The organism is Kribbella sp. VKM Ac-2571 (assembly GCF_004362255.1).
GTDB lineage: Bacteria > Actinomycetota > Actinomycetes > Propionibacteriales > Kribbellaceae > Kribbella > Kribbella pratensis.
The window spans coordinates 337,813-564,057 of record NZ_SNWS01000002.1 but is presented as its reverse complement, the minus strand read 5'-3'; the positions used below and the strand labels follow the sequence as shown (position 1 = coordinate 564,057).

General features: G+C 68.3%; 227 protein-coding genes, 2 tRNA genes and 3 pseudogenes (2 of these 232 cut by a window edge). 95 read left to right on the top strand and 137 right to left on the bottom strand.

What is annotated here, in order from left to right:
• Nucleotides 1-333, bottom strand: partial view of an alpha/beta hydrolase gene (locus EV651_RS06820; protein ID WP_133783111.1) — the 5' end (the start) only. 936 nt of this gene lie to the left of the window's left edge; 333 of the gene's 1,269 nt are visible here — the first part of the coding sequence; it begins with the start codon at nt 331-333; its stop codon lies off the left edge, out of view.
• A gap of 152 nt (nt 334-485) precedes the next feature.
• On the opposite strand from EV651_RS06820, the gene EV651_RS06815 reads away from it, so the two are divergent.
• Together EV651_RS06815 and EV651_RS06810 are read left to right on the top strand one after the other, a co-directional pair.
• Entirely contained in the window at nt 486-1,664 is a 1,179-nt protein-coding gene (locus EV651_RS06815) for a sensor histidine kinase (protein ID WP_133783109.1), read from the top strand.
• Nucleotides 1,665-1,805: 141 nt separating this feature from the next.
• Nucleotides 1,806-2,480, top strand: coding sequence for a response regulator transcription factor (locus tag EV651_RS06810; protein WP_202870190.1), 675 nt, complete (start codon nt 1,806-1,808; stop codon nt 2,478-2,480).
• Between the two features lie 94 nt (nt 2,481-2,574).
• Here EV651_RS06810 and EV651_RS06805 read toward each other — a convergent pair whose 3' ends face one another.
• From EV651_RS06805 to EV651_RS06795, 3 genes are all read right to left on the bottom strand, one after another.
• Nucleotides 2,575-3,552 (bottom strand): hypothetical protein, encoded by a 978-nt coding sequence (locus EV651_RS06805; protein ID WP_133783107.1) that lies wholly within the window; start codon nt 3,550-3,552, stop codon nt 2,575-2,577.
• A 262-nt stretch (nt 3,553-3,814) separates the two neighbouring features.
• Nucleotides 3,815-4,462 carry an NTP transferase domain-containing protein gene (locus EV651_RS42240; RefSeq protein WP_133783105.1) on the bottom strand — a complete coding sequence of 216 codons (648 nt, stop codon included), beginning with the start codon at nt 4,460-4,462 and terminating at the stop codon, nt 3,815-3,817.
• A gap of 187 nt (nt 4,463-4,649) precedes the next feature.
• Nucleotides 4,650-5,324: a DUF4245 domain-containing protein gene (locus EV651_RS06795; RefSeq protein ID WP_133783103.1), complete on the bottom strand. Its 675-nt coding sequence runs from the start codon at nt 5,322-5,324 to the stop codon at nt 4,650-4,652.
• Between the two features lie 69 nt (nt 5,325-5,393).
• Between EV651_RS06795 and glpX the strand changes: the two genes are divergently transcribed.
• Genes glpX through EV651_RS06780 form a run of 3 tightly spaced genes read left to right on the top strand, consistent with a single transcriptional unit; the run spans nt 5,394 to nt 7,845 of the window.
• Nucleotides 5,394-6,428, top strand: a complete 1,035-nt coding sequence (glpX, locus tag EV651_RS06790) for a class II fructose-bisphosphatase (protein ID WP_133783101.1) — start codon at nt 5,394-5,396, stop codon at nt 6,426-6,428.
• Entirely contained in the window at nt 6,425-7,372 is a 948-nt protein-coding gene (locus tag EV651_RS06785) for a carbohydrate kinase (protein WP_133783099.1), read from the top strand. The genes glpX and EV651_RS06785 overlap by 4 nt, the downstream gene beginning before the upstream one ends.
• Before the next feature lie 2 nt (nt 7,373-7,374).
• Nucleotides 7,375-7,845 carry a hypothetical protein gene (locus tag EV651_RS06780; protein ID WP_133783097.1) on the top strand — a complete coding sequence of 157 codons (471 nt, stop codon included), beginning with the start codon at nt 7,375-7,377 and terminating at the stop codon, nt 7,843-7,845.
• Here EV651_RS06780 and EV651_RS06775 read toward each other — a convergent pair.
• The gene (locus EV651_RS06775; RefSeq protein ID WP_238156705.1) at nt 7,842-8,510 is read right to left on the bottom strand and encodes a FadR/GntR family transcriptional regulator; all 669 of its coding nucleotides are present in this window, start codon (nt 8,508-8,510) and stop codon (nt 7,842-7,844) included. The two genes, EV651_RS06780 and EV651_RS06775, sit on opposite strands and share 4 nt — an antisense overlap.
• Nucleotides 8,511-8,693: 183 nt before the next feature.
• Here EV651_RS06775 and EV651_RS06770 point away from each other — a divergent pair, with 183 nt between their 5' ends.
• On the top strand, nt 8,694-10,022 hold the full coding sequence (locus EV651_RS06770; RefSeq protein WP_133783095.1) for a 2-isopropylmalate synthase: 1,329 nt from the start codon (nt 8,694-8,696) through the stop codon (nt 10,020-10,022).
• On the top strand, nt 10,010-10,798 hold the full coding sequence (locus tag EV651_RS06765) for an ABC transporter ATP-binding protein (protein ID WP_133783094.1): 789 nt from the start codon (nt 10,010-10,012) through the stop codon (nt 10,796-10,798). The genes EV651_RS06770 and EV651_RS06765 overlap by 13 nt, the downstream gene beginning before the upstream one ends.
• Here the strand turns inward: EV651_RS06765 and EV651_RS06760 are convergent.
• Entirely contained in the window at nt 10,740-11,549 is an 810-nt protein-coding gene (locus EV651_RS06760; RefSeq protein WP_133783092.1) for a DUF3592 domain-containing protein, read from the bottom strand. The genes EV651_RS06765 and EV651_RS06760 overlap by 59 nt on opposite strands.
• A 47-nt stretch (nt 11,550-11,596) precedes the next feature.
• Here EV651_RS06760 and EV651_RS06755 point away from each other — a divergent pair, with 47 nt between their 5' ends.
• A complete protein-coding gene (locus EV651_RS06755) occupies nt 11,597-12,118 on the top strand; it encodes a hypothetical protein (protein WP_133783090.1) in 522 nt (173 codons plus the stop codon).
• On the opposite strand, the gene EV651_RS06750 is transcribed toward EV651_RS06755, so the two are convergent.
• The 3 genes from EV651_RS06750 to EV651_RS06740 all read right to left on the bottom strand — a co-directional run bounded on the left by EV651_RS06750 (nt 12,115) and on the right by EV651_RS06740 (nt 13,505).
• Nucleotides 12,115-12,414, bottom strand: a complete 300-nt coding sequence (locus EV651_RS06750; protein ID WP_238156704.1) for a helix-turn-helix transcriptional regulator — start codon at nt 12,412-12,414, stop codon at nt 12,115-12,117. The two genes, EV651_RS06755 and EV651_RS06750, sit on opposite strands and share 4 nt — an antisense overlap.
• Nucleotide 12,415: 1 nt before the next feature.
• Nucleotides 12,416-12,577, bottom strand: coding sequence for a hypothetical protein (locus EV651_RS41800; protein ID WP_202870189.1), 162 nt, complete (start codon nt 12,575-12,577; stop codon nt 12,416-12,418).
• A gap of 238 nt (nt 12,578-12,815) precedes the next feature.
• A complete protein-coding gene (locus EV651_RS06740) occupies nt 12,816-13,505 on the bottom strand; it encodes a DUF1707 domain-containing protein (RefSeq protein ID WP_133783088.1) in 690 nt (229 codons plus the stop codon).
• A 325-nt stretch (nt 13,506-13,830) separates the two neighbouring features.
• On the opposite strand from EV651_RS06740, the gene EV651_RS06735 reads away from it, so the two are divergent.
• Nucleotides 13,831-15,495 carry a fumarate hydratase gene (locus EV651_RS06735; RefSeq protein ID WP_133783086.1) on the top strand — a complete coding sequence of 555 codons (1,665 nt, stop codon included), beginning with the start codon at nt 13,831-13,833 and terminating at the stop codon, nt 15,493-15,495.
• A 244-nt stretch (nt 15,496-15,739) separates the two neighbouring features.
• Here EV651_RS06735 and EV651_RS41230 read toward each other — a convergent pair whose 3' ends face one another.
• The 6 genes from EV651_RS41230 to EV651_RS06710 are packed head-to-tail and all read right to left on the bottom strand — an operon-like array spanning nt 15,740 to nt 20,623.
• Entirely contained in the window at nt 15,740-15,898 is a 159-nt protein-coding gene (locus EV651_RS41230; RefSeq protein WP_166658517.1) for a hypothetical protein, read from the bottom strand.
• A 57-nt stretch (nt 15,899-15,955) separates the two neighbouring features.
• Complete coding sequence (locus EV651_RS06730; protein WP_238156703.1) at nt 15,956-16,636, bottom strand: DUF402 domain-containing protein; 681 nt, start codon at nt 16,634-16,636, stop codon at nt 15,956-15,958.
• A gap of 20 nt (nt 16,637-16,656) precedes the next feature.
• Nucleotides 16,657-18,060, bottom strand: coding sequence for an aspartate ammonia-lyase (locus EV651_RS06725; protein WP_133783084.1), 1,404 nt, complete (start codon nt 18,058-18,060; stop codon nt 16,657-16,659).
• A gap of 46 nt (nt 18,061-18,106) precedes the next feature.
• Nucleotides 18,107-18,760 (bottom strand): hypothetical protein, encoded by a 654-nt coding sequence (locus EV651_RS06720; protein ID WP_238156702.1) that lies wholly within the window; start codon nt 18,758-18,760, stop codon nt 18,107-18,109.
• Nucleotides 18,761-18,762: 2 nt separating this feature from the next.
• Nucleotides 18,763-19,431 (bottom strand): response regulator transcription factor, encoded by a 669-nt coding sequence (locus EV651_RS06715; protein ID WP_133783080.1) that lies wholly within the window; start codon nt 19,429-19,431, stop codon nt 18,763-18,765.
• Nucleotides 19,415-20,623, bottom strand: coding sequence for a sensor histidine kinase (locus EV651_RS06710; protein WP_133783078.1), 1,209 nt, complete (start codon nt 20,621-20,623; stop codon nt 19,415-19,417). The genes EV651_RS06715 and EV651_RS06710 overlap by 17 nt, the downstream gene beginning before the upstream one ends.
• 131 nt (nt 20,624-20,754) lie before the next feature.
• Here EV651_RS06710 and EV651_RS06705 point away from each other — a divergent pair, with 131 nt between their 5' ends.
• Nucleotides 20,755-22,332 carry an alpha-L-fucosidase gene (locus tag EV651_RS06705; protein ID WP_133783076.1) on the top strand — a complete coding sequence of 526 codons (1,578 nt, stop codon included), beginning with the start codon at nt 20,755-20,757 and terminating at the stop codon, nt 22,330-22,332.
• Between the two features lie 4 nt (nt 22,333-22,336).
• Here EV651_RS06705 and EV651_RS06700 read toward each other — a convergent pair whose 3' ends face one another.
• The 3 genes from EV651_RS06700 to EV651_RS06685 form a co-directional block, all read right to left on the bottom strand.
• Nucleotides 22,337-23,038, bottom strand: a complete 702-nt coding sequence (locus EV651_RS06700) for a hypothetical protein (protein ID WP_133783074.1) — start codon at nt 23,036-23,038, stop codon at nt 22,337-22,339.
• Between the two features lie 172 nt (nt 23,039-23,210).
• Nucleotides 23,211-24,542, bottom strand: coding sequence for a PhoH family protein (locus EV651_RS06695; RefSeq protein ID WP_133783073.1), 1,332 nt, complete (start codon nt 24,540-24,542; stop codon nt 23,211-23,213).
• A gap of 1,449 nt (nt 24,543-25,991) precedes the next feature.
• The gene (locus EV651_RS06685) at nt 25,992-26,771 is read right to left on the bottom strand and encodes an isoprenyl transferase (protein ID WP_133783069.1); all 780 of its coding nucleotides are present in this window, start codon (nt 26,769-26,771) and stop codon (nt 25,992-25,994) included.
• A 259-nt stretch (nt 26,772-27,030) separates the two neighbouring features.
• Here EV651_RS06685 and EV651_RS06680 point away from each other — a divergent pair, with 259 nt between their 5' ends.
• A complete protein-coding gene (locus EV651_RS06680) occupies nt 27,031-27,726 on the top strand; it encodes a hemolysin III family protein (protein WP_133783068.1) in 696 nt (231 codons plus the stop codon).
• 1,112 nt (nt 27,727-28,838) lie between these two features.
• Here EV651_RS06680 and EV651_RS06675 read toward each other — a convergent pair.
• Entirely contained in the window at nt 28,839-29,282 is a 444-nt protein-coding gene (locus tag EV651_RS06675; protein WP_133783066.1) for a helix-turn-helix domain-containing protein, read from the bottom strand.
• Nucleotides 29,283-29,335: 53 nt separating this feature from the next.
• Between EV651_RS06675 and EV651_RS06670 the strand changes: the two genes are divergently transcribed.
• Together EV651_RS06670 and EV651_RS06665 are read left to right on the top strand one after the other, a co-directional pair.
• On the top strand, nt 29,336-30,490 hold the full coding sequence (locus tag EV651_RS06670) for a phosphotransferase (RefSeq protein WP_133783065.1): 1,155 nt from the start codon (nt 29,336-29,338) through the stop codon (nt 30,488-30,490).
• Nucleotides 30,491-30,554: 64 nt separating this feature from the next.
• Nucleotides 30,555-31,067 carry a hypothetical protein gene (locus EV651_RS06665; protein ID WP_238156701.1) on the top strand — a complete coding sequence of 171 codons (513 nt, stop codon included), beginning with the start codon at nt 30,555-30,557 and terminating at the stop codon, nt 31,065-31,067.
• A 161-nt stretch (nt 31,068-31,228) separates the two neighbouring features.
• Here the strand turns inward: EV651_RS06665 and EV651_RS06660 are convergent, their stop codons facing one another.
• From EV651_RS06660 to EV651_RS06650, 3 genes are all read right to left on the bottom strand, one after another.
• A complete protein-coding gene (locus tag EV651_RS06660; RefSeq protein ID WP_133783063.1) occupies nt 31,229-32,644 on the bottom strand; it encodes a M28 family metallopeptidase in 1,416 nt (471 codons plus the stop codon).
• A gap of 84 nt (nt 32,645-32,728) precedes the next feature.
• Entirely contained in the window at nt 32,729-34,786 is a 2,058-nt protein-coding gene (locus EV651_RS06655) for a M4 family metallopeptidase (RefSeq protein ID WP_238156700.1), read from the bottom strand.
• A gap of 252 nt (nt 34,787-35,038) precedes the next feature.
• Nucleotides 35,039-37,030: a thioredoxin domain-containing protein gene (locus EV651_RS06650; RefSeq protein WP_133783061.1), complete on the bottom strand. Its 1,992-nt coding sequence runs from the start codon at nt 37,028-37,030 to the stop codon at nt 35,039-35,041.
• Between the two features lie 58 nt (nt 37,031-37,088).
• Here EV651_RS06650 and EV651_RS06645 point away from each other — a divergent pair, with 58 nt between their 5' ends.
• The gene (locus EV651_RS06645) at nt 37,089-37,616 is read left to right on the top strand and encodes a nitroreductase family protein (RefSeq protein ID WP_133783059.1); all 528 of its coding nucleotides are present in this window, start codon (nt 37,089-37,091) and stop codon (nt 37,614-37,616) included.
• On the opposite strand, the gene EV651_RS06640 is transcribed toward EV651_RS06645, so the two are convergent.
• The 3 genes from EV651_RS06640 to mca form a co-directional block, all read right to left on the bottom strand.
• Complete coding sequence (locus EV651_RS06640) at nt 37,613-38,638, bottom strand: copper resistance D family protein (protein WP_133783057.1); 1,026 nt, start codon at nt 38,636-38,638, stop codon at nt 37,613-37,615. The two genes, EV651_RS06645 and EV651_RS06640, sit on opposite strands and share 4 nt — an antisense overlap.
• Nucleotides 38,639-38,776: 138 nt before the next feature.
• Nucleotides 38,777-39,088 (bottom strand): hypothetical protein, encoded by a 312-nt coding sequence (locus tag EV651_RS06635; RefSeq protein WP_133783055.1) that lies wholly within the window; start codon nt 39,086-39,088, stop codon nt 38,777-38,779.
• 31 nt (nt 39,089-39,119) lie between these two features.
• Complete coding sequence (mca, locus tag EV651_RS06630) at nt 39,120-39,983, bottom strand: mycothiol conjugate amidase Mca (protein WP_133783053.1); 864 nt, start codon at nt 39,981-39,983, stop codon at nt 39,120-39,122.
• 59 nt (nt 39,984-40,042) lie between these two features.
• On the opposite strand from mca, the gene EV651_RS06625 reads away from it, so the two are divergent.
• Complete coding sequence (locus EV651_RS06625; protein ID WP_238156699.1) at nt 40,043-40,483, top strand: DUF4307 domain-containing protein; 441 nt, start codon at nt 40,043-40,045, stop codon at nt 40,481-40,483.
• On the opposite strand, the gene EV651_RS06620 is transcribed toward EV651_RS06625, so the two are convergent.
• Nucleotides 40,480-41,799 carry a hypothetical protein gene (locus EV651_RS06620; RefSeq protein ID WP_238156698.1) on the bottom strand — a complete coding sequence of 440 codons (1,320 nt, stop codon included), beginning with the start codon at nt 41,797-41,799 and terminating at the stop codon, nt 40,480-40,482. The two genes, EV651_RS06625 and EV651_RS06620, sit on opposite strands and share 4 nt — an antisense overlap.
• 271 nt (nt 41,800-42,070) lie before the next feature.
• Here EV651_RS06620 and greA point away from each other — a divergent pair, with 271 nt between their 5' ends.
• Together greA and EV651_RS06610 are read left to right on the top strand one after the other, a co-directional pair.
• On the top strand, nt 42,071-42,583 hold the full coding sequence (gene greA / locus EV651_RS06615; RefSeq protein ID WP_133783049.1) for a transcription elongation factor GreA: 513 nt from the start codon (nt 42,071-42,073) through the stop codon (nt 42,581-42,583).
• A 234-nt stretch (nt 42,584-42,817) separates the two neighbouring features.
• Complete coding sequence (locus EV651_RS06610; RefSeq protein ID WP_133783047.1) at nt 42,818-44,050, top strand: MFS transporter; 1,233 nt, start codon at nt 42,818-42,820, stop codon at nt 44,048-44,050.
• 100 nt (nt 44,051-44,150) lie between these two features.
• Here EV651_RS06610 and EV651_RS06605 read toward each other — a convergent pair whose 3' ends face one another.
• Nucleotides 44,151-45,248, bottom strand: coding sequence for a hypothetical protein (locus EV651_RS06605; RefSeq protein ID WP_133783045.1), 1,098 nt, complete (start codon nt 45,246-45,248; stop codon nt 44,151-44,153).
• Between the two features lie 444 nt (nt 45,249-45,692).
• Here EV651_RS06605 and EV651_RS06600 point away from each other — a divergent pair, with 444 nt between their 5' ends.
• From EV651_RS06600 to EV651_RS06590, 3 genes are all read left to right on the top strand, one after another.
• On the top strand, nt 45,693-46,010 hold the full coding sequence (locus EV651_RS06600; protein ID WP_133783043.1) for a hypothetical protein: 318 nt from the start codon (nt 45,693-45,695) through the stop codon (nt 46,008-46,010).
• A gap of 293 nt (nt 46,011-46,303) precedes the next feature.
• Nucleotides 46,304-46,891 (top strand): copper resistance CopC family protein, encoded by a 588-nt coding sequence (locus tag EV651_RS06595; RefSeq protein WP_133783041.1) that lies wholly within the window; start codon nt 46,304-46,306, stop codon nt 46,889-46,891.
• Between the two features lie 2 nt (nt 46,892-46,893).
• Nucleotides 46,894-47,901, top strand: coding sequence for a copper resistance D family protein (locus EV651_RS06590; protein WP_133783039.1), 1,008 nt, complete (start codon nt 46,894-46,896; stop codon nt 47,899-47,901).
• 86 nt (nt 47,902-47,987) lie between these two features.
• Here the strand turns inward: EV651_RS06590 and EV651_RS06585 are convergent, their stop codons facing one another.
• Nucleotides 47,988-49,451 (bottom strand): MFS transporter, encoded by a 1,464-nt coding sequence (locus EV651_RS06585; protein WP_133783037.1) that lies wholly within the window; start codon nt 49,449-49,451, stop codon nt 47,988-47,990.
• A 118-nt stretch (nt 49,452-49,569) separates the two neighbouring features.
• On the opposite strand from EV651_RS06585, the gene EV651_RS06580 reads away from it, so the two are divergent.
• Together EV651_RS06580 and EV651_RS06575 are read left to right on the top strand one after the other, a co-directional pair.
• On the top strand, nt 49,570-50,031 hold the full coding sequence (locus tag EV651_RS06580; protein WP_133783035.1) for a MarR family winged helix-turn-helix transcriptional regulator: 462 nt from the start codon (nt 49,570-49,572) through the stop codon (nt 50,029-50,031).
• A gap of 31 nt (nt 50,032-50,062) precedes the next feature.
• Nucleotides 50,063-51,277: a phosphotransferase family protein gene (locus EV651_RS06575; RefSeq protein WP_133783033.1), complete on the top strand. Its 1,215-nt coding sequence runs from the start codon at nt 50,063-50,065 to the stop codon at nt 51,275-51,277.
• On the opposite strand, the gene EV651_RS06570 is transcribed toward EV651_RS06575, so the two are convergent.
• From EV651_RS06570 to EV651_RS06535, 8 genes are all read right to left on the bottom strand, one after another.
• Entirely contained in the window at nt 51,257-52,003 is a 747-nt protein-coding gene (locus EV651_RS06570) for a hypothetical protein (RefSeq protein ID WP_133783031.1), read from the bottom strand. The genes EV651_RS06575 and EV651_RS06570 overlap by 21 nt on opposite strands.
• Before the next feature lie 67 nt (nt 52,004-52,070).
• The gene (locus EV651_RS06565) at nt 52,071-52,874 is read right to left on the bottom strand and encodes a hypothetical protein (RefSeq protein ID WP_133783029.1); all 804 of its coding nucleotides are present in this window, start codon (nt 52,872-52,874) and stop codon (nt 52,071-52,073) included.
• 51 nt (nt 52,875-52,925) lie between these two features.
• A complete protein-coding gene (locus EV651_RS06560) occupies nt 52,926-53,114 on the bottom strand; it encodes a hypothetical protein (protein ID WP_133783027.1) in 189 nt (62 codons plus the stop codon).
• Nucleotides 53,115-53,190: 76 nt separating this feature from the next.
• The gene (locus EV651_RS06555; protein WP_133783025.1) at nt 53,191-54,258 is read right to left on the bottom strand and encodes a hypothetical protein; all 1,068 of its coding nucleotides are present in this window, start codon (nt 54,256-54,258) and stop codon (nt 53,191-53,193) included.
• Nucleotides 54,259-54,302: 44 nt separating this feature from the next.
• Nucleotides 54,303-55,106 (bottom strand): ABC transporter permease, encoded by an 804-nt coding sequence (locus EV651_RS06550; RefSeq protein ID WP_133783022.1) that lies wholly within the window; start codon nt 55,104-55,106, stop codon nt 54,303-54,305.
• Complete coding sequence (locus tag EV651_RS06545; RefSeq protein ID WP_133783020.1) at nt 55,106-55,888, bottom strand: ABC transporter permease; 783 nt, start codon at nt 55,886-55,888, stop codon at nt 55,106-55,108. The genes EV651_RS06550 and EV651_RS06545 overlap by 1 nt, the downstream gene beginning before the upstream one ends.
• 120 nt (nt 55,889-56,008) lie before the next feature.
• The gene (locus EV651_RS06540; RefSeq protein WP_133783018.1) at nt 56,009-56,956 is read right to left on the bottom strand and encodes an ABC transporter ATP-binding protein; all 948 of its coding nucleotides are present in this window, start codon (nt 56,954-56,956) and stop codon (nt 56,009-56,011) included.
• A gap of 22 nt (nt 56,957-56,978) precedes the next feature.
• The gene (locus EV651_RS06535; protein WP_133783016.1) at nt 56,979-57,764 is read right to left on the bottom strand and encodes a MerR family transcriptional regulator; all 786 of its coding nucleotides are present in this window, start codon (nt 57,762-57,764) and stop codon (nt 56,979-56,981) included.
• Nucleotides 57,765-57,823: 59 nt separating this feature from the next.
• Between EV651_RS06535 and EV651_RS06530 the strand changes: the two genes are divergently transcribed.
• Nucleotides 57,824-59,413, top strand: a complete 1,590-nt coding sequence (locus EV651_RS06530; protein ID WP_133783014.1) for an amidohydrolase family protein — start codon at nt 57,824-57,826, stop codon at nt 59,411-59,413.
• Here EV651_RS06530 and EV651_RS06525 read toward each other — a convergent pair.
• Both EV651_RS06525 and EV651_RS06520 read right to left on the bottom strand, forming a co-directional pair.
• Nucleotides 59,395-60,123, bottom strand: coding sequence for an SDR family oxidoreductase (locus EV651_RS06525; RefSeq protein ID WP_133783012.1), 729 nt, complete (start codon nt 60,121-60,123; stop codon nt 59,395-59,397). The genes EV651_RS06530 and EV651_RS06525 overlap by 19 nt on opposite strands.
• Nucleotides 60,120-60,893, bottom strand: coding sequence for a CPBP family intramembrane glutamic endopeptidase (locus tag EV651_RS06520; RefSeq protein ID WP_133783010.1), 774 nt, complete (start codon nt 60,891-60,893; stop codon nt 60,120-60,122). The genes EV651_RS06525 and EV651_RS06520 overlap by 4 nt, the downstream gene beginning before the upstream one ends.
• 248 nt (nt 60,894-61,141) lie before the next feature.
• On the opposite strand from EV651_RS06520, the gene EV651_RS06515 reads away from it, so the two are divergent.
• The 6 genes from EV651_RS06515 (at nt 61,142) to EV651_RS06490 (ending at nt 66,298) form a co-directional block, all read left to right on the top strand.
• Entirely contained in the window at nt 61,142-61,744 is a 603-nt protein-coding gene (locus EV651_RS06515) for a MarR family winged helix-turn-helix transcriptional regulator (protein ID WP_133783008.1), read from the top strand.
• Entirely contained in the window at nt 61,741-63,351 is a 1,611-nt protein-coding gene (locus EV651_RS06510) for an MDR family MFS transporter (protein WP_133783006.1), read from the top strand. The genes EV651_RS06515 and EV651_RS06510 overlap by 4 nt, the downstream gene beginning before the upstream one ends.
• 193 nt (nt 63,352-63,544) lie before the next feature.
• Nucleotides 63,545-64,138, top strand: a complete 594-nt coding sequence (locus EV651_RS06505; protein ID WP_133783004.1) for a hypothetical protein — start codon at nt 63,545-63,547, stop codon at nt 64,136-64,138.
• On the top strand, nt 64,135-64,437 hold the full coding sequence (locus tag EV651_RS06500) for a hypothetical protein (RefSeq protein WP_133783002.1): 303 nt from the start codon (nt 64,135-64,137) through the stop codon (nt 64,435-64,437). The genes EV651_RS06505 and EV651_RS06500 overlap by 4 nt, the downstream gene beginning before the upstream one ends.
• A 107-nt stretch (nt 64,438-64,544) precedes the next feature.
• Nucleotides 64,545-65,117, top strand: a complete 573-nt coding sequence (locus EV651_RS41225; RefSeq protein WP_238156697.1) for a hypothetical protein — start codon at nt 64,545-64,547, stop codon at nt 65,115-65,117.
• An 8-nt stretch (nt 65,118-65,125) separates the two neighbouring features.
• On the top strand, nt 65,126-66,298 hold the full coding sequence (locus tag EV651_RS06490; RefSeq protein ID WP_133783000.1) for a hypothetical protein: 1,173 nt from the start codon (nt 65,126-65,128) through the stop codon (nt 66,296-66,298).
• A 97-nt stretch (nt 66,299-66,395) separates the two neighbouring features.
• On the opposite strand, the gene EV651_RS06485 is transcribed toward EV651_RS06490, so the two are convergent.
• The 3 genes from EV651_RS06485 to EV651_RS06475 form a co-directional block, all read right to left on the bottom strand.
• Nucleotides 66,396-67,676 (bottom strand): AI-2E family transporter, encoded by a 1,281-nt coding sequence (locus EV651_RS06485; protein WP_133782998.1) that lies wholly within the window; start codon nt 67,674-67,676, stop codon nt 66,396-66,398.
• 31 nt (nt 67,677-67,707) lie between these two features.
• Entirely contained in the window at nt 67,708-69,078 is a 1,371-nt protein-coding gene (locus tag EV651_RS06480) for a glutamate mutase L (RefSeq protein ID WP_133782996.1), read from the bottom strand.
• A gap of 250 nt (nt 69,079-69,328) precedes the next feature.
• A complete protein-coding gene (locus tag EV651_RS06475) occupies nt 69,329-70,483 on the bottom strand; it encodes a cystathionine gamma-synthase (protein WP_133782994.1) in 1,155 nt (384 codons plus the stop codon).
• Nucleotides 70,484-70,677: 194 nt separating this feature from the next.
• On the opposite strand from EV651_RS06475, the gene EV651_RS06470 reads away from it, so the two are divergent.
• Entirely contained in the window at nt 70,678-71,259 is a 582-nt protein-coding gene (locus EV651_RS06470) for a hypothetical protein (protein ID WP_133782992.1), read from the top strand.
• A gap of 82 nt (nt 71,260-71,341) precedes the next feature.
• Nucleotides 71,342-73,114, top strand: a complete 1,773-nt coding sequence (locus EV651_RS41220; protein WP_166658515.1) for a hypothetical protein — start codon at nt 71,342-71,344, stop codon at nt 73,112-73,114.
• Between the two features lie 50 nt (nt 73,115-73,164).
• Here the strand turns inward: EV651_RS41220 and EV651_RS06460 are convergent, their stop codons facing one another.
• Nucleotides 73,165-73,461, bottom strand: a complete 297-nt coding sequence (locus tag EV651_RS06460; protein ID WP_133782990.1) for a DUF1905 domain-containing protein — start codon at nt 73,459-73,461, stop codon at nt 73,165-73,167.
• The gene (locus tag EV651_RS06455) at nt 73,458-74,039 is read right to left on the bottom strand and encodes a TetR/AcrR family transcriptional regulator (RefSeq protein WP_133782988.1); all 582 of its coding nucleotides are present in this window, start codon (nt 74,037-74,039) and stop codon (nt 73,458-73,460) included. Before EV651_RS06455 ends, EV651_RS06460 begins: the two co-directional genes overlap by 4 nt.
• A 78-nt stretch (nt 74,040-74,117) precedes the next feature.
• Here EV651_RS06455 and EV651_RS06450 point away from each other — a divergent pair, with 78 nt between their 5' ends.
• A complete protein-coding gene (locus tag EV651_RS06450) occupies nt 74,118-76,292 on the top strand; it encodes an MMPL family transporter (RefSeq protein WP_238156696.1) in 2,175 nt (724 codons plus the stop codon).
• A gap of 69 nt (nt 76,293-76,361) precedes the next feature.
• Here EV651_RS06450 and EV651_RS06445 read toward each other — a convergent pair whose 3' ends face one another.
• Nucleotides 76,362-77,021, bottom strand: a complete 660-nt coding sequence (locus EV651_RS06445; protein WP_133782986.1) for a YitT family protein — start codon at nt 77,019-77,021, stop codon at nt 76,362-76,364.
• 63 nt (nt 77,022-77,084) lie between these two features.
• On the opposite strand from EV651_RS06445, the gene EV651_RS06440 reads away from it, so the two are divergent.
• A complete protein-coding gene (locus tag EV651_RS06440) occupies nt 77,085-78,527 on the top strand; it encodes a PLP-dependent aminotransferase family protein (protein ID WP_133782984.1) in 1,443 nt (480 codons plus the stop codon).
• A 206-nt stretch (nt 78,528-78,733) separates the two neighbouring features.
• Nucleotides 78,734-79,378 (top strand): peptide-methionine (S)-S-oxide reductase MsrA, encoded by a 645-nt coding sequence (gene msrA / locus EV651_RS06435; protein ID WP_133782983.1) that lies wholly within the window; start codon nt 78,734-78,736, stop codon nt 79,376-79,378.
• 63 nt (nt 79,379-79,441) lie between these two features.
• Here the strand turns inward: msrA and EV651_RS06430 are convergent, their stop codons facing one another.
• The 3 genes from EV651_RS06430 to EV651_RS06420 are packed head-to-tail and all read right to left on the bottom strand — an operon-like array spanning nt 79,442 to nt 81,882.
• Nucleotides 79,442-79,834, bottom strand: a complete 393-nt coding sequence (locus EV651_RS06430) for a hypothetical protein (RefSeq protein ID WP_133782981.1) — start codon at nt 79,832-79,834, stop codon at nt 79,442-79,444.
• A gap of 21 nt (nt 79,835-79,855) precedes the next feature.
• Nucleotides 79,856-80,854 (bottom strand): lysylphosphatidylglycerol synthase transmembrane domain-containing protein, encoded by a 999-nt coding sequence (locus EV651_RS06425; protein ID WP_133782979.1) that lies wholly within the window; start codon nt 80,852-80,854, stop codon nt 79,856-79,858.
• Entirely contained in the window at nt 80,851-81,882 is a 1,032-nt protein-coding gene (locus tag EV651_RS06420) for a glycosyltransferase family 4 protein (RefSeq protein ID WP_133782977.1), read from the bottom strand. Before EV651_RS06420 ends, EV651_RS06425 begins: the two co-directional genes overlap by 4 nt.
• Nucleotides 81,883-81,986: 104 nt before the next feature.
• Here EV651_RS06420 and EV651_RS06415 point away from each other — a divergent pair, with 104 nt between their 5' ends.
• Nucleotides 81,987-84,287, top strand: a complete 2,301-nt coding sequence (locus EV651_RS06415) for a CDP-alcohol phosphatidyltransferase family protein (RefSeq protein ID WP_202870187.1) — start codon at nt 81,987-81,989, stop codon at nt 84,285-84,287.
• Here EV651_RS06415 and EV651_RS06410 read toward each other — a convergent pair.
• The 6 genes from EV651_RS06410 to EV651_RS06385 form a co-directional block, all read right to left on the bottom strand.
• Nucleotides 84,284-84,973: an alpha/beta fold hydrolase gene (locus EV651_RS06410; RefSeq protein ID WP_202870186.1), complete on the bottom strand. Its 690-nt coding sequence runs from the start codon at nt 84,971-84,973 to the stop codon at nt 84,284-84,286. The genes EV651_RS06415 and EV651_RS06410 overlap by 4 nt on opposite strands.
• A 43-nt stretch (nt 84,974-85,016) precedes the next feature.
• Nucleotides 85,017-85,865, bottom strand: a complete 849-nt coding sequence (locus EV651_RS06405) for a class I SAM-dependent methyltransferase (RefSeq protein ID WP_133782975.1) — start codon at nt 85,863-85,865, stop codon at nt 85,017-85,019.
• 13 nt (nt 85,866-85,878) lie between these two features.
• Nucleotides 85,879-86,316: a VOC family protein gene (locus tag EV651_RS06400; protein WP_133782973.1), complete on the bottom strand. Its 438-nt coding sequence runs from the start codon at nt 86,314-86,316 to the stop codon at nt 85,879-85,881.
• Between the two features lie 134 nt (nt 86,317-86,450).
• Nucleotides 86,451-87,212, bottom strand: coding sequence for a trans-aconitate 2-methyltransferase (locus EV651_RS06395; protein WP_133782971.1), 762 nt, complete (start codon nt 87,210-87,212; stop codon nt 86,451-86,453).
• 68 nt (nt 87,213-87,280) lie between these two features.
• Nucleotides 87,281-88,093, bottom strand: coding sequence for an MBL fold metallo-hydrolase (locus EV651_RS06390; protein WP_133782969.1), 813 nt, complete (start codon nt 88,091-88,093; stop codon nt 87,281-87,283).
• Between the two features lie 5 nt (nt 88,094-88,098).
• A complete protein-coding gene (locus EV651_RS06385) occupies nt 88,099-88,578 on the bottom strand; it encodes a hypothetical protein (RefSeq protein WP_202870185.1) in 480 nt (159 codons plus the stop codon).
• A 110-nt stretch (nt 88,579-88,688) separates the two neighbouring features.
• Here EV651_RS06385 and EV651_RS06380 point away from each other — a divergent pair, with 110 nt between their 5' ends.
• Complete coding sequence (locus tag EV651_RS06380; RefSeq protein WP_202870184.1) at nt 88,689-89,825, top strand: helix-turn-helix transcriptional regulator; 1,137 nt, start codon at nt 88,689-88,691, stop codon at nt 89,823-89,825.
• Between the two features lie 39 nt (nt 89,826-89,864).
• Here EV651_RS06380 and EV651_RS06375 read toward each other — a convergent pair whose 3' ends face one another.
• Nucleotides 89,865-91,793: a heparinase II/III family protein gene (locus EV651_RS06375; protein ID WP_238156695.1), complete on the bottom strand. Its 1,929-nt coding sequence runs from the start codon at nt 91,791-91,793 to the stop codon at nt 89,865-89,867.
• Nucleotides 91,794-91,821: 28 nt separating this feature from the next.
• Here EV651_RS06375 and EV651_RS42915 point away from each other — a divergent pair, with 28 nt between their 5' ends.
• Entirely contained in the window at nt 91,822-91,953 is a 132-nt protein-coding gene (locus EV651_RS42915; RefSeq protein ID WP_255512149.1) for a hypothetical protein, read from the top strand.
• A 103-nt stretch (nt 91,954-92,056) separates the two neighbouring features.
• On the opposite strand, the gene EV651_RS06370 is transcribed toward EV651_RS42915, so the two are convergent.
• Nucleotides 92,057-92,584 (bottom strand): DinB family protein, encoded by a 528-nt coding sequence (locus EV651_RS06370; RefSeq protein WP_133782965.1) that lies wholly within the window; start codon nt 92,582-92,584, stop codon nt 92,057-92,059.
• 178 nt (nt 92,585-92,762) lie between these two features.
• On the opposite strand from EV651_RS06370, the gene EV651_RS42235 reads away from it, so the two are divergent.
• The 4 genes and pseudogenes from EV651_RS42235 (at nt 92,763) to EV651_RS06355 (ending at nt 96,578) form a co-directional block, all read left to right on the top strand.
• Nucleotides 92,763-92,906 (top strand): alpha/beta fold hydrolase, encoded by a 144-nt coding sequence (locus EV651_RS42235; protein ID WP_238156694.1) that lies wholly within the window; start codon nt 92,763-92,765, stop codon nt 92,904-92,906.
• Between the two features lie 12 nt (nt 92,907-92,918).
• Nucleotides 92,919-93,587: pseudogene (locus tag EV651_RS06365) on the top strand (alpha/beta fold hydrolase); the annotation flags it as partial.
• A 151-nt stretch (nt 93,588-93,738) separates the two neighbouring features.
• A complete protein-coding gene (locus tag EV651_RS06360) occupies nt 93,739-95,472 on the top strand; it encodes a sialidase family protein (RefSeq protein ID WP_133782963.1) in 1,734 nt (577 codons plus the stop codon).
• A gap of 83 nt (nt 95,473-95,555) precedes the next feature.
• Nucleotides 95,556-96,578 (top strand): NADPH:quinone reductase, encoded by a 1,023-nt coding sequence (locus EV651_RS06355; protein WP_133782961.1) that lies wholly within the window; start codon nt 95,556-95,558, stop codon nt 96,576-96,578.
• On the opposite strand, the gene EV651_RS06350 is transcribed toward EV651_RS06355, so the two are convergent.
• Complete coding sequence (locus EV651_RS06350; protein WP_133782959.1) at nt 96,575-97,423, bottom strand: AAC(3) family N-acetyltransferase; 849 nt, start codon at nt 97,421-97,423, stop codon at nt 96,575-96,577. The two genes, EV651_RS06355 and EV651_RS06350, sit on opposite strands and share 4 nt — an antisense overlap.
• 86 nt (nt 97,424-97,509) lie before the next feature.
• Here EV651_RS06350 and EV651_RS43215 point away from each other — a divergent pair.
• The 3 genes and pseudogenes from EV651_RS43215 to EV651_RS42230 all read left to right on the top strand — a co-directional run.
• Nucleotides 97,510-97,614: pseudogene (locus EV651_RS43215) on the top strand (NmrA family NAD(P)-binding protein); the annotation flags it as partial.
• Nucleotides 97,598-97,996: pseudogene (locus tag EV651_RS43210) on the top strand (NAD(P)H-binding protein); the annotation flags it as partial. The pseudogenes EV651_RS43215 and EV651_RS43210, both read left to right, overlap by 17 nt.
• A 76-nt stretch (nt 97,997-98,072) precedes the next feature.
• Nucleotides 98,073-98,270 (top strand): hypothetical protein, encoded by a 198-nt coding sequence (locus EV651_RS42230; RefSeq protein WP_238156692.1) that lies wholly within the window; start codon nt 98,073-98,075, stop codon nt 98,268-98,270.
• Between the two features lie 13 nt (nt 98,271-98,283).
• On the opposite strand, the gene EV651_RS06340 is transcribed toward EV651_RS42230, so the two are convergent.
• From EV651_RS06340 to EV651_RS06330, 3 genes are all read right to left on the bottom strand, one after another.
• A complete protein-coding gene (locus EV651_RS06340; RefSeq protein WP_133782955.1) occupies nt 98,284-98,679 on the bottom strand; it encodes a nuclear transport factor 2 family protein in 396 nt (131 codons plus the stop codon).
• A complete protein-coding gene (locus EV651_RS06335) occupies nt 98,676-99,926 on the bottom strand; it encodes an MFS transporter (RefSeq protein WP_238156691.1) in 1,251 nt (416 codons plus the stop codon). Before EV651_RS06335 ends, EV651_RS06340 begins: the two co-directional genes overlap by 4 nt.
• Nucleotides 99,927-100,017: 91 nt before the next feature.
• On the bottom strand, nt 100,018-100,497 hold the full coding sequence (locus EV651_RS06330) for an NUDIX domain-containing protein (protein WP_133782951.1): 480 nt from the start codon (nt 100,495-100,497) through the stop codon (nt 100,018-100,020).
• An 18-nt stretch (nt 100,498-100,515) separates the two neighbouring features.
• Here EV651_RS06330 and EV651_RS06325 point away from each other — a divergent pair, with 18 nt between their 5' ends.
• On the top strand, nt 100,516-101,259 hold the full coding sequence (locus tag EV651_RS06325; RefSeq protein WP_133782949.1) for a hypothetical protein: 744 nt from the start codon (nt 100,516-100,518) through the stop codon (nt 101,257-101,259).
• On the opposite strand, the gene EV651_RS06320 is transcribed toward EV651_RS06325, so the two are convergent.
• Nucleotides 101,234-102,067 carry an SDR family oxidoreductase gene (locus EV651_RS06320; RefSeq protein WP_133782947.1) on the bottom strand — a complete coding sequence of 278 codons (834 nt, stop codon included), beginning with the start codon at nt 102,065-102,067 and terminating at the stop codon, nt 101,234-101,236. The two genes, EV651_RS06325 and EV651_RS06320, sit on opposite strands and share 26 nt — an antisense overlap.
• A 104-nt stretch (nt 102,068-102,171) precedes the next feature.
• Here EV651_RS06320 and EV651_RS06315 point away from each other — a divergent pair, with 104 nt between their 5' ends.
• Complete coding sequence (locus EV651_RS06315) at nt 102,172-102,864, top strand: DUF4389 domain-containing protein (RefSeq protein WP_133782945.1); 693 nt, start codon at nt 102,172-102,174, stop codon at nt 102,862-102,864.
• Here the strand turns inward: EV651_RS06315 and EV651_RS06310 are convergent, their stop codons facing one another.
• Nucleotides 102,865-104,244, bottom strand: a complete 1,380-nt coding sequence (locus EV651_RS06310; RefSeq protein ID WP_133782943.1) for an FAD-binding oxidoreductase — start codon at nt 104,242-104,244, stop codon at nt 102,865-102,867.
• Nucleotides 104,245-104,366: 122 nt separating this feature from the next.
• Here EV651_RS06310 and EV651_RS06305 point away from each other — a divergent pair, with 122 nt between their 5' ends.
• Nucleotides 104,367-105,590: a lactate racemase domain-containing protein gene (locus EV651_RS06305; RefSeq protein WP_133782941.1), complete on the top strand. Its 1,224-nt coding sequence runs from the start codon at nt 104,367-104,369 to the stop codon at nt 105,588-105,590.
• A 22-nt stretch (nt 105,591-105,612) separates the two neighbouring features.
• The gene (locus tag EV651_RS06300; protein ID WP_133782939.1) at nt 105,613-107,064 is read left to right on the top strand and encodes an NAD(P)/FAD-dependent oxidoreductase; all 1,452 of its coding nucleotides are present in this window, start codon (nt 105,613-105,615) and stop codon (nt 107,062-107,064) included.
• A gap of 94 nt (nt 107,065-107,158) precedes the next feature.
• On the opposite strand, the gene EV651_RS06295 is transcribed toward EV651_RS06300, so the two are convergent.
• Genes EV651_RS06295 through EV651_RS06285 form a run of 3 tightly spaced genes read right to left on the bottom strand, consistent with a single transcriptional unit; the run spans nt 107,159 to nt 110,878 of the window.
• Nucleotides 107,159-109,105 (bottom strand): PEP/pyruvate-binding domain-containing protein, encoded by a 1,947-nt coding sequence (locus EV651_RS06295; protein ID WP_133782937.1) that lies wholly within the window; start codon nt 109,103-109,105, stop codon nt 107,159-107,161.
• A gap of 54 nt (nt 109,106-109,159) precedes the next feature.
• The gene (locus tag EV651_RS06290) at nt 109,160-109,735 is read right to left on the bottom strand and encodes an AAA family ATPase (protein ID WP_166658513.1); all 576 of its coding nucleotides are present in this window, start codon (nt 109,733-109,735) and stop codon (nt 109,160-109,162) included.
• A gap of 24 nt (nt 109,736-109,759) precedes the next feature.
• A complete protein-coding gene (locus tag EV651_RS06285; RefSeq protein ID WP_133782933.1) occupies nt 109,760-110,878 on the bottom strand; it encodes a hypothetical protein in 1,119 nt (372 codons plus the stop codon).
• Nucleotides 110,879-111,389: 511 nt separating this feature from the next.
• On the opposite strand from EV651_RS06285, the gene EV651_RS06280 reads away from it, so the two are divergent.
• Nucleotides 111,390-112,733: a helix-turn-helix transcriptional regulator gene (locus EV651_RS06280; protein WP_202870183.1), complete on the top strand. Its 1,344-nt coding sequence runs from the start codon at nt 111,390-111,392 to the stop codon at nt 112,731-112,733.
• A 392-nt stretch (nt 112,734-113,125) separates the two neighbouring features.
• On the opposite strand, the gene EV651_RS06275 is transcribed toward EV651_RS06280, so the two are convergent.
• Entirely contained in the window at nt 113,126-114,499 is a 1,374-nt protein-coding gene (locus tag EV651_RS06275) for a cystathionine beta-synthase (protein ID WP_133782932.1), read from the bottom strand.
• 76 nt (nt 114,500-114,575) lie between these two features.
• On the opposite strand from EV651_RS06275, the gene EV651_RS06270 reads away from it, so the two are divergent.
• Both EV651_RS06270 and EV651_RS06265 read left to right on the top strand, forming a co-directional pair.
• A complete protein-coding gene (locus EV651_RS06270; protein WP_133782930.1) occupies nt 114,576-115,604 on the top strand; it encodes an SGNH/GDSL hydrolase family protein in 1,029 nt (342 codons plus the stop codon).
• A 114-nt stretch (nt 115,605-115,718) separates the two neighbouring features.
• Complete coding sequence (locus EV651_RS06265) at nt 115,719-115,949, top strand: DUF4287 domain-containing protein (RefSeq protein WP_130384213.1); 231 nt, start codon at nt 115,719-115,721, stop codon at nt 115,947-115,949.
• Between the two features lie 33 nt (nt 115,950-115,982).
• On the opposite strand, the gene EV651_RS06260 is transcribed toward EV651_RS06265, so the two are convergent.
• From EV651_RS06260 to EV651_RS06250, 3 genes are all read right to left on the bottom strand, one after another.
• Entirely contained in the window at nt 115,983-117,086 is a 1,104-nt protein-coding gene (locus EV651_RS06260; RefSeq protein WP_133782928.1) for a VOC family protein, read from the bottom strand.
• A 96-nt stretch (nt 117,087-117,182) separates the two neighbouring features.
• Nucleotides 117,183-118,013 carry a Bax inhibitor-1/YccA family protein gene (locus EV651_RS06255; RefSeq protein ID WP_133782926.1) on the bottom strand — a complete coding sequence of 277 codons (831 nt, stop codon included), beginning with the start codon at nt 118,011-118,013 and terminating at the stop codon, nt 117,183-117,185.
• 146 nt (nt 118,014-118,159) lie between these two features.
• The gene (locus EV651_RS06250) at nt 118,160-118,909 is read right to left on the bottom strand and encodes a DUF4118 domain-containing protein (protein ID WP_133782924.1); all 750 of its coding nucleotides are present in this window, start codon (nt 118,907-118,909) and stop codon (nt 118,160-118,162) included.
• Nucleotides 118,910-118,982: 73 nt separating this feature from the next.
• Between EV651_RS06250 and EV651_RS41215 the strand changes: the two genes are divergently transcribed.
• On the top strand, nt 118,983-119,171 hold the full coding sequence (locus tag EV651_RS41215) for a DUF664 domain-containing protein (RefSeq protein WP_166658512.1): 189 nt from the start codon (nt 118,983-118,985) through the stop codon (nt 119,169-119,171).
• A complete protein-coding gene (locus EV651_RS41210; protein WP_166658511.1) occupies nt 119,168-119,278 on the top strand; it encodes a DUF664 domain-containing protein in 111 nt (36 codons plus the stop codon). Before EV651_RS41215 ends, EV651_RS41210 begins: the two co-directional genes overlap by 4 nt.
• Nucleotides 119,279-119,391: 113 nt before the next feature.
• Here EV651_RS41210 and EV651_RS41205 read toward each other — a convergent pair whose 3' ends face one another.
• The gene (locus EV651_RS41205; protein ID WP_166658510.1) at nt 119,392-119,643 is read right to left on the bottom strand and encodes a hypothetical protein; all 252 of its coding nucleotides are present in this window, start codon (nt 119,641-119,643) and stop codon (nt 119,392-119,394) included.
• 36 nt (nt 119,644-119,679) lie between these two features.
• Between EV651_RS41205 and EV651_RS41790 the strand changes: the two genes are divergently transcribed.
• The 3 genes from EV651_RS41790 (at nt 119,680) to EV651_RS06230 (ending at nt 121,864) form a co-directional block, all read left to right on the top strand.
• A complete protein-coding gene (locus tag EV651_RS41790) occupies nt 119,680-119,835 on the top strand; it encodes a hypothetical protein (protein WP_202870182.1) in 156 nt (51 codons plus the stop codon).
• 183 nt (nt 119,836-120,018) lie between these two features.
• Nucleotides 120,019-121,326 (top strand): NAD(P)/FAD-dependent oxidoreductase, encoded by a 1,308-nt coding sequence (locus EV651_RS06235; protein ID WP_133782922.1) that lies wholly within the window; start codon nt 120,019-120,021, stop codon nt 121,324-121,326.
• A gap of 91 nt (nt 121,327-121,417) precedes the next feature.
• Nucleotides 121,418-121,864 carry a nitroreductase/quinone reductase family protein gene (locus EV651_RS06230; protein WP_133782920.1) on the top strand — a complete coding sequence of 149 codons (447 nt, stop codon included), beginning with the start codon at nt 121,418-121,420 and terminating at the stop codon, nt 121,862-121,864.
• 84 nt (nt 121,865-121,948) lie between these two features.
• Here the strand turns inward: EV651_RS06230 and EV651_RS06225 are convergent, their stop codons facing one another.
• The gene (locus EV651_RS06225) at nt 121,949-122,608 is read right to left on the bottom strand and encodes a response regulator transcription factor (protein ID WP_133782918.1); all 660 of its coding nucleotides are present in this window, start codon (nt 122,606-122,608) and stop codon (nt 121,949-121,951) included.
• Nucleotides 122,609-122,723: 115 nt separating this feature from the next.
• Nucleotides 122,724-123,833, bottom strand: coding sequence for a sensor histidine kinase (locus EV651_RS06220; protein ID WP_133782916.1), 1,110 nt, complete (start codon nt 123,831-123,833; stop codon nt 122,724-122,726).
• Nucleotides 123,834-123,937: 104 nt separating this feature from the next.
• On the opposite strand from EV651_RS06220, the gene EV651_RS06215 reads away from it, so the two are divergent.
• The 3 genes from EV651_RS06215 to EV651_RS06205 all read left to right on the top strand — a co-directional run bounded on the left by EV651_RS06215 (nt 123,938) and on the right by EV651_RS06205 (nt 125,084).
• The gene (locus tag EV651_RS06215; RefSeq protein ID WP_130384223.1) at nt 123,938-124,444 is read left to right on the top strand and encodes a glycine cleavage system protein R; all 507 of its coding nucleotides are present in this window, start codon (nt 123,938-123,940) and stop codon (nt 124,442-124,444) included.
• The gene (def, locus tag EV651_RS06210) at nt 124,441-124,983 is read left to right on the top strand and encodes a peptide deformylase (RefSeq protein ID WP_133782914.1); all 543 of its coding nucleotides are present in this window, start codon (nt 124,441-124,443) and stop codon (nt 124,981-124,983) included. Before EV651_RS06215 ends, def begins: the two co-directional genes overlap by 4 nt.
• Nucleotides 124,984-125,001: 18 nt before the next feature.
• Nucleotides 125,002-125,084: transfer RNA gene (locus EV651_RS06205), tRNA-Leu, on the top strand.
• A gap of 111 nt (nt 125,085-125,195) precedes the next feature.
• On the opposite strand, the gene EV651_RS06200 is transcribed toward EV651_RS06205, so the two are convergent.
• The 3 genes from EV651_RS06200 to EV651_RS06190 form a co-directional block, all read right to left on the bottom strand.
• The gene (locus tag EV651_RS06200) at nt 125,196-125,498 is read right to left on the bottom strand and encodes a hypothetical protein (RefSeq protein WP_133782913.1); all 303 of its coding nucleotides are present in this window, start codon (nt 125,496-125,498) and stop codon (nt 125,196-125,198) included.
• A gap of 137 nt (nt 125,499-125,635) precedes the next feature.
• A complete protein-coding gene (locus tag EV651_RS06195; RefSeq protein WP_133782911.1) occupies nt 125,636-126,304 on the bottom strand; it encodes a J domain-containing protein in 669 nt (222 codons plus the stop codon).
• Nucleotides 126,301-127,047, bottom strand: coding sequence for a hypothetical protein (locus EV651_RS06190; protein WP_133782909.1), 747 nt, complete (start codon nt 127,045-127,047; stop codon nt 126,301-126,303). The genes EV651_RS06195 and EV651_RS06190 overlap by 4 nt, the downstream gene beginning before the upstream one ends.
• A 104-nt stretch (nt 127,048-127,151) precedes the next feature.
• Here EV651_RS06190 and EV651_RS06185 point away from each other — a divergent pair, with 104 nt between their 5' ends.
• Nucleotides 127,152-127,559 carry an ester cyclase gene (locus tag EV651_RS06185; RefSeq protein WP_133782907.1) on the top strand — a complete coding sequence of 136 codons (408 nt, stop codon included), beginning with the start codon at nt 127,152-127,154 and terminating at the stop codon, nt 127,557-127,559.
• Here EV651_RS06185 and EV651_RS06180 read toward each other — a convergent pair.
• Together EV651_RS06180 and EV651_RS06175 are read right to left on the bottom strand one after the other, a co-directional pair.
• Nucleotides 127,524-128,357, bottom strand: coding sequence for a uracil-DNA glycosylase (locus EV651_RS06180; RefSeq protein WP_133782905.1), 834 nt, complete (start codon nt 128,355-128,357; stop codon nt 127,524-127,526). The two genes, EV651_RS06185 and EV651_RS06180, sit on opposite strands and share 36 nt — an antisense overlap.
• A 73-nt stretch (nt 128,358-128,430) precedes the next feature.
• Nucleotides 128,431-129,858 carry an MFS transporter gene (locus EV651_RS06175; RefSeq protein WP_133782903.1) on the bottom strand — a complete coding sequence of 476 codons (1,428 nt, stop codon included), beginning with the start codon at nt 129,856-129,858 and terminating at the stop codon, nt 128,431-128,433.
• 203 nt (nt 129,859-130,061) lie between these two features.
• Here EV651_RS06175 and EV651_RS06170 point away from each other — a divergent pair, with 203 nt between their 5' ends.
• Complete coding sequence (locus EV651_RS06170) at nt 130,062-130,637, top strand: TetR/AcrR family transcriptional regulator (protein WP_133782901.1); 576 nt, start codon at nt 130,062-130,064, stop codon at nt 130,635-130,637.
• Here EV651_RS06170 and EV651_RS06165 read toward each other — a convergent pair.
• Genes EV651_RS06165 through EV651_RS06140 form a run of 6 tightly spaced genes read right to left on the bottom strand, consistent with a single transcriptional unit; the run spans nt 130,634 to nt 135,477 of the window.
• Nucleotides 130,634-131,566, bottom strand: coding sequence for a Ppx/GppA phosphatase family protein (locus EV651_RS06165; RefSeq protein WP_305000113.1), 933 nt, complete (start codon nt 131,564-131,566; stop codon nt 130,634-130,636). The two genes, EV651_RS06170 and EV651_RS06165, sit on opposite strands and share 4 nt — an antisense overlap.
• Nucleotides 131,559-132,041, bottom strand: coding sequence for a DUF501 domain-containing protein (locus EV651_RS06160; RefSeq protein ID WP_133782899.1), 483 nt, complete (start codon nt 132,039-132,041; stop codon nt 131,559-131,561). The genes EV651_RS06165 and EV651_RS06160 overlap by 8 nt, the downstream gene beginning before the upstream one ends.
• 41 nt (nt 132,042-132,082) lie before the next feature.
• The gene (locus EV651_RS06155; RefSeq protein ID WP_133782897.1) at nt 132,083-132,691 is read right to left on the bottom strand and encodes a septum formation initiator family protein; all 609 of its coding nucleotides are present in this window, start codon (nt 132,689-132,691) and stop codon (nt 132,083-132,085) included.
• Nucleotides 132,692-132,718: 27 nt separating this feature from the next.
• Nucleotides 132,719-133,999, bottom strand: a complete 1,281-nt coding sequence (eno, locus tag EV651_RS06150; protein WP_133782895.1) for a phosphopyruvate hydratase — start codon at nt 133,997-133,999, stop codon at nt 132,719-132,721.
• 60 nt (nt 134,000-134,059) lie between these two features.
• Nucleotides 134,060-134,584 carry an RNA 2'-phosphotransferase gene (locus tag EV651_RS06145; protein ID WP_238156690.1) on the bottom strand — a complete coding sequence of 175 codons (525 nt, stop codon included), beginning with the start codon at nt 134,582-134,584 and terminating at the stop codon, nt 134,060-134,062.
• 59 nt (nt 134,585-134,643) lie between these two features.
• Nucleotides 134,644-135,477 carry a phosphotransferase enzyme family protein gene (locus EV651_RS06140; protein WP_133782893.1) on the bottom strand — a complete coding sequence of 278 codons (834 nt, stop codon included), beginning with the start codon at nt 135,475-135,477 and terminating at the stop codon, nt 134,644-134,646.
• Between the two features lie 221 nt (nt 135,478-135,698).
• Here EV651_RS06140 and EV651_RS06135 point away from each other — a divergent pair, with 221 nt between their 5' ends.
• Nucleotides 135,699-135,932 carry a CopG family transcriptional regulator gene (locus tag EV651_RS06135; protein ID WP_133782891.1) on the top strand — a complete coding sequence of 78 codons (234 nt, stop codon included), beginning with the start codon at nt 135,699-135,701 and terminating at the stop codon, nt 135,930-135,932.
• Nucleotides 135,929-136,360, top strand: coding sequence for a type II toxin-antitoxin system VapC family toxin (locus EV651_RS06130; RefSeq protein ID WP_202870181.1), 432 nt, complete (start codon nt 135,929-135,931; stop codon nt 136,358-136,360). Before EV651_RS06135 ends, EV651_RS06130 begins: the two co-directional genes overlap by 4 nt.
• 1 nt (nt 136,361) lies before the next feature.
• Here EV651_RS06130 and EV651_RS06125 read toward each other — a convergent pair whose 3' ends face one another.
• From EV651_RS06125 to EV651_RS06105, 5 genes are all read right to left on the bottom strand, one after another.
• A complete protein-coding gene (locus EV651_RS06125; protein WP_133782889.1) occupies nt 136,362-137,369 on the bottom strand; it encodes a MazG family protein in 1,008 nt (335 codons plus the stop codon).
• Between the two features lie 14 nt (nt 137,370-137,383).
• Nucleotides 137,384-138,004, bottom strand: coding sequence for a hypothetical protein (locus tag EV651_RS06120; RefSeq protein WP_133782887.1), 621 nt, complete (start codon nt 138,002-138,004; stop codon nt 137,384-137,386).
• A gap of 61 nt (nt 138,005-138,065) precedes the next feature.
• Nucleotides 138,066-141,695, bottom strand: coding sequence for a transcription-repair coupling factor (mfd, locus tag EV651_RS06115; protein WP_133782885.1), 3,630 nt, complete (start codon nt 141,693-141,695; stop codon nt 138,066-138,068).
• On the bottom strand, nt 141,692-142,267 hold the full coding sequence (gene pth / locus EV651_RS06110; protein WP_133782883.1) for an aminoacyl-tRNA hydrolase: 576 nt from the start codon (nt 142,265-142,267) through the stop codon (nt 141,692-141,694). The genes mfd and pth overlap by 4 nt, the downstream gene beginning before the upstream one ends.
• Nucleotides 142,268-142,312: 45 nt before the next feature.
• Nucleotides 142,313-142,957: a 50S ribosomal protein L25/general stress protein Ctc gene (locus EV651_RS06105; RefSeq protein ID WP_133782881.1), complete on the bottom strand. Its 645-nt coding sequence runs from the start codon at nt 142,955-142,957 to the stop codon at nt 142,313-142,315.
• A 247-nt stretch (nt 142,958-143,204) separates the two neighbouring features.
• On the opposite strand from EV651_RS06105, the gene EV651_RS06100 reads away from it, so the two are divergent.
• Nucleotides 143,205-143,915, top strand: a complete 711-nt coding sequence (locus EV651_RS06100) for a hypothetical protein (RefSeq protein ID WP_133782879.1) — start codon at nt 143,205-143,207, stop codon at nt 143,913-143,915.
• On the opposite strand, the gene EV651_RS06095 is transcribed toward EV651_RS06100, so the two are convergent.
• The 5 genes from EV651_RS06095 to EV651_RS06075 all read right to left on the bottom strand — a co-directional run bounded on the left by EV651_RS06095 (nt 143,908) and on the right by EV651_RS06075 (nt 149,058).
• Nucleotides 143,908-144,669: a DUF1932 domain-containing protein gene (locus EV651_RS06095; protein WP_133782877.1), complete on the bottom strand. Its 762-nt coding sequence runs from the start codon at nt 144,667-144,669 to the stop codon at nt 143,908-143,910. The two genes, EV651_RS06100 and EV651_RS06095, sit on opposite strands and share 8 nt — an antisense overlap.
• A 31-nt stretch (nt 144,670-144,700) precedes the next feature.
• Complete coding sequence (locus EV651_RS06090; RefSeq protein ID WP_130384252.1) at nt 144,701-145,681, bottom strand: ribose-phosphate diphosphokinase; 981 nt, start codon at nt 145,679-145,681, stop codon at nt 144,701-144,703.
• A 30-nt stretch (nt 145,682-145,711) separates the two neighbouring features.
• The gene (gene glmU / locus EV651_RS06085) at nt 145,712-147,160 is read right to left on the bottom strand and encodes a bifunctional UDP-N-acetylglucosamine diphosphorylase/glucosamine-1-phosphate N-acetyltransferase GlmU (RefSeq protein ID WP_133782875.1); all 1,449 of its coding nucleotides are present in this window, start codon (nt 147,158-147,160) and stop codon (nt 145,712-145,714) included.
• 446 nt (nt 147,161-147,606) lie between these two features.
• Nucleotides 147,607-148,542, bottom strand: a complete 936-nt coding sequence (locus EV651_RS06080) for a phosphotransferase family protein (protein ID WP_133782873.1) — start codon at nt 148,540-148,542, stop codon at nt 147,607-147,609.
• 39 nt (nt 148,543-148,581) lie between these two features.
• Complete coding sequence (locus tag EV651_RS06075; protein ID WP_133782871.1) at nt 148,582-149,058, bottom strand: hypothetical protein; 477 nt, start codon at nt 149,056-149,058, stop codon at nt 148,582-148,584.
• 39 nt (nt 149,059-149,097) lie between these two features.
• Between EV651_RS06075 and EV651_RS06070 the strand changes: the two genes are divergently transcribed.
• The 5 genes from EV651_RS06070 to EV651_RS06050 all read left to right on the top strand — a co-directional run bounded on the left by EV651_RS06070 (nt 149,098) and on the right by EV651_RS06050 (nt 152,734).
• Nucleotides 149,098-149,916 (top strand): alpha/beta fold hydrolase, encoded by an 819-nt coding sequence (locus EV651_RS06070; protein ID WP_133782869.1) that lies wholly within the window; start codon nt 149,098-149,100, stop codon nt 149,914-149,916.
• Nucleotides 149,917-150,088: 172 nt separating this feature from the next.
• Complete coding sequence (locus EV651_RS06065) at nt 150,089-150,670, top strand: amino acid transporter (RefSeq protein ID WP_133782867.1); 582 nt, start codon at nt 150,089-150,091, stop codon at nt 150,668-150,670.
• 241 nt (nt 150,671-150,911) lie between these two features.
• Nucleotides 150,912-151,859, top strand: a complete 948-nt coding sequence (locus EV651_RS06060; RefSeq protein ID WP_238156689.1) for a threonine/serine dehydratase — start codon at nt 150,912-150,914, stop codon at nt 151,857-151,859.
• Nucleotides 151,859-152,296: an NUDIX domain-containing protein gene (locus tag EV651_RS06055; protein WP_133782863.1), complete on the top strand. Its 438-nt coding sequence runs from the start codon at nt 151,859-151,861 to the stop codon at nt 152,294-152,296. Before EV651_RS06060 ends, EV651_RS06055 begins: the two co-directional genes overlap by 1 nt.
• Nucleotides 152,297-152,734 carry a GNAT family N-acetyltransferase gene (locus EV651_RS06050; RefSeq protein WP_133782861.1) on the top strand — a complete coding sequence of 146 codons (438 nt, stop codon included), beginning with the start codon at nt 152,297-152,299 and terminating at the stop codon, nt 152,732-152,734. It abuts the gene before it with no gap.
• A gap of 7 nt (nt 152,735-152,741) precedes the next feature.
• On the opposite strand, the gene EV651_RS06045 is transcribed toward EV651_RS06050, so the two are convergent.
• Complete coding sequence (locus EV651_RS06045) at nt 152,742-153,179, bottom strand: hypothetical protein (RefSeq protein ID WP_133782859.1); 438 nt, start codon at nt 153,177-153,179, stop codon at nt 152,742-152,744.
• Nucleotides 153,180-153,316: 137 nt separating this feature from the next.
• Between EV651_RS06045 and EV651_RS06040 the strand changes: the two genes are divergently transcribed.
• Both EV651_RS06040 and EV651_RS06035 read left to right on the top strand, forming a co-directional pair.
• A complete protein-coding gene (locus tag EV651_RS06040; RefSeq protein WP_133782857.1) occupies nt 153,317-153,994 on the top strand; it encodes a hypothetical protein in 678 nt (225 codons plus the stop codon).
• Nucleotides 153,995-154,274: 280 nt separating this feature from the next.
• Nucleotides 154,275-154,919, top strand: a complete 645-nt coding sequence (locus tag EV651_RS06035) for a DUF4145 domain-containing protein (protein WP_202870179.1) — start codon at nt 154,275-154,277, stop codon at nt 154,917-154,919.
• 1,534 nt (nt 154,920-156,453) lie between these two features.
• Here the strand turns inward: EV651_RS06035 and EV651_RS41200 are convergent.
• A tRNA-Gln gene (locus EV651_RS41200) sits at nt 156,454-156,525 on the bottom strand.
• Nucleotides 156,526-156,648: 123 nt separating this feature from the next.
• On the opposite strand from EV651_RS41200, the gene EV651_RS06030 reads away from it, so the two are divergent.
• The 6 genes from EV651_RS06030 to EV651_RS06005 all read left to right on the top strand — a co-directional run bounded on the left by EV651_RS06030 (nt 156,649) and on the right by EV651_RS06005 (nt 163,625).
• Nucleotides 156,649-157,650: an acyl-CoA desaturase gene (locus tag EV651_RS06030; RefSeq protein WP_133782855.1), complete on the top strand. Its 1,002-nt coding sequence runs from the start codon at nt 156,649-156,651 to the stop codon at nt 157,648-157,650.
• Nucleotides 157,651-157,708: 58 nt separating this feature from the next.
• Nucleotides 157,709-158,350, top strand: a complete 642-nt coding sequence (locus EV651_RS06025) for a TetR/AcrR family transcriptional regulator (protein ID WP_133782853.1) — start codon at nt 157,709-157,711, stop codon at nt 158,348-158,350.
• A gap of 74 nt (nt 158,351-158,424) precedes the next feature.
• Nucleotides 158,425-159,603, top strand: a complete 1,179-nt coding sequence (locus EV651_RS06020) for a sensor histidine kinase (protein ID WP_238156688.1) — start codon at nt 158,425-158,427, stop codon at nt 159,601-159,603.
• Nucleotides 159,603-160,283 (top strand): response regulator transcription factor, encoded by a 681-nt coding sequence (locus EV651_RS06015; protein WP_133782849.1) that lies wholly within the window; start codon nt 159,603-159,605, stop codon nt 160,281-160,283. The genes EV651_RS06020 and EV651_RS06015 overlap by 1 nt, the downstream gene beginning before the upstream one ends.
• Before the next feature lie 98 nt (nt 160,284-160,381).
• Nucleotides 160,382-161,161, top strand: a complete 780-nt coding sequence (locus EV651_RS06010) for an ABC transporter ATP-binding protein (protein ID WP_133782847.1) — start codon at nt 160,382-160,384, stop codon at nt 161,159-161,161.
• Between the two features lies 1 nt (nt 161,162).
• Nucleotides 161,163-163,625, top strand: coding sequence for an ABC transporter permease (locus EV651_RS06005; RefSeq protein ID WP_133782845.1), 2,463 nt, complete (start codon nt 161,163-161,165; stop codon nt 163,623-163,625).
• A gap of 567 nt (nt 163,626-164,192) precedes the next feature.
• Here EV651_RS06005 and EV651_RS06000 read toward each other — a convergent pair.
• Nucleotides 164,193-164,540, bottom strand: a complete 348-nt coding sequence (locus EV651_RS06000) for a VOC family protein (RefSeq protein WP_202870178.1) — start codon at nt 164,538-164,540, stop codon at nt 164,193-164,195.
• A gap of 2 nt (nt 164,541-164,542) precedes the next feature.
• Complete coding sequence (locus tag EV651_RS05995; RefSeq protein ID WP_133782841.1) at nt 164,543-165,328, bottom strand: methyltransferase domain-containing protein; 786 nt, start codon at nt 165,326-165,328, stop codon at nt 164,543-164,545.
• Between the two features lie 96 nt (nt 165,329-165,424).
• Here EV651_RS05995 and EV651_RS05990 point away from each other — a divergent pair, with 96 nt between their 5' ends.
• Complete coding sequence (locus EV651_RS05990; RefSeq protein WP_133782839.1) at nt 165,425-165,922, top strand: MarR family winged helix-turn-helix transcriptional regulator; 498 nt, start codon at nt 165,425-165,427, stop codon at nt 165,920-165,922.
• A gap of 396 nt (nt 165,923-166,318) precedes the next feature.
• Here EV651_RS05990 and EV651_RS05985 read toward each other — a convergent pair whose 3' ends face one another.
• Nucleotides 166,319-168,139: an ABC-F family ATP-binding cassette domain-containing protein gene (locus EV651_RS05985; RefSeq protein WP_133782837.1), complete on the bottom strand. Its 1,821-nt coding sequence runs from the start codon at nt 168,137-168,139 to the stop codon at nt 166,319-166,321.
• A gap of 60 nt (nt 168,140-168,199) precedes the next feature.
• On the opposite strand from EV651_RS05985, the gene EV651_RS05980 reads away from it, so the two are divergent.
• Entirely contained in the window at nt 168,200-169,048 is an 849-nt protein-coding gene (locus EV651_RS05980) for a fructosamine kinase family protein (RefSeq protein ID WP_166658509.1), read from the top strand.
• On the opposite strand, the gene EV651_RS05975 is transcribed toward EV651_RS05980, so the two are convergent.
• From EV651_RS05975 to EV651_RS05940, 8 genes are all read right to left on the bottom strand, one after another.
• Entirely contained in the window at nt 169,032-170,921 is a 1,890-nt protein-coding gene (locus EV651_RS05975) for a translation factor GTPase family protein (protein ID WP_133782833.1), read from the bottom strand. The two genes, EV651_RS05980 and EV651_RS05975, sit on opposite strands and share 17 nt — an antisense overlap.
• Before the next feature lie 154 nt (nt 170,922-171,075).
• Entirely contained in the window at nt 171,076-172,008 is a 933-nt protein-coding gene (locus EV651_RS05970; protein ID WP_238156687.1) for a 4-(cytidine 5'-diphospho)-2-C-methyl-D-erythritol kinase, read from the bottom strand.
• An 18-nt stretch (nt 172,009-172,026) separates the two neighbouring features.
• Nucleotides 172,027-172,905 carry a 16S rRNA (adenine(1518)-N(6)/adenine(1519)-N(6))-dimethyltransferase RsmA gene (gene rsmA / locus EV651_RS05965; RefSeq protein ID WP_133782829.1) on the bottom strand — a complete coding sequence of 293 codons (879 nt, stop codon included), beginning with the start codon at nt 172,903-172,905 and terminating at the stop codon, nt 172,027-172,029.
• 118 nt (nt 172,906-173,023) lie between these two features.
• Nucleotides 173,024-174,157: a resuscitation-promoting factor gene (locus EV651_RS42220; protein WP_133782827.1), complete on the bottom strand. Its 1,134-nt coding sequence runs from the start codon at nt 174,155-174,157 to the stop codon at nt 173,024-173,026.
• Between the two features lie 216 nt (nt 174,158-174,373).
• A complete protein-coding gene (locus tag EV651_RS05955; RefSeq protein WP_133782825.1) occupies nt 174,374-174,988 on the bottom strand; it encodes a nitroreductase family protein in 615 nt (204 codons plus the stop codon).
• Between the two features lie 21 nt (nt 174,989-175,009).
• A complete protein-coding gene (locus tag EV651_RS05950) occupies nt 175,010-175,318 on the bottom strand; it encodes a hypothetical protein (RefSeq protein ID WP_133782823.1) in 309 nt (102 codons plus the stop codon).
• Between the two features lie 177 nt (nt 175,319-175,495).
• Entirely contained in the window at nt 175,496-176,407 is a 912-nt protein-coding gene (locus EV651_RS05945; RefSeq protein WP_133782821.1) for a TatD family hydrolase, read from the bottom strand.
• Between the two features lie 158 nt (nt 176,408-176,565).
• Entirely contained in the window at nt 176,566-176,988 is a 423-nt protein-coding gene (locus EV651_RS05940) for an SRPBCC domain-containing protein (RefSeq protein ID WP_133782819.1), read from the bottom strand.
• 165 nt (nt 176,989-177,153) lie between these two features.
• Between EV651_RS05940 and EV651_RS05935 the strand changes: the two genes are divergently transcribed.
• The gene (locus tag EV651_RS05935) at nt 177,154-179,301 is read left to right on the top strand and encodes a discoidin domain-containing protein (RefSeq protein ID WP_133782817.1); all 2,148 of its coding nucleotides are present in this window, start codon (nt 177,154-177,156) and stop codon (nt 179,299-179,301) included.
• On the opposite strand, the gene EV651_RS05930 is transcribed toward EV651_RS05935, so the two are convergent.
• Entirely contained in the window at nt 179,273-180,190 is a 918-nt protein-coding gene (locus tag EV651_RS05930; RefSeq protein ID WP_133782815.1) for a helix-turn-helix domain-containing protein, read from the bottom strand. The two genes, EV651_RS05935 and EV651_RS05930, sit on opposite strands and share 29 nt — an antisense overlap.
• A 76-nt stretch (nt 180,191-180,266) precedes the next feature.
• Between EV651_RS05930 and EV651_RS05925 the strand changes: the two genes are divergently transcribed.
• From EV651_RS05925 to EV651_RS05905, 5 genes are read left to right on the top strand one after another with little or no spacing between them, the layout of a single operon-like run.
• A complete protein-coding gene (locus EV651_RS05925; protein ID WP_133782813.1) occupies nt 180,267-181,583 on the top strand; it encodes a glycoside hydrolase family 36 protein in 1,317 nt (438 codons plus the stop codon).
• On the top strand, nt 181,576-182,490 hold the full coding sequence (locus EV651_RS05920; protein ID WP_133782811.1) for a carbohydrate ABC transporter permease: 915 nt from the start codon (nt 181,576-181,578) through the stop codon (nt 182,488-182,490). Before EV651_RS05925 ends, EV651_RS05920 begins: the two co-directional genes overlap by 8 nt.
• Nucleotides 182,487-183,296 (top strand): carbohydrate ABC transporter permease, encoded by an 810-nt coding sequence (locus EV651_RS05915; RefSeq protein WP_133782809.1) that lies wholly within the window; start codon nt 182,487-182,489, stop codon nt 183,294-183,296. The genes EV651_RS05920 and EV651_RS05915 overlap by 4 nt, the downstream gene beginning before the upstream one ends.
• 13 nt (nt 183,297-183,309) lie before the next feature.
• Entirely contained in the window at nt 183,310-184,587 is a 1,278-nt protein-coding gene (locus tag EV651_RS05910) for a sugar ABC transporter substrate-binding protein (protein ID WP_133782807.1), read from the top strand.
• Nucleotides 184,584-185,516 carry a phytanoyl-CoA dioxygenase family protein gene (locus tag EV651_RS05905; protein ID WP_133782805.1) on the top strand — a complete coding sequence of 311 codons (933 nt, stop codon included), beginning with the start codon at nt 184,584-184,586 and terminating at the stop codon, nt 185,514-185,516. The genes EV651_RS05910 and EV651_RS05905 overlap by 4 nt, the downstream gene beginning before the upstream one ends.
• On the opposite strand, the gene EV651_RS05900 is transcribed toward EV651_RS05905, so the two are convergent.
• On the bottom strand, nt 185,513-186,424 hold the full coding sequence (locus EV651_RS05900; protein ID WP_133782803.1) for an NADP-dependent oxidoreductase: 912 nt from the start codon (nt 186,422-186,424) through the stop codon (nt 185,513-185,515). The genes EV651_RS05905 and EV651_RS05900 overlap by 4 nt on opposite strands.
• A gap of 394 nt (nt 186,425-186,818) precedes the next feature.
• Between EV651_RS05900 and EV651_RS43205 the strand changes: the two genes are divergently transcribed.
• Entirely contained in the window at nt 186,819-186,944 is a 126-nt protein-coding gene (locus EV651_RS43205; protein WP_202870203.1) for a LuxR C-terminal-related transcriptional regulator, read from the top strand.
• Here the strand turns inward: EV651_RS43205 and EV651_RS05890 are convergent.
• The 5 genes from EV651_RS05890 to EV651_RS05870 all read right to left on the bottom strand — a co-directional run bounded on the left by EV651_RS05890 (nt 186,941) and on the right by EV651_RS05870 (nt 191,513).
• A complete protein-coding gene (locus EV651_RS05890) occupies nt 186,941-188,359 on the bottom strand; it encodes an ATP-binding protein (RefSeq protein ID WP_133782801.1) in 1,419 nt (472 codons plus the stop codon). The two genes, EV651_RS43205 and EV651_RS05890, sit on opposite strands and share 4 nt — an antisense overlap.
• Nucleotides 188,360-188,426: 67 nt before the next feature.
• Nucleotides 188,427-189,992: a methionine--tRNA ligase gene (gene metG / locus EV651_RS05885; RefSeq protein WP_133782799.1), complete on the bottom strand. Its 1,566-nt coding sequence runs from the start codon at nt 189,990-189,992 to the stop codon at nt 188,427-188,429.
• Between the two features lie 29 nt (nt 189,993-190,021).
• Nucleotides 190,022-190,864, bottom strand: coding sequence for a 16S rRNA (cytidine(1402)-2'-O)-methyltransferase (gene rsmI / locus EV651_RS05880; RefSeq protein WP_133782797.1), 843 nt, complete (start codon nt 190,862-190,864; stop codon nt 190,022-190,024).
• Nucleotides 190,861-191,277 carry a type II toxin-antitoxin system VapC family toxin gene (locus tag EV651_RS05875; RefSeq protein ID WP_133782795.1) on the bottom strand — a complete coding sequence of 139 codons (417 nt, stop codon included), beginning with the start codon at nt 191,275-191,277 and terminating at the stop codon, nt 190,861-190,863. Before EV651_RS05875 ends, rsmI begins: the two co-directional genes overlap by 4 nt.
• On the bottom strand, nt 191,274-191,513 hold the full coding sequence (locus EV651_RS05870; protein WP_133782793.1) for a hypothetical protein: 240 nt from the start codon (nt 191,511-191,513) through the stop codon (nt 191,274-191,276). The genes EV651_RS05875 and EV651_RS05870 overlap by 4 nt, the downstream gene beginning before the upstream one ends.
• 95 nt (nt 191,514-191,608) lie before the next feature.
• On the opposite strand from EV651_RS05870, the gene EV651_RS05865 reads away from it, so the two are divergent.
• Nucleotides 191,609-193,291, top strand: coding sequence for a dolichyl-phosphate-mannose--protein mannosyltransferase (locus tag EV651_RS05865; protein ID WP_133782790.1), 1,683 nt, complete (start codon nt 191,609-191,611; stop codon nt 193,289-193,291).
• On the opposite strand, the gene EV651_RS05860 is transcribed toward EV651_RS05865, so the two are convergent.
• From EV651_RS05860 to EV651_RS05790, 15 genes are all read right to left on the bottom strand, one after another.
• Nucleotides 193,275-193,745, bottom strand: coding sequence for a GNAT family N-acetyltransferase (locus EV651_RS05860; RefSeq protein WP_133782788.1), 471 nt, complete (start codon nt 193,743-193,745; stop codon nt 193,275-193,277). The genes EV651_RS05865 and EV651_RS05860 overlap by 17 nt on opposite strands.
• 45 nt (nt 193,746-193,790) lie before the next feature.
• A complete protein-coding gene (locus EV651_RS05855) occupies nt 193,791-194,459 on the bottom strand; it encodes a DUF1707 domain-containing protein (protein ID WP_133782786.1) in 669 nt (222 codons plus the stop codon).
• Nucleotides 194,460-194,596: 137 nt separating this feature from the next.
• Nucleotides 194,597-195,817, bottom strand: a complete 1,221-nt coding sequence (locus EV651_RS05850; RefSeq protein ID WP_238156686.1) for an MFS transporter — start codon at nt 195,815-195,817, stop codon at nt 194,597-194,599.
• Nucleotides 195,814-196,623, bottom strand: a complete 810-nt coding sequence (locus EV651_RS05845; RefSeq protein WP_133782784.1) for a Rossmann-like domain-containing protein — start codon at nt 196,621-196,623, stop codon at nt 195,814-195,816. The genes EV651_RS05850 and EV651_RS05845 overlap by 4 nt, the downstream gene beginning before the upstream one ends.
• Nucleotides 196,624-196,653: 30 nt before the next feature.
• Nucleotides 196,654-197,712 carry a pyridoxal-phosphate dependent enzyme gene (locus EV651_RS05840; protein ID WP_202870177.1) on the bottom strand — a complete coding sequence of 353 codons (1,059 nt, stop codon included), beginning with the start codon at nt 197,710-197,712 and terminating at the stop codon, nt 196,654-196,656.
• Complete coding sequence (locus EV651_RS05835; protein WP_133782782.1) at nt 197,709-199,241, bottom strand: ABC transporter ATP-binding protein; 1,533 nt, start codon at nt 199,239-199,241, stop codon at nt 197,709-197,711. Before EV651_RS05835 ends, EV651_RS05840 begins: the two co-directional genes overlap by 4 nt.
• On the bottom strand, nt 199,238-200,005 hold the full coding sequence (locus EV651_RS05830) for an ABC transporter permease (RefSeq protein ID WP_238156685.1): 768 nt from the start codon (nt 200,003-200,005) through the stop codon (nt 199,238-199,240). Before EV651_RS05830 ends, EV651_RS05835 begins: the two co-directional genes overlap by 4 nt.
• Before the next feature lie 68 nt (nt 200,006-200,073).
• Nucleotides 200,074-201,012 carry an ABC transporter permease gene (locus EV651_RS05825; RefSeq protein WP_133782780.1) on the bottom strand — a complete coding sequence of 313 codons (939 nt, stop codon included), beginning with the start codon at nt 201,010-201,012 and terminating at the stop codon, nt 200,074-200,076.
• Complete coding sequence (locus EV651_RS05820) at nt 201,013-202,554, bottom strand: ABC transporter substrate-binding protein (RefSeq protein WP_133782778.1); 1,542 nt, start codon at nt 202,552-202,554, stop codon at nt 201,013-201,015.
• Between the two features lie 235 nt (nt 202,555-202,789).
• Complete coding sequence (locus EV651_RS05815) at nt 202,790-203,272, bottom strand: MarR family winged helix-turn-helix transcriptional regulator (protein WP_133782776.1); 483 nt, start codon at nt 203,270-203,272, stop codon at nt 202,790-202,792.
• A 43-nt stretch (nt 203,273-203,315) separates the two neighbouring features.
• A complete protein-coding gene (locus tag EV651_RS05810; RefSeq protein WP_238156684.1) occupies nt 203,316-204,302 on the bottom strand; it encodes a copper resistance D family protein in 987 nt (328 codons plus the stop codon).
• Entirely contained in the window at nt 204,299-204,805 is a 507-nt protein-coding gene (locus EV651_RS05805; protein ID WP_133782774.1) for a copper resistance CopC family protein, read from the bottom strand. Before EV651_RS05805 ends, EV651_RS05810 begins: the two co-directional genes overlap by 4 nt.
• 2 nt (nt 204,806-204,807) lie before the next feature.
• Nucleotides 204,808-205,491: a YcnI family protein gene (locus EV651_RS05800; RefSeq protein ID WP_133782772.1), complete on the bottom strand. Its 684-nt coding sequence runs from the start codon at nt 205,489-205,491 to the stop codon at nt 204,808-204,810.
• A 48-nt stretch (nt 205,492-205,539) separates the two neighbouring features.
• On the bottom strand, nt 205,540-206,058 hold the full coding sequence (locus EV651_RS05795; RefSeq protein WP_133782770.1) for a hypothetical protein: 519 nt from the start codon (nt 206,056-206,058) through the stop codon (nt 205,540-205,542).
• Nucleotides 206,059-206,110: 52 nt separating this feature from the next.
• Complete coding sequence (locus EV651_RS05790; protein ID WP_202870175.1) at nt 206,111-206,944, bottom strand: alpha/beta fold hydrolase; 834 nt, start codon at nt 206,942-206,944, stop codon at nt 206,111-206,113.
• Between the two features lie 78 nt (nt 206,945-207,022).
• On the opposite strand from EV651_RS05790, the gene EV651_RS05785 reads away from it, so the two are divergent.
• The 6 genes from EV651_RS05785 (at nt 207,023) to proS (ending at nt 213,829) form a co-directional block, all read left to right on the top strand.
• The gene (locus EV651_RS05785) at nt 207,023-207,544 is read left to right on the top strand and encodes a SigE family RNA polymerase sigma factor (RefSeq protein WP_133782766.1); all 522 of its coding nucleotides are present in this window, start codon (nt 207,023-207,025) and stop codon (nt 207,542-207,544) included.
• Nucleotides 207,541-208,314, top strand: coding sequence for a hypothetical protein (locus tag EV651_RS05780; protein WP_133782764.1), 774 nt, complete (start codon nt 207,541-207,543; stop codon nt 208,312-208,314). The genes EV651_RS05785 and EV651_RS05780 overlap by 4 nt, the downstream gene beginning before the upstream one ends.
• A 20-nt stretch (nt 208,315-208,334) precedes the next feature.
• On the top strand, nt 208,335-209,171 hold the full coding sequence (locus EV651_RS05775) for an ROK family protein (RefSeq protein ID WP_133782762.1): 837 nt from the start codon (nt 208,335-208,337) through the stop codon (nt 209,169-209,171).
• A 123-nt stretch (nt 209,172-209,294) separates the two neighbouring features.
• Entirely contained in the window at nt 209,295-209,975 is a 681-nt protein-coding gene (locus tag EV651_RS05770; RefSeq protein ID WP_238156683.1) for a pentapeptide repeat-containing protein, read from the top strand.
• Nucleotides 209,976-210,033: 58 nt separating this feature from the next.
• On the top strand, nt 210,034-212,250 hold the full coding sequence (locus EV651_RS05765) for an NADP-dependent isocitrate dehydrogenase (RefSeq protein WP_133782760.1): 2,217 nt from the start codon (nt 210,034-210,036) through the stop codon (nt 212,248-212,250).
• Between the two features lie 166 nt (nt 212,251-212,416).
• On the top strand, nt 212,417-213,829 hold the full coding sequence (gene proS, locus EV651_RS05760; RefSeq protein WP_133782758.1) for a proline--tRNA ligase: 1,413 nt from the start codon (nt 212,417-212,419) through the stop codon (nt 213,827-213,829).
• Here proS and EV651_RS41785 read toward each other — a convergent pair.
• The 4 genes from EV651_RS41785 to EV651_RS05740 all read right to left on the bottom strand — a co-directional run bounded on the left by EV651_RS41785 (nt 213,826) and on the right by EV651_RS05740 (nt 217,896).
• Nucleotides 213,826-214,809, bottom strand: a complete 984-nt coding sequence (locus EV651_RS41785) for a LuxR family transcriptional regulator (RefSeq protein WP_202870174.1) — start codon at nt 214,807-214,809, stop codon at nt 213,826-213,828. The two genes, proS and EV651_RS41785, sit on opposite strands and share 4 nt — an antisense overlap.
• A gap of 383 nt (nt 214,810-215,192) precedes the next feature.
• The gene (locus EV651_RS05750; protein ID WP_133782756.1) at nt 215,193-216,632 is read right to left on the bottom strand and encodes a GuaB1 family IMP dehydrogenase-related protein; all 1,440 of its coding nucleotides are present in this window, start codon (nt 216,630-216,632) and stop codon (nt 215,193-215,195) included.
• A 112-nt stretch (nt 216,633-216,744) separates the two neighbouring features.
• Entirely contained in the window at nt 216,745-217,464 is a 720-nt protein-coding gene (locus EV651_RS05745; RefSeq protein WP_133782754.1) for a PIN domain-containing protein, read from the bottom strand.
• A gap of 9 nt (nt 217,465-217,473) precedes the next feature.
• Complete coding sequence (locus tag EV651_RS05740; RefSeq protein ID WP_133782752.1) at nt 217,474-217,896, bottom strand: hypothetical protein; 423 nt, start codon at nt 217,894-217,896, stop codon at nt 217,474-217,476.
• A 458-nt stretch (nt 217,897-218,354) separates the two neighbouring features.
• Between EV651_RS05740 and EV651_RS05735 the strand changes: the two genes are divergently transcribed.
• Nucleotides 218,355-218,657, top strand: coding sequence for a hypothetical protein (locus EV651_RS05735; protein ID WP_133782750.1), 303 nt, complete (start codon nt 218,355-218,357; stop codon nt 218,655-218,657).
• A 76-nt stretch (nt 218,658-218,733) separates the two neighbouring features.
• Nucleotides 218,734-219,648, top strand: a complete 915-nt coding sequence (locus tag EV651_RS05730; RefSeq protein ID WP_133782748.1) for a hypothetical protein — start codon at nt 218,734-218,736, stop codon at nt 219,646-219,648.
• Nucleotides 219,649-219,823: 175 nt separating this feature from the next.
• Here the strand turns inward: EV651_RS05730 and katG are convergent, their stop codons facing one another.
• From katG to EV651_RS05700, 6 genes are all read right to left on the bottom strand, one after another.
• Nucleotides 219,824-222,040 carry a catalase/peroxidase HPI gene (katG, locus tag EV651_RS05725; RefSeq protein WP_133782746.1) on the bottom strand — a complete coding sequence of 739 codons (2,217 nt, stop codon included), beginning with the start codon at nt 222,038-222,040 and terminating at the stop codon, nt 219,824-219,826.
• Between the two features lie 36 nt (nt 222,041-222,076).
• Nucleotides 222,077-222,475, bottom strand: a complete 399-nt coding sequence (locus EV651_RS05720) for a Fur family transcriptional regulator (RefSeq protein ID WP_305000116.1) — start codon at nt 222,473-222,475, stop codon at nt 222,077-222,079.
• 65 nt (nt 222,476-222,540) lie between these two features.
• Nucleotides 222,541-223,536: a LuxR C-terminal-related transcriptional regulator gene (locus tag EV651_RS05715; protein WP_202870173.1), complete on the bottom strand. Its 996-nt coding sequence runs from the start codon at nt 223,534-223,536 to the stop codon at nt 222,541-222,543.
• Nucleotides 223,537-223,731: 195 nt separating this feature from the next.
• Nucleotides 223,732-223,959, bottom strand: a complete 228-nt coding sequence (locus EV651_RS05710; RefSeq protein ID WP_133782741.1) for a hypothetical protein — start codon at nt 223,957-223,959, stop codon at nt 223,732-223,734.
• 63 nt (nt 223,960-224,022) lie between these two features.
• Nucleotides 224,023-225,009 (bottom strand): hypothetical protein, encoded by a 987-nt coding sequence (locus tag EV651_RS05705; protein WP_133782739.1) that lies wholly within the window; start codon nt 225,007-225,009, stop codon nt 224,023-224,025.
• Nucleotides 225,010-225,166: 157 nt separating this feature from the next.
• Nucleotides 225,167-226,245: the 3' portion of a ThiF family adenylyltransferase gene (locus EV651_RS05700; RefSeq protein WP_166658508.1), read on the bottom strand. 316 nt of this gene lie beyond the right edge of the window; only the last 1,079 of its 1,395 coding nucleotides appear in the window; the start codon falls outside the window, past its right edge — the gene reads right to left on this strand; the stop codon is at nt 225,167-225,169.

The following is a 226,245-nucleotide window of genomic DNA, read 5'->3' as shown; positions in this document are numbered from 1 at the left end:
GGTTCCATCAGCCGATGTGAGGATCGTCGAGCCCGGGACGGTCGGCGGCGTCACCGTGGCCGAGTGCGGCCAGATCCAGGTCAGACTGACAAGCAGCCCGACCGCGGACGTCATCACCGGACGCCGGTACCGCGCGTTGCGGATTCGCGCTCGCCGGCCGCGAAGGACGGTCACCAGCGCAGGTAACGCCAGCACGGTGACACCCGCCACGCAGACCGCCACCGGCCACGGGCCGTTCAGGGCCACAGCCAGGAGCGCCGCACCGGCAGCGAGCACGGAAACGAGGATCCCTCCGAGCAGGACGCTCGCCACGCTCCGTGGCGTCTTGTCCATCTGCGGGGAGCTCCTTCCGTGCCGGGGCCGGTGCGATCGATCGGCCGCGCATCAGTGAACCAAACGCCGGGCTCTCCTGATATCACCCGTTCGGCTGATCGTCGGGCGAACGGTCCGGACCCGGAGCCCGGGTTCGGCGTACCTTGGCAGCTATGCGGGTACGCCGGGTTCTGGGGATCGTAGTCGCTGGAGCGGCGGCGCCGGTCGCCTGGCTGCTGACGCCCGAACTCGGCTTCGCGAACGCTGCTCCAACAGCCGTTGCCGGATGTCTTGCCCTCGCCGTCGTCGTGAGTTGGCCCGCGGCACGCACCTGGATCGCATGGCCCGGGGCGCTCGCGGCCGTGACGTCCTTGGTCGCGTCCGGGTGGATCCTCGCGACGTACGGACCGCGGCCTGGAGAGGCCGGAATCGCGGCGGTCGAGGTGGCTGGACTCCTGGTGCTTCTCGGTCTGGTGGCTCGGTGGGCGCGGCCGCTGACCGCCGTACTGGTGTCGACCGCGCTGGCTGCCGCCGAGACGGTCTGGATTCTGCGGTTCATGCCGAAGGCCGACCTGCTGACCACTGTCGGCGGGGCGTTCATGTGGTCTCTGGGTGCGGTCGTCGCGATGATCGCGGGCAGCTATCCCCGGCTGGCCGCGGCCAAGCTCCGGCAGTCCGTGACCTCGGCGCGGAACAGCCAACGACTGCAACTGGCGCACGCCTTGCACGACTACATCGCCCACGACGTCACCGGGATGGTCGCGCAGGCACAGGCGGCTCGCTTCGCGGCGGCGGACGATCCGGCCGCGATGCGAACCGCGCTGGAGCGGATCGAGACGACGGGCCAGGAAGCGCTGACCGCGATGGACACGATCCTGGACATGCTGCGCGACGACGCGGACCCAGAGCTCGGTGTCCGCGCGGTCGGGCCGAAAGGGCTGTCCGCCGTCGTCGACAGCTTCCGGCGCGAGAGCCCCGACCGGTCGGTGATCCTGGCTGCGGACGAGTCGGTGCTGAGCAGACTCGCCCCTGAGGTCCAGTTGGCCGCGACCCGCGTCATCATCGAGGGCCTGACCAACGTACGGCGTCACGCCGCGAGCGCCCGGCTGGTCAGGGTCACCGTCGAACCGGGTCCGGCCGATCTGCTCCGGATCGACGTGGCGAACGATCGGCCGGGGCGTGGGCGGCCACTGCTCACGCGACGAACCACCGGCGGAACCGGCCTGGCCGCCCTCGGAGAACGGGTCCGGCATCTCGGTGGCCGCCTCGAGGGTCGCTCGGACGACAGCGGAGGCTGGATCCTGCACTGTGAGTTGCCGCTGACACCTGACGGTCGAACCGGTTCGGGCTGACGATCGGAGCAGAAATCCCCCGTACGGGTGATGGCGCGCCGGGCGCGAGGGGTGTTGGCTGGCCCGTACGAGCTGCAGCGAGGAGTGAACCGGATGCTCGTGCTGACGAGGCACAGATGACCGCGCCGATCCGGTGTTCGTGTGGCTGACGGCAAGATTCGCGTGGTGGTCGCCGACGACCAGGCGGACATCCGCAGCGCGTTCCGGATGATCCTCGACTCGCAACCCGACATCGTGGTGGCCGGTGAGGCGGCCGACGGCGCGGCGGCGCTGGAGGTGGCGCGGCACCTGTGCCCTGACGTCATGTTGATGGACATCAGGATGCCCCGCCTGGACGGCCTCGAGGTGACCGAGCGGCTGCTGGGCGATCCGCGGACGGCCGGCATCCGGATCATCGTGGTAACGACCTTCGACCTCGACGAGTACGTCGGGAAGGCGCTGACCTTGGGCGCCTGCGGATTCCTCCTCAAACGGTCCGGGCCGGCACTGCTGATCGAGAGCATCCGGGCCGCGGCGAGTGGTGACATGCTGATCAGCCCGCAGGTCACCGTCCGCCTGCTGAGCCATCTGAACGAACGCTCCGGCTCCGCCCGGCTACCGGGCTCGGAGGTGCTGAGCCCCCGTGAAGCCGAGATCGCCCGGCATGTCGCACAAGGGCAGACCAACAGCGAGATCGCTGCGGAACTCTTCATCTCGGCGGGGACCGTCAAGACCCACCTGGCCAACATCGCCGCCAAGCTCAAGGTCCGCAACCGCGTCGGCATCGCTGCCTGGGCATGGGAGCACGGCATCGCCGATCCCAACGACTGCCGCTAACCAGCCCTCGAGCGGCTGCCCCCACGCCTGGAGCTTGTCCGTCTCCCCGGAACGCGCAGCCCGAGCTCCTCGGTCAGAGGCCCAGCCGTCGGCGTCACGGTTCGCCGATGAGCGGGGTGGGACACGCAGGCCGGGTCCGGTGGGCATACGCCGCACACGCTGCGGCGAGGCCGACGCCCCAGCCGGTGTAGGCCAGGATCTCCAGCGCACCGCCGGTCTTGCCCAGTAGAAGCGCGGTGAGGCCCCCGATCCCGAAGTACAGCCCGAGTCCGATGCTCATCATCCAGCCGGGGACCAGAAGCATCCAGCGCGGCACGGGGCGGCGTGCGATCGGGCCGAGCCACCGCGGCCAGTACTCTCCCCAACGATGGGTCAACGCCAGCGGGAGAATGGTTCCCGCCGCGACCATCAGCGCCACGAACACCGGGAAGCCTGCCGGATCGCCGCGGCCGCCGTCCACGATCCAGTCGTGCACAGCCGGCACCATCCGGATGGCGAAGCAGGTGAGCGCGAAGTATGCCCCGACGCGACCCCACCGCCACGCCTCGGCGTCGTCCGGTACGGCGTGGTTGCGACCGCAGTCCACGCAGACGTGTCGGAGGCCGCGGGTGACCGGGACTACTGCGGTCGCCATGCCCAGTGCGCTCGCCGTACCGATTCCTCGGAGAGCGATCGCCCCGACCTCGCTACTGCTGATCGGCTCACCGAACGGCACCGTCAGAAGCTGCGCGAGACCGGGCCAGAGCAGGAGGCAGTAAGCCCCGAGGGCAGTGCATCCCAGGCTCGTCGCGCACACCGCGACCATCCGAACGCCTGTCCGTCGGTGCTGGAGGAAGAAGTAGCCGGCGACGGCGACGGCTGCCGGGATCGCGCCGAGCCACACCGGGCCGAACAACGACTCGGACCGGACGAAAGAAGGCAGGCCCGCCAGCGACCAGATGAGATGAGCGGTGGCGTAGGCGATGCCGAGAATCGCCGCGACGAGCGAGTACGGCACCGTCGCCGCTCGAGGAGTACGCCGGTCGGGCTCGTCGCGCAACGGGATGCGGACCTGGTTTTCGTTGTCTGCCATAGCCTGCTCAGGATCCAGCCCGAGCGGCGCCGCACACCATCGGTCGATCGGTAGATCAGGATCGACCGGCACACGCTTGCTCCGGGAGCGGCCGGCATCGCGGGGCGCTGACACTCTGCCGTTCGACGGATGCCGCGGCGCTCGACGCGCGTGCTTGGGTGATTGCGTGGTCGACCGTCGCGCGGCACACCACCGTTCGGACCCCCTGCAGGTGCGGTGCCCCTCCACGGCGACGGTCGACCGCCGTACGCCGCCGTCTTGATCAGGTGGGGGTGCGGCGTCGGCGGGCGTGGGGGCCGGTGGGGAGGTGGGTGCCCAGGGGGAGGTCGTGGGCGGCGGGGTCGCCGGCCAGGAGCTGGTGGTAGGCGGACCAGGTGGTGGCCCGGGGCGGGATGTTGCCGATGGCATCTACCCGGGTGACGGGGTAGGTGCCTTCGCGGATCGGGTCCCACAGGTCGGCGTCGCTGCGGAGGCCGCGGAGTTCGCCGAAGAGCTCGCGGCCGAACCAGCACGGGTAGCTCTCGCCGTCGTCGTACCGGCTGACACCGATCGGGGTCGAGGCCTCGGCTACCAGCGACCAGACGGTGGCCGACGTGATCCCGGGCTGATCACCGAGCAGTACGACGATCCCGTCGGCCCGCCGGTCGACCGCGTCCAGGGCCGGCACGACCGACGAACTACCGGTGTCGGAGTGCGGCGACTCGACCACCCGCACCCCGTCGAGATCGATCCGGTCGTGGACCTGCTCCGACGCGCTGCCGAGCGTCACGACCAACTGGTCGAACGAGCATTCCCGCGCGCTCTCCAGCGCGGCGCCGAGCAATGTGCCGCCCCGATAGTCCAGCAACTGCCAAGGAGAGCCGAGATGCGGCGAACTGTCCGCGCCCAGCAACAGCCCCGTGATGAACATTTGCCGGTCAACTCCCTGCCCGGGACGGCGCGACCATTCGACGACCCTTCTGCTGGTCCCCGAGCGTACGCAAGCCGAGCCTCGATCGAACCCCTAGCCGCGGGCAGGTGTCAACGACCGTCCGGAAAGTGGTCGGAATTGACCGGAAAATGGGCAGTCCGGCGGTGACCGCAGGTCAGCACAAATGTCAGCGCAGCACCGAAGCGAACGCTTCAAGCGCCGGATATCCGGCATTTCCGGCGACGATCGTCGTCACCCCGGAACCCACCAGCAGCAAGGCGTTCTCGTTCTTCCGGTCGAGCAGCACCTTGCGTTGCCAGGTCACGCCGGCGACCGACGCCGTACCGTCGTCCGAGGTCCGGCCGAGCTTCTCGGCGACGTATTTCCCGCCGGTGACATTGGACTGCTCGAGGCCGACGTATTTCTTCTCGTTCGTCACGACGCCGAGATGCCAGGTGATCGGCTCCTGCTGCGGGGCGCGGAATTCCACGCTGGTCGCGGTCCACCCGGACGGCATCGGCTCCGGCCCGCGGACCCAGGCGGCGGCCTTCCGGGCGTCCTGCAACTGGGCGGTGTACTCGACCGGGTTGGGCTGCGCCTCCTTCTTCGGGCGCCACGTGACGGTGATCAGGAACGCGACCACGGCCAGGCAGATCACCAGCGCGAACACCATGTTCCCGACGGTCTGCGACTTGCGCTTGTCCCGCCGGTACGCCTGCCGGTACTCGTTCGCCTCCGCCTGAACCTGCGCCCGCTCCCGCGCCCGCTCCTGGGCCCTCTCCTGTGCCTTCTCCTGGGCCGTCACGTCCGCCTTCTCCTGGGCGGCGGCGTCGCCGGAAGCGTCCTGACCTGTGGAACTCATGACCACAGTGTCTCGCGAGGTGCAATCCGCCCGAACAGCGGCCAAGGCCGTTGGCTACGATCCGTTGGCATGACGGACCCGACCACGCCACCTGCCCATCTCGAGGTCGATGCGCACGCGCCCGACCGGAACCTCGCCCTCGAACTGGTCCGGGTCACCGAGGCCGCGGCGATGGCGGCGGGCCGCTGGGTCGGCCGCGGCGACAAGAACGGCGCCGACGGCGCGGCGGTGAACGCGATGCGGACGCTGATCGGCACCGTCGGCATGGACGGCGTGGTGGTGATCGGCGAGGGCGAGAAGGACAACGCCCCGATGCTGTACAACGGCGAGCAGGTCGGCTCCGGCGAGGGCCCGGAGTGTGACGTCGCGGTCGACCCGGTCGACGGTACGACGCTGGTCGCGAAAGGCATGAACAACGGCATCGCGGTGATGGCCGTCTCCGCCCGGAACGCGATGTACGACCCGTCCGCGGTCTTCTACATGGAGAAGCTCGTCGTCGGCCCGGAGGCGGCCGAGGTGGTCGACATCCGGCTCCCGGTCGCGGAGAACATCCGCCGCGTCGCGAAGGCGAAGGGCAGCTCGGTCGACGACGTCACCGTCGTACTGCTGGACCGGCCGCGGCACGACGAGCTCGCCACCCAGATCCGGGCCACCGGCGCGCGGATCAAGTTCATCTCCGACGGCGACGTGGCGGGCGCGGTCGAGGCTGCCCGCCCGGACACCGGTCTGGACATGTTGCTCGGCATCGGCGGTACGCCGGAGGGCATCATCGCCGCCTGTGCGATGAAGTGCCTGGGCGGGAAGATCCAGGGCAAGCTCTGGCCGCGGGACGACGCGGAGCGGCAGAAGGCGCTCGACGCCGGCCATGATCTGGACCAGGTGCTCGACACCGACGACCTGGTGAGCGGTGACGACTGCTTCTTCGTCGCGACCGGCATCACCGACGGCGAACTGCTCCGCGGGGTCCGCTACGGCCGCTCCACGGCCCGCACCCACTCGCTCGTCATGCGCTCCCGCAGCGGCACGATCCGCTCCATCGAGAGCGTCCACCAGCTGAAGAAGCTCCGCGCGTACTCCGCCATCGACTTCGAGCACGCCCGATGAGTGCACCTGTCCTCGTCATCGGCGAGGCTCTCGTGGACATCGTCGGCCCGGCGGCGAAGACGGCCCGCAACGGCAACGGCAAGGCCAAGGCGATCCCGGGCGGGTTCGCCGCCAACGTCGCGGTCGGCCTCGCCCGGATGGGTGTGCCGACAGAACTGGTGGCCCGTTTCGGCACCGATCCGTACGGCGACCTCCTCGGGTCGCACCTGTTCGGGAACGGCGTCCAGCTCGCGCCCGGGACGGTGGACCCGGGGTTCCGGACCAGCACCGCCACCGCGACCCTGGATTCCGACGGGGTCGCGACGTACAAGTTCGACATGACCTGGGATCCGCCGGAGCTGTCGCTGCCCCGGGGCTGCCCGGCGATCCATACCGGGTCGATCGCGATGATGCTCGAGCCCGGGGCGACCGCGATCCGCGAGTTCCTGAAGTCAGTGGCCGACCAGCCGGTGACGGTCACGCTCGACCCGAACGCGCGTCCGGCGATCACCCCCGATCCGGTGGTGGCGTGGTCCGCGGTTCGAGAGCTTGCCGCGTGGGCGGACCTGGTGAAGTTGAGCGACGAGGACTGCGAATTCTTCCGGCCCGGAGTGTCGCTCGACGACATCGCGGAGGAGCTGCTGACCGCCGACCGGACGCAGTGCGTGGTGATCACACGCGGGGGACACGGCGCGCTCGGCGTCGGCCGGGGCGTCCGGGTAGAGGTTCCGGCGCCGGCGATCGAGGTGGTCGACACCGTGGGGGCCGGCGACTCGCTGATGGCGGCGCTGATCGCGGGGCTGCTGGCGCGCGGGTTGCTCGGTGAGCGGCGGCTGGCCGGACTCACGGCCGAGGACCTGCGGGACGCCGTGGACTACGCGGTGAAGGCGGCGGCGATCACCTGCACGCGGCACGGCGCCGACCCGCCGACCGCGGCCGAGCACACGGAGAAATGGGGTTCTTGAGAGTGTCTGCCGAGACGTGGACCTCCGAACTGGAGTCCAACGGCAGCGTGAACTTCCGGCCGCGCCGCAGCAGGCTCGCGGTACGGCTGGCCGGGTTCGGTCTGCTGATGCTGTTGTCGGCCTGGACCAACGTCGAGCATCTGCGCACGGACGGGATCTCGGGCGCTCTCGGCGTACTGCGGCTGACAGCCCTCGCGGCGTTCGTCTACGGGACCGGCTGGACCGCGTGGCAGCTGATCACGAACCGCCCGGTCATCACGGTGGACGCCGAGGGCGTGACCCGGGGCCGCAGCCTGCGGTGGTCGGGCATCACCAGCATCGACGAGCCGGCCGGCTGGCCGCTGGCTCGCGCGGTGCAGATCAACCCGGCAGACCGCCGTACCCGACCGATCTCGATTCCGCAGGACCACGTCGGGGACCTGGACGCCCTCGCCCCCTGGCTGCGCTCACTCCACGAACAGCACCGCGACTAGTTCACTGAACTGCGGACTGCGCTGAGGTGCTCTCGGGAGCGCGCTGCGGCCAGGTCCGGGTCCTTGGCGCGGATGGCGTCCGCGATCGCCTCGTGGGCGGCCTGGTCGTGGCGATGCCGGTGCTCCTCGTCGAGCTTGAGCATGTCGATCATCGCCCGCCGGATCCGCGGCACGAACGTGTCGAACAACTCCGTGAGTACGGCGTTGTGCGCGGCCGTCACCACCGCGCGGTGGAACGCGAGATCGGCCTCGATGTACCAGTCGTCGGGCGCCTTCGCGGCGGCCCGCTGCCGGTCCGCGAGCGTGTAGCGGAAGTTCTTCAGGTCCGCCGGCGTACGACGGGTCGCCGCCAGCCGGGCGCCCTCGGTCTCGATCGCCAGCCGGCCTTCCAGTACGTCGGTGATGTCGGCCTTCCGCAGCACCTTGTCCCAGTCCTCGGCGGCCTGTAGCGCGATCACGAACACGCCCGCGCCCTGACGGCTCTCCAGCACCCGCCGGCCGGCCAGCTCGCGCACGGCCTCGCGGATCGTGGACCGGCCGACGCCGAGCTGCGCGGCCAGCGTGGTCTCACCGGGAAGCTTGGCGCCGAGCGGCCATTCACCGCTCCCGATCCGGCGCAGCAACTCCTCGGCTGCCTGCTCGGCGAGCGGATGACGGCGAATCATGGAGGACAGTCTAGAGGTGGTCAGGTTGTCAGCTTGTCTGAGGAGTTGATACGGTGCTCGGCATGCGCAAGCTCCCGGGTCTCCTCCTTCTTGGCCGCCACGGCGGGAGCTGATTCGACCGGCGCTCCCTCCGTGGAGTGCAGTCGTCCGCCGGTCCTCCCCCGCTCCCCGGAAGGACCAGTCATGAATCGTCAGCAGCCCTCCCCCATGCCGAGCCACCGCTACCGCGACATCTTCGCCAGGGTCCCGGTCGCACCCGTCGACCGCACCTGGCCGGATCGCCGGATCACGCAGGCGCCGCTCTGGGTGCCGGTCGACCTCCGGGACGGCAACCAGGCGCTGGCCGACCCGATGGACCCCGAACGCAAGCGCCGGTTCTTCGAGCTGATGGTTGCCATCGGCTACAAAGAGATCGAGGTCGGCTACCCGTCCGCGTCCCAGACCGACTTCGACTTCGTGAGACTGCTGGCCACGTCCGACCTCGTGCCGGACGACGTCACGATCGTGGTGTTCACACCGGCCCGCCGCGACCTGATCGAGCGGACCGTGGAGTCGGTGGCGGGGATGCGCGGCGATGTGGTGATCCACATGTACGCCGCGACCGCGCCGGTCTGGCGGGACGTCGTACTGCGTCGTACCCGTGACGAACTGGCGTCGATGATCTATGCCGGCTCCGAGGAGATCCAACGGCTGGCCGGGGACTCGGTGCGGTTCCAGTTCTCGCCCGAGGTCTACAACCTGACCGAGCCGGACTACGTACTCGAGCTGGCGGATCACCTCACCAAGCAGTGGGACGCGACGCCGGAGCGGCCGGTGATCCTGAACCTCCCCGCGACGATCGAGGCCGCCACGCCGAACGTGTACGCCGACCAGATCGAGTACATGCACCAGAACCTGCCGCGTCGCGACGGCGTCATCCTGTCGGTGCATCCGCACAACGACCGCGGTACGGGCGTCGCCTGCGCGGAGCTAGCAGTGCTAGCGGGAGCGCAGCGGGTCGAGGGCTGCGTCTTCGGCAACGGCGAACGCACCGGCAACGTCGACATCGCCACCCTCGCGCTCAACCTGCACGCGCAGGGCGTCGACCCGATGATCGACTTCTCGGACATCGACGGGATCCGCGAAGTGGTCGAGTACTGCACGCGGATGCCGATCCATCCACGGCATCCGTACGTCGGTGAGCTCGTCTACACCGCCTTCTCGGGAACCCATCAGGACGCGATCCGCAAGGGGTTCGCCGTACAGCGGCCCGGTGTCTGGGAAGTGCCTTATCTGCCGATCGATCCGGCGGACGTCGGGCGCGGGTACGAGGCCGTCGTACGGGTGAACAGCCAGTCCGGTAAGGGCGGGATCGCACATGTGCTGGAGTCTGTGTACGGCATTCGGCTCGCTCCGGAGCAGGAGCGCGAGTTCGCGGGGCACGTGCAGCGGCATACGGACGCGACCGGGCGGGAAGCGAGTGCGGAGGAGTTGAAGGCGTTGTACGAGGAGGTTTACGGGTGCTCGAACTGAAGGACGTCGACTTCGTCCGGGACGGCAAGGCGTTGCTGTCCGGGGTGTCGCTGACCGCGGGCGAAGGTGAGCGGTGGGCGCTGCTCGGGCCGAACGGCGCCGGGAAGAGCACCTTGCTCGGGTTGTGCGGCGCGGTCACGCATCCCACCCGCGGTACGGTCGAGATCCTCGGACGCCGGCTCGGTACGGTCGACATTCGCACCCTGCGGGAGTCCATCGGGCACGTGAACCCGCGGCACCCGCTGCGGTCGCCGTTGAGCATCCGGGACGTCGTACTGACCGGTCTCACCGGGACGATCGAGCGCATGCCGCGCTGGGAGCCGACTCCCGCAGAGGAGGCTCGTGCTCTCGAGCTGATCGACATGCTCGGGATCGGCGGGCTGGCCGGCGCGCACTGGACCACGCTGTCCCAGGGCGAACGTGGTCGCGCGCTGATCGCGCGGGCGCTGATCTCGGACCCGCAACTGCTACTGCTGGACGAGCCGTCGACCGGACTGGACGTCGCGGCGCGCGAGCAACTACTCGAGACGCTCGACCAGATCCACCTGAGCCACTCGCACCTGGCGTGGGTCCTCGTCACCCATCACCTCGAGGAGCTCCCCACCTGTACCACGCACGCCGCCCTCCTCCGCGAGGGCCGCGTGCTGTCCGCCGGCCCGGTCGACGACGTGATCACCACCGAACTGATCTCGGCGACGTTCGACCATCCGATCGAGATCAACCGCCACGCCGGCCGCTGGACCGCAACCGCCCGACGAGGTAACCGACACCGCTGAGCAGTCCCAGTACGCCGCACCCGCCGCCGAGCCACAACCAGAACGTGGCGTCCGACCGCGCGGACTCGACAGCCCAGGTACTACGGGCCTTCGCCGGCTCGGCGACGTCGTACTCGACGGGTACGACCTCGCCGAGCGCGAGCACGTGCTCGCCGGGATCCCTTCCGGTCTCGATCACGTGCTCCACTCCCGCGACGGTGTACCGGATGTCCACCGTCCCACTGCCCTTCTCGAACCACGCCGGCTCGTGCACGGCGACAACCGTCCCGTTGGTCGTCGCCGTCGGCCCGTCCCAGGGTCTCGACACCTGTCGCGCGTGCACCCCGAGACTGCCGAACGCCAAGGTCATCAGTGCAAAGAACAGCACGAGACTTCCCGGCACCAGTGGTTCGCCGGGCCGCCGCCATCCGTAACCCCGGGCGGCGTGCCGCCCGGGCAGCTTCTCGCCGCTCGCCGCGTCGGACGGACTGAGGCCGCGGACCCAGAGAACAGCCACGACAACCAGCATCAGCACCAGGTAGGCCATCACCGCGCCGATCCCGATCATCCCACCGACGAAGACCGCGTCTCCGACCGGACGGTGAGCGATGAGGCCGACCAAAGCACCGATGCCGGAGCCGAGCGCGGCGACCACAACCAGGACGAGCACGGACCCGATCCCGAACAGCGACGAGCCGGAGTCGGCCAGCGCGTACGCCGCGGCCGGACCGCGTACGAACGCCCAACTGAGCACCACGCGAATCCGCCGCATGCGCCAAGTGTGGTGCACTACAGTGTCTCTTGCTCCGGGGTGGAGTTGTGAGAGCTGGGGGCGACATGACCGTCATGGGCGAGCGACTGCCCGAGGCCTGGATGGTCGAGTGGCATCGCAACAGCCGCGTCGAGTTCCCGCTACGCCGCTGGTCGTTCATGCAGTACCCGGGGTTTTGGTTCGTGGTGCCCGGGGCTTTGATGACGACCAGCCAGCTACCGAGCATGCTCGACGACGGCGGCTGGCGCTTCCTCGCCTATCTGCAGATCGCGGCGTATGTCGGCATTGTCGCCATGCTCGTCTGGCAGCTCGTCACCCAGCGCCCGATCCTCGTCGTCGACCACCGCGGCATCCACCAAGGCCGCCGCCGCTTCATGCCCTGGGACGAGATCGGCTCCATCGGCCCCGTCTCCGGCCCCAAAATGGCCCGCCAACTCCACGTCTACCCGAAGAACATCTGGGCCAAGCACCTCATCCTCACCCAGCACCACCTCAACGACCTACAAACCTTCCAAACCTGGCTCACCGAACTGCTGACGAACCACCGCGAGACAAGCGACAACAGCTAGGCCGCAGGCGTGGTCTCGTCGAAGCGCACCACGAGCTGCGCATGGAACGCTTGGGCGATGCGCTCCAACAGTGCGAGGGTGGGCACCGTCCCGCCGGCCTCGAAACGAGCGAGCGCGGACTGCGTCATCCCAGCAGCCTCAGCCAGCCTCGTCTGCGTCCAGCCGCGCTGCTCGCGCATCGTCCGAACACTCGCCCCCAGTTCGAACGCACGGCGCGTGGCGTCGTACGCGTCCAGCGCGCCAGGCTCGGCCATCCGGCGCTCCCGCAGACCATCCCATCCGGTCCGGTCAGTCACCTCAGTCCTCCTCCGTCGCTGGGACCACGTGCGCTTCCCGTACACATTTTCGGTACGCCCGCACCGCTCTGTCGATCTCCCGCACCTCCCGCATCCGGCTCTTCCTGGACACGGTCAGCAGAACGATCCGCCGGTCGCTCGCGATCCAGTAGGTAATCCGCATCGCATCCTGCTCGAGCCAGCGGCGCAACTCGCGCAGCTTCCCTCGATCTGCTTGGCGTACGGCTCCCCCACCAGCGGACCGCGCTCAGCAAGCAGGTCCACGTAGAAAGCGACGCGTGCGAACAGATCGGTCGGTAGAGCTTCGAGCCAGGTGCGCACCTCGGACTCGAGTTCAACTGTACCCCAGGGCATAGCAAGGATGCTATAACAACCTCACTACTGTCCGTTACAGCGATGGGTCAGGTGAGGCCGAGGCGTTTGGAGAGGCGGGGGCCTCGTTTGATTTTGATTTCGCCGAGGATGGCGGTGCCTCGGATGTGGAACCGTTTGGCGGCGGCGGGCTGGGCGTTCGGGTCAGGGACGGCTTTGAGGCCGGTTTCCTGTTCGGAGACGGAGCCGAGGATCGGGTTGCTGTCCAGGAGGACGATCGCGTTCTGCGGGACCCGGATCTTCACGTCGGCGAGGATCGACTTCACGTCGATCGTGATCTCGTCGAACGGGATCTGCGCCTCGGTGTAGTCGAGCGTGACGTCGCCGAGGACCGCGTTCACCTCCTGGCGCTGCGGGACCAGCCAGTTGCCCATCCGCTTGGAGTCGGACAGGAACACGTTGATCACCGGCCCGGATTCCACCAGTGCGCCGCCGTACTGCGGGGTGCTGGTCGGCACGCTCTGCGCGCGCGGGCCGTTCGGCAGGTCAGCGGTCAGCTCGACCAGTTCGCCGTACGTCTTGGAGCTGTACAGCGTCTCGAGCCTGTCCTCGAGCTCGGTGTACGACAGCCGGCCCTCGCCCGCGGCGTCACGGAGGATGTCGGCGACCTCCTCCCGCTCGAGATCGGACACCCGGCGCCGCAGCACCGGATCGTCACCGCCCTGCGCGGGCACGACATCCTGCGGGCGGTTCTCCTGGGGAACGTCATCCTGAGCCACCCCAAAACCATACGCGCGGCCCGCTCCACCCGCCGCCAGGTTTCTCCCCCGATTCGCCCCTGATCCTGCCCCTGACCCACATACCGCTCGCCAATGAACTGGGGTGGGATGCGCATGGATGCGAGGGGGTCGCCTGGAACCGGCTGACGCTCGGGAGGGACCTGGTGGGAACTGGCGGGTCGTGCGGGGGTGATTGCTGGGAAACTATTCGTCGCCGGGCGACGATTTCTTTCCCCGCCGCGATGAGACGGAGGTCGCGTCGGCGGGCGCGGTGGGGAGAACTAGGCTTTGAGGGTCCAGTCCAGCTTGTGTGGAGGTATGCCCGGTGTCTGCCGACTTCAACTACTCCGATCTGTTGCCGTTGGGTGCCGACGAGACGGAGTACCGGCTGCTGACGACGGAGGGTGTCAGCACCTTCACCGCGGGTGACCGGACGTTCCTGCAGGTGCAGCCGGACGTGCTGCAGGCGCTGACCGCGGAGGCGATGCACGACATCTCGCACTACCTGCGGACCGCGCACCTCGCGCAACTGCGGCGGATCATCGACGACCCGGAGGCGTCCGGGAACGACCGGTTCGTCGCGCTCGACCTGCTGAAGAACGCGAACATCTCGGCCGGCGGCGTACTCCCGATGTGCCAGGACACCGGCACCGCGATCGTGATGGGCAAGAAGTCCGAGGGCGTCCTCACCGGCGCGGTCGACGAGGAGTGGATCAGCCGCGGCGTGTACGACGCCTACACCAAGCTGAACCTGCGCTACTCGCAGATGGCCCCGCTGACCATGTGGGACGAGAAGAACACCGGCTCCAACCTCCCGGCGCAGATCGAGCTCTACTCCACGCCGGCCAAGGGCGACCCGGCGTACAAGTTCCTGTTCATGGCCAAGGGCGGCGGCTCCGCGAACAAGTCGTTCCTCTACCAGGAGACGAAGGCGGTCCTGAACCCGTCGCGGATGATGGAGTTCCTGGACGAGAAGATCAGGTCGTTGGGTACGGCCGCCTGCCCGCCGTACCACCTGGCGGTCGTGGTCGGCGGCACGTCGGCCGAGTTCGCGCTGAAGACCGCGAAGTACGCCTCCGCGCACTACCTCGACACGCTGCCGACCGCGGGATCGCCTGTCGGGCACGGGTTCCGGGACGTGGAGCTGGAGGAGGAGGTCTTCAAGCTCACGCAGGAGTTCGGGATCGGGGCGCAGTTCGGCGGGAAGTACTTCTGCCACGACGTCCGGGTGATCCGCCTGCCGCGACACGGCGCGTCCTGCCCGGTCGCGATCGCGGTGTCCTGCTCGGCGGACCGGCAGGCGCTGGCGAAGATCACGCCGGAGGGTGTGTTCCTGGAGCAGCTCGAGCGCGACCCGGCGCGATTCCTTCCGGACACCACCGACGAGCACCTCGCCGACGATGCCGAGGTCGTGCGCATCGATCTGAACCGGCCGATGAGCGAGATCCGCGACGAGCTGTCCAAGCTGCCGGTGAAGACGCGGCTGTCGCTGACCGGTCCGCTGGTGGTGGCGCGGGACATCGCGCACGCGAAGATCAAGGAGCGGCTGGACGCGGGCGAACCGATGCCGTCGTACCTGCGGGACCACGCGGTGTACTACGCGGGGCCGGCGAAGACGCCCGAGGGTTATGCGTCCGGATCGTTCGGGCCGACGACCGCGGGGCGGATGGATGCGTACGTCGATCAGTTCCAGGCGGCGGGCGGATCGTTCGTGATGCTTGCCAAGGGCAACCGGTCGGCGAAGGTGACGGCGGCGTGCAAGGAGCACGGCGGGTTCTACCTCGGGTCGATCGGCGGGCCGGCGGCGCGGCTGGCGCAGGACTGCATCAAGTCGGTCGACGTGATCGAGTACCCGGAGCTCGGCATGGAGGCGATCTGGAAGATCCAGGTCGAGGACTTCCCGGCCTTCATCGTCGTCGACGACAAAGGCAACGACTTCTTCACCGACACCAAGAAGCCCGTCCCGCTGACAGTACGCCCACGCAGCTGAAAAACAGCGGTGGGCGAGCGCACCAGAAACCCATCCCCCTGACGGTACGCCCGCGCAGCTGAAAAACAGCGGTTGGTAAGCGCACCAGAAACCCGTCCCGCTGACGGTGCGCTCGCGCAGGTGAATCGGTGGGTTGCCTGCTGAAATGCAGGGTTACCCCCTGAGATTTTGAGTGGGTAACCCTCCAGCTCAGGGGGCATCTGCCACTTGATGTGGCTGGTCCTCACCGCCCCCGGCCGGTGTCTCAGCCGGCCTTGCTGTCGACGACTTCAGGCAGTTTGAGCATCAGCGTCTTCGCGGCCTGGACGAGATCGGCTTCGTTGTGGCCGAAGGCCTGGAGGTAGCTCCTGAGTGCGGATCGCAGTAGCTGGAGCTCCTCTGCCTGCAACTCGATGGTGTACATACTTCCAAGCTAAGACCAAACCGGTGAGTTGCAACCGCTCGTGACCCACCTGTGTTGTCAGCCGCTGTGGAGCTCCTCCGCGATCAGGTCGGGCTGGTGGGTCGTCGGCGCGACGGGCAGTCGCCAGTCCGGCGGCGCGGACCAGGACTGCCAGTCGTCGGAGAACGGCGACGTCCAGGCCTCGATGTCGCGGATCGCCGCGTGCGCGTCGGCGACGATCTGCTCCGCCTCAGCGGCGGTGAAGCGCCCGGCCGTGACGGCGCCCTCCAGCTCGTCCTCGTCCTTCCACTCGATGCTGCGGTCCGGGTTGATCCAGAGGTCGAGCACATGATCGACAGTCCTGGTACGGCGGGAAGCCCAGTCGCGCACATGCTCCCGCTCGAGGTTCACGTACCACCCGTGGAACGTCCCGTCGGCGCCCCAGAAATACCAGACCGACCACGGCTTCCCGGGCGGCGACACCTTGAGGATCCCGGTCCCGCGCCAGACGTCGAGCTTCAGCGCCCGGTCCGCGGTGAACATCGCCACCGGTCCGGCGTGCCGCATCTCGCGTCCGTCGGTGAGCACCGGTCTGAGCAGCGGCGTACCCGGCGCGAGCCAGGCGACCAGCCCGTCCGCGTCGTCACGCACCACTGTCATGGGCCGCACGTTCGGCTTGTCCGCATGCTTCCCGGTGCCCTCGTACACCCACTCGATCGTCGTACCCGGCTCCCAGTACCGCACCAGGCCATCGGTCACGCCATCGCTCACGCCTTCTGTCACGACTGCGCCGGCCGGGTCATGGACAGTACGTCGAGGGCCGCGTCCAGCTGCTCCTCGGTCAGGTCTCCCTTCTCGACGTGACCGTTCTCGATCACGACCTCGCGGATCGTTTTCCCTTGTTTCAAAGCACTCTTGGCGACGGCAGCCGCGTTCTCGTACCCGATGTAGCGGTTCAGCGGCGTCACGATCGAGGGCGACGACTCGGCCAGGGCGCGGGCGTGGTCGACGTTCGCCGTGATGCCGTCGACGCAGCGATCGGCGAGCAGCCGCGAGCTGTTCGCCAGCAGGCTGATGGACTCGAGCAGGTTGCGCGCGATCACCGGCAGCATCACGTTCAGCTCGAAGTTGCCTCCGGCACCGGCCACGGTGATCGTGGCGTCGTTGCCGATCACCTGGGCGGCGACCATCAGCGTCGCCTCGCAGATCACCGGGTTCACCTTGCCGGGCATGATGCTCGACCCGGGTTGCAGGTCCGGCAGCGCGATCTCGCCGAGCCCGGCGCGCGGCCCGGAACCCATCCAGCGCAGATCGTTGCAGATCTTCGTCAGGCTGACCGCGATCGTCTTCAGCTGCCCGGACAACTCGACCAGCCCGTCCCGAGCACCCTGGGCCTCGAAGTGGTCTTCGGCCTCGGTCAGCTCCAGCCCGGTCCGGCGGTTCAGCTCGGTGATCACCGCGGCAGCGAACCCGGGCGGCGTGTTGATCCCGGTCCCGACCGCCGTCCCGCCGAGCGGCAACTCGGCGACCCTCGGGAGCGTCGCCCGGACCCGCGCGGCACCGCGCCTGATCTGCTGCGCGTAGCCGTTGAACTCCTGGCCGAGCGTCACCGGGGTCGCGTCCATCAGGTGCGTCCGCCCGGACTTCACCACCTCGGCGAACTCGGATCCCTTACGGGACAGGGAATCCGCGAGGTGCTCCAACGCCGGCAGCAGGTCCTGTACGACGCCGGCCGTGGCCGCGACATGGATGGCCGACGGGAAGGTGTCGTTGCTGGACTGCGACGCGTTGACGTGATCGTTCGGGTGCACGTCCGCGCCGAGCGAGCGGGTGGCGAGAGTGGCCAGGACCTCGTTGGCGTTCATGTTGGTCGACGTACCCGAACCGGTCTGGAAGACGTCGATCGGGAACTCCGCGTCGAACTCCCCCGCCGCCACCTGGTCCGCGGCGGCCACGATCGCCGCCGACCGCTCCGCGTCGAGCACTCCGAGCGAGGCGTTCACGACCGCGGCCGAGGCCTTGATCTGCGCGAGCGCGTGCACGAGGGCCGGCGCCAGCGGCCGCCCGGAGATCGGGAAGTTCTCCACCGCACGCTGCGTCTGCGCCCGCCACAACGCGTCGCGAGGCACCTTGACCTCGCCCATCGTGTCGTGCTCGATCCTGAATTCCACGTCGTCACCCATACCAAAAAGAGTACGTCGCTGAGCGTTGCCGGATCAGGCCGATCCTCTACCTGTGGACAACGCCACAGCCCTGATAGACGAAGTACGTCTCGGCCCGGCCCTGGAGCTCGACGGGCACCGGTTTGACGACACAGGCACCGAACACCGAGGCGACGGCGGACTCGAGCGCCTCCGAGGACGACGAGGACCAGACGGTCAGTACGCCGTCGGCACGCAGCTTCGCGCGACAGGTGCTGAAGAAGTCAGCTGAGTAGATAGCCGAATTCTCGTTGTAGACAAGGAAGTCCGGGCCGTTGTCGACGTCGAGCAGGATGGCGTCGACGGAGGCGTCGGAGAGATCCGCGACGACAGCTCGCACGTCACCGACCACCACAGCCACGCGAGGGTCGTCGAGCACCGACGGGACCAGGCCAGAGCGCATCCAGAACACCACATCCGGCTCGATCTCCGCGACGATCACCTGTCCGAGCCGGGAATCGGCCAGCAGCGCGCGGACCGTGTACCCAAGTCCGAGCCCACCGACAAGCACCCGATCCGGGTGCCGCACCGCCTCCAGCGCAGCCGACGCCAGCAGCTCCTCGCTCGACGTCTCCTGATCGTCCATCACGAAGACCCCGTTGACCCGCAACTCCAACGCCCCGTCGTCGCGCCGGCGCAGCACCAGTTCGCCCCGCTCACTCACTGCCCGTGCCAGCTCCACCGTCACACCAGCCCGGCGTCGTGAGCCATCAGCGCGAGCTGCACGCGGTTGGTGAGCTGGAGCTTCGCGAGCGAGTTCGTCAGATGCGTCTTCACCGTCGCGACCCCGACCTCCAGAGCAGCAGCCGCTTCCGCATTACTCCTGCCCTGAGCCACGGCCAGTACGACGTCCCGCTCCCGCTCCGTCAACTGCGCCAGAGCTGCGAGAGCCGTCGTACGGCGGTTGTCCTGGTCGACCGCACCTACGTGGTCCATCAGCTGTCGCGTGGACTGTGGTGACAGTACAGACTCACCAGATGCCGCCTTCACCACAGCGGCAACGATCTCAGCCGGTGCAGCGTCCTTGAGCAGGTAGCCCGACGCACCGGCACGCAGCGCGCGCACCAGAGCCTGATCCGACCCGAACGTGGTCAGCATGACCACCTCCGGCGCCCCGGCCCGCCTACGGATCGCAGCAGTCGCAGCAACCCCGTCCAGCACCGGCATCCCGATGTCCATCAGTACGACGTCCGGCCGCAGGTCACGCACCGCATCGACCGCCTGCTGCCCGTCGGAGGCCGCACCGACCAGCTCCAGCTCCGGGGCACCGGACAGCATGCTGGACAGCCCTGCCCGCACGAGTGGATCGTCGTCGACCAAGAGCAGTCGGACCGGTTCACTCACGCCCGTCATCGTAGGCCACCCACGGCAACCAGCACGCGAGCCGGAACTCACCGTCCGACGTCGGACCGTGCTCGAACCGCCCACCTGCCAGGGACGCCCGCTCGGCCAGCCCAATCAACCCCACGCGCGAACCGGGACCCGCCGGGCCGGGCTCCAACCGGTTCGAGACCTCCACCGACAGGCCGGCGCCGACCGCACCGCTCACCACCACTCGAACCGGCTGGTGAGGAGCGTGTTTCCGCGCATTCGTCAGCCCTTCCTGGATGATCCGGTACGCGTGCCGCCCGATCGAGTCCGGCACCGCAGTGAGCTCAGCCGCCATCTCTAGCTCGATCTGCGTGCCGGCAGCCCGTGACTCGGCCACTAGTTCGTCCAGCTCGGCTATGCCTCGTCCCGACCAGTCACCGGTGTGCTGAGACCGCAGTACGCCGACAATCTCGCGCAGGTCGTCCACGCAGTCGCGTGCACTGGACCGGATCACGCCAGCGGCACGTGACAGCTCAGCGGACGGCATGTCCGGCCGGAACTCCAGCGCACCGGCATGCATGCTCAGCAACGACAAGCGATGCCCGAGCGCGTCATGCATCTCCCGGGCGATCCGCTCCCGCTCCCGCCGCTGCCCCTGCTCGACGCGCAACTGCTGCTCCGACTCGGCCCGGACCGCACGCTCGGTCAGTGACGCCATCAGCTGCCGCCTGGTCCGAATCACGATCCCCCAGGCGACCAGCACCAGACAGGCGAGCGCTGTGAGCGTCACAGCGATCCAGTAGCCATTGGGGACGTCAGCAACCGGATAGAGCCAGAACTGAATCATGCAGGACGCCATCGCCACCGCACACAGCGAGAGGCTGACAGCAGGCCGACGGTGCACAGCAGCGTTGAACAGCGCCAGACCGCCCGCTGCACCCACTGACGGCACCAGAGTGGACGCCGGGATCATCAGCACGGCCAGACCGGTCGGCCAGCGCCTACGGAGCAGCAGTGACAGCGCACCGGCGATGCACAGCGACACGTCCAGCCAGTGTGGCAGCGGACCGATCCGGGGCGGCGGCTCCACATCCCCCACCGCGATCAGCCCGAGCAGGAAGGCGATCAGCACGCAGGCGAAGTCCACAACCCGGTCCCGCGGGGTCAACCGCCCGCAGCCCGGCGCACTCCGCGATCCGGGCGCGATCAGCGCGGCGACGATCCCCGTGTCCACTTGACCGACCGTAGCGCGTGAACAGCCCAGTGCGGCGATACTTTCGGTGGAGGCGCAGGTCCCCCGAACGACGGCAACGACGTACGGCGGGCTGATCCGCGGGATCGCCGTACGACGGCAGGATCGCAGACATGATCTTTGCCAAACGCACCTTTCGCGGGATCGGCAGGTTCCTGCTGCGGTTCGCCGTGGTGGTCGTCGTACTGGTACTGGTCTTCGCCGGCGGTTCCGTGGTCTGGAGGTGGCAGGACGACCGCAAGGCCGAGATGACGACCGACGGGCCGTACGAGGCCACCGTGGAGTCGCTGAACAAGCATCCGCTGCCGAAGTGGTTCGCCGACGCGAAGTTCGGGATCATGATCCACTGGGGCCTCTACTCGGTCCCGGGCTTCGCGCCGAAGGGCACCACGTTCAGCAAGCTGCTCGAGACGCAGTACGGGCACGCGATGACCCACAACCCGTACGCCGAGGACTACGCGAACGCGATGAAGGACCCGAAGTCGCCGACCGCGAGCTATCACCGCGAGCACTACGGCGACGCGCCGTACAGCGACTTCACCATGCAGTTCGACGCCGGTCTGGCCAACTGGAACCCGGACCGGTGGGCGGCGCAGTTCAAGGCGGCCGGAGCGTCGTACATCGTGGTGACGGCCAAGTACGCCGACGGGTACTCCCTGTGGCCCACGAAGGTCCGCAACCCGCACGCACCGGACTTCCACGCCCAGCGGGATCTGATGGGTGAGCTGGCCGCGGCCGTCCGCAAGCAGGGCCTCAGGTTCGGCGTCTACTACTCCGGTGGGGTCGACTGGACGTTCCAGCGCAAGACCGTGAAGACGCTGGGCGACTACGCCTACCTGCATTACGGCGAGGACTACCGCGAGTACGCCGTGGCGCAGGTACGCGAGCTGATCACGCGGTACAAGCCGGACATCCTGTGGAACGACATCGCCTGGCCGACCGGCTCCAAACGGCTCTACTCGGTGCTGGCGGACTACTACAACACCGTCCCGGAGGGGGTCGTCGACGATCGCTGGAGTACGGCGTCGTTCGGGCGGCAGGTGATGGGTCCGAAGCCGATGCGCTGGGGGTTCGACCAGCTCATGAAGGGCCTGTTCAAACTGCCCGGTGTGGCGGACAGCATCAACACCCAGAAGCCCGCTCCGCACAGTGACTTCCGGACACCGGAGTACACGGACTTCGACACCGTCCAGGACAAGTTCTGGCAGCAGGACCGCGGTATCGGCGGCTCGTTCGGCTACAACCGCGAGGAGAACGACCAGGACTACGCCAAGTCGACCGATCTGATCGCTTCACTCGCCAAGGCGGCAGCCAATAACGGTGCACTGCTGCTGAACGTCGGACCGAGCGGCGGCGACGGTGCGATCGTCCCGGAGCAGCTGAGCAGACTCACCGACATCGGAGCCTGGCTGAAGGTCAACCGGGAGGCACTGGACGGCACCCGGCCGTGGACGCGCTCGTCGGCGACCACTACCGCCGGAGACCAGGTGATGTTCACCCAGAAGGGCGAGACGGTGTACGCCGTCGTACTGGGCCGTCCGAAGGGGGACGTCGTCATCAAGGACGTCCGGCTGAGCGGTCAGGCAGTACGTCTGGGCGGCGACCCGATCACGCTGGCACCAGCCGGTCAGGGCACCCTGCTGAAGAGGGCCGGTGACGGGAGCTACGGTCCGGTCTTCCGCGTCGGGTGACGGGTCAGTACCAGCCCTTGGCCTGGGAGTGGCCCCAAGCGCTGCAGGGCGAGCCGTAGGTGGCTTCGATGTAGTCCAGGCCCCACTTGATCTGGGTGACCGGGTTGGTCCGCCAGTCCTTGCCGTACGCCGCCATACGGTTGCCGGGGAGCGCCTGCGGGATGCCGTAGGCCGTGGACGTCGGATTGTCGGCGCTGACCTTCCAGCGGGACTCCTTGTTCCAGAGCTTCTCCAGGCAGCTGAACTGGCTCTGGCTCCAGCCGTGGTCGGGGAGGAGGTTCATCGCGACCTCCTTCGGCGTGCCCTCGTACTTCTTCCGCTCGGCGTCCCGGCTGGCCCGCTCCTCGCTCGACGAGCGCTGGGCCTCCCGAAGTGCCTCATAGCGCTTCAAGGCGGCGTTCTTGGCCTTCATCTTCACCGCGGCCGCGTCCTGCAGGGCGGTGCGCTGCTGCTCGATGGCCTCGACCTGGTTCCGCATCCGGACCGCCTCGGCGGCGAGCTCGGCGGCCGACTGCGGATTGGCCGACGGCGTGGTCGCGGAAGGGATCGCCTTCCCACTGTTCAGCACGGCCATCTCGGCCCGCCCGGACACCTTCTCCGACGCACTACTGCTCCCAGGAGAGCTGAAGAGGTCGATACCGGCGACAACGGAAACCACGGCGATTCCGGTCACTGCGAGAATCGCGACGGAGCGCTTCGCTTTCATCTGTCCTTCCGAGAAAACCCGACCCCCGTCGGCTGCAACGAGAACATACTCTGACGTAAACCGTCCGTGATCACAAGCAGGTCACGAACGAACAGTGCGGCCGCCGCGTGGCGACCGCACTGTTCTTACCTCTGCTTTACAGACGTTTATTACCTAACTGTACGAACGCTCCTTACAACTGCAGGTCATCGAGCATCTCGGTGACCAGCGCCGCGATCGGCGACCGCTCCGAGCGGGTCAGCGTGACGTGCGCGAACAGCGGGTGCCCCTTCAACTGCTCGACCACCGCGACCACACCGTCGTGCCGGCCGACCCGCAGGTTGTCCCGCTGCGCCACGTCATGGGTGAGCACCACCCGCGAGTTGGCGCCGACCCGGGACAGCACCGTGAGCAGCACGTTCCGCTCCAGCGACTGCGCCTCGTCGACGATCACGAACGCGTCGTGCAGCGACCGCCCGCGGATGTGGGTCAGCGGCAGGACCTCGAGCATGCCCCGGTCGATGACCTCGTCGATCACGTCACCGCTGGTCAGCGCGCCGAGCGTGTCGTACACGGCCTGGGCCCACGGCTGCATCTTCTCCGACTCGCTACCCGGCAGGTACCCGAGCTCCTGGCCGCCGACCGCGAACAAAGGCCGGAAAACGACCACCTTCTTGTGCTGACGGCGTTCCATCACCGATTCGAGGCCGGCGCACAGCGCGAGCGCGGACTTACCCGTACCGGCCCGGCCGCCGAGCGAGATGATCCCGACGTCAGGATCCAGCAGCAGATCGAGCGCGACCCGCTGCTCGGCGGAACGACCGCGGATCCCGAACGCCTCCCGGTCGCCCCGCACCAGCCGGATCCGCTTGTCCGGCATCACCCGGCCGAGCGCGCTGCCCCGGTCGGACAACATCACCAGCCCGGTGTGGGTCGGGAACTCACCGGCCTCCGTCAGTTCGACCGAGCCGTTCTCGTACAGGTCGTCGACGACGTGCGTCTCGACCTCGAGCTCCGCCATACCGGTCCAACCGGACTCCAGCGTCAGCTCGGCACGGTACTCCTCGGCGATCAGACCGCACGCCGATGCCTTGACCCGCATCGGCAGGTCCTTCGAGACCAGCGTGACGTCCTTGCCCTCGGCCATGAAGTTGCAGGCCACGGCCAGGATCCGGCTGTCGTTGTCGCCGAGCCGGAAACCGGCCGGCAAGGTCTCCGGGTCCGTGTGGTTCAGTTCGACCCGAAGAGTTCCACCCTTCTCCCCCACTGGCAGGGGCGCGTCCAGTCGTCCGTGCAGTATCCGGAGCTCGTCGAGCAGGCGGAGCGCCGTCCGCGCGAAATAGCCGAGTTCCGGGTGATGCCGTTTGGCCTCCAATTCGGTGACGACGACCACCGGGACGACCACCTCGTGCTCGTCGAACCGCAGCATCGCGTGCGGGTCCGAGAGAAGCACCGAGGTGTCCAGCACGAAGGTGCGCTGGTCCGGTGTGGATGAGGTACTTGACGCCTTGGCGTGGATGGCCATGTCGCACGTCCTCTTCTAGGCCGTGACGTACACCCTCGCCCCGGCCCGCCAGTGGTTAGGTGATGGGTCGGGTGCCGCCCTCGGGGCCCGGTGTTGGCCCCGTCCGCGCCGCCGCGCGAGCGGCAACGGCGATCAGTGAGCTCGAGACCCTAGGTCTCGGGTACTCCGTTCGGCCCCTCATGGGGCAACCGGCTGGAACGAGATTCTCAAACTGATCGGGCCTCCCGTGACAGCCGGCTTCCCCTCCGACCGTCAATGTCAGGGTAGAAGCCTCCTGCAAACGGCGCAGCCCGACACGCCCGGCCACGGGGTTAACACGGTGTTACGCGTTCCCCCCAGCCGAGGGAGCCGGGTCACTCCGCCGGGTGATCCGGTACGGCGGGTAGCCGGGCGAGGCTCGGTGCATGACGAAGAACTGGCCGACGTGGACCGGGTACGCCACCGCGCTCTGGTCCCTCGTGTACGGCGTACTGGGGCTCTACTGGACCCTCGGCGGCTCCGGATACCCGTTCGCGCGGGTCGCCGACGATCAGGCCTCGTCATCGATCCTCGAAGGTACGCCGGTGCACGTGGTCGGTCCCGTGATGGCGGCGATCGGGCTCGGCGGCGCCGTACTCGCGCTCGTCATGACCCGGATGCGGCCGCGCGGGTCGATCCTTCAGGCGATCGCCGCCGTACTCGCGGTCGGTCTCGCGCTCGTCGTCCCCGACTACACGCTGATCGCGGTGGTCGCGATGGCCCCGGCGCTGATCGTGTTCGCGTTCACCGGCGTACCGGGGCCGCAGGACGGCGTCGGCGACATCCTGTACTGGCATCGCGTGAACCTGATCATCCTGTTCGTCGGCGGCATCCTCTGGGCGGGGACGGCGCTCGCCTACCACCGGCGCAGCCGCAACGCCTGCGTCTCCTGCGGCCGGGGCGCCCACGATCCGGCCTGGATGCGACCGGAGGCTGCACTCCGCTGGGGCAAGTGGGCGGTCGCGGTCGCGGTGGTGGTGAACCTGCCATACGAGTTCACCCGGATCGCGTGGTACCTCGGCTGGCCGGTCGGCATCACCGACGAGTTCCACCAGATGATGGCCGATACACCCGGAATGCTCGAGATGGGCCTCGGTCTGGCCGTGATGGGCCTTGGCGGAGGCGTGCTAACGCACGGCCTGGTGCACCGGTGGGGCGAGGTCTACCCGCGCTGGATCTGGTTCAAGGCAGGCCGGCGCGTCCCACCGCTGCTCGCGATCATCCCGGCCTCGATCGTCGCCGTCGTACTGATCCCAGCGGGCCTGATGAACACCCAAGCCCCACTCGGCGGCGACATGTGGGCAGCCAACGGCCCCGGCATCCTCTGGATCCTGTGGGGTACGGCGCTGGGCGTGGCGACGTACGCGTACTACCTCAGGCGCCGTACCACCTGCACACGCTGCGGCCGGGGAGCCCCGCCGGCCGTGCAGATCACGTCCCGAAGCGGCGCTCGCGCTGGGCGTAGCTTCGGATGGCGCGGAGGAAGTCGACGTGACGGAAGTCCGGCCAGAGCGCCTCGCAGAAGTAGAACTCGCTCAGCGCGCTCTGCCAGAGCAGGAAGCCGCCCAGACGTTGCTCACCCGACGTCCGGATGACCAGATCGGGGTCGGGCTGGCCCTTGGTGTAGAGGTGCCGTGCGATGTGCTCGACGTCCACGCGGTCGGCCAGCTCCTCGATCGAGATGCCCTTCGCGGCCTCCTCGAGGAGCAGCGAGCGGACCGCGTCGGCGAGCTCGCGACGTCCGCCGTACCCGACCGCGACATTGACCAGCATCCCGTCGACGTCATGGGTTGCCGTCTCCGCCGCCTTCAGCGCCTCGGCGGTGGTGCCGGGCAGCAGGTCGAGCGCGCCGACCGGGTGGATCCGGTAGCGGCCGATCGCGGTCAGCTCCTCGACCGTCTGCTCGATGATCCGCAGCAGCGGCTCCAGCTCGTCGGCCGGACGGGTCAGGTTGTCGGTGGACAGCATCCACACCGTGACCACCTTGACGCCGACGCCGTCGCACCAGTTCAGGAACTCGGAGATCTTGTCCGCCCCGGCCTCGTGACCGCGCGACACCGGGTCGCCGACCTGGCGGGCCCAGCGCCGGTTGCCGTCGATGATTACCCCGATGTGCCGCGGGATCCGGTCCGGCGACAGCGATCGGGCCAGCCGCCGCTCGTACAGGCCGTAGACCGCGTCGCGCAGCTTCTGCTTGCCAGGTGTCCGCATGGGCAGGGTGCTCTCCTCGAAGACTCTCGGTCACGAGGCTAGCCCAGAAACGCCCGGCACGAGAGGCCCTGGAGCGGCTCACAGAAACCTGCCGGAAAGGTCGAACTTTCAGCGACGTTCGTGCATCGTAAACCGTGGGCGTGCTGCATCCCCCGGGTGACTTCGCCTACATTCATCCTTCTGAACCATTGAACCTACGGTTGCGTAGGTTACGGTTGCGTAGGTAGGAACCGCCCGGACACCCCCTGAGAGGACGGCGATGACCGTTTCCAGCGCACAACCCCAGGAAGCCGGTCACCGGCTCTCCGGGCGACTCGGGCCGCTGAAGCCCAAGCTCCGCGGATGGTTGCACGCCGGAACGTTCCCGTTCGCCACCGCCGCCGGCATCGTACTGATCTGCCTGGCACCGCATGCGAACGCGCGCTGGGCGGCCGCGGTCTACACCGTCGCTTCGATGCTGCTGTTCGGCATCTCCGCGCTGTACCACCGGTTCTACTGGGGCCCGAAGGGCGAGGCGATCCTGCGCCGGCTCGACCACAGCAACATCTTCCTGCTGATCGCCGGCACCTACACGCCGCTCGGCATGGTGCTGCTGCACGGCAACGACCGGCTGCTGATGCTCGGCCTCGCCTGGGGCGGCGCGGTGCTCGGCATCCTGTTCCGGATCTTCTGGCTCAGCGCGCCGCGCTGGATCTACACCCCGCTCTACCTGGCGCTGGGCTGGGTCGCGATCTTCTGGATGGGCGACATCTACCACGCCGGCGGCGCGGCAGTCGTCACCCTGATCGCCGTCGGCGGCGGCCTGTACTCGATCGGCGCCGTCGTCTACGGCACCAAGCGCCCGAACCCGTCCCCCCGCTGGTTCGGCTTCCACGAAATCTTCCACGCCTTCACCGTCGCCGCCTTCATCTGCCACTACATCGCCGTAAGCATCGCAACGTACCGCGCCGGCTAACACCCCTCACCCGGCTGGGCCAGTGAACATGGATCACCTGTCGCCACCCCCATCGCCCGTCCCCAGCCCGGCCGGTACTGCGGAACATTTCCGTCACCTACTGCAACATTTCTTCCGCAAAACAGCCCGGCCGACGTGCGCACCCGTCCGACGCGGCATCCATCCGCCGGAGCCCCCGGCGCCGAGCGCACATCCGCCCCCGCCAAGCACCCCCGCGCGTCCCCACACCCCGGCGCACGCCGGCGAAGCCGGCCAACAAGCAGCCGCGCCGAAGGCGTGACCGCGCTGCATCCCCACCACACGCACACCGAGTGCGTGAACGCCTCATGCCATTCGCACACTGCGCACACCCGACGGGGACCGGGGACAGGCAATTGCCTGTCCCCACACCCCACCGCCTGTCCCCAGTCCAGTAGCTCGGAACATTTTTGCCAGCTACTGCAACATTTCTTCCGCAAACAGCCCGGCCGACGTGCGCACCCGTCCGACGCGGCATCCACCCGCCGGAGCCCCCCGGCGCCGAGCGCACATCCCCCCGCCAAGCACCCCCACGCGTCCCCACACCCCGCGCGCCCGGCGAAGCCGGCCATAAGCAGCCGCGCCGAAGGCGTGACCGCTCTGCATCCCCCACCACACGCTCGCCGAATGCGTGAACCCCTCATGCCATTCGCGCACCGCGCACACCCAATGGGGACCGGGAACAGGCAATTGCCTGTCCCCACACCTCACCGCCTGTCCCCAGTCCAGTAGCCCGGAACATTTTTGCCAGCTACTGCAACATTTGTTCCGCAAACAGCCCGAGCGACGTGCGCGCTCGCCCGACGCGGCATACATCCGGCGGAGCCCCCAGGCGCCGAGCACACATCCGCCCCGCCAGCACCACTGCGCGTCCTCACACCCCGCGCACGCCCGCGAGGCCGGCCAACAAGCAGCCGCACCAAAGACGTGACCGCTCCGCATCCCCCATCACCGCACGCTTGGCGAGTGCGGGAACGCCTCATGTCGTTTCGCGCACCGGGGACACGCGGCGGTGACTGGGGACAGGCAATTGCCTATTCCCACACCCCATTGCCTATCCCCAGTCCGATCCAGGCCAGTAGGTTTCGGGGTGGCTACGAGGGGTTGCCTAGTTCTTGGAGGGTTTGGCGGAGGTGGGTGTAGCGGGTGGGGCCTAGTTGGGTGGACCAGGACTGTTCTACTCGGGCTATGGCGGCTCGGCTGAAGGCGACTGCCTGGTCGCCCAGCCGGGTACGGCGGACCAGGCGGACCCGGCGGTCGGTGGGGAGGCGGGCGGACTCGGTGTAGCCGAGTTTCTGCAGGTAGTCGACGTGCTGCCCGAGGCCCTGTTTCGTCATTGCAGCGACCTCCGCCAGGTCGGTGATGCGGGCGCCGTCGGGCGGGATCAGTTCGAGCAGGCGGTAGTGCGAGACGCGGAGTCCGGGGTACTGCTCCTCGGACGTGGCCAGGATCTCCGACCGGATCCGTTCCAGCGCCGACCCGAGTAGTGCGGCGATGTGATCGGTCCCGACCCGGCGATCGTCGTTGACGGAAGTCATAAAGCAACTTTACTATCACATCAGTAAGGTGACTTTACTTCCGTGGGGGGAACATGATCACCGGACTGGAACCGTTGGGCCGGGACGCGTTGGGGGAGGAGGACCTGACCGCGCTCGTGCGGACGATCACCGGGGATCCGGCGGCCGTCGCGGGCGCGGTCCGGGTCGAACCTGTCGACTACCCGATCGGTACGCCGAGCACCGAGTCGCTGCACCGCGTCTTCGGTACGACGCTCGACGGCGCCGACTGGTCGTGCTTCGTGAAGAAACTCCAGTCCGTCCGGCACTCGCCGATCATCGAGTTCGTGCCCGTGGAGTACCGGCAGAGCTTCATCGACTACATGCCCTGGCAGTTGGAGATCGCCGTTCACCGCAGCGGCGTCGGCGACCTGATGCCGCCGGGCCTGCGACTGGCGCACGCCTACCGCATCGACGTGTACGACGACGATCGCGCGACCCTGTGGATGGAGAACGTCGTCCAGGAATGGGGTCCGTGGCCGATCGACCGCTTCGAGCGGGCGGCGTACCTGCTCGGCCGGTTGTCCGCTCGCCGGCAACCCCATCTCGTGGAGCCCCTGCTCGACCGGGTCGTCTCCAGCACACCCGGTACGGCGCTGCGGTACTACGCCGAGGGTCGCGTGATGAAGGCCGCGCTCCCGGCGCTGACCACCCCGGAGACCTGGCGTCACCCGCTGCTGAGCGCAGCGGTCTGCCACCTCGGCGACCACGCGCTACGGGACGACCTGCTCGCACTGGGCGAGCGCGTCCCCGCCGTACTCGATGCGCTCGAGGCGTTGCCGCAGTGCTACCAACACGGGGACGCGAGCCCGCAGAACCTGCTGGTGCCGCATGACAGCCCGAACGAGTTCGTGGCGATCGACTGGGGTTTCGACTGCCCGCAGGCGGTCGGGTTCGACCTGGGGCAGTTGCTAATCGGCCTAGCCCACGCAGGGGAGCTCTCGCCGGAGGCGTTGCCCGCAGTACACAGGGTGATCCTGAGAGGGTTCCAGGAGGGGCTCAAAGCGGACGGCCTGCAGGTGACCGAGGAGGAGGTCCTCTACGGGTACCTGGGCTCGCTGCTGATCCGGGCCGCGTTCACCGCACTGCCGCTGGAGATGTTCGGCACGCATGACGCTCCGCTGGAGCTGTTCGAGCAGCGGGTCCGGCTGACCCGTGCGCTGGTCGACCTGGTCTCCCCTGTCGTTTGACGCGATCACATTTCAGTCGTGTCACAGCTGCAACGAACGGCACCCCTGCGGGTATCCATGATGCGTGAGGAACCTGAGCAGATACGCAGCGGCAACCGTCATCGCAAGCTTCGTGCTGACCGGATGCGGAAGCGAATCCGGCACCGGAAGCCCGAGCACACCGTCGACCAGTGCGCCGACCCTGCCGACGGCGTCCGTGACGCAGTCGACGCCGGTGGGCACCGGTCTGCCGCTCACCGTGTCCAGGACGGGCGGGTTCGCGGGCTTCGACGACCAGGTGCAGATCGGCACCGACGGCGTCGCCACCGTGAGCAAAAGCGGCAAGGAAACCATTCGGTGCAAGCTCGACCCGAGCCTGCTGACGACCATCACCACGGCCGCTCAGCAGGTCGACTGGGCGAGCCTGACCGCGACCAAGCCGGCCACGAAGCACCCCGACGACATGATCGTCGCGGTGAGTGCGAACGGCCGGACGGCGCGCATCGAGGACCCGAAGGTGAAGCCGCTGGCGGCCCCGGTGACCCAACTGCTCACCGAGGCCGCCATCCCACCGGGCAAGCTCTGCAAGCAGATCTAGGGCACATCTCCCGATTCCACGCCGTAGCGAGCAGGTGCTCGGCGGAGTGCCTCGGTGAGCGGGAGCGGAGGGGTCGATGTGGTGTCATCGTTCCCTTCGCTCCCGCTCGGCGAGGTGCCCGCCGAGTGCCGCGCAGTAGGCGTGGGGTCGGGAGGTGTGCCCTAGCCGGCGGTCAGGGAAACGTCGTCGATCACGAAGCTGGTCTGCAGGGAGGAATCCTCCTGGCCGACGAACTTCACCGTGACCGTCTTTCCCTTGTACTGCGTGACTTCCAGCGTTTTCTGCACGTACGACGTGCTCTTGTTCAGGTTCGAGTACGTCGCCAGCGTCGTCGCGGCGGACCCGTCGACGATCTGCACCTTGACCGTGTCGTACACCGTGGAGCCAGTGGTCTCCGCGGTGTCGATCCGGATCCACAACGACAACGACGCCGCTGTCGCCGTGGACGGAATCGCGACCGACTGCCCGAGGTTCTCGGTGCTGCTCCGGCCGTTCCCCTGCAGCCACGCCTTGTACGAGCCGGTGTGCGCCGGGCGTGAGGTGCTGTTCGTGATCACGCCGGTGTTCCCGGTCCAGTTCGCCGTGCCGGCCTCGAAGCCCGGATTTTGCAGCAGGTTGCCGCCGGTCGGGGGCGGGCCGCCGGTGTAGTCCTTCTGCGCATACGTCCAGATCATGTGGCCGATGGCATCGATCTGGCGGTCGAGTGAGGTCAGGTCCAGGTTGTTGATGGTGTCGCAGGACCGGTGGTAGCACGGGTCGAACGCGCTCCCCGCCGTACCTCCCCACTTCGTCGCCTGGGCGGACGTCTTGGTGTCCTCGGCGCCGGAGAACGTCCCCGCCGTTGGTATCCCCAACGAACGGAACGCCGCGTGGTCCGAGCGGCCCTGGACGTCGATGAACTCGGTCTGCACGCCCTTGCCGGTGAAGTACGCCACCAGGTCGTCACGGGCGCCGTTGCCGGCCGGGTTGTCGTCGTACACGAAGTACCCCGGGTTCGGCGACGCGATCATGTCGAAGTTCAGGTACAGCTCGACCTTGTCCCGCTCGGCGGCGGGCAGGTTGTTCACGTAGTACTTCGAGCCGAGCAGCCCGAGCTCCTCGGCACCCCAGAATCCGAACCGCAAACGGTTCTTGGGGGTCTGACCACTGGCAGCGTAGGCGAGGGCGGTTTCGAGTACGCCGGCGCTACCAGAGCCGTTGTCATTGATCCCCGGACCGGCGCTGACGCTGTCCAGGTGCGAGCCGGCCATCACCACGTGGTTCGCGTCGCCGTGCGGCCATTCCGCGATCACGTTGTACGACGTACCCGCCGAGGTGCTGAACGACTGCAGGGTCGTGGTGTACCCGGCCGCGTCCAGCTTGGCCTTCACGTAGTCGGCCGAGGCCTTGTAACCGGCCCGGCCGGTGTACCGGTCACCACCGTTGCTGGTGGCAATGGACTGCAACTTGTCCAGATGGGCCTTCGTGTTGGTGACTGAGATGTCGGGTGAATCGGCCGCGACCGCACTGTTGCCAGTAGCAAACAATGCGCCCGCGGCGAGCACTACGCCGAGCCCTGGGACGAGGGACTTGCGCATGGTGGATCTCCTTCAGGCAAAGGAATCCGGGGCGCGCGGGCCCGGGCGGAGGGCCACGCACGCCCCGGACGATTCACCGTGAGCTCAGCTCGCGGTCAGAGAGGTGTCGTCGATGACGAAGCTGGTCTGCAGGGAGGAGTCCTCCTGGCCGACGAACTTCACCGTGACGGTCTTTCCCTTGTACTGCGTCAGGTCGAGCGTCTTCTGCACGTACGACGTGTTCTTGTTCAGGTTCGAGTACGTCGCCAGCGTGGTCGTGGTCGACCCGTCGACGATCTGCACCTTCGCCGTGTCGTACGCCGTCGAGGAAGTCGTCTCTGCGGTGTCGATCCGGATCCAGAACGACAGGGCGGCGCTGGTCGCCGAGGCCGGGATCGCGACCGACTGGCCGACGTTCTCGGTGGTGGCGCGACCGTTGCCCTGCAGCCACAGCTTCCAGGTGCCGCTGTGCGCCGGGCGGTCGGCGTTGTTGGTGATCGGGCCGGACGTGCCGGTCCAGTCGACCGCACCGGACTCGAAGCCCGGGTTCTTCAGCAGGTTGTCACCGGTCGGCGGCTGCGGGTCGGTGCCACCGCCACAGGCGGCCGCACCGGCCGGGACCGAGATGCCGCTGAACGCGGCCTCGATGCCCTTGCACTGCGCCGAGTCCGCGCCGTACAGCTCCTTCGCGGAGTTGATCGCACCCTCACGGGCGTCCTTGTAGGTGCTGCCCGAGCTCAGCTTGGTGCTCAGCGTGCGGTACCAGACCTTCGCGGCCACGTCGCGGCCGACGCCGGTGATGGTGGCGCCGTTGCAGGCGGTGCTGCTGTGCGTCACGCCGCCGATGACCTTGCTCCCGGTGCCCTCCGACGCCAGGTAGAACCAGTGGTTCAGCGGGCCGGACGAGTAGTGCGGGTCCAGGCCGCCGGTGCTGGTCGACCAGCAGTCCACGCTGCGGCCGTCCTTCGAGGGCTTGTCCATGTAGCGCAGCGGCGTGCCGTTGCCGTTGATGTTGATCTTCTCGCCGATCAGGTAGTCACCCGGGTCGCTCGAGTTGTTCGCGGAGAACTCGACCATGGTGCCGAAGATGTCGGAGGTGGCCTCGTTCAGGCCGCCCGCGTCACCGGAGTAGTCCAGGTTCGCGGTCGCCTCGGTGACACCGTGGCTCATCTCGTGACCGGCCACGTCGATCGACGTCAGCGGGTGCGTGTTGCTGCTGCCGTCGCCGTACGTCATCTGGGTACCGTCCCAGAACGCGTTCACGTAGGCGTTGCCGTAGTGCGTGCGGGAGCGGGCGCCCTGGCCGTTGTTGAAGATGCCGTTGCGGCCGTGGGCGTTCTTGTAGTAGTCCCAGGTCAGCTGGGCTCCGTAGTGCGCGTCCACACCGGCGGTCTGGCGGTTCGACGCGGCGCCGGTCCCCCAGGTGTCGTCGGCGTCGGTGAACGTCGTGCCGTTACCGGAGGTCGAGCCGTTCAGGTCCGTGGTGTAGTTGCCGCCGCGGTTCGGGTCGCTCATCGTGTAGCTGCCCGACGTACCGATGCTGACGGTGCCGGAGTACATCGAGTTGCCGGTGCCGGTCTTGATCTCGTCGTCCTGTGCGAGCACCGCACCGGACTTGGCGTCGACGAACGAGTGCAGCACCGACGGGGTCTGGTCGGGCTTCACACCGGTGGTCACCACCTCATAGGCAAGGACAGGCTTGGCCGGCGTCACGAAGACGACCAGCTCACCCTTGTTGGCAGTGGCCTTGAACTTGGCCGCCTGGGCGCCCTTCGTGAGCGCCGCCGCCTGGGACAGGGTCGGCTTGGTGCCGACGGCAACCGCCTTGGCGCCCCGGTTGTACGTGACCTGCCCGATCGTTTCGCCCTTGCGCTTGACGATCAGGTCACCTCCGACGACCTTGAGGCCGTTGAAAGTACGGTCGTAGCGGACGTACTCCGTACCGTCCGGGTCCTTGACGACGTCGCGGACCTTGAGCTGCTCTCCGGCGCCGAGACCGAGAGCGGCGGCCGTCTGCGCGGTCAGCGCCTGTTCGGCCTGGACGGCGGCCGGCTGGTTGAAGCCGGATGCCGGGAGCGGAGCCGTCCGGTCGGCGGCACCCGCGTTCGAAGCGGTGAACCCCGTCATACCAGCGGCAAGACCCGCTGCCGCGACGATGGCCACCGCCCCTGCTGATGTCAGTCGTTTCAAGACAACATCTCCTCACGGTGTGGTCGCTGTTTGGGCGCAGCGACCGAATTCAGTTGGGGACGCGCCGGATGCTGACGCAGAAGTGCCACTGCCTCATTTGTGACACTTCGTGTCGATGCATGCGAGTTCTGTTACATCCGGCTGAGGACCGACTGTTGCCGTCCGCTCGCCGTGCGTCAAGGGATCTGGCCGAAAGCGCAGGGAAAACCCGCACCCGGCACGGCCTCAGTCCGTGGGGCGCAACTCCCGGCGAAGGTGTTCCGGCAACGTCACAGGCAGCCGGCAGGTGAATTTCTGACACACGTAGGCCGCGGGCAGCCCGCCGACGAGGTCCCGTCCCGCCATCAGCGGTACGGCGGAACCGGGCGCGCCGGACGCAATCGGCGTACCCCAGGGCGCATCAGTAAAAGCAACTCGCAGCAAATCCCCCACACCATTACCGTGGGACAAGGTGGCGTTCCCCGCGACGATCGCGATCTCGAGGGGCCCGCCCGCGATGGTTTCGGCGACCGCGAGGGCGCGGCCGGCGAAGCGGGGCGCGCGGTGGGCGATGGCGGACGAGGCCTGCAGCGCCTGCTGGACCGCGGTCTCATACCGGTCTGATCCGGTCAGGCTCGCGAGCGTGGCGAAGGCCTCGGCGGCGAGGCTCACCCCCGACGGGGTCGCGTTGTCCGTCGCGTCCTGCGGCCGCCACACCAGCTGCTCGGCATCCGCCGCCGTGTCGAAGTAGGAGCCATCAGCAACAAACTGCTCCAGAACCCTGTCCAGCAAGGCCTCCGCAACCTGGTACCACTCGACGTCACCGGTTGCACCCAGCAACGTCAAGCATCCTTGGGCAACCGCCGCATAGTCCTCGAGTACGCCGTCCGCGCTTCCCCGCACCCCGTCCCGCGACGTCCGGTACAACCGCGCGCCATCCAGATGCACGTCCCGGACCAAGCGGGCGGCCGCCTCCGCTGCCTCGACGTACTGCGGCTTCTCGAGCACAATCCCGGCGCGGGTCAGTGCCGTGATCGCCAGACCGTTCCACGCGGCCACCACCTTGTCGTCGCGCCCCGGATAGGTACGACTGCTCCGCGACTGCTTGAGCGTTTCGCGGACCCGGCTCCACCGGTCCAGGTCATCCGGGTCCTGCCGAAGCTGGAGGACCGACGTACCGTGCTCGAAAGTTCCGGTCACGTCGCAGAGGTCGATGACCCAGTCGGCGTCGTCCCCGACGGCTTCACGGAGTTGCTCCGGGGTCCACGCGTAGTACTTGCCTTCCTCGCCGTCGGTGTCGGCGTCGAGGGCGGAGGCGAACCCACCTTCCGGCGTCCGGAGCTCGGCGAGCAGGAAGTCGGCGGTTTCCTCGGCGATGCGCTTCGCGAGCGGGTCGGCGCTGATCGTCCACCACTGCGTGTAGACGTCGAGGAGCAGCGCGTTGTCGTACAGCATCTTCTCGAAGTGCGGGACGATCCACTGGCCGTCGACGGAGTACCGCGCGAAGCCGCCGGCGAGCTGGTCGTACATCCCGCCCCGGGCCATCCGGTCGCAGGTGTGGGCGACCATCGCGAGCGCGTCGTCGTCGCCGGTACGGCGGTGATGGCGGAGCAGGAAGTCGAGCACCATCGACGGCGGGAACTTCGGGGCCTGCCCGAACCCGGCGTCGACCGGGTCGAAATCGGCCTTGAGCAACTGGACCGCCTGCGCCAGGTCGAACGCCTCTTGGCCCGGGAGTTGCTGTGCGCCGAGCTGCTCGACGACCCTCTTGCCGATCCCGTCAAGCTGCTCACGCCGGTTCTGCCAAGCGTCGGTGATTGCCTCCAGCACCTGCCGGAACGACGCCATCCCGCCGCGGGCGTCCTTCGGGAAGTACGTCCCGCAGAAGAACGGCTCCCCCGCCGGCGTCAGGAACACCGACATCGGCCAGCCGCCGTGCCCGGTCATCGCGACTGTCGCCGCCATGTAGATGGCGTCGACGTCCGGCCGCTCCTCCCGGTCCACCTTCACGCTCACGAAATGCTCAGCCAGGTACGCCGCCGTCTCGGCGTCCTCGAACGACTCGTGCGCCATCACATGACACCAGTGACAAGCGGAGTACCCCACCGACAGGAAGATCGGCACGTCCCGCTCCCGAGCCTCGGCGAACGCCCGGTCCGACCACTCCCGCCACTCCACCGGATTGCCCGCGTGCTGTCGCAGGTACGGACTGGTCGACTGTCCGAGCTCGTTCGCCATGCCCCCACCGTATGCGTCCCGCGGAATGACCTCGCGCGGGCGGCAGTTGAATGGGGACATGCCCGTCCATCCACTGCTCGCCAGCCGCTTCAGCCCGCTGCTGTTCGATCCCCGCTGGACGGTCACGGAGGAGGACGTCGAACTGCTCCTCGACGCCGCCCGCTGGGCACCGTCCGCGGGCAACTCGCAGCCCTGGGCGTACTTCGTCGCCCGCCGCGACGAGCCCGATCACAAACGCGTCGTCCGGCACCTCGCCCGCAGCTCGGCCCGCTGGGCACCGAGCGCCTCGCTGCTGATCGTGACGATGGCCCACCGGTACGTCGAGGACACCGACTGGGCCTACTCCGACTTCGCGGACTACGACCTCGGGCAGTCGGTCGCGCACCTCACCCTGCAGGCCCACGCCATCGACCTCGCCTGCCGCCAGTTCCGCGCCTTCGACCTCGAAAGCCTCACCACCGACCTGAATCCCAGCGCCGGCTGGCACATCGTCTCGATGATCGCCGTAGGCCGCCCCGCCGAACCACCCCCGCCGGCCCGCGACCGCCGCACCACCACCGACCTGCGAACAGCCCCCTGGTCCTAGGCGGTCTGGGAGAGGGCTACGGAGAGGCCGAGGGTCAGGGCCATGACGAGGAGTTCTACGCCTACGACGCGCCAGAACGGGCGGCTCGAGTCGAGTAGATCGGTGTCGGAGCGGCTGCGGTGGACTGCGGCGAGGATCACGAGGAGCAGGAAGGCGGCCACCTTCACCAGCAGCAGGACGCCGTACGCGTCCTCGGTGACGGCGTCGATGATCGAGCCCCAGCCGCCACCCATCGCGGCCAGTCGGCTCGCTGCGCTGACCAGGCCGCTGATCAGGACGGCGATCGCCGAGATGAACGCGACCTGGCCGTATCGTTCCAGCACGATCGGCAGCCCGGTCCGGCTCGCCCGCCCGTAGCGGACCAGGCCCGCGAGACCGCCGACCCAGGTCGTGGCCGCGATCACGTGGATCACCAAGGCCGCTCCGGCGAGTACGACGTACGCCTCGTTCCTCGGGTACGCCGTGACCGCGGTCGGGACCAGTGCGGCGATGGCAACGAGTACGCCGAGTCCTGCCGCCGAGGACGTCTGCACCCGGCGGATACCGATCGCCAGCGCGAGGACGAGGATGCCGGTGATCAGCAGCGCCTTCACCTCGGGTACGCCGAGTGCGTCGTCGAGCCGGAGCCGCAACAGCAGCACCGGGGTGTTGAGCAGGAGCGCCGCCGTCACGATCGCGCCCGCGAACGCGCACACCGCCCAGATGATCGCCGAGTTGCTCGCGTCCCGAACCGCCCGCCGGCCCTGCACTCCGAGCGGTCCGCCCTCGATCCGCAGCAGCACGACCGCCGCGAGCAGCGCACCCGCACAGCCGACCGTGGCCAGCGTGGAGATCAACCGCAACAGCGGCAGCAGCCAGGACACGAAGGCGCCCGGCCCGCCGATCCCACCGACGTCATGCGGCTCGCTGTCGGCGGCGTAGAGCGCCGCCACCAGCGCCGCCGAGGCGATCAGGACAGCACCGACCCCACCCGCTACCAGGCGTCCGGGCATGCGGTGCCTGGCCGCGCGGGTCGCGGTCACCGGAGGGAGAGCTCGTGGGCACCATTCAGCACGCGGCTCACTATAGGGTCAGCCGAAGGTGGGCAGCCCAGTCCGACACCATCTCGTGACCAGGGTATTTCCGAGCTCCCGGGAATCAGTTACAGCACTGACATGGAGTCAGTGCTCTAAGTGTTCCTTGTGTTCGTTGTGTTCGTTGCTGTCACTCGGAGTCTGGCTCGGGTCCGAAGTCTTCGGCTCCGCATCGCCAGCCGGGGACTGCGAGTCGGCCGGACTCGCTGGGCCGGCGGACCGTGCTGGGTCGTCCGCACCAGCGTGGTCCACGTCGATCCGCTTCAGCTGCTTGCCCATGTTGCGCATCAGCAGCGCCGTGGCGGCACCGAGTGCCAGCACGATGAGCAGCGCGACCCATCCCGGCCTCACGACGTTGGGGTCGATCTCGGCCGTCTGAAGGGAGATCATCGCTGTCACGCCACCATTCTCTCATTGTCCGCAGCCCCCGTCAGCGCAGCCCCGCGAACAGATCGTTCTCGGGCAGCTCGGACTCGACCAGACTCCGCGCCAGCTCGTAGTCCTCGGTCGGCCAGACCGCCTGATGCACCTCCAGCGGTACGGCGAACCAGGCGCCGTCCGGGTCGATCTGCGTGGCGTGCGCGAGCAGCGCCCTGTCCCGCACCTCGAAGTACTGCGCGCACTCGACCCGGGTGGTGATGCGGCGCTCGTTCTCCGGGTCGGGCTTCCAGTCCTGCAGGCGCTCGGCGTACGGCGACTCCAGGCCGCGCGCGAGCATCCCGTCGTGCAGCGCCTTCATCCGCTCGTAGTGGAACGTGTGGTGGTAGTACAGCTTGAGCGGCTGCCACGGCTCGCCGAGCTCCGGGTAGGCGTCCTTGTCCCCCGCCGCCTCGAACGCGGCGACCGTGATCGTGTGGCACATGACGTGATCCGGGTGCGGGTAACCGCCGTTCTCGTCGTACGTCGTGACGACCTGCGGGCGGAACTCGCGGATCAGCTTCACCAGCGGGGCGGCGGCGTCCTCGACCTTCTGCGCCGCGAAGCAGCCCTCCGGGAGCGGCGGCAGCGGATCACCCTCCGGAAAACCGGAGTCCACCCAGCCCAGCCACTCCTGCCGGATCCCGAGGATCTCGCGTGCCGCGTCCATCTCCTTGCGGCGGATCTCGGTGATGTTCGCCAGCACCTCCGGGCGGTCCATCTTCGGATTCAGGATCGATCCGCGTTCCCCACCGGTACAGGTGGCGACCATCACTTCCACGCCTTCAGCGACGTACCGGGCGGTCGACGCGGCGCCCTTGCTCGACTCGTCGTCCGGGTGGGCGTGCACATGCAGCAACCGAAGATCTCCACTCACAAGACACAATGGTCCTCCAACGCCCGCGAAAACCCACGACCGACCCCCTGGACACCCTTGTGACCGAGTCTTCTGCCGCGTCTTCTGGCGCCGCTCCGACCTCCGACCTGAATGCCCGCTACGGCCGCGGCGGGCGGTCCCGGCGGCCGCTGCTCATCGGCGCGGTAGGAGTGGTCGCCCTGGCCGGACTGACCTGGCTGATCTGGGTGGCCTGGGTGCAGTCGAACCCGCCGGTGACCTCGCAACTGCAGGGATTCGAGATCGTCTCGCCGACGAGCGCGAAGGCGACGCTGAAGGTGGACCGCAGCAAGTCGGTGGAGGCGAACTGCCGCCTGCAGGCGAAGTCCGCGGACTTCTCGATCGTCGGCGAGGTGACGGTCACCGTCCAGGCGGACACACCACGTCACCAGGTCCTCCCGGTAACCCTGACAACGCAACGGTCAGCAACCTCGGTCGTGCTCGTCGGCTGTACGACGGCAGACCAGCACCGCCCGCGCTAGGCCGGGCCGTCGTACTTCTTGAGCGCCGCAACCAGAGCCGTCTCGCTCACCTTCAGGTGCTTGCGCAGTACCTGCTCCCGAACGCCGGGGGCATCCGGTCCGCGTGCGAGATCGGCGTACAGCGAGTTCACGGCCGCCTGACCGTACGTCGTCACCAGGTACTCGACGATGATCCAGCTGACGCCGTAGCTGTCCTCGTCGTAGTCGCCGTGGAAGACGCCGTCGATCGGGAGCACCACCAGCGCCGGGATCTTCTCGCGCAGCAACTCACGGCGCTCGTCGGCGAGCTCCCGCTGGTACCCGCTCTGCGCGGCGAGCCGGTTCTCGACGTACCTGGCGAATCCTTCGACCAACCAGATCGGCGCACGACCGCCCAGCGGCTCCATCGCCGCATGAGTGAATTCGTGCGCGAGCAGCAGCCGTCCGGCTTGCGTGCGCTGGTCGGGGTTGATCACCACCCGGCTCCCGGTGACCTTGAACTCGCTCGCCTCCGGATTCGCAGGAGCGTAGTTCTGCGCGGCGACAGCGGCCGCCGGATGCCCGCCGGTTCGCCACTCGGGATCCATCGAGCGGCTGTCGGCCATCGCGATCACCGCGATCCCTGCCTGGGCACGCCGGGTGATGGAGCGCACCATCGGGATCGCCGACTGCGACTCTCGCGCCAGTCGTTCACCGTTGCGTCGTTCGCCCGCCGGGACGATGACGAGTACGCCGGGGCGGCGAGCCACCTCGATCGCGCCAAGGTCCCAGGGTTCGCGGTACGCCTTGAGATCCGCCTCGGCCGCGAGATCGTCGTCGTCGACCAGCAGCCAGTGACCGTCACGCTCGGCAAACGTGTAGCCGAGCGCGGTGGCGCGTGGAGTCGAGTCGATGCCTGCGATCTGCACCAGCATCAGAACGCGGACCGCGCGTGCACTCGGTCCGTGCTGCGTTTGCACTTCCGGAGCCCAGTTGGCATCTACCTGATAGCTCAGCCGGGAGAGGCCGAGCTTGCGCAGGTTGGCGAACACCTGCTGGTCGCGTTGCCGGAGCTTCCGGTTCGCGGGGTCGACGTACTGAAGGTACTGCGACAGGTGCCCGGACAGCACGGCCGACGCTCGAGTCTTCAGGATGGCGCCGGCACCGGCCAGCATCCGCTCCTCGACTGACGGTCCGGCCGATGTCTGCGTGGGAGTGGCCGCTGATGGACTGGGTGGATCCCCTCGACCAGCGACGGCCCAGGTCGCGGCAGCCGCTGCGATCGCGAGTACGACGGCGCCCGCGATCCACAGCCGCATGCGCCGGCCGCGGGTCGCGCGCTCGCCGTCCGTTGTCACGTCCACCACATCCCCCCAAAGCCCCCATCGGTCTCCGGGAGCGTAGGAAAGTCCAGGTCAGCGGTCAATCGAGGACTTGGCGGCAACCGATTGCCGGGAATCTGCTCAAAGCGGACGAAAAGCCGTGTAGCAAACGTTTTCCAAGCGCTTGTGACCGTCGATAGCCCCTGCGTGATCGGCGGTCTCTTGCTACGCTCATTTGATTGGTCGCCGTCGACGACGGCGGCCAGCAGTATTTTCCTGCCCATCCCACCGACACAAGGAGCAGCCCGTGACGCAGAAGATCGACGAGGACAGCGTTGTCTGGCTGACGCAGGACGGTTACGACCAGCTGAAGTCCGAGCTCGAGCACCTGAAGGGCCCTGCCCGTGCCGAGATCACGCAGCGGATCAGCGAGGCCAGGGACGAGGGCGATCTCAAGGAGAACGGCGGCTACCACGCCGCCAAGGACGAGCAGGGCAAGATCGAGGCGCGGATCCGGCAGTTGGAGGACATGCTCCGCCGGGCCCGGGTCGGCGAGACCCCGAAGGCCGGCGGCAAGATCGAGCCCGGCATGAAGGTGTCCATCAAGTTCGCCGGTGACGACGACGTCGAGACGTTCCTGCTCGGCTCCCGCGAACTGCTCGCCCTGGACGCGTCGGTCGACATCGACGTCTACTCACCGCAGTCTCCGCTGGGCGCCGCGATCCTCGGCAAGAAGAAGGGCGACAAGGCCAAGTACGTGGCCCCGAACGGCAAGGACGTGACCGTCGAGATCGTCGCCGCGGAACCCTTCACCGGCTGACCCACCAAGCTTCCGAAGCGCCCCGGTGGACAGCCACCGGGGCGCTTTCCGTTGCGGCCCGGGGTAGTTCGGAGCGCCGTACGGCGGGGCTTGTCCTGCGTGGCGGTGGGTGTGAACAGGCAATTCTCTGTTCACACCCACCGCAGACTGTTCAACGCCAGCATTGAGTCTGGGGGACTCAACTTTCTTGATAGTTGAGTCGACACGACTCAACTTGGGGTTTACGGTCGCGGAATGGGCATCCTCCGTCACCCTGATTTCCGTCGGCTGTGGGCTGCCGACCTGCTCAGTCAGCTCGGGTCGCGCCTGAGCATGGGCGCGATCCCGCTGCTCGCCGTACTCACGCTCAACGCGTCGACGCTCCAGGTGTCGCTGCTCCGGACCTGCGAGACCGCCGCCTGGCTGGTCCTCGGCCTGTTCGCAGGGGCCTGGGCCGACCGGATCCGCTGCCGCCCGGTCCTCGTGTACGCCGACCTGCTCCGGGCGCTGCTCTTCGCGTCGATCCCGATCGCCTGGTGGTTCGACGTACTCACCCTGACGCAGGTGTACGTCGTTCTCGTACCGGCCGGGATCCTCACGGTCCTGTTCGATGTCGCGCACACGTCGTACCTGCCGAGGCTCCTCGAGCGGGACCGTCTTCTGCCGGGCAACGCCAAACTGGCCGCGAACCACTCGATCGCCGCGGTCATCGGCGCCGGCGCGAGCGGACTGCTCGTCCAATGGCTCGGCGCGGCGCTGACGATCGGCCTGGACGCACTCAGCTTCCTGTGGTCAGCGCTCTGGCTCCGCTCGATCCGGACGCCCGAGGCGGAGCCGGTGCGTCCAGAGCTGCCCAATCTGCGCCGCGAGATCGGCGAGGGCATGCGCTACGTCTTCCGGCATCCACTGCTCCGGCCGCTTGCGCTCAACACGATGACGACCATGCTCTTCCAGGCCGCGGCCGGCGCGATCATGGTCGTCTACCTGGTGCGCGGCGTCCATCTGCAGCCGGCCACCATCGGCGTACTCGGCATGATCGGTCTCCTCGGCGCGATCGTCGCCTCCGCCGTCACCGAGAAGCTCAGCGCCCGGTACGGCGATGCGCGCACGCTATTGCTGTCGTCGACGGGTATCGGCGTCGCGTTCACCGTGCAGGCGCTGACCGCACCGGGCTGGATGGTGAGCTGGTTCGTCGTCGGCACGCTGCTGGCCGGGTTCTGCATCATCGTCAGCTACATCCTGCAGGTCAGCACCCAGCAACGCCTCTGCCCGCCGGACCTGCAGGGCCGGATGAGCGCAACCATGAGCTTCGTCAGCTGGGGCGCCGCCCCGGTCGGCAGCCTCTTGGGCGGCGCACTGGGTACGGCGTTCGGCCTGCACACCACCTTGTGGATAGCAGGCCTGGGCGCCCTCGCCGGAAACGCCTTCCTCTACCTCTCCCCCATCCGCACCCTGCGCACGATCCCCGCAGAGGAGGTTGCCCACTGACCTGGAGGGTTCCCCACCGAGCCGGAGGCCTGCCCACCGAGTTGGAGGGTTGCCCACCGGGATTTTCAGTGGGTAACCCTCCAGGTGCGCGGGCGAGCGGTCAGTCGGAGGTGATCTGGGCGGTGCCGACGAGGACCTCTACGTCGAGGGCGGCGCGGCCGCGGCCGATTTCCACGTCCTTGGACTGGCCCGAGACGGCGCCGCTCCAGGTGACGCGGCCGAGCTGGGACTCGGTGTGAACGTGGACGTCGGAGCCGCGGCGGAGCGAGACCTGCGCCGTACCGGACTCGACACGGACGCGGGAGCGGCCCTTGGTGATCTGGGCGTCGAGGCTGGCGGAACCGGCCTGGACGAGTACGTCGATCGGGCCGTCGACGTCGGCGACCTTCGCCGTACCGGCGGTGACGCGGACCCGGGTCAGGCCGGGCAGCCGCTCGGCGTTCACACTGCCGCCGGTGACCTCGACCTCGACCTGGAGGTTCGGGTTGACGCGGATCGACAGCTCCTTGGCGAGGCCGTTGACGTGGGCCTTCAGGTCGGTGGGATTGCGTAGCATGCTGAAGCCGTCGATCGAGACGCCCATGTCGCCCTCACTGCTGATCGCGAGGGTGTCGCCGTCACGCTTGATCACGTGCGGGCCGTCGACCGCGACACCGTTCACGGCCGGCTCCCCGATCAGCCGGACCCGCCGCCCGATCGCGCGCACGGTCACCCGCTGCACCCCGGACGGAATCGGCACGTTGCTGTGCTCCTCCTCGACCGGCTCCGCATCGTCGACCACGTCGTCGACCACACTGTCCTGCACCACCGACGCCTCGCCAGCAGCCGGCTCAGCAACGGGCTCAGCAACAGGCTCAGCGGTCGGCTCGACTGCGGGTTCAGTGGTCGGCTCGACGGTGGGCTCAGTGGTGGGTGAGTCGACAACGTCCGCCCAGACGGTCGTGGACGGGACGTCGTCGCCCGACGGCCACGGCCACGGCGGCTTGCCCTCGGACCGTCCGCCGGCCTCGTCGGCAACCGGCTCCTGCGCGCCCGGCCCGTCAGTGGCCGTGTCAGCAGCAGTGCCGGCGGCCTCCGCGGCCGCGGTCGGCTTGAGGGCCGCGATCAGGGTGGTGGCCTCCTCGGTCGAGAGGTGCCCCTTGGCGACCCGGTCGAGGATGTCCTTGACCCGCCGGTCGTAGTCGCTCTGGTTGCTCATGCCCCCAGTCCAGCACCCCGACGGGCCGAAACCAATCGGGGAATCCCCCCAACCACCGCCCCCGCCACCCTGACCCCGGCTGACACCGCCCGCCGCGGGCGCGAGCGTGGCACCGCCTCGGGCGCCCGGAATTCTCTCACCAATTGCCCGCCAATTAGCTGTTCATGTGAGCTTGACGCGGCAGCATCCGTATCATTCCGTGGTCAAACAATCACAATTGCTTGCACTTGACGGCGGCCAATGAATACATTCACTTCAAGCGGAGCATTGAATGGCCGACACGCTTCGCCGCTACACATTTGCGGCCGGTCAACGGCGACCGGCGGCCGGCTTTCGGGGTCAGACAGTCGACCTGTTTGGCATGCCCACTGCGCGGCCAATTCCTTCAGCTGTGTCCGCCCCACCCTCCCGGGGCGGACACCACACTCCCGCAAGGAGATCGACATGCCCAACCTCAGGTCCCGCCTGATCACCGTCCCGCTGGCGAGCATCACACTGGCCCTCGGCGGCGCCGCACTGGCGGCCTCGACGGCGTCGGCCCACGAGCACCCGACCCCGGTCCAGAACGTCGGCGACGCGGTGCAGTACACCACCCACCAGCTCCAGATGCACGTGGACGAGGAGGCCCTGGGCCTCTACCCGGCGCTGCAGAACCCGCTCGGCTACACGAGCAGCCACGTCGTACCGGTCGGCGTGAACGTCGTGTCGCTGACCCTCAGCGGGCACACGTCGGTCGACGACGGCACGGGCCACGAGCACTGAGGTACCGAGCCTCGCGGCGGTCCGACTGACCGCCGTACCGGCACTGGCACCACGATCACCCGTGGCCGCGGAGACCGATCCGCGGCCACGGGTGATCCATATCTGGGGCGTTTCGCCCGGTACCCCGCACATCCTCACAACATCAATTTACCTATGTGAGGTTTCGGCAATATTTCCCGCGCCGCCGAATTTGTTACGAGCCAATTGCCGAATACATATCCGGGCGGCGCCAGATATTCCAGCGCGGTTGCGCGAATCCATTTCATGCCGATATTTCCGACAGGAGGATCCGGATGTTGAAGCCCTCGTCGACGTCCTGGCTCCGCACGCTGCGGCGGAGCTGTCCACCGATCCTGGCCACCCTCGCCATCACTTCTGCCCTCACCGTCGCGCCGGCCGTCCGGGCAAGCGCACACACCAAACTCACCGCCAGCACGCCGGCCAACGGCGCCCGGCTGTCCACCAGTCCGGCGCACGTCAGTTTCAGCTTCGACCAGTCCCTGCAACCGGTCCAGGCGTGGGACGCGGTCCTCGTCACCGGCCCGGACGGGTTCCATCACCCGGCGATGTCGCTCCGCGTCGCCGGGGACACGGTCCACGCCACCTGCGACCGGCTCGGCAAGGCCGGTACGTATCAGATCAGCTACCGCGTCATCTCCGGCGACGGTCACCCGATCGTCGGCCACATCACCGTCACGCTCGACCGACCGGACATCGGTACGCCGGTCGCCGCGACCATGGGCCTGCCCTCCGTCGGCGTCCCTGCCTGGGCCTGGATCCTCGAGCTCGCCATCGCTGCCTTCCTCCTGCACGGCTACCGGCGCTGGCGGTCCGAACTGGGCAGCGCACCGGTCCTCGTCCAGACCGTCCCGAGGGACTAGCGATGGACCTCGTCATCCCAGCCGTCAAGGCACGACGTCCGGTCGTCGTCGCGGTCATCGGCACGCTGAGCATGACCACTCTGGTCTGGGCGATCGTCGTGACCCGCCCAGCACCCGAGCCGGCCTTGAGCACGACCAGCCCCGGCATCCTCTACACCACTCCACTCGCTCGCTTCGTCACCAACGGAGCCGGGATCCTCGCGGCCGGCGCCGTACTACTGCTCCTCCTGCTCGGCCGCGACGGCAGGGACAGGTACGACGTCATTGCCGCGCGGGCCCGGATCGTCGGGATCGCGACCGGCCTCGCCTGGGTCACCGCCACCACGACGACGTGGTGGCTCCAGGCCGCGGCGATCTCGCGATCCGGGTCGAAGATGCCGTTCGCGGACCTGGCGTCGTACGCGATCCACGTGTCCTCCGGGTCGGCGCTCGCGCTGACCGTTCTCGCCGCGATCGGCCTCACCATCGCGGCGGTCAGACGCATGCCGGTGCGGGGGCTCGGGTTCGCACTGGCCGGACTCGTCGCCGTACCTGTCACCGGTCACGCGTCGCAGAGTGAGGCTCCTTGGCTCACCACACCCGCGATCACTGCGCACATGTGCGCGGTGAGTTTGTGGGTCGGAGGCCTCGCACTGGTGACAGTCCTTGTCGGAGGCAACCGCTCGGCGCTGGCGCTTGTCCTGCCACGGTTCTCAACCGTTGCCGGCGGCGCGATCGCCACCGTCGCCGTCACTGGCGTACTGCTCGCGGGACCGCGTCTGACCAAGGACCTGACACCAACCCCATCCGTACTACTACATGCGCTGGTGGAGACTCCGGCAGGCTGGCTGGTGATCGGCAAGCTGGTGGGCCTGATGATCCTCGCTGTGACCGGCGGAGCGATCAGACAGATCCTCCTGCCGGCCGTACGCCGCAAGGAGCCGGTTGCGCTCGCCACACTGGCGAGTGTCGAGCTCACAGTGATGGCCGTGACGATTGCAATCGCCACCGTTCTGGCCCGACCGCTCTGAACACAACAGCAGCGCGGGTCCCGAGAGTAGTCCGGGACCCGCGCTGCGTTCTCATATCCGAACAGCTCCAGCGGAGCTGGTTGTTGTCAGGCGGCCGGCGTCATCTCCTCCGCCGCCAGCTCGTCCTGTACGGCGGCCAACTCGGCAGCCTCTGCTTCTTCGGCGGCCCGACGGGCCCGCAGGCCGTAGAGACCGGTCAGTGCGATCACCAGGCCGAGGGCCGCGATCCCTGTCACGACGCCGAGGCCCGACTTGTACGCCGACAGCACGCCGCTGGATGCGGTGACGCCGACGGTCTGGCCGCTGATCACCGCGGTCACGATCGCGAGGACGACCGCGCCGCCCACCTGGTTGGAGGTGTTGAACAGCCCGGAGGCCAGACCCTGCTCGTGATCCGGGACCCCGGACACGGCCTGGATGTTCAGCGACGGGAACCCGATCGCGAACCCGAGACCGAGCAGCATGATGGTCGGGAACACGGTCGAGAAGTACGCCGACTCCGGACCGATCCGCAACGACAGCGCGTACCCGGCGACGAACAGCGCCATCGCGACGATGATCATCTTCTCCGTGCCCACCCGGTCGACGATCTTGCCGACGTTCGGGGACAGCGTGGCGACCAGCAGCCCGGCCGGGAGGAACCCGAGCGCGGTCTGGAACGACGACCAGCCCAGCAGGTTCTGCAGGTACATGGTGCCGATCAGCTGGAAGGCGACGTACGAACCGAAGACGGTCAGGATGGCCAGGTTCGCCCGCCGCAGCGAGGCGTTGCGCAGGATGCCGAGCCGGACCAGCGGGTGCTTGGTGCGCAGCTCGATCGCGACGAAGCCGGCCAGCAGGACGACGGCGAGCACGAACAGGCCGATGGTCTGCACCGAGACCCAGCCGGCGTGCTCGGCGCCGACGACCGCGTAGACCAGGGACAGCATGCCGGCGGTGACGGTGATCGCCCCCGGTACGTCGTACCCGCCGGCGGCGTTGTCCCGCGGGCTGTTCGGGATCAGCTTGATCGCGAACAGCAGCACGATCAGGGCGACCGGGCCGGGCATCAGGAAGGTCCAGCGCCAGCCGACCTCGGTCAGCGCGCCGCCGAGGATCAGGCCCATCGAGAAGCCGCTGGCGGCGCAGGTGGTGAAGATGCTGAGGGCGCGGTTGCGATCCGGGCCCTCGTGGAAGGTGGTGGTGATGATCGAGAGTGCGGCCGGGGCGGTGAACGCCGCGGCGACACCCTTCACGAACCGCGCGGCGATGAGCAGTTCGGGGTTGCTCGCCAGTGAGCTCAGCATCGAGACCAGGGCGAAGACCGCGAGGGCGATCAGGAAGACCCGGCGCCGGCCGAGCAGGTCGGCGGTCCGTCCGCCGAGCAGCAGCAGACCGCCGTACCCGAGCACGTAGCCGGTCACTACCCACTGGAGAGAGGCAAGGGAGACGCCCAGGTCGGCGCCGATGGACGGCAGGGACATGCCGACCATGGACACGTCCAGGCCGTCGAGGAAGATCACGCCGCAGACCACCAGGAGCGCTCCCCAGAGGCGCGCGTCCCAAGTCATGCGAGCTGGCGATGTGGTTTGCGTAGTCACGAGAAGAGACTATTGCATGCGTGTGCATCTAATGTCTAGGCATTAAATGCGCTTGCATTGAATGCGCATGCATGCTATGGTCGGCGACATGACCGTGACGAAGGTCAGCGCTGGACCTGGTGAGACCAGCGCCGATGTGCGCGAATGGCGCGAGCTGCTGGCTCGCCACGCCGACCTGACCTGCGCCCTCGACCGGGCACTGCAGGCCGGTCATGCACTCGGGATGAGTGAGTACGAGGTGCTCGAGCGGCTCGCGGAGCTGCCGGAGCACTCTGCGAAGGTGGCTACGATCGCCAAGTCCGTGCACCTCAGCCAGAGCGCGTTGTCCCGCGTGATCGGCCGCCTGGAGGTCGCCGGCCTGGTCGAGCGGCACATGTGCCCGGAGGACCGTCGCGCCGTGAACGTGCGGCTGACCGACGAAGGCCTCCGGCGCCAGACCGAGGCGCAGCCGACGCAGCGCCAGGTGCTGGCGCAGCGGCTGCACGCGCCGCTGGTGAAATCCTGCGAACCTGCACCGTCTGTGGACAGCGGGACGTTCCCGGTCAGTTAATGCAGTTGCACGGTTACATACGCTTCAGCACGTGAAGGTTACGGCTGTCGTAGTGCGCCCGTCCGACCAAGCGGTCCTGAGGCTGCCGTCGGGGCTCCCCGAGATCGAGCAATCGGACGACTTGTGGTTCCCCGATGTCGAGCCGGCACTGCGAGCACTGCGGGACCAGCACGGCATCGAGGCCGTCGTACTCACCTGCCTTTCCGCGGATCCGCTCACCTACCTGATGCTCCCGAGCGGTGAGCCGCCGGCCGATGCGCGCTGGGTGCACGACCACCCGGTGAGCTCGTCCGATCTGCCCGAGTGGACACGTCCGGAGTGGTACGGCGATGCGCCGCAGTGGATCGCTGAGCGTCTGAAGGCGACGGGCCCGTGGACCCAGGTGAAGTCGTGGGGCCTGTCGAACGTTCTGCGCATCCCGACCGCCGACGGCGACGTGTACTTCAAGGCGCTCTCGCACGCGTCGGCCGATCCGGACGCGTTGCCGTTCCTGTTCGCGAACGAGCCGCTGTTCCTACAGCGGGCCTCCACCGACCGTCCCGGCGCGGTGCCGGCGCCGCTGGCGATCGACGAGCAGCGGGCGTGGATGCTGCTGCCCGACCTCGGTACGCCGTTGGAGCGCGAGAGCGATGTGACAGTGTGGATCGATGCCGTGCGCAACCATGCCCGGTTGCAACTCAGCTATGTCACCGAACCCGAACGGCTGCTGGACTACAGCTGCGCGGACCGGCGGCTCGCCGTCCTCGATGCGGAGCTGGATCGCCTGCTCGAACCGAATTCGTTGACGGCACGGCTCGACCCGACCGAGCTGTCCCGGTTGCCGGAGCGCGCGAAGCAGTTGCGCGAGGCAATCGTCGAGCTGGCGGAGATCGGCGTACCGGAAACCTTGCTGCACGGTGATCTGCACCCGCGGAACCTGGCGGTACGCGACGGTCAGGTGCTCGCCTTCGACTGGACCGATGCGGCGCTCGCGCATCCCTTCCTGGACTTGGTGACGTTCGTGGAGAAGCAGACGCCGCTGTCGGGCGACCCCCGCGTGCTGGACGCGTATCTGCACGAGTGGGAGGAGTACGCCGCCCCGTCCGACTTGCGCCGTGCGCTCACGCTCGCCAAAGAACTCGGCGCGCTCTTCCAGACGATCACGTACCTCCACCTCGTCGACCACCTGACCGGCCCGAGCAAGACCTCCATGTTCCGCGGCGGCATCAGCTGGCTGCAGAGGTTGCTAGCGGTGCAGGATCGCTAGTTGGTTGTGGAGGCCGCGGCGGACGGGTGGGTCGAGGTAGCGGTCCCATTCCGGGTGCCGCTCGCCGCGAAGTTTCGCGTAGTGCGCGAGCGCTTCGGCAAGTGCGGCCTCGCGGAGGTATCCGCGTGCGAGCGGCTGCTTGCCGCGGCCGTTCGGCCGGGGCCGGCGCTCGTACGCCGCGTTCGCGGTGAAGATCCCGAGTCCGTAGAAGACCGTGATGAGGTCGGTGAGCGACTCGTGGTCGGGCCGGCGCGCGAGCGAGATCCGGCCGCTGCCGAGCAGCAGCTCGTGGCCGGCCTCATGAGCGTAGATCGCGATCAGCGCGACCGGGTCGGCCGTCAGCGCCGGCGCCAGCTGGATCTGGTTGCCGCCGTTCCCGCGGATCCAGCGCCCGGACTGTTCCTTCACCACCATGCTGTTGACCGAACGCCGTACGCCGTTCAGCTCGAAGCTCAGCCCGCACTGACCGGGACGAAGATCCATCCGCTCGGCGACCCGGTCGCACAGCTCGGTCGCGGCGGCCACGCTGCCGTCGTACCCGGCCGGGATCAGGTCGGCCGGCAGCGCGATCGGGCGCAGCAGGACCTCCCGGCCGAACTCGGCCACCAGCCAGTCCATCGACGTACGGATCCAGCGCCGGCTGCCGCCCGGCAACCGTTCGCGGGGCGCCTTCAGCTGGGAGCGCAACTGCTGACTTCGGCGGATCATTCCGATCGGATTCCTCACCCGCCGGATCATGCCTGTCCGCCGCCGCCGCAAACCTCTCGGTTCCGCTGCGTCACGCAGGTTGACATCAGGTCAGCGGTGCGCCCTCTTGGATCGAGGCGATCTCGGCGTCCTTCACCAGCGACGCGAGCCGGGCGAAGGTCCGGATCCGGACCGCACGGTCGACCTCGGCCGGCATCACCGGCAAGATCGATTCCGGAAACAACAGATGCCGCCGGAAGCAGTACGCCGCCAGCGCGTCGGAGGCACCGCGCTCCCCCAGGTACCCGAGCGTCTGCAGCGCCGAACGCCGTCCGGGGACCCGCTCGACCGCCTGAGTGGCGAGAAAGATCCCGAACCCGTGGAACACCGCGAACAGGTCGGTCAGCGCCTCGGCGTCCGGGCGGCTCCGGTCGATCAGGTGATACCCCCAGAGCACCTCGTGCCCGAGTTCATGGGCGGTGGCGGCGACCACAGCGGCCGGGTCGGCCAGACTGGTTGCCGACAGCATCACCGCGCTCCCCTCGAGGCCGCCGGTCCGCAGGTCCAGCCAGGCCGCCCGCGACCCGCTGCCGGCCGGCGAGGACCAGATCGCCTCGGCGCGGCGGCACAGCTCGGCCCGGCGGTCCAGGTCGGTCTCCTGGAGGATCGCCGTACTGCGTTTCACCTCGGCCTCCAGTTCGCGCTCGGCGAGTATGCCGATCTCGGGGGCGAACCCGGCCGCGGCCAGCGCGTCCACCTCGGCCGCCGTCATCGTTGCCCGCAGCCCCGAGATTGCGATCAGGTCGCTGCCCTGCTCGGCGTTCAGCCGGTGCACGGCCGCGCTACGGGCGGCGGCACGGACCTCTTCCATCCGGAAGCTGAACCGGATCCGGTCGTCGGGGACCTCCATCCACGCGCACACCTGCAGACAGAGTTCGCGTGCTGCGCGCTCGGAGCTGTCCTACCCGGCAGGCACGAACTCGCTGGGCAGCACCGGCCGCCGGCGCAGCGGCTCGACGCCGAACCGGCCGATCAGCCAGTCCAGCGAGTCCTCGATCCACTGCTCCGGCCCACCGGGCAGCAGGACCTTCGGCCCGTACAGCAGCTCTCGATGTCGTTGCCGGCGGCGCCAAGCACCGATCAGATTCATACCCGAACTGACGCGACCCACGGCAGGACCGTTCCACCATGAACGTTGCAGTTGGCCCGCAACGGTTTCGGTTGGATCACCACCCGAGTGCGGTCGGCGGCCCACCGATCAACTCCTCCAACCGGGCGAGGAACCTGGCGCGGGGTTCGGGGTCGAGAGCTTGATGCCACTCCGGGACGAGCGGCCCATCGCGGATGAGCCGGTGCTGCCGGAAGCGGTACACGGCAAGGGCTTCGGCAACGGCACGTTCACCGAGGTAGCCGAAGGTTTCCACGGTCGGTGTGCCGAGCGTGGTCTCGTCAAGCGCAGCGTTGGCGTGGGCGATCCCGAATCCCTGCAGTACGGCGTACAGGTCGGTCAGCGGCTCGCGGAGCGGACCGGCGGCACCGGGCAGGTCGGAGGACATGAGGACCTGATGGCCGAGTTCGTGCGACGCAGCCGCGATCAGCACAGTCGGGTCGGTGAGGATGTCGGAGCCGAGCATCACCGCGGTGTATCCGGGAAGCAGCTCGACACCCGGCAGGCAGTAAGTCAGGTCCGTCCAACGCCCGGCCGCCGACGCTTCGCTTCCGGCAGTCCCTGGGTCCGGACGATCCGGCTGCTGCTCCAGCTCGGCCTGCCGCGCCGGGTCCGGCTCGGCCGCGATCTCCCGGCAGCGAATCAGCTCGGTGAGGAAGTCGAGAAAAGCGAACCGCTGGATCTCGGGCAGCAGCCCGTCGTCCTCCAGCAGCTCTTCGAGCCGGTCGTCGGACGCGGCGCCGAGCAACCGCGAGTACTTCCGTACGGCGGCGATGTCCTCCGGTGCCGCGCCGCGGAGCGCGGGATGGGTCTGCGCGACGTACGCGTGGACGATCGTGGCGCCGAGCAACTGACCGGCCTCGACGACCTTCTCCAGCCGGAAGCTGAACCGGATCCGCTCGGACGGGATGCCCATCCGCTCACTCACCTTCAGGCACAGGTCGCGGGCAGCCGCCTCCGACCCGTCGTACCCGGCCGGCACGAAATCCCCCGGTACGACGGCCGGTGGCCGCAGCGCGTCGGTTCCGAAATGACCGATGAGCAACCGGAAGGATTCGTCGACCCACCGCACCGACCCACCGGGCAACTCGACGTTCGGCGCCCGCACCAGATCGCGGAAGGACATGTCCATGCCAGCTCGGACGGGTGCGTTGGCCTCTGCGGTTCCGCCTACTTCAGGAGGAGTTTGCCGAGGCGGCGGGAGGCGACATACATGCCGAAGGTGCCCATGGCGGCCAGGTAGAGGGCGTGGACGATGAGGAACCAGCTGACGTTGCCGGTGCTGAAGGCGCGTTCGAGTACGACGCCCTGGTAGAGCGGGGTGATCTCGACCAGCCAGCGGATCGCGCCGGGATAGGTCTCGACCGGGTAGAACGTGGCCGAGAACAGGAACATCGGCATGATCGCCAGCTGCACGAACTCGAAGTCCTGCCAGCTGCGCATGAACGTGGTCAGCGCCATCCCCGCGCCCGCGAACGCGAACCCGATCAGCACCGCGGCGGGCAGCGCGAGCAGCGCCCACCACGACGAGATCAGCCCCAGGATCAGCATCACCGCGATGAACATCGCCGAGTAGATGCCCCCGCGCAGCAGCGCCCAGGTCACCTCGCCGGTCGCGACGTCCCACGGCCGCAGCGGTGTCGCGAGCATCGAGTCGTAGAGCTTGGCGTACTTCATCCGGAAGAAGATGTTGTACGTCGAGTCGAAGATCGCACCGTTCATTGCGGAACTGGCGAGCATCGCCGGCGCGACGAACGCGGCGTACGCGATCTTCGTGCCGTCGGACAGGGTGAAGTCGCCGACCAGGTGGGCGACGCCGATGCCGATCGAGAGCAGGTAGAACACCGGCTCGAAGAAGCCGGACAGGAACACCACCCATGACCGCCGGTAGAGCAGGAAGTTCCGCTCGACGATGTGCCGCCCACCACCGAGCCGCACCGGAACCGGGACGACCCGGGCTGCAATAGTCGCCATCAGCCGATCAGTCTCTTCGTGAAGCCGCGGACGGCGAGGCGGGTGCCGACGAGGAACCAGGCCAGCAGGTAGGCGATGTTGCCGAGGGCCAGCAACGGGTTGACGGTGCCGAGACTGAGATTGCGGGACAGGTCGACCGCGTGCCACAGCGGACTCACGTACGCCAGCCACTCGATCCAGTCGGGCAGTTGCGAGACCGGGAAGAACGCCCCGGAGAACAGGAACGCCGGCACCACGCCGAACCGGAACACCATCGCGAAACCGGAGTCGTTGTCCAGGATCGTCGCGTACGCCGCGATCGGCCCGGCGACCGCCATCCCGACGAGCAGCGCGACCGGCAACCCGAGCACGCCGAGCGGTGACTTCAGCCCGCCGAACAGCGTGATGATGACCAGGAACACCGCGCACGAGGTGAACACCCGGAACGCGATGAAACCGAGCTGCCCGTAGACCACGTCCGCCGGCCGCAGCGGCGTCGCGATCATCGAGTGGTAGAACTTCTGCCACTTCAGCCCGCTCATCACCGGGTACGTCGCCTCGCCGACCGCGATCTGCAGCGCGGTGGACGCCAGCAGCCCCGGCGCGATGAACTGCAGGTAGCTGACCCCGCCGAGCGCGCCGGTCCCGTTGCTGTCCACGAACGACCCGAGCCCGATCCCCATCGCGGCCAGGTAGAGCATCGGCAGCAGGAAGCTGCTGATCATCGTGCCCTTCCAGGTCCGCTTGTAGACGGTCAACCAGTAGTCGAACATCCGCCGACCGTTCTCTACTGCACCGGTCATCGGGCCTCCCGTCCTGGACTGAGGAGCGGAGGGAGCGAAGCGACCGGAGCGACGAGGGAAGGACGGGAGTTACAGCCCGATGACCCGCCGCGACGGAGTCGCGGCATTAGTACTGCCATGTCAGTCCACCAGCGTCCGGCCGGTCAACCTCAAGAACACATCTTCCAAGGTGGAGCGGCGTACCAGGACGGCGGCCGGTTCGAGGCCGCGCTCGTGGACGGCGGCGACCGCGCGCTCACCGTCGTCGGTGTAGAGCAGCAGGCGGTCCGGCAGTACCTCGATGCGCTGGGCGAGGTCCTCGACCTTGCCGGCCAGCGCGTCGTGGTCGGCGAGCATCACGTCCGGACCGAACCGCAGCTCGGTCACCTCACGGGTCGAGTAGTCGCGGATCAGGTCGGTCGGGGATCCCTCGGCCGCGATCAGGCCGCCGTCCATCACCACGAGCCGGTCGCACAACTGCTCGGCCTCGTCCATGTAGTGCGTGGTGATGATCAGCGTGACCCCGGCCTGTTTGAGCCGGAACAGCTTGTCCCACAACAGGTGCCGGGCCTGCGGGTCGAGTCCGGTGGTCGGCTCGTCCAGCAGCAACAGGTCGGGTTTGCTGACCAAGGAGCGCGCGATGGTCAGCCGGCGCTTCATCCCGCCGGACAGCTCGTCGACCTTGACCTTCGCCTTCTCGGTCAGCGCGACGAACTCGAGCAGCTCGTCCGCGCGCTCGCGGCACTCGGCCCGGCTGAGACCGAAGTACCGCCCGTAGATCGTCAGGTTCTCCCGGACGGTGAGCTCGGTGTCGAGGGTGTCGTCCTGCGGGCAGACGCCGAGCCGCGCGCGGATCGACGGCCCGTCGGCAGCCGGGTCCATGCCGAGGATCTTCAGCGTGCCGCCGCTGATCGGTGAGACCGCGCCGATCATCCGCATCGTCGACGACTTGCCCGCACCGTTCGGCCCGAGGAACCCGAAGGCCTCACCCCGCCACACGTCCAGGTCGATGCCACGAACCGCCTCGAAGTCGCCGTACGACTTCCGCAGCCCGCGGACGTGAACCAAAGACTCCCGCTGCTCACTCACCTGACTGACACTAGACGGACCGTCAGACAGTTTCCTCCGTGTTTCGGGAGAACCCGAGCCGCTGGATCGCGTACGCCCGGACCCCGGCCGCCAACCACTCGGGCAAATCTCGGTCCACCATCTCGATGATCGCCCGCTGGTCGGCGTTCTCCACCAGGAGATCCCCGAGCGCGTAATAGGACGACGGCGTGGCCGGCCACAGCTCCAGCACGCCCTGGTGGTGCTGCTCGATCAGCTCGAACCCCTCCGGCGAATCCGGCCGTACGCCGCGATCCCGCGCGGCCGCCATCCGCAGCAGCAACCGGCGACCCTCGTCGCCCAGCCGCTCGTAGTCCTCGCGGGTCCAGCCGTCGGTCTCCCGGACGGCCTTCTCGAACCCTTCCGCGGTGGCCTCGCCGAACCGCCTGGCCAGGTCCTCCCGGAGCCGTGTCCGCGCCTCCGAGAGCCCGCTGAAGAACTCGTCGTCGGTCACCGTGTCGTCGCCGGACAGCCCAGCGATGGTCCGCTCGATCGCGCCGAGCATCACGTCGAGTCGCTTCCGCTCCTGCAGCAGTTGCTCGCGATGCCCCTGTAGCGCGGTCACCTCGTCGTCCTGCTCGTCCAGGATCCGTGCGATCGACGGCAGCGGTACGCCGAGCTCGCGGAGCAGCAGGATCCGTTGCAGGCGGAGCAGTTCGGGCCGGCCGTAGTACCGGTAGCCGTTCGTGGCGACGCGGCCGGGCGGAAGCAGACCGATGGCGTCGTAGTGCCGCAACGTCCGCACCGAGACACCGGCAAGCCGGGACACCTCGCTGACCGTGCGCTCCACAACACCTCCGGAAAAAGGGATTGGAGTATGACGTTACGTCAGCCTTTAGCGTCCGCGACATGGCATTTACGATCCTGCACACCCGTCTGGCCGACCGAGGCGCGGCCCTGCCCGCGGACTGCCTGCGGGTCGCGAACGGTCGCATCACCGCGATCGGCGGTCCGGAGATCGCGCAGCCGGGCGACACCCTCGTCGACGGTTCCGGTACGACGCTGCTTCCCGGCCTGATCGACTCGCATGTCCACCTGGCGCCGGGGTGCACACAGCTCGCGGCGACGTACGGCGTGACCACGCAGCTCGACCAGTTCAGCATGCCCGAGGTGATCGATCAGGAGACACCGCGATCGTCGTTCTTCACCTCAGGTATCGGAGCCACCGCGCCGGGCGGTCACCCGACGATCGCGTTCCCGCCGATCCCTTACGTCACAGGGCCGGAGGACGCGAAGCAGTTCGTCGCGGACCGGGTCGCCGAGGGCGCCGATCATCTGAAGCTGATCTACGACGACGGCTCCGGCGCGCGACTGAACCTCCCGACACTGGAGCCGCGCACTGTGCAGGCGCTGACCGACGAGGCGCACGCCCACGGGCTCACGGTGGTAGCGCACGTGTCGACGGCAGCTGGTGCGGTGACGGTCGTCGACTGCGGCGTCGACGTACTCGCGCACGTACCGGCCGACCTCATGTCCCCGGAGGACATCGCAGCCCTGGCAGACGTAGCTGTCATCGCGACGCTTGGCGTTGTCGTAGACGGGTTCAACGGTCCGTCTGGTCGTTTGCCGTTGCTGGACGAGCCTGAGCTGATCGCACGCATGCCTGCGCGCTGGCGGCGGCTGCTGGACCAGCAGTCCCGTCGTTGGATGCCCCCGGTGCCGCCAGACGGTGCGACGGCTCGCGCCAACACGCTGGCGTTGCACCGGGCCGGCGTACGCGTGCTGGCCGGGACAGACGCACCGAACCCGGGTCTGGTGTTCGGAGCGTCGCTCCACCGGGAGCTGGTTCACCTGGTGCGTGCTGGGCTCACACCGGCCGAGGCGGTCGTGGCTGCTACCAATGCACCCGCTGAGGTGTTCGGACTGGCAGACCGGGGCCGGCTGACGGTCGGTGCGCGTGCTGACCTGTTGCTGGTCGACGGGGACCCGCTGGTCGATATCACTGCGACACAGCGGATTCGTCACACCTGGGTCGGCGGCGAGCGGGTCAGGCCGGAGGAGTACGCCGGGAGCGAGCGAGAGCTGGCGGGCATTCACTTCCTGGGTGAAACGACAGGCCGGATCGTCGCTGCGTTGAAGGAGATGTTCCCAGGGTTCCCGTCGCCGGAGGACGTGGTGCGGGAGGACGGGGAGGTCCTGGGTCGCGTGGTGCCGGTGTCCGGCGGCTGGTTGCCGACCACCGTCTTCGGAGCACCACTCGGCCCTGTGAGTGACCGCGACGAGGCGGTCGAGATCGTCGAGCAGGAAGGGCTGGCAAGCCTGGCCGACACCTGGTGGGCGCGGACGGATGCTCCGGACTGGCAGGAGGCCGTGCTGATGGAGGCGCAGCCGGAACGCGTCCGACTGCGCTGGAAGGACCCGCTGCTGGACCAGCCGCCGTCAGGTCGCTGGTACGACCTCACGGACATCGACCTGTCTCGTCAGCCTCTTCCTACATAAGGCATCCCGGCGGCCATGACCGTCAGGGTCGGGACTGCGACGGACGTCGGCAGTTCGGCGATCCGCACCACGAAGTCGGCCACGATCTTCGGGTCGAACGTCGGCTCGACCGCGATCGAACCGTCCGGCTGGAGCACGCCCTGCTCCATCCGGGCGGTCATCGCGGTGGACGCGTTCCCGATGTCGATCTGGCAGGCGGTGATGCCGTGCGCGCGCCCCTCCAGCTCGAGGCCCTTGGTCAGACCGGTGATGGCGTGCTTGCTCGCGGTGTAGGCGATCCCCTGCGGCCGCGGTACGTGCGCCGAGATCGACCCGTTGTTGATGATCCGCCCGCCCTTCGGGTCCTGCCGCAGCATCACGTCGTACGCCGCCTGCGCGCAGAGGAACGACCCGGTCAGGTTGGTGTCGACCACCTGCCGCCAGTCCTCCTCCCGCACGTCCTGTACCGCCGCGGCCGGGGACCCGGTGCCCGCGTTGTTCACGAGTACGTCGACCCGCTCGAGCCCTCCGAAGAACCGCCGTACCGCCTCCCCGTCGGCAACATCCAGTACGGCGAGATCGACCCGGCCCTCGCCGAGCGCGACCGTCTCGCGCAGCTTGTCCTCCGTCCGCCCGGTCACCCACACCTGGAACCCGGCCCCCGCCAACGCCAGCGCCATCTCCCGCCCCAGCCCTGACCCACCACCGGTAACCACCGCAACCCGCGTCATGCCGCCACCCTTCTGTCTCGCCGGACTGCCGTCCAGGATGGCAGCAACGCCGCAGCGACCGCGGTGAGGACCAGGAACTCCAGCCAGACCCCGTGCCCGAGCGGGGGAACCAGCTCCTCCGTGAGGTTCCACGCCGCGTGCAGCAGGATCGCCGCCGGCACGCCTCCCCGCAGTCGCTCGCTGACGAACAGCATCACGAACGTGAGCGGAAACAACTCGAGGAAGAAGGTCAGCCCCTCCTGCGTGAACAGCCCGTCGTCGTGCTGACCTGTCCCGTTCAGGAAGTACAGCGGCACGTGCCACACACCCCAGGCCGCTCCCAGCACCACGGTCGTCCCGAGCGGACCGAAGTACTCACGCAGCCGCGGCTGCACGTAGCCCCGCCACCCGAACTCCTCCGACACCGGCCCAGCCAGGAAGGTGTACGCCGCAGCACCGAGGACTCCGCCGGCACCGGAGATGACCGACGCGGCGTGATGGGGCAACGCCGGCAGGTCTCCCAGCAACGCCGACGCCACGAGCGGCGGCAGCGCACCGAGTACGACGGCAGCGATCGGCCACACCGGCGACCACCGGACGACGCGGCGCCGCTCCCGGTACCGCAGCCACATCACCAACGCGGCCAGCGACGGCCCGGACGCCGCCAGCGCGAACACGAGACTGCCTGCACCCTCGTCCGGATCCACACCGAGTACGCCGAGCACTCCCCAGGGCACCCAGGTCAGGACGAGACAGATGACACCGAACTCCAGCAGCCGCCGCTTGATCACCGCCCCAGCCTCCTGGCCGGACCAGCGGACCGGCGAGGGTGCTGGACCGACCTTTCGCCGGGGGGCCAGCACCACCTCGACCGATCCGCGTCACAAAACGCCACCGTCCGACGTCGAATGACTGTCCGCGACTGCAGATCGCTGCGGACAGTGACCATCCGGCGACTGAGAGCAAATAAGTGGCGGCTCACTTGAGGATCTTGGAAACTCATTTGCGTGTATCACGCAAGCATGTATATGCTTGCAGCATGCAAGTAAACGACGCGTACACCCCACAGACCCCCATCGAGGGCGTCATGCACGCGTTCACCCGGATCGGGCGCCGCCTGAAGGCCAAGCAGCCCGGCGACCAACTCGACCACAGCGCGCACGTCGTGCTCTTCGCACTGCGGTGCAACGGCGCCCTGCGGCTGTCCGACCTGGCCGGCAAGCTGGAGCTCGACGCCTCCACCGCCAGCCGCCACGTGCGGTCCCTGGAGCAGCTCGGACTGATCCGCCGCTCCCCCGACCCGGACGACGGACGCGCCTTCCGCGTCGAGCTCACCGAGCAGGGCATCGAGCAGTGGGAGGCCAGTGCCCGGCACCGGATGGAGCTGCTCAGCGCGGCCATGGAGGGCTGGTCCGAGGAGGACGTGCAGACCTTCGAGCGGCTGATGACCCGCTTCGCGGACGGCGTCGCCGCCCACACCGAGGCCCCCAGCAGCGCCGCCTGGGCCGACAAGGGCTGGGCCGAGGTCGCCCCGCGACTGCAGTCCGCCGCGGCACAGCGCCGTACCGAACCAGACTCCGCGACCGGCAGCGACCCTGCCGCCCGCGAGAACAACGACGACAACCTGGAGAGCACCAGATGAGCACCACAGAACCCGCCACCGCCGGCGGGGCTGCACCGACCGACGGTGGTCCCAACTACCTGTCCCACAAGCAGATCCTGGTCGTCCTCGGTGGACTGATGGCCGGGATGTTCCTCGCCGCCCTGGACCAGAGCATCGTGGGTACGGCGCTGCCGCGGATCGTCAGTGACTTCAACAGCCTGGACAAGCTGTCCTGGGTGGTCACGGCGTACCTGCTGACGTCGACCGCCTCCACGCCGCTGTGGGGCAAGGTCTCCGACCTGTACGGCCGGCGGCCGCTGTTCATCGCGGCGATCGTCACCTTCCTGGCCGGCTCGGTGCTGGCCGCGCTGTCGCAGAACATCGAGATGCTGATCGGCTTCCGGGCCGTCCAGGGTCTGGGCGCCGGCGGCCTGATGTCGCTCGCGTTCGCCACCATCGGCGACGTGATCCCGCCGCGCGAGCGCGGTAAGTACATGGGGTACTTCGGTGCCGTCTTCGGCCTGTCCTCGGTGGCCGGCCCGCTGCTCGGCGGTCTGCTCACCGACGGTCCCGGCTGGCGCTGGATCTTCTGGATCAACCTGCCGATCGGCCTGGTTGCCCTGGGCATCGTCGGCGCGGTCCTGAAGCTGCCGCACGTGAAGCGCTCGCACAAGATCGACTACCTCGGCGCCTCCACGGTCGCCGCCGCCGTCACCTCGCTGCTGCTGGCCGTCTCCTGGAGCGGCCCGACCAACGGCTGGGGCACCGCCACCACGATCGGTCTCCTGGTCGCGGCCGTCGTACTGGCCGTCGCGTTCGTGCTGATCGAGCTGCGGGTGTCCGAGCCGATCATCCCGATGGACCTGTTCAAGGGCCGGATCTTCTCCGGGTACGCCGGGTTCGCGTTCCTGCTCGGCTTCGCGATGTTCGGTGCGCTGATCTTCCTGCCGCTGTACCTGCAGGCGGTCAAGGACATGTCCCCGACCCGCTCCGGCCTGGCGTTGCTGCCGATGATCGTCGGTATCTTCTCCGCGTCCATCCCGAGCGGTCAGCTGATGAGCAAGACCGGCCGGTACAAGATCTACCCGATCATCTCCGCGGTCATGGTCGGCGCCGCGATGGTGCTGCTGTCCACGCTGAGCATGAACACGCCGTACTGGCAGCTGGCGATCTACATGTTCGTGATGGGCGCCGGGCTGGGCCTGTCGATGCAGATCACCGTCACCGCGGCGCAGAACAGCGTGCCCCGGCAGCACATGGGCACCGCGACCTCGTCGATGACCTTCTTCCGCTCCATGGGCGGCGCGATCGGTACGGCGGTCTACGGCGCCGTACTGACCACCCGGCTGAAGGACCACCTGACCGACATCGTCCCGAACGCCACGCAGGGCATGGTCGACGGACTGGCGAAGGCTGCCAACTCCGTCCAGGCCCTGCACGGGCTGAAGGAGCCGATGAAGGGCTGGGCGCTGCACGGTCTGGTCGACGCGATGGGCGACGTGTTCCTGGTGTCCCTGCCGTTCCTGGCGATCGCGCTGATCCTCGCGGTCATCACGCCGGAGCAGCGGCTGGCCGGCCGCAACGACGGCCCGAAGGCCGAGGGCGAGGCCTCGGTGGAGTCCTCCGCCGCCGCAGCGATGCACTAAGGCCCTGCGCCAAGGCCCTGCACCGAGTCGCGTCACCGAACTGAGACCGAACGACGGTTGACCTACCCGACAGCCGCCCTGGGAAGCTTCCCAGGGCGGCTGTTCTTTGTGCGGTCCACGAGTAGGACGTCCGCCTGACCCCACCGGGGACTTAGTTTCGACACGTACCGCAACGACAGGGACTGCCGCACGGATGAAGACACTTGACCGGCCGCTGGACGACGACGACCGCGCGATGGCCGACATCGCCGAGGTCCGCGACTGGCGGCGCCTTGCCGGCCCGCAGGCGGGCGAGACCGGGCCGCTCCCGGTCCGCCGCCTGATCCGTCGCGTGAAGTCGGGGACGAACTGGAAGCCGTGGCCGATCAACCGCCGTACGGTGATCGACGACCAGCTCGACGGCTGGGGCTTCCTGACCCGCCGCAACACCGAGCTCGCGGTGTACGACGACCAGGTGCTGCCGCACAGCCCGTTCAGCGGCTGGGTCGCGTTCGCGATCGAGCCGGACGACGTGGCCGCCGCGGCCGCCGGGCTCGACGAGCACTGGCCCGCCAAATTCGACCTCGCCTGCCGGCACTGGGGACAGCCATCGTACGTCGGAATCGAGAGCAAGACCGGTTTCGAGGACGACTGGGCCCCCGGTGCCGGCACCGACCGCCGTCACCTGGCGGTCTGGACGCCTCCGGGCGCCGAGATCCACCTGTACAGCAACAAGCCAACGGCGAACCCGCTGTCGGTGTCGGTCGGAATCAACTACACCGTCTACCTCAACGAGGAGGGGACATGACGACAGCACAGCACCGGGCCCGGGAAAGCCAACGGGACGCCATGTTCACGAACGCGTCGGAGCCCGCCCCCACCGGCAGCGTCTCGGAGGCGACGCTCACCAGTCTCAGACACGAACGCCTCGCAGCCGCGAGCGGGCGGGCAGGCCTGCCCGCAGACCTGACGAGGAACGTCCAGGCGGCAACGCTGCCTCCGGTCGCCCCGGGTCAGGCACGCTCCGGCGAGACCTCCGGCGTACGGAACGAGTCCAGCCGGTTCGAGCGCGGCACCGGCACCGGCAAGAACACCCCCGAACGCTAGACCAGAACACCCGAATCAGCAGGTCAGCAGACTGACCTCGTCGCGCCATACGGTTGGCCGACGACGTCTTGAGCACGGACGGAAGGAACAAGCCCGGAATGAAAACCATGGACAGGCCACTCGACGAGGACGAGGCGGCATTCGCCGACTTCGCCGAGATCACCGACTGGCATGCCATCGCCGGCCCCAACAACGACGCCAGCGGGCCGGACGTCGTCCGGGCGATCGTGCAGCGCGTCACTGCCGCCACCGACTGGAAGCCCTGGCCGCTCGCGCCCGGCGAGCAGATCGACCGGGCGGTCGCATCGTGGGGCTTCACGACCAAGCGCAACAGCACGATCATCGTGTTCCCCGGCATGGCGTTCGCCGATGCCCCGAACAGCGGATGGTGCGCGTACGACCTCGGGCCGAACGACGTGGCGGAGGCCGCGGCCGGGCTCGACGCCCACTGGCCGGGCCATGTGGCACTGGCCCGCAAGTACTTCGGTGAGCCGGTCTACGTCAGTGACGACAGCAACCCGAACTTCCTCGACGAATGGGGGCCGGGAGCGGGCGCGGACAAGCGCCATCTGGCCACCTGGATGCTCAACGGCGCACATCTGCGGCTGTTCACCACCAAGCCGAGCCGGGACCCACTGACCGCAGCGGTCGGTGTCAACTACGCGGTCTACATCGACTAGGAGACACGATGACGACACCATCAGAAGGCCGCCCCGGTTGGGAGCAGGGCAGCTGGGGCGAGTCCATGGACTGGCTGAGCAACTTGTCGCCGGAACAGCAGCAGAACCTCCAGGCATTCGTCGGGATGACGCCGCAGCAGCGCGAGACCGCAATGGCCTTCGTGAACCTCGACGACCGCCAGCAGACGAACCTGATGCGGGCGGCGAACACCGACCCAATGCGGGACCGTGTGAACAACGCGATCCGGGGCGCGGTCGCCCGAGTGCACCTGGCCTACGACAACACGCGCGGCCGGATCAGCGAGATGGCCACCTCGCTGGCCTCACAGGCGCGGGACTATCGCGACGTCGCAGTTCAGGGTGCGCGCGACGCCCGGGACACGGTGGTGCAGGGTGCGCGGGATGCGCGGGACACCGTCGTACAGGGTGCACGCGACGCGCGTGACACCGTCGTACAGGGCGCCCGGGACACCCGCGACGCGGTGGTGCAGGGCGCACGCAACGTCGGCGACCGGGCGACCGAGCTCGGCCAGCAGGCCGTCGGTGCCTACGAGACCGGCCGGGACCGGGTTGTGGACGCCGCCCAGCGCGGGCAGGTCCGGCTCGACCAGGCCTGGCAGAGCGGCGCCGACCGCGTCGGCGAGATGCGCGACTCGGTTGTCCAGGGTGCCCGAGACGCGCGGGACACCGTGGTGCAGGGTGGGCGTGACGCGCGTGACGCGGTCGTCGGCGGTGTGAGGAACGCCGCCGCGGCCGGACGGGACGCGATGAACCGAGCCGGCCGATGGTTCGAGGGCAAGTTCAACGGGACGATGCTCAAGGCCGAGAGCGCGCTCGCCAACTACAACGCCGGCCGGAACAACCCGTCCTTGCAGGCGGACATGAAGCAGATCATGCCCGACAAGAGCCGGCTGGAGATGATCCAGCAGGTGAGCGAGAACCTGAACACTGTCAACGGCCCGGTCACGGCAGCCGAGAACGAGGCCATCCAGAACCTCGCCAAGGAGTCCCAGACCAGGCTGGAAACGCAGACCGCGATGCGGGCCGGCCTGACCGGCGTCGCGCCGATGGGCCAGCCCGTCCAGTCTCAGGGTGCGACCGGCCAGCAGGCCGGTGGCCAGGGTGCCCAGGAGAAGCCGGCACTCACCAAGAACAACGACAAGGGCGGCCTCAAGCGCTGACCCCGATCACCTGAGGACGCCGCCGAGCCTGGCTCGGCGGCGTCTTCCGCGTTGGGTGGAGGCTTTCTGGCCTGATGTGCCGAAACCCTTGAGTGGGCTAGTCGGTGGTTGTTGCCGGTGCGGCGGCGTCCCGGTTCGGCGTTGCCTGTTGGGGGCGGCGTCTGGGCAGGGGTCTTGGCGGTTCGGGGTCTACGTCGTGGCCGGCCAGGTGGTTGACGATGGCGTTCAGGACGGCGGCGGTGGGGACCGCGACCAGGGCGCCGACGATGCCGGCGATCACCACGCCGGTGGCGATCGAGAGGATGATCGCCAGCGGGTGGACGCTGACCGCGCGGCCGAGCAGGAACGGCTGCAGGACGTGCGCCTCCAGCTGCTGTACGCCGATCACGACCGCGAGCATCACGATCGCGATGATGGGGCCCTTGGCAACCAGTGCGACGAGGACCGCGACGGTGCCGCTGATCAGGGCGCCGACGACCGGGATGAACGAGCCGACGAACACCAGGATCCCGATCGCACTTACCAGCGGCAGGCCGAGGATCGCGGCGCCGAGGGAGATCCCGATCGCGTCGACCGCGGCGACGATCACCGTGGCGCGGACGAACGCCGTCAGCGAGACCCACGCCTTCCGGCCCGACGAGTCGGCCTTGTCGCGGGCCCGGCGCGGGAACAGCCGGACCAGCCACGACCAGATCTGCTCGCCCTGGTACAGGAAGAAGAACAGGCAGAACAGCGAGATGAACAATCCCGCCACCACGTGCGTCGCCGTCGTACCGACCGCTGCCGCCTGCTGACCGAGCGCGCCGCCGGACGTGAGCTGCTTCTGCAGCTGCTTGAAGAGGCTGGTGATGTCCGCGTCGGTGAGGCCGAAATTGATCCGGGCCATGTCGCGCAGTTTCTGCACACCTTCGCCGACCTGGTTGGACAAGTCCTCGAACTGCCCGGCGATCTGTGTCCCGACCAGTGTCAGCAGACCCGCGATCACCACGAGCGTCGCGAGCACGGTGATGCCGGCCGCCGGACCACGCGGCAGCCGGAGCTTCTGCAGGCCGGTGGTGACGGGGATCAGGAGGGCGGTGAGGAGTACGCCGACGGTGATCGGTACGACGATCTCGGACAGGTACCGCATCCCGTAGCCGATCACGGCGATGGCCGCGACGATCACCAGGAACCGCCAGGCCCACGCACTGGCGATCTCCATCGCCGGCGTCACGCCGTGGTCCACCTTCCTCGGCCCGCGGCCTGCCCCCGGCACCTCGACCGCGGGTTCGACCGCAGCCTCGGCTGCCGACGCGCTGGACGATTCCAGCACCTCGTTGTCCGCAACCGGGCTCTGCTCGTCGTGCTGTCCGGTCCGGTCCCGCCCCGAATCGCTCATCCCACCTCCGCAAGCTGATGTGCTGATGAGACTAGTGCCCGGTGCGGCCCGTTCCATGAATATGGGCGGCCAGGCCTTCGGCAGCCTTCGGGGCGTCGTCGGCGAGCAGGCCGACCGCGGCGAGCACGTAGTCCGCGTCGACGCACACCTCAGCGCGCTGCGGGACCAGCCAGCCCTCCTCCTGCGCGTTGGTCCCGATCGAACCGAGGATCCGCGCCGCGACCTCCGGCGGGCTGTGCCGCAGCACTCCCCCGGACCCGACCAGCAGATCGACCTCGCGCAGATCCTTTCCGGAGCGCTCGATCACTCGCCCGCCAGGCCCGAACACGATCCGCTGCCGCCCCGCATGCCGCCGCAGCGCGACCGTCGCGGCAACGCTCGCCAACGTCTCGTCGTACGACGCCTCACGTCCGCTGTCCGGAAGGTACGACGGGTCCGCTCGCCGGCGTTCCGCCGCCGCACGCACCTCGTCGGCGTCCGCGATCAGCCCCGCCTCGGCGCCGGCCGCAACAACAGGTACGGCGCTCCACCGCATCCCGAGATCGCCTTCGACGGTCCGGGTCACGGGATGCGGGGCGACCACTTCGCGGCCGAGGTTCGCGTCCTCGGGGTCGAGCTCGATCACCGAGTGCACGTCGGTGGTGGCACCGCCGATGTCCACGACCGCCACGTCACCGTGCAGCGCGGCGAGTACCTCGACACCGCGCAGTACGACGTCCGGCGTCGCGGCGCGGACCATCCGCGCGAAGGACGGGTCCCGTGACAGGTTCTTCCCGCCGATCACGTGCTCCAGGAACATCTCGCGGATCGCGGCCCGGGCACTGTCCGGCGCGAACACGCCGATCTCCGGTACGACGTTTTCCGCCAGCACGTGCGGTACATCCGCCGCGGTCAGTGTTTCCGTGATTTCCGCCCGCGCATCGACGTTGCCTGCGACAACGACCGGTTTCCGCCACTTGTACTTCGCCAGCGTCCCGGCGGCCTTGAGCAGTACGGCGGAGTTCCCGCCGTCGGTACCGCCGAGCAGCAGCACGACGTCCGGGCGATCCTTGCGCAGCTCCTTCTGGCTGGTCGCGTTCAGGCCACCGCTGACGACCGCCACGACGCGCCCGCCGCTCGACAACGCGACCCGCTTCCCCGCCTCCGCGGTCACGAGTTCTTCGTTGCCCACGACACCGATCCGCAGGCCGCCGCCCGCACTCGAACAGGCCAGCACCTCCGCGTTCCGCACCCCCCGGTCGGCCGCTTCGAGTACGACGCGACAGGCCTGCCACCCGTCCATGACGTCGGTGTCGATCGTCGTACGGTGCTCGGCCCGGGCCACGAGCTCGCCCGAACCGGAATCCACCGCAACCGCCTTCGTGAAAGTCGACCCGAAGTCAACCGCAACCACCAGGCTCACCAACACTCACCCCACTCGCCCCATCGTCCACCGCCATCTCCCCCGCCCCTCCCGATCCCCCGCCCGTCCCGAGCGCGCCGTTCCCGCCCACGCTGAGCCGTTCCCGCCCACGCGTCGGTGCGCATTTGGTGGGTCAACCCAGCAAGTTGGGGGTCGTCACCCTGGTTGTGGGTCACAAACCCCCAAGTTCGCTGGCCGACCCAGCAAATTGCCTGGCCGGCCAGGCACATGCGCTGGGGTGGTGGGTGGGTCAGGCGAGGGCGCGATCGAGGTCGAGGAGGAGGTCGTCGACGGTCTCGATGCCGACGCTGAGGCGGATCAGGTCCGCCGGGACCTCGAGTGGGGTGCCGGCGACCGAGGCGTGGGTCATCTTGCCGGGGTGCTCGATCAGGGACTCGACGCCGCCGAGGGACTCACCGAGCGTGAAGACCTCGGCCTTGTTGCAGATGTCCAGTGCCTGCGCCTCGCCGCCGGTGACGCGGAAGCTGACGATCCCGCCGAACCGCTTCATCTGCTTGGCGGCGGTCTCGTGACCCGGGTGCCCGTCGACGCCCGGGTACAGCACCTGGCTGACGGACTTGTGCCGCTGCAGGAACTCGACGACCTTCTCGGCGTTGTCGCTGTGCCGGTCCATCCGGACGCCGAGCGTCTTGATGCCACGCAGCACCAGCCACGAGTCGAACGGCCCGGCGACGGCGCCGATCGCGTTCTGGTGGAAGGCGATCTTCTCCGCCAGCTCGGCGTCCCGCACGATCAGCGCGCCGCCGACCACGTCGGAGTGCCCGCCCATGTACTTCGTCGTCGAGTGCACGACCACGTCCGCGCCGAGCTCCAGCGGCTGCTGCAGGTACGGCGAGGCGAACGTGTTGTCGACCACCAGCAGGGCGCCGGCGTCGTGGGCGATCTGGGCGACGATGGCGATGTCCGCGACGTTCAGCAGCGGGTTGGTCGGAGTCTCCAGCCAGACGACCTTCGTCTTCCCTGGCTGGATCGCGGCCCGGATTGCGTCCGGGTGCGTGACCGCGGCCGGCGTCATCTCCACACCCCAGGTGCCGAGAACGCGGGCGAACAGGCGGAACGTGCCGCCGTACGCGTCGTCAGGGAAGACCACGTGATCACCCGGCACGCACAGTGAGCGGATCAGGGTGTCCTCGGCGGCCAGACCGCTGGCGAAGGCGAAGCCGCGGGTGCCGGCCTCGATCGCGGCCAGACACTCCTCGAGCGCAGTCCGGGTCGGGTTCGCCGAGCGGGAGTACTCGTACCCGTTGCGCAGTCCGCCGACGCCGTCCTGCTTGTAGGTGCTGGTCGCGTAGATCGGCGGCACGACCGAGCCGGTCGTCGGGTCAGGCTCGTTCCCGGCGTGGATCGCGAGCGTTTCGAAGCCGTAGTGGTGTTCCGTGTTCACCGGACCAGCGTACGGCCTGGTCTGCTCGGGTCCCGCAGGACGTCTGCTCCTGAGATGATCCGGCGGATCCGAGTTGTCCACAGGGGCGTCGTACTGGCTGGCGAATGACCCGTTAGGCCGCCTACGGTTGCGCACAGAGGGTCATCTAGAGGGTTGCGGTCAGGGAACCGGGCAAGGAAGGACGACGGCGCCGGATGAAGACGCAGGACAGGCCGCTCGACCAGGACGACCTGGCGATGGCGGATCTCGCCGAGATTCCGGACTGGACCGTGATCGCGGGACCGGACGGCGACGAGGCCGGGCCGGAGGTGGTGCGCGCCTTGGTGCACCGGGTGATGGGCCAGACCTCCTGGCAGCCGTGGCCGCTGCAGGCCGGCGAGGTGATCGGCTCCGACATGGTCTCGTGGGGGTTCACCACGCGCCGCGGCACCACGATGATCGTGTTCGACGGCCTCGCGTTCCCGGACTGCCCGGACAGCGGCTGGTCGGCGTACGAGATCGGTCCGGACGACATCGCCGCCGCCGAGTCCGGGCTGGACGAGCACTGGCCCGACCACCTCGCGCTCGCCACCAAGCACTGGGGCCGGCCCGACTACGTCGGTGACGAGAGCAGTCCGACGTTCGCTGACGAGTGGGAGCCCGGCGCCGGGACCGGCCGCCGGCATCTTGCCGTCTGGCTGCGTCCGGGTGCCCAGATCCACCTGTACAGCACGAAGCCCAGCAAGGACCCGCTGACGACGTCTGTCGGGGTCAACTACGCCGTGTACATCGACTAGGAGACCCCGCCGTGAGCGAGCGAACAACGAGAGTGGCCGATCAACTCGCTCATGCCGGAGCCGAGCGTAGCGAGGTGCAGGCGTGAGCCAGTCCTACCCGGAGAACCCGCGCGGCATCCGTCAGCGTGTCTCCCGCTGGAGCACGACTCGGCGCGGCACGAAGACGCTGAAGGCGGCGTACGCGCAGGCAGCCCGCGACGTGAAGCGGATGGATCCGTCCGTCCGCGAGGCGATCGGCCGCTCCAACATGACCCGCGCCGATCTGCAGCAACTGGCGAGTCTGCACGTCGACGCCCAGTTCCGCCCGGACCGGTACGGCGATGTCTCGCAGCGACTCGGTGCGGAAGCGGCCTCCCGTACCAACCCCGCTCCCGGCCAGACGCGGAACCCGCTGCGGCGAGTCGCCAACAGGTTCTCGCGCTGGCAGGACAGGCGGCAGGGGACGAAGGCGCTCAAGGCAGCGTTCACGCAGGCGGCGCGCGACGTGAAACGCACCGATCCCCAGGTCCGGTGGGCGATCGGCCGGTCGCAGATCAACCGGGCTGATCTCGCGGCGCTGGCGTCGAGCCGGATGGATCAGGTGTTCCGGCCCGAAGGCCGGTTCCAGAACGTGCCCGGGCAGCAGAACCAGACCGGGGCCGGGCGGCCGGGACAGGGTCAGGGGCAGGGTCAGGGGCAGGGGCAGGGGCAGGGGCAGGGCATTCAGTCCCGGGACGCGGTCCGGCAGCCGCCGTCGCCGCAGCAGTCCGAGCAGTTGAACCAGCGGATCGCGACGCTGCAGCAGGCGATCCTGGAGAGCCAGCAGCAGGCCCTCGCGCTGATGGAGGAGAACAACCGCCTCCAGGCGCAGATGCGCCAACTACTCGAGGCGCGCGTCCAGCAGCTCCAGCAGGAGAACGGCGCGGACCCGGCCTTGGAGCCCGGTCAGCAACGTGAGGGCACCAACCAGCTGGCGGCAGGCGACCAGCAGCCCGAACGCCGCACCGAAGGCGAAGCCGAGCGCGACGAACCCGGCGAACCCCGCGCCGCGGGTGAAGGCGAGGTCGGTGAGCCCCGCGCCGCGGGTGAAGGCGAGGTCGGTGAGCCCCGCGCCGCGGGTGAAGGCGAGGTCGGTGAGCCCCGCGCCGCGGGTGAAGGCGAGGTTGGCGAGCCGCGGGCCGCGGGTGGGGCTGAGGTTGGTGAGGGTGAGCCTCGGGCTGTGGGTGAGCAGGCCGAGACTGGTGAGCGTCCGGCCGGCGAAGCGCAGGTCGGGGACGACAACGGGCCGCAGGTCGGTGAGGGCGGAGCACCGCAGGCCGGCCCGGAGGTCGAGGGCGCGGAGCCGCAGCAGGCCGGCGAGGGGTGGACCCGCTCGTCCGAAACCCAGGGTCAGTCCGTCAGGGATGGCGAGGCACAAGGGAGCCGGCAGTCCACCGGCGAACGGGAAGCGCCCGCAGCCAACACGCAAGATCCCGCAGCCACCCCAGCGCCAGCCGTCGACCCCCAGCAGGCAGGCAACGACCCTCAGCACCCCGGCACCAACCCTCAGCAGCCTGACGTCAACGGGCAGCAGCCTGGTGTCAACGGGCAGCAGTCTGGTGTCAACGGGCAGCAGTCTGGGGCCGACCTCCGGCAGGCTGCCGCCAACGCGCAGCGGCAGCAAGGACCGGCGTCAGGACAGCAAACGTCGGCGGAAGCCGACGCGGCGCTCGCGCGAAAAATGACGTTCGACGGCCACCCACCGCTCAACAGCGTGTCGTCCGACAAGTCCAACGGGGCCGTCAAGGCCGGTGGCGACGATGCCAACAGGCGGCAACGCGGCAACCAGACGTCGAGCCGGAACACCCCGTCGAAGAACGGCAAGGACGGTCGCTGACGTAGTACCTGACGACGTCGCTCGCCGCGGCGGCGTACGTCGTACCGGGGCTAGAAGTCGACGAGCTCCAGCTGCGTCTCGACGGGGCTGCCCTCGAGGAGGTCCTCGGCAGTCCGGATCGCTTTCTTGACCGGGAGCATGTAGGTGCCGGTCTTGGTCGGGAAGACGGAGGTCTGCCAGGTGCTGCCGCCGACCGTGACCGAGACCCGCACCGATCCGAAGCCCCTCCGCCGCCCCTCGGTCAGGTCCGTGATCTCGTCGCTGACATCCTCCGGCACCGTGACGAAGTACCAGCTGCCTTCGCCCGGGTAAATCCACAGCGGCGCCGTGAACCTGTACCCGGTCACTCGCCCACCGGAGTCCCACGGCGAGCAAGAACCGCGGTGGCAGCGTCCAGTAGCACCGCGCGGATCTCCCCATCGCCGGCCTGGAGATCGAGCTCGGTGGACATCGCGGCCCCGACCGCCTCGACCGCGGCAGCGGCACGCAGCCGGTCGGCGGCCGTCGGGTCGGGGCCGGCCAACCACAACTGGAACCGACGGCTCTGCGCGATCAGCTCGTCGAGGTCGTCCCCGAAGGCCGCGAGTACGGCGGCGATGTCGCGGAGAAGCGTCGGCCCGGTCGCCCGGTGCGCGATCATCACGTCGACGTACGCACCGAGGACCTCGCGCTCCGTCTCCGGCGACCACGGCAGCGTCTCCGGGAGCCGCAGCACCTGGAAGATGTCGTCCAGGAAGGTGCCGACGATCGCGCGTAGCAGCTGCTGCTTCGACGAGTAGTGGTAGTACAGCGACGCCTTGGTGATGCCGACCTGCTCCGCGATCTCGCGCAGGCTGGTCTTGTCGTATCCCTGGGTCGAGAACAGCTCGACCGCGGCGCGATGGATCTCCGCCTTGGTGTCCCGGGAACTCGTCGCGTGCTGCACGTCACCACCCTCTCATCTTCACCAGCCTACCGGGCGGCAGGTAGGCTACCTACCGACCGGCAGGTAAAGACAACCCATATGGAGGGGTCCCGGGTGTTCACCAAACTCGGACGCTTCGTCGTCCACAACCCGTGGAAGGTGATCGCCGCCTGGGTGGTCGCGGCGGTGGCCGTGATCGCGTTCGCGCCGACGCTCGCCGACGTGACCACCAAGGATCAGGCGGCCCTGCTGCCTGACAAGTACGAGTCGGTGCAGGCGCAGAAGCTGGCAGCCGACGCCTTCGGGCAGACCAACGACGCGACCGCCAGCATCGTCGTGAAGCGCAATGCGGGCGGCGAACTGACCGCGCCCGACCAGGCCAAGGTCACCGAGGTGGCGGCCAAGATCACCGCGGCGAAGATCGACCGGGTGACCGCCGCGATCACCGGCCCGCAGGCGGTCTCGCCGAACAAGCAGGTCCAGATCATCAGCGTCGGCCTCAAGGGCACGCCGGACGAGCAGGCCGTGCTGGACGCCGTACAGAAGATCCGTGACGTGACCGGCTCCACGCTCACCGGCGCCGATCTCGAGTACGGCGTGACCGGCGACGCGGCGTTGATGCTCGACAACCAGGACGCGTTCAACAACGCCTTCATCGTGGTCGGGATCGCGACCGTCGTGCTGATCATCGGCCTGCTGCTGGTGATCTACCGCAGCCCGGTCGCCGCGTTCCTGCCGATCCTGACGGTCGGTCTGGTGTCGGCGATCGCGCCCGGCCTGATCGCGCTGGTCGCGAAGGCGACCGATCTACAGGTCACGCAGGACCTGCAGACGATCCTGACCGTCGTGCTGTACGGCGTCGGCACCGACTACATCCTGTTCCTGCTGTTCCGGTTCCGCGAGCGGCTACGCGCCGGCGAGGCGCCGAAGGAAGCGCTGGTGAACGCGGTCGCCCGGGTCGCCGAGGTGATCGTGTCGGCGGCGGGAGCGATCGTCGTCGCGTTCAGCGCCCTGCTGCTCGCGGTGTTCGGCGGGTTCAAGAGCCTCGGCCCGGGGCTCGCGATCGCGGTCGCGGTGATGGCGTTCGCCGCGATCACCCTGGTCCCGGCGGTCGTCTCGCTGCTCGGCCCGAAGGTGTTCTGGCCGTCGAAGTCGTGGCAGAAGACGCCGAAGGGCGCGATGTTCAAGCGGTTCGGCACGTTCACGGCGCGGCGTCCGGCATTGGTCGCGGCGATCTCCGGCGGCGTGATGGTCGTGCTCGCGCTCGGCTCGCTCGGGATGAAGGTCGACTACGACGCGTTCAGCCAACTGCCGGACGGCACCGAGTCGGCCCGCGCGATCAAGGACCTGCAGGCAGGGTTCCCGGCCGGCGCGCTGAACCCGACGACGGTCTACGTCAAGAGCGCCGACGGTACGCCGCTGGATCCGGCCGAGCTCACGACGTACGCCGGGAAGCTGGCGAAGGTCGACGGCGTCGGCGGAGTGCTTCCGGCCGGCGCGGACGGCAGCCTGGCGTTGCTGAACAAGGACAAGACCGTTGCCCAGCTCAACGTCGTACTCAAGGATGCGCCGTACGCGAATGCCTCGCTGGATCTGGTCGACGGGAAGCTCCGGGAGGCGGCACACGCGGAGGCGCCGGCCGGGACGAGCACGCTGCTCGGTGGGGTGACCGCCAGCTACACCGACATCCGGGACGCCAACAGCCGGGATCTCTCGGTGATCTTCCCGGTCGCGGGCGGGCTGATCGCGGTCATCCTCGCGCTGCTGCTGCGGTCGCTGATCGCGCCACTGGTGCTGATGCTCGCGGTGGTGCTGAGCTTCTTCAGCTCGATCGGCGCGACGGTGTTCGTGTTCCAGGGCGCCGCCGGCCATGCGGGCGTGACGTTCTCGCTGCCGATCATGCTGTACCTGTTCGTCGTTGCCATCGGCACCGACTACAACATCCTGATGATCGCCCGGTTGCGTGAGGAGGCCGAACGCGGGACGGATCCACGGACCGCGGCCGACCGCGCGATCGAGCACGGCGGCCCGTCGGTGGCGGCGGCCGGGCTGATTCTGGCCGGCACGTTCTCGTCACTGATGCTGGCCGGTATGGCGCTGCTCACCGAGATGGGGTTCTCGGTCGCGGCCGGCATCGTGATCTCGGCGTTCGTGATGTCGAGCTTCCTGGTGCCGAGCGTGATCGCCCTGCTCGGCCGCCGCGCCTGGTGGCCGCGCCGGATGAAGGTCAGCTCTGCCGCCCCCGAGGAGCGCGAACTCGAGCCGGTCGGCTGACAAGACCCGCAGGCTGAGGGGTCCTGCGAGAATGACGGGTCCCGGACCGCAACTTGGTCCGGGACCCGTCTACTGACGCTTGAGGCGGACGGTGAAGATCGGTAGCAGGACGTGGACGAGTGGGCCGATCGAGAGGGCGTAGACGACGGTGCCGACGCCGATCGAGCCGCCGAGCAGGAAGCCGGTCGCGAGGACGGTCAGCTCGAGCGACGTCCGGACGAGGCGGACGCTCAAACCGGTACGACGTACCAGGCCGGTCATCAGGCCGTCACGGGGACCGGGGCCGAACTGGGCGCCGATGTAGAGGGCGCCGGCCAGCGCGTTCAGGACGACACCGGACAGCATGAACACGATCCGCAGCCAGAGCGCGTCCGGGCGGTCGACCGTGGCCAGGGTCAGATCAGTGACCAGGCCGATCACGATCGCGTTGCTGATCGTGCCGAGGCCCGGCCACTGGCGCAGCGGGATCCAGGCGAGCAGTACGACGAAGCTCATCGCGATCACCACGGTCCCGAAGCTGAGCGGGAGGTGCCTGGTGATGCCCGAGTGGAACACGTCCCACGGGTCGAGGCCGAGGTTGCCCTGGATCATCAGGCCCATCGAGGCGCCGTACAGGGTCAGGCCGACGTACAGCTGCACCAGGCGACGCGGGAGATGGCCTGCCTTCAGCTGCTGGATCGGGTTGAGGGGCGCGAGCTGACGCGGCGGGGCAGCGGAGGTGGCGGTCACGAGATCCAGTGTCCGTCGTAAGTGGCCTGGCATTCGATAGCCAGTTGCGCGATAGTGGACTGCATGCGAGGCCGTTATCTTCCCGCCAGCACGTTAAGCGGCCTGCTCGGCGAGTGGGCCGACGGGACCGGTCCGGCGTACCGGGTCCTGGCCGAGCGGCTCCGGTTGCTGATCGCGGACGGGCGGATCATGCCCGGGTCGCGGCTGCCGAGCGAGCGCGAACTGACCGAGGCGCTGGGCGTCAGCCGTACGACGGTGGCGTCCGCGTATCGCTCGTTGCGTGACAGTGGCTACCTGACGAGCCGGCGCGGTTCCGGGAGCGTCACCGCACTGCCGTCGAAGGTCGAGCCAGAGCTTGGGCGGCACCACGCGCCGGGAATCGACACCGACGGTCTGTACGACTTCACCTGCGCGGCGCCGGCTGCGGTGCCGGGCATCAGTACGGCGGTGGCAGCGGCGGCCGGCGACCTGCCGATGCACCTCGCCACGCCCGGGTACCACCCGCAGGGCCTGCCAGTACTGCGTTCCGAGATCGCGGCGGCGTACTGCGAACGCGGGTTGCCGACGTCGCCCGATCAGATCATCGTCACCGCCGGGGCGCTCGCCGCGACGTCGATCGCGGTGCGGGCGATCACGCAGATCGGCGACCGGGTGCTCACCGAGAGCCCGACGCATCCGAACTCGGTGGACGCGATCCGGCGCAGCGGTTGCCGCGTGGTCGCCGTACCGATGTCGCCCGGCGGCTGGGACCTGCCCTTGCTGGAGGCAACGATTCGGCAGACGGCGCCGCGGGCGGCGTGGATGGTGGTGGACTTCCAGAATCCGACCGGCTTCCTGATGTCCGCGGCGGATCGGCAACGGCTGGCGCGGGCGTTCGCGCGGTCGCGGACGACGGCGATCGTGGACGAGACGCTGTTCGAGCTGTCGCTGGACGGGCAGGAGATGCCGCCGCCGTTCGCGTCGTACGACCCCGACGGGGTGATCACGGTCGGATCGGTGAGCAAGTCGTTCTGGGGCGGGTTGCGGATCGGGTGGATGCGGGTGCCGGAGGCGCTGGTCGCGCGCGTGCTGGACGCGCGGGCGTCGATGGATCTCGGTGCGCCGGTGCTGGAGCAGTTGGTGGTCGCGGACCTTCTGCGGCGGCGCTCGACCTTGCTGCCGGAGCGCCGGGCGTCGCTGGCGCAGCGGCGGGATGCTTTGGCCGCCGCGGTGTCTGCCGAGCTTCCGTCGTGGAGGTTCCGGCTGCCTTCGGGTGGGTTGTCCCTGTGGTGCGAGCTGCCCGAACCGGTCGGCTCCAGCCTGGTCGGTGTCGCCCAGCGCAACGGCGCACTCCTGGTCGCCGGGTCACGCTTCTCCCCCGACGGCGGCCTCGAGTCCTTCATCCGCCTCCCGTTCACCCTCGACGAGGAATCCCTCCGCGACGGCGTCACCCGCCTCGCCACGTCCTACGCCTCCCTGACCACCGGCGCCGCCCCCACCCGCCGCCCCGGTGTGATGATCGCGTAGGCCGGACGCCCCCACTCCGAGGCAGGCGGACGCCCAGGCCATCACAATTGGTCCAGTTTGCCGCGCGCCCGCGGGGAGCCGCCCCGATCGCGCGATTGTGATGGCCTGGCGGTCCGCACGTCATCGCGCCGTAAGGGGTAAGGGGAAGGTTCGCCTGGTCAGGGGCGTTGAGAGACGATGAGAGTCACACTGCGAGAGGCGTGAGAATGTCGTTCTTCAGCCGCAACACCGCCATGGTCGAGCCGGAGGCCGCCCTGCCCGGCCGGCCCACTCCTGGCTTCGCCGTACCGGACGAGAACATCGTCCTGCACACGCCGCAGACCGGTGCCGCGCCCGAGGGCTTCGAGGAGGTCTGGTTCGGCACCGGATGCTTCTGGGGCACCGAGGAGATCTTCTGGCAGCAGCCGGGCGTGTACACGACGGCCGTCGGGTACGCGGGCGGTTACAGCCCCAACCCGACGTACGAGGAGGTCTGCACCGGGCGCACCGGTCACGCGGAGGCCGTCCGGGTCGTGTACGACCCGACCAAGACCACCTTCACCGACCTGCTCAAGGTCTTCTGGGAGACCCACGACCCGACGCAGGGCATGCGGCAGGGCAATGACCTCGGTTCGCAGTACCGCTCGGCGATCTACTACACCACCGACGCCCAGCGCGCCGAGGCCGAACGCACCCGCGACCTCTACGCCCCCGTCATCAAGCCCCTCGGCTACGACGACATCACCACCGAAATAGCCCCTGCCACCACGTTCTACTACGCCGAGACCTACCACCAGCAGTACCTCCACAAAAACCCCAACGGCTACCGCTGCCACAGCAACACCGGCGTACCGTTCCCCGCTGACGCCTGATTCAGCCAGGCCGCCCGATCACCGGGCGGCCTGCTGCTATTCGGGGCAGTTCCAGGATCGCGGTCAGCCCAGAAGGCGCAGTGCATCGAGATATTCGTCCCCCAGCATGCTCTCGTTCACCCACCGGCTCGTACTCGCGCCGTGCACGTTCTCCACCCAGGCCAGTGCCTGTTCGGGCTCCTCGAAGCTCCGGACCGAAGGATCGTCGCCTCGATAGTTGCCATCGTCGTCGATCGGATCCCATTCTTCGACGTCGGGGAACTCACCGAGGTCAGCGAACGAGCCGTCACCGATGTCGAACTTGTGGCAGAGGGAGACCTTCACCGGTCGTGCGCCGTAGACCTCCACGTACCAGAGGATGCGAGCGCATTCGCTCCACGGACCGTCCTGATGCCCGAGCCGGTCCTCAAAGCCGAGGAACTGTCCAACTCCGGCCCCACGCCGAACAGCCGCCAACGCCTCTCCCGAGTCAAATGCCTACGCATGTCGCGAGTATCCCCCGGCCGGGGTGCGGTGGTGTGTGAGCGCGAGGACGACGGCTCCGGGCAGGGTTGCGAAGAGCGCTAGTACGCCGTACACGACTGCGACGGTGAGGCCTAGCGTGGCGCCTAGGCCGACCGCGCTGAACGCCCAGGCGGCTGCGCCCTCGCGTGGGCCCCAGCCTGCGATGTTTGTCGGCACGGCCGAGGCTGTCAGGACGACCAGTGCCAGAGGCAACAGTCGAGCCGGGGACACGTCCGCCCCGGTCGCTCGCACGGCGATCAGGAAGACGGCGGCGTGGCCGAGTACGGCGACAGTGGAGGCGAGCAGGATGCCAGGCCAGGCCCGCGGCGCGAGGACGGCGTTGCGGAGATCGCTGGTGAAGGCGCGTCCGATCCGCGTGGAGAGGCGGCGTCGGTTCAGGCAGAGTGGTACGGCGATCAGCGCCACACCGGCGACGCCCACGACCGTCACGGCGATCGAGGGACCAGGCCATCTAGCAGGCCAGGGCAGCAGGAACAGCACGCCCAGCGTCAGCACGATCTGTACCGCAAATCCCGACGCCCGCTCCCAGGCCACGGCCCGCAGGCTCCGCCCCAGGTCGCCGACCTCGCGCCCGTGGCGTACGGCGCGGTGTACGTCGCCCACCACCCCGCCGGGCAGCGTGGCGTTGAGGAACTGGGACCGGTAGTACGCAGCCACCGCGGTCCTCAGCGGCATCTCGACGCCGAGCCCGCCGGCGACGAGCCTCCACCGCCAGGCACAGCACAACGTGGTCAGCGACGTGATGGCAAGGGCGGCGGCGAGCGGCCAACCGGTCGTCAGTCGGAGCCCGTCCACCAACGGGCCCGTACCCACCCGCCACACCAGAACTGCGAGGATCGCTGCGCCGCCCGCGACTCGCGCCCAGGTCCAGATGCTTCGGCTGATGGCGGTTCCGATCTCGTAGTTGGGGCCCTTTGCCAGTAACACGGCTGCCCCCTGCCGCTGGTTCATCCGGCGACTTCCGACAGTACGGCGGCCAACTCGCGCGAGGCCTGTCCCCAGTTGGACAGCGCCAGGCGCCGTGACCTGGCCGCCACGCGCAGCCGCGCGCGCTCTCGCGGGTCACCCAGCCACCGACGCAGCGCCTGCGCGAGAGCCTGTGGGTCGCCAGGCGCCACCAGCAGGCCGGGCCGGCTTCCGTCGGCGTGGCCGAGAGCCTCGGGCACGCCGCCGACGTTCGTGGCCACGACCGGCAGCCCGCGGGCGAGCGCCTCGGTGACGACCATGCCGTAGGTCTCGGCCCGGGAGGCCAGCACCAAGGCGTCCGCCTCTGCGTAGGCGCGCTCGAGTTCGGCGCCCCTGAGCGGGCCTGTGAAGCACACCCGGTCGGCCAGGCCCAAGTCCTCGGCCTGCCGGCGCAGTCCGTCCACGAACTCCACATCGAGCTTCAGTGAGCCGGCGAAGACACACCGCCACGCCAGATCGTCCACTGTGGCCAGCGCCTCGAGCACGAGGTCGTGGCCCTTGGCCGGGGTGATGGATCCGACACAAAGCAACCGCCCGCCGGACAGCGAACCCGATGCCAGGTCGGCCATGTCGACGCCCGGCTGTACGACGTACACACGGTCCTCGGGCAGCGTGTAGTGGTCGAGCAGCCACCGCCGGGTCCAGTTGCTCGTCGCAACGATCGCGGATGCTGCCGACAGTGCTGCGACCTCGCAAGCCTCGTCCCGCGGCATGTGCAGGAGTACGACGAGCCGCAGGCGGTCGGCCTCCGGCTTCAGCACCTCAGGGACCACGGACGCCACCAGGCCGTCGATCAGCACCACTTCATCGTCCGGGACCAGGGCCAGCGCCGCACCCACAGCCAAGCGGGCCTGCGCGTCGGGCAGGGGCCACTGGCCGGCCACGGCGTACTCGTGGACCGACCAGCCGAGTGCCACGAGTCCGTCGCAGACCCGGCGGTCGTAGACGTTGCCACCGCTCGGCCGGCACGGGTCGTCGATGCCGTCCGGGACCAGGACGTGTACCTCTGTCACGACGACCGCTCGTAGTCCACCAAAGGAGTCCCCCTCTTCCGCCCGGATGAACCGGTGCGACGCTGTTCCCGTATGACTGTCGTACCCGCAGATACGGAGGCATTGTGCGTCTGGTTCAGGGTCGAGTGCGCAGTCACATCCTGACTGGCCCGCTCGCCGGCTTCGCTGGTCTGCTCGTGCTCCTCGGTGCACTCGCAGCGGTCACCGGCCTCGACGTCGCCGGCTGGGCGACCGGCGTCGCCTCCGGGGCCGGCCTTGCCGCCCTGCTCGTCCGAGCGATGGCGCATCACCGTCGTGACCGGCTGGGACCCGCGGACAGAGTGACGCTGGCTCGCGCGATCCTCGCCTGCGGGGTCGCGGCGCTCACGGCGGACTCGTTCGGCGGCCGGGTGCCGGTGGCGGTCTTCGTGACGATCTCGACGGTCGCGCTGATCCTCGACGGGGTCGACGGTCAGGTCGCTCGGCGTACCGGCACCGCTTCGGCGTTCGGGGCGCGCTTCGACATGGAAGTCGACTCGTTCCTGGTCCTGATCCTGAGCGTGTACGTCGCACACTCGATGGGCTGGTGGGTGATCGCATTCGGTGCCGCCCGCTACGTGTTCGTGGCCGCCGGCTGGGCGCTGCCGTGGCTGCGTGGCTCGCTCCCGCCCCGTTACTGGGCCAAGGTCGTCGCCGCGATCGTGGGTATCGTGCTGACCGTCGCGGCTGCTCGCATCCTGCCCGATGCCGTGACCACAGTGGTGCTGCTGATCGCGTTGGGCCTGCTGGCCGAGTCGTTCGGCCGTCACACCTGGGGACTGTGGCGCCAGGCCGGGAGCCCGCCCGGCACTCGTGCAACGGTGACGTCGGCGCTGGCGGTGCTCCTGGTCTGGGCTGCGCTCCTCGTGCCGGACCACACCGGCGACCTCTCCCTGGCGGCCTTCCTCCGGGTACCGCTCGAGGGCCTGGTGTTCGTCGTCCTCGTCTGCGTGCTGCCGTCGAGATCGGCGCGGGTTCTCGCAGTGATCGGCGGTCTCCTCATCGGGGTGCTGATGATCACGCGGGTGCTCGACAGAGGCTTCTATTTCGCCTTCGACCGTCCCTTCCATCCGGTGTACGACGCGGCGTACGTGGGATCCGCGCTGGGCCTGCTCGGCGACTCGATCGGCCGCATCGGCGCCCTCGCAGTCTTCATCGGAGCCGGAATCCTCTGCGTGGCCCTGCTCGTCCTGCTGCCGCTGTCGGCAGTCCGGGTGACACGGATCGTGGCGAGACACCGGCGACCGACGATCCGGATCGTGGCCGTCCTGGTCGCGATCGCGATCGTGCCCGCGCTGACCGGCGCCGGGCCGGGGCCCGTACGACAGCTCGCCTCATCCTCCGCGGCTCGGCTCGCCACACAGGTCCGTGACGACCTCCACGACCAGCGCGAGTTCGTACGGGCGCTCGCGCAGGACCCCTTCCGCGACACCCCGGGCAACGACTTGCTGACCGGCCTGAGGGGCAAGGACGTACTCCTGGTCTTCGTCGAGAGCTACGGACGTACGGCGCTCGACTCTCCTGTCGTCACGTCGGCTCTCGAGGCCGGAGACCGGCGGCTGCAGCAGGCCGGCTTCTCCTCACGCAGCGGCTTCCTCACCTCGCCGACCTTCGGCGGCATCAGCTGGCTGGCGCATTCCACCCTGCAGTCCGGGCTATGGGTGGACAACCAGGCGCGGTACGACCACCTCGTCACCCTCGACCGGCTCACTCTCACCGACGCGTTCGGTCGCGCAGGCTGGCGGACAATCGCCGACGTACCGTCCAACGACAAGGACTGGTCGGTGGCGACGACGTACTACCACTACGACAAGGTCTACGACCGCCGGAACGTGGGGTACGCCGGTCCGTCGTTCAGCTATGCCTCAATGCCTGACCAGTACACGCTGGCCGCCCTCCAGCGGATGGAATTGGACAAGCCGAACCGCGCTCCCGTCATGGCCGAGGTCGACCTGGTTTCCAGCCACACACCCTGGGCACCGCTCCCCCGGCTCGTCGACTGGAGCCGGGTGGGTGACGGCTCGGTCTTCGACCCGATGCCTGCCGAAGGCGACTCGCCGGAAGACGTATGGCGGCAGCCGGACCGTGTGAAGGCCGCATACGCACAGTCGATCGCCTATTCGCTCGACGCCCTGACCTCGTTCGTACAGCAGCTCCACGACCGCAACCTGGTGCTCGTCGTCCTGGGCGACCATCAGCCGGCCAGCATCGTCTCGGGCAACGGTGCGAGCCACGATGTGCCGGTGAGTATCATCGCCGCCGACCCAGCCGTGACGGATCGGGTAGCGGACTGGGGCTGGCGGAACGGGCTCCGGCCGGATCCCAGCGCACCGGTCTCGCCGATGGACACCTTCCGAGACCGCTTCCTCAGCACCTACGGCCGCTAGCTTCGTTGAGGTGGGTCCGCCGGTGGCAGTGCGTGGAGAACAGCCGCGAGGCTCTGAGGGTCACGGCGGGCGATGTTGTGACCAACGGGAATCTCGTGAACCTGCCAGCCCGAGTCGTTGCGTAGCCGATCGGTCAGCGTCACGAACGGGCTACCCGGCCACGCGCCACCGCTGATGAACGTTCGGCGGGGTACGTCGCTGAGGTTGGCTTCCAGCCTGATCGACTGGACGAAGCTCGCCAGTGGGTGCGGTCGCGCGCGCGGGTCGAGCCCATCGGGGACCGCGACCCATCGGCCGTCGCCGCGGGCGCCGACGATGAACATCTCACGGAAGGTGTCGCTGGTCAGCGACCAGCACGAATCGCCGTCGTCCGGCACGTACGCGTCGATGAAGACGAGCTGCTCGAGGCGGTCGCCGAGCCGGTCCGCGACACCGGCGATCACCATCCCGCCGTAGCTGTGCCCGCACAGCGCGAGGGGCGTTTCGTTGCTTCGGTCAATGATCTCGGCGACCTGGTCGATATGGGTGTCGAGGTTCGACGGACGGTCTGCATCGGCTGGGCCGTCCAACTCCAGCCCTGACAGGGTCACGGCCTCGACGAGATGACCGTTGCGACGGAGCTCGGCGGCCACCGCGTCGAACACCCATCCGCCTTGCCAGCCACCCGGCACCATCACGAATTTCACCGCAGCAGCCTAAGCCACGCGGACCCGCCGACCGGCTGGAGTCCTAGTCCCGCTTCGTTCCCACAACGCAGCGCGCCAGGCCCGGAACCCGAATCTTGCCGTCCTTCTCGAACGCGCTCACCTTCGCCATGGCGCGTGCCCGAATCCGCTCCCGCGCCGGTCCGTCGACCTGTTGGAGCGCCGCGACTGCGAGTGAGACGTGCTCGCTGATCATCTGCCAGTACTGTTCGGGCGACTCCGTCACGAGTTCGACGCGGACGTCCCACTCGGCAATGTCGCGCAGTCCGGCGCTCTCGTACCGGGCAGTCAGGTATCCAGGGGCTGCGCACCGAAACATGTTCGGTCCGTCCGCGGCAGGCGGCGCCACCACCGCCTCGGTTGCGATTGCCTGCATGGCGATCGCTGTCCACGGGTTCTCGTCGGGCTTGACCCAAACCGACGAGCAGAGGCGTCCGCCTGGCTTGAGCACGCGCCTGAACTCGGTCGTCGCCTTGGCCGCGTCCGGGAAGAACATGTACCCGAAACGCACCGAGACGCTGTCGAAGGTGGCGTCGTCGAACGGCAGATCGTCGGCGCTGCACACCTTCGTCTCGATGTTGGTGACGCCGTGCGCCTTGGCTCGCCGTACGGCGATGTCCAGCATCTCCGGTGCGAGATCGGTGAGTACGACGCGTCCCTTCGGCACCAGTCTCGCGATGGTGAGACCCGGCTCGCCCGTGCCCGAGGCGATGTCGAGGTGCTGCTGGTCTTCAGCGAGGTCGAGTCGCTCGATCATCGCCGCGCCGACCGGGCCGAGCTGATCCATGATGACCGAGTCCCACTTCTCCCAGCCCGCGGAGAGTCCTGCCCACGTCGCTCGCTGACCGTCCCGGACGTCATCGGCACTCGGCATTGCCTCTCCCCCGCTAGACCGTGTGGGCGTGGCCCGGCTGGTTGGTGCGGTCCTCCGCGTCGTCACCTGTGCTGTACAGACGAACGGTCAGCCCGTCCGGGTCGTAGACGTCGACCACCCAGCCGCGGGTGCCGGCCTTGATTCCGGAGTGTCGTACGTCGAGCGCGTCGAAGTGCGCGATCCACGCCTCGGCCGCCGTGCGATCGGCGATCGCGAAGCTCACCGGGTCGAATCCAGCGTTGCCGACCGCAGCCTGCGCGTTCTGCCGCAGGGCCACCGGAACGCCTGCACCGGGCAGACGTCCGCCGACGCCGCGTACGACACCGTCGTCGTCGGGAAACTCCAGCTCGACGGTGTAGCCGAGCACCCGTTCGTACCACTCGCGGCTGCGAACCAGATCGCTGACCGGCAGCTTGAGGTGATGAATACCGGTGAACCGCACATCTGCCATCGCTACCCCCGCTCCGTGTGCCCCGAACATCGAGAGCCCCTGTCGTCGTCCGACCATCGTCTCCTGGCTCCGACGAACCCGCCTAGAGCGTAGCAACTGCAACTGCGGCTGGCGCGGGGCTGCTCGCGAGCCGCCTAGTGGATGCGGCGGGCGAGGTGGGCGGCGATCTGCGCGTCGATTTCCACGGTTTCGGGGAGGACCTCGAGGGTTCGGCGGAAGACCTCGGCCCGGTCGGCGGGCGGGAGCATGACGTACGCCGAGACCGTCGAGAGCTGTCCGACCCAGTCCTCGGCGCTCATCGTCAGGCGCCGTTCGATCACCGCCTGCCGTACGTCGGTGAACCACTCGGACTGCTCGAGCTCCGTTCCGGGCCATTGCATCGGGCGATCCGCCGGGGTGCCGTCGGGCGACGGTACGCCGTCGTCGTCGAGGTACGGCGTACGGGCCGCGCGCACCGCCTCTTTGAGGGCCGGGTCTGCGAGCTGGATCGGCACGCCGAACGAGGCGAACACCCCACCCGGTCGGACGAGTTCGGCCATGCGCGCCCACCGGCCCTCAGGGTTGGTCCAATGGAGCGCGGCGGCCGAATACACCAGGTCGTACGACGAATCCAGCGGCAGGTCCTCGAAGGCAGCTTGCACAGTGGTGACGTTCGCCGGCAGGTGTTTGCGCAACTCCACGAGCATGGCCGCGTCGGGCTCTGTCGCCGTGACCGCGATCGCTCCTTGCGCGAACAGGCGCGTCGCCTTGCCTGTCCCGGCGCCGATCTCGAGAGCAGTCCGAATCGGCCCACCGGCGTACGCCGTCACCAACTCGAGGACTTCCACGGGATACCCAGGCCGAAACCGCTCGTACGCCTCCGCCACCGCCCCAAAACTCAACGCCCGCTCAACCATCCCGGCATCCTGACACCTTCTCCGCCGTACTGCTCGGCATTTTCGGGACATCGCCTACGGCCAGGATGTCAGCCAGTCGACGTGGCGGGTTCGAAGGTGGCTAGGAGTTGTTCGAGGGCTGCTTGGTCGGGGCCGGTGAAGGGGTCTGCGCCCGGGGCGGCGGCGAGCATGGCCAGGAACTCGGGTGTGCGTTCCGTGGCTGGTGGCAGGTGCGTGCTGAGGATCACGGCGGGGTCGACGGCCCGCAGCGGTGCGAGGCTGTCGAGGAACCTGGCCTTGTCGACGGTGTGGACCCACGGACTGTCGACGGTTGCCCAGAGCAACTGACCGGCGCGGAGGTCGTCGGCGGAGATGTGGCCGACGTCGCCGCAGGTGGCAAGCTCCGCGGTGGGCATCGGCGCGCCGAAGCAGTCCGAGCTGAAGCAGGCACCGGTCTGGTCGTCGTAGAACCCGACCGTCGACGGGTTGTCGAACAGCGGCGGCCGGAACGCGGTCAGCCGGCGATCGCCCACGTCGAGAGACTGGCCCGGGTTGAGCAGGTACACCCGATCCATCGGCAGTGGCCGCTCGGTGGACATGATGCCCGCGCCGAGAAAGGTCGTGATCAGGCGTGCCCGGGGCGCCGCTTCGAGAAGGTCGAACAGCGAGCCGGTGTGGTCACGGTCCGGATGGGTGAGCCAGATCCACTCGACGTCCTGCGGGTCGATGACCGAACCGAGGGCGTCCATGAAACCACGGCCCGGCAGACTGAGGCCGGTGTCCACGACGACCGGCTCGGCCGCGTGCAGGACGAAGGCATTGACCGGCATGAACCCGATCCCGGGTACTTCGAGTTGATCGCTCAGTACATCGATGTCGCGGCCGATCCGATTGATGTCCATGGAGTTCAGGCCTCTCGTACGTCGTCGAAGTCGATGCGGATCAAGCTCCTGGCGATCGTGGACAGGTCGGTGATCGTCGGGTCGTAGCCTTTGCGGATCTTCAGACCGACCTCGAACGCGGCGGCGCCGTTGTCGAGCGCGCCGCGCAACGCGGTCCCCACTTGCTGCGGCGTGGCGGGCAGCAGTACCGCCTGACCGTGACGGACCCGACCTTGGTGGGTCACCGTGACGCCCGTGGGATCGGTGAAGTTCAGCCGCCACGGCCGCTCGGTGAACACCATCGAGACGCCGTCGATCAGGTGCAGGCACACCGGGACGCGGAACCTCTTGCCGCTGCGCCGGCCGTCGAACTCCAAGAGTGCCTGCAAGGCGACGCGCCGACCGAGCGGACGCGTCGTGAGCACACGCCGTACCAGCGGGTTGATCATCCGCATCAGGGCCGGGCGTGGTGGGGCCAACCGCACCCGGGTCGCCGTATCAGCCATCGCTGCTCCTTGGTTGCTGGTGTCAACGACGCTAGGTACGTGCGGGATGCCGGCGAAATACCACAAAGCTGGTAGATCTCCCCCGCCCGACCGCGGCGTACGGTGGGCGTATGGGGGCGGACAGCTTGCAGCACGCGGCGGACAAGATCACCCGCTTGTGCGCCGAACCACGCGACCTCGTGTCGCTGTGGCAACAGTCGACCGAGGTGCTCGCGAGCGCCGTACCGCATTTCTGGGCTCCGTGTTTCTACACCCTGGACCCGGTCTCGCTGCTGATGACCAGCCACTTCCAGGCCGGACTCGAGGAGTTTCCGCAGGAGTGGCTGGCCAGCGAGTACTACGAGGTCGATGTCAACAAGATCGCCGACGTCGCGCGCTCACCCACGGGCATCTCCACGCTGTACGACGCGACCGACGGGAACCCCTCGAGCAGCCCGAGGTGGCATCGGAACATGTCGATGGGCGGCGACCAGGAACTCGTGGCCCGGCTGCGCACCCGCTCCGGCGAGGTCTGGGGCGCGGTCGGCCTCTACCGCGCGCCGGACGAGCCGAGGTTCACAGAACCAGAGAAATCCTTCATCCAGACGATCGCACCGGCGCTGGCAGAAGGCGCCCGCTGCGCCCTGCTCCTGGGACAGGCTCGCGAGCCCGAGTTCGCCGATTCGCCCGGCCTGCTCATCCTCGACGACCATTGGGAACTGGAGTCCGCCACCCCCGGCGTGGACCGCTGGTTGTCCGAACTGCCCGACGGGGACCCGGACACAGGTCGCCTGCCGAGCTCGGTACTGACGCTCGCCGGCCGCGTGCTGCACCTGGCGGAGAACCCGGCTCGCACCACGGACATCCCCGTGTCACGGGTGTTGTCGCGAACCGGCAGGTGGATGGTGCTGCACGGCGCCTGCCTGACGTCGACCGGTGACCGGCGGATCGCGATCATCGTCGAGCCGGCCAACCCGAGCCGCCTCTACCCGCTGCTGATGTCCGCCTACGGACTGACCGAACGCGAGAAGGACATCACCAAACTCGTCCTGCAAGGTGCATCGACGTCCGAGATCGCCGCGGAGCTGGTGGTGTCGGCACACACCGTTCAACAGCACCTGAAGAGCATCTTCGACAAGACCGGCGTCCACAGCCGCCGAGACCTCGTCGGCAAGGTCTTCTTCGCGCACTACGAGCCGCGGTTCCGCGACAACGAACGCCGAGCCCTCCACGACCAGCCCCTCCGAGGCGAGCCCTGGCGTTCGTAGTCTGCGTCAAATCCCGGCCGAGGGAGGCGCCCCTCTGGTTCAGCCGGCTCGGTAGAGGGAGCCGCCGGCGGAGATGGCTATGGCGGTGGCTGTGCCGCCGACCTTGAGCGACACGATGAAGGTTGTGCCCGACCAGTACGTCTTGTAGGTGACCGTGCCCGAGGTGCGGACCGGGACGACGAACGACAGGATCGAGGCTGACCTGCCGGAGCGGGCCAGCATCAGGGTCGGGGCGGACTTGCGGACGAAGCTGCTCGGGTACTGCCAGCCCTGGATCGGGTTGGTCTGGGCCTGCTTGACCAGGATCGCGCCGGCGGGCAGCGCCTGCCTGAACGGGACCTGGAACAGGATCGTCTTCGTCGTGTCCCCTGGCGCCATCGCAACCGCCGTGGTCCGCGAGTACACGCTCGCCCGCTGGTCGGCCGGCAGGTGCCACAAGGTCTGGAACGCCTGCGCAGTCGTCGCCGAGGCAGTGTCCCAGGTGACGAGCAGATCCGGGTCCTTCAGCACCAAAACCCGCCGTACCCGGCTGATCCCCGAGCCCGGGGCGTCGGCGAACACATACGACTCCGCATTCGGCTTCACCGACGACGCGGTCAGCCGAGTCACCGGATTCAGGTACGTCGACATCGGTGTCGTCATCACACTGTGGGCGCTCGGACTGACGGCCCACGTGCGATAGGCGCCGGCGTTGTACGCCGCGTACCCGCCGTCGACGATGATGTCCCGGCCACGTGAGGTGTAGGTGATGCTGGTGTGGTCGAGATGCCCGTGGAACGCCCGCACCGGACCGTACCTGATGCTGTACGACGACTCGCCCGTGAACCCTCTGGCGGGATCAGTTCCCCACCCGGTGCGACCGAAGATGTAGCCGGCCGAGTAGGCCCCGACCCGCCACGGCGGCGCGGTGCCCGACGTACCCTTCGAACCGGCGTACTCCAACGGCGTGCCTGTCCACGGGTACGTCGACTGCACCTCGGTGTCACCGAGTTGGTGGAGCTTGCCGAGCGAGTTCGTTGCCAGCGTCAAGAACTTTGCCAGCAACGCGCGCCGGGTGGCGATCGTCGTACCAGGGTTGACGCCGCAGTTCTGCATCACGGCGATCGCGCGGCCCCAGAGCGAGTAGTTGAAGGACGCGTACCCGGTCGACTGTTCGTTGGTGCCGCCCTCGGAGTCGATCGAGGTCGTGATACCGGCCGCGAATCGCTGCTGTGCCAGGTTCTTGTAGTCGGTCCGGCCGAGAACGCAGCCGACTCCGAACAGCGCGATGCTCTCGTCGGTGCCGTGGTTCCAGGCACCGCTCCAGTAATTCGTCAAGAACCGCGCATGACTCAGCAGCGCCGCGTCCACCCACGCGTATCGCGCCGGCACCGTGCTCACCTGCAGCCCGGTCAGGATCGCCTGACGCAGGCAGTTCAGCACGTTGGTCCGGTGCATGGTGGACTCCCACGCGCCGACGTTCGCCTTCCACGAGTACGGGTTGTCGCGGTACCAGTCGTACGCGATCGTGTTCACCCGCGTCATCGCGGTCAGATCGCCCTTGCCCGCGGCAATGATCCCTTGGCCGAGCCAACGGAGCGAATGGAACCACATGTACCAACTGGCGTTCTTGTACGGATTCGACGCCCAGTTGATGTTTCCGCCGCCGCTGCCGACCTTGTACGCCGCGTACGGCCCCCACTGGAACGTGTCGGCGTACAGGTTCGCCAACGGGTTCGTCGTCTCGATCCCGCTGAACCCCGGACACGCGTAGAACGGTGCCGCGAGCGACTGGCTCTTGTTCGTGGCCGTACCGACGTCTGTCGCCGGCGCGGCCGTCGGCGATACGACGTTGCTCGCGCCCGGCACGAACTGGGACTCGCCCGGATCCTCCGGCCCCGGGACGATCAAGATGCCCGGTTCCTCCCCCGACGTACGAGTTTCCCCTGCAGCTGTTCCCGCCCCCAGAACCAGAACAGCGATTGCCACGGCCACACCGGCCGTTCCCCTGAATCGCATGAAGTTGTACCTCTCCCCCGCCGTCTCCGGACACCGGCGACGGTTTCTGACCAGCCGGGCGCACCGGTGGTACGCCGTACCTCGGGCGGCCCGCGAGATCCGCGGGGACGGTCAGCTCACCGAGGTGTAGTTCCCCTTACCTGCCTTGATGCGCCAAGACTGCAAAAGGTTGCTGGGCACAAGAAAGCGCCAGGACCCCCGGGGGGAGGAGTCCTGGCGCTCAGGTAATTGGTTCAGCCCATGGTTTTCTGGCCGTCGATCGCTTCCCGGATGATGTCGGCGTGACCGGCGTGCTGGGCGGTCTCGGCCGCGATGTGCAGGAAGACCCGGCGGACGGACCAGAACACACCCGGCGGCTGCCAGGGCGCGGCCGGGAGCTCGTAGGCGGTGTCCAGGTCGAGGGTGCGGACGAGCTCGTCGGTGGCTGCGGCGACCTTCTCGTACTCCGCGACTACGCCGGCCAGCGTCTCCCCCTCGGTGAGACGGAACTGGTCCTGCCAGGCGGCGATGACCTCCGGGGTGTACTCCGTCTCCGCCGGGCTGCTCCCGCTCTTGCCCTGCGCGAACTCGGCCCAGTGCTGCTCGGTGGCGCTCACATGCTTGATCAGGCCGCCGACCGTCAGCTCGCTGATGGTGCTGCGGGTCGCGGCCTGCTCGTCGGTCAGCCCCTGAGCGGTGTGCCGCAGGAAGCCCCGGTGCTTGCCGAGGAACTCCAGGATGTCGGCCCGCTCACCGGTCAAGCTCTGCTCGTTTGTCGTCATGCCAGGAACTCTAGAAGCTGTAGCGGTCAGATACTGACCTCTATCGACAGCTGTACCGAAGGTTCGTGTTCTTCCGTAGTTGGCCGAGATACGGCTTCTCTCGCCGGGCGTGGGCGGCTAGCGTGCAACCCGGGGGCGGCGACCTGGCCGATCCCCGTTGCGGACCAAGGGGGTTCACGTGGGAACGATCACGACCACAGACGGTACGGAGATCTTCTACAAGGACTGGGGGACGGGCCAGCCGATCGTCTTCAGCCACGGATGGCCGCTGTCGGCCGACGACTGGGACAACCAGCTGCTGTTCTTCCTGTCGAAGGGGTAACGCGTCGTCGCGCATGACCGCCGTGGACACGGCCGGTCGACGCAGACCGGTGACGGACACGACATGGACCACTACGCAGACGACCTGAAGGCGGTGGTCGACCACCTCGACCTGCGCGACTGCATCCACGTCGGCCATTCGACCGGCGGCGGCGAGGTGGTGCACTACCTGGCCCGGCACGGCGAGGACCGGGCCGCCAAGGCCGCGTTGCTCTGCGCGGTCCCGCCGCTCATGGTGAAGACCGACGCAAATCCCGAGGGCCTGCCCAAGGAGGTCTTCGACGACCTGCAGAACCAGCTCGCCGCGAACCGTTCGGTTTTCTACCGGGCGCTCCCGGAGGGACCGTTCTACGGTTTCAACCGGCCCGGCGTGGAGCCGGTCGAGGCGATGATCGCGAACTGGTGGCGGCAGGGCATGATGGGCGGCGCGAAGGCGCACTACGACGGCATCGTCGCGTTCTCCCAGACCGACTTCACCGAGGACCTGCAGTCGATCACGATCCCGGTCCTGGTCGTGCACAGCGAGGACGACCAGATCGTCCCGTACGCCGACTCCGGCCCAAAGGCGGCCGCGCTGCTCAAGAACGGGGTCCTGAAGACCTACAAGGACCTTCCGCACGGCCTGCCCACGACGCACGCCGACGTGGTCAACGCCGACCTCCTCGAGTTCTTCCAGTCGTAGCAGCTCCGTGACGGCTTGCGTACGACAGTGCGCAAGCCGTCATCACCTGTGGCGAGGTGTTGTGCGGGCCCGGGCGCAGGTGCTAGGTCGGATACGTCCAGGCGGGTCGGGAAACGGTCCCGGACCGATGGGCGTCCCCTGGGGAGGGATCATGGGCAAACCACGCCTCATCGTCGCTTCCGTGGCTGCGTTCGCAGCCGCCCTCTGTGGAGCCGCGGTCGCCGCCTATGCGACACCGGCCACGCAGGTGACGGTCGGCAGCCCACCGACGCCGTTCTCGCAGAACAAGCAGAACGAGCCCGCCGTCGCGATCGACGCGCACAATCCGGCGGTGATGGTCGCGGGAGCGAACGACGAGATCGACATGGAGTCGTGCGCGGCGGGCGATCCGACAACGTGCCCGTTCACCAACGGCGTCGGCGTCTCCGGCGTGTACTTCTCGTTCGACAGCGGGCAGAGCTGGACCCAGCCGACGTACACCGGCTGGACCGCCAGGCATTGCCTCGGGCCGGAGGCCTGCGTTCCGCAGGTCGGCCCGATCGGTACGCTGCCGCACTACTACGAGGCCGGCCTGGTCTCCGACGGCGACCCGGCGGTCGCGTTCGGACCACGGCCGGGCCCGAACGGGACGTTCTCCTGGGCCAACGGCTCCCGGCTGTACTACGCCAACCTGACAGCGAACTTCTCCACCAACAGGAAGCTCGAGACGTTCCGCGGATTCGAGGCGATCGCGGTGTCGACCACCGACGACGTGCGCGCGGCGGCCAACAGCGCCTCGGCCTGGACCGCCCCCGTCATCATCTCGAAGCAGTCGTCGACGACCTTCTCCGACAAGGAGCAGATCTACGCCGACAACGCGTCGAGCAGCCGGTTCTTCGGCCACGTGTACACGTGCTGGGCCAGCTTCCGCAGCAACAGCCACGGACAGGCCTTCCCGGTGCCCCTGACGGTGGCGCGCTCGGCCGACGGCGGCCGTACCTGGATCACCAAGCAGGTCGGACCGGCCACGAGCAACGGCATCAACCAGCAACCCGACGGCTGCACGGTCCGCACCGACAGCAGCGGCAACGTCTATGTCTTCGGCATCGGTGCACGCCGCGGCGCGAGCCTGCAGCTGATGTACAAGTCGACCGACGGCGGGGCGCACTGGGTCGGCCCGACAACCGTCGCACCCGTGACCGAGCCCGGTGTGTTCGACCCGGTCCAGGGTCGCCCGGTGATGGACGGCATCGCCGGCGCACGCTCCGACCTGGCCCCCGGACCGAGCGTCGACATCGCGAACGGAAGGCCCACCGGCGCCGGCGCGACCAACGAGATCTTCATGACCTGGTCCGACGGCCGGGCAGGTCTGAACCACGAGCAGCTGATGCTGACCTGGTCCCGCAACGGTGGCGCGTCCTGGGCCACGCCGGCCCCGGTCCCGCTGACGGCCGGCGACCGCCCGGTCTTCACCGCGCCCGCGGTCTCCCCGGACGGCACGGATCTCTACATCGTGCACAACTCGTTCACCACGCCGTACCGGTCCAACACGACGGACCCGCGCGGCCTGGTCGGTGAGGTCCGGCACGCGAACGTGGCCGGCGGCGTACCGTCCGGCTGGACCACGCTCGAACGCGCTGAGGGCGGTGACCCACGGGGCAGCAGCGCGAACGCGCTGACCGCCGAGTTCCTCGGCGACTACGTGTACGCCGCCGCGACCAACGACCGCGCCGTCGCGGTCTGGAACGACGCCAGCAGCGCGCGTGTCTGCCCGGCGATCAACACCTACCGGGCGTCGCTCTACACCACGACTCCCGGCGCACCGCCGAACGTCCTGGCCGCCTGCCCGGCGACCTTCGGCAACACCGACATCCTCGGAGGCAGTTACCCGGACCCGACTCCGTGACGGCCCGGCCGCGGGGGCACCGTCCTGCGACGGCGCCCCCGCGGCGCTCAGATTCACCGAGCAACTGAGGTAGCGTCGGTGGGGTGCGTGCCATCCAGTACTCCGTGACCGGTGAGCCCGATGTCCTGACCCTCGTGGACAGGCCGATGACCGAGGTAGGTCCCGGGGAGGTGCGGGTGCGGATCCACCGGTCAGGCGTCAATCCGACCGACTGGAAGTCGCGCCGCGGCAGCGAGGCCGGTACGCCGGTGCACCCGGCGCAGGTGCCGAACCAGGACGGATCCGGTGTGGTGGACGCCGTCGGCCAGGGCGTCGACGCGGCCCTCACCGGCCGCCGGGTCTGGCTCTGGGAGGCCGCCTACCAGCGGCCTGCGGGAGGTACGGCGCAGGAGTACGCCGTGGTCCCGGTGCGCCATGCGGTGCCGCTGCCCGACGACGCGTCGTACGATCTCGGCGCCGCGCTCGGCGTACCGTTCCTGACCGCTCATCGATGCCTGACCGTGACCGAGGACGGCCCTGATCGTCTCGGTCCAGGCAAGCTCGCCGGCCGCACCGTGCTGGTGGCCGGCGGCGCCGGAGCGGTCGGCAACGCGGCGATCCAGTTGGCCCGGTGGTCCGACGCGACCGTGATCACCACCGTGAGCAGTCCGGAGAAGGCCAACCTGGCCGCCCTGGCCGGCGCCGACCACGTCATCGACTACAAGCAGCAGGACGTGGTCGGGGAGGTCCGCGCGATCGCACCGCACGGCGTGCACACGATCGTCGAGGTGTCACCGGCGGCGAACGCGGCCATCGACGCCGCGGTGATCGCGCCGCACGGCTCGGTGTCTGTCTATGCGACTGATGGCGGCGCGACGATGGAACTTCCGGTACGCGCCTCGATGGTGCCCAACGCCCGCTGGCAGTTCGTCCTGCTCTACACGGCCCCGGAGTCCTGGCGTCCGCGCGGCCTGGCCGACGTCTCGGCCGCGGTCGAGGCCGGCGCCGTCCGCATCGGTCCCGACGCCGGTCTCCCGCTGCACCACTACCCACTCGACCAGGCCGCGGACGCTCACGCCGCCGTTGAGGACGCCGTGGTCGGCAAGGTTCTGATCGACGTGATCTAGGCCTTGCCGGCGAGGGCAGCCAACCGCTGCTGCAGGGCTGCGGCGCAGCGGCAGGTCGGGTCGTTGGTGCAGAGGAGGGCAGCCGGGTCGGCTTCGACGAGCTGACGGGTCGCTGCTAGTACCGCCTGCTTGGGGATTCGGCGGATGCGCGCGTTTCCGATCTGGGTTTCCTTGGTCGCAGAGCGCAGTACCGGTTCGATCAGGTCGAACTGGTGGCTTTCGCCGGGGATGTTGGGGAGCTCGACCCATAGGCCGTCGGCGGATTTCGCGTAGCGGTAGAAGCGCGAGCGGCCGAGGTACTGCTCGGCGAGGTGGATCGTGGTGTTCGAGGTGTGGGTGACGCCGAGCAGCAGGACGTCGCCCTCGAGGGCCTCGATCGGACCGAGCGGCCAGTCGGGGCGCTGGGCCTCCAGGAGGCGTTCGGCCGCGGGCCCGGCGGCCTGGTAGGAAAACAGCGGATGCTCGGTGCGGAACGACGAGCAGGTCAGGCGGAAAGTTTCCGGAATCGTTCCGAGCCAACTGTCGATCGGGAGCTCGGCCCGGAAACTGGTTGCCTCGGACAACCGTTTGTCGAAGTCCGGCCAGCTTTCCGCGTTCCAGTAGGCGTTGTGCGGCCGCACGAGTCCGGGCGGTGCCGGGAGCCCGGTGAGATCCCAGGTGCCGGCCGGCATCAGCACCGTCCCGCACACCTCGGTCAGCGCCGTGCACACCGCGTCCGCGCCACCGTCGACGTACCCGAACGAACTCAGCGACGAGTGCACGATCACCTCGGACGTCCGGTCCAGCCCGAGTTTCCGCAGGCCGTCGACGAGGTCTGCTCCGGTCACGACATCCGTTCCGCGCATCTGGGCAATATGCCATCCGCAGGCTGAGCCCGCCTCGCATTTTCCCCGCTTCTTGCGCGAAACGGCGGCAAGGAGGACTGTCGGCGGTGGGGGTGGGTCCGACGATTCTGGTCGTTGGCGGGACCGGGGAGTTGGGTGGGCGGGTTGTCCGGCTGCTGCTGGAGCGGGGGCTCGGTGTGCGGTGCCTGGTCCGGCCGGCGAGTGACGCGGCGGGGCTCGAGAAGGCTGGGTGCGGAGGTCGCGCGGGGCGATCTGACGGACGCCGCGAGTCTCCGCGCGGCGTGTCAGGACGTGGACACCGTGGTCTCGACCGCGACCGCGATCGTGCGGCGGCTCAGCGGCGTACGTGGTCCCTCGATCCACGAGATCGACGAACTCGGGACAGCCGCGCTCGTCGACGCCGCCGAGGAAGCCGGCGTACGACGGTTCGTCTACGTCTCGTACGCCGGGATCGGCCCGAGGGTCGGGACACCGCTGGAGCATGCCAAACTGGCGATCGAGGACAGGCTGCGGCGATCGGCGATGCGCGGTGTGATCGTCCGGCCGGACGCGTTCCAGGAGATTCACCTTGCTCCGTTGGGCCGCTTCGATGTTGCCAACGGCAAAGTTGCGGTGATCGGGTCCGGGGACGCGAAGGTGCGTACAGCGGATGCCGGCACCGGTCGCCCGCCTCGCGGTCCGGCTGCTGCGGCGGCGCAACGACGCGCTCGCATCGGTCTTCGGCGGCGGCCTGCTCCAGTACGGACCGGACGCCACCTGGACCGACGAACCGCTCCGCAGCCGCGGCATCACGCCCCGCTCCGCCACCGACTACCTCCGCGACCAGGTGAACCACCTGCCCCGATAGGCGATGACAGGACCTAATCCATCCGGTCGGCGTGGCGGTGGAACACCTTCCAGGTGCCGTCTTCGCGTCGGTAGAGCTGGGTGACACGCAACGTGTAGGAGGTCGGTTCGCCCTGCCAGGTCGTGGACGTGTGCTCGTAGCCGATCGTGTAGGCCAGGTCGTGGTCGACATCGGCCGAGACCAGCTCGAACTTGTACGACGCGCAGTCGGCGAAGTTCTCCTCGAGCCGCCGGAAGACGATCTCCGCGTCCGTGGCCGTCGTAGCGGTCAGCCAGGCTCCGAAGACGGTCACCGGATCACGCGTCGACCAGATGGCTCGTCGCGGATCGGCGTCACCGTTGTGGATCGCCACCTCGGCATCCCGGAGCTCGGTCTCGACCCACCGCAGGAAGTCTGTTCGTTCGCTCATGATTCCCTCCCTTTCCCCGAGGGAACCTCGCCGAGCGCCGCCCCGCCAGGGTTCGTGTTCCCGCCGGCCCGGGATATCGCCGCGTAGACCGGGACCCAGGAGACCGCGATCATCCCGCCGGCGATCAGGAGGCTCGTCCGTGCGCCGAACGCCGTACCGAGGACGCCGCCGAGCAGTGCGCCCAACGGGAACAAGCCCATCAGCAGGAAGCGCATCGTCGCGTTGACGCGGCCGAGCAGTTCCAGCGGTACGACGCGCTGGCGAAGCGTCACGCTGGTGATCGCGTAGATGAGCTGCCCGAACTCACCGGCCGCGAGCCCGATCACCGCCAGGACCGTCAACCGGCCGGGCTGGGCGAACGGAGTGAGCAGGCCCAGTACGCCGGCGAAGACGAGCGACACCCAGATGATCCGCTCCGGACCGAACCACCGCGCCAGCCGTGGCGTCAGCGCGGCCCCGAGCATCGCCGCCACCGACCCGACCGCCAGTACGATCCCGACCCACGTCGGGGTCAACCGCAACGTGCGCACCAGGAAGACCAGGTTCACGGCCGACGCGACCGCGAACGCGAAGTTGTTCACCGCGCTCGTGACCGCGATCACCCGGATCGCGCGGTGCCGCGCGACGTACGCCAGCCCCTCCCGGATCTCAGGCCACAGCCCGCGCGACTCACGCCGTACGACGTGCTCCTCCGACCGGATCGCCAGCAGCGACACCGCCGACACGACGAACGAGACGGCTTGGATCAGTACGACGTTCGCGGCGCCGATCGCGGTCACCAGCCACCCGCCGGCACCCGGACCCGCGACCTGGCCCGAGGCACGGATCGTCTCCAGCGCGGCGTTCCCGGCCAGCAACCGGTCCTTGCCGACCACCGCGGGCAGATAACTCTGGTAGCCCACGTCGAAGAACACGCGCGCGAACCCGGCCAGCAACGACACCACCATCAGCTGGATCAGCGACAGGACGCCGAACGCCGCGGCGACCGGGATCGAGACGAGCAGCCCGGCGCGGACCAGATCGCTCGCCACCAGGATCGGGCGCCGACGGCAACGATCCACCCAGGCACCGGCCGGCAAACCGATCAGCGCGAACCCGATCGTGCTCGACGCCGACACCAAGCCGAGCTCGAACGGCGTGGCGCCCAGACCCAGCACCGCCAGCAGCGGAATCGCCACGCCGCTGACCTGCGCCCCGAACTGACTGGTCGTCTGTCCGACCAGCAACCACCGAAAATCCCTCGTCACGACAACCTCCACAGAACCGGATGGGAACCCCACCCGCCTGCAGAATTCGTCGCTAGGGGTGGGGAACATTACCGGCCCCCGCAGCACGAGGTCAATGAGCCTGGAACAGACCGGTCTCCCGGAACACGCCGTACAGTCGCAGGACGACCTCGGTCGGCGGATGCATCGGTCCAGGCGGAGCCGCGAAGAATTCGGCCTCGACGACCTCGTCCTCGCCACGTCGCAGCGTGCCGGTCCAGCGGCGCGCCTCGAAGCAGAGCGCGAAGCACTGGACGACGTCGCCGTTCGGGTAGGTCAGCGTGTGTACGTCGGCGCGCGACAGACTCGCGAACGGGACCAGGTCCTCCTCCGCAACAGTCAGCCCGGTCTCCTCGGAGAACTCGCGGGCCGCCGTACGACGGAAGCTGTCGCCTGGTTCTGCCCCGCCCGCGGGGAGCTCCCACAGACCGGAGTCGCGACTCCTCTGGAACAGGATGCGATCGTCCGCGTCGATCGCGAGGACCTGCGCCCCGGGCAGCAACAGCAGGCGGGAGCCGACGTCGCGGCGGAGCTGGGCGAGGTAGGAGTCCACGGATGAGAGGGTAGGGCCGTGGACTGGGTGCGGCGGCGGGCGGGATCCCTGCTGGGGTTGGGTTTGATCGGCGGGCTGGTGTGGACGACGGTCGTCACACTGTCGATGCCCGGCTGGTACGCCCCGGGTGAGGACTGCGCGCGCAAGGTCGGCGCGGTCGACGCGGTCCCGCGCACCAGCTGGTTCCCGCCGTCGGCGAGCTGCGTGTCCGGCGACGAGGTCCGCCAGTACATGTCGACCACCCGCTCCGTGGTCCTGTCCGTCGTCGGCGTACTGCTGCTGCTCCTGATCGCCGCTGGCCTGATCCTGACCGTACAACGACTGACCGGCGCGGCCGGCCCGATCAGGACCGGCGACGACCTCAAGCGCCGTCGGCGCTCGCACCTGACGTTCGGTGCACTGGACATGGGTGTCGCGTTCGCGTTCGTCACGTTCCTGAACGCGGTCGCGATCGTGTTCGGCGGACTCCCCGGCGCGATCCTGTTCATCCTCACCGCCCTCGTCGGCCTGAGCGCGTTCGGCACGGTGCTCGACCGGCACATGGGCCCGCTTCCGAGCAGCGCCCTCGAGTCCCGCCGCCGCGGCACAGTCGCCGGCCTCGCGACGTTCGGCATCGTCTTCGCCGCAACCGCCGTCTCAGGCCAACTCCCCTTCTTCCGCTTCTGGGCAGTCCCCCTCAGCGCCATCGCGTACGCCGCAATCGCCGCAGCCCAATGGTCGCGCGTCGTGGAACTGGCTACAGACCGACCAGCTCAGCGCTGACCGCCCAGAGGCGTGCCGCAACCGATTCATCGTGGCTGCGCCGAGACGATCGCGCCGGTTTGCTGTTGACGAAGTACTGCCCGGTCGTCTGCTCGAGACCAGGCGCCGACGCGACATGGATCGAGGTGGCAGCACCACCGGCCGGGGACTTCATGAACGGGCGCAGAAGCGGCACGAACAGCCGCTGCACCCGTCCCGGGTCGTCGGCGCCGAACGCCGTACTCACCAAGCCCGGATGTACGGCGTTGGCGGTGATCGCCTTGGCCCGCAACCTTCTCGCCAACTCGTAGGTGAACAGCACGTTGGCGAGCTTGGACTGGTTGTACGCGCGCGAGCCGGAGTACGACCGGGTGCCCTGCAGATCGTCGAAGTCGATCCGCCCGAGCGAATGCGCGTTGGACGCGACCGTCACGACACGAGCCGCGGTGCCCTCTTCGAGTCGCTCGAGAAGCAGCTGGGTCAGGAGGAACGGCGCGAGGTGGTTCAAGGCAAAGGTGTGCTCGAGACCATCCGCGGTCAGGTGCTTCGTGTTCCAGTAGCCGCCGACGTTGTTGATCAGTACGTCGATCCGCGGCTCGCGCCGGAGCACCTCGCCGGCCAGCCGCCGGACCTCCGACTGGACGGACAGATCCGCGACGAACACCTCGACGGACCCACCGGCCGCCCGGATCTCGCGCGCCGTGTTCTCGGTGCGCTCCACGCCGCGGCCGGTGATCAGCACCCGGGCGCCCATCGAGGCCAGGCCCAGCGCGGTCGCCTTGCCGATTCCCGACGTACCGCCGGTGATCAGAACTGTCGTGCCGATCATGCGTTCAGCATCCGCTCCCCGTGCGGTTCTGTCCATTACTGTGGACTTCAACGTTGACAGGGATCTTTCCGCCGGAGATCGTGAGCTCGAGGGGGCTGGTCGTCATGGCGGGATCTGTTGCGTATCCGGTGCATGTGAACGCTGAGCTGGATCCGGGGACTTCCAGGTGGTTGTGGCTGGTGAAGTGGATCCTGGCGATCCCGCACTGGTTCGTGCTGGTGTTCCTGTGGATCGGTTTCCTGGTCGTCTCGGTGATCGCGTTCTTCGCGATCCTCTTCACCGAGCGCTATCCGCGCGGGCTCTTCGACTTCAACGTCGGCGTACTGCGGTGGTCGTGGCGCGTGAACTACTACGCCTACGGCGCGCTCGGCACCGACCAGTACCCGCCGTTCACGCTCGCCGAGGTCGAGAGCTACCCGGCGCAGCTGACCGTCGACTATCCCGAGCGTCTTTCCCGTGGCCTGGTCCTGGTGAAGTGGTGGCTGCTCGCGATTCCGCACTACATCATCGTCGGCATCTTCGTCGGCGGGGGATCGTGGGCGGCCAACCGATCCGACGACTGGGAGTGGAGCCTCGGCGGCGGCCTGGTCGGCGTGCTCGTCATCTTCGCGGCCATCGCCCTCCTGTTCACCGGCACCTACCCGCGGTCGCTCTACGACCTGATCATCGGCCTGAACCGCTGGGCCTTGCGGGTCTCCGGGTACGCCGCCTTGATGACCGATGTCTATCCGCCATTCCGCCTCGACCTCGGCGGATCCGATCCTGTCGTCGAGGCGCCACCCAATGAAGGCGCCTGACTAGCAGGGCCAGCCGGGCTCGATGTTCTGGTTCAGGTGGAAGACGTTCTCGGGGTCGTACTGGCACTTGATCCGCGCCAGCCGCCGGTAGTTCTCCTCGCCGAACCCCGCGATCACCCGGTTCTGGCCCTCGTGGCCGATGAAGTTCAGGTACACGTACCCGGTCGCCCACTCGGCCACGTCCGAGCACACGTCCCGCGCCCACCTGATCCCGCGTGCGTCATCGGCCGGATCGGACCACAGCCCGAACGGATGCACGACCCACGCCGCCTGGCGATGCGGCTGCGGCCACTTGTCCGCACCCCGTTGTACGGCGCCACCCCACGGCACGATCGCCTGTTGCGACGGTGACGGCGAGATCATGTCCGCCGCGCGGCCGGCGAACGCCTCGACCGCGGGATCGGGCAACGACGCCAGATGTTCCGCGGACCAGTAGTTCCGGAACCCCGGCGGATCGTCGAGCGCCGATTGAATGTCGGCGTACGGCATCTCGGCGACCAACTCGGCCTCCGGTTCCAGCGCGAACAGCGGTGCGAACACGTCACGCAACTCCGCCTCACTGCCGGCGTACACTGCAGCCGCACCCACGATCAGCTGCCCCTGCAGGTGCGCGGGCACGAACTCCTCCGGCGGCCCGGTCAGGTAGATCACGCCACCACCGAGCTCTTCGGGCGCGCCCGACTCGATCAGGTCCCGGTACGCGCGCAGTACCGCGGGACCCGCCGACGCCGGCCACATCAGCAGCGCCAACGTTGTCGAGGGCAACTGCTGGAGATGGAACGTCAGCGACGTCGCGACCCCGAAGTTCCCGCCGCCGCCGTGCAACGCCCAGAACAGCTCGGTGTTCTTCGTCTCGTCCGCGATCAGCAGCCGTCCGTCCGCGGTGACGAGCTCCACCGAGATCAGCGCGTCACAGGCGAGCCCGTACTTGCGTTCCAGCCAGCCGGACCCGCCGCCGAGCGTCAGGCCCGCGACCCCTGTCGTGGACGCCCGCCCACCGGTCGTCGCCAGCAGGTACTTCTGGCAGGCCCGATCGAGGTCTCCCCAGGTCGCGCCCCCGCCGACCCGCGCGATCCGGGCGAACGGATCGATCTGAACGCTGTTCATCCGGCGCAGGTCGACGACCAGGCCGCCGTCGGTGACCGCGGTCCCGGCCACCCCATGACCACCGCCGCGGACCGCGATCTCCAGCCCTTGAACGGCGCCGTACCGCACCGCCGCCTGGACGTCGCCCACGGACTCACACTGGGCGATCATCGCGGGGCGCTTGTCGATCATCCCGTTGAAGACCGTGCGCGCCTCGTCGTACGCCCCGTCGGTGTCGCGCAGCAGCAGTCCGCCGAAACCCGGTGGCCGCAGCTGTTCGATGAGTTCGGACATGATGGATCTCCCCCTTGCTCACTCCCCCAGGTGATCCACCGATCGTCCACCGCGGCACCCGCCGGGTCAACGCCCCCGAGACGATCTGGGCTCACTCGCCGTACGTCGGTAGTGTTCGAGGTGTGACTGATGCGGCGGTAATCGGTGGTGTGGGTCAGGTCCTGACCGAGGACGAGGTGACGGCGTTCATCGGCAGCGTCCTGGCCGGCGCGGGTCTGGAGGGCCGCAGCGTCTGTGTGATCGTCCCGGACGCCACCCGCAGCTGCCCGCTTCCCCTGCTCCTGAAGGCAGTCACCGAGGCCCTGAAGAACAGCCAGGTCACGATCCTGGTTGCCCTGGGCACTCATGCCGAGATGACGCCGGACCAGCTCCGCGAGCACCTGGGCGGCGACTACCCGAACGTGATCAACCACGAGTGGTGGAAGCCCGACACGTTCGCCGACCTCGGCACGATCAGCCCCGACCGGGTCGGTGAGATCTCCGACGAGATGCTCCGCGACGAGGTCCCGGTCCGGCTCAACCGTGCCGTCGTCGAGCACGACGTGGCCCTCGTTGTCGGGCCGGTGTTCCCGCACGAGGTGGTCGGTTTCTCCGGCGGCAACAAGTATTTCTTCCCAGGGGTCGCGGGGCAGGAGGTCATCGATTTCTCGCACTGGCTCGGCGCCCTGATCACCAGCGCGAACATCATCGGTACGCCGGGAGTCACCCCGGTCCGCGCCCTGATCGACGAGGCCGCCGCACTCATCCCGGCCGAGAAGCTCGCGCTGTCGGTGGTCGCCCAGTCCGGGACGGACGCCCTGCACGCGGTCGCGTTCGGCGACACGATCTCGTCCTGGCGCGCGGCCGCCGAGATCTCCGCGCAGACCCACGTCCGCTATCTGGAGCATCCCGTCCGGCGGGTCGTCTCGGTGATGCCACCGAAGTACGCCGACATCTGGACCGCGGCCAAGGGCTTCTACAAGGTCGAGCCGATCGTCGCGGACGGCGGCGAGGTGATCCTCTACGCGCCGCATGTCACCGAGCTGGCCGCGATGCACCCCGAGATCGAGGAGATCGGCTACCACTGCCGCGACTACTTCATCGGCCAGTGGGACAAGTTCCGCGACCTGCACTGGGGCGTCCTCGCGCACTCCACGCACCTGCGCGGTGCGGGCACCTGGGACCCGGTGAACGGCGAGCACCTCCGTGTCCGGGTCACGCTCGCCACCGGCATCCCCGAGGACGTCGTACGCCGGGCCAACCTCGGCTACCTCGACCCCGCCACGGTCGACCTGGCCGAGTACGAGTCCGACCCGGAGACCTTCGTCGTACCGAACGCCGGCGAGACCCTCTACCGACTTCAGTGACTCGCCGGTAACCTCAGGCGCTATGGCTGAGGTCGTCATCATCGGGTCCGGGTTCGCCGGGCTGTGCATGGGAATCAAGTTGCAGCAGGCCGGGTGTGAGGACTTCGTCATCCTCGAGAAGGCGGACGACCTCGGCGGCACCTGGCGGGACAACACGTATCCCGGCTGCGCCTGCGACATCCCGTCGTACCTGTACTCGTTCTCGTTCGAGCAGAACCCGCGCTGGACGCGGATGTTCGCGCCCTGGGACGAGATCCTCGCGTACCTGCGGCACTGCGCGGACAAGTACGGCATCGCGGACAAGATCCGGTACGGCGCCGAGGTCACCGAAGCCGTCTTCGACGAGGCGACCGGCCACTGGACCGTCACGGTCAACGGCGACGAGACGATCGAGACCCAGGCGCTGGTGGCCGGCGTCGGCAGCCTGCACCAGCCTCGGTACCCGGACCTCCCGGGCCTTGATGGGTTTGCCGGTACGACGTTCCACTCCGCGCAATGGGATCACTCGGTGGACCTGCGCGGCCGCAACGTCGCGGTGATCGGGACCGGCGCGTCGGCGATCCAGTTCGTACCGCAGATCGCTCCGCAGGTCGCCCAGCTGGACGTGTACCAGCGGACGCCGCCGTGGGTGACGCCGAAGCCGGACCGCGCGATCGGCCGCTGGGAACGGAGGCTGCACCAACGGTTCCCGGCCGGCCAGCGGGCGATCCGCAACGCCGTCTACTGGGGTCTCGAGGGTCGCGGCGCCGGCTTCGCGGGCAGCCCGAAGTTGATGAAAGGCCTTGAGCTACAGGCGAAACGACACCTGCACAAGCAGGTCACCGATCGTGAACTGCGGGCGAAACTGACCCCGGACTACCAGATCGGCTGCAAGCGGATCCTGATCTCGAACGACTACTACCCCGCGCTCGCCCGGCCGAACGTCGACCTCGTCACCACCCCGATCAGCCGGGTCGCCCCGACCGGCGTGGTCACCGCCGACGGCACCGAACGAGCCTGCGACGCGATCGTGCTCGGCACCGGGTTCGACGTGTCGGCGAACCTGACCCGGATGCCGATCCTCGGCAAGGACGGCGTCGACCTCGCCGACCACTGGAAGCGCAACGGCATCGGCGCGCACCTCGGCATCACGGTTGCCGGGTATCCGAACCTCTTCCTGCTGGTCGGCCCGAACACGCTCCTCGGCCACTCCTCGATGGTGTTCATGATCGAGGCCCAGGTCCGGTACGTGATGCAGGCCCTGCACCTGCTGCGGCGGCGCAACGCGTCGTACGTCGAGGTCCGCGAGGAGGTCCAGGAGCAGTTCGTGGACACCGTCCAGGGCGAGCTCGGCTCCACGGTCTGGCAGTCCGGCTGCACGAGCTGGTACCTGGACGCGGCCGGGCGGAACTCCACGATCTGGCCGGAGTGGACCTTCGCCTACTGGCGCCGCACCAGAAGACTCGACCCCGCCGACTTCGCGGTCGTCCACTAGGTAGCAGACGATGACGGCGGAAGGCTCGGGATATCGGCGCTGAGGAACCGGTCCCGTCGCATGGCTGTGACGGCGTCGCCCGGGACGGTTTTCGTCAGGTTTGCACGGGCGCTCTGAGGTGGAGGCGACCGTTGTCGACGATGGCGAGGTGCCCATCGCCTGCCTGGTCAGGCAGGTCGGCGACGATGGCGGGCACGCGGTCTTCGCGGAGGAGGATCGCCAGATGGCAAAGGTCGGATCCGCCGGCGAAGACGAATCCCGCGACATGCCCGATGAGTCGCGACAAGATCACGTAGGGGCGGTCCGCATAGACGATCGGAGGTGTCGGGAGTTGGGCGATGCGTTCGAGCAGGCTGGCGATGTAGTGGCTTTCGGGTACGTCGGCGTCGCCCTTGATCGACACGATCGGTGCGATCGACAGGCGTGTCAGGGCCCCGTCGTCCGGCAGCATCAGTAGCGGTCCTTGAGCTGCACCGCCGCTGAGCGTGCTGCCGGAATAGCTGCTGGCCAGGCTGTTTTCGGTGGTCGAGTAGTCGATGAAGTGCGGCACCTGCCCGTCGTGAACCCATTCGAGATAGGTGCCTGGGTAGAGCTCGGTCAGGGTTTTGGTGAAGGTGGCAACCTGCCGCAGTTGGGCGAGGCTCCAAGGTTCCGGTGCCTCGAGTGCGGCCCATGAGTGCTGATCGTCCAACGGAGGTAGGTCGAGCGAGCTGGGGCTGGTAAGGCCGCGGTTGATGGCCAGCAGGCCCTCGGCGGAATGCTCCATCGTTGTGGACCGGTCGTGGTTCGTCCGCGTGACGGCGCCGGAGGTCCCGCGGATGAATGGCCGCAGGAGAATCGTGTGCCGGGCGTGTGGATCGCCCTGCAGGTTCAGGACAGTGCTCAGGAACCGTGCCAGGTCAGCGGCAGGCAGGATGTTCTGGCGTGCGGACGGGCCGAGATCGACGATGACTTCCCCGGTCAGTCGGTCCCACCACTGCGGCCGCAAAAGCGGGTCCTTGAGACCGGTTCCGTTGAGAGTGATCAGCCAGCCGTCATCGACGGTGACGCCATGCCGGAAGGCGAGACCGAAGGCCGGACTGCGCTTGGTAGTCACACTGATATAGACGTCCGCACAGTCACCGAGCTCTATGTCGGCTGGAAGCTGCTCGCTGTAGTACAGCGACGTCGTGGCGAAGACCGGTCCGGCAGGGGGAACCACGGACAGGGCGGCGGTGACCGGCCTGACTTGGAGCAGCCGCAGCCCACCCGGGTGCCATGCCCATTCGAGGTCGACCTCGTGACCTAAGTGGCTTCGCAGTTCGCCCGCCAGGGCGGCTATCTGGTCGTACGGCGGCGGCGGAACGGACTGGCCGGTGATGTCGTAGCGGTGAGCTGCGGTCAGGCCGGAGACGAGGTGTTCACCGGTGCCGACGGTCGCGCAGACCAGAGTTCGGTCTTCCTGGGTGAACGCGACGCCGGCCAGGTCGGCATCCACCATCTGCTGGAGGATGACCGCGATCCGCGGTGCGGGGTCGGCGTCTCCTGCTCGGAGCCGGGCCAGGACGGCTCGCGGGCTGTAGAACGATACCCAACAGGCGATGACCGCTTCGGCGACGTCGGCGAGTGTCGTCAGGTTCAGGTACGACTCGTACAGGCCGGCGTGGCTTCGGGCGGTGCCGTCTTCGACGAGGCTGGAGGACCTGACGGCCCACGGACCGCCGTCGGCGCACCAGCCGGCCAATGCCTTCCACAGCGCCGACGGCAACGTGAGTGACTCCAGGGTCGCAGCGAGCCGGGTGTCGAGGTGGATCAGTTCGTTGCCGGCTGTGGAGGCCACCTCGTGAAACAGCTCCGCCAGCGCAGTGGTGCGGGAAGGCCCGAGCGCGTCCGTAAAGGCGCCGGCCGGGATGGCAGCGGCGTGTGGTACGGCGGCGTGCCCGTCGAGCCGGTCGGCCACCGCGGCAAGGTTCGCGAACTTCGCTCCGACGACGGTCATGTCGCGACCAGCCGTCGAGTCGAGCCCGAAGAGGAGATGGAACTGCTTCACTGAGGTGTTCATGGAGTTCACGGTGTGGTCCTCGCTGTCCAGCTCAGGGGCTGGACGCGCAAGCCGCTAGTCGGGCGGTTGGGCCAGCCACTTGGTGAGAAGGGTGTCGACCTGGTCGTGCAGATCGCGCGGCGCGAGCGCTGTAGTGTCGACGCTGTAGTCCGCGCAGATCGTGTCGTAGCCCCAGGTGGCGTTGGAATCAGGAACGACGGTGTGGTCTCCGCGAGCGTGCAGCCGCTGAGCACGCACCTCGTCGGTGCAGGTGACATGAACGAATGCGAACCGGTCGGCCGCCAGCCTGGGGTAGTCGACGGCCGCGTCGCGAAGGTCGTCGTTGATGACGACGGAGGTTGCGGCTTGTGCGACTCGAGTGAGGAAGTCGTCAGCTAGATAGTTTGGGTTGATGCGGCGCAACCAGGTCGCCGCGGTGCGCAGCACGTCGTTGTCATGCTCCCACGGTCCGATTGGTCTGCCGGCCGTTGCGTAGATATGGCGCTGGATCCGGTAGAGCGGTTCGGCGAGCTTGATGATCTGCACGGTGTGCCCGCGCGCTTCCAGACCGGCTTTGAGGGCTGCGGCGACAGTGGACTTGCCTGAACCGGCCAGCCCGTAAAGGGCCAATTTGCGCGGCGGCACACCCACGGACAATCCCCTTCTGGACGCTGTTCACGTCGGCTGCATTCCGGCTGCAGGACGCAGCCAGGATAGCTTCGACAAGTGATCCTCCAGGCTGGCCACACCGTGGTCGGCCAGGAACGCCCGAGTGAAAGCAACCAGTTGTTCGTATTCGCTGTGCAGCAGGCCAAGGTCGACTGGGCGCAGCGTTCGGGTGCGGACGTACTCGACCTCGACCTGGTGCAAGGGATCAACCAGCCCGACGCGGTCTGTACACCTGTCGAGCATGATCGAGAAGACGTGGCCGGAGGCCAGCGACTCCAGCAGGACGTTGTACCGGACTCTTCGGTAGACCTCTCCCCAGGCCGGCCGCAGCCCCCAGCGGCCGGCGATCACGGCGGGTAGGTCTGGGTTCGGCCCGAGCACCACTGCATCGATCAGGTCCTCGTGACGCATCTCGGCATCGGCGATGAACCTCTTGCGGCGGATGATCCAGGTGCCGTTCACTGCCGGGATGAACGCGATGTAGCCGCGATCGACCCGAGGCGTGGTGATCTCGAACAGGTGGTTGTCGAAGTCCCATTGCTCGAATCCGCCGTTGTTGCCGTGTTCGCAGATCCAGTCCTGCAGGCCACCGTCGCGAACGGCGTCCAGGATCAGGGTGGTCAGACGCCACAGGTCAGGCTGGCCCTGGAGTGTGAATTTGTACTCCAGCTCTTGACCGGGCAGTGCGTTGACGAACCAGCGTTGATGGTTGACCGCCTTCGGCCCGCAGGCACGGTGACGTTCAGCCAGTTGGCCGGTCCAGATGACCTGGTTCGTGCTGGACAGATCGCCGGTCAGCGTGGGACCTGGCAGCACGACGAACAGGACATCGTCACCGGTGAAGGACTGCTGGGTGTACGGCGTCCACCGGCCGTCGACCGCCCGGAGCAGGAACAAGGGTGCCAGGCCGCGACATTGCTCGCGCATCGGTGTATCGAGCGTTACGACCGCGGTGTTCGCTGCGGCGGTGAGTGCGTCCGGGGCGACATCTATGGCTACGGTCACGGGCTCGGGATCTTGGGGTTCATGACGAAGGCCGGCCGGCCCGGCCAGCAGAACGGATCGCTCGGCCGGGGCAATGCCGGTGCTGGTTGAACGGGTCAGGATGATGGGATCGGTCGTCATCGGTTCCGCTCCTCGATGTGGTGTCCGGATTGAGTTTGGTGTCGGTGAACGGGCGCAGACACAGGGATCAGTACGCCCGCCCACCGAGCTCGGGCGGGGTCCTCAGCTGCCCGGGACAAGCGCCTCGCCGCGCCAGGGGCACAGGTGAGCTGAGGACTCCGGATTGGGGCGGGCCTGCGCCGGGCGGGTGACGAATCCGCGAACGCGTCCTGATGCGGTGAGGAGGTCCGCCCGGACGTGTGGAGTGGCGCAGGCCCGCCGGTTCAGGGAGCTCATAGAGCGGCACTCGGTTCTGAGCGTCGGCACGTCGCGATCCGGGCCCGTCAGGCCGATACGACCGGTCAACATTGTCTGATGTCTCATCGTGGGGCTCCCCTGTCAGCTCAAGTTCGCTGCTCTTAGGACACCCGCCCGCGAGGCCCCGGACAGAGATGTGACCACTCAGAGTGCAACCGGCTTGCACAACCTGCAAACATGGGTCACGCTCAAACTCCCGCCGTAGTGGATCGAGGTGACCGTGAGTACTTCGTCTGCCTGGACCACGATGTCGGCCGTCGCACAGGCAGCCGACGACGGTGACTTCGGCACCGTTCTCCGAACCGCCCGCGTGGCCGCCGGGCTGAGTCTGAAAGACGCAGCGCAGCTGGCCGGGGTCTCCGCGTCGACGTTGAGCCGGATGGAGACCAAACCTGGCCGCGCGTGGGACGTGCGCGACCTGCGCCGTCTCGCGGAGGTCTTCGGGATCCCTGAGCCTCTGTTCGGACTGTCGCGCCCAGTTTCCGGCCTGAGCACCGCTAGCCTGAGCGCAGGTGTCGATGAGGATGGTGATCCGATGCGCCGACGCGACCTGCTCGCGACGACCGCCGCGGTCGTGACCGGCGCAGCAGTGCTGCCTCCAGGCCAGGCGGCCGCCGCGTACGGAATGGCCGACACCATCGAGGACGTGCTGTTCGGGCGGGCCACCGCCGCGCCCATTCCTGAGCACCAACTGGGGGCGCAGATCGCCGCGGCGCGTGCCGATTTCCGCGCCACCCGCTACAGCCAGCTCGCCCGCCGCCTTCCCAAGCTGCTCGCGCAAGCAGTCGCTGGCCGCGACGCCGCCTCGACCAGCGAGGTCGGACCGGCATCCACTCGGCTGGCGCAGGCCTACTGCCTGGCCACGGAATTGCTGGTCAAACTGCATGATGACGGGATGGCCTGGGCCACAGCGGATCGCGCGGTCCAAGCCGCCCGCGCCGGCGACGACCCACTGACCTTGGCCGAGTCCCGCCGCTGGGCGGCGACCGTGATGCGGCGAACGCACCATCGCGAAGGCGCACAGCGGCTCATGCTCGACGCGGCAAGCCAACTACAGACCGATACCGGCCTGACCGACACCAGCACCGCCGCTACGTATGGGCAATTACTTGCCACCGCCTCCTACACAGCCGCGCTGCGCGACGACCGCGACAGCGCCTGGACATTGCTCGGCGAGGCCGAGGCCGCCGCACGCCGTACGCGCCTCACCAAGCACGACCGCTTCAACATGCTCGACCTGGCCGTCTACAAAATCAGCGTCTCGCGGGTTCTAGGCGACTTCGGCACAGCCGTCGACTACGCCCGCCTGGTCGACCCCGCCGGCATTACCGCCCCCGAACGTCGCGCCCGTTACTGGGAAGACACCGCCCTCGCCCTCCACGGACGTGGCAACAGGCAAGCCGCGTTCCAAGCCCTCGTCACCGCCGAGCGAGACACCCCACAGGAAGTCCGCTTCCGTCCCTGGGCACAGCAATTGACCCGCGACCTGCTCTCCGGCGACCGCAGCAACAGCCTGCACGGCGTGCGAGACTTCGCCGGTCGCATCGGCACGCTCTGAAATCGACGGTCCGCATCGTGTGGACAGCCAGCGCGAGCTGGTGCCTCTTTCCCCCGCGGGAACAGTCGACCAAGGTATACACCTTTCGCTCCAGAGCGGCAGCACGCCGCCGAAGGCGGCCAAAAGGCAGCCGCCGCGCAGCGGTGTCCTTTGCGGGCGGTGGCCTTCCATTAAGGGATGACCCGGACTCCTTCAGGATGAGTCCGGGTAACGCGGCGTACGACCTTGGGATGAAGGAAAGACCGACCGGTAGGCCGATGTCTCAGCGGGTCAGCTGAAGGACTCTTGAGACATGGACATTCTTCAGATCGCAGGCGCGGCAGTCGTGGTGATCGGCATCGTGATCACCGCGCTGATCGCCATCATCCCGTCAGTCGTAGACCGCTAGAAACTCAGTCGGCGGACAGATGGACCAACAGGTCCTGCCGGGTCAGCACGCCCACCGGCTTGCCGTCGTCCAGCACCATAAGGGCGTCCCTGCCCTCGAGCAGCTCGACCGCCTTCGTGACCGGTTCGCCGGCGCCCAGCGACGGGAGCGCCGCGTCCATGTGCTGCTCGACCATGTCGGCCAGTCGCGCCTTGCCGGAGTACAGGGCGTCCATCAACGTCCGCTCCGACACCGCGCCGGCCACCTCGGCCGCCATCACCGGCGGCTCCGCACGGACGACGGGCATCTGCGAGACGCCGTACTCACGCAGGATCGCGACCGCCTCGGCGATCGTCTCGTGCGGGTGGGTGTGCACTAGCGGTGGCAGGCTGCCGTCCTTGCCGGCCAGCACGTCACCGAGCGTGGTGCCCTGCCTGGTGTTGGCGAGGAAGCCGTACTGCGCCAGCCAGTCGTCGTTGAACACCTTCGTCAGGTAGCCGCGGCCGCCGTCCGGCAGCAGGACCACGATGACGGCTTCGGGGTCGTCGAGCTCCTTCGCCAGCTTGATGGCCGCCGCGGCTGCCATCCCGGCCGAGCCGCCGACCAGCATCGCCTCTTCGCGGGCGAGCCGCCGGGTGAGCGCGAACGAGTCCGCGTCCGACACCTCGATGACGCGGTCGCAGATGTCGCGGTCGTACGTCTCCGGCCAGAAGTCCTCGCCGACACCCTCGACCAGGTACGGCCGGCCGGTGCCGCCGGAATACACCGAGCCCTCCGGGTCGGCGCCGATGATCTGCACCCGGCCGCCGGAGACCTCCTTCAGGTACTTCCCGGTGCCGCTGATCGTGCCGCCGGTGCCGACGCCCGCGACGAAGTGCGTGATCTTGCCGTCGGTCTGCTCCCAGAGCTCCGGGCCGGTGGTCTCGTAGTGCGAGCGCGGGTTGTTCTGGTTCGCGTACTGGTTCGGCTTCCAGGCACCCTCGATCTCGCGGACGAGACGGTCGGAGACGTTGTAGTACGAGTCGGGGTGCTCGGGAGCGACCGCGGTCGGGCAGACCACGACGTCGGCGCCGTACGCCTTGAGCACGTTGCGCTTGTCCTCACTGACCTTGTCCGGGCAGACGAAGACGCACTTGTAGCCCTTCTGCTGGGCGACCATCGCGAGCCCGACACCGGTGTTGCCGGACGTCGGCTCGACGATCGTGCCGCCGGGCTTGAGCTCGCCGGAGGCCTCCGCGGCCTCGATCATCCGGACCGCGATCCGGTCCTTCACCGAGCCGCCCGGGTTGAAGTACTCGACCTTGGCGAGCACGAGGGGCTTGGCACCGTCAGTGGTCTTGGACAGCCTCACCAGCGGGGTGTTGCCGACGAGGTCCAGGAGAGAGTCTGCGTAGCGCACATCTTTACTGTAGTGATGCTCGTGTCTTTCCCCTATTTTCACTTGCGTCGTCGTAACGCCATGTAATGCTTAACTCATGAGTAGAGCCCGGGCAGCCAAGAAACTGGCCCAGGCCGCAGCCTACGGGGGCGGGGGACTCGGACTCATCGGCGCCACGTTGTACGGCGTACTGACCGCTGAGGCCGAGTACGCGAAGCGCGTGATCGGGCCGACGAGGTACTACCCCACTCCGGGCGACGGCCTGTACGGCCGGTATCCAGGACATCCGATCACGTTCGCCATGATCGGCGACTCCAGTGCCGCCGGATACGGCACCGAGACGCCGGACGAGACTCCCGGGGTGCTGATCGCCTCCGGTCTGGCCGAGCTGGCGAAACGGCCGGTGCGGCTGGTCGACGTGTCGAAGACGGGGGCGAAGTCGACGGATCTGGCCGCCCAGGTCGACGCCGCGTTGCAGGCGGGCCCGCACATCGCCGTCATCCTGATCGGCGTCAACGACGTGAAGGCGAAGATGCCGCCGTCGACCTCGGTCCGGTTGCTGTCGGCCGCCGTACGCCGGTTGCGCGCCGCGAACTGTGAGGTGGTGGTGGGCACCTGTCCCGACCTGGGCGTGGTCCGGACGATCATGCCGCCGCTGCGACAGGTCGCCCGGTCCTGGAGCCACCGGCTGGCCGCCGCTCAGACCATCGCAGTCGTCGAAGCAGGCGGCCGCTCCGTGTCATTGGGCTCGTTGCTCGGCGAGGTGTTCCGCTCCAACCCGTCGATGTGGGGCCGGGACAACTTCCACCCGTCGGCCACCGGGTACACGGCCGCGTCGGCGGCCCTGCTTCCGTCGGTGGCTGCCGCGATGGGCGTCGGCACCGAGTCGTTCGTGCACCCGGAGCAGTTCCGCGGCGAGGCGATCCTGCCGATCGCGGAAGCCGCCGTACAGGCTGCTCGCCAGGCCGGCACCGAGGTCGCGGCCACTGAGGTCGCCGGGCGTTCGCGTGGTCCCGCCGGCCGATGGGCCGCGTTGCGCCACCGGCGCCGGCACCCGAAGGCCGAGGTCGATCGGGTGGACGAACCGACCGAGAGCAGCCCCGACGCCGTGCCGGTGTGTCAATAGTTGCTGGCTTGTGCGTCCGCTGAGCGGCGACTTTCATGTCGGGAGTCTTGCCTCCGGGCGGCCACTTGGTGCACAGTCGATAACTACGCGGTACCCCGATAACGGGAGGCGAAGATGGGCTTGAACCACTCCGAGGAGACGCATCAGCGTTTGGTGGAGGCCGTGCCCAGATGCACCGGACGCGCAATGACCGAGTGGTTCCAGCTGATGAACGACGGACCGTCGTTCCTGCGCTTCGACGACAGAGTGAGATGGCTGGCCGGCGAGTACGCACTCGCGCACGGGCACGCTACCGCCATCGTCCATGAGTTCGATCTCGTCAAGGCGCATCGGCGAATGGGCTGAGCCGCAAAGGAGACAACTCGAAGACCTGCCCTTTCAGGTGGAGGGGCAGGTCTTTCGCGCTCCGATGACCACCTCGTTGCCCTCCGGATCGGCAACCAGGTAAGGCCTCTCGTCCAGCAGCCGCCCACCCGCTCGCAACGCTGCCTCGACCCGTGCCGCCACCGCATCCTGGGGTACGTCGAGCTCGAAGTGGATCCGGTTCCGCTGCCGCCGGGGTTCCTCCAGCTGCTGGAAGAACAGCACCGGGTTCAAGCGCCGCGGGTCGTAGATGTCCGTGACGTGCGGCCGGTCGTCCTCGGCGTAGCCCAGCAGCGTCAACCAGAACGCGCGGACCGCCGGTACGTCGACCGCGTCGATCCCGAACTGCACGAACCGCAACCGCGCGGGGTCCGCGCGCAACCCGAGATCCTTCGCCGCAGCCTCGATCTGCGTGGCCAGCGCGACGAACCTCGGATCCACGCTCTCGCCGTCCTCCCACTGGTCCTTGCCGCTGTCGATCACGACACCTTCCGCCCGCACGTCGATCATCAGCGGAATGCCCGCGGCATCAGCCAACTCGGCCACCTTCGTCACCAGCTGCGCCGGTGACGAGGTCGGGTAGAACGTCATCGCCGCGAACAACGCCAGCCAGTCGGTCGTCCCCGGCAGCGGATCGCCCGGTACCAGGTCGACCTCGTTCCCCTCGTCGTCGGGCAGCATCACGCCGTACGGCCCGGACGGCTCACGCTCCGTCACCGCACGCGCCGCGTCCACCGCCGCCGATGGCCGGACCACGTCGACGTGAATCCGGTTGCGGAGCGGCCGGGGTTCTTCGAGGCGTCGTACGGCGAATTTCGGATCGCGTCGCAGCGGATCGTCGAGACCGTCGCCTTGTTCGTAGCCCAAAGCGGTCCGCCAGAACGTCCGCACCGCGGCTGGTTGGGCCGCCTCGATCACCACGCCGAGGGTCTGGACGCCAGCAGGATTCGCCACCAAGCCGAGCTCCCGGGCCACACCCGCGATCTGCTCCGCCGTCGGCACCCGCACCCCACCGGCTCGCAGGTCGACGTCGGGCATCCCGCCGGGAGACTCAGCCAGCCGGGCCACGAGCGCGGCGCCTGCGGCGTGCGAGGGAGCGTCGTACCAAGCAGTGGTCATGGGACCACCGTAGAGCGGGAACCGGACGACCGGCGTCCGGAAAGCCGGAAGGGCCGGCCCACCTGGACCGGCCCTTCCGTTGTTCGGTACCCGCTGTCAGTCGCCGCCGCGCAGGATGGCGAGGATCCGCAGGATGTTCCAGTACAGCCAGACCAGGGTGACAGTCAGGCCGAACGCGGCCCGCCAGGCCTCGTTCTGCGGGGCGCCCTGGCGGACGCCCTGCTCGACCATGTCGAAGTCGAGGATCAGGTTGAACACCGCGAGACCGGCGCCGAGCGCGGCGAACAGCAGACCCATCGGGCCCATGCCGCTGATGCCGGTGCTGATCCCGAAGAAGCTCAGGACCAGGTTGATCAGCAGCACGCCGGCGAAGCCCGCCGTACCGATGACCACCATCTTGGTGAACTTCGGCGTCACCTTGATCGCGAAGTACTTGTACGTCGCCAGCGTCAGGCCGGCCGTCACCATCGTGGCCAGCACGGCCTGCACGATGATGCCGGAGTCACCGACCCAGGCGGCGATGAACTTGCTGCCGATCCCGAGGAACACACCCTCGGCCGCGGCGTACAGCATCACCAGCGCCGGGCTCACCTTGCGGGAGAACGACAGCACCATGGCGAGCGCGAACCCGACCAGCGCGCCGGCCAGGAAAGCCGGCTTGACGAACTCGACCGGGATCCGCCACCACGCCAGCGCGGCGGCCAGCACGACCACGCCGAGCGTCACCGCGGTCTTGACGATCACGTCGTCCAACGTCATGGGGCGGCTCGAGGCCGGAGCCCCTGGGTACTGCTGCTGCGGCGGCATACCCGATCCGCCGTAGCCGTATGGGGTCTGCTGACCGTACGGAGCGGCCCCCGGATAGGCCTGGCCGTGGCCAGGCGCGAACGCACTCGACCGGTTCAGCACCGGGTTACTGCTCTGCATCTCTTCCTCCTGATGACCCACATCCGGGGCCGTATCGAGATACTACGGTCCCACCCTTAACAACATCTGAGAATCCATCGAGCATTCCGCACCGAAAAAGGGCGAATATCCATCGCTTCCCGATGTATTCGCCTGCAATACAAGGCTCAGACGTGCGGGCGGACGGGATCCTGGGTGGCGAGGGCCGCGCCGACCTGGTCGGCAAGGGCTACGGCTACCAGGCGTTGTTCGAGGTCGGGGCGGGCGATCCGGCTGGCGGCGGTGAGGAGGAAGCGGCCGCGGGGTTCGCCGGCGTGCTGGACGGTGAGTTCGATCTCGGCGTTCGTCGGCAGGCCGTCGCGTTCGACCTTCAGGACGTGCGATCCGCGGGTCACGGAGCCGTCCGGATTCAGCCGCGGCGCCTGGGTCTGCTTGCTGCTGGCAACGAACTTGGCGCCATCGATCCCCAGTACGGCGGTCAGTTCGGCGCGCACCTGCTCGATCAGGTCGTCGGTCGATCCGCCGGCCGCGACCGCCTGCGAGGTGGTGATCACGCCGTCGAGGTACCCTGCGCGCCGCGACGCCTTGGCTTGTTGCCCGCGGCCCCAGATCGCGATCTGCGTGACCGCGATCCCGATCGCCAGCAGCAGTACGGCCTGCTCCACGTCGTTGCTGCTGTCGATGGTGAAGCTGTCGTACGGCATGGTCAGGAAGAAGTCGAACCACACCGCGCTCGACACCGCCGCGATCACCCCGGCGAGCCGGATCCCGAACACGGCGACCGCCACGATCACGACCACCAGCAGCAACGCCGCGTTCGCGTTGTCGAAGTGCTCCCGAAACGGCGTCAACAGCACACACACCACCGGAGGCGCCACCACCGACGCCGTCAGGACCGGAGTCCGATAGTTCTCCACCCCTCTATTGATGCGCACCACCCCCACAGGATCAACAGTTCTCACAAGGGTCTGTCATCCGTACCGTGGCTGCATGCCCGAGATCGCCCGCATCCGGCCCGCCGAGGACACCGACGAACGCGGCACACTGACAGGCCTGCTCGACTTCCTCCGCGCAACCGTCGAACTCAAAGCGGCCGGCCTGACCGACGAGCAGGCGTTCGCCCGCCCCGTCCACCCGTCCGCGCTCACTCCGGGCGGAGTCGTCACTCGGAAGGGATGACGTTCACTCTGCGCTGTGCGCTCGCGCACCTGATCGAGGAAACCGCCCGCCACCTCGGCCACCTCGACCTCCTCCGCGAGTCCACCGACGGCCAGGTCGGCGAATAGCTGACCGATGTGTGGGTGGTCGAGGTGTGTGCATTTTCGACAGGAGGTGTCGGGTGGCCGGGTAGTGCACTTGAGCGTGATTGTGATCGTGCATACGGTGTCTCGCTGGTGCCCTACCTGTCGAGCTTGCACACCAGCCGAAAACCGATGGCTACTCGGACGTTCGGCTGCGGGTCAGTCGTACGCCGGAATTCGTCGAGGTGAACGGCATCCAGCTCCACCCCGACGTCCAGAACCGCGGCGTCGGAACGGCGATCCTCACGCGCGTTGCAGTCCGAGGCCGCGAGGTCCGGCGTACCGCTGAAGCTGAACGTCGAGCGGGACAACCCTGACGCCCGCCGCCTGTACGAACGCCTCGGCTTCACAAAAACCGCCGAGGACAAGGGCGAGGACGTGCTGCAGTGGCACCCGAGTTCGCGATCGGCACCGGGCGGCACGCCGTAACGCTCTCGGAGTACGGCTTCACCCCCGAGTCCCGCCACGCCGACTGGACCAACACCGAGTTCACCGCCGACTCCCCCTCCCACGTCTCCGCCTACCGCTTGTCGACCGCGTAGCGGTTGTGTGTCGGGGGTGGCGGGTACTGGCCGCGGGACCCACCATGAGGGGATGAGAGCTCCCTCGGGTGGGGGATGTTCGGTGGGTGAGATCACTCGCGGGAGGGTTTGTGAAATCTTTCACGAGCATTTAGCGTTGAAGTGAACATGAAGTCGGAGATCCACTCAGGGAGAGTGAACCCCATGACAGCCCAGGTGCCGCACATCCTCGTCGTCGGAGGCGGCTACGTCGGGATGTACACCGCGTACGGCCTGCGCCGCGCCGCCCGTAAGGGGCGGATCCGGGTGACCGTGGTCGACCCGCGGTCGGTGATGACCTACCAGCCGTTCCTGCCGGAAGCCGCGGCCGGTTCGGTGGAGCCGCGGCACGTCGTGGTGCCGCTGCGCAAGACCCTCAAGGGTTGCCGGGTGGTGACGGGTCGCGTGACGGGGATCGATCACGCGAACAAGGTCGCCAAGGTGATGCCAGAAGAGGGCCCGGAGTACGAGCTCGCCTACGACCAGATCGTCGTCGCGCTCGGCTCGATCGCCCGCACGCTGCCCATCCCCGGCCTGGCCGAGGAAGCGACCGGGTTCAAGAACGTCGAAGAGGCCATCGCGCTGCGCAACAAGGTCCTGGACCGGCTCGACGTCGCGTCGTCGCAGCCTGACCCGGCGCTGCGCAAGTCCGCGCTCACGTTCGTCTTCATCGGCGGCGGGTACGCCGGTGTGGAGGCGTTCGCCGAGCTCGAGGACATGGCCCGCTACGCCACCCGCTACTACGACAACATCAAGCCCGAGGACATGCGCTGGGTCCTGGTCGAGGCCACCAACCGGATCCTGCCCGAGGTCGGCACGGATCTCGGCAAGTACACCGTGGACCAGCTCCGCAAGCGGAACATGGACATCCGGCTGGAGACCAGGCTGGAGTCCTGCGAGAAGGGCCACGTGATCCTCAGTGACGGCGAGGAGTTCGACGCCGACACGATCGTCTGGACGGCCGGCGTGAAGGCGAATCCGGCGCTCGCCGCGACCGACTTCCCGCTGGACGAGAAGGGCCGGGTCAAGACGCTGCCGAACCTGCGGATCGAGGGCGTCGACGACGCCTGGACCGCCGGCGACAACGCCGCCGTACCGGACCTGACGAGTGAGACCGGTGCGTACTGCGCCCCGAACGCGCAGCACGCCGTACGGCAGGCGCGTCGGCTCGCGGCGAACATCCTCCGGGTGGTCGACGGGCAGCCGCCGCAGGACTACGAGCACAAGTACGTCGGCTCGGTCGCGAGCCTCGGCCTGCACAAGGGCGTTGCCCAGCTGTACGGCGTGAAGGTGAAGGGCTGGCTCGCCTGGTTCCTGCACCGGACCTACCACGTGTCCCGCGTACCCACCTTCAACCGGAAGGCCCGCGTGATCCTGGACTGGACCCTGGCGCTGTTCTTCCGCCGCGAGGTCACCAGCCTCGGCAGCCTCCAGACCCCGAACGAAGAGTTCCGCCGGGCAACGCAGTCGTAGCGAAACACCTGATCGGCCGGGCCCCCAACTCGCCGGGGGCCCGGCCTTCTTTTTGCTGTCCTGCTCTGCGACGCTGTGTCTGGAGGGGGACATGAGTAAAGCGATGCTGCCGCCGCGCTGGTTCACCCGTGCGGCCTGGAAGGTCCATCGAGGTCTCTACAACGCCAGCAAGGGCCGCAAAGGTCTCTCACGACCGCGGGACCAGAAGTACGGCCTGTTGCGGCTCACAGTGATCGGCCGGCGGACCGGGGAACCGCGGAGCGTGATTCTCGGGTACGTCGAGGACGGGCCGAACCTGGTCACCCTCGCGATGAACGGCTGGGGCGCACCCGAACCGGCCTGGTGGCTGAACCTGCTGGCCCACCCGGACGCCGAGGCGGTCCTCGTCGACGGGCAACGACCGGTCCGCGGACGCGCCGCGGACGGCCCGGAACGCACGCGGCTGTGGGGCCGCTGGCAGGAGCTCGACAAGAACCTCGACGAGTACGCCGATCGCCGCCCGAGGACGACCGCGGTGGTGGTGCTCGAACCGCGTTAGTCGCGCAGCAGACCAGCGACTCCTGGTGTGCTCGAACCGCGTTAGTCGCGCAGTACGGGGGCGTCCTGGTGTGCGCGATCCGCGTCAGTCGTGCAGTAGGTCCGCGTCGTGGACGAGGAGGGCGATCTGGACTCGGTTGTTCAGGTCGAGTTTCGTGAGGATGCGGGAGACGTGCGTCTTCACGGTCGGAACGCTGAGGTAGAGCGTCGCGCTGATCTCGGCGTTCGACTTGCCCTCGCCGACGGCGACGGCGATCTCGCGTTCGCGGTCGTTCAGGTCCGCGAGGCGGGCGGCGGCCTTGGTCTTGCGGTCGTCCTGGCCGGAGTCGGCGACGCGGGTGATGAGGCGTTTGGTGACGGCCGGCGAGAGGACAGGATGTCCGGCCGCGATCCGGCGTACCGACTCGACGATCTCGGCGGGTGGCGTGTCCTTCAGGATGAACCCGGCGGCGCCGGCGCGAAGGGCGCGCAGGACGTGCTCGTCGGCGTCGAAGGTGGTGAGGATGACGACCTCAGGCGCGCCCGGGCGACGCCGTACCGCTTCCGTCGCGGTCAGGCCGTCGGTGCCGGGCATCCGAATATCCATCAGAATCACGTCCGGAGCGAGCCTGTCGATCAGGCCCGGTACGCCGGACCCGTCACCAGCCTCCCCCACCACGCGGATGTCCTCGGCGCCCCCCAGCATCAACTTCAACCCGGCCCGCAACAACGGATCGTCATCCACGATCAGCACCCGAATGGTCATGGGGTCTCCCGGTCTGGACTGAGGAGCGGAGGGAGCGAAGCGACCGGAGCGACGAGGGAAGACCGGGAGTCACAGCCCCAAGACCCCCGCGCCGGAGGCGCGGCATGCAACACCGTCATGCGGGCCACGGTAGCCAGGCGTAGAGGCGGAAGTCGCCTTCGGGGGTGCGGCCGTGTTCGACGCGGCCTTCGACCAGGGCGGCGCGTTCGCTGAGGCCCTTCAAACCTTGGCCGTCTCCGCGCCGGCGGTTCGGCGCCGGGTTGCGCAGCTCGACGGACAGTCCGTTGCCTGGGGCACCGGTCACGCTGATCGTCACCGGCTCCCCCGGCGCATGCTTGACCGCGTTCGTCAGACCTTCCTGCACGATCCGGTACGCCGTACGCCCGACGTGCTCCGGCATCGCGCCCGGCGCATCGAGCGTCAACTCAACCGGAATACCGGCCTCTCGCGAACCCTCCACGAGCGCAGGCAGGTCAGCGAACGCGGGCTGCGGGAGCTCGCCGACAGGAGCACGCAGTACGCCGATCACCTCGCGAAGATCCTGCAGCGCCTGGTGCGCGCTCGCCCGGATGATCTCGGCGGCATCGGCGACCTCGGCCGTGGACGCGTCCGGGCGGTACGCCAACGCACCGGCATGCACGCTGAGCAACGACAGCCGATGCCCGAGTACGTCGTGCATCTCGCGGGCGATCTCCTCGCGCGCCCGCAGCTGCGCCTGCTCGGCCTGCAGCGTCGCCACGGTCTCGGCCCGATCCGCCCGGTCCCGCAGCGTCTGCAGGAGCTGCCGCCGGGACCGGATGTAGAACCCCCAGCCTGCCGTGGCGGCGTACAGCGTGATGCCGATGACCAGCTGCGTCTTCCAGTCCTCCTTGTGCCGCACCTGGAGATAGGTGAACGTGGCGACGAAGTTCAGCGCGAAGACCCAGATCGAGGTCCGCCACGGCTTGTGAACGGCGACGGTCATGACCAGTACGAGCGTCGGCCCGGCCGCGGCGTCGGAGTACACCGAGACCGCGGCCGCGAGAATCGCCAGCGGGACGGCCCAGCGGCGCCGGAACCACAGGGTCAGGCACAGCACCATCCCCGACCAGAAGTCGATCGCGAGCAGCGTCCGCGGCACCGGATCGCCCTCACCCTCGCTGTAGGCGAGCAGCGCGAGCAGAACCGCGAGCACGAACGACACACTGTCCACGACCCAGTTCATGGCCGTACGCCGCTCACTCATGAGTTGAATGTAGCGGTGGGTAAGCGATCTCCGCGGTGAGTGCGGGTGTCCGGATACCGAAGTCGGTGCGATCGGGTACTTAGGTCGGCGGTAGGTTGCCGGGCATGAGTCAGCTCGCTGTCACCGTCATCGGCCCGGACCGCCCGGGGATCATCGCCGACGTCACCGAGGCCCTGGTCGGTACCGGGGTCAACCTCGAGGACTCGACCATGACGCTGCTGCGCGGCCACTTCGCGATGATGATCGTCTGCGCCGGACCGTTCGACGAGGTGAAGTCGGCACTCGAGCCGCTGCGCGGCGAGCTGGTCATCACGGTCCGCAAGATGGGCCCCGAGCACGAGCACGCGCCGATCGGTGCGCCGTACATGCTGAGCGTCCACGGCGCGGACCGGCCGGGGATCGTGGCGGCGGTGACGCGGATGATCGCGGCCGCCGGAGGCACGATCACGGACCTGGCGACGCGGCTGAGCGGCGGGCTGTACGTGCTGACCGCCGAGGTCGAGCTGCCGCCGACGGCGGAGCTGGAGATGCTGGACCGGGCGCTCGAGATCACCGCCGAGGAGCTCGGCGTTGGCGTCACGCTACGCCCTGCCGAGAGCGACGAACTGTGATCACGGACTGGTCCCCCGCACGTCTGGATGTCCAGGGCGCCGTACTCGAGGTCGTCCGCGCGCCGCACCCGGTGCTTGCGACGGAGAGCGCGGAGGTGGACCCGCTCGACCCGGAGATGATCCAGCTCGCCGCGGACCTCGTGGCGACCATGCGGGTCTCCCCCGGGTGCGTCGGTCTCGCGGCGCCGCAGGTTGGCGTCGCGGCGCAGATGTTCTCGCTCGACGTGACCGATCACCCGAAGACGCGTACCTGTCACGGCGTCTTCGTTCTGTGCAACGCGGTCGTCGTCGAGGCCTCACGCAACGAGAAGGCTCGCGAAGGGTGCATGTCGGTCCCTGACTTCACCGGCGACGTCAAACGCGCGACCCGGCTGACGGTCACCGGCGTCCTCCCCGGTACGACGGACCAGGTCACGATCACCACCGACGCGTTCGAGGCCCGCGCCCTCCAGCACGAGATCGACCACTGCAACGGGAAGCTGTTCCTGGACCGAGTAGCCGGCGCCCACGCCGTGTACCCCCGAAAGACCTACCTGTAACGAGTACCCTCGTCCCGAGCCCGGGTGGCGGAACGGCAGACGCAGCGAGCTTAAACCTCGCGGCCCTAACAGGCATACGGGTTCGAATCCCGTCCCGGGCACCTTTCTCTGACCTGCATAGACAACCAAGCACTCGATAAGCCGGCTGTCGGGATGCGGCCCCATCCAGGGCCCGAAAGCGCGCCGCCACCACAGCACGGCCTCCGATCGGGTCAGCCGTAGGCGTTGAGGAGTACGACGAATACGACCACCGTCACGGCGGCGAGTGCGAGGCCGATGTACGCCCAGACACGACCGCCGCTCCGGACGCCTGTCGCCCCTGCCCCGATCGCGCCGGCAAGCCCGACCGGCAAGAACATCGAGCCGAGTATCCGAGCCCACTGGGGAGGATCGAACGACGTGGCGCTCAAGGCCCAGATCCAGACAAATGCGGCCAATGCGACGATTCCCGCCAGCGCACTCACCTTGCCAGCCAGAGTTGCCTGCTCTGGATCGGTACGACGGACCGTGTTCATGCCCCAGTGTGAATCTCATCGCCTGCGGTCCGCAGAGGCATACGTCCCTTCGCATGACGGCCGGAAGTCTGTCAACGGTGGCGACCGGTGTTCACGCTTGGAGGGTCTATGCTGACCGTCCTGGTGGCGGGCACTTGTCAACTGCCGCGTGCGAGGGCGCCGACGATCGAGAAGCCGACAAGGCCGACGTTGATCAGGATCGCCAGCCAGGCGAGGGGTCTGCCGGGGCGGTTGTTGCGGAGGACTGAGATTGCCAGGTAGATCGAGATCGGCGAGCAGATGAATGCGGTGAGCAGGGCGCCGACTGCTTGCCCGCTCACGCCGCCGCGACGCTGCGGGCTGTACGTCGTGTAGGACTCGCGGTACGGCGGGGCGGTGTACGAATCGCGGTAGGGCGGGTCGGCGTACGGCGACTCGGTGTACGGATCCTGATATGCCTGCTCGTAAGTGTCCTGGCGTGGCGGGGCCGAGGTGGGGCCGGGGCCGGAGGCCCAGTCGAAGGGGTCCGCGGCCGGCTCGTCGGGTTCGGGCTCGGTGGGGCGCGTCGGGCGGACGAAGTCCTGGGGGCGTTCCTTGCGCTGCAGCAGGAGGGCGTAGTCGGCGCGCCGGGTCGGGTCGGTCAGGATCTCGTAGGCGCGGTTCAGCTTGACCTGTTGCGTGGAGTCGCCGCCGACGTCGGTGTGGTGGCTGCGGGACAGGCGGCGGTAGCTGCGCTTGATCTCCTCGGCGCCGGCCGACCGTGCGACCCCGAGCAGCTTCCAGGGATCGGCTCCGTCGAGGTCCCGGAAGTCCCGGCTCGAGCTCATCGAGCGACGTCCGCCTGGTAGCAGGTCAGGCGCCAGGAGGCGTGCTGCGGATCGACACCGTTGGGCAGGCTGCGGTGCCCGGTTGCGAACGTGACTGTCTTGTCGCCCGCGAGGTAGCACCACAGGTCGAGCTTTTCGTCGTTCCCGTAGTAGTAGTACCGGTAGTGCGTGATGGCCTGCGCACCGAGGAACGGTGTTTGCAGGCGTTGCTGCGCCTCCAGCGGCAGGTTGCCGAGGACACCGCGCATCTCCTGCGTAAGGTTCAGCTGCGGCGGGACAGACTGCTGGGACTGCTCGTCCTTGCCACGCGAGACGAGCGAACGCAGGCCACCGCGCGGCTTCGTGGCCTGTTGCAGTACGACGGCGTGCTTGATGCTCGACGGCACAAACGGATCGATCCGCACGCTCTGCGTCCGCTGACCCTGGTTGTTGACCCGCGGCGTCGTCACTGCGAGCCCGTTCGGCCCGAGTACGACGGCGTACGGCCGGTCGCGTTCCCGCTCGTGGAGGTCGGCCCACCACTCGATCGCCGGTCCTACCTTGCGCTCGACGTACGCCTTGACGTCGTCGTGGAGCTCGCCCCACCAGTGGAACCGATCCGGGCTGGGAACGAACCCCAGTGGTCCTGCCTCGTGCGCGGCAGGCATCGACGGCGCGGCCGGTGCACGCTCGACTCCACCACCTGCAGGCCGTTGCGCGGCCGGGCGTCCCCGAGATTGCTCGGGCAGGTTGTCACGAGTCATGTGAGCAGCGGCGTGGGGCGGCGGCATGCATAGTGGGCAGCTTCCAATACGTCGCGTGTCCAGGTCAACTCCGTTGCCGCGTGCCTGTGGACAACAATGGGCCGATGGGGCATGCGGAGTTCTACCGGCGGTACATCGAGCGGTGCAACGAGCGTCGGTGGGCGGAGCTCGGCGCGTTCGTCGCGGAGAACGTGCAGGTCAACGGCGCCGTTGAAGGCCTCGAGAGCTACGTCGCGGGCCTGCGCGCAGTGATCCAGGCGTTTCCGGATTTCCGTTGGGAGGTCCAGGAGCTTGTGGTCGACGGCGACGTACTCGCGGCTCGTTTGACCAACGTGGGCACGCACCATGGCACGTTCCTCGGAGTACCGGCGACCGGCCGGCGGATCTCGACCACGGAGCTGGCGATGTATCACCTCGACAACGGAAAGATCAGGGCATGCTGGGGCGACCTGGGCTCCACCGTCCGCAACGAGCTGCTAACCGAGCCCGGAGAGGGTTTTCGCGCGGAGTAGGACGGCGTCGAGCATCTGCTCGGTGAGCTTGCCGGTGAACGTGTTCTGCTGACTGGGGTGGAAACAGCCGACGACGGTGACCTCGCCGTACGGCGTCGGGATCCGGTACTCGACCGCGTGGCCGAACTTGGGGCGCGGTCGCGGTACGTCGGCTCCGAGGGCGATCAGCGCTGCGAACAGAGCGTCGTACGCGAACTTGCCGAGGCAGACGATCGACCTGGTGCTGGTGAGGGTGAGTTCGAGCTCGCGGCGGTACCAGGGGGCGCAGGTGTCGCGCTCTTCCGGGGTGGGTTTGTTCGCGGGCGGGGCGCAGCGGACCGCGGCGATCATCCGGGTGCCGATCAGGTGCAGGCCGTCGCCGGCGTGTTCGCTGGTTGACTGGTTGGCGAGCCCGACGCGGTGCAGGCTCGCGAACAGCCAGTCGCCGGAGCGGTCGCCGGTGAACACGCGCCCGGTGCGGTTCCCGCCGTTCGCCGCGGGCGCCAGTCCGACGATCAGGATCCGCGGCTCGGCGACGCCCCATCCCGGGATCGGCCGTCCCCAGTACGGCTGATCCGCGAAGGACTTTCGCTTGCCGACAGCAACGTCTTCGCGCCATTCGACGAGCCGCGGGCAGGCGCGGCAGACCGACACGCGGGCTTCCAACTCCGCCAGCTCACCGGTCGCCGCGAGTTCGACCACCTCACCTGCATCGCGCGCCACCGGAGTACGCCGTACTGCCGGGTCCTCGGGCCACCCGACCCCGGGCGGCACAGGACTCTCGAACAACTCCCCGGTCAACGGATGCGGAAGCTTCACCCACCCACCCTAAACGGGACGTTGGGGAGGGTTCCTGCCCGAATCGGCACGAAACCCTCCCCAAGCCGGCTGGTCAGGCGGCGAGCTGCTCCTCGGACGGTTGGGCGAGGGGAGCGATCGGAGTTCGACGTGTGCTCGGGATAGCCAGGGCGAGTACGACGGCCGCGGCGGCGAACGCGGACAGCAGGAGGAACGTGTCCGTGAAGCCGGCCTCCGCGGGGAGCCCTGACGGTTGGATGTGGGCGGTAATGATGGAGCTGGCAAGTGCGGTGCCGATGGAGCCGCCGATGGTGCGGATGTTGGCGTTCATGCCGGTCGCCACGCCGGTTTGCTCGCGCGGGACGTTCTGCACGATCAGGCTGGTCATCGCCGCGTAGGCGAGGCCGAGCCCGATACCGAACAGGGCGGTCGAGAGCGCCACCTGCCACTGCGCAGCGTGGAACTCGGCGAACATCAACGCCGCTACCAGGCTCAACGCCGACCCCGAAACGACCTGCGCCTTGGCTCCGAACCGCGGCGCGAGCGGACCGCTCAACGATCCGACGACCGCCATCGTCACCAGCATCGGCAGCATCAGCAGCCCGGCCTTCGTGACGCTCGCGCCGAACCCGAACCCGGCAGCCTTCGGGATCTGCAGGAACTGCGGGACGAACGCGTACACCGCGAACATCGCCGCCCCGAACAGCAGCGCCACGAGGTTCGTCGTCCACACCGCCGGACGGCGCATCATCCGCATGTCGATCAGCGGGTTCCGCGAGCGCAGTTCGACCGTGATCCAGCCGGCGAACAGTACGACGGCCAGCCCGAAGAGCCCCGTCGTACGCAACGAGCCCCAGCCCCACGACCGGCCCGTGCTCAGCGGGAGCAGCAGCGCGATCAGCCAGCCGGACAGGAACGCGGCGGCCAGCCAGTCGATCCGGCCGGGGACGCGGTTCGGTGACTCCGGGACATAGCGCCGTACCATCAGCGTCGACACCGCGACGACCGCCATCGGGATCCAGAACAGCCAGCGCCAGCCGAGCCATTCCACGATCGGGCCGGCCAGGACGATCCCCAGGCCGCCGCCGGCCGCGATGATGGCCGACACCACGCCGACCACGGACGGGACGCGCTCGGCCGGGAACTCGTCCCGGATGATCCCGAACGCCAACGGGAACACGGCTCCGCCGACACCCTGGAAGATGCGGGCGGCAATCAGTACGCCGATGTTCGGCGCAAGCGCGGCGACCAGGCAACCGATCGCCAGAGCGCCGAGCGCGATGAACAGCGTGCGCTCCTTGCCGACCATGTCGCCGATCCGGCCGAGCAGCGGGGTCGCGACCGACACCGACAGCAGAAGTGCGGTGAACACCCAGGTGACCGTGCCGGGGGTGGTGTGCAGGTCGTGCTGGATGACGGGCAGCGCCGGGCTGACCAGCGACTGCAACATGGAGAAGGAGGCGACGACCGTGGCGAGGACCGCCAGGGTCACGCGAGGGTTTCCAGACCTGATGGCAGGCATGCAGAAGTCCTTCGAACGTGAGTGAGCGCAGCGAGTGAACCAATAGGCACAGCAGTTGTTCCTCAAACCGGAACCGAGCGAAGCGAGGTGGAGGTTGGAACGCGCCAGAGCTGTGGGCGCGGATTCCCCGGCCTGGTAAAGTCGAGGTATGCCTCCACTATAGCGGAGGGTTGCCTCCGCTATCAACTGGCTAAGGTGAGCGAATGGTGACCGGTGAGAGCAGGCCCGCGTTGCGGGTCGACGTACGGCGGCCGCAGCGGGCGGATGCGCGGCGGAACTTCGACGCCCTGCTCGGCGCCGCCCGGGATGCGTTCGCGAGCAAAGGGGTCGACGCCTCGCTGGAGGACATCGCGCGCCAGGCCGGCGTCGGGATCGGCACGCTGTACCGGAACTTCCCGAACCGCCAGGACCTGCTGAACGCGGTCTACTTCGGCGAGATCGAGGAACTGTGCATCGCCGCGGAGGAAGCGGCCGAGCTGCCGCCGTGGGAGGCGCTGACCACGTGGCTGCACCGCTTCGTCGGGTACGCCGCGACGAAGCGCGCGATCTGGGAGTCGCTGAACCGGGAGGCCGACAGCTTCAAGGCGGCCCGTGAGGCGATGTACGCCGCCGGTACGCCGCTGTTCGAACGCGCCCAGGCCGCGGGCGAAGCACGCAAGGACGTCTCCTTCGACGACCTGCTCCGCATGGTCAGCGGCCTCACCGCCGCCGGCTTCGTAGACCAGGCCCAACGCGACCGAGTCCTCACCATCGCCCTCGACGGCGTCCGCGCACACTAGCTCAGGGAGAGCGCCACCCCGTCGAGGATGTCGTGTTCGGAGACTGTTAGGTCGGTGACGGGTAGGCGGTCGTACAGGCGTTGGAGGATGAGGGCGCCGGCGCCGATCACGTCTACTCGGCCGGGGTGGATCGACGGTACGGCGGAGCGTTCTGCGCGGGTGGTGCTTGTCAGCCAGGTCGTCGCGGCGCGCAGTTGGCCGGTGGTGAGGCGGGCGTGGTGGACGGCGGTGCGGTCGTACTCGGCGAGGTTCAGCGCCACCGCGGCGACGGTGGTGCAGGTGCCCGCGACTCCGATGAACGCGCGGGTCTTTGTGAGCGGGACGGCGGTGGCGTCGAGGAGGGCGTCGATGTCCTTGGCGATCGCCGCGAGCTCTGTTGCGGACGTTGGATCGGTGGTGACGTGGCGTTCCGTGAGGCGGACGGAGCCGATGTCGAGGGATTCGGCCGCGATGACACCGGTTGCGTCGCCGAGGACCAGTTCGGTGGAGCCGCCGCCGATGTCGGCCACCAGGTACGGCGCCGGCAGGTCGAGCGAGGTGGTGGCGCCGCGGAAGCTCAGCTCAGCCTCTTCCGCACCTGAAATGATTTCCGGACGTACGCCGAGGCGCTCCTCGACGCCCGCGAAGAACGCATCCCGGTTGCTGACGTCGCGGGCGGCGGAGGTGGCGACGAAGCGGAGTCTGGTGACGTCACTCGACTGGATGACGGACGCAAAGTCCTCACAGGCGCTGAAGACGCGGGCGAGGGCCTCGGGGGCGAAGGCACCGGTGGCGTCGACGCCCTGGCCGAGACGCACGATCGTCATCCGGCGATCCACCTCGACGAGCTGACCGTCGACCAGATCCGCGATCAGCAACCGAATCGAATTGGTGCCACAGTCGATCGCAGCGGCCCGCACCGCTCCGCCGGACGCGCTGCCCTCAGACACACGGGCCTCGGCGACCCCAGTCGTCCAACGCCTCCAGGGCCTCGTCACCCAGGGGATTTACGCCAGGGCCAGCCGTCAGCGAGTGGCCTACTAGAACGTGCAGGCATTTGACTCGGGTCGGCATGCCGCCGGCGGTGATCCCGGCGATCTCCTCGACGTGCTCGATCGACTCGCGGTGCGCGAGGTACGACTCGTGAGCGGCGCGATACCGAGCAGCCAGGTCCTCGTCGCCGGCCAGACGGTCGGTCATTTCCTTCATCATGCCGGAGGCCTCGAGCGTGCCGATCGCGGACGCCAGCCGCGGGCACGTCACGTAGTACGTCGTGGGGAACGGCGTACCGTCCGGCAGTCGGGGCTCGGTCTCGACCACGTCGGGGAGGCCGCAGTTGCACCGGTGCGCGATCGACCGGATGCCGCGGGCCGTCCGGCCGAGTTGTTTGCTGACTGCTTCTTGGTCGGAAGGGCTGACGCTCACCTGGTCACCTTAGAGGTCGGGCGGCACGCAGCAGGCGCCACCTATCCGCCCGACCTCTCGGGTGACGGTGTGATGATTGGCTTCGGGGTGGGCTTCGCGGCGCTCGGGGCCGCGGTCACCGGCGGCGTGCCGGCACCCTCGACGCTCCCCCACAGCTTCGTGTACCAGGTCGGCTTCTGCGCCTGCGTCGTACCGTCCGACGGGGCCGACGGCTCCGGCGGGGCGCCCACCGGCTTCCCGTCCGCGCCGATCACGCGGTACCCGACCTCACCGGGCATCACCCAGCCGAGCCGCTGCCGCGCCTGCGCCTTCACGTACGCATCGTCGTCCCAGCGGGTGATCTCGTCGTTGAGCTCCGCGACCCGTTTCTCCCGGTCGCGGATCTCCTGCTGCAGCGCGTTGACCTGCTGGTGCTGGTCGAACCACACCCGCAGGCTCTGCGCGTAGGACACGATCAAGGCCCCGAGCACCAGCAGTACGACGGCCGCCCGCCCGGTCAGGTTGCGGGACCCGCGGGTCCGCGCCGGGTCCGCCTGGGTTCCCGTCGTACGCCGTTTCGGCTGGTCGCCCCGCCGGGCCGGTGGACGCGACTGGGTCCGGCTCGACGGACGCGAGCCGGGGCGTGCACCGGAATCCCGACGGGACGGCATCCAACGACCTCCTGAATCAGACCAGCGTCAGCCCTGGAAGCGCGGGAAGGCCGAGCGACCGGCGTACGTCGCCGCGTCGTCGAGCTCCTCCTCGATCCGGAGCAGCTGGTTGTACTTGGCGGTGCGGTCGGACCGGGCCGGGGCGCCGGACTTGATCTGGCCGCAGTTGGTCGCGACCGCGAGGTCGGCGATCGTGGTGTCCTCGGTCTCACCGGAGCGGTGGCTCATCATGCAGGTGAAGCCGCTGCGGTGCGCCAGGTCGACGGCGTCCAGGGTCTCGGTCAGCGAGCCGATCTGGTTCACCTTGACCAGCAGGCTGTTCGCCGACTTCTCGGTGATGCCGCGCTGCAGCCGCTCGACGTTGGTGACGAACAGGTCGTCGCCGACCAGCTGGATCTTGCTGCCGAGCTCACCGGTGATGGCCTTCCAGCCGTCCCAGTCCTCCTCGTTCAGCGGGTCCTCGATCGAGACGATCGGGTACGACGCCACCAGGTCGGCGTAGTAGGCGATCATCTCGTCGGCCGACTTCTTGCCGCCCTCGAACGCGTACACGCCGTCGGTGAAGAACTCGCTCGCCGCCACGTCCATCGCCAGCGCGATGTCCTTGCCGAGCTGCAGGCCGGCCTTCTCGACCGCGACCGCGATCAGGTCCAGGGCGGCCCGGTTGCTGTCCAGGTTCGGCGCGAAGCCGCCCTCGTCGCCGAGGCCGGTGGACAGGCCGCGCTCCTTCAGCACCGCCTTCAGGGCGTGGTAGACGCCCGCGCCCTGCATGACGGCTTCGGCGTACGTCGCGGCGCCGATCGGGGCGATCATGAACTCCTGGACGTCGACATTGCTGTCCGCGTGCGCGCCGCCGTTCAGGATGTTCATCATCGGCACCGGCAGGACGTGCGCGTTCGGGCCGCCGACGTACCGGAACAGCGGCAGGCCGGAGCTCTCCGCCGCCGCCTTCGCGACCGCGAGGCTGACGCCGAGGATCGCGTTCGCGCCCAGCTTGGCCTTGTTCGGGGTGCCGTCCAGGTCGAGGAGCGCGCGGTCGATCAGACGCTGCTCGTGGACGTCGTACCCGACGATCTCCTTGTCGATGTCCTCGAGGATCGCGGTGACGGCCTTCTGCACACCCTTGCCGCCGTACCGGTCCTTGTCGCCGTCACGCAGTTCCACGGCCTCGAACTGGCCGGTGGAGGCACCGGACGGGACGGCTGCGCGGGCGATGGTGTCGTCGTCGAGCAGAACCTCGACCTCGACAGTGGGGTTGCCGCGCGAGTCGAGGATCTCGCGCGCGCCGACGGCCTCGATGGTGGCCACATTGACTCCCAAGTTCTCGATGACGAATCGCTGCTGAGCCTAGTCCCCAGACCAGCAAGCTCAGTGGACCGCGTCACACCTAACGATCGCATCCGTGGGTACCTCCCGCGTCAGTAACACTCCGTTGGGCGCCCGATAGACCTGGAGATTGCCGCAATCCACGCCCAGCAAGACTTCTACGGCGGTACGACGACCCACGCGACTGTCCTTCGCCGGCGCCAGATGGACATGCGTACGCCGTCCCGCGCGCAAACCTTCTCGTTGAATCGCGGGCAATGCCTCGCGACTCGTCCCGTGCCACAGCAGATCGTCGGGGTACACGCGTTCCCAACTGTTCTCCAACGCTTCACGTGTCACGGGCATCCCCTCGAGCGAATGCCCCTGACACGCGCGGATCCGCTCACCGTCGACCTGCAACCGTTGCTTGTCGTTCTCCCGCACCGCGACATCCAGCCGCTCACGGGTCAGCCCGAGAACCCGCAGTACGTCGGGGATCGCAGCCCACCCGTCCGCACTCATCGTGAGCCCGCGCTCACCCGCCGTATGGCGCAGCAACTTGGAGAGCATCCTGCTGTCACGGCTCACGTCAGCGCCCTCCTCAGCCCATCCACCCTGTCGTCGCGTCCCGGGCCATACTGCGTGACCTACAGGCCGAACGAGCGGCGGGCGTCGGTTAGGCCCTTCAGGTTTTCGGCGGGGTCGGAGACGCCGGTCAGGATGTTGTTGGTGATGCGCCAGGCGAAGTAGCCGGCCTGGACGGCGTAGCGCACGCGCAGGAACGTGGACAGACCGCGCTCGAGTTCGTCGGCAAGGTCGGGTCGACGGCGCAGGTACGCCGGAACCACGGGGGCGCCGTTGTACATGACGGCGGATGCGACGTCGTACAGGATCGGGCCTTGCATCGCGCTGCCCCAATCGATGAGGGCAACCTCGCCGTCAGCCTGCCGCCGGAACGCTTCCGCGGCCGGATCTGCGTGCAGCCAGGCCCACGACACCGACCCGAGCGCGACTGCGTCAGCAACGGCACCCTCGACCGCCGGGCGGATCCACGGCTCGAGATCCAAGCAATCCTCGAACGCCAGCAGGAACCGCAGCCACTCGGTCAACTCACCGGCCTCGAGCGCAGCAGCCGTGTGCACCCGCCCCAACAGATCCCCGATCGCCACCTGATCCGCAGGCTCCAACTCAACGCCGTCGACGTACTCGAGCACACCAACCTGCCGCCCGTCGACGCGCTCAACGAGGCGGCCCTGCTTGCTGGAACGCGGACGACCAGTACGGATACCGGCGTCATCCAGCCGAGCCGCCAACGCCAGCCCAGGCTCGAACGCCGTGTCCCCCAACCCCACCGCCTTGACCACAACCCGCCACTCCCCTGCGGACGCCAACCAGACCGCTGAGTTCATCCCACCCGCGAGCACCTCCAGCCGCACCGGCTTCAGATCCCAGTACTCCCGCAGCACCTCAGCAACATCCACCCACCCACCCTCTCAGCCACCCACCACCCCAAGCAGCCGATTTTCCGCGTACCGAAGAACAGGTAGTGCACCCCCGAGACACCGTACACAAATCCCCACCCACGCCCAGGTGCACTACCCACCCCCCGACCACCTCCTGTCGTTAGCTACGCCAAGACCTGGTCTGGTGGCCCGAGGTAATCCCATTCCGTCGCGAATCCCACCAGCGGTAGGATTGGTGTATGAGTGAGCCCGCCCACACGGACAAGCTGAGTGTGACCATCCCGACCGACCTGGCCGATGAGCTGCGGTCGAGGGCCGGGCGGGGGAACGTATCTGCTTACGTGACCCAGGCCTTGGTCCGGCAACTGGAGCACGACCGGCTCGGTGATCTCCTGGCCGAGTTGGCCGAGGTGCACGGGCCGGTGACCGACGAAGAACTCGCTCGCGCCCGCGCGGAGTGGCCCGAGCGGTGAGCCCGCGCAAGCGCGTCCCGTCGGCGCCCCAGGGATCGCTCGTCCTCGACAACGAAGGCCTGTCCCGGGCCGCGACCGATCGGGCGATGTACGTCAGGCTGTACGCCGCCCACGCCGACGGCCGCCGCGTCGTGACCTCGGCGGCGATCCTGGCCGAGGCCCTTCGCGGCAGCCGTCGCGATGCGGCCGTCTACCGGGTGCTCAGCGGGATCGTCGTCGAGCCCGTCAGCCGAGCTCTCGGCGAACGCGCAGGTCAGTTGATCGGAGCGGCCCGGCTCGGTTCCGGGCAGGCCGTTGACGCGATCCTGGTGGCCACCGCCTTGGCCGAGCCGGGACCTGTTGTGATCGCGACGTCGGACGCCGGCGATCTGAAGGCACTTGTCGGCGACGAGCACCGGATAGCAGTGGTAGCGGCAGACCGGCTCTGAGCTAGCCCTTGGATTCGGCGGTGCGGATTTCGGTGGTGAGGTGGTGGATGGCTAGGCGGAGGGCCTGTTCGGGGTCGATGCCCAGGGTGCGGGACTCGCGGACGATGGCCAGGAGTTCGTGGCCGATTCGATCGAGGTCCGAGTCGCCGGTGGGCGGTAGTTCGGCGGGGAGGACCTTTGCGGCCCGGCCGAGGACCTTGTCGGCGAGAGCGAGGGCGGGCAGGGCGAGCGGGATGCCTTCGAGGACCGAGGAGCGCTGCTTCTCGGTGGCCTTGATCGCTTCCCAGTTGGCCTCGACCGCGGCGACGTCCGTGGCGTCCACGGTGCCGAAAACGTGCGGGTGGCGGCGAATCAGCTTCTCGACGATGCCGCCGGCCACGTCGTCGATCGTGAACCCCTCGTCGGGGTCCTCCTCGGCGATCCGCGAGTTCAGCGCGACCTGAAGGAGCAGGTCGCCCAGTTCCTCGCGGAGATGGCTACGATCGCCGGTGTCGAGCGCCTCGAGGGTCTCGTAGGTCTCTTCGAGCAGGTACTTCGCCAGGCTCTCGTGCGTCTCCTGCTGCGTCCACGGACAGTCCCGCCGGATCCGGTCCATCACGCGGACCAGATCGATCAGCCTGGCTCCGGGCACGTCGTACGAGCCGTGCTGGATCTCCACGTCGTACGCCGGCCGCGGGTCACGCGCCACCTGATCGGCGACGACCCGCAGCAGACCCGGCTCGCCGTCGTCGCCGACGAGCCACGCGACGTCGCGGCCGGCCTCGGCCGCGGACGACAACCAGGTCCAGTGCTCGCCGATACCGCCTTCGACCTGAGTGACAGCAAGCCCGGACCCGACGACCGCCTGTACGTCGGAGCGCAACACGTGCCCGTCACCGCCCGATGCGGCGCCGATCTCGTCGGCGTCGGTCAGGGACTGCCAGGCCGCCCGCGTCAGCAGGCCGGGCGCCACCCGTGGGCTGGTCAGCAGGACTGTGATCCGGCCGGAACCCTCACGTACGTCGGTCACCGGGCTCGGCTGTCTCAGCCCTGGCCCTGCTGCTGGGCGGCCTCGGCTGCCTTGCGCTTGGCCTCGGTCTGGTCGGACTCCTTGGACAGCGACCCGGAGATCGCCGTGTCGAGCCGGCCGTCGCTCCACTGACCGAAGCGCGGCGCGACCGTGACCTTGATGTCCTTGGAGGCGGCGTTCAGGGCCTGCAGACCCTCTTGCGCCTTCTGCTGACCGTCCGTGTCGTGGATGCCCTTGCCGCCGGCGAGCTTGATCGTGACGATCAGCGTCGCGGCGAGATTGTCCAGGAAGGCGCGGGACGCCGGATCGGCCTGTAGCTTCTGGTACGCCTCGGGGCTCGGCGCGACGGCGTTCTTGGCCGCGTCGGCGATCTCCGCGTCGGTGACCGGGATCGCCTTCTGCTTCCCGACCTGCGCCGCCAGTTCGTTGCTGACCATCCCGTTCAGCGCGGCCTGGTCCGGGTAGGACTCACCGAGCGCCGCGCCGACAGCGCGCGAGGTCTTGTCGACGTCGCCGATGCTGATCTCGGTGTCACCGATCACCGCCGCCGCGCCCGGGTGGGTACCCGCCGCACAGCCGCCGGTCAGCAGCACCGTCGCCACCACCGCACCGAGAGCCCGAAGCCGTGTGCTCACCGAATCTCCTCGCAAATCGCCATGTTGTTCTGCCCCGCCTCGCCGCCCCGGTCGGGCCTTTTCACGCCGGCACCACAATAGGTTCGGCGATCACGTCGTCGATCAACCGGGTGCACCATTGCAGCAGCTCCTGGTCGCGGAGCGGCTGACCGCCGACCGGCCTGGTGGCCGGTCTCGGCACCAGAATGGTATGCAGTTGCGGCTTCACCAGACTCTTCGGGTACAGCCTGTTCAGCCGGAGCACCTTCGAGTCGGCCAGTTCGACCGGCCCGAACCGGATCAGGTTCCCCTGCAGCGTGACGTCGTGCAGCCCCGCCCGGCGGGCGTGATTGCGGAACTTCGCCACCTCGATCAGGTTCAGCACCGGCTGCGGAATGTCGCCGTACCGGTCGTGCAGTTCCTCGACCAGCTCGGCGATCCCGTCGGCGTCCCGTACGGCGGCCAGCCGCTGGTACATCTCCAGGCGCAGCCGCTGGGACGGGATGTAGTCGTGCGGCAGATGCGCGTCGATCGGCAGCTCGATCTTGACCTCGGGCTCCTCGGCCTGGGTGTCGCCGCGGTACTCCGCGACCGCCTCGCCGACCAACCGGACGTACAGGTCGAAGCCGACGTCCGCGATGTGCCCGGACTGCTCGCCGCCGAGCAGGTTGCCGGCGCCGCGGATCTCCAGGTCCTTCATCGCGACCGCCATACCGCCGCCCAGGTCCGAGTGCTGCGCGATGGTGGCCAGCCGGTCGTGCGCCGTCTCGGTCAGCGGCTTCTCCGGCGGGAAGAAGAAGTACGCGTACGCGCGCTCCCGGCCACGACCGACGCGGCCGCGGAGCTGGTGCAGCTGGGACAGGCCGAGCAGGTCGGCGCGCTCGACGATCATCGTGTTCGCGTTCGAGATGTCGATCCCGGACTCGACGATCGTCGTACACACGATCACATCGAACTGCTTCTCCCAGAAGCCCTGGATGACGTTCTCGAGGGTGTGCTCGTTCATCTGGCCGTGCGCGACGCTGACCCGCGCCTCGGGCACCAGCTGGCGGATCCGCGCGGCCGCCTTCTCGATCGTGTTCACCCGGTTGTGGACGACGAAGACCTGACCCTCGCGGAGCAGCTCGCGCCGGATCGCGGCGGTCACCTGGCCTTCCTCGTAGGCACCGACGAAGGTCAGCACCGGGTGCCGCTCCTCCGGCGGGGTGGCGATCGTGGACATCTCGCGGATACCGGTGATCGACATCTCCAGCGTCCGCGGGATCGGGGTCGCGGACATCGTCAGTACGTCGACCGCCGTCCGCAGCCGCTTCAGCTGCTCCTTGTGCTCGACGCCGAACCGCTGCTCCTCGTCGACCACGACCAGCCCGAGGTCCTTGAACGCGACCTCGCCGCTGAACAGCCGGTGCGTCCCGATCACCACGTCGACCGACCCGTCGGCGAGACCGTCGATCGTTGCCTTCGCCTCCTTGTCGGTCTGGAACCGCGACAGCGGGGCGACATTGACCGGGAAGGCGGCGTACCGCTCGGCGAAGGTCGCGTAGTGCTGCTGCACAAGCAGGGTCGTCGGCACGAGTACGGCGACCTGCTTGCCGTCCTGCACCGCCTTGAAGGCCGCGCGTACGGCGATCTCCGTCTTGCCGTAGCCGACGTCGCCGCAGACGATCCGGTCCATCGGCATGACACGTTCCATGTCGTGCTTCACGTCGTCGATGGTCGCGAGCTGATCGGGCGTCTCCACGAACGGGAACGCGTCCTCCAACTCCCGCTGCCACGGGGTGTCCTTGGCGAACGCGTGGCCCTTGGTCGCCTGGCGCGCGGCGTACAGCTTGATCAGCTCGCCGGCGATCTGGCGGACCGCCTTGCGGGCGCGGCCCTTGCGCTTGGCCCAGTCGCCGCCGCCCATCTTGTCCAGGCTCGGCTGCTCACCGCCGACGTACCGCGTGACCTGGTCGAGCTGGTCCGTCGGCACGTACAGCCGGTCACCGGGCTGTCCGCGCTTGCTCGGCGCGAACTCGATCACGACGTACTCGCGGGTGGCCTTCTGCGACCCGGAGCCGACGGTCCGCTGCATCATCTCGACGTACCGGCCGACGCCGTGCTGCTCGTGCACCACGAAGTCGCCGGGCTGCAGCTCCAGCGGGTCGATCGTCTTCTTGCGGCGCGACGGCATCCGTTGCTGGGAACGGCGTTCGGCCGCCGAGCGCTGGCCGGCCAGGTCGTTCTCGGTGAGCACCGCGAACTTGATGCCGTCGGCAATGAACCCGTGCTCGAGCTGTCCCTGCGAGATCAGTACGACGCCGGGCTCGGGGATCTCTTCGATCCCCTCGACCGCCCGCGCCGGCAACTCGGCCTCGGAGAACACCTCGGCCAGGCGCTGTGCGGGGCCGTGACCCTCGGTGACGCAGACGACCCGCCAGCCGTCCCGCAGCCAGCCGCGGATGTCCTCGGCCGCCGCCGCGGTCTCGCCGCGGTACGGGGTGACCTCGTGCGCGGCGAGGATCTTGCTGGTGACCGCACCGGCCTCGGTGTCGATGTCGAACGCGACCCGCTCCCCCATCGAGTCCCGGAGCTCGGGCACGTCGGTCGGCGCGGCCGCGAACGGCGACAGGCTCCACCAGGCCAGGCCCCTGCCGAGGGCCTGCGACCGAACGTCGCCGAGGGACATGTACGCCGCCGCACCCAAGTCGATCGGGGCTTCGCCACCACCGGCGGCAGCGGCCCACGACGCTTCCAGGAACTCCTGGCTGGTCGCCACCAGATCGTGTGCTCGCGCGCGAACCCGCTCGGGGTCGCTCACAACCACGTGCGTACCGGTCGGCATCAGGTCGACCAGCAGTTCCATCTTGTCGACGAGCACCGGCGCCAGCGACTCCATGCCCTCGACGGCATGCCCTTCGGCGAGCTTCTCGAACAGCTCCGCCAGCTCCGGGTGTTCCTTCGCCAGATCGGCGGCCCGCGCGCGGACCTCGTCGGTCAGCAGCAGCTCGCGGCACGGCGGTGCCCACAGACCGTGCTCGGCGATCTCGAGCGAGCGTTGGTCGGCGACCGCGAAGTACCTGATCTCCTCGACGTCGTCGCCGAAGAAGTCCACCCGCAGCGGGTGCTCCTCGGTCGGCGGGAACACGTCGATGATGCCGCCGCGGACCGCGAACTCACCGCGCCGCTCGACCAGATCCACCCGGTGGTACGCGGCGGCAGCGAGCCGCTCGACGACGTCCTCGAGCTCGACCGTGTCGCCGATGTGCAACTGGACGGGCCTCAGGTCCGCGAGTCCGGCGACCTGCGGCTGCAGCACGGACCGCACCGGCGCGACCAGGATCCGGATCGGACCGGTCGTCTCGTCGGACGGATCCGGGTGCACGAGACGACGCAGTACGGCGAGCCGCCGGCCGACCGTGTCGGAGCGGGGCGACAGGCGCTCGTGCGGGAGCGTCTCCCAGGCCGGGTAGTAGGCGACGGTGCCGGGCTCCTCGACGAGGCACTGGAGGGCCTCGGTGAGCTCCTCGGCCTCGCGGAAGGTCGCGGTGACGGCGAGCACCGGGCGGCCGGCGCCGTTCTGAGCCGCGGCCAGCGCCGCGAGCAGGACCGGGCGCACCGGCGTCGGTGCGCTCAGGTCGAGGGTCGTGACGCTGTCGCCGCGGGCGTCACGAACGGCCTCGGACACCACCGGATCGGTGATCAGGGTGTCGACCAGACCGCTGAGCTTCACGAGTTGTACTTCCCTTGAGTTGCTTCGAGGCCGTCGGTGAGCAGGGACTCGACAGCGTCCGCGGTCCGGTCGACGGCGAACGGAAGATCCTTGCGTTCGGTCGAGGAGAACTCGTTCAGGACGAAGTCGGCGGGCGCCTGCCGGCCCGGCGGACGACCCACACCGAACCGAACTCGATAGTACTCACCGGTGCCAAGCGATTTGCGCAGCGATTTCAGCCCGTTGTGGCCGTTGTCGCCGCCGCCGAACTTGCACCGCAGGACCCCGAAGTCGATGTCCAGCTCGTCGTGCAGCACGACCAGGTTGGCCGGGTCGAGCTTGAAGAACTTCAGCAACCCGGAGACCGGCCCGCCGGACTCGTTCATGTACGAGCGGGGCTTGGCCAGGACCGTCCGCAGGCCGCTGATCCGGGTCTCGATCACCTCGGACCTGACCTGCTTGCTCTGCTTCCACTTCGCACCGGTCCGGGCCGCCAGCTCGTCGGCGACCAGCTGCCCGATGTTGTGCCGGGTGCGGGCATACGAAGGGCCGGGATTCCCCAGTCCGACGACCAACCACACGTCGTCCGCCACGGATCCCGGCCCTCCTGAAGTTCAGCTGCTGCTGCCGAGTGCAGACTACTCGGCCGCGGCGGCCACCGGCTCCTCGGCGGCGGTCGGCTCGTCCCGCTGCACGCCCGCCTCGGCCTCGGCCTCGGCCATCTCCGCGTCGACCTGCTCGGCGGTCGGCTGCGCGGTGACGTTCACGACCAGGGTGTCCGGCTCGATGGCCAGCGTCGTACCGGTCGGCAGTTGCAGATCCGACGCGTGGATCTGGGCGCCGACCTCCAGGCCCTCGATCGAGACGGTGACACCGTCGGGGATGTGCGTCGCCTCGGCCTCGACCAGGATGCTCTGCGCTTCCAGGACGACCAGGGCATCGCTGACGGCCTCGCCCTCGAGGTGCACCGCGATGTCGACCTGGACCTTCTCGCCGCGGCGGACGATGACCAGGTCCACGTGCTCGATGAAGCCCTTGATCGGGTCGCGCTGGACCTGCTTCGGCAGCGCCAGGTGGGACTCGCTGCCCTCGACCTCGATCAGCAGCAGGGCGTTGGCGGTCTTCAGGGCCAGCATGGTGTCGTGACCGGGCAGCGTGATGTGCACCGGGTCCGTGCCGTGGCCGTAGAGGACGGCGGGCACCTTGTTGTCCCGGCGGATTCGGCGGGCAGCTCCCTTACCGAACTCCGTACGCGATTCGGCGTGGATCTTGACCTCGGCCACGAGATGAACTCCTCAAAAGCGTTGCGGTGATCTGTTGGCTGGATGGAACTCGGCTGCGGCCTCAGCGGGCGCCTGCTGACCCCGAGAAGGCGTCAGGCAACGAACCACCGCGTCGATCACGGAGCCGCGCCCAACAGTTCCGGGGGGCGTCCCTCGCCGAGGCAACCAAAACAGTCTACCCACGAGCGCGGCCAGACGGGAAATCCGTCCCCCCGAGGCACTTTGCTCCCGGTACGACGGACTTGTGGTGACCCCTTTTCCGGCCCCGGAGGTTCGGTACGTTGCCGACGTGATCTCGCCGTACGCCGTTCTCAGCCTGCTGTTCCCGATCGTCCTGATCGCCGGCGTGGGTGGGCTGATCATCTGGCGCATGCGACGCCGGCAGGAGCTGCTGAGGCAGCGCGCCGCGCAGGTGGCTTCGGTTGGCTGGTACCCGGCCCCGCCGAACCCGTGGCTGGCGCAGATCGCAGCAAACTTGTTCCGAGAGGGCGAGCCCGGTGAGACGTACGCCGGCGTGTACCAGGGTCGCGGCCTGTGCGTCCTCGACTACACGTACGTCACCAGCAACGGCAAGACGCAGCAGACACACACCGTCAACCTGGTCGCACTGACCCTTCCGGTCGCGTTGCCGCCGCTCACGGTGATGCACGAATCGGGCCTGCGGCGGATGCTCCGGGGGCGCGATCTCGAACTGGAGAACCAGCAGTTCAACGACCAGTTCCGGGTGGAGTGCGTCGACGACCGGTACGCGTCGGCCGTCATGCACCCGCGGATGATGGAGTGCGTGCTGTTCAACCCTGGCCTGGAGTGGCAGATCGCCGGGAACGCGTTCGTGTCCTGGTCGGTCGACGGGTTCGCCGTACCGGACGTGCTGGGCCGGCTGGACGCGATGACACGGCTGATCGACCTGATCCCACCGTTCGTACTCCGCGACTACGGACAGCCGATGTTCAGCTGAGTTTGGTCCAGACCTGGCGGAGGGCTCGGGCTGCGTCACCTTCGAGTCCGGCGGCGTCCAAGGTCTCGGCCAGCTCGTCGAACTCGGGGCCCCAGCGCCACGCGACGCTGCGGAGCTGGTCCGGGAGCGCCGGGTCCTTCAGCGAGCCGGCGTCGGCGCGGGTCTGCTGCGCAATCAGCGCCTCGGTGACACCGTGCTTCTCGGCCAGCTGGAAAGCGAGCACGGCCAGCGCCGCTTTGCCCTTGTTGTACAGCGCGTACGACGATTTCGCCGCGCTGGCCGCCCCTGGTTCGGCGCCGACCACCATCGGGGTGACCGCCGTACCGGCCCACAACGTGGCGACCCGGTCGGCCGCCGTACCGGACAGCATCAGATGCGTCGGGCTAGGGCCACCAGTCGGCGGCGGCCCGACCACGCCGGCGTCGACGAATGTCGCATCAGGTACGGCGGACTGGGCTTCACGCAGCGACGCCGGGGACAGCGGATTCGCCTCGACATACAAGCCGGAGAACCCCGCAGCGCCGACCTGCTTGGCGATCTCGACCGCCCCTTGCGGTGCACACGAACACAACACCGCCTCCGCCTCGCCGACCGCGTCAGCAAACGAGGCACCGATCAGCCCGGCCTCCTCGGCCCGCGCCTTCGACGCGTCACTGCGACCGTCCGGCACCCAGCGCACCTCATGCCCGGCGACGACCAACTGCGCCGCCAGCTTCGAGCCCATCGCTCCTGGGTGGAAGACGGCGATCCGCATGTCAGGTCCTTTCTGGTGATCCAGCGAGGACCTAAGCGCGGCCGTCGAAGAGGCTGGTGACCGAGCCGTCCTCGAAGACCTCGCGGATGGCTCGGCTGATCAGCGGCGCGATCGACAGTTCGGTGAGCTTGTCGAAGCGGCGCTCCTCGGCGATCGGCAGCGTGTTGGTGACGATCACCTCGCTGGCCTGGCAGTTCTTCAGCCGGTCCACCGCGGGGCCGGACAGGATCGCGTGCGTCGCGGCGATGACCACGCCCGCGGCGCCCTCGGCGTACAGCGCGTCGGCCGCCTTGGTGATGGTGCCGGCGGTGTCGATCATGTCGTCGACCAGGATGCAGACCCTGCCCTTGACCTCCCCGACGACCCGGTTCGCGACCGTCTCGTTCGGGCGGTCGATGTCGCGGGTCTTGTGGATGAACGCCAGCGGGGCGTTGTTCAGCCGCGCCGACCACTGCTCGGCCACCTTGATCCGGCCGGCGTCCGGCGACACCACGGCCAGCTGCTGGTCGCCGTACTTCTGCCGCACGTAGTCGCTGAGGATCGGCAGCGCCATCAGGTGGTCAACCGGGCCGTCGAAGAAGCCCTGGATCTGCGAGGTGTGCAGGTCCACGCAGATCAGCCGGTTCGCGCCCGCGGTCTTGAACAGGTCGGCCATCAGCCGGGCCGAGATCGGCTCCCGGCCGCGGTGCTTCTTGTCCTGCCGCGCGTACCCGTAGAACGGGAGCACCACGGTGATCCGCTTGGCCGACGCCCGCTTCAGCGCGTCGACCATGATCAGCTGCTCCATGATCCACTCGTTGATCGGCGAGGTGTGACTCTGGATCACGAACGCGTCACTGCCCCGGACCGACTCCTCGAACCGGACGTAGATCTCGCCGTTGGCGAAGTCGTACGCCTGGGTCGGGACCAGACCGGACCCGAGCTCCGTGGCCACCTCCTCGGCGAGACCGGGATGCGCCCGGCCGGAGAAGACCATCAGGTTCTTCTCGGTGGTTCGTTTCATCCCGCTCATCGCGACGCGCCTCCCGTTGATCTGTACCGCTCAGGCCTGGTCGTCCGGCTGGTCGGCCAGTGCCGCTTCGGCCGCCGCGGCGGTCTTGGTGCCGGGCCGCTTGCGGGCGACCCAGCCCTTGATGTTGCGTTGCCGGCTCCGTGCGACCGCGATCTCGCCCGGGCCGACGTCCTCGGTGAGCGCCGTACCGGCCGCCAGGTATGCGCCGTCCGCGATCGTCCGCGGGGCCACGATCACCGAGTGGCTGCCGATGAACGAGTGCTTGCCGATGTGCGTCGGGTACTTCTTGAGGCCGTCGTAGTTCGCGAAGATCGTGCCGGCGCCGATGTTCGTGCCCTCACCGATCGTGGCGTCGCCGGCATACGTCAGGTGCGGGACCTTGGCGCCGTCGCCGATGGTGGAGTTCTTGGTCTCCACGAAGGTGCCGATCTTGCCCTTCACGCCGAGCTTGGTGCCCGGGCGCAGGTAGGCGAACGGGCCGACCGACGCGCCGTCCCCGATCACCGCGAGCGTCCCGTGGGTGCGGATGATCGTCGCGTTCTCGCCGATCTCCACGTCCGTCAGCGTGGTGTCCGGGCCGATCGTCGTACCGCTGCCGACCGTGGTGGCACCGTGCAACTGGGTGTTCGGCAGCAGGGTGACGTCGCGGGAGAGCTCGACGGTCTGGTCGACCCACGTCGTGTTCGGGTCGACGATCGTGACGCCCTCGCGCATCAGGCGGACGAGGGTACGCCGGTTCAGCTCGGCGCGGAGCGTGGCGAGCTGGAGCCGGTCGTTGACGCCCTCGGTCTGCATCGCGTCGCCGGTGACGTGCGAGCCGACCCGCTTGCCGTCGGTCCGGGCGATGCCGATCACGTCGGTCAGGTAGAGCTCGCCCTGGGCGTTGTCGGTGGTGAGCCGGCTGAGACCGTCCCGCAGGGTGGCCGCGTCGAAGACGTAGATGCCGGCGTTGATCTCGTCGATCGCCCGCTGCTCGGCGGTGGCGTCCTTGTGCTCGACGATCGCGGCGACGGTGCCGTCCGCGCCCTGCACGATCCGCCCGTACCCGGTCGGGTCGGGGACCCGCGCGGTCAGGACCGTGACCGCGTTGCCGTGCTTGTCGTGCTCGGCGATCAGTTCGTGCAGCGTCTCCGCCTCGAGCAGCGGGACGTCGCCAGACGTCACGATCACCGAGCCGTCGAAGTCGGCCGGTACGGCGGTCAGCCCGGCGCGGACCGCGTCGCCGGTGCCCAGCTGCTGCTCCTGGACGGCGGTGCGGGCCTCCGGGTCGACGGCCTGGAGATGTTCCTCGACCAGTTCGCGGCCGTTGCCGACCACGACCACGAGGTGTTCGGGGCTGAGCGCCCGGGCGGTCAGCACGGCGTGCCCGACGAGACTGCGCCCGCCGATCTCGTGCAACACCTTCGGGGTCGCCGATTTCATCCGGGTGCCCAGACCGGCGGCCATGATGACGACCGCCGCGGGTCGATGGGAAGTCACGCGGTCTTCTCCTCGAGTTCCCTGCGAGTTCTTTCGACAAGTATCAGCATGGGCACTCCAAGCAGCGCCCGCGCAAGCCTACTTGCTCACCGGACACCCGCTCGCACGGGGACGGCGAGACCGATGTCACCCCCACCGGAACAGCAGACGGTGAGGTCGGTAACTCTCAGTGATCTCCACGTCCGCCCGGCCGCACGTCGCGGCGGGTCAGCGGCCGAACGCGGCCTGGGCGGAGAACGGCGACTGCGCGGACGCGGCGGACATGCCGACCGTCCAGATCCGGTCCTTCGCAGTCGCCCCGTCTCCTTTGGTGGGTAGACGTCTGAGATGCGGGGTTTGCGTCCGAGCTCCGGGGCGCAAACCCAGCATCTCGGACGCCCACCCACGAGATGCTGGCCTATTGCCGGGCGCGGATGCTGCCTCCTGCGTGAGGATTCGGTCTTCTCTCAACTCAGCAAGGTGATGACCCGCGGGGTGTTGAACAGGCGGGCGGTCAGGGGGACGTGGGTGTCGCGGTTGTAGGGGTCTTCGTCGTGGGCGTTGGCGATGATCAGGGAATAGGCGCAGCGGTGGACGAGCAAGTGTTCCGTGTCGTAGCCGAGGCGGGTGGCGAACTCTGTGTCGAAGGCTGCTTCGACCTCACGGGCTCGTGGGGACCACAGGTCGATGACGGTTGCGGTGGCGGCGGCATCGAAGACCGGGTCGCCGGGCATGGTGAGGAGGCCGAAGTCGAGGATCGAGACGGCGCGGAGGTTCTCGTCCACGAGGATGTTGCCGGCGGTGATGTCTCCGTGGACCAGGCGGGTCTCGGGTTCCTTGAGGTCGGACAGCAGTACGAGAAGGTTCTCGACCTTCGTCTCGAAGTTGTCGATGACCGGGCTCAGTTGACCGCCGAAGCGCGTCACCCGCCTACGGACGAGACCCGACAGCGCCTCGATCCACGAAACGCCCTCCGGCCGGAACGGATCCGGTTCGTCGAGCACCGCCGTACGGCGAAGAACGGCCGGCGCGTCGACTTGCGAGACTGCCTCGACCATCTCCACAACACAGTCCCGCATCCGGTCCCAGCCCGCATCGCCGAACTGCGGCGCCACGGTGTGCAGCGGGACTCCGGGCAACTCTTCCTCGACCGTCACCCAGTAGGGCCCGGGGCGGTGCAGGTCCAGCATGCGCGGCGTGCGATAGGGCAGCCGGCCGTCGAGTGCGGCGTACAACTCTTTTAGCGTTCGCAGCTCGCCCTCACCCGCGTGGAACCAGATCTTCGCGATCCTCGCCCCACCGAGTCGAAACACCGCCCCCTGCATCCCGATCGCAACCTGCTCCACCTGCCGGTATCCCAGGCTGTGCAGCTGTTCCTGCAGAAACGCGTCCGACAACGACATGCCGAGAGACCCTAGCCGCACTCCCCCACGGAGGGCCTGTCAATTTCGGTCGTACGAGCGTTCTGCGAAGCTGAGGCCGCCGCGTTCGGGGTGGGTCAGGTACTGGGACTTGCTGTGGACGGGTGGTGTGCGGACGTACTGCGTGAAACCGGGTGCTCGGAGGCGGAGATCGAAGTTGTGGCCCTCGAGGTGCCACAGCGGGTCCGGGCGGTCGTCTGGTGGGTCGAGCCGGTGCAGGTCGGCGATCTCGAGCAGGTCGTTCGCCGGCTCGAGCTCGCCCGAGACATCCCAAGCCTCGTCGAACACCAACGTCGACGGCGCGATCCAGAAGGTGAAGTGCCGCTGCGGGGACGCCGGGTCAACCCACCGGACGATGTAGTCGAGATCGAGCAGCACACGCTGCCAGGGAAACCCGTCCTCGCGTACGCCGATGCTCACCGCGTGCACGCGGCAGTCGTGCCAGCCCATCACCTCGAAGTCGGCCGCCGTCCAGGTCGAGTTCTCCAGTTCCGTCATCGCACCAGTATTGTCGGAAGGGCCTGAAATCCTTGCGGTATGGGTGATTCGCTGGTGGATGTCGGAGGCGTCACGCTGTTCGTCCGGGAGCTCGGGCGGCGGAGCGAGCGGCCTTCTGTGGTGGTGATCCACGGCGGGCCTGACGTCGGGCACGGGTATCTGGTGCCCGGGTTCGAGCCGTTGGCCCGGGATCACCACGTGGTGATGTTCGACTTCCGCGGGTGCGGGCGGAGCAGCCGGGGATTGCCCGACGACGACCTGCAACCGGAGTACGTCGTACAGGACACGCATCGGCTGATCGAGAGACTCGAGCTCGGGGCGGTCGACCTGGTCGGGTTCTCGACGGGTGGGCGGGCGGCGATGGAGTTCGTGCACAAGCATCCGGAGCAGGTACGGCGGTTGGTGCTCGCGTCGACGTCGGCGTACTCGTCTGCGGACGCTGCTGCCTACCTCGCGGACTGGGACGAGTACCAGCGCCGCCAACGGGTCGAGGACGAGGCGAACGGTGCCCTGCGCAACTCGACGATCTTCGTGTGGGACCTCGCCCGCGCACCGGCGTACCTGCAACTGCTCGAATCCCTCGACACCGACCTGGGCGACTGGTCGTACGAACGCGCGATGAACGGCCTCATGCACCCGTGGATCACCGGCGACCCCGAGCAGATCCTCCGAGCCTTCGCGAAACCCATCCTCATCCTGCACGGCGAGAAGGACATGGGCTTCCCCGTCCAACTGGCCCACCGCCTCCACAAAGCCGTCCCCAGCCAACTGGCCGTCATCCCCAACACCGCCCACATGTGCCACTTCGAACAACCCGAAACCTGGTCCCAACACATCCGGGAATTCCTGGACGGCTGAAAACCACGTGCTGGACTCTCGTGGCGTCGCTACGATCGTGCGCTGAGTGTCAGGGCGAGGAGGAGGTGGTTGCTGTGCGCGTTTTCTGCGCGGTGCCGCCTCGGATCTTCTTCTGGCGGCTCTGACTCTCACCGGGGCTCACCGCATCCGACCTCATGCGAGGGAGTCCCCGATGCATCTCGAAGTATTGAACGCCGTACGGGCGTTGTTCGCCGACTACCCCGGCCGCTACTGGATCGCCGGCGGGTGGGCGCTCGATCTGTTCGCCGATCGGGTACGGCGTCCGCACACCGACGTCGACGTACTCGTCCTGGCCCGCGACCTCGACCTGGTCGCCGCCACGTTCACCGACCCGCGTCCCACGGTCGAGAACCCGAACACCGGCGACCAACGCCCCTGGGAACCGGGCGAGACGTTGACGCCAGGCCCCGACGTACTGGCGTTCCCCGACGACCTGTTCCCGGCCCCGGTCCGCATCATCCTCGCTGCGTCCGACGGCGACGACTGGGTCTACCACCGCGGCCGCGGCACCGTCCGCAAACCGCTCGACGAGATCACGCTCACGGCTCCTGACGGTACGCCGTACCTCGCGCCGGAGATCGTGCTCCTGTTCAAGTCCCGAAGCGACCGCCCGAAGGACACCGACGACTTCAACGACGTCGCCGCCGACCTGGATCCGACCCGCCGCACCTGGCTCCACGACCGCATCGCCCCGCGCCACCCCAACCACCCCTGGCTCCCCGCCCTGACCTGACGCCGGCGAGGCGGCGCTTGCAGATCCCCACGCCAAGCGCCGCCCCATGCCCACCAACCCCTCGCTCCCCCGCCGATGGTGTGCAAGCTCGACAGGTGGAGCACCGGCGAGACACCGTACGCACGACCGCAATCACGCTCAAGTGCACTACCCAGCCACCCGACACCTCCTGTCGATAATGCACACCGGCCGTTCACACGATTGCGTAGGATCCGGTGTTGTGCTGGGGACGCGACTCGACATGGCTCGGATTCGCGCGGCCCGCGAGGCCATCGATCCGGTGTTCCTGGACAGTCCCTTGTATCGCTGCGAAGTGCTGGAACCGCTGCTCGGCTGCGCGATCAACATCAAGCTCGAGACGGCGAACCCGGTCCGCAGCTTCAAAGGCCGAGGCACCGAGGTCGTCGCGAGTCAACTCGCCCACAGCGACTCACGAGCCGTGGTGTGCGCGAGCGCCGGCAACCTCGGCCAAGCTCTCGCCTGGTCGAGCCGCGACCGCGGTCTCGACGTAACGGTCGTCGCCTCGCGGTTCGCGACCACGACCAAACTCGACCGGATCCGCGCACTCGGCGCCAAGCTCGAAGTCGTCGACGGCGACCACGAACTCGCCCGCGAACGGGCTGCCGCAATCGCGCAGTACGACGGGATTCGGCTGCTCGAGGACAGCCTGGACCTCGAGACGTGCGAAGGCGCGGCAACCATCGGACTCGAACTGGCGCCGCAAATCGAACCGGGCGATCGCCCCGCGGTACTGATCGCGCTCGGCGGCGGCGCACTGGCGACGGGGGTGGGGTACGTGCTGAAGACGCTCGCGCCCGCGGCAGAGGTGATCTGCGTTCAGCCGCTCGGCGCACCGGCGTTGACACACTCCTGGCATCAGCGTCGCGTCGTCACCACCGAGACGACCAACACCATCGCCGACGGGGTCGCGGGCCGCATCCCCATCCCGGAGGTCCTCGACGACCTCCTCGTCGTCGCCGATGACGCCGTACTCGTTCAGGAATCGTCGATCGTCACCGCCCTGCGCATGCTGCTCGACCACGCGGGTCTCGTCGTCGAACCGTCGGCCGCGCTTGGCGTCGCCGCGATCCTCGAAGACCGCGACCGCTTCGCCGGACGGCAGGTGTTCACGATCGTGTGCGGCAGCAACGTCGACCTGGACAAGTACCGACGGTGGGTCAGCCTCTGATGGCGAGGCTCGCGGTCAAGCTTCTGCTGCTGGACGAGAAGGATCGCGCGCTCCTCATCCACGCCAGGGACCCGAAAACCCAGGCCGAATGCTGGTATCCAGTCGGTGGCGGTGTCGAGGCCGACGAGTCCCTGCAGGCCGCCGCCGCGCGCGAGGCGTACGAGGAGACCGGTCTGCGCGATCTGCCGACCGGGATCCACGTGTGGACGCGGGATCAGACGTACGAGTTCAACGGTGAGACCGTCGACGTACACGAGGAATGGCTCCTGCACCGCGTCGCGCACTTCACGCCGGAACCGGCACAGCTGAGCGAGTACGAAACCACCACGATCCTCGGGTTCCGTTGGTGGACCGCGCAGGAGCTGATCGAGACCGCCGAAACAGTCTTCCCACCACAACTCGGCACACTACTGACCGACCTACCCGCAGGAGAATGAGTGCCAGATCCATCCGTGGTCATCCGTCCAGCCCGTCTCGAAGACGGCGAGCACGTCTGGCCGCTCGCCAAGGCCTTCGCCACCTCGTTCACTCCCGAACGGTCCGCGTTCGACGCGACCTGGAAGCAACTGGTCGACGTACCCGACACCCTGCTACTGGTGGCCGAGACCGCTGAAGGTGCAATCGTCGGCTACCTCCTGGGCAACAGCCATCTCACCTTCCTCGCCAACGGCCCCGTCGCTTGGGTCGAGGAGGTCATGGTCGACGAAAACCAGCGGCAGTCCGGAATCGGCCGCCTGCTGATGGAACAGGCCGAGCGCTGGGCCGAATCCACAGGTGCCGCCTACCTCGCCCTGGCCAGCCGCCGAGCCGGCCCGTTCTACCTGGCCCTCGGCTACGAAGACTCCGCCGTCTTCTACAAGAAGACACTGACCTGACCCGCCGTCAGGTGTCGTAGCCGAGGCCGTCCCAGGGTGCGTAGTACGCGATGAAGTCGCCTGGCTCGATGTGGATCGAGTACGCGCCTTCGAACTCGGCGCCCACCCAGCCGAAGGTCACGCCGTTCCTGTCCACGGAGAACGGCTCGACAGCGATCGGCTCGAGGACGTACTTCCCGAGCTCCCCCAACCGCGCGGCGACCAACTGATCCGCCCCGGCTGAAGCAGCCTGTCCAGGAGGAACACCTTCAGGCCGACGTACCTCGTCGACTTTCACCTCGTCGAACGTCCCGTCCGCCTTCCACAAGAACAACCCGACGTACGCCGACGCAGGACCGAACAACTCATCGCTCAGAAAGAACTTCCGCCCGTCCTCAGCCGTCCCGGCGTACGGCACGTGATAGTCGTCCGGAACAATCCGGAACCGCTCAGGCACCCGCTCCACCCCAGCCTCCCCCACACGCTCCGCCGAACCGCCCCCACACCCGCCCAAACCAACCACCCACCAAACCCCAAGCACCCCACACCACAGCCCCCGAGCCCACCCCACACCGCACAATCTAGCCACGACTACCAGGCCATGTGACCACTGCCGTGTTGCAACACGCCAGCAGCAAAACTGCCCGCCAGCACGTCGGTCTGCACCCTGGACGACCTGGCTGCCAAGGCCGGCGGCTGATCGATGGGCTGGTGGTCGCGCTGGTGGCCAGTACGCAGATCGTGCTGCTGATGCACAGCCATCGTCCGCCTGAGAGGCGGTTGCACGATACTGCCATGGTGGAGACCATGGAGGCGTTCATCCTCGACAGCGACGGGTGGAGCCATGCTGACGTGGTGGAAGCGTGCCGCCTGATCCTGAGAACGGTGGCGGTCAGTGCGAGTCGGTGCGAGACCGATATTCCGGGTGGCGGCGAGGACTGGCCGCCCGATGTTCGATCCGCCGCCGAGGTTCTGCGGCAGATCGCCTCCCGAACTGGTCGGGTTGAGAGACGCTACGACTACGTGCAAACCGGAATCATCGAGGTCGCACGGGACGAGGTCTGGTCAGCGTTCGTGACGTTCGCACCGTGGGCGTACGACGCTACGGTCTGGGACCCGGCCGGTGATGACATCGTCTCCCTCGCTGACGAGGGCCGGTCGGCCTTCGTGCGTCTCACGCCTGAGCACTACGGGGCGATTGCTGCTGAGCTGGGTCAGGCAAGCTTGATTCCAACCGGGAGAGGTCCGCGCGTAGCACGGCGACGGAGGAGCCGGGCGTAGCACCGCGTTGGGCTGCTACATCCACCTCGCCCCACCACATGGCGGGTATACGCCGTACGTATTAGCTCCCCCCGCCAGGTTTCGATCCTGGTCTTCGAGATTCAAAGTTGCCGCCGCCCTGTCCATCCCGGTCCGTCCCAGGCTTGCACGCAAGCCCGCCTGAGCCTGAACCCAGCGCAGCGCGCACCTGATCGTCCACACCGATCCACACCGTTTGTTAGCAAATCCGTTAGCAAAAATCCTGCGCGCCTGATCAGACCGGAGGGCATAGCCTGTCCCGATGGCGACGTTTACATGCCCGAAGTGTGGGGCGATTGCGCAGGCGCAGCTGGTCTGGCAGGGCGGCGAGATCACGCGCTCGATGTTGAGGGCGAACTACAGCACCTATGACGCCGCGTTTCGGTGCGTCAATTGCGGGCGTGTGGTCGGTGCGACCGCAGACAAGCCAGACCCGGCCACTGCGGACCTGCTCGACTTCTGGCCAAGGAAGCTTGCTGGGAAGGACTTCCCGGATGTTCCGACTGACATTGCCTCCGCAGCAAACGAGGCACACCAGTGCTTCAGTATCGGAGCGTTACGTGGCGCGATCGGACTAGCTCGCGCTGTCATCGAGGCGACGGCCAAGAACCACGGCATCACGTCTGGCAACCTGGAGAAGAAGATCGACCAGATGGCGACAAACGGCCTGATCGGCCAGGACACGGCCGAGGCAGCACATGCGGTACGACTCTGGGGCAACGACGCAGCGCATGGTGATCTTGCTCTTGAGGCCTTCAGCTCCGAGGATGCTGAGGAAGTTCTTGCCCTCATGGACGAGGTCCTGAGCCGGGCGTACCAAGGTCCAGCACGAGTCAAGCGCATCATCGACAGCCGCAATGCACGGAAGGCCGGTCAGCCCGGTGGCGTACCTGACGTGCAGCCGTAGCGTCCGATCCAGGACAGAGGCGCTCCTTGCGTCTTCCCGTCTGCCGTTCAGCCCACGCGTAGCGCGATCAGGAGACGCCAGAGGGGCCAAGATGGAGCGCCCCGCTGGACGAACGATCTTGGCCCCTCTGGTGGCTCCTGATAGGTCCTGACTGGGCTGAGCGGCAGGCGGGAAGACGCGCCCCGCCCCACTCCGAACCGCCGGCAAAAATCGGACCGTCATCCCGGAGTCGTGAGGCCCCCCGCCGGAGGCGCTCTGTTGCTCTAGAAAGACACCGAGATCGGGCGCGGGCGGTGAACGGCGGCAGCCGCAGGCGCACGCCCGCGCCGCGCGCCGAAGGCGCGCCTTGATCCATAAGAGCCAAATTCGGCAAGAGCCCGCGCGGACAGACTGTGATCCGTCAACGGATGTACGACAGGTTAGAAGTCTGGCGCGCCCACGTGACGAACCGACGCAAGTAGCCGATGAGCGGATGTCGGGCAAGGCGCGCCAGGCCGCGCGCTGAGGCTGGTGTCACTCACGCGACCTGGCACTCTATCGATAGAGCCGTGGCAGTCTCGGCCTGGGCTACGACGTGCTTGGTGCCGCAGCCGGTCGAGAAGACTTCGTATGAGCCGGGTGGCACCACTAGCGTCGCTTCGCCTCGCCCGTTGGTGGTAGCCGTCCAAGTAGCTCCGCTGGCCGCCGTCGCGGTCACGTTGACGCCGACCGCCGGTGCGCCGTTCAGAGCCATCCCACCACCCGGCGTCCACGGACCTCCGAAGAGAGCGACGCGCGCTGTGATGCTAGCTGTGCTGCTATCTGTGCTGTGTGCTTGGCAACCGCTGGCCAGTGCCAGCGTGATCACGACACACCCCAGCCTCAGTCCAACCCGTCGAACCGCATCCCCTGTAGTGCGCGACATGTCTCTCCCCCTTCCAGGTCCCTTCTGTTAGACGCCCAGGCGTGCGCCTTCGTTGTCCGCTGTGCCGCGATCCGTGCATACGGCTGTCGCAGATCACCGTGGCCGTCAGTGAGCGGAACGGGAGATCGCCGGGATGCATGGGTTGATGGCGACTATGTGTTCACCACTGGGCTGGGTCGGCCGGTTCCGCCAGACACGGTGACGAACCTGATGGCGGTACTCATTCGGCAATTCAACGAGCCTGCGATCCCGGGCACCCGGAAAGCCTCCGGCAGGAACTGCCCCGGCCGGTGAAGCCGCTGCTGCCCGCTCGGCTGCATGACCTGCGTCACGTCCACGCCACCATGCTTCTTACGGCGGGGTGCCGGTGCACGTGGTCGCGGAACGGCTCGGCCATGCTGATCCGGCCATCACGCTCCGGCTCTACGCCCACGTCATCCGCAAGAGTTCGGAAGGAGTAGCAGCCACCTTTTCGGCTGCGGTCACCGGTGAAACTGACGACGACGACCTGGGCGACGACGATCCAGACGGCGCGGCGGGTGGTGGCGTGTTAGCAAGTCCGTTAGCAAATCCGCCTGAGCATGAGAGAACCCCTAGGTCAGAAGCGCTCTGACCTGGGGGTTCTAGTTGCTCCCCCGCCAGGTTTCGATCCTGGTCTTCGAGATTCAAAGTCTCGCGGGCTGCCGATTACCCCACGGGGGATCGTGGTTGCCGGGACAGTTTGCCATGAGTGGGGTGGATGACACGCTCAGGGGTTCCTTACCTACGGTCCCGTAGGTTACGGTGGCGTAGGTAAGGACACGCTGAGCTGAGGGATTGACCGATATGACTCCACCCGCCGTTGCCACTCCGGATGCGCCGCCCACCCGTACCGTGCCGGTCGACGAGGACGTGAACACCGGAACGCTCGGCGGTGAGCAGAAGAAGCTCTGGGAGCAGGTCGCGCTGGCGCTGTTCATCGGCGTACCGTTCCTGGCCGTGCTGGCGGCGGTGCCGATCGCGTGGGGCGGGCTCCTCGGCTGGCGGGACGTCGTACTCGCGGTGGTGTTCTACACGATCGCCGGTCACGGGATCTCGATCGGTTTCCACCGGCTGTTCACGCACAAGTCCTTCAAGCCGAACCGCCCGCTCAAGTACGCCCTCGCGATCGCCGGCTCGCTGGCGATCGAGGGCCCGGTGATCCGCTGGGTGGCCGATCACCGCAAGCACCACAAGTTCTCCGACCGCGACGGTGACCCGCACAGCCCGTGGAAGTACGGGAACACGCTGGGCGCGCTCACCAAGGGCTTCTTCCACGCGCACGTCGGCTGGCTGTTCGACACCGAGCAGACCCCGCAGCGGCAGTACGCGCCGGATCTGCTGAAGGACAAGGACGTCGTCAGGGTGTCCCGGATGTTCCCCCTGCTGGTGGCCGTGAGCCTCCTCGCGCCGGCCGTCATCGGCGGCCTGTGGTCCTGGTCGTGGACCGGTGCGCTGACCGCGTTCTTCTGGGCCAGCCTGGTCCGGATCGCGCTGCTGCACCACGTCACCTGGTCGATCAACTCGATCTGCCACACGATCGGCGACCGGCCGTTCAAGAGCCGCGACAAGTCCGGCAACGTGTGGTGGCTGGCGATCCTGAGCCAGGGCGAGTCGTGGCACAACCTGCACCACTCCGACCCGACCTGCGCGCGGCACGGCGTACTCAAGGGACAGCTCGACACGTCCGCCCGCTGCATCTGGTTCTTCGAGAAGCAGGGCTGGGCGTCCGACGTCCGCTGGCCGGTCAAGGAGCGGCTGGAGGCCCGTCGTGTGGACTCTTCGCCCCGTACCCTCAAGGCTGCGTGACCGTAAAACTCCCACCCGCAATACCCGAAGTGCGGCATGATGCTGACGTGATCACGACGTGACGGAACCCAAACCGCGGCGGTCCGGCCGGATCCGGATGACCAGTGCCGAACGTCGCGAGCAACTCATCACCATCGCCCGCGGCCTGTTCGCACAGAAGGGCTACGAGGCGACCTCGGTCGAGGAGATCGCACATCGCGCCGAGGTCTCCAAGCCGGTGGTGTACGAACACTTCGGCGGCAAGGAAGGCCTGTACGCCGTTGTTGTCGACCGCGAGGTACGGGCGTTGCTCGACGGCGTCACCGGCGCGCTGACGGCCGGCCGGGCGCACGAACTCGTCGAGCAGGCGGCGCTCGCGCTGCTCGACTACATCGAGAACAACTCCGACGGGTTCCGGATCCTGGTCCGCGACTCGCCGGTCGGGTCGGCGACCGGCTCGTTCATCTCGATCCTCAGCGACGTCGCGACCCGGGTCGAGCACATCCTGGCCGAGGAGTTCAAGCGCCGCGGCCTGGAGCCGAAGAACGCTCCGATGTACGCCCAGATGCTGGTCGGCATGGTCGCGCTCACCGGCCAGTGGTGGCTGGACGCCCGCAAACCGAAGAAGCAGGACGTCGCCGCGCACCTGGTCAACCTTGCCTGGAACGGCCTGTCGGGCCTCGAGGTCAAGCCGGTTCTCGCGACCCGCCCGCACAAGTAACAACCTCTGGTCGTACGCCGACATCCGACTGTGGCATGACCCCCGCCGAGGCCGGCCCCCGTACCCTGGCCAGCATGACGGGGATGTTGACCGCGCGGCCGCTGCCTGCCCGGAGCAGGGCGTTCGACCTGCTGCTGGCCGGCGGCCTCTGCATGATCTTCGGCTTCCTGTCGCTCGCGCAGGCGCACCTGAGCGGCATCCTCGCGTTCGGCATGCTGGTCCCGCTGATCTGGCGCCGCACCCACCCCGAACTGGTCTTCTTCACGGTCTGCTCGGTCGCCGTCCTGCAGTGGCTCACCGCGATCCAGCTGATGCCCGGCAACGTCGGCCTGCTGGTCGCGTTGTACGCGATCTCGGTGTACGGCGACGTACGGCTGAGCCGGATCGCGCTGGGTATCGGCGGTCTCGGCGTCCTGATGGCGACCTCGCGGTACTGGGCGAACTCGGACTGGAAGCAGCAGGTCACGATGATGGTCGCGCTCGGCGCGCTCGTCTTCGGGGTCTGGGCGTTCGGCGAGCGCCGCCGTACCCGCGGCCTGTACGTCGCTCAGCTCGAGGAGCGGGCCGCCCAGCTCGAAAGGGACCGCGACCGCGAGGCGAAACTGGCCGTGAGCAACGAACGGACCCGGATCGCCCGCGAGATCCACGACGTGGTGGCGCACGGCCTGTCGATCATGATCGTCCAGGCCGACGGCGGGCTGTACGCCGCGGACCAGTCCCCTGAGGCGGCGAAGAAGGCCCTCGCCACGATCGGCGACACCGGCCGCGCGAGCCTGACCGAGATGCGCAAGATGCTCGGCCTGCTCAAGCAGGACGAGCAGAACGAGCTCGACCCGAACCAGCCCCGCCCGCAGCCCGGCGTCTCCAGCTTGCCGGAGCTGATCGAGAACGTCCGGGAGGCCGGGCTCAGCGTCAGCTACGAGGTCACCGGCGAACCCCGCGATCTCCCGGCGCTGCTCGGGCTGACGGCGTACCGGATCGTGCAGGAGGGGCTGACGAACACGCTGAAGCACGCCGGGCCGGGGGCACGCACCTCCGTCAGCCTGGACTTCGGGCGCGAGATGCTGACCGTGGTGGTCACCGACGACGGCCGCGGCGCCGGCGTCGCGCCGAGCTCGGACCCGGGTCACGGCCTGGTCGGGATGCGGCAACGCGCCTCGGTCTCGGGCGGTACGGTGAGCGCCGGACCGAAGGCGGGCGGTGGTTACGAGGTGATCGCCAGACTGCCGTACAACCTGCCGACTGGAGAGTAATGGACGACGACGTGATCCGGGTGTTCCTCGTGGACGATCAGGAACTCGTCAGAGCGGGCTTCACGATGCTGGTGGACTCGCAGGCCGACATGAGGGTGGTCGGCCAAGCGGGCGACGGCGGCGAGGCGCTCGAGAAGATCCAGGTGACCGCGTGCGACGTGGTCCTGATGGACGTCCGGATGCCGCGGCTGGACGGCGTCGAGGCCACCCGCCGGCTGCAGTCGTTGCCCCAGGCATCAACACAGCCACCCAGGGTGATAGTTCTGACCACGTTCGACCTGGACGAGTACGCGTTCGCGGCGATCAAGGCCGGCGCGTCCGGCTTCCTGCTCAAGAACACGCCGCCCGCCGACCTGCTGAACGCGATCCGGCAGGTGCAATCCGGGGACGCGGTCGTCTCCCCCAGTACGACGAGACGTCTGCTGGAGCACTTCGCCGGCGCCCTGCCCGACGCCGATATCGAGCGCCCCGACCTCAAAGACCTGACGGCCCGCGAGCGCGAGGTGCTCGTCGAGGTCGCCCGCGGCCTGTCGAACACCGAGATCGCCAAGCTCTTCACGTTGTCCGAGGCAACGGTCAAGACGCATATCGGGCGGATCCTGGCCAAGACCGGCCTGCGGGACCGGGTCGCCCTCGTCGTCCTGGGGTACGAGACCGGGCTCGTCCGGCCGACCAAGTAATACCCAGGTAGTACGCATACTGCAGTCTCCGGTCCGACGAGATCCCGGCGCGCGCTCACTAACTTCGTCACCAACGTTCAGTTGAGTTGAGGAGTGACATGAGCTTGCAGACCGGAGAGCTTGCGGCCGGGCGGTTGCCGCAGGACGGGGAGCCGCGGACCGCAATCCGGGCGCACGAACTGCGCAAGGTGTACGGACAGGGCGACACCGCGGTTGCCGCGCTCGACGGGGTCTCGGTCGACTTCGGGGTCGGCCAGTTCACCGCGATCATGGGCCCGTCTGGGTCCGGCAAGTCGACGCTGATGCACTGCCTGGCCGGGCTGGACACCCCGACCGATGGCCAGGTGCTGCTCGGCGAGACCGAGCTGACGCGGCTGCCGGACGCGGAGCTGACCAAGATCCGCCGGGACCGGGTCGGCTTCGTGTTCCAGTCGTTCAACCTGCTCCCGATGCTGTCCGCGAACGACAACATCCTGCTCCCGCTCGAGCTCGGCAACCGCAAGCCGGACCAGGAATGGCTGAGCACGCTGATCGAGGTCCTCGGGCTCGGCGACCGGCTCACGCACCGTCCGTCGGAGCTGTCCGGCGGCCAGCAGCAGCGGGTCGCGGTGGCGCGGGCCCTGGTCGGCCGGCCGGAGGTCGTGTTCGCCGACGAGCCGACCGGCAACCTGGACTCGCGGTCCGGCGCCGAGGTGCTCGGCTTCCTGCGCCGCTCGGTCCGCGAATTCGGCCAGACCGTGGTGATGGTGACGCACGACCCGCTCGCCGCGTCGTACGCCGACCGCGTCGTGATGCTTGCCGACGGCAAGCTGGCCGGCGAGCTGCGGCAGCCGACCCCGGAGAGCGTTCTCGACGCGCTGCGTCAGCTGGGGGCCTGACGTGCGACGCTCGCTCCTCTCCTCGCTGCGCGCCCACATGGGCCGCTTGGTCGCCGCCTGTCTGGCGATCGTCCTCGGGGTCGGCTTCGGCTCGCTCGCGATGATCGTGCACGCGTCCGCGTCGCACGGCGTCGACGAGACGATCGGCGCGCAGTACAAGGGCGTTGACGCCGTCGTCTACCCGGACAGAGCGACCATCTCCCCCGACGACATCGCCAAGGTCCAGAAGGTCCCGCAGGCCGCCGCGGTCGTCACGCTGAAGACGGCGTACATGGACGTCGCGTTCCCCGACCTCGTCCGCGGCACCACGGTTCCGATCGACTCGCTCCACGACACGGCGCGGATCGCCGGACCCACGACCTCGTCCGGGCGGTTGCCGACCGCAACTAACGAGATCGCCCTCCCGGCCCGTACCGCGGCCAAGCACAAGGTCGGCGTCGGCCAGAGCTTGCGGATCAGCTCGTACGACGGGAAGTCGTGGACCGTGACCGTCGTCGGTCTGCTGGACGACTCGAAGTACGTCGGAACCGCCTCCGCCGTCGCGACTCCGGCCGCGGTGAAGATCTTCGACCCGGGCGCGTTCACGCAGGGAATCGCGTTGGCGGCGAAGCCAGGTGTCAGCCAGCAGCAACTGGCCGACGCCGCGCAGGCCGTGGTGGCGAGCGGTCTGACCGTCTACACCGGCGAGGCCTTCATCCAGCACGAGGTGGAGGGTCTGACCCACGGGATCGACGTCCTCGGCGGCGTGTTCGGGATGTTCGCCGTAATCGCGTTGTTCGTGGCCTGCCTGGTGATCGGCAACACGTTCACGATCGTGATCGCCCAGCGCACCCGCGAGATGGCGCTGCTGCGCTGCGTCGGCGCGTCCCGCCGGCAGGTCTTCACCTCCGTGCTCGCGGAGGCCACCGTGGTCGGCGTGATCGCGTCCGCGATCGGCGTGGTCTTCGGCGTCGCGCTCTCCGCGCTGGCGCTGGCGCTGTCCCGCGAGTTCGACTGGAGCATCCCGCCGGTGCCGTTGCACTTGGACCTGTCGTCAATCTTCCTACCGCTCCTGCTGGGCACAGTGGCCACCCTGATCGCGGCCGTCGTACCGGCTCGGCGAGCGACCAAGGTGGCGCCGCTTGCCGCGCTTCGTCCCGAGGCCGCTCCGGCTGCCGCGACGAAGGCCGGCGTACTGCGGTTGGCCCTGGGCTTCCTGCTCCTCGCCGGCGGCGGCCTTCTGCTGGCGGTCGGGGCGAAGCAGCACAAGGTACTGATCGGTGTCGCGGGCGGCACGATCTCGTTCCTCGGCATCCTCGCGATCGGCGCGCTGCTCGTCCCGGCGCTGATCCGTGTGATCGGCGCGCTCCCCGCCCGCGGTGGCGGCGTACCCGCCCGGATCGCCGTCGCGAACGCGGTCCGCAATCCCCGGCGTACGGCGGCCACCACGTCGGCACTGCTGATCGGCGTGACGCTGATCAGCCTCACCTGCGTCGGGATCGCCTCGGTACGGAAAACGTTTGATGTATCGATGGACGGCCAGTACCCGGTCGATCTGACGGTGACGACGTACAAGGAGAAGATGCCGGCGAGCGCCGAGCAGCAGCTCCGTGACATCAAGGGCATCACCCAGGTCGTCCCGATCAGCACGGTGACCGTGAAGGCCGGCGGCGAAGAGATCGACGTGACCGGTATCGACGCGGGCAAGGCCGGCTCGGTGATCCACAACGCGGCGCTGAGCGCCAAGCTGAAGCCGGGTACGGCGTTGATCACCTACCCGGTGATGCAGCAGCTGAAGCTCGAGGACGGCTCGCCGGTGACGATCGTGTCCGGGCAACACAAGGTCACGTTGACCGCCCGGCTGGCGATCGGGGTCGACCCGATCACCGCGACCTCGGCCGATCTCGCGAAGCTGGCGCCGACCGCGCCGGTGACCGGGTTCTGGCTGGCGTCGGACCCGAAGGCGGACGGCGGGGACGTGATCGACGCCGTGGAGCAGTCGATCCCGACCGTCAAGGATCTGTCCGTGCAGGGCGGCTTGGCCGAGCGGACCAGCTACACGAAGGTCTTCGATGTACTGCTGATCGTCGGTATCGGCCTGCTCGGGGTCTCGGTGCTGATCGCACTGGTCGGCGTCGGCAATACGCTCAGCCTGTCGGTGCTGGAGCGGACCCGGGAGAACGCGCTGCTCCGGGCGATGGGGCTGTCCCGCCGCCAGCTGCGCGGGATGCTCGCGGTCGAGTCGTTGCTGATGGCACTGGTCGCGGCCGGTCTCGGGATCGTGCTCGGTCTGATCTACGGCTGGACCGGGACGAGCGCGCTGATGGGCGGCCAGACGGTCGAGGGCGGCGTGGAGTACGCCGTACCCGGGACCCTGCTGATCACCATCGCCGCCGTCGCCGCCGTCGCGGGCCTGCTCGCCTCGGTGCTACCCGCCCGCCGCGCGGCCAAGGTCGCACCAGCCGGCGCACTGGCCACCGAATAGGCCAGCGGCTCGCCCAGCTTGAGGGGGCCGGGCGAGCCGCTTCTTCACCTGTATTCGAGGCACATCCAGCTCCTGTGACGCACCTACGGGCGGCCAGGCTGAGTTGGCCGACCGATGCGGTGCCGTGAGACAGGAACTCGTGACATAACACCTGAAATACCAGGTCCCCACCCACCAGAACCTGTCTCCACCCACCAGACGCGGGCCGCCACCGCAGGTACGCGCGTTCACCGAGTCGTGGATTTCGGTGGCAATCCGCCGCTGACAGCAGCCTCGATCCACGACTCGCGGTTCGCGGACCAACCAAACGCCACGAGCAGTCGCCGCGCCGCGGCAGCCGGGTCGAGGCGTTTGTGCGAGGCCGCCCGCTGATGGGTTGTTTCGCCCCTGGCGTGAAACAACCCGAGCCGCGCCCACCGATCAGTCACCCGGGCGGATCAGGGTGTGCAGTTTGGACAGGAGGTGTCGGCTGCCTAGGTAGTGCACCTGAGCGTGATTCAGGTTGTGCGTACGGTGTCTCGCTGGTGCTCTACCTGTCGAGCTTGCACACCATCGACCCGTGGAAGCTCAGACGATTTCTACGCGATTCCCATGGCCGTCGGCGGTGTGGAAGCGTCGGCGGCCCGGGATTGTTTCGTTGTCCCAGGTCACCGGGAAGCCTAGATCTGCCAGCCGGGACGCCAGCGCGTCCAGGTCGTCGACGGCCAGCGCGGGGTGGGCCTTCTTCGCGGGGGTGAAGTCCTGCTCCACGCCGATGTGGATCTCCGCCGCACCGGCCTTGAACCAGCACCCGCCGCGCGGCTTCAACAGCTCCGGCTTCTCCACCTCGGTCATCCCGAGCGCATCGCGATAGAACGCCCGAGCCACGTCCTCACCACCCGGCGGACAAGACACCTGCACATGATCGAGCCGCATGGTCATCCCTTCTTGTGCGCAACCGCGAAGATCCGCCGGAACGGAAGCAGCGTCCCGTACTCCCGCTGCGGATACGCCTCCGCCAGCCGAGCGCCGTACTCCGCCTCGAACTTCGGTCGTACGTCGTCCGGCAGCGACTGCAGCACCGGCCGCGCGCCGGTCCCCTTCACCCACTCCAGTACGGCGTTGTCGCCGGACAGCAGATGGAAGTACGTCGTCTCCCACGCGTCCACCACGCAACCTTCCGCGCTGAGCGCGTCGACGTACTCGGCCGGACCAGGTACGTCGGGACGCAGCGACGTGTCCTTCGCGTACTCGGCGTACGGCTCGCGGCCGGCCAGCTCCCGCAGGATCGCGTGCGACGGGGCGTCGCCGTTGCCCGGGATCTGGATCGCCAACCACCCGCCCGGCCGCAGCGCGCGCACGAACCCGGGCAGCAGGTCGAGCTGCTCCGGCACCCACTGCAGCGTCGCGTTCGTGACGATCACATCCAGCGATCCGGGCTCGACACTCCACTCGCGAACATCACCGAGCTCGAAGCTCAGGTGGTCGTCGGCGTACTGCCCGGCCGCCTCGAGCATCTGCGGCGAGCTGTCGATCCCCCGGATCACGGCGTCCGGCCAGACCTGACGCAGCGTCGCGGTCAACGCGCCCGGTCCGCAACCGAGGTCGACCACGGTCCGTACGTCGGTCGCCCGGACCCGCTCGACCAGGTCCCGGAACGGCCGGGCACGCTCGTCGGCATACGTGCCGTACTGCTCTGGACTCCACACCGGTGACGTGCGCATCGGCTGCTCCTCTCAGATGATTTATCTTGACGTCGAGATACTCTAGCCCTGCGACTTGTCTTGATGTCAAGAGTCTTGATGGGTACTCTCGAACCCATGAAGGACGAGGTCGATCGGCTGATCGAGGCCTGGCGCCGCGAGCGCCCCGACCTCGACGTGGCGCCGATGGAGGTGCTGTCCCGGGTCAGCCGGCTGGCGCGGCATCTCGATCGCGCCCGCAGTCAGGCCTTCGGCACCCACAGTCTGGAGTCCTGGGAGTTCGACGTCCTCGCGGCCCTGCGCCGAGCGGGTACGCCGTACCAACTGTCCCCCGGCAAGCTGCTCAAGGAAACCCTCGTCACATCCGGCACGATGACGAACCGCGTCGACCGGCTGGCCGCACGCGGCCTGGTCGAGCGGCTGCCGGATCCGCATGACCGACGTGGCGTGCTGGTCCAACTGACGCCCGCCGGCCGGGACAAGGTCGACGCCGCGATGGCCGACCTGCTCACCCATGAGCGCGCACTGCTCGGCGGCCTCAGCGACGGCGACCAGCAGAAGATCGCCCGGGCGTTGCGGGAGCTGGTCCGCCCGTTCGATCTCGAAAAACCCTGAGCGAAAACACTCGTTTGACCTCGCCGACAAACCGCCTTGTTCGTACGGACAAAGCACGGCCGAAATAACCCGGAATTATCCGAAAAGACGACCCGTCACTTCTGCCTCGGTCCGATCGTTGCTAGTTGCAACGAGATCGAGAGATTGCTGTAGCCGACCACCGTCGACACCGGCTGGGCCCACTACTAGGGTCGTCACCGTCGGTGGTTGATCGACTACAAAATGTCAGAACACGGTGACTTCGGCGGCAAGAGGTGGTCCGCCGAAAGTGGCCGCGCGGTGCTCGGGGCTCGGGGCTCGAACAACGCCGGCCGGCACGGGGCCCGCTCACCCACGAGCTCGGCGCCCCCTCCGAATGACAGGGGATCGGAGGGGCGCCGCAGCTCGAAACCCCTGCTACTCCGCGCGTTCCGCCGCTTCGAACCACGCCGTTTCCAGCTCGCCGCGCTCGTCGGCCAGCTTGCGGAGCTCGGCGTCCAGCTCGGAGAGCCGCTCGTAGTCGCTCGCGCTCGCGGCCAGCTGGTCGTGCAGTTTCGTCTCGGCCTCGGTGATCTTCGCCAGCTGCCGCTCGATCCGGTTCAGCTCTTTCTTCGCCGCCCGGGCCGCTGCCGCGTCAGCCGTCGGGCGTTCAACCACCTGGCCATTTCCTGCCGTTGACAAATCGGTGGACACTTCTGTCGCCGGCGTCAACGCATTCGACGCCGGCCGCCGCGGAATTCCGGCCGCGAGTTCGTCGAGATACTGATCGACACCGCGCGGCAGATGCCGGACCCGGGTATCGCCCATGATCGCGTAAACCATGTCGCTGACCCGCTCCAGGAAGTACCGGTCGTGAGTGACGGTGACGACGACGCCGGGCCAGCTGTCCAGGAAATCCTCGAGCACGGTCAGCGTCTCGACGTCCAGGTCGTTGGTCGGCTCGTCGAGGATCAGCACGTTCGGCTCGTCGAGCAGGATGCGCAGCACCTGCAGCCGGCGCCGCTCACCACCGGACAGGTCCGAGATCCGCGTCGTCAGCTTGTCGCCGGTGAACCCGAAGCGCTCGAGCAGTTGCGACGACGTCAGCTCACCGCCCCGGCCGGCGAGCGCCGCCGTACGACGGATCGCGGTGATGTGGTCGAGGACCGTGACCGTGTCGTCGATCTCCTCGAGGGTCTGCGACAGGTTGGCGATCCGGACCGTCTTGCCCTGCTTGACCAGGCCGCGGTCCGGCGCGAGCTGCCCGGTGAGGACCTTGAGGAACGTGGTCTTGCCGGCGCCGTTCGGGCCGAGCAGCCCGATCCGGTCGGCCGGACCGAGCCGGAACGTGACGTGGTCGAGCATCTTCCGGTCGCCGAAGCTCAGGCTGACGTCCTCGACGTCGAACACGTCCTTGCCGAGCCGCGCGGTCGCCAGTTGCGACAGCGCGAGCTTGTCCCGTGGCGGCGGCACGTCCTCGATCAGCGCGTTGGCCGCCTCGATCCGGAACTTCGGCTTGGTGCTGCGGGCGGGCGCGCCGCGACGCAGCCAGGCGAGCTCCTTCTGCAGGAGGTTCTGCCGCTTGGCCTCGGTGACCTGCGCGCTGCGGGCCCGCTCGGCCTTGGCGAGGACGTACGCCGCGTACCCGCCGTCGTACGACGTGACGCGGCCGCCCTGCACCTCCCACGTGTCCGTGCAGACCTCGTCGAGGAACCAGCGGTCGTGGGTCACGACGATCAGCGCGCCGGCCCGGTCGACGACGTGCTCGGCGAGCCAGCTGACGGCCTCGATGTCGAGGTGGTTGGTGGGCTCGTCGAGTATCAGCAGGTCGACCTCGGTGAGCAGGAGTTTGGCCAGCGAGGCCCGGCGCCGCTCACCACCGCTCAGGCTGCCGACCTGCGCCTGGTGATCGACTTCGCCGAGCAGGTGCTCCATCACCGAGCGCGCCCGCGGGTCGGCCGCCCAGGTGTAGGTCTCGACATCGCCGAGCACCGCGTGCAGCACGGTCTGATTCGGGTCGAGGTCGTCGCTCTGACCGAGGTACCCGAGCCGAAGGTCGCGGTTGTGGGTGATCCGGCCGCTGTCGGGCTCCTCACGCCGGGCCAGGACCTGCAGCAGCGTCGATTTGCCGTCGCCGTTGCGCCCGACCACGCCGATGCGCTCACCACGGCCTACGCCGAGACTGACCGAGTCGAGCAGTGTGCGGGTCCCGAAGCCCTTCGAAACAGCTTCCAGATTGACCAAGTTAGGTGCCGCCATAACGGGCCCAACGGTAGCTGACGCGGACACCGTTCCCCGGATCGTGCCAGGATCGTCCAGGTGTTGACTCCCGCCTGGCTCGAAGGGCTGTCCCTCGGCGACGCGATCGCCGCCGACCCGCTGGAAGGCGGCTACGCCAGCAAGACGTTCCGCGTGCGGACGACGCTCGGCGAATCAGTGGTCGTGAAGACGCAGGACGGCCTGCCGGCGGACCTGTACGCGCTGGAGGCCGACGGCCTCGAGGCGCTGCGTGCACCTGGAGGATTCGCCGTACCAGAGGTCCTTCGGGTGACGCCGGCGTTCATCGTGCTGTCTGACCTCGGTACGTCGGAACCGTCGCCGACGTACTGGGAGGACGCAGGGCGGGCGCTGGCGCTGCAGCATCAGCAGACCGCGGACAAGTTCGGGTACCACCAGGACAACTACCTGGGCACGCTCCCGCAGCGGAACCCGTGGACGAGCGACGGGCACGCGTTCTTCGCCGAGCACCGGCTACTCCGCTACCTGGAGGAACCGAATTGCCACAACCAGCTCCCGGAAGCCGACCGCCGCCGCCTCGAACGCGTCGCCAACCGCCTCCCCGAGCTGATCCCGCCGCAGCCCCCGTCCCTCCTCCACGGCGACCTGTGGCACGGCAACCTCCTCCCGGCGCCCGACGGCGGCCCGGCCATGATCGACCCCGCCGTCCACTACGGCTGGCCCGAAGCGGACCTGGCCACGCTCCTGATCTACGGCCACCTCTCCGAAACGTTCTTCGACGCCTACGAGGAGCTCCACCCGCTGGCCCCCGGCTGGCGTGATCGCCTCCCGCTCCTCCACCTCCGAGAACTCATCTGCATCACCGCGCACTGGCCGGACCGCCCCGAAACCGTCGCCGAAATCTCCACCATCCTCAAACAGCTCGACTGAGATTCAAGACGTACTGCTTCTCGTTGAGGGGGTTGCCGTCCGTGCGGGCGCGGCTGGGGGCTGGGCCTGGGACAGGGCTGTAGCCGTGGAAGCTGGTGGCGAGGAGGGCCTCACCTCGGCCGAGGGTCGGGAGCATCGACTCGAACGGATGCGTGGTGGCGGCCGGGATGGTGCCTTCGATGTGGGCCTGGGTCTCGGTGAGGGTGGTCTGCGTGACGACGCCGCGGTGTTCGGCGACGTGCGCGAGGACCCGCGACACGGTGTCCGACGGGACATCGAGCTCGAAGTGGTTGACCGGCTCCAGGACCGTCGTGCCGGCCTCGGCGATCGCCTGCAGGAGGACGAGCGGCACCAGGCGGCGGAAGTCGGCGGCGGTACTGCCCGCATTGTCGAACTCCGTGTGCGTGACGTCGACGCGGATGTTCGGGATCTCCCACCCGTACAGACCCTGGCGCAGCGTCTGACGGACCGTCTCCTCGATCGCGGTATGGAACGCTCGCGTCAGCACGCCGAGCTCCACCTCCAGGTTGTATTCGATGCCCTCGGCAACCGGTGAGACGCGGAACCCGACACCGGCCGTCCACAGGCTCTCGGACATCTCGCGGGTCGCGGCACCGGTGCCGATCAACCGCTCGACATGGATGGGCGTCGTCTCGCTGAAGGTGACGTCGACGCCGTACTCGGACTCGAGCAGCGAGGCGATCACCTCCTTCTGTACCTCGCCGTACAGGCTGACGGTGATCTCGTCGGCCTTCCGGACCCGGATCAGCGGATCCTGCTCGGCGAGCTGCGTCAACGCCTGGAACAACTTCACCCGGTCCCGCGCGCTCACCACGGTCTCCAGCGTCGGCGGCGCGAACAGTCGTCCGACCTGAGCCGTCCGTACGCCGAGCTGATCGCCGATCCGGATGCTCTTCAGCCCCCGCAACGCCACGATCTGACCGGCCTCGGCCCGATCCACCGCGTGCCGGCCGCCGTCGCCGAACACGTCGATCCCGCTCGGTCGCACCTCGTACGCCGGACCGTCCACGGGATGCACCGCGACCGAGGTACGCGCGGCCAGCGTCCCGCTGACGATCCGCGCGGAGGCGATCTTCTGCCCGGCCGCACCCCGCTCGACCTTGAACACCTGCGCCCGGAGCTCGTCGTCCGGCGCCGCGGTTGCCCGCGGCAACCACATACGGATCCCCTCGATCACCTCGGCGATCCCGACCCCGGTCATCGCGGATCCGAAGTACACCGGATAGATCTCGGCCTTGGCGACCTGACGCCGCAGCTCTGCCGCATTGTCGGCCGCTACCCCTTCGAGGTACAGCTCGAGGAACGAATCATTGCGCTCGGCAAGCATCTCGCTCACTTCGCCGCGCTGCACCGGCAGTGGTACGACGGACGCCGTACGCAGGCCGAGCTCCGCGACCGCCTCCATCGGTACGGCGGCCGGCGTCAGCAACCGGCGGATATCGGCGAGCAACTCGTCGTACCGCGCACCCACCCGGTCGATCTTGTTCACGAACAGCAGTGTCGGGATCCGCAGCCGGTCCAGCGTGCGCATGAGCAATCGCGTCTGCGGCTGCACGCCTTCGACCGCGGAGATCACCAGCACCGCGCCGTCGAGTACGGACAGCGCGCGCTCGACCTCGGCGATGAAGTCGGAGTGCCCCGGAGTGTCGATCAGGTTCACCGGCAGGTCGCCGAGCGCGAACGACACCACCGCGGAGCGGATCGTGATGCCGCGTTTCCGCTCGAGGTCCATCGAGTCGGTCTGCGTGTTCCCGTCGTCGACCCGGCCGACGCGGTCGATGACGCCGGCGGCGTACAGCAGCCGCTCGGTCAGGCTGGTCTTACCGGCGTCGACATGCGCCACAATACCCATCGTCAGAGAGTTCAAGAGTCCTCGCGAATGCGTCGAAACGATCAGTACCCATGGGGTGGATCGATCCGCGGCGCATCCCGGTCTCCTGTCTATCTCTGTGTCGATGAGGTCTCTCGGACGGTAACACCGCCCGAGCCCGGGGACGAGCGATTTTCTAGCGGCTGATGGTCGCCGGCAGGATCCGGGCGCCCGGGACGGGGCCTTCGGCCTGGCGGACCATGCGGCAGCGGCCGGATTCGGCGAGTTCGACGGCGAGGTCGACGGCGCTGCGGCTGTCGGCGGCGAGGAACAGGCAGGTAGGGCCGGAACCGGAGATCTGCGCGGCCAGAGCACCCTGGTCGAGGCCGAACTGGAGCGTCTCGCCCAGCTCGGGACGCAACGACAACGCCGCGGCCTGCAGGTCGTTGCTGAGCGCAACGGCGAGTGCGCCGGGCTGCCCGGACAGCAGCGCGGACAGCAGCTCCGGACGGACCTGCGGCGCCTCGACGCGCCGCAGCGGACGCATCCGGTCCAGCTCGCGGTAGACGTCCGGCGTCGACAACCCGCCGTCCGCGATCGCGAACACCCAGTGGAACGTCCCGCGGGACATCACCTCGGTGACCTGCTCGCCCCGGCCCTGACCGAGCGCCGTGTGGCCGACCAGGCAGAACGGTACGTCGCTGCCGAGTTCCGCAGCGTGGTGCTGCAGCTCGGTCTGGGTCAGCTGCAGGCCCCACAGCCGGTTGCACGCCACCAAGGTCGCTGCCGCGTCAGTCGATCCGCCGGCCATCCCGCCGGCCACCGGGATCGTCTTGCGGATCGTCAGGTCGACGCCCTCGTCGACGTCGTACTCCGCCTGCAGCAACTGCGCCGCCCGCACCGCGAGGTTGGTCTCGTCGGTCGGCACGTCGTCCGCGAAGTCGCCGGAGATCTCGACCGAGACCTCGCCGTCGTCGTCCCGCAGTACCGCGGTCACGTCGTCGTACAGGGCAACGGCCTGGTACACCGTGGCGACGGGGTGGAACCCGTCCGGGCGCGGCGGGCCGACCGACAGACCGAGATTGATCTTGGCCGGCGCCCGCACCGTGACCTCAGCAGAAGGTGGCACGTCGGACAGGCTAATGCCTTACACAGTCCGTGCCGCACCGGCGAGGGCGGCGAACTCTGTGATTCCGAGCATCTCGCCGCGCACTCGCGGGTCGATTCCTGCGGCGCTGAGCACCTCGTCGAGGCGTGCGCGGTCCGGCATCCAGCGGGCCAGCGCGGACCGGATCGTCTTGCGGCGCTGCGAGAACGCAGCCTCGATCACGGCGAACACCTCCTCGCGGCTCGCCGCCGTCGCGGGCGGTTCGCGGCGCTCGAACGCCACGAGCCCGGAGTCCACGTTCGGCGCCGGCCAGAAGACGTTCCGTCCGATCGGCCCAGCGCGCCGTACGTCGGCGTACCAGGCGGCCTTCGCGGACGGTACGCCGTACGTCCGCGAACCCGGTCCGGCCGCCAGGCGGTCCGCGACTTCGGACTGCACCATCACCAGGCCGTGCCGCAGCGAGTCCGAGACCCGGAGCAGGTGCAGCAGGACGGGTACGGCGACGTTGTACGGCAGGTTCGCCACGCAGGCGGTCGGCTCGCCGATCTCCGCGGGCGTCACGTCCATCGCGTCCGCCTCGACCACGGTCAGCCGCTCGGCCTGGTGCGGCGCGTACGACGCGACGGTCGACGGCAGCGCCCGCGCGAGCAGCGGGTCGATCTCGACCGCGGTGACCCGGTGCCCGTCCGCGAGCAGCGCCAGCGTCAACGACCCGAGCCCCGGGCCGACCTCGAGAACCGTCTCGCTCTCCGTCAGGTCGGCGGCCCGAACGATCCGGCGCACCGTGTTGGGGTCGATGACGAAGTTCTGGCCGCGCTGCTTGGTCGGCCGCACCCCGAGGGACGCGGCCAGCGAACGCACGTCCGCCGGACCGAGAAGTCTCGGTCCGGCGGACGTGGATGAATCAGACGAGGTCACCTCGTCAGTCTTGCACTAGGCGCTGTCTGGTGATCCAGCGCCGTAGCGAGGAGGTGCTCGGTGCGGCGAGGTGCCGGGCCGAGTGCCCCGCAGTAGGCGATGGATTGCCAGGCAGGGCCTAGGCGCGCTTGCCGCAGACAGGCCATGCGCCGTAGCCGCCGCGGTCGGCCTTGACCTTCTCCGCGATCGCGATCTGCTGCGCCTTCGACGCACCGTTGGCGTTGTAGGCGTACGCCGTACCGCCGTAGGCAGCCCAGGTGCCGTGGTCGAACTGCAGACCGCCGTAGTACCCGTTGCCGCTGTCGATGGACCAGTTGCCGCCCGACTCGCACTCGGCGATCCGGTCCCACGCACCGACGTTGCTGCTGGCCGGCGTGTCGGTCTCGGTGGTCGTGGTCGTCGTGGTCGGCTCCACCGGCTTCGGCTTGGTGCCGACCAGGACCTGCTCGTCGACCGCCTTGGCCACCAGCTTCGACCCGACCACCTTGGTGGTCGACAGCTTGCCGTCCAGGTAGGTGTACAGGTACGTGACGGTCTTGGAGCCGTCGGTGCCCTTGGTCGTGGTCTTCTTGGTGCCGACTTCCAGCGTCGCCGACTTGGTCTCGTCGGTGCCGTGCGCAACCGCCTCGGTCTTGGTGACGGTCTTCTGCAGGACCTGCACGAAACCGATCTTGTTCACGCCGGCCTTCAGCGGGGTCGCGGCGGCCGGGGTGATCCGGTCGTCGGCGTCCCAGCGCAGCTTCGCCTCGGTGAGGGCCTGACCGACGGTGCCGGCCAGCGACTTGATCGTCACGGTCTTGCCGAGGTGCACGATCTGCACGGTCTTCGGCGTCGTGATGGTCAGCTCCAGGCCCTGGCGGCCGAGCGGCGCGCTGCGGCTCGTGGACAGCTGCGCCCCGTCGTACCGCAGACCCAGGTCGGCGAGCGCCTCGTTCACGCTGTCGGCGGTGGTCCAGTAGGCCTTCTTGGTGCCGTCGGCGTTCACCGTCAACTGCCGGCCGTACTGCACGGCGATCTCCTGGCCGTCCTTCAGCTTCGAGTCCACGCCGGGCGCGACGACGTCGTGCTCACCGACCTGAACTTTCTCGGCCTTCAGGGCGTCTGCCACGGTGGAGCCGAAGGTGTGCACCTTCCGCACCTGGCCGTCGACGGAGACGCTGACCGTCTTGCTCTTCGCGGCATATGCCACGGAGCCACCCGCGACGGCGAACGCAGCCGTCGCACCGACGGCCACGATGATGGACTTACGCACTAAAGCTCCCAGGTAGGGCTACCCGGGCACGGGGTGGGACAGCACAGGCACCGATCGCGAACGCCGGACTGGGTGCCCGGAGCCTCTGATCCCGCCGAGGGGTTGTGCTGCCCGGAATCTTCCCCGATCCCGGCCAACATCACGGGACCATAACGAAGAAGTCGCGGAAGCGCCAATCCCCTGGTCGGCGAGTCGGAAAAAGGTGTAACGGCGTACTCACACCGTGTGATTGCCCCACTGCCCCCGATGCACCACTTCGGCGGTCGTCCGGCGCCCCCGTTTCAGCGACGGCGAGCGCTTGTCCGGGGCCCGGTAACCGACCGACAGCACCCCGACCAGATCGAGCCCCTCGGGTACGCCGAACTCCTCGAGCAACCGACCCACCTTGTCCGCAGGAGGCCCGAAAAAGCAGGCTCCCAGGCCTTCGTCGACGACCGTCTGCAGCATCAGCAGGACCGCCATCCCGGTGTCGACATACCAGTACGGCGCGGTCCAGCGGCCCTCGTCGCGATCGGTCCAGCCCTTGTCCGGTTCGGTGTACCGATCGAGGTACGCGTCCTTGTGCGCGAAGGCCAGAATCAGCAACGGCGCCCGGCGCAGCCCTGTGATCCATTCAACATACTTGGGATCCGGATCCGCGGCCGAAATCCGCCAGTACCGCTCCCGTTCGTCCCCCTCCAACGTCAGGAACGCCCACCCCTGACTGAACCCACCCGAAGGCGCCCGCAACCCGTTCCCCAGAATCCGCTCCCGGACGTCGTCCGGCACCACCCGATCCGGGTCATAGTTCCGCACCATCCGCCGCCGCCGAACCACCTCACTGAACTCCATGAGAGGTGTCTACCAGCGGCGTCACCCGACGTCGTCGCCGACCTCCAGGTGCCGCCAGAACTCGGGCTTCGGCTCTGCCGTCACACCGGCCTGCTCCATCATCTGCTGGATCTGCGGTCCGGAATGCTCGAAGAACGCCTGACAAGTCGCTTCGTCGGGCCATTCGTCGACGACGAGAACCTCGGTCCCGCTGCCGTAGAAGTGATGCGAGATCAGACCGCGACCGGTCGCGTCCGCCAGCACCCCCTGGAAAAGCGCGCCGTTGTCGGCGGCCAGCTTCTCGATCGCTGTCGGGTCCCCAGTCACCCTCATCGTCATCAGAACGCTCATTGCCTCTCCCCCTTGCAACTCGGCCCGGAACCGGGCCGACGCCTTCAGACTGCGCTCGTCCGGCACCCCGCGCAACGGCCCGCGGAAACGTTGACGGTCGGCGTCCGGACCGTCACGAAAACAGTTTCGCCGCCAGGTAGGCCTCGGCGGCGACAGTTGCCTCGTCGTCCGGGGCCACTACCAGGATCCTCCGAAGGCGTGGTTCGCGTTGTCGTTCAGGGATGTGCAGAGTTCGGGGACCGAGATGTTGAGGACGTCGGCCATTTTGCGGACCGTGTGCGGGATGAGGTAGGACGCGTTCGGTTTGCCGCGGTACGGCGATGGCGTCAGGTACGGGGCGTCGGTTTCGACGAGGATGCGGTCGAGAGGGGTGACGGCCAGGGCGTCGCGGAGGGACTGGGCGTTCTTGAACGTGACGACGCCGGCGAAGCTCAGGTACGCGCCGCGGTTCACGCATTCGCGGGCGAACTCGGTGTCTCCGGAGAAGCAGTGCATCACGACCCGGTCCGGCACGCCTTCGCGATCGAGGATCCGCAGGATGTCCTCGTGCGCGTCCCGGTCGTGGATCATCAGCGTCTTGTCCAGGCGCTTCGCCAGCTCGATGTGCGCGGCGAACGACTCGTGCTGCGCGGCCTGCCCGTCTTCGCCGGTCCGGAAGTAGTCGAGCCCGGTCTCACCGATCACCCGGACCTTGTCGCTGCTCGCCGCGAGCCGCTCGATCTCGGCCAGCGCACTCTCCAGCTCACCGACCGCTTTCAGCTTCGGCGCCTCGTTCGGGTGCAGGGCGACGCCGGCGATCACGTTCGGGTACTGCGCGGCGGCCTCGACCGCCCACACCGCACCCGGCAGATCGCAACCCACCTGGACGATCCGGGTCACGCCGACCGACTTCGCCAGCCGGATCGCCTCCGCCGGACTCAGCCAGTCCCCGTCCTCACCGTCGGCGATATCAAGATGGCAATGCGCGTCGACCACGCTCATCGGCAACGGATCAGGCACCGCCGGCCGGCTCCGATCCCGCGACCGCCCGTCCTCCCCGACCGCAGCCCGCTCCCGAGTCGGCCGACCCACCTCCACACCATCAGACATGTCCCCCAGATTACTGAGTCACCGACGGCCCCACCGGCCCGAGGTGCGGTGGCCGGCGGTGGGGAGTGGGGACAGGCGCTGGTGACTGGGGACAGGTAATAGCAGGTGCCAACCCACCATTACCTGTCGCACGTCCCCTCGATCTACCGGAACAACCGCTATTCGGATGCTTCGGCGGCGGTCTTGACCTTGGCTACGAGCATTTCCCACATGTCTTGGGAGTGCTTCGCCTCGTCCTCGCTCGCGTTGTTGTCCTGTTCGAGTTTTAGGTGGGTGTTGGCGGTCAGGGTGTAGGTGAGGGTGTGGTAGTTCTCCGGTACGTCGGGTTGGCCCGTGAGGGGGCTGAAGTGGGTGAACTTCAGTAACCGGTCGGGTTCTACGGCGAGGATCTCGCCCTTGTCCTGGTAGGGCTTGCCCTCCCATTCGCCGGTCCAGGTGATCGGACTGCCTACCTTCCAGTCGGTGTCCACTTCGGCGCCGAACCACAGCTGTTTCAGCTGCTCCGGGCTCGTCAGTACGTTCCACACTCGCGCGGTCGGCGCGTCGATGTCGATCTCGGCCACGGCCACATACCCAGTCATTGTGAAACTCCCTTCTCCCCCGACCGTACGGTTCCCCGCCCGCATGCGCTTGTAGAAAAGCGTCAGCCGGATCGTGCAGGAAGTCAGCATTCGAGGCCATGTCCTCCGGCGTACGGCGGCCAGTACGTTGCAGCGAGGTCCCGCCCGACCGAACAGGAGCAGCCGATGCCCGTAAAGACCAGGATCAGCTCAGTTCTCGCCCTTCTCGGACTGGTGGTGGGAACCACCGCGCTACCGGCCGAGGCCCCCGCACCGATCCCGGTGCAGATCCTCAGCCTGACCGACCTGCACGGCTACCTGTCGGAAACCGAGAACCTGACCATCGCCGGCCCGTCCGGCACCCAGCAGGTCGGCGGCGCCGGGTACCTGAAGGCGCACCTCGACCGGCTCCGGAAGCCGAACAGCTTCCTGATCGGCTCGGGTGACCAGTTCAGCGGCTGGCCCGACTACACGCAGGCGTTCGCGAACGAGCCGACCATCGAGGTGCTCAACGCGTTCGGGATGGACTTCGATGTCGCGGGCAACCACGAGTTCGACCGCGAGTTCCCGTTCCTGCGCCGGATGACCACCGGCGCCTGCTACGGCAAGCCCGGTTTCGACAGCTGCTTCAAGGACTCGACAGGCCGGAACTTCCACGGCACCGACTACGCGTACCACGCGGCGAACATCGTCGACCCGCGGACCAAGCGCCCGGTGCTCCCGCCGTACTGGATCGCGCAGGCCGGCTCGCAGCGGATCGGGTTCATCGGGCTCGGCTTCCCGGGGACGCCGACCGAGACGCTGTCGATCGAGGGGTCGGGGTTCGAGTTCCAGGGCGTCGTGGACGCCGCGAACCGGGCCGCTGCCGAACTGAAGGCCCAAGGCGTGAACGCGATCGTGGTCAGCATGCACGAGGGCGGTCAGCAGGGCGGCCTGTACGACGAGTGCAAGAACCCGACCGGTCCGATCTTCGACGCCGCGCGGGCGATGTCTCCCGATATCGACGTGATCCTCGGCGGCCACTGGCACACCGCGTTCAAGTGCATGATCCCGGACCCGAACGGCGTACCGCGGCCGGTCCTGGAAGCGAGCAATCACGGGCGCGTGCTCGGCGAGGTGAACCTGGAACTCGATCCGGCCACCGGTGACGTGATCCGCTCGAAGACCACGGCCACCAACCACGCGGTCACCAAGGACGTCACGCCGGACCCGGGGATTCAGAAGATCGTGAAGTACTGGATGGACAAGTGGACCGCGCGGCAGCAGGAGCCGCTCACCACGCTCGATCGTGACCTCGACTTCGCGCGGACCGCCGAGAGCCGCACCGGCAACCTCGTCGCGGATCTCTACAAGGCCGAAGCCGACGGCGATTTCGCGCTGGTACCGGCCGATCTCGGCGTCGACGTGATCGCCGCCGGGCTGGAAGCCGGCACCGTGACGTACGGCGAGGCGTGGCCGGTTGCCGGGATCTCGCCGATCACCACGCTGGCGATGAAGGGCTCAACGGTCAAGGCTGTCCTGGAGCAGCAGTGGATTCCACCGGCGTACGGCTGCAGCAGACTGTCCGCACTCGCGACCTCAGCCAACTTCCGCTACACCTATAACCTCGGCCGACCGGTCGGCGACCGCGTCGATCCGGCCAAGGTCCTGATCAACGGCAAGCCTCTTCAGCTCGACAGGACCTACCGGGTCACGACCAGCGCCGCGATGCCCTTGCACGGAAGGCAGTACGGCTATCCCGGCTTCCAGCAGTACACGAGCCTCGAAAGGGCGCCGCGGATGGGTCAGGAGGTCTTCCTCAACTACCTGCGGACCCATCCGTTGCTCAAGGCACCGAATCTGGGACGGGTGACCGCGATCCCGGGTACGCCGCCACCGGCCGACGGACCGTTCGGCCCGCTGACCCTGCTGCCGCAGAACGAGATGACGGCGACCGCCACGAGCCAGGGATCGTCCGCGTACAGCGCGTCCGCCGCGATCGACGGCAGCTGCACCACCATGTGGCACTCGAACTGGAGTCCACATGCCCCGCTCCCGCAGTACATCACTCTCGATCTGAAGACGCCGCGGGCGATCGAGGCACTCGTCTACACGCCGCGCCAGGACGCCGACGTACCGAACGGCCGCATCTCGTCGTACGACGTCCAGACGAGCACCGACGGCACTACGTTCACGTCGGTGACGAAGGGAACCTGGGACGGCACGATCGACGCGAAGATCGCTCGGTTCCCGGCGGGTACGACGGCACGCTACGTACGGCTCGTAGGACTGGCCGGCGGGGCGGACTACGCGGCAGCGACCGAGCTCAATATAGCTCTAGCTCCGGCTTCCTGACCGCGGCGCGATGGGCCGTCGGGGACATGCCGTACCGACGGCCGAACTGGCGGCTGAGGTAGTGCGGGGAGTCGAATCCCACCGCGGCCGCGATCTGTGCGACGGACATGTCGGTGGCGCCGAGCAGCTCGGCCGCGCGCTGAAGCCGGAGCGCGAGTACGACGTTCATGATCGAGTCGCCCACCTGTTCCTTGAACAGGTGCGCGAGGCGGGACACCGACACCTGCGCGAGCCCGGCCAGTGACGTCAGGGTGTGCGGCCGGGCCGGGTCAGCGGTGATTGCCTCGAGCACCAGATGTACGCGGGCGTCCAGGTGCTGCGTCTCCCGGCGCAGGCTCGCGACCGCGGTCAGCAGCACCTCCTCGATGCCATTCATGGTCAGCTCGGTCGCGACGCTCTTCTCGAGCAGGTGCAGCTCGGTGTCGCCGGTCGGGGACAGCCCGGCGCGTTGCGCGTCGCGGTGCAGCCGATCGAACGCGGACACCACGCGGTCCGTCTCCGAGGACCTGGTCAACCGCACGTAGGACAGCCCGGGCATTGCCTGCGGCAACGACAACCAGGAGTGCCATTCACGCCGCGGCTGGAAGTGCGCCCACCATGACTCCCAGTACGTCCCGACGGTTCCGTAGTCGTGCGGCGTCCCAGGACTTACCAGTACGACGTCCCCGTGCCGCAGCGTCAGCGTGTTCTGGCCGATCACGTAACGCCCTGTGCCGGATGCCGTGTAGAGCAGGTACCAACTGCCCACACCGTCCGGCCGTACGACGCGATAGTCGCCGCCGCTGTGGAAGTGGCCGGTCACCAACTTGCTCGGCGGCGGGATCTCGCTGTACAGCTCGATGAGCACCTGGGTAGCAAGATCGTGCTCGAAGTCAGCAGGCTCCGTCATGGTGGATCTCCTCGTAGGCACCCCAAGATTAGCGGAACGTCAGCAAGATCCTGCACCCTAAGGAAACGAGGGATCCGTGCCTTTCAGCCCCGTCGCCGAGCTCGGGTACGACGCCTCCACGTTGGTCTTCGAGCACGGATGGCAGTCGTGGAGCCCGAGCGGCTGGTACCGGCTCGACGCGCGACCACCGCGTCCGACGGCGCCGAATCATCACGTGATGGCGTACCGTCCGGGAGTCGATGCCGGCCGCTTCCAGGGCGAGGGCCTGCTCGCAGTCGCGACAGCCGGCGAAGTCACGGTCGTCGCGGCGACGAGTCCCGACGACGTCCCGTCGATCCGAGCCGACATCCACGGCGACCGGCTGGTGATCTCGGCCGATGGCGCCGTACAGCAAACAACATCGAAGCAGGACAACCCCAATCAAGCACTCGCCGACTGGGCCGACGCCTTCGCGGCCGGTGCCCCGCCGGTCCGCGTGTTCGGACCGTCGTGGTGCAGCTGGTACGCGTACTGGGGCAAGGTCACCGAACGCGACGTGATGACCGACGTACGCCAGTTCGACGAGCACGACCTGAGCGTGGATCTGGTCCTTCTCGACGAGGGATACCAGGCAGCGATCGGCGACTGGCTGACACCGCGGGACGACTTCGGGTCGACGGTCACGCTCGCCGCCGACATCCGCTCGAGCGGTCGCCGCGCAGGCATCTGGGTCGCACCGTTCCTGGTCGCGAGCGGCAGCGAGACCGCGCGCCGGCACCCGGAGTGGCTGGTCCCCGGGATCAGCGCCGGCACCAACTGGGGCCAGGAGCAACTGGTTCTCGACGTGACGCATCCGGGCGCCGCACATCACATCCAGGACGTCTTCACCGAGCTGTGCCGCCAGGGGTACGACCACTTCAAACTCGACTTCGTGTACGCCGGCGCGATCGATGGCCCGCGGCACGAGCAGGTCGACGGCGTCACGGCGTACCGGCACGGAATGCGGTTGCTGCGCGAGGCTGTCGGACCCAACCGGATCCTGCACGGGTGCGGCGCTCCGATCCTCCCGAGTCTCGGACTCGTCGACTGCATGCGGATCTCGCCCGATACCGATCCGTTGGTCGACCCACCGTCCGGTGACATCAGCCAGCCCGGCCAGCGGGGCGCGCGGTCCACCTCGGTGGCGCGCGAGTTCCTGCACGGCCGGTGGTGGGCGAACGACTCCGACTGCCTGATCGTGCGGCCCGACGTCCAGGAGCGCGAGCTCTGGGCGCAGCACATCGCGGCAGGCCCCGGCCTGCGGATGTCGAGCGACCCGATCGGCGCGCTCGACCGGTGGGGACTCGATCGGACCCGCGAACTGCTCGTCCCGAGCTCGCCGCGCCCGCACCCGCTGAAGGATCCCGATGCTTAGGCGAGCGCCCCGGCGTACCCGCCGGATCGGACGCGGACGGCAGGCGGCCGTGGCGTACGCGCTGCTGGCGCCGAGCCTGGTCGGCGTCTTCGGCTTCCTGCTCGCGCCGGTCGTGATCGTCCTGGTGCTCAGCCTGTTCGACTGGAAGTTGCTGTCGACTCCCGAGTTCGTCGGGCTGGCCAACTACCAGAGGTTGTTCACCGACTCCGACGTCTGGCACTCACTGCTCGTCACCTTGTACTACGTGGTGATCTGCGTGCCGGGTACGACGATCCTCTCGCTGCTCCTGGCACTCCTGGTGGACCGGAAACTGCGCGGAATGAAGTATTTCCGGGCGCTGCTCGTGATTCCGTGGATGGCGACTCCGGTCGCGCTCGGCCTGGTCTGGAGCTGGATCTTCGACCCCGGCCGGGGTGCGCTGAACCAGTTCCTGGGTGTGTTCGGGATCGACGGCCCGGCGTGGCTGTCGTCGCCCGTGCTGGCGATGCCGAGCGTCGCGGCGGTCCACATCTGGCAGTTCGCCGGGTACAACATGCTGTTCTTCTTGGCCGGTCTCCAGAACATCCCGCGGTCGTTGCGCGAGGCCTCGTCGCTGGACGGCGCGTCCCCGGTCGCGCACTTCTTCACGATCACGCTGCCGCTGCTGCGCCCGACGATGTTGTTCGTTCTGATCACCAACGTGATCGGGTCCTTCCAGGCGTTCGACACGATCTTCGTGATGACCGAGGGCGGCCCCGGTGACAGCACCGAGGTGGCGACGTACCTGATCTACGACGAGGCGTTCCGCAAGTTCGACTTCGGCTACGCGTCGACGATCTCGGTGCTGCTGTTCGCGGTCGTGCTGATCGCGACGATCTCCCAGTTCGTCTACTTCGAACGCCGTACGACCTATGAGGTGTCCGGATGAGACTGCGCATCTTCACGTACGCCGTCCTGGTGGCCGGCTGCCTGTTCGCGATCTTCCCGTACTTCCTGACCGTGCTCACCGCCTTCAAGGGCCCCGGGCAACTGTCGGAGACGATGCCGTGGGAACCCGGCCTGCCACCGAGTACGGCGGCCTTCGAGCGGCTGTTCACCTCGGGCTTCGGCGGCTACCTGGTGAACACCGCCCTCGTCACGGCCGGGATCACCCTCGGCCAGGTCGTGTTCGCGATCCTGGCGGCGTACGCCTTTGCACGGCTCTCGTTCCCCGGCCGCGACGCGTTGTTCTGGGTGTATTTGTCGACACTGATGGTGCCGCCGGTGGTCACGATGATCCCGCTGTACCTCATGATGCAGAAGCTCGGCCTGGTCGACACGTGGGCCGGGTTGATGCTGCCGACGATGCTCGGCACGCCGTACGCGATCTTCCTGCTCCGCCAGTTCTTCCGCGGCATCCCCGCGGATCTCGAGGACGCGGCCCGGATCGACGGCGCCGGGCGGGTCCGGACGCTGCTGTCGATCGTGCTGCCGTTGTCGAAACCGATCCTGGTCACCGTCACCACCCTCGCCGTGGTGGCGAACTGGAACAGCTTCCTGTGGCCGCTGATCATCACCAGCAGCGAGGACAAGCGGCTGCTCTCGGTCGGGATCGCCTTGTTCAAGGGGGAAATCGGCGTCGACTACAACGCCGTCATGGCCGGCAGCCTGATCGCGCTGGCGCCGCTGCTCGTGCTGTTCATCGTCTTCCAGCGCTTCATCGTCCGCTCGGTCGCTGTTACCGGGCTCAAGTAGTACGGAGGCTCTCATGTCTGTGTCGCTGTCCAGGAGGACTTTTCTGATCGGCGCCGGCAGTGTGCTCGCGCTGGCCGGCTGCGGCTCGTCGGACACCAAGGCGAGCGGCGGCGGCAAGGTCGAACTCGTGTACCGCTTGTGGGACGAGCAGCAGGAGGTCGGCTACAAGGCGGTGTTCGCGGAGTTCACCAAGCAGAACCCGGACATCACCGTCCGGATGGAGGTCCTGCCGTGGGACCAGTACTGGACCAAGCTGACCACCGAACTCGCCAGCGGCAAGGCGCCGGACGTCTTCTGGCTGACCGTCGACTACTTCCCGGACTTCGCGAGCAAGGGCGTCCTCGCACCGCTCGACGACCTGATCTCGAAGGCCGGCCTGAAGCTCGACTCGTATCACCCGAACGTCGTGCAGTCGTACAAGTTCGAGGACAAGCAGCTCGGAATGCCGAAGGACATGGGTATCGTCGGTCTGCTCTACAACAAGGACCTGGTCGCGAAGGCCGGGATCACGATGCCGGCCGAGCTGACCTGGGCGCCGGACGGCTCGGGCAGCTTCCTCGAGGTGGCGCGCAAGCTGACCGTCGGCAGCAAGCAGTGGGGTTTCTGCTCCTGGAACCACAGCCAGACCCAGTGGCTGAACTGGATCGCGTCGAACGGCGGCCACGCGATGGACAAGCCGTACGGCGCGTTCGACTTCGCGAGTCCGAAGTCGGTCGAGGCCCTGCAGTTCGCGCGCGATCTGGTGTTCAAGTGGAAGGTGTCGCCGGACGGCACCCGGACGAATCCGCCGACCGGGCAGGCGACCGAGATGTTCTACCGCGGCGAGGTCGCGATGTTCCCGGCGAACAACGCGCTGCTCCCATTCGCGCTGCCCGAGGTGAAGTTCCCGATCGGGGTCGCCGCGATGCCGGCCGGCCCGGCCGGGCGGACGGTCGTGATCAACGGCCTCTCCGAGGCGATGTTCGCCAAGACGAAACACCCCGACGAGGCAGGCAAGCTCGTCGCCTTCCTCGGCTCGGAGAAGGCACAGAAGCTGATGGGCGACGCGGGCTACATCATCCCGGCGCTCAACAACGCGGGCGCCGGCTACCAGGCGTTCTGGAAGAAGAAGGGCATCGACGTCCAGCCGTTCCTCGACTCGGCCGCGGGCAGCACCGTCAACCTCCCGATCGCCGAAGGCTGGACCGCCAAGTCCCCCGAGATCAACAAGACCGTCAACGACCTCTACCTCGACAAGATCGCCGTCCCCGACATCGCAGCGGCCATGGACAAGATTGGCAACGACAAGTGAAAGAACTGACGGACTCGTACGACGACTTGAAGGACGCCGACGTACTGCGATCTCGGCTCGCGAACGACGGTTATCTGTTCTTCCGGGGGTTGCTGCCGCGTGATGTGGTGGCGGATGTTCACGAGCAGTTGGCGCGGATCCTCTACGACAGCGACTGGTTGGCGCGGGATGCCGATCCGAGGGAGTTGGTCGCGTCGGGGCGGGCCGTGGAGGAAGGATCGGCGGGCTTCTTCGGGGCCTACACGGCGATCCAGAGCACCGAGGCGTTTCATCGGTTGGCCGTGCGGCCGGAATTGCTGGAGCTCGCCGGCCGGTTGCTGGGTGAGGAGGCGTTCGCGCATCCGGCGCACATCTGCCGGATCGCGCCGCCGTCGCCGGGGGCGAATCCGACGCCGATCCATCAGGACTACCGGTTCATCCAGGGGTCTGTCGACACGCTCACCACCTGGTTGCCGCTGAGTGCGGCGCCGCCGGAGATCGGTGGGTTGCGGGTGCTGGCCGGGTCGCCGCGACTCGGCGTACTGCCGGTGAAGGCGTCCGACGGGCCGGGAATGATGCGGGCCGAGGCCGACGAGAACCATCCGGAGTGGCGTACGACGTCGTACCAGCCGGGCGATGTGCTGCTGTTCGGGAGTCTGACCGTGCACGGCGCGATGCCGAACCGGACGAAGCAGCTGCGATTGTCGGCCGACTTCCGGTACCAGGCACTGAGCGCACCGATGGCCCGCGACCTGCTCGGCACCGGGAAGCCGCATTACCACCCGGAGGTGCCGGACTTCAGGACCCTCACCCGCGGCTGGACCTCGACAGACTGCGTCGAGGTCCCGGCCGGGGTGACCTTCGTGGATCGCTGGGATCCTCGCGTGGACGACGTACCGACGCCGCCGTCCCGCTTCGCCTACGCCTCGGGAGACTCGGACCAGGGCTAGGGCTTCAGGACGACCTTGCCGCGGGCGTGGCCGGACTCGCTCAGTTCCTGGGCCTTGGCCGCGTCCGCGAGGTCGAAGGTCTGGGCGATCCGGAGCGTCAGCTTGCCATCGGCCGCCGCCTGCAACTGCGCTTCCAGACCGGACCTGATTGACTCCGGAGTACCGCCACCGCCGGTGAACTCGATGCCGAGCTCCTCGGCCGCCGCGTAGTCCGCGATGGTGACGATCCGGTCGGTGCCGCCGCGCAGCTCGACCGACTCATGCAGACCGCCCTTGCCGACGGCGTCGATGACCGCGTCCACGCCCTCCGGCGCCGCTGCGCGCACCCGCTCCAACAGACCTTCGCCGTACTCGACCGGAACCGCGCCGAGCGACCGCAGGTACTCGTGGTTCGCGGGCGACGCCGTACCGACGACGGTCAGACCGGCTGCCTTCGCGAGCTGTACGGCGATCGAGCCGACCGCGCCCGCTGCGCCGTGAATCAGGATTGTCTCGCCGGACTTCGCGCCGACCACGTCGAGCGCGCGCTGCGCGGTCTCGCCGGCCACGGGTACGCCGACAGCCTGCCCCCAGCTCAGGCCGGCGGGCTTGCGCGCCACGTTCCCGCCGATCGCGTACTCGGCGTACGAACCGCCGTCGGACCAGCCGACCACCTCGTCGCCGACGGCGAACTCGGCGCCGTCACCGGCCTCGTCGACCACGCCGGCCACCTCGAGCCCCGGCACGGCCGGGAACACCGGGTCGATGAATCCCTTCGTCCAACCGCGCCGCACCTTGAAGTCGATCGGATTCACCCCGGCCGCGCGCACCTTGATCCGTACCTGCCCAGCCCCCGCATGCGGCTCCTCGATGTCCCGCACCTGCAGCACCTCGGGCCCACCGAACTCCTCGAACACGACCGCTCGCATAGCACTCCTCCATGAATTGGTTGTCGCTTCAATGAATGCTCCGCGACACCGCCACATTCCCGACTGACCGATCGGACGTTGTCCACCGTCCGAAAGACGGGCCCGGGTGGATGCGTCAACCGACGTACTCTGAACGCCATGGAGGGCGGAGGGTACTGGCGGCAGCGGCACAGGTCATCGACAGTTCGCCCGACGAACTGCTCCAGCGGCTGTCCCTCGCGACCGCGGCCTCGCTGCGGGCACTGCTCCGGCACGGCCCGGTCGAGCTCGAACTGGATGCCCCAGGCAACGACCAACTGATTCCCGCGGGCAGCGCACACGCCGCCGGGGTCGCGGTCCGCTCGGCAGTGCGGGCGATGCTGACCCAGTCCCGGCCTGCTGGCGAACGTCCTCGATCTCGGGCAATACGCCCCCAATCAGCGAATCAACAGTCAAATTCCACGTAGCCAACATCCTCGCCAAACTGAACGTCACCACCAGAACCCAGGCCGCCGCCCTCTACCACGCAACAGCGGTTTAGAGCGGTTGCCAGCCGGCCAGCAACTCATCCGGTCCATAGACCGCATCGAGGCCGGAGACGGTCACGCCATTGCGGGACACAGCCACCAGCGGAACCGGATCGTCGGTCAGCAAGCTTCGATGCCGCTGGAGCGCGGCGAGGTCGTGGCTGTCGAATCGGCTGTTGTCCAGCCACTTGATCGAACCGAGGAACAGCAGTTCCTTCGCCAGGGGGCCGCGATCGGCGCCAACCAGATCGATCTCGATGTCGTTACTTCTGGTCCAGTACCCGCCGACGACACCTGTCCCGGGCAGCTGATCGTCCGGGAGCAGCCTGGCCAGCGATTCGCGGATCAGTGGCTCGACCGCACGGCCACGCCAACTGCTCCAGTTCTCCTTGATCCGGACCAACGTCAGATCGCCGCGCATCCGCTCGATCTCAGCCATGTGCGGTGCGAGGAAGGTCAGCCAGAAGCGCAGGTACGGATCGGCGATCCGGTACCGGCGCTCCTTCGACGGGCGCAACGAGACCGGCAGTTCAGCGGCGACAATCCCCTTGTCCATCAGCACCTGCATCGCCCTGGTCAGACTCGTGTGCGCGAGTCCGCCTGCGGCTCGGGCGATATTACTGAAGGTCCGTTCCCCACTCCCGACCGCACGCAGCACGTCACTGCCGAGGGCTCGCGGCGGAAACTCGGCGGCCAGCGATCGTTCAGCCGAAACCAGGAGCGGCGACGTCGGGTCACTCAAGGAGGTCTTCAGGAAGTCGCGCAGGGTTCCGCCGCGCCGCCAGTCCCTGCAGATCAACGGCAGGCCGCCAGTCACCAGTGCAGCGTCGAAGGCAACTGCCGGCGCGAGGTCGAGCATGTCCGCCAGATCTGCGGGGGTGAGCGGGCCGAGCACCATCTCGCGACCGCGCTGGTGAAACGGCCGGTCGTAGCTGTTCAAGGACTCCATCATCGACAGATCCGAGCCGACGAGGAGAAGGAGCACAGGCTTCCGGCTCAGCAATCGGTCCCAGGTCCTCTGCAGCACCCCCTCGAAGGCGTCGACGGAGTCCATCAGATACGGGACCTCGTCGATCACGAGGACGCTGGGCTGATCATCCGGCAGCATCTCCGCGAGCAGACGGAACGCCGCGGACCATTGGGTCGGCGCCTCGACGCTGAACAGCTCACGGTCCGGTAAGGCCGACGCAGCAATCACCTCCGCGAGTTCGGAGAGTTCATCCGCCGCGGGCAGTCCGGCCGCTGCGAAGAAGATGCTGGGCACGTCCGCCGTTCGGAGGAACTCCTCGACCAGGCTGGACTTTCCGACCCGGCGGCGGCCGCGGATCAGAATGCATTCCCCCGGCTGCGCCGCGTCGGCGGAGCGGACCCGGGCAAGCGCGTCCGTCAGAACGCCCAGCTCACGGGTCCGCCCGATAAAACGGTGCATCGGCGCACCTCCCTGGTATCATCGATGATAGTATCACTGATGATACTATCTTTGGTGATACCAACCCTCAGGCTTCTTCGAGGCGGGGGAAGAGGGGGTCGCCCTTGGTGAGGGTGGCGCCGGCGGGGAGTTGGCCCCAGGTGCCGGCGTCTTGGACCCGCTGGTCCGTTAGTGCGCCCAGCTTCTCCTCGGCGCCCAGTAGCTCCCAGAGCTTGGCGGAGGCCTTGGGCATCGTTGGGTTGTGGAGTACGGCGACGGCGCGCAGGACCTCGGCGGCGGAGTAGAGGATTGTGGCCAGGCGAGCTCGCTGGGACTCGTCCTTTGCGACCTTCCACGGCTCCTGCTCGGTGACGTATCCGTTCACCGCGCCGACCAGCTCGTTGATCGCGGCCAGGGCATCCTGGAACGCGAGGGTGTCCAGGGCCTCTTCCGCGGTCGCCACGGTCTGCGCGAGCTTGTCCGCGAGCGCCTGCTCGGCCGGTCCGTGGTCGGTCGGCTCCGGCAGCGCACCGTCGAAGTACTTGCCGACCATGGCCGCGATCCGGCTGGCCAGGTTACCCAGGCCGTTGGCGAGCTCGGACGTGTAGACCGCGCTCAGGTGCTCCCACGAGAACGAGCCGTCCGACCCGAACTGGATCGTGCGCAGGAAGTAGTACCGGAAGGCGTCCGAGCCGAAGTGGTCGGTGATCTCGTGCGGCGCGATCGCGGTCAGCTTCGACTTGCTCATCTTCTCGCCGCCGACCAGCAGCCACCCATGGGCGAACACCTGGCGCGGTACGGCGACCTCGGCAGCCATCAGCATTGCCGGCCAGATCACCGCGTGGAACCGGAGGATGTCCTTACCCACCAGGTGTACGTCGACCGGCCACAGCTCCTCGAACCGCTCCGGGTCGGTGCCGTAGCCCGCGGCCGTCACGTAGTTCAGCAGGGCGTCGATCCACACGTACAGGACGTGGTCCTCGTCCCACGGGACCGGGATTCCCCAGTCGAACGTCGATCGCGTGATCGACAGGTCCTGCAGACCCTGCTTCACGAATGCGATCACCTCGTTGCGGGCACTCGCGGGCGCGACGAAGTCCGGCTGCGACTCGTACAGCTCCAGGAGCTTGTCGCCGTACGCCGAGAGCCGGAAGAAGTAGTTGGTCTCGGAGACTTTCTCCAGCTCGGTGCCGTGGATCATGCACCGCTGGGTGCCGTCCTCGTCGGTGCGGATGTCCGTGGGCAGCTTGAACTCCTCGCAGCCCACGCAGTACAAGCCCTCGTACTCGCCCTTGTAGACGTCGCCCTTGTCGTAGAGCTTCTGCCAGAACTCGCGGACCCGCTCGGTGTGCCGCTGCTCGGTGGTCCGGATGAAGTCGTCGTACGCGATGTCGACGTCCACCCAGGCCGGCTTCCAGGCCTCCTCGACCAGCTTGTCCGTCCACGCCTGCGGCGTCATGCCCTGGGCCTGCGCGCTGCGCATCACCTTCTCGCCGTGCTCGTCGGTACCCGTCAGGTACCACTTGCGCTCGCCGCGCTGGGCGTGCCAGCGGGTCAGGACGTCCCCGGCCACCGTCGTGTAGGCGCTGCCGATGCTCGGCGGTGCCGTGACGTAGTAGATCGGGGTGGTGACGTAATAGGCCTTCTCGGACATGTAATTAAGGGTAGTGCCGGGCGCCAGTGTTATTTACCAGGGTCCCGAGCAGCGAGTACGGCGTCGTACACGGTCCGTTTCGGGACGTTGAAGCGCTTCGCGACGTCGGAGATCGCCTGCTTGCGCGGCGTACCCGCCTCCTCGTCCTTAGCCACCTCCCGCGCCAGGTCCTCCGGGGTCATGACCTTGTGCGGGTCCGCCCCGGCCACGACGACGGTGATCTCGCCTCGGACGCCATCCTTCGACCAGGTCACGAGGTCGTCGAGCGGGCCGCGTTTCACCTCTTCGTACGTCTTCGTGAGCTCCCGGCACACCGCCGTACGCCGGTCTGCGCCGAACGCCTCGGCCATCGCCTCCAGGGACTGCGTGAGCCGGTGCGGCGCCTCGAAGAACACCATCGTCCGCGGCTCGTCCTTGAGCTCGCCGAGCCGTCGCGCGCGCTCCCCCGGCTTGCGCGGCAGGAACCCCTCGAACGTGAACCGGTCCACGGGCAGCCCGCTCAACGCGAGCGCCGTCAGCACGGCCGACGGTCCCGGTACGGCGGTCACATGGACGTCGGCCTCGATCGCCGCCGCCACCAGCCGGTACCCCGGGTCCGACACGCTCGGCATCCCCGCGTCCGTCACCACGACCACGGTCTGCTCGTCCAGCAGCGCCTGCAGCAACTCCGGCGTACGCTCCCGCTCGTTCCCCTCGAAGTAACTGACCACCCGCCCACTCAGCTGGATCCCCAGCTCGGACGTCAACCGCCGCAACCGCCGCGTATCCTCCGCGGCCACCACATCCGCCCCCGCCAACACCCGCCCCAACCGCGCCGAAGCATCCGACACGTCCCCAATAGGAGTCCCCACCAACACCAACCGCCCGCTCATGGCAGCAGAACGAACGACGAGGTATGCCGCGGACGAACAACACTGAAATCGCGCCGATCCAGCGTCGCGATCTCGCGCGCCCCGATTTCCTCCGCGATCGCCACCACGGACGCGTCGGCCAAACCGAGCGGTAGATCGGCATACTTCTCCATCAACTCGGCGATCCGCTCCAGCGCCAGGTCACACTCGGCAACAGCGAAGTCTCCGGCCGCAAGAGATCGCACGAAGTCTGCCTCGACCTTGGGGCCCGCTTCGCGCTGGATCAGGTAGCACGCCTCCGGAATGACAAAGCTTGGAACGACCAGCGGTTCACCACCGAGATGCGCGGATGTGAAGAGATCGACGCAGGCCCGGTGGTCGTCATCCCCCGACAGAACAGCCGCGACCAGTGGTCCGGTGTCGACGACGATCACTGATGCCGACCGAGCTCGTCTCGCAGGATCTCCTCGCTCCGTGCCGCGATGTCGGGGCTGCTGCCCGTCACGGAACCGAACCACGACGGTGGCCATGGGCGATGCTCTGCCGCACGGCGTCGATGCATCTCCAGGCGATGCCGCAGGATCGCACGCATGTCCGGGACGAGCTCCGCGGCCGCGTCGTCCGGGAGCTCGTCGATCATCGCGTGGAGCTCTTCTCGTGGCGTGCTCATGTCACCCAGTGTAGAAGGTTCGACCGGTGGCTTTCGGTTGTCCACAGGCCAACTCCACCGACGCGGGGAGGCGGTGGTACCGGGGCGTCCGTACGATGGCGGGCGTGGCTGCTGTGATCGAGGACGGGACGGTACGGCGGAGTGACGCCGGCGCGGAGCGGGAGACGCTCGGGCGGGACGTGCTCGGGAGACGGCTGCCGCCGCTCAAGGAGCGGCTGTACCCGGCGATGCCGCGGGACTTCGACGGCGGCTGGATCGCCACGCTGGTGATCACCGTGCTGGCCGGCGTCCTGCGGTTCTGGCACCTCAGCAACCCGGTGAAGTTCGTCTTCGACGAGACGTACTACGCCAAGGACGCGTACAGCCTGCTCAAGTTCGGCTACGCACGGCAGTTCATCGACCAGCCGGAAGGCGCCGCGGACAAGGCGATCCTGGCCGGCAACCTGGACGTCTTCAAGGACACCCCGAGCCTGACCGTGCACCCCGAGGTCGGCAAGTGGATGATCGCCGCCGGCGAGCAACTGTTCGGGATGACCCCGTTCGGCTGGCGGTTCATGCCCGCGCTGTTCGGCACGCTGACCGTGCTGCTGCTGATCCGGACGGTACGCCGGATGACGCGGTCGACGCTGATCGGCTGCATCGCGGGCCTGCTGCTCGCGGTCGACGGCCTGCACTTCGTGATGTCCCGGGTCGCACTGCTCGACATCTTCCTCGCGTTCTGGCTGGTCGCGGCGGTCTCCTGCCTGGTCGCCGACCGCGACTGGACCCGGCGGCGGCACGCCGAGACCCTCGACAAGCCGGTCACCGACGGCGAGCGTCGTACGATCGGCCGCTGGCTGCTGATCCGGCCGTGGCGGATCGCCGCGGGCATCTGCTTCGGCCTCGCGCTCGGCACCAAGTGGTCGGCGGTCTGGGTGCTCGCCGCGTTCGGCGTGATGGTGTTCGCCTGGGACTTCGGGGCCCGGCGGGCGCTCGGCGTACGGTTCGCGTTCGTGAAGTCGGCCCTGGTCGACGGCATACCGGCGTTCCTCAGCCTGGTGCTGGTCGCGGTCGTCACGTACGTCGCGACCTGGACCGGCTGGCTGCTGCACGACAACGCGTACGACCACAACTGGGCCGCGAGCAACCCGGCGCACGGCGTGATGAAGGTCGTGCCGGACGACTTCCGGTCGCTGCTGGCGTACCACAAGGAAGTGCTCGCCTTCCACACCGGCGACTACATCAAGCACGCCACCCACCCGTACGCCTCGAACCCGGCCGGCTGGCCGATCATCGCCCGCCCGATCGGTTTCGACGCGGTCAACGACATCAAGCCCGGTACGCCGGGCTGCAACGCCCCGGCCGGGACCAACTGCCTGCAGGTGATCTCTGCCCTCGGTACGCCGCTGTTGTGGTGGGGAGGTGCGCTCGCGCTGATCGCGGCACTGGTGCTGTGGATAGGCACGCGCGATTGGCGGCTCGGCATACCGATCGTCGGGTTCGTGACGTGCTGGGTACCGTGGTTCGCGTTCGACGACCGGCCGATCTTCTTCTTCTACGCCGTCACGATGATCCCCTTCACGGTGATGGCGCTGGCGCTGATCCTCGGCAAGATCCTCGGCCCGGCCCGGGAAGCGATGAGTACGGCGACCCCACGTCGGCTGATCGGCACCGCGGTGGTCGGCGCGTTCACCGTCCTCGTCGTGCTGAACTTCGCCTACATCTGGCCGATCCTGACCGACGAGGTCCTCCCGCACCCGGACTGGCTCAGCCGCATGTGGTTCAAGACCTGGATCTGATCCGTTCCGCGTAGTCGATCGACTCGAAGGGCCAGCGGGTCGCCAGCCAGCTGCTCACGGCGTCATGCAGGACTACGTCCAGCTCGGCCCGGTCGCCACGCACCCAGGAGCGAACGTCGGTGATCCGCGCGTCCCGGCGGGCGGGATAGATGTACACGCACCCGATCACCTCGTCACTCCCCGACTCGATCACCGTGTAGGTGAATCCGCGGCGCCCGGCGAAATCGTCGGCGTGACGCCGTAGATCGCCGAGATTCGCCTCGAGGGACATCCCGTCGACCGGCGGCCAACTGCCCTGGAAGCCTGGCGTCGCACGGATGTGGTCGATGCTGCCGGTCCACGCGGCGTAGTCGGCGGCGTTGTGCTCAGGCCCGAGCGGTTCCAGCCGGAACCGAGGCGTGATCAGCTCGGTGGGCACGTCGAAGTCGGCTGGGACGAAGGACTGGTCGGCCATGGCGGAAGAGTAGGAGGCCGGAGCGCCGTACCGCACCCGAATTGCTCAGTGCCCCAGCTGGCCGTGCCCCTTGAACTTCTTGCCGTGGCGTTTGGCTGAGGACTGGCCGCCGACGCCGCCGAACAGGGCGAGGCCCTTGACCACGACGACGGGGGCGTTCGGGTCGGGGTCGTCGCTGCCGCGGGCGCCGAAGCCGCCGAAGATGCCGACGCCCTCGTTGCGCACCGTCACGCCTTCCGGGACGGTGATGTCGATGCCGCCGAACACCGCGAACGCCCAGATCGTCACCTCGCGCCCCTCGAAGACCGCGTTGGTCATGTCGAGGTCGTGCCCGCCGAACACCGCGAACGCGTTGGTACGGCGCTTCACCCGCCAGCGGCCGTTCCGCTCGCCGCCGCCGAAGATCGCCACCATCGTGTCGAAGCTCTGCTCCGGGTCGGCCGGCTCCTCGATCGGCACCAGGCTGGTCGAGGCGCCCGCCGCGGGTTGCGCCGCGGGCGCCGGCTGACCGGGTACGACGAGGTCGCGGGTGATCGGTTCGAGCTCGCCGAGGGTCTTCGCCTCCAGCGTCTGCTCGAGGCGCTCAGCGTGCTCCTCCTGCGTCAACCGGCCCGACATCAGGGCCTCCCGCAGTACGTCGACCACCTGATCACGATCAATGTCGGACGCCCGCAGATGCGCGTGCGGGTGCGGGCGGTCGGGCAGGTTCTCCATGAAACGGAACGATATATCGCAATCGGCTCGCTGAGGACCCCGATAAATCCCCGAATCGCCCCTGATCCACGTCGTCCTTGAGCACCCGTCGACCGTTTTCGGGGTGCCCAAATGGTTGACGGGTGCTCAAGGATGCTTCACTCCGGCGCGCGGCGGATGCGGAGGGCGAGAAGGAGGGCGGTGGTGGTGATGGCCGCGAACGTGATCGCCGTACCGGGGTAGCCGCCGAGGCCCAGGCCGAGGCCGCCGATCGCGGCGCCGAGGAACGTGCCGAGGCTCATGCCGGCCGCGTTGACGCTGAGCGCGGATCCGCGGAGGTCACCGCTGCGGTGGACCAGCAGCGTGGTGACACAGGCCGCGACCGTTGCGTGGCCGGCGCCCATGAGCGCGGTGATCAGCAGCGTGAGCGGAAGCGTCGGCGAAAAGTAGAACGTGGAGACTGCGAGCAGCGCGACGGTGATGCCGCCGACGAGCAGTCGTTCGGGGGTAATCCACGGGCGAGCGGTGGCGAGGTACCGGCCGGCGAGGAGGTTGCCGAGGAAGAACGACGCGCCACTCAGCGACCAGACCAGCGCGAACCAACCCGGCGCAAGGTCGAACTTCTCGTCGTAGAACGCCGCGAGGTAAGCGAGGTAGCCCATGAAGGCTGCTGTCCGCAGCATCGCGATGGCCAGTAGCGGGAGCGCGCCAGGGATCCGGGCAAGTTCGCGGTACGTCGCCAGGTAACTCATCCGCTCCCGGTTGGTGATCGGCGCCTTCCGCCCGCGCCCGCGCCAGAAGAAGGCGCCCGCCAGGACGAGTGAGATCGCTGCCGCCGCCAGCAGGTTGCCCCGCCAGCCCCAGATCAGTCCCGGCCCGGCGAGCACCGGAGCCGCCAGCATCGCCATCGCGGACGTCGTCGCCGACACCAGCGTCGCCGCACGGCCCGCGGCGGCCGGCGACCTGAACCGATCCGCGGCCGCGGCCCCGATCGACGGCGCCAGGATCGAGGTCGACGCCCCGATGAGCAGGCAGAACGCGGCCAGCGCAAACACGTTGCCCACAGCCCCCAATGCGGCCGAGACGCCCAGCAGCGCGAGCCCGCCCGCAGCGACCAGCTCTCGCGGCGCGCGATCCATCAGCGGCGCCAGCACCACACCAACTGCTAGCGCTGCTAGCCCACCGAGCCCGCGCAGTCCACCGATCTCCGCAACGCTCCCACCGGCGGCCTCGGAGATCGGCACCAGATACATCCCGAACACCGTGAACGGGATCAGACTCACCGTCGACGCCAGCAGGAAAGGCCACAGCCGGCGGGCCATCCGAAGATCGCCCGGGACTGCAGCCGCGGGTGCGGTGAGGTTCTGCTGGGTGCTCATGTTTCCGTCCTGTAGCGATAGAGGCTGCTCGGGCGGGAGCTGAACTGGGAGAAGGGAAAAGGTTCCGCGGAAAGCGCGGTCACGCCGGCGCCGAGGAACGCACGGGCGACCGCACTGCCGGTCTGGGCGTAGACGGCGAGCGGCTTCGCTTGCTCACGGCAACGAGTAAGGAGTACGTCGAAGCTGCCGTTGGACAGTGTCATGCCGGTGGCGACGACCGCGTCGGCTGCGTCGATCACCTCGATCATGTCGAGGGAAACCGGCAGGCCGGAGGCGGTCTCGCGGAGGTTGAAGTCGCACGGGAGACAGACGCCGCCGCGGTCCGTGATCGCGTCGACGAGCGGGTTCACGACCCCGATCAAGGCGATTTTGGTGCCTTCGGCAACGTCCAGCAGTCCGGCGACAGCCGCGTCACGGGCGCGTGCGCGAACGTCCGGCGTACCTGCGGGAAGGACGACCTCCTCGGCGTACGGCGCGGTGTGGTGCGGCTCGACCGCGGCCAGGTAAGCGTCCAGCGCGGCGATCCGGACGGGGAGCGGGTCGCTGGAGGACAGTACGTCGGCGAGTGTGCGGCCGGAGGTATCGGCGCAGTACGCCGGATCGAGCTCACCCGACTCGAAGGAGCATGCGCCGAACACCTCTCCTACACGCAACAGCACGTAGTAGTTCCGGTAGGTGACGTCGGCGCCGGGCAGACGCGTCGTGTGATGCAGCCAGAACGCACTGGTGATGTCGAGGTCCGCCGGTGACGGACCACGCGATCCGGCGAGTACCTCTGCGGTCAGATCAGCCACGGAACTGGTCATGGGGCCCTCCCGGGGTTGTCGTGCCTCACATTAATGCGACGGAGTCGCAGATGGAAACTCCTCGCGGTGAACCTGAGCGGATTCCCGCCGGTCCCACGACATCGCCGACCAGGGGACCGCGAGTTCGTCCAGCGAGTCGATCTCTCGCGGTCGCATCGATGCCATCGGCCGCGCCTCGGCGTGCCGGGCGAAGGCGGACTCGACGTACCGCGTGCCGGTGTCCGCGGCCAGGAAAACGTGTTTCCGGCCGCGGTCGCAGTTGTGCTCCCACAACGCCGACAGGTACGCCGCCCCGGCGGACAGCCCCGCGAAAACGCCGGACGTGCGGAGCAGATCCACCGCCGCCGACATCGCGTAGTCGAACGAGACCCAGTGCAACCGGTCGTACAGCTCGTGCCGCACGTTCCGGAACTCGATGGAGCTCCCGATCCCCGCGATGATCATCTCCGGGTCCTGCGTGTGGCCGGCCCCGAACGTGATGCTCCCGAACGGCTGCACGCCGACCAGGTTCACGTCCCGGCCGCGCTCCCGCAGGTAGGCCGCGATCGCGCCGGTCGAGGCGCCCGTACCGACACCGCCGACCAGGCACAGCGGACCGGTCGGTACCAGCTCCGCCACAAGATCCGCGATCGCGCCGTAGCCGAGGTAGTGGATGTCGTCGTGGTACTGCTGCATCCAGTGGTACGTCGGGTTGTCGCGGAGGATCTCGCCGATCCGGCGGACGCGGAGGTTCTGGTCGAGCTGCAGGTTGTTCGACGACGGCACCTGCTCGATGGTCGCGCCGAGGATCTCGAGCTGGATCTTCAGTGTCCGGTCGACTGTCGTGGAGCCGACGATGTGGCATTTCATCCCGTACCGGTGGCAGGCGAGCGCGAGCGCGTGCGCGTAGATCCCGCTCGAGCTGTCGATCAGCGTGTCACCGGGCCGGACCTGCCCGGTCTCCAGCAACCGGCGGACGGCGCCCAGCGCGGAGTACACCTTCATGGTCTCGAACCGCAGGCAGATCAAGTCGTCCCCGGTGCCGGAACTGACGCGGATCGGGTCCGGGTCCTTGATGGCCTCCGCCAGGTGGTCGTGCAGTCGCGTCATCGGCGCGGTTCGCTCCTTGAGTCGATGGTCAGCACGGGCGGAGATTGGGGGTGGCCGAGGCGAGTGGCTGCGACCAGCCGCCGGGTCAGCTCGTGGTGTGGCTCGGTGGTGATCGTCGCGGGCGGGCCCTGTTCGACCACCCGGCCGGCGTCGAGGACCAGGACCCGGTCCGCGACGGCGGCGACCAGGCGCAGGTCGTGGCCGATCCAGATCAGCGCCGTACCGCGGTCCTTGAGCTCGGCCAGGAGGTCGAGGACGAGCGCCGTACCGTGATCGTCGAGGGCGGTGGTGATCTCGTCGCAGATCAGTACGTCGGGATTCGCTAGCACTGCTCGCGCGAGGGCTGCGCGTTGGAGCTCGCCCCCGGACAGGCGGCTCGGTGGACGAGCGGCGGTGATCGCGGCGACGCCGAGACGCGCGAGTGTAGCGACAGCCTCGGCGTATGCCTTGTCCGGCGCGAGTCCGCGGAGGCGTTGCGCCGTACGGGCGACTTGCTGGTCGACGGGACGGCGTTCGTCGAAGGATCCGCGGACCTCCTGCCACACGTACTGGACGCGGCGGTGCTGGTCGCGGGTGCGTTTCCGGAGGACCGGAAGCGGTTCGTCGTCGAGCAGGATGGTGCCGGTGTAGCGCTCGTGCAGGCCGGCCAGGCAGCGGGCCAAGGTGGTCTTGCCGCTGCCGGAGCGGCCGACGACTCCGAGACAGGCGCCGGCGCGGACGGCGAGGTCGGCCTCGTGCAGGACGACATCGCGCCCGCGGGGACGCAGCGAGGCAGAGAGGTTCATTGCCGTTAGCAACGGTTGCCCGGCGGCAGAGGTTCCCGTGACTTTCAGGTCCGGGGCAGGCGGGAGGACGTCGGTGGCGATCACCTGACCGGCATCGAGGACGACGACGCGGGACGCGAGGGCGCGGACCAGGTCCAGATCGTGACTGAGCAGCAAGATGCCGAGACCGGTGGCGGCGAGGTCTCTGAGTTCGTGGACGAGTTGCCATCGGGTGATCGAGTCGAGACCGGTGCTCGGTTCGTCGAGCACGAGTACCTTCGGCCGGCAGGTGAGCGTCTGCGCGAGTGCCACTCGTTGCCGCTGGCCACCGGAGAACTGATACGGAAAACGTTTGAGGGTTCCGCGGTCTCCGGGCAACTGCGCCGCGCGGACGGCCTCGCGGGCGTCACCGTCGTGCAGCTTCGCCAGCTCATGCAGCGTCGTACCGATTCGCCGGGCCGGGTTCAGCGCGCTGCCGGGATGTTGCGGCATGTAGGCGACGACGCGGCCGCGTACCGTCGGCGCGGCGGCAGTCACTCCGTTGCTGTCGACAACCAGCTGGCCGTCGACCTCGACGTGTCCGCCCAGTTGTACGCCGTCACCATGTTCGCCTAGCAGTGCTAGCGCTGAGGTGGTCTTCCCCGACCCAGAGGCGCCGACAAGAGCAGTCACCTCCCCCGCGACGACCTCGAACGAAACCCCGTCCACGAGCAGCGTGTCTCCCGCGGTAGCGGACAGCCCGGTCACGCGCACCACCGGCGTCATCGCGTGCTCTCCACGAGGCGGCGTGACCTGTGGACGAGGTGGTCGGCGAGAAGGTTGAAGCCCAACGTGAACGAGACGAGAAGGAGCGCCGGGGCGAGGACCGACCAGGGTTGGAGGAGCAGTCCTTCGCGGTTGCGGGACACGCTGACTGCCCAATCCGGCGCAGTCGGGCTCAGACCGAGCCCCAGGAAGTTGACCGAGGCGACGAGGAACACCGCGAGCGTGATCCGGGTGCCGAGATCCGCCGCGACCGGGCCGAGGACCGAGCGTCCGACGTACCCGAGCTGGATCGTGAACCACGATTCCCGCTGCATCCGAAGCGCCTCGACCACCGGACCGCTGGCCGCGTCCAGAGCGGCCGCGCGAACGAGCCGTGCGACGGTCGGGACGTTCACCATCGCTACGGCCACGGTGATCGCGATCGCGGACGCGCGCCAGCCGACGGCGACCACGCTGATCACGAGGAGGGACGGGAGCGGCAGGAGTACGTCGAGGGGTCGCATCATCCCCTCGTCCAACCACCGATGCCGGGTCGACGCGGCCGTCAGTCCGATCAGTCCGCCGACCAGATACGCCAGCACCACCGCACCGATCGCCATCCCCAACGCCGACCGCCCGCCGACCAGCAGCAACCCCAGAACATCCCGGCCCAACCCATCCGTCCCCAACACGCCCTCGGACGAGTAGGGCAGGCCGGGCCGAGCGTCGTAGGGCAGGAGTGGTCCCAGCACCGCGACAACCAACGGCACCGCGACCAATCCCACCGATACACCCACTGACACGCCGCGCGGCATCCGCAGGCCTCGCTCGCTGGCGACACCCTCGCGCGGGCTCATCGGAGCAGCGCCGTTCGAGGGACCAACCGGTTGCAGACGAGGTCTGCGCCAAGGTTGATGAGGAGGGCCGCGACGGCCAGCACGAGCGTCAGGCCCTGGACGGTCGGGATGTCTCGGGTCTCCACGCCGTCCACGAGGGCAGTGGCGAAGCCAGGGATCGCGAAGATGGCTTCGACGACCAGGACACCGCCCAGAAGCGTGTCACCGGTGCGGGCGAGCTCTTGGACGCCGGGAACGGCCGCGTTCGGGAGGACGTGGCGGAGAAGGAGTTGACGGCGCGGGATGCCGAGCCGCCGGGCTTGCGTCACGTACTCGGCGTTCAGAGCAGCCACCGTCCCGGCGCGGACCTGACGCGACAGCAGGCAGACCGTCCGGCCGAAGAGTACGGCGATGGGAAGAATCAACAGGGCCGGCGAGGACAGGAGATTGCCGCCGATCCACGTCGCCGGCAACCAGCCGAGTTTCAGCGAGAACACGGCGACCAGGACGACCGCGATCACGAAATCCGGGATCGCCGACAACGCCAGCGTGATCGAGGTGATGGCACGATCGACGTGCCCGTTCTCACGCGTCCCCATCACGATGCCCAGGGCAACGGCCAACGGTACGACGATCGCTAGCGTTGCTAGCGTGAGGACGAGCGTCGCGCCGATCGAGTGCCGCACGATGTCGACCACAGGTCCCCCGCTGATCAACGACGTACCAAGATCGCCGGTCAGCACATCGCCCAGCCAGTGCACGAATCGCTCGACCGGCGGCTGGTCGAGACCGAGTTCCGCCCGAAGCGCAGCGACCTGCGACGGCGTCAAGGTCTCGGTGAACCGCAGGTCCGCCGCATCCCCCGGCAGCAACGACGTCAGGACGAACACGAGCACCGAGAGCACAGCCAACTGAACGATCGCGAGCCCCGCCCGCTGGGCGGCGTACCACCGCATTCAGGCCAGCCACACCTTGTCGAACCGGCCCTGGTCCAAGGTGTTCGGCGGCACCGCCTGCACCCCCTGCACCTTCGACGACACCGCGATCAGGTAGTCCGGCAGACCCCACGCAAGGATTCCGCCCTCGTCCCGCACGGTCTTCTGCAGTACGCCGTACCGCCTGGAACGCTCGGTCTGGTCCGTCACCGCCCGCGTCGCCGCGAACGCGGTGTCGAACGCCGGCCGCCGCCAATGCGTCACGTTGAACGGCGAATGCGACAGCAACCGATCGGTGACGTACTGCGGAATCGGCATCGCCCCCGACCGATGGTTGCCGATAGCCCCCTTCGTGAGCAGGTCCTTCGCGTACGTCTGCGGGCTCCCCGTCGTCACCTTCAACCGCACCCCCGCCTCCGCGACCTGCTCCGCGAACAAAGTCGCCGCCTCGACGAACCCCGCCGACGCGTCCGCGGTGAAGATCTCCACCTCTTTGCCCGCCAGCCCGGCCTTCTTCAGCAAGCTCCGCGCCTGGTCGACATCACGCTCGCGGGCCGGCAGATCGGCCGGGTAGTACTGATACCCCTTGCCGAACAGGTCGTTCCCCACCTCACCCCGCCCGGCGAGGACCACGTCCACCAGCCGCTGCCGGTCCGCGACCAGCTTGAACGCGAGCCGTACGTCGGGGTTGTCGAACGGCGGCCGGTCGACCTTCATCACGAACGCCTGCATCGTGCTGGCCTTCGCCGCCACAATCCGCACCGCCTTCCCGGCCTCCGCGGTGCGCGCGAACGTCGCGGTCATGTCGTTGGCGTACTCCGCCTGACTACCTTGTACGGCGTTCGCCCGCGCCTCGGAATCCGCCGACAGGATGTGCAACTCCTCGATCCGCGCGGGCTCGTCCCAGTAGTCGTCGTACCGCGAAGCGACCATCGAGCGGCCGGCCTCGAACGACACGTACCGGAAGGCTCCCGTGCCGACGGGCTTGGTGGGATCCTTGAACCCGTTCCGCACGATCTGCGTGCCGATTCCGGCCAGCAGCGCGGGGAACTCCGCGTTCGGCTGGGTCAGCACCAGCTCGACCGTCGAGGGCCCGATCGCCTTGCTGCGCTTGAGATCCAGCGTCGCGAGCGACGACTGCGCAACCCGCTCCGGTACGGCGGGATCCACGATCCGGGCGATGCTGTACAGCACGTCCTCGGCGACGAGTTTCGCGCCGTCGTGGAAGGTCGCGTCGCGGAGGCCGAACCGCCAGGTGGTCGCGGTCCCGTCGTGTTCCCACTTCGACGCGAGCCGCGGGACCGGCTTCAGATCCGGGCCGAGTTCGACCAGCTTCTCGTAGATCGCCTTGTGCCGCGCGATGTCCACGAACAGGCTCTGCACGTGCGGGTCGAGCACCTCCTTCGCCCCGCCACCGGCGTACACGGCCCGCAACCGTCCGCCCTGCTTGGGTTGCGCGGCCGCACCTCCGTCCGCCCCACAACCGGTGATCGCCGCCAGCCCGGCAACCCCGGCCATCCCCAGGAACCCACGCCTACCCAAAGCCTCGGACACGCGCCACATCCTCACCTTTAGTGAAAACGATTGTCAAATCCAGCGCGCATCTGAACGAGACGTCAACATTCTTTCGGGCTCACTTCACCCACCGCCCGCCGTAACGGCGTGTCACAGTCACAGTGCGCTCCGCCATCTCACGGGTCGACCCCGGTACGTCGAGAAACCACTCGCCACGCGCGGGGTTGGGGAGGTCTTCGTGCCGATCCGGGCGGGTAATCCTCCCCAACCTCGATGGGTTGAGCTACTCGTCGCAGTCCGGGGCGGTGCAGGTGGTGGGGAGGTTGGCGGCGATGCGGTTGAGGAGGGTGGTGAGCTGGGTCTGCTCGTCCGCGGTCAGGTGGTCGAGGAAATAGGTGCGGACGGCGGCGACGTGGTCGGGGGCGGCGGATTCGATCGCCTTGCGGCCGAGGGCGGTGAGGCGGACCATCGAGCCGCGTGCGTCCGAGGTGCATTCCTCACGGGTGACCAGGCCGCGCTTCTCCATCCGGCTGACCTGGTGCGACAAGCGGCTGCGTTCCCAGCCGACCGAGCGGCCGAGGTCGCGGGTGCGGAGCAGGCCGTCGTCGGCCTCGGACAACGGGTGCAGCAGTGCGTAGTCGGCGCCGGACAGACCCGAGTTCGTGATCATCCGCGCCTCGAGCGCGCGCATCAGTTCGCGATGCGTGTCACGGTACGACTGCCAGAGCCCCGCCTCCTGCGCCCCGAGCCACTCCGGTTCCTTCATCCATCCATTGTACGGACGGACGTTGACATGTCACCGACTCACGTCAAGGGGTGCGCGACAGGGCGACCGCGAGGCCGATCGTGCCGGCCATCACCGCGAGTTCCAGCACTGCTAGCTGCCGGAACGCCCCCGCGTCGCCGGTCGCCACGCGCGGGATCGTGCTCTGCCGATGCAGCCAGCCGATGAACACCAGGAGCGCGAACGCGAGCGTCTTCCCGAGCACCAGAACGCCGTACCCGGATGTCACCCATTGCGTGATCAGCCCCCAGCCGTCCTCGCGACCGCCCAGGTGGATCTCGGCGGTGAGGAGTCCGGTGATGCCCATCGTCACCGCGCAGACGAAGGCGAGCGTGCTGAACAGCTCAACGGCCTCGCGAGAGCGCGTGTAGCGCAGTACCGCACCCAGCCCGCCGATCCAGGCGGTCGCGGCGACGACGTGGACGACGAGCGATGCGGTGGCGAGGACGGACCACAGGCTGGTGCGATCTATCGCGCCGTGGCCGGTGAGGAGCGGTCCGATAAGGGCAGCGATCGTGAGTACGGCGGCCAGTCGGGCCGTGCGCAACGTCTTGGTACCGCTCAAGATCACGGCGAGTACGGCGGTCAGCACGACAGCGACTGCCAGCGCGCGGACCTGGGTCAGCCGGCCGGCCGAGTCGGCGTGCTCAGCGAGATGGGACAGCGGGATTCCGAGAATCACCGTCGCAGTCGCAATCAGTCCGCCGATGCTCGCGACCGCCCAGATCCCGGCGGCCGCTGCGGCATCCTGACAGGCGCGGATCGCTTTGTTTCCGAGCTTTCCGTCCTTGGCGGGCAGGAACAGTACGACGGCCAGCACAGCTCCCCCGGTTGCCACCGCGGCTGCGTCCGCGAGGATCCGCAGTACCGGAACCGCCCAGGAGACAGCGAGACCGGCGCCGAGCAGGCCGTCCGCTGCCCGCTTCGGCGCACCACCGGCGGCGAACAGCCCCGCCACCATCACAACGATGCCGGTAGCAACTATCCCGACCGGGACGAAGGCACGTTTCACGAGGCCGGCCGGCGGCGGACGATCACCACGGCCAACGCCACGACCACGAGCATCACCAGGCACATCGCGACGATCGTCACCGTGTTGGAGTTGCCCTCGGACTGCGCCGGAGCATCGGCCGGCTGGGTCGCCGGATGGCCGGCGTGCGTGACGGTGAAGGCGCCGCTGACCGTGATCGGGTGGCCGTCGGACGAGACCACGCGGGCCTCGACCGTGTACTTGCCGGCCTCGATCATCGCGCCGACCGGCTGGGTGACCGTGTTGTCGACCACCTGGACATCACCGTTCGCGACGTCCGTACCGCTCGGAGACTTCACGAGCACCTGCGTCCCATTGGCCCCGACCGGCTCGTTGAAGGTCAGCACCACCTTCGTCGGCGGCGCGGCCATCGACGAACCGTCGGTCGGCGTCATCGACTCGAGCTTGGCGTGCGCCGCCGCCACGCCGGCGGAAGCCACCAGCGTGAACAGCGACGCGACCAGTACCGCGAACAATCGGCGCACGGCTACTGCTTCTCCACAACAGCCGCGGCACGACGAGGCCGCAGCCCGAAGGCCAGACCGAGCAGCCCGACCAGCAAACCGCCGCCGCCGAGCCAGCGCGCCAACGTGTCCGAAGAATCCACAGAGGTCGTCGCCGCAACCGGCGTGATCGCCGCCGCCAGCCTCAACGTCGGCGCCGGGTGTTCGGCCTCGGCGCCGTCCTTGGCGACGTCGGCCCACTTCACCACTTCACCGTCGCTGTACGTCTGATCCGCCGGGAAGCTCAACGCATCCACGCCTTCGGGCAGCTTGCCGACCGACAGCGAGAACTCGTCGAAGTCGTTCGGTGGGATCCCGGCCGCGGTCGCGGTCCAGGTGACCGTGGTGATCGCCTTGGTCAGCGTGACGTCACCGACCTTCACCGCTGCCGGCAGCTTCTCTTCCTTCTTCTCCACCTTCCATCCGTCCTTCACCTGCGCACCCACGTGCGCGAACGGATGGTCCTTGGGCAACGAGACAACGAGCTTCGTGGTGCTGGTGTTGTCCGACTCGGTCGGCACGCGGAACACCAGCTTGGCGTACCCGCCGGGCTTGGCGTCCGGCGACGACACCGTGACATGCGCCGACGCCGAACTCGCGGCGCCGATCACGACAAGCGCGGAGGCCGCGACGATCGCGCCGGCGCGCAGGACAAATCTCCTGGGCATGAGAGAACCTTTCACAGGCATACGAGTAGTCCGGCGCGAACGGCCGGCTCAGAAAGCTGCACTTACTCGTACGCCGGGTGGACCGCGCCCGGAGATGCTCGTACCGAGCCGGGATCCGGTCGGGGTCCACGCCGCGAAGAAAACGTGTTCCTCGTCGACCCGGCGTACCGGGCGCGACACCGGCAGCTCGGGCAGCAGTCGCGCGAACACCCGCCGTACGCGATGGACCCACCGGTGCGCCTGGCTGATCGCGAGCACGCCGGCCAGCAACGCACCCAAGTGGGTAGTCGTCATCATCAGGCTGCTCGCGATCGACATCCCGTGATGCATCGTCATCGAGTCCAGCGCGACATGTACGAACAGCTGCACCCCGGCCAGCACCAGCCCTGTCAGCAGCAGCTCACCCGCCAGGTACTCCCCGAGCAGCCAGCAGACGCCGGCCAACGCCACCAGCGGAGGTACGACGCCCAGCGGCACACCGCCACCCCCGACGAGCGCATGACCGACCACCGCCACCGCGACGCTCAGCGCCGCGACCACGGACGTCGTCCTGCTCTCGGTCGGCATGTGTATCCCCTCGCTCCAGTCACTCTACGGACTGGGGCGCCGCCTGGTTCCCTCAGTGCTGCGACGTGAACCGCAGGACGGCATCGCGGAACGCGTCCGGCTCCTCGACGTGCCCGAAATGACCGCTCTCCTTCAGCACCACGAGCTCGGCGTCGGGGATCCCGTCGGCCAGCTCACGGGCCGAGTTCTCCGGGCAGATGAAGTCCGCTGTCCCGACGAGCACCAGCGTCGGTACGGCGATCTCACCGAGCCGCCCGCGGATGTCCCAGAGCGTGTCCTGCCGGTTCGGGTCGACGGTGAGGTCGACCGTCTGCTTCCACTCCCCGATCCGCGGGTCGATCGCCTCGAAGTCGTTGAAGTACACGGGCAGCAGCCGCTTGAGCGTGTCGAGCTCGGCCTCGCGGCCGACCGGCTGCTCCTGCCACGCCGCGAGCACCTGCCCCGCGATCGGATCGCCGGCCGGCCGCGCCGCGACGTACGCCTCGAGGTTCTTGAACGCCTGCGCCCCGAGCTCCGGGCCGTTGTAGGCCATCGAGTCATAGGCGATCACGCCGCGCAGCCGCTCAGGGTGGTCGAGCGCGGTCTGCAACGCGACGAAGCCGCCGTGCGAGTGACCGAGCAGGAACACCGGCTCGGCGCCGAGATGTCGCGCAAGCTGCTCGACGAAGGACGCGTACCTCTCCATCGAATAGTCGCCGTCGGGGAGCAGGTCCGAGTTCCCGGTACCGACCGGTTCGAGGTACACCATCGTCAGGTGCTGCTCGAGGTCCGGCATCCGCAGGTAGGGCCAGTGCACCCCCGGTCCACCCGGATGCGCGATACACACCGGCCCACTGCCGTACACGTGGTAGCTGACCCGGACACCGTCGATCATGACTTGAGGCACGGGAAAAGTCTGCCGTAGTCGTGCAACCATTCATGCGGGCCACCACGTTTGACTCGGCATGACTGGGGAGCGCCGCGCGTGAGAGCGGAGACGGAACGGGACTATGTCGAGTTCGTGACGCATCACGCCAACTCTCTGTGCCGGACCGCCTACCTTCTGTGCGGCGACTGGCGGCGGGCCGAGGACGCGACCCAGGAGGCCCTGATCCGGCTGTACCGGGTCTGGGGCCGGATCCAGCGCAAGGGCGCGGTCGGTGCGTACGCGCGGAAGGTCGTGGTCTCCACCACTCTCGACGCGCTGCGCCGGAAGTCCAGTCAGGAGGTGGTCGGCGGCGACGAGTACTTCGCCAACGAGGCGGAGGCCGACGCGTTGGGCACCGTCGAGAACCGGCTGGTGATCACCAAGGCACTCGCCGAGCTACCGTCCCGCCAGCGCGCATGCGTCGTACTGCGGTATTTCGACGAACTGTCCGTCGAAGAGACCGCGATCGCCCTCGACTGCCGACCCGGAACCGTGAAGAGCCAGACGATGCGCGCCCTGGACAAGCTGCGCGCCCATCCGTCGCTGGCCGAACTCTCCGACCTGGTGGGGATGAAATGACGGGCGACCTGAAGACCTTGATGGACAAGGCCACCGACCGCGGTACGTCGTTCGCGCCCGACGTGACCGAACTGGTCGCGACCGGCCGGCGCCGGACCCGGCGCCGTCGCGCGATGCTGGGCGCAGGCACGGCCGTCGGCGCCGCGACTGCCGTGATCGCCGTACTGCTGGTGGGCAGGATCGTAGACCCGCAGACGAAGCCGCAGCCTGCCACCGTCGCTCAGCCTGCCGCGATCACCGACCTGTGCGCGAAATCCGACGATTTCTTCCGGACCGCGAACGACGACGCCTGGCGACGGCAAGTAGTCGCCGGCTGGACCGACAAGGTCGTCGAGGTGAGCGATGCCGACGGCGCGATGACGGTCCGCCGGTCGCCCGACGGATCGCAGTACGCGTACTGCGTGGCGGGGGTGCCGATCCAGAAGCAACCGCTGGGTGGGTTCGGCGCGACGCTGCTGAACGTCGGCATCGTCACGCGCGAGTACCAGATCCAGCGCTACTGGAGCATGGGGTGCGGCAACGAGCCGGTGGAGAGGGATTACCAACAGACCAGTTGCAGGGGTGTGCGGTACAGCTACGCGGGCCGGGTGCCGGAGGGAGTCACCCGGATCGCGTTCACCGGTCTCGGGCAGCAAGGCGACGCCACCGTCAAGGACGGGTACTGGGTGCACCGCGTCTACACGGACAACATCCTGAAGGGAAACACCGACCCTATCTACATCACCATGTACGACGACTCCGGGAAGCAGGTCTTCAAGGAGCGGTACTGACGTCCTGCGATGATGTGCGGATGGACGTAGCGGTGCTGGAGATCGGGGGAAGCCACGTCACGGCGGCCGTGGTGGCGCCCGGCACGTGGGACGTGACCGAGGTGGACCGGGCGAAACTCGAGTCGCAGCAGGCGGCCGAGGTGGTGGTCGAGCAGCTCGCGGAGACGGCCCGGAAGTTGCCGCTGGCAAACGGTCTGGCGGTCGCACTGCCCGGTCCGTTCGACTTCGCCACCGGGATCGCGTGGTACCGCGGGCAGGGCAAGTTCGACCAGCTGTACGGGTTCAACCTCGGCGCCGCGCTGAGCAGCGAACTCGGGATCGAGCGGTTGCTGTTCATGAACGACGCGGAGGCGTTCGCGGTCGGCGAGTGGACCGCGGGCGAGGTCCGCGGCGTCGAACGCTGCGTCGGCGTCACGATCGGCACCGGCATCGGTACGGCGTTCCTCGCCGACGGACGCGTGGTCCGCGAGGGCGACAGCGTCCCTCCGGGCGGTGAGCTCTACAAGACGACGTACGCCGGGAAGCCGCTGGAGGACTCGATCTCCGCGCGCGCGATCCTCCGCCGGTACGCCGAGAGCACCGCGACCGAATCGCCCGGCGTCAAGGAGATCGCCGACCAGGCCCGCACCGGCGACACCGCCGCGCAGGAGGTCCTGACAGCCTGCTTCACCGACCTGGCCGCCGCCCTCCACCCCTGGCTGGACCGCTTCGGAGTAACGCAGACGGTCCTCGGCGGCTCGATCTCAGGAGCCTTCGACCTGGTCGAGTCCGTCCTGGACTTCCCCGCCTCCGCCACGCGCGACACCGAGCATTCGGCCCTCGTCGGGGCGGCCGCCCACTACCTGCGGAGCGAATGACGGACCGCCAGGCCATCACAATCGCCCGAATCCGGCGACGCCCCGCGGGCGGCCGCTCCAACGGCGCAATTGTGATGGCCCGGGCGTCCGCCTGTTGTCGGTGGACGCCGCTAGGTTGACGGCATGCCACCCCGGAAACCCGCCGCGATCGCAGCGCCACGACTGCGCGCCGAGCTCGAGTCCACCTTGCCCGACGAGATCGAGGACGAGGAGCGGTTGCTCGATCTGGGCCTGGAGGACGTGGATCTCAGTGATCTGGAGGCCGAGCACCTCGAGATCAGCGGCTGCCGGTTCACGCGGAGCAAGCTGGCCGGATCCGACCTGGAGAAGCTGATCCTGGTCGACACGGAGCTCATCCAGTGCGACCTGGCGAACTCCCGCTGGTCCGACGTCGCCCTGACCCGGGTCGCGATCGCCGGCTCCCGGATGATCGGGTTCGCCGGACCGGGCGCGAACCTCCAGCACGTGACGATCCAGGACACCGTGCTCGACTTCGCGTCGTTCCGGTTCGCCAAGTTCTTCAAGGTCGAGCTCACCGACTGCCGCCTGCAGAGCGCCGACTTCGTCTCCGCCGACCTGACGGGCGCCGTGTTCCGGCGCTGCGACCTGTCCGGCGTGGAGTTCTCCCAGGTCAAGGCGGCCAAAGCGGTGTTCGTGGACTGCACCTGGGACGGCGCCAAGGGCCTCGCCTCGCTCTCCGGCGCGACCGTGGCGGCCGCCTCCCCCATCGACACACTGGCGTTCACCAGCGCGGTCACCGTCGCGAGCGGCATCACCCTGGCGCATCCCGACGACCTGGAGTAGGACCTAAGCGTGATCCGGCCCACGTAGGAGTACGACGTACGCCGGATAAGGTGGGCCCGTGACTGACTCGACGATCATCTACACCCACACCGACGAGGCTCCGGCGCTCGCCACGTACTCGTTCCTTCCTGTCGTCCAGGCGTACGCCGGCCAGGCCGGTGTCGGCGTGGAGACCCGGGACATCTCACTGGCCGGCCGGATCCTGGCGCTCTTCCCGGAGTACCTCCAGGAGGACCAGCGGATCGCGGACGCCCTCGCCGAGCTCGGCGAGCTGGCCAAGACGCCCGCGGCGAACATCATCAAGCTGCCGAACGTCTCGGCCTCGGTCCCGCAGCTGAAGGCCGCGATCGCCGAGCTGCAGTCCCAGGGCTACGCGCTGCCGGAGTACCCGGACGAGCCGAAGACCGACGAGGAGCGGGAGATCCAGGCCCGCTACGACAAGGTCAAGGGCTCCGCGGTGAACCCGGTGCTGCGCGAGGGCAACTCGGACCGCCGCGCCCCGGCCTCGGTGAAGAACTACGCCAAGGCCCACCCGCACCGGATGGGCGCCTGGAGCGCCGAATCGAAGACCAACGTCGCGACCATGGACAACGACGACTTCCGCGCGACGGAGAAGTCGGTCGTGATCGAGTCCGCGGGCTCGGTGCGGATCGAGCTGGCCGGTGACGACGGCACCACCACGGTGCTGCGCGAGTCGGTCCCGGTGCTGACCGGCGAGATCGTCGACGCGTCTGTTCTGCGCGTGGCAGCGCTGCGCGAGTTCCTGACCGCCCAGGTCGCCCGGGCGAAGGCCGAGGACGTGCTGTTCTCGGTGCACCTGAAGGCCACCATGATGAAGGTGTCGGACCCGATCATCTTCGGTCACGTCGTCCGCGCCTTCTTCCCGGAGACGTTCGCGCAGTACGGCGACGTGCTCGCGAAGGCCGGCCTGACCCCGAACGACGGCCTCGGCGGCATCCTGCACGGGATCGCGAACCTGCCGGAAGGCGCCGAGATCAAGGCCTCCTTCGACGCCGAGCTGGCCGCCGGCCCGAAGCTCGCGATGGTCGACTCGGACAAGGGCATCACCAACCTGCACGTCCCGTCCGACGTCATCGTCGACGCGTCGATGCCGGCCATGGTCCGTACGTCGGGGCACATGTGGGGCCCGGACGGCGAGGAGCACGACACCCTCGCCGTATTGCCGGATCACAGCTACTCCGGCATCTACCAGGTCGTTCTCGACGACTGCCGCGCGAACGGCGCGTTCGACCCGGCCACCATGGGCTCGGTGCCGAACGTCGGCCTGATGGCGCAGAAGGCCGAGGAGTACGGCTCGCACGACAAGACCTTCGAGATCCAGACGACCGGCACCGTCCGGCTGGTGAACCAGGCCGGCGACGTCGTGCTCGAGCAGGCGGTCTCGGCCGGTGACATCTTCCGCGCCTGCCAGACCAAGGACGCCCCGATCCAGGACTGGGTCAAGCTGGCCGTCAACCGGGCCCGCGCCACCGGCGACCCGGCGGTGTTCTGGCTGGACGAGACCCGTGCCCACGACGCCCAGATCATCACGAAGGTCCAGAAGTACCTGTTCGACCACGACACCGAGGGTCTGGACATCCGGATCCTGGCGCCCGTCGAGGCGATCAAGCTGTCGCTGGAGCGGATCCGCCGCGGCGAGAACACCATCTCGGTGACCGGCAACGTGCTGCGTGACTACCTGACCGACCTGTTCCCGATCCTCGAGCTGGGCACCAGCGCGAAGATGCTGTCGGTCGTCCCGCTGATGGCCGGCGGCGGCCTGTTCGAGACCGGTGCGGGCGGCTCGGCGCCGAAGCACGTGCAGCAGCTGGTCAAGGAGAACTACCTGCGCTGGGACAGCCTGGGCGAGTTCTTCGCGCTGGCCGCGAGCTTCGAGCACCTGGCCCAGGCGACCGGCAACGCGCGGGCGCAGGTCCTGGCCGACACCCTGGACCGGGCGACCGCCACGTTCCTGAACGAGGACAAGTCCCCGACCCGTCGCGTCGGCGGCATCGACAACCGCGGCAGCCACTTCTACCTGTCGCTGTACTGGGCACAGGAGCTGGCCGCGCAGACCGACGACGCGGAGCTGGCCAAGGCGTTCGCGCCGCTGGCCGAGACCCTGGCCACGAACGAGCAGACCATCGTCGGCGAACTGCTCGCCGTCCAGGGCAGCCCGGCCGACATCGGCGGCTACTACCACCCCGACCCGGCCAAGGCCGCCGCAGTCATGCGCCCGTCAAAGACCTGGAACGACGCTCTGGCTTCCCTGTAACCACCACACCGCACAACCGCCAGGGCGAGCCGACCAACCTCGACCCCAGACCTCGCGTCGGCTCATCTCTCTCCCAGCTCCCGGTGCCCGCCAGGGCGCCGGGAGCTGCTTGTTCTGCTGAGGAAATGCGTGGCCGCCACCGGATCGCGTTCCTACACTGGCGGGCATGACAGCGACCCGATCCGTGCTTGCCGCGCAGGCAACGGACTTTCCGCGATGGTTCCAGGATGTGATTGCCAAGGCCGAGCTCGCTGACAACGGGCCGGTGCGGGGGACCATGGTGGTGCGACCGTACGGGTACGGGATCTGGGAACTGTTGCAGGAGGCAATGAATCGGCGGATCAAGGCGACCGGGGCGCAGAACGCGTACTTCCCGTTGCTGATTCCGGAGAGCTACCTGCAGCGCGAGGCCGAGCACGTCGAGGGTTTCAGCCCGGAGCTCGCGGTCGTGACGCATGCCGGCGGCAAGCAACTCGAGGAGGCCGCCATCATCCGGCCGACGTCGGAAACCGTTGTCGGCGAGTATCTGGCCAAGTGGATTCAGAGCTACCGGGACCTCCCGCTGCTGCTGAACCAATGGGCGAACGTCGTCCGCTGGGAGCTCCGCCCACGACTGTTCCTGCGCACCACCGAATTCCTTTGGCAGGAAGGACATACCGCGCACGCCTCCGCCGAGGACGCCCGCGCCTTCGCGACGAAGATCCTGTACGACGTCTACCGAGACGTCATGGTCGACGTGCTGGCGATCCCGGTCGTCGTCGGCCGCAAGACGCGGCGGGAACGGTTCGCGGGCGCCGTGAACACGATGACGCTCGAAGCGATGACGGGTGACGGCAAGGCCCTGCAGATGGGTACGTCGCACGAGCTCGGGCAGAACTTCGCGCACGCATTCGGCATCGGATACCTGTCGAGCGAGGGCCGGCGCGAGCTCGCGTGGACCACCTCCTGGGGCAGCAGTACCCGGATGGTCGGCGGGCTGATCATGGTGCACGGCGACGACGCGGGCCTCCGGGTCCCGCCGGCGGTCGCTCCGGTGCAGGTCGTCGTACTCGCGGTCAAGGACGAGGCGATCGCGGCGGCCCGCGGTATCGTCGACGAGCTGACAGCGGCCGGTCTGCGCGTCACGGTCGACGACCGCGCCGACCAGCCGTTCGGGCGGCGCGCGGTGAACTGGGAGCTCAAGGGCGTCCCGATCCGCATCGAGGTCGGCCCCCGCGACCTCGCGGCGGGCAACGCAACCGTCGTACGACGATTGCGCGACTCTGCCAAGGCCGCGGTCAACCTGACCGAACTCACGGCCCACGTCGCCGCCGCCATCGAGGCCGACCAGGCACACCTGCTGGCCGATGCGACCGCCAGGCAGACCGCCCGCATCACCGCCACCTCCACCATCGACGAGGCGATCGAGGCTGCCGCGTCCGGCTGGGCGCGCATCCCGTACGACGCCGTGGGTGAGCAGGGCGAGGACCGCCTGGCCGAATCCGGCATCACCGTCCGCTGCCTGCAACGCCCGGACGGCTCACTGCCGGTGGACGACGACGAACCGGACCTGGTCGCCTACGTGGCCCGCTCGTACTAGCGGGCCAAGTACCTGCGGACGTCGTCGGCCACCTGGGAGCGGTAGCGGAAACCGTACTTGCGGAGGATCGCGCTGAGATGGGTCTTGATGGTGTTGAGGCTGACGCCGAGCTCAGCCGCCAGCTGGTCGTTGTCGAGACCGTCGGTCAGCAGGACGGCGACGGCCTGCTGGGCCTTCGTCAGGCTGGTGAACCGGCGCTCGGGGCCCTCGTCGGTCTCCATCAGCATCTCGATCAGCTCGGACTGGATGTGCTCAGCGGCGTCGACGATCCGCTCCAGGTGCCTGTGCACGGCGCTAGCCACGTCCGGCTCGTCCAGCGCCTCGGCCGCGATCTCCCGGATCGACGCGACCCGGTGCGTCAGGTACTCCATCACGTGGTCGGACGTCAGCAGGTTCGGGCCGACGTCGCCCGCGGGCAGCCGGCGTAACGACTCCCGGTCCTCCCCCTCACGGGTCAGTACCCGCTCGACCACCTCGCACAGCCACTCGAACGCCCGCACCGCGTTGTCGTCGTACGACCCGCGCTCGTAGCTCTGCATCGAGAGCATCCCGAACAGCTGATCGGGCCCGTCCTTGCTGGGCCGGAAGATCGGCACCGTCACCGCGTCCTCGGACCGTCGCTTCAGGTCCCCCACAGGTACGCCGGCGTGCAGCGTGGAACCGTTGTCGTAGGCGAACCGGTAGGTGTGCCGGTGCTTGATCAGCCAGGCCGTCTGCCCGTTCGGCCCGAAGATGTGGGTGTCCGGGTTCACATACTCTCCGTCGTCGTACCCGTACGGGTAGCGCACCCGGCTGCTGCCTTGCAAGAACCCGACGTAGAAGGCGTCGACGCGCGCGATCTTCCCGGCCACCACCCGGACATAGTCGTACAGGCTGTAATGGTCGGACCGGAACAACGCTTCGATCTTGTGGTATGCCTCGCGCAGGATGATCGCGGTCTCCGCGTCGATCCTCAGCGGGGCGACCTTGTCTGCCTCCACAACGTCGGCTCCCCACACACACCTCTGCTGTATCGATCACTCGACTATCGCGCCGTACCAGCGACTTGCCAAGTGATGCAGCCGAACATGTGGTGAAAAACCGGTCGTGGGTGGTACTTGCAGGCTCCCGAGTCGCCCTCCCAAGCCTCGGCCGAACCCCAGCACCACCCACGACCACGAGCAGGACACCAATACCTGTTGAGCCCCCGCGTCGATCGGTCCCGCCGCCCCCGGCGTGACCCCGACCCCCCGACGGTTGGTTCGGTGCCCTTCCTCCCCCTGTTGACTACACAGTGCCACCGATCGCCCAGCGTGACCATCGCCCGGCGCATGATCTTGCCAGGCCCGGAGTCTCACTCCGGGGATGAGGACGTTGTAGTCGATTACAGCCAGCTGGTGTCGAGCGGCTTGCCCTCGGCGTACCCGGCGGCCGTCTGCAGGCCGACGACGGCGCGCTCGTGGTACTCGGTCAGGTTGGCGGCGCCGACGTACGTGCAGGAGCTGCGGATGCCGGACACGATCGAGTCCAGCAGGTCCTCGACGCTCGGGTTCTCCGGGTCCAGGTACATCCGGGCGGTCGAGATGCCCTCCTCGAAGATGCTCTTCCGGGCCCGCTGGAACGGCGAGTCCTCGGCGGTCCGGGACCGGACGGCGCGGGCCGACGCCATCCCGAAGCTCTCCTTGTAGATCCGGCCCTGACTGTCCCGGTGCGGGTCACCGGGCGACTCGTACGTACCGGCGAACCAGGACCCGATCATCACGCTCGACGCCCCCGCGGCCAGCGCGAGCGCGACATCACGCGGATGCCGTACGCCGCCGTCCGCCCAGACGTGCTTGCCGAGCTCGCGCGCCCTGGTCGCGCACTCCAGCACGGCGGAGAACTGCGGACGCCCGACGGCCGTCTGCATCCGGGTCGTGCACATCGCGCCCGGGCCGACGCCGACCTTCACGATGTCCGCCCCGGCGTTCACGAGGTCCGTGACACCTTCGGCGGTGACGACGTTCCCGGCCACGATCGGCACCTGCGGGCCGAGAGCGCGAACCCGTTCGACCACCTCGAGCATCCGCTCCTGGTGACCGTGCGCGGTGTCGATGACGAGGACGTCCACGCCGACGTCCAGCAACGCCTTCGCCTTCTGCTCGGCATCGCGGTTGATCCCGATCGCGGCGGCCACGCGGAGCTTGCCGTTGGCATCGAGGGCCGGTTCGTACAGCGTGGCGCGAAGGGCGCGCTGGCGGGTGAGGATGCCGACGATCCGGCCGTCCGCGTCGACGACCGGCGCGAGTCGGTGGCGGCCGTCGTGCAGCTGATCGAATGCCGTCTCTGGGTCGATCCCGTGCGGAACCGTCAGTAGCTCGCGGGACATGACCGCATCCAGCTGGGTGAACCGGTCGACGCCGGAGCAGTCGGCCTCCGTCACCACACCGACCGGCCGCCCCTGGTCGACGACGATCACCGCGCCGTGGTTGCGCTTCGGCAGCAGGTTGAGCGCCTCGCCGACGGTGCCGGTCGGCGGCAGGGTCAAGGCTGTGTCGTGGACCGGATCCCGTTCCTTGATCCAGGCAACCACGTCCGCGACCACATCGACCGGGATGTCCTGCGGAATCACCGCGAGACCACCACACCGCGCGATCGTCTCGGCCATCCGCCGTCCCGACACTGCGGTCATGTTCGCTGCAACCACCGGAATCGACGCCCCGGTCCCGTCCGACGTCCTGAGATCCACATCCAGCCGGGACGCCACCCCTGACCGGTTGGGCACCAGAAACACGTCACTGAAGGTCAGATCTCCCGCCGGCTCCCGATCATGGTGAAACCGCATGCCAGACCCCTTCCACCCGTATCCAAACCCAGCCAGCCTGCCACGCCCCCCACCAGATTGAAAGCAACCAGCCCACCCAACCGCCTCCGCCACCGTGGGCCGGTCCCTCGGCTCAGATCTCTCGATCGGCTTCCTTTCCGGTAGCTCGCACAGACTTGGGACCTGCTGGCTGCACAGGAGGCTGCTGAACTGCATCGACCGGCGAGACCACGCCACTTGTCGCCGTCTGCACCGCACGAACTGTCTGCAGGCGATGATGCGAACCTCGTGCGTGCTCAGGAAGTACCTCGTTCAACTTGTGACCGAAACCTTCGAGATCCGATCGCGACGCCATCACGTCGACAAGTTCAGGCATCGTGCAAGGCTCCCGGCGATTACGCGCGACCATCGACTCGAGGGCGGCAACCACCCGGTCGGGGAACCGCGTGAGCAGGTGGTTCAGGAATTCCGAGGTTCGCTCGACCTTCATGGCATCACGCCCCGTCGACGACGGCCAGAAATCCTTGGTGTTCTCGGTGACCAGCACGGTCGCCCTGGAGTGAATCGCAGCGGCGAGAACATGCTTGTCCTTCTCGTCAGCCTGCATCTGTGGCACCAAAGCTTCGTACTCGGACGTCATCGCCGCCGGGAACACCTGGTTCATACGCGCGAACCGGGCATCGATCCGCTCCTCGGGCAGACCCTCCGGACGATTGCGCTTGACCTCCTCCAATACCTGGGCAGACCACTTCGGCGTGAGCAGACGCGCATGCGCCAGCGTGAGGATCACGTCAGTGGTCAGCTGCCCATGCAGCACACAGGCGTCGAGAAACGCGCGGGGCCGGTCCGCCATTCTGGCAGTTCACCGTCTCGGGCCGGCGTCGTCGTCCCACGGCTCTTCGGCCGCCAACTCCTGCAGCGCTTGCGCGCGTTCGGCATCGACGCGGGAACTCAATGCGAGAACGTCAGCGAGCTGGACCCATTCGACGTACTGGCTCGATCTGAACGGAAGGTCACCGCGGCTCGCGTAGAGCCGTAGCTCCTCGCGGTCCATGTCGACGGCGTCGGCCGCGTCGTCGATCGGCAGTTCGGTCCGTAGCGGGGTGATCTGAACCGCGAACCCCTCGCGCAGCGCCGCCTCCACGAACCGCAATGCGTCGTAGGCCTTGGGGGGCACTTCACGTCGATCTCCACCGGCCCCGACCAAGGCCGGTCCGCCGGACGCGACCGTCCGCTCACCTTCTCCGAGCAAGAACACCTCAGGCCGTCCCGGCATCACATCCATACCGCGAGTCTATGGCGACACCACCCCACAGATCCGGGTTATCCACAGCCACAGACCGCCCTCGAGGCCGAGCACGCGCTCCGTTGCAACAACCTGCAGAGCTGTGGATTATCTGGCCCGATGAACACCCTCCGTATGCGACGCTCAACTCGCCAGCACCAAAGAACGGAGTCCCTATGCCGCGCCGCCCGGCCCTCGGAACCACCACCGCAGCCCTCTGCGCCCTCGTGGCGTTGACCGCCTGCCAAGGCTCTCCGGATGCGGGGCAACCGAACACGGCCCCTCCGCCGTCCACCTCATCCCCCACGCCATCATCGCCTCCGACACCTACCGACTCCTCTGCGGCACAGGCAGCGGCGGCTCAGGCGGGCTACCGCGCGTATATCGCGGCGAAGGTCGCAACCGCTGCCAGCGGCGGGACGGATGTGACAGGACTCTCCAAGGTCGCCACCGGCGTCATGTTGAAGACTGAGTTGAACCAGGCAGCGACCTACAAGGCCCGACGGTGGCATGCAATCGGGCAGATCGAGGTGGTCTGGACGAAGCCAATCAAGATCGGCGCCCCTGCTGCCAGTGGTCAAATCAGCGAGGTAGCAGTCCGGGCCTGCCTCGATGCGTCCAAGGTGACCGCGGTAGATGCACAAGGCAAAAGCGTGAAAGAGTCCGGCACACCAACTCGCTGGCTCGACGACATGCAAATGCACTTCGACGGTAACGCCTGGAAGGCGTCCAAGGGAATGAATCAGGCGGCCAAATGCTGACTACCACTCTCGCGGCAGCCGCACTCGTTTCCTCTGCCCTGCTTGCCCCGACCAACCGCACGACCGACCCGCTACCATGCCGAAAGACCTCATCTCTGGCAAATGCGAGCTACAGGTCTCTGACGACGGAGTCCCACCCAAGTCATCCGTCAAGACGACGCCCGGAAGCAAGAAGCCGGGCGGATCTGCCTGTGTGTTCGAAGGGCAGGTTGTGCCGTGTCGGACTGCGAACGGGTTCTTTGATGCAAAGTCCGGGTGCTATCTGACACAGATCGATGTCCCGTTCCTGATGGGCCCATACCCCGACTACCCGCCAGGCACGAAGTTCTACAAATGCTGGGTGATTCTCGATGTCGTCGATGGCAAGCCGGAAGGGATTGAAAGGACTCTATCTGAGGTCCGGGAGCCGGGTGAGACGCGGACGATTGATCCGCGAGTTGCGGCTCAGCAGGTCGTGAAGACGATGAACTTCGTGGCGCCGCAGTTGCGGGTTTCGCCGTACGTGCAGAGTGCAAATCGCGTCGGGATCGTCAACGTGCCGATTTGGATGTGGGTGTCCGATCCCGGGCCGACGACGACCGGGCCTCAGACCAAGACCGCGGCGCTCGGTGGTGTCTCCATCACCGCGACCGGCACCGTCGACCGGATCGAGTGGTCGATGGGGACCGGCGACACCGTTACCTGTCAAGGCGCCGGCACCGCGTTCACCCGGGAGATGGCGGCTGGCAAGTCCCTTAAAGACATGCCCTCATCCCCTACGTGCGGCTACAAATACACGAAGGCCTCCCGCTGCGAGAAGTCCGGCGCGTACAACGTCACAGCAACGGCGTACTGGACCGTGCACTGGACCGGTGGCGGTATGCAGGGCGACATTCCGCTCGACTTCAGCCGCTCCATCCCCCTTCGGATCACCGACCTACGCCCGGTCCTCGTCGACCCGGACGGCGGCTCAGCACCCCCATCAACGGCTCCTGGGACCTGCACCAACTGAGGCGCGACCACCTGCAACAAAGGTCGATCAAGGGTTGGGGAGGGTTTCTTCCCGAATCGGGGGAGAAACCCTCCCCAACGTCGGCTTTAGCCCACCAGCAACTGGCGCGCGGCCGGTGGGTCGGGGGCATGCGAAACCGGCTCCCCCTGGGTGAGGGGGAGCCGGTTCGTCGGGTTCAGCGGTGGAGGTCGAAGCGGTCGAGTTCCATGACCTTGTGCCAGGCGGAGACGAACTCGTTGACGAACTTCTCCTTGGCGTCGTCGCTGGCGTAGACCTCGGCGAGGGCGCGCAGTTCGGAGTTCGAGCCGAAGACCAGGTCGGCGCGGGTGCCGGTCCACTTGACCTCACCGTTGACGGTGGCCTCGAACGTCTCCTGGCTCTCGTCCGTGGCGTGCCACTCGGTGCCGAGGTCGAGCAGGTTCACGAAGAAGTCGTTCGTGAGCGTGCCCGGGTTGTCGGTCAGTACGCCGTACTTCGAACCGTCGTAGTTCGCACCGAGAACGCGGAGGCCGCCGACCAGGACCGTCAGCTCCGGAGCGCTCAGCTTGAGCAGGTTCGCGCGGTCGAGCAGCAGGTACTCGGCCGGGAGCCGGTTGCCCTTGCCGTAGTAGTTGCGGAACCCGTCCGCGACCGGCTCGAGCGCGGCGAACGAGTCCGCGTCGGTCTGCTCCGCGGAAGCGTCCACCCGACCAGGCGTGAACGGTACGACGACGTCGTACCCGGCGTTCTTCGCCGCGACCTCCACACCGACACCGCCGGCGAGGACGATCACGTCGGCCAGCGAGACCGGCTTCCCGAACGACTGCTGGATGCCCTCGAGCGTCCGCAGTACCTGCGCGAGCTCGTCCGGGTTGTTGACCTCCCAGCCGATCTGCGGCTGCAGGCGGATGCGCGCACCGTTGGCGCCACCACGCTTGTCACTGCCGCGGAAGGTCGACGCGGACGCCCATGCGGTCGAGACCAGCTGTGCGACGGACAGGCCGGACGCCGCAATCGCGGCCTTCAGCGCGGTCACGTCGGCGTCGTTGATCAGCTCGTGGTCGACGGCCGGCAATGGGTCCTGCCAGATCAGCACCTCGCTCGGGACCTCGGGGCCGAGGTACCGCGCGACCGGACCCATGTCGCGGTGGGTCAGCTTGTACCAGGCACGCGCGAACGCGTCCGCGAACTCGTCCGGGTTGTCCTTGAACCGTCGCGAGATCTGCTCGTAGATCGGGTCGAAGCGCAGCGACAGGTCGGTGGTCAGCATCGTCGGCAGCTTGTTCGGGCCGTCGTACGCGTCCGGGATGATCGCCTCGGCGTTCTTGGCGACCCACTGGTTGGCGCCGGACGGGCTCTTGCTGAGCTCCCACTCGTAGCCGAACAGGATCTCGAAGAAGTCGTTCGTCCACTGCGTCGGCTTCGTGGTCCAGGTGACCTCGAGACCGCTGGTGATCGCGTCCTTGCCCTTGCCGGACTCGTACGTGCTCTTCCAGCCCAGGCCCATCTGCTCGATCGGGGCGCCCTCGGGCTCCGCGCCGACGTTCTCCGCCGGGCCGGCGCCGTGGGTCTTGCCGAACGTGTGCCCGCCGGCGATCAGCGCGACGGTCTCCTCGTCGTTCGTCGCCATCCGGCCGAACGTCTCGCGAATGTCGCGGGCCGCTGCGACCGGGTCCGGGTTGCCGTTCGGGCCTTCCGGGTTCACGTAGATGAGACCCATCTGGACCGCACCGAGCGGGCGCTCGAGGTCGCGGTCACCGGAGTACCGCTTGTCGTCCAGCCAGGTGGTCTCCGGACCCCAGTACACGTCGGTCTCCGGCTCCCACACGTCCTCGCGACCGCCGGCGTACCCGAAGGTCTTGAAGCCCATGGTCTCCAGCGCGACGTTGCCGGTGAGGATCAGCAGGTCGGCCCAGGAGATCTTCTGGCCGTACTTCTTCTTCACCGGCCACAGCAGCCGGCGGGCCTTGTCCAGGTTGCCGTTGTCCGGCCAGCTGTTCAGCGGCGCGAACCGCTGCTGCCCGGCGCCCGCACCACCGCGGCCGTCGTGGATCCGGTACGTGCCGGCGCTGTGCCAGGCCATCCGGATCATCAGCGGGCCGTAGTTCCCGAAGTCGGCCGGCCACCAGTCCTGCGAGGTGGTCAGTACTTCGGCGATGTCCGCCTTCACGGCGGCCAGGTCCAGCGTCTGGAACCCCGCGGCGTAGTCGAACTCCTCGCCGAGCGGGTTCGCGACGGCCGGGTTCTTGGCCAGGATCTTCAGGTTCAGCTGGTTCGGCCACCACTCACGGTTGGCGTTCCCGCTGGTCGGGTGCACGCCCTGACCGTGGTTCACCGGGCAGCCACCGGTCTCGCCGTCGCCGCGGCTCTCCGCGGTGGCCTCGCCGGGCAGGGGCTCATGGTTCTCGGACATCAGAATCCTTCCAGGACTGGACGTTTTCAAAGGAAGTCAGGTACGTCGTGCGCAGTCCGCGCACCGGCCCCAATAGATGACCTCGGCCTCGTCGATCACGAACCCGTGGTCGTCGGACGCGGTCAGGCAGGGCGCATGCCCGACCGCACAGTCGACGTCGGCGATGGCGCCGCACGACCGGCAGACAACGTGATGATGGTTGTCACCCACACGCGATTCGTACCGCGCCACCGATCCCAGCGGCTGGATCCGCCGCACCAGGCCCGCCGCTGTCAACGTGTGCAGCGAGTCGTACACCGCCTGGTGCGACGCCTGGGGCAATTCGTTGCGCACGGCACCGATAATCGAATCGGTATCCGCATGCGGATGCCCGTACACCGCGGCCAGCACCGCCAGCCGCGGCCGAGTCACCCGCAACGAAGCCCCACGCAACAACCCCCGAAGCTCCTCCACCGCCGGCACGCCCCGCAGTCTTCCCTCTTTTCTGGAATGAGTCAAGATTAGCTGACGCGATTCTCAATCTGAGACATCAACGGGCCAGGTAGCGACGTACGTCCTGGGCGACCTGGATGACTCTCCATCCCGTACTTGCGCAGGATCACCCCCAGGTGCGACTTCACCGTCGGCAGGCGCACTCCGAGCTCGGCCGCGAGGGCTTCGTTGTCGAGGCCCTGGACCAGGAGAAGCGCGACTCGCTGTTGCGCCTCCGTCAGCGACAGGAACCGTCGCTCCGGACCGTCGTCGACCTCGAACATCATCTCGATCAGCTCGGACTGCGTCTGCTCGGCGGTCCGGATGATGCCCTCGAGATACCCGTGCAGCGGTTCCGCCGCTGCGGCCGGTTCGTCGATCGCCTGGTCGGCGAGTCCGCGCAGGACGGCGATCCGGTTGGAGAGGTACTCCATCACGTGATCGGAGGTGAGCAGGTTCGGCGTATCGTCGCCGGCCGGTAGGAGGCTCAGCGCCTCCCGGTCCTCGACCTCCCTGGTCAGCACCTGCGCGAGCGCACCGGCGAGCCACTCGAGCGCGCGGACCGCGTTGTCGTCGTACACCCCGGGCGTGTAGCTGTACGTCGCCAGCATCCCGAACAAATAGTCGCGACCGTCTTTTGCACGCCGGAACATCGGCGCGATCACGCCGTCCTCGGACTGCCGGCTCACGTCTCCACACGGGATCCCCGCATTGAGCGTCGCACCGTTGTCGTAGCCGAACCGGTACGTCTGCCGCATCCTCAGCAGCCAGGCCGTCGGCCCGCTCGGCCCGAAGATGTGGCTCGACGGGTCGTCGTACTTGCCGTCCTCGTATCCGTACGGATACCGCACCCGGTCCGATCCCTGTAGGAATCCCACGAAGAACGTGTCCACCGGCGCCACCTTCGCCGCCACCCCACGCACGTAGTCGTAGAGCGCGTAGTGGTTGCCCGGCGGCAGCGCCTGGATCTTGTGATACGCCTCCTGCAGGATCAGCGCCGTACCAGCATCAATCCTCGCAGCCACAGTGCCGCTCCCCCGACCAGCCCCCACTATCGCAAGCCCCAGGCTCGGCCGCGCACGCACCGGCGTGTCAGGCCGATGCCATTCCCCAGGTGGACTCCCCGCATGCCGTGCCCGTCACCGCCCGACGGCCACGCCCGCACCAACATCCCGAGCGGCCGAACAACCCCGGCGGCCCGCTGACTAGGTGGATCTCCGCTACAACCGGTCTCCAGGCCGCCAGGCGTCCTCCGATCGATTGTCATTCCTCAAGGTCGGATAGTCAGACTTGATCTTCTGAATATGCCTCTGCGCATTCTGAATCGTCTTCAGCGCACCGTTCTTCTCGTACGCCTCGACGTACCGCTGCCACTTCTCCACATGCTCCCGCACCGCCCGCCGCTGCCCATCGAGCTTCTCCCGGGCCCGCGCCAAATTGTCAGCCATCAACCCCACCTGTCTCCTTCAATTCGCTGATTCCGAGCACGGTTCGGGCATGGGTGATCGCCGTTATTCCGTGCGAATGAGTTTGCCGCTGATGCCCACCCGGTAGGACACGGCATTGCCGGAGTCCGTGTCGCGGCAGGAGTACTGGATCGGCTCGATCCGGGTGCTGGTGCTGTCCGCTTGGGCTGCTTGGCCTGCTGTCATTGCACCGCGAGGGCATCGCGCTGTCCACACCAATTTGCCCGTGGCGGCGTTCAAGGCTGTCAGTTTTGTCTGCTCGTCCTGGCCGGACTGCTCCTGGCCCCAGTACTCCGGGACCACCACCAGTGGTCCGAGTTGCATCACCTCACCGGCGATCGAGCTTTCCCCCGGACCCGCCGGGATCTCGTGCGTCCACGGCCGCCGTACGGTGCTCAGCGGAAAACCCAGCACGTAGTTCCGGCTCTTCGCGGGAACGACGGCTTGCGTGGTCACGACGACGACATAGCTCGCCTTCGCTGCTGTCGCACCGGTGAAGCCGAAGGCGGACTCGATCCCCTGACCGGTCGGCAAGGTGTATCTGTACAGATGCCGCCAGCCGCGGTAGAAGTCGATGGCTGCACAACGGTTCCCTCCGAACATGCCGCCGCCGTCGGGGGCCCACTGACCAGCGAGATAGTGCACTCCACGGATGGGAATGGTCGTCGGCGTACAGGCACCAGGAATTCTTTCCTGGTAGGGAAACTCTCCGGTGGCTAGTGTCGTCGACGATCGACGTTCCGAGTCGGACCAGGCCGACCGGGCGACGGAGAATCCCGCGACCGTGGCCACCGCCAGCAGCAGACCTATCGACGTCGCCCAATGGCGGCCGCGCAGGCTGCCGGTCAACAGAACTATCGCCACCACTGCGCCGACGACAACCAGCCCACCCAGATAATCCGCCTTGAAGTACGCACCGGCAGTACGAACGCTGTTGTCGAAGACCGCGGGGTCATGCGGAGAGAACCATGTGTCCCTCAGCACCCCTCTGCCGATTCCCCACGGCACCAGGACCGTGACAGCCAGCACCACGCCCGCTCCGACTGTGAGGAGGTCGAAGCCTCCACCGCGCCGCACTTGGGCGCCCGGCGCTGGCGCAGGCCGGACAGGCGCCTGCGGCACCGCTGCGGGGCCCGCAGGTGCGGCCGGAAACTGTACCTGCCGCGGCCGGCGCCCGCGGGAACTGCTGTTAGTCGGGATCGGTTCCGGCACCACTCGCTCCGACCGCCTCGAACCGCGAGGGTACGCCGCTCCGCCCCGATGCCGTTGCCCGGTGCAGCGGGGCCAGATCTCCGACACCTACCACCCCGCTCGGACCGCAGGTCGGACAGTCAGCCCCGGTGCTCGTGCCGGCGGTGATCGACTTCTGCGCCAGCGCGTCGTACATGATCAGGCTCACTTGCCGACCTTGACCTGACCGCGGACCGGCCAGGAGCCGCGCCACTTCAGCGACCTGCATCGATGCCACGACGCCATTGAGGAAGATGACGGATGGCGCGATCTCCTCCGTCCCGTAGCCAAGGTCACGCTCGTACTGCTGTACCTCCGGCGACGCCAGGTCGAAGGCGGCCCGGTTCGGGTCGATGAACCCCCGGCATTCCAGGCACCCGCGACCGGGGACGACGAGCTGGACCTGTCCGCCCACTTGGGCCGGACGACCGTCCGCACCCATCCGGGCGCCCGTCCCGGCGTCGAGGAGCGGGACCAGGTACCGGATCGCCAAGTGGTTGAGGGTGAGCCTGGCACCATGGTTGTCGACGCAGCCCAGGAGCACGTCCGCGGACTTCGCCCTGTCGAGCGCGGCGGGGCTGAGGATGTCCTCGGCGATCGCGACCACATCGACGTCCGGCGCCACCCGTTCGATCTGCTCCGCGAGTACCTCCACCTTCGGGCGGCCGATGTCTTGTGGCCCGGCACCCAGGAGCCTATTCAAGTTCGTCTCTGCGACTTCGTCGGCGTCGATCAGGACGAGACGGCCGATCCCCAAGTACGCGAGCTCCCAGGCCGCGAACGATCCGAGGCCACCCAGGCCGACGACGCCGACCGTTGCTTTTGGGAACGCGGCCTGCCCCCGGCGTCCTACCAGCGGCACCTGCCGGCTGCGCCGACCATCGGCTTCGGCAGGCGCCTCCTGACGTCTGCTGGTGATGTCGAGGTAGCGGAGTGGATGCTCCGCACCGTCCGTAGCGCCGACGAGGGTGATCCGTTCGACCGGCAGGATGTCGCCGGATCGCCGTTCGTAGTAGTGCGCATCGAGACTGCGGCGGC

Coding starts and splice junctions, on each gene's coding strand:
- EV651_RS06815 (WP_133783109.1), top strand. CDS start 486: ATGCGGGTACGCCGGGTTCTGGGGATCGTAGTCGCTGGAGCGGCGGCG.
- EV651_RS06805 (WP_133783107.1), bottom strand. CDS start 3,552: ATGGCAGACAACGAAAACCAGGTCCGCATCCCGTTGCGCGACGAGCCC.
- EV651_RS42240 (WP_133783105.1), bottom strand. CDS start 4,462: ATGTTCATCACGGGGCTGTTGCTGGGCGCGGACAGTTCGCCGCATCTC.
- EV651_RS06795 (WP_133783103.1), bottom strand. CDS start 5,324: ATGAGTTCCACAGGTCAGGACGCTTCCGGCGACGCCGCCGCCCAGGAG.
- glpX (WP_133783101.1), top strand. CDS start 5,394: ATGACGGACCCGACCACGCCACCTGCCCATCTCGAGGTCGATGCGCAC.
- EV651_RS06785 (WP_133783099.1), top strand. CDS start 6,425: ATGAGTGCACCTGTCCTCGTCATCGGCGAGGCTCTCGTGGACATCGTC.
- EV651_RS06775 (WP_238156705.1), bottom strand. CDS start 8,510: ATGATTCGCCGTCATCCGCTCGCCGAGCAGGCAGCCGAGGAGTTGCTG.
- EV651_RS06770 (WP_133783095.1), top strand. CDS start 8,694: ATGAATCGTCAGCAGCCCTCCCCCATGCCGAGCCACCGCTACCGCGAC.
- EV651_RS06760 (WP_133783092.1), bottom strand. CDS start 11,549: ATGCGGCGGATTCGCGTGGTGCTCAGTTGGGCGTTCGTACGCGGTCCG.
- EV651_RS41800 (WP_202870189.1), bottom strand. CDS start 12,577: ATGCGGATTACCTACTGGATCGCGAGCGACCGGCGGATCGTTCTGCTG.
- EV651_RS41230 (WP_166658517.1), bottom strand. CDS start 15,898: ATGTACACCATCGAGTTGCAGGCAGAGGAGCTCCAGCTACTGCGATCC.
- EV651_RS06725 (WP_133783084.1), bottom strand. CDS start 18,060: ATGGGTGACGACGTGGAATTCAGGATCGAGCACGACACGATGGGCGAG.
- EV651_RS06715 (WP_133783080.1), bottom strand. CDS start 19,431: ATGACGGGCGTGAGTGAACCGGTCCGACTGCTCTTGGTCGACGACGAT.
- EV651_RS06705 (WP_133783076.1), top strand. CDS start 20,755: ATGATCTTTGCCAAACGCACCTTTCGCGGGATCGGCAGGTTCCTGCTG.
- EV651_RS06700 (WP_133783074.1), bottom strand. CDS start 23,038: ATGAAAGCGAAGCGCTCCGTCGCGATTCTCGCAGTGACCGGAATCGCC.
- EV651_RS06695 (WP_133783073.1), bottom strand. CDS start 24,542: ATGGCCATCCACGCCAAGGCGTCAAGTACCTCATCCACACCGGACCAG.
- EV651_RS06685 (WP_133783069.1), bottom strand. CDS start 26,771: ATGCGGACACCTGGCAAGCAGAAGCTGCGCGACGCGGTCTACGGCCTG.
- EV651_RS06680 (WP_133783068.1), top strand. CDS start 27,031: ATGACCGTTTCCAGCGCACAACCCCAGGAAGCCGGTCACCGGCTCTCC.
- EV651_RS06675 (WP_133783066.1), bottom strand. CDS start 29,282: ATGACTTCCGTCAACGACGATCGCCGGGTCGGGACCGATCACATCGCC.
- EV651_RS06670 (WP_133783065.1), top strand. CDS start 29,336: ATGATCACCGGACTGGAACCGTTGGGCCGGGACGCGTTGGGGGAGGAG.
- EV651_RS06660 (WP_133783063.1), bottom strand. CDS start 32,644: ATGCGCAAGTCCCTCGTCCCAGGGCTCGGCGTAGTGCTCGCCGCGGGC.
- EV651_RS06650 (WP_133783061.1), bottom strand. CDS start 37,030: ATGGCGAACGAGCTCGGACAGTCGACCAGTCCGTACCTGCGACAGCAC.
- EV651_RS06645 (WP_133783059.1), top strand. CDS start 37,089: ATGCCCGTCCATCCACTGCTCGCCAGCCGCTTCAGCCCGCTGCTGTTC.
- EV651_RS06610 (WP_133783047.1), top strand. CDS start 42,818: ATGGGCATCCTCCGTCACCCTGATTTCCGTCGGCTGTGGGCTGCCGAC.
- EV651_RS06605 (WP_133783045.1), bottom strand. CDS start 45,248: ATGAGCAACCAGAGCGACTACGACCGGCGGGTCAAGGACATCCTCGAC.
- EV651_RS06600 (WP_133783043.1), top strand. CDS start 45,693: ATGCCCAACCTCAGGTCCCGCCTGATCACCGTCCCGCTGGCGAGCATC.
- EV651_RS06595 (WP_133783041.1), top strand. CDS start 46,304: ATGTTGAAGCCCTCGTCGACGTCCTGGCTCCGCACGCTGCGGCGGAGC.
- EV651_RS06590 (WP_133783039.1), top strand. CDS start 46,894: ATGGACCTCGTCATCCCAGCCGTCAAGGCACGACGTCCGGTCGTCGTC.
- EV651_RS06585 (WP_133783037.1), bottom strand. CDS start 49,451: ATGACTTGGGACGCGCGCCTCTGGGGAGCGCTCCTGGTGGTCTGCGGC.
- EV651_RS06580 (WP_133783035.1), top strand. CDS start 49,570: ATGACCGTGACGAAGGTCAGCGCTGGACCTGGTGAGACCAGCGCCGAT.
- EV651_RS06565 (WP_133783029.1), bottom strand. CDS start 52,874: ATGGAGGTCCCCGACGACCGGATCCGGTTCAGCTTCCGGATGGAAGAG.
- EV651_RS06560 (WP_133783027.1), bottom strand. CDS start 53,114: ATGAATCTGATCGGTGCTTGGCGCCGCCGGCAACGACATCGAGAGCTG.
- EV651_RS06555 (WP_133783025.1), bottom strand. CDS start 54,258: ATGTCCTTCCGCGATCTGGTGCGGGCGCCGAACGTCGAGTTGCCCGGT.
- EV651_RS06550 (WP_133783022.1), bottom strand. CDS start 55,106: ATGGCGACTATTGCAGCCCGGGTCGTCCCGGTTCCGGTGCGGCTCGGT.
- EV651_RS06545 (WP_133783020.1), bottom strand. CDS start 55,888: ATGACCGGTGCAGTAGAGAACGGTCGGCGGATGTTCGACTACTGGTTG.
- EV651_RS06530 (WP_133783014.1), top strand. CDS start 57,824: ATGGCATTTACGATCCTGCACACCCGTCTGGCCGACCGAGGCGCGGCC.
- EV651_RS06525 (WP_133783012.1), bottom strand. CDS start 60,123: ATGACGCGGGTTGCGGTGGTTACCGGTGGTGGGTCAGGGCTGGGGCGG.
- EV651_RS06515 (WP_133783008.1), top strand. CDS start 61,142: ATGCAAGTAAACGACGCGTACACCCCACAGACCCCCATCGAGGGCGTC.
- EV651_RS06510 (WP_133783006.1), top strand. CDS start 61,741: ATGAGCACCACAGAACCCGCCACCGCCGGCGGGGCTGCACCGACCGAC.
- EV651_RS06505 (WP_133783004.1), top strand. CDS start 63,545: ATGAAGACACTTGACCGGCCGCTGGACGACGACGACCGCGCGATGGCC.
- EV651_RS06500 (WP_133783002.1), top strand. CDS start 64,135: ATGACGACAGCACAGCACCGGGCCCGGGAAAGCCAACGGGACGCCATG.
- EV651_RS41225 (WP_238156697.1), top strand. CDS start 64,545: ATGGACAGGCCACTCGACGAGGACGAGGCGGCATTCGCCGACTTCGCC.
- EV651_RS06490 (WP_133783000.1), top strand. CDS start 65,126: ATGACGACACCATCAGAAGGCCGCCCCGGTTGGGAGCAGGGCAGCTGG.
- EV651_RS06485 (WP_133782998.1), bottom strand. CDS start 67,676: ATGAGCGATTCGGGGCGGGACCGGACCGGACAGCACGACGAGCAGAGC.
- EV651_RS06470 (WP_133782992.1), top strand. CDS start 70,678: ATGAAGACGCAGGACAGGCCGCTCGACCAGGACGACCTGGCGATGGCG.
- EV651_RS06450 (WP_238156696.1), top strand. CDS start 74,118: ATGGAGGGGTCCCGGGTGTTCACCAAACTCGGACGCTTCGTCGTCCAC.
- EV651_RS06440 (WP_133782984.1), top strand. CDS start 77,085: ATGCGAGGCCGTTATCTTCCCGCCAGCACGTTAAGCGGCCTGCTCGGC.
- msrA (WP_133782983.1), top strand. CDS start 78,734: ATGTCGTTCTTCAGCCGCAACACCGCCATGGTCGAGCCGGAGGCCGCC.
- EV651_RS06425 (WP_133782979.1), bottom strand. CDS start 80,854: ATGAACCAGCGGCAGGGGGCAGCCGTGTTACTGGCAAAGGGCCCCAAC.
- EV651_RS06405 (WP_133782975.1), bottom strand. CDS start 85,865: ATGCCGAGTGCCGATGACGTCCGGGACGGTCAGCGAGCGACGTGGGCA.
- EV651_RS06400 (WP_133782973.1), bottom strand. CDS start 86,316: ATGGCAGATGTGCGGTTCACCGGTATTCATCACCTCAAGCTGCCGGTC.
- EV651_RS06395 (WP_133782971.1), bottom strand. CDS start 87,212: ATGGTTGAGCGGGCGTTGAGTTTTGGGGCGGTGGCGGAGGCGTACGAG.
- EV651_RS06390 (WP_133782969.1), bottom strand. CDS start 88,093: ATGGACATCAATCGGATCGGCCGCGACATCGATGTACTGAGCGATCAA.
- EV651_RS06385 (WP_202870185.1), bottom strand. CDS start 88,578: ATGGCTGATACGGCGACCCGGGTGCGGTTGGCCCCACCACGCCCGGCC.
- EV651_RS06380 (WP_202870184.1), top strand. CDS start 88,689: ATGGGGGCGGACAGCTTGCAGCACGCGGCGGACAAGATCACCCGCTTG.
- EV651_RS42915 (WP_255512149.1), top strand. CDS start 91,822: ATGAAGTTGTACCTCTCCCCCGCCGTCTCCGGACACCGGCGACGGTTT.
- EV651_RS06370 (WP_133782965.1), bottom strand. CDS start 92,584: ATGACGACAAACGAGCAGAGCTTGACCGGTGAGCGGGCCGACATCCTG.
- EV651_RS06360 (WP_133782963.1), top strand. CDS start 93,739: ATGGGCAAACCACGCCTCATCGTCGCTTCCGTGGCTGCGTTCGCAGCC.
- EV651_RS06350 (WP_133782959.1), bottom strand. CDS start 97,423: ATGCGCGGAACGGATGTCGTGACCGGAGCAGACCTCGTCGACGGCCTG.
- EV651_RS42230 (WP_238156692.1), top strand. CDS start 98,073: ATGCCGGCACCGGTCGCCCGCCTCGCGGTCCGGCTGCTGCGGCGGCGC.
- EV651_RS06340 (WP_133782955.1), bottom strand. CDS start 98,679: ATGAGCGAACGAACAGACTTCCTGCGGTGGGTCGAGACCGAGCTCCGG.
- EV651_RS06320 (WP_133782947.1), bottom strand. CDS start 102,067: ATGATCGGCACGACAGTTCTGATCACCGGCGGTACGTCGGGAATCGGC.
- EV651_RS06315 (WP_133782945.1), top strand. CDS start 102,172: ATGGCGGGATCTGTTGCGTATCCGGTGCATGTGAACGCTGAGCTGGAT.
- EV651_RS06310 (WP_133782943.1), bottom strand. CDS start 104,244: ATGTCCGAACTCATCGAACAGCTGCGGCCACCGGGTTTCGGCGGACTG.
- EV651_RS06300 (WP_133782939.1), top strand. CDS start 105,613: ATGGCTGAGGTCGTCATCATCGGGTCCGGGTTCGCCGGGCTGTGCATG.
- EV651_RS06295 (WP_133782937.1), bottom strand. CDS start 109,105: ATGAACACCTCAGTGAAGCAGTTCCATCTCCTCTTCGGGCTCGACTCG.
- EV651_RS06285 (WP_133782933.1), bottom strand. CDS start 110,878: ATGACGACCGATCCCATCATCCTGACCCGTTCAACCAGCACCGGCATT.
- EV651_RS06270 (WP_133782930.1), top strand. CDS start 114,576: ATGAGTAGAGCCCGGGCAGCCAAGAAACTGGCCCAGGCCGCAGCCTAC.
- EV651_RS06265 (WP_130384213.1), top strand. CDS start 115,719: ATGGGCTTGAACCACTCCGAGGAGACGCATCAGCGTTTGGTGGAGGCC.
- EV651_RS06260 (WP_133782928.1), bottom strand. CDS start 117,086: ATGACCACTGCTTGGTACGACGCTCCCTCGCACGCCGCAGGCGCCGCG.
- EV651_RS06255 (WP_133782926.1), bottom strand. CDS start 118,013: ATGCAGAGCAGTAACCCGGTGCTGAACCGGTCGAGTGCGTTCGCGCCT.
- EV651_RS41215 (WP_166658512.1), top strand. CDS start 118,983: ATGCCCGAGATCGCCCGCATCCGGCCCGCCGAGGACACCGACGAACGC.
- EV651_RS41210 (WP_166658511.1), top strand. CDS start 119,168: ATGACGTTCACTCTGCGCTGTGCGCTCGCGCACCTGATCGAGGAAACC.
- EV651_RS06235 (WP_133782922.1), top strand. CDS start 120,019: ATGACAGCCCAGGTGCCGCACATCCTCGTCGTCGGAGGCGGCTACGTC.
- EV651_RS06230 (WP_133782920.1), top strand. CDS start 121,418: ATGAGTAAAGCGATGCTGCCGCCGCGCTGGTTCACCCGTGCGGCCTGG.
- EV651_RS06225 (WP_133782918.1), bottom strand. CDS start 122,608: ATGACCATTCGGGTGCTGATCGTGGATGACGATCCGTTGTTGCGGGCC.
- EV651_RS06220 (WP_133782916.1), bottom strand. CDS start 123,833: ATGAGTGAGCGGCGTACGGCCATGAACTGGGTCGTGGACAGTGTGTCG.
- EV651_RS06215 (WP_130384223.1), top strand. CDS start 123,938: ATGAGTCAGCTCGCTGTCACCGTCATCGGCCCGGACCGCCCGGGGATC.
- EV651_RS06200 (WP_133782913.1), bottom strand. CDS start 125,498: ATGAACACGGTCCGTCGTACCGATCCAGAGCAGGCAACTCTGGCTGGC.
- EV651_RS06195 (WP_133782911.1), bottom strand. CDS start 126,304: ATGAGCTCGAGCCGGGACTTCCGGGACCTCGACGGAGCCGATCCCTGG.
- EV651_RS06190 (WP_133782909.1), bottom strand. CDS start 127,047: ATGACTCGTGACAACCTGCCCGAGCAATCTCGGGGACGCCCGGCCGCG.
- EV651_RS06185 (WP_133782907.1), top strand. CDS start 127,152: ATGGGGCATGCGGAGTTCTACCGGCGGTACATCGAGCGGTGCAACGAG.
- EV651_RS06175 (WP_133782903.1), bottom strand. CDS start 129,858: ATGCCTGCCATCAGGTCTGGAAACCCTCGCGTGACCCTGGCGGTCCTC.
- EV651_RS06170 (WP_133782901.1), top strand. CDS start 130,062: ATGGTGACCGGTGAGAGCAGGCCCGCGTTGCGGGTCGACGTACGGCGG.
- EV651_RS06155 (WP_133782897.1), bottom strand. CDS start 132,691: ATGCCGTCCCGTCGGGATTCCGGTGCACGCCCCGGCTCGCGTCCGTCG.
- EV651_RS06135 (WP_133782891.1), top strand. CDS start 135,699: ATGAGTGAGCCCGCCCACACGGACAAGCTGAGTGTGACCATCCCGACC.
- EV651_RS06095 (WP_133782877.1), bottom strand. CDS start 144,669: ATGCGGATCGCCGTCTTCCACCCAGGAGCGATGGGCTCGAAGCTGGCG.
- EV651_RS06090 (WP_130384252.1), bottom strand. CDS start 145,681: ATGAGCGGGATGAAACGAACCACCGAGAAGAACCTGATGGTCTTCTCC.
- EV651_RS06080 (WP_133782873.1), bottom strand. CDS start 148,542: ATGTCGTTGTCGGACGCGTTTCTGCAGGAACAGCTGCACAGCCTGGGA.
- EV651_RS06075 (WP_133782871.1), bottom strand. CDS start 149,058: ATGACGGAACTGGAGAACTCGACCTGGACGGCGGCCGACTTCGAGGTG.
- EV651_RS06070 (WP_133782869.1), top strand. CDS start 149,098: ATGGGTGATTCGCTGGTGGATGTCGGAGGCGTCACGCTGTTCGTCCGG.
- EV651_RS06065 (WP_133782867.1), top strand. CDS start 150,089: ATGCATCTCGAAGTATTGAACGCCGTACGGGCGTTGTTCGCCGACTAC.
- EV651_RS06060 (WP_238156689.1), top strand. CDS start 150,912: ATGGCTCGGATTCGCGCGGCCCGCGAGGCCATCGATCCGGTGTTCCTG.
- EV651_RS06055 (WP_133782863.1), top strand. CDS start 151,859: ATGGCGAGGCTCGCGGTCAAGCTTCTGCTGCTGGACGAGAAGGATCGC.
- EV651_RS06035 (WP_202870179.1), top strand. CDS start 154,275: ATGGCGACGTTTACATGCCCGAAGTGTGGGGCGATTGCGCAGGCGCAG.
- EV651_RS06030 (WP_133782855.1), top strand. CDS start 156,649: ATGACTCCACCCGCCGTTGCCACTCCGGATGCGCCGCCCACCCGTACC.
- EV651_RS06020 (WP_238156688.1), top strand. CDS start 158,425: ATGACGGGGATGTTGACCGCGCGGCCGCTGCCTGCCCGGAGCAGGGCG.
- EV651_RS06015 (WP_133782849.1), top strand. CDS start 159,603: ATGGACGACGACGTGATCCGGGTGTTCCTCGTGGACGATCAGGAACTC.
- EV651_RS06010 (WP_133782847.1), top strand. CDS start 160,382: ATGAGCTTGCAGACCGGAGAGCTTGCGGCCGGGCGGTTGCCGCAGGAC.
- EV651_RS06000 (WP_202870178.1), bottom strand. CDS start 164,540: ATGCGGCTCGATCATGTGCAGGTGTCTTGTCCGCCGGGTGGTGAGGAC.
- EV651_RS05995 (WP_133782841.1), bottom strand. CDS start 165,328: ATGCGCACGTCACCGGTGTGGAGTCCAGAGCAGTACGGCACGTATGCC.
- EV651_RS05990 (WP_133782839.1), top strand. CDS start 165,425: ATGAAGGACGAGGTCGATCGGCTGATCGAGGCCTGGCGCCGCGAGCGC.
- EV651_RS05985 (WP_133782837.1), bottom strand. CDS start 168,139: ATGGCGGCACCTAACTTGGTCAATCTGGAAGCTGTTTCGAAGGGCTTC.
- EV651_RS05975 (WP_133782833.1), bottom strand. CDS start 170,921: ATGGGTATTGTGGCGCATGTCGACGCCGGTAAGACCAGCCTGACCGAG.
- EV651_RS05955 (WP_133782825.1), bottom strand. CDS start 174,988: ATGGAGTTCAGTGAGGTGGTTCGGCGGCGGCGGATGGTGCGGAACTAT.
- EV651_RS05950 (WP_133782823.1), bottom strand. CDS start 175,318: ATGAGCGTTCTGATGACGATGAGGGTGACTGGGGACCCGACAGCGATC.
- EV651_RS05945 (WP_133782821.1), bottom strand. CDS start 176,407: ATGTCTGATGGTGTGGAGGTGGGTCGGCCGACTCGGGAGCGGGCTGCG.
- EV651_RS05940 (WP_133782819.1), bottom strand. CDS start 176,988: ATGACTGGGTATGTGGCCGTGGCCGAGATCGACATCGACGCGCCGACC.
- EV651_RS05935 (WP_133782817.1), top strand. CDS start 177,154: ATGCCCGTAAAGACCAGGATCAGCTCAGTTCTCGCCCTTCTCGGACTG.
- EV651_RS05930 (WP_133782815.1), bottom strand. CDS start 180,190: ATGACGGAGCCTGCTGACTTCGAGCACGATCTTGCTACCCAGGTGCTC.
- EV651_RS05920 (WP_133782811.1), top strand. CDS start 181,576: ATGCTTAGGCGAGCGCCCCGGCGTACCCGCCGGATCGGACGCGGACGG.
- EV651_RS05915 (WP_133782809.1), top strand. CDS start 182,487: ATGAGACTGCGCATCTTCACGTACGCCGTCCTGGTGGCCGGCTGCCTG.
- EV651_RS05910 (WP_133782807.1), top strand. CDS start 183,310: ATGTCTGTGTCGCTGTCCAGGAGGACTTTTCTGATCGGCGCCGGCAGT.
- EV651_RS05900 (WP_133782803.1), bottom strand. CDS start 186,424: ATGCGAGCGGTCGTGTTCGAGGAGTTCGGTGGGCCCGAGGTGCTGCAG.
- EV651_RS05890 (WP_133782801.1), bottom strand. CDS start 188,359: ATGCACCGTTTTATCGGGCGGACCCGTGAGCTGGGCGTTCTGACGGAC.
- metG (WP_133782799.1), bottom strand. CDS start 189,992: ATGTCCGAGAAGGCCTATTACGTCACCACCCCGATCTACTACGTCACG.
- rsmI (WP_133782797.1), bottom strand. CDS start 190,864: ATGAGCGGGCGGTTGGTGTTGGTGGGGACTCCTATTGGGGACGTGTCG.
- EV651_RS05870 (WP_133782793.1), bottom strand. CDS start 191,513: ATGAGCACGCCACGAGAAGAGCTCCACGCGATGATCGACGAGCTCCCG.
- EV651_RS05865 (WP_133782790.1), top strand. CDS start 191,609: ATGGCGGGCGTGGCTGCTGTGATCGAGGACGGGACGGTACGGCGGAGT.
- EV651_RS05860 (WP_133782788.1), bottom strand. CDS start 193,745: ATGGCCGACCAGTCCTTCGTCCCAGCCGACTTCGACGTGCCCACCGAG.
- EV651_RS05855 (WP_133782786.1), bottom strand. CDS start 194,459: ATGGAGAACCTGCCCGACCGCCCGCACCCGCACGCGCATCTGCGGGCG.
- EV651_RS05850 (WP_238156686.1), bottom strand. CDS start 195,817: ATGAGCACCCAGCAGAACCTCACCGCACCCGCGGCTGCAGTCCCGGGC.
- EV651_RS05845 (WP_133782784.1), bottom strand. CDS start 196,623: ATGACCAGTTCCGTGGCTGATCTGACCGCAGAGGTACTCGCCGGATCG.
- EV651_RS05840 (WP_202870177.1), bottom strand. CDS start 197,712: ATGACGCGACTGCACGACCACCTGGCGGAGGCCATCAAGGACCCGGAC.
- EV651_RS05835 (WP_133782782.1), bottom strand. CDS start 199,241: ATGACGCCGGTGGTGCGCGTGACCGGGCTGTCCGCTACCGCGGGAGAC.
- EV651_RS05825 (WP_133782780.1), bottom strand. CDS start 201,012: ATGCGGTGGTACGCCGCCCAGCGGGCGGGGCTCGCGATCGTTCAGTTG.
- EV651_RS05820 (WP_133782778.1), bottom strand. CDS start 202,554: ATGTGGCGCGTGTCCGAGGCTTTGGGTAGGCGTGGGTTCCTGGGGATG.
- EV651_RS05815 (WP_133782776.1), bottom strand. CDS start 203,272: ATGAAGGAACCGGAGTGGCTCGGGGCGCAGGAGGCGGGGCTCTGGCAG.
- EV651_RS05800 (WP_133782772.1), bottom strand. CDS start 205,491: ATGCCCAGGAGATTTGTCCTGCGCGCCGGCGCGATCGTCGCGGCCTCC.
- EV651_RS05795 (WP_133782770.1), bottom strand. CDS start 206,058: ATGCCGACCGAGAGCAGGACGACGTCCGTGGTCGCGGCGCTGAGCGTC.
- EV651_RS05780 (WP_133782764.1), top strand. CDS start 207,541: ATGACGGGCGACCTGAAGACCTTGATGGACAAGGCCACCGACCGCGGT.
- EV651_RS05775 (WP_133782762.1), top strand. CDS start 208,335: ATGGACGTAGCGGTGCTGGAGATCGGGGGAAGCCACGTCACGGCGGCC.
- EV651_RS05770 (WP_238156683.1), top strand. CDS start 209,295: ATGCCACCCCGGAAACCCGCCGCGATCGCAGCGCCACGACTGCGCGCC.
- proS (WP_133782758.1), top strand. CDS start 212,417: ATGACAGCGACCCGATCCGTGCTTGCCGCGCAGGCAACGGACTTTCCG.
- EV651_RS05750 (WP_133782756.1), bottom strand. CDS start 216,632: ATGCGGTTTCACCATGATCGGGAGCCGGCGGGAGATCTGACCTTCAGT.
- EV651_RS05745 (WP_133782754.1), bottom strand. CDS start 217,464: ATGGCGGACCGGCCCCGCGCGTTTCTCGACGCCTGTGTGCTGCATGGG.
- EV651_RS05740 (WP_133782752.1), bottom strand. CDS start 217,896: ATGGATGTGATGCCGGGACGGCCTGAGGTGTTCTTGCTCGGAGAAGGT.
- EV651_RS05735 (WP_133782750.1), top strand. CDS start 218,355: ATGTTGAAGACTGAGTTGAACCAGGCAGCGACCTACAAGGCCCGACGG.
- EV651_RS05730 (WP_133782748.1), top strand. CDS start 218,734: ATGCCGAAAGACCTCATCTCTGGCAAATGCGAGCTACAGGTCTCTGAC.
- katG (WP_133782746.1), bottom strand. CDS start 222,040: ATGTCCGAGAACCATGAGCCCCTGCCCGGCGAGGCCACCGCGGAGAGC.
- EV651_RS05710 (WP_133782741.1), bottom strand. CDS start 223,959: ATGGCTGACAATTTGGCGCGGGCCCGGGAGAAGCTCGATGGGCAGCGG.